192 protein-coding genes, 5 tRNA genes, 1 other RNA gene and 5 pseudogenes (2 of these 203 only partly in view) are annotated in these 230,686 nt (G+C 59.5%); 102 read left to right on the top strand and 101 right to left on the bottom strand.

From position 1 onward, the window contains the following. The 3 genes from AB7M25_RS21235 to AB7M25_RS21225 all read right to left on the bottom strand — a co-directional run. Nucleotides 1-665 carry the 5' portion of an aspartate/glutamate racemase family protein gene (locus AB7M25_RS21235; RefSeq protein WP_007988885.1) on the bottom strand. Its footprint begins 64 nt before the window's first position, so only the first 665 of its 729 coding nucleotides appear in the window; the start codon lies at nt 663-665; its stop codon lies off the left edge, out of view. A 56-nt stretch (nt 666-721) separates the two neighbouring features. Beyond that, the gene (locus AB7M25_RS21230) at nt 722-2,263 is read right to left on the bottom strand and encodes an NCS1 family nucleobase:cation symporter-1 (protein WP_429381385.1); all 1,542 of its coding nucleotides are present in this window, start codon (nt 2,261-2,263) and stop codon (nt 722-724) included. Between the two features lie 567 nt (nt 2,264-2,830). Then, nucleotides 2,831-3,571 carry a phosphoadenylyl-sulfate reductase gene (locus tag AB7M25_RS21225; RefSeq protein WP_102673279.1) on the bottom strand — a complete coding sequence of 247 codons (741 nt, stop codon included), beginning with the start codon at nt 3,569-3,571 and terminating at the stop codon, nt 2,831-2,833. A 173-nt stretch (nt 3,572-3,744) separates the two neighbouring features. Between AB7M25_RS21225 and thrH the strand changes: the two genes are divergently transcribed. After that, nucleotides 3,745-4,362 carry a bifunctional phosphoserine phosphatase/homoserine phosphotransferase ThrH gene (thrH, locus tag AB7M25_RS21220; protein WP_102702772.1) on the top strand — a complete coding sequence of 206 codons (618 nt, stop codon included), beginning with the start codon at nt 3,745-3,747 and terminating at the stop codon, nt 4,360-4,362. 153 nt (nt 4,363-4,515) lie between these two features. On the opposite strand, the gene pabB is transcribed toward thrH, so the two are convergent. The 4 genes from pabB to rloA all read right to left on the bottom strand — a co-directional run bounded on the left by pabB (nt 4,516) and on the right by rloA (nt 9,108). Beyond that, nucleotides 4,516-5,859 (bottom strand): aminodeoxychorismate synthase component I, encoded by a 1,344-nt coding sequence (pabB, locus tag AB7M25_RS21215; protein WP_429560480.1) that lies wholly within the window; start codon nt 5,857-5,859, stop codon nt 4,516-4,518. A gap of 185 nt (nt 5,860-6,044) precedes the next feature. After that, nucleotides 6,045-7,031 carry an alpha-L-glutamate ligase-like protein gene (locus AB7M25_RS21210; RefSeq protein ID WP_429381389.1) on the bottom strand — a complete coding sequence of 329 codons (987 nt, stop codon included), beginning with the start codon at nt 7,029-7,031 and terminating at the stop codon, nt 6,045-6,047. Then, entirely contained in the window at nt 7,031-8,566 is a 1,536-nt protein-coding gene (gene rloB / locus AB7M25_RS21205) for an osmotic stress tolerance membrane protein RloB (protein ID WP_007971541.1), read from the bottom strand. Before rloB ends, AB7M25_RS21210 begins: the two co-directional genes overlap by 1 nt. 5 nt (nt 8,567-8,571) lie before the next feature. After that, nucleotides 8,572-9,108, bottom strand: a complete 537-nt coding sequence (gene rloA, locus AB7M25_RS21200; RefSeq protein WP_085716837.1) for a retropepsin-like aspartic peptidase RloA — start codon at nt 9,106-9,108, stop codon at nt 8,572-8,574. A 297-nt stretch (nt 9,109-9,405) separates the two neighbouring features. On the opposite strand from rloA, the pseudogene AB7M25_RS21195 reads away from it, so the two are divergent. The 5 genes and pseudogenes from AB7M25_RS21195 to prpF all read left to right on the top strand — a co-directional run bounded on the left by AB7M25_RS21195 (nt 9,406) and on the right by prpF (nt 16,364). After that, nucleotides 9,406-10,126 (top strand): annotated as a pseudogene (locus AB7M25_RS21195) (GntR family transcriptional regulator). Next, nucleotides 10,123-11,013: a methylisocitrate lyase gene (gene prpB / locus AB7M25_RS21190; RefSeq protein WP_429381392.1), complete on the top strand. Its 891-nt coding sequence runs from the start codon at nt 10,123-10,125 to the stop codon at nt 11,011-11,013. The pseudogene AB7M25_RS21195 and the gene prpB overlap by 4 nt, the downstream one beginning before the upstream one ends. A 163-nt stretch (nt 11,014-11,176) precedes the next feature. Then, nucleotides 11,177-12,304 carry a bifunctional 2-methylcitrate synthase/citrate synthase gene (prpC, locus tag AB7M25_RS21185; protein ID WP_007971533.1) on the top strand — a complete coding sequence of 376 codons (1,128 nt, stop codon included), beginning with the start codon at nt 11,177-11,179 and terminating at the stop codon, nt 12,302-12,304. Nucleotides 12,305-12,500: 196 nt separating this feature from the next. Next, nucleotides 12,501-15,095 carry a Fe/S-dependent 2-methylisocitrate dehydratase AcnD gene (gene acnD / locus AB7M25_RS21180; RefSeq protein ID WP_102698814.1) on the top strand — a complete coding sequence of 865 codons (2,595 nt, stop codon included), beginning with the start codon at nt 12,501-12,503 and terminating at the stop codon, nt 15,093-15,095. 66 nt (nt 15,096-15,161) lie between these two features. Further along, complete coding sequence (gene prpF, locus AB7M25_RS21175) at nt 15,162-16,364, top strand: 2-methylaconitate cis-trans isomerase PrpF (protein ID WP_429381395.1); 1,203 nt, start codon at nt 15,162-15,164, stop codon at nt 16,362-16,364. A gap of 163 nt (nt 16,365-16,527) precedes the next feature. On the opposite strand, the gene ppsR is transcribed toward prpF, so the two are convergent. Next, complete coding sequence (gene ppsR, locus AB7M25_RS21170) at nt 16,528-17,346, bottom strand: posphoenolpyruvate synthetase regulatory kinase/phosphorylase PpsR (RefSeq protein ID WP_007971527.1); 819 nt, start codon at nt 17,344-17,346, stop codon at nt 16,528-16,530. 174 nt (nt 17,347-17,520) lie between these two features. On the opposite strand from ppsR, the gene ppsA reads away from it, so the two are divergent. The 8 genes from ppsA to AB7M25_RS21130 all read left to right on the top strand — a co-directional run bounded on the left by ppsA (nt 17,521) and on the right by AB7M25_RS21130 (nt 25,706). Beyond that, nucleotides 17,521-19,896 carry a phosphoenolpyruvate synthase gene (ppsA, locus tag AB7M25_RS21165; RefSeq protein WP_429381397.1) on the top strand — a complete coding sequence of 792 codons (2,376 nt, stop codon included), beginning with the start codon at nt 17,521-17,523 and terminating at the stop codon, nt 19,894-19,896. Between the two features lie 195 nt (nt 19,897-20,091). Then, complete coding sequence (locus AB7M25_RS21160; RefSeq protein WP_429381399.1) at nt 20,092-21,081, top strand: alpha/beta fold hydrolase; 990 nt, start codon at nt 20,092-20,094, stop codon at nt 21,079-21,081. A 140-nt stretch (nt 21,082-21,221) separates the two neighbouring features. Then, nucleotides 21,222-21,710 (top strand): ribonuclease E activity regulator RraA, encoded by a 489-nt coding sequence (gene rraA / locus AB7M25_RS21155; RefSeq protein WP_181456758.1) that lies wholly within the window; start codon nt 21,222-21,224, stop codon nt 21,708-21,710. 27 nt (nt 21,711-21,737) lie between these two features. After that, a complete protein-coding gene (locus AB7M25_RS21150; RefSeq protein WP_429381401.1) occupies nt 21,738-22,733 on the top strand; it encodes a zinc transporter ZntB in 996 nt (331 codons plus the stop codon). A 62-nt stretch (nt 22,734-22,795) separates the two neighbouring features. Continuing rightward, nucleotides 22,796-23,044, top strand: a complete 249-nt coding sequence (locus AB7M25_RS21145; RefSeq protein WP_007971509.1) for a hypothetical protein — start codon at nt 22,796-22,798, stop codon at nt 23,042-23,044. A 2-nt stretch (nt 23,045-23,046) separates the two neighbouring features. After that, the gene (locus tag AB7M25_RS21140; RefSeq protein WP_007916401.1) at nt 23,047-23,871 is read left to right on the top strand and encodes a mechanosensitive ion channel family protein; all 825 of its coding nucleotides are present in this window, start codon (nt 23,047-23,049) and stop codon (nt 23,869-23,871) included. A 90-nt stretch (nt 23,872-23,961) separates the two neighbouring features. Then, entirely contained in the window at nt 23,962-24,552 is a 591-nt protein-coding gene (gene sigX, locus AB7M25_RS21135; RefSeq protein WP_075949123.1) for an RNA polymerase sigma factor SigX, read from the top strand. 107 nt (nt 24,553-24,659) lie between these two features. Beyond that, entirely contained in the window at nt 24,660-25,706 is a 1,047-nt protein-coding gene (locus tag AB7M25_RS21130) for an OmpA family protein (protein WP_104449771.1), read from the top strand. Between the two features lie 75 nt (nt 25,707-25,781). On the opposite strand, the gene cobA is transcribed toward AB7M25_RS21130, so the two are convergent. The 8 genes from cobA to AB7M25_RS21090 all read right to left on the bottom strand — a co-directional run bounded on the left by cobA (nt 25,782) and on the right by AB7M25_RS21090 (nt 37,370). Beyond that, nucleotides 25,782-26,567 (bottom strand): uroporphyrinogen-III C-methyltransferase, encoded by a 786-nt coding sequence (gene cobA / locus AB7M25_RS21125; protein ID WP_454237968.1) that lies wholly within the window; start codon nt 26,565-26,567, stop codon nt 25,782-25,784. 10 nt (nt 26,568-26,577) lie between these two features. Then, nucleotides 26,578-29,295, bottom strand: a complete 2,718-nt coding sequence (locus AB7M25_RS21120) for a nitrate reductase (RefSeq protein WP_454237967.1) — start codon at nt 29,293-29,295, stop codon at nt 26,578-26,580. Beyond that, nucleotides 29,295-29,612 carry a nitrite reductase small subunit NirD gene (gene nirD / locus AB7M25_RS21115; RefSeq protein ID WP_429381409.1) on the bottom strand — a complete coding sequence of 106 codons (318 nt, stop codon included), beginning with the start codon at nt 29,610-29,612 and terminating at the stop codon, nt 29,295-29,297. Before nirD ends, AB7M25_RS21120 begins: the two co-directional genes overlap by 1 nt. After that, nucleotides 29,609-32,062, bottom strand: coding sequence for a nitrite reductase large subunit NirB (gene nirB / locus AB7M25_RS21110; RefSeq protein ID WP_429381411.1), 2,454 nt, complete (start codon nt 32,060-32,062; stop codon nt 29,609-29,611). Before nirB ends, nirD begins: the two co-directional genes overlap by 4 nt. Nucleotides 32,063-32,352: 290 nt before the next feature. Beyond that, nucleotides 32,353-34,020 carry a protein kinase domain-containing protein gene (locus AB7M25_RS21105; RefSeq protein ID WP_429516765.1) on the bottom strand — a complete coding sequence of 556 codons (1,668 nt, stop codon included), beginning with the start codon at nt 34,018-34,020 and terminating at the stop codon, nt 32,353-32,355. 7 nt (nt 34,021-34,027) lie between these two features. Further along, on the bottom strand, nt 34,028-35,239 hold the full coding sequence (locus AB7M25_RS21100) for a nitrate/nitrite transporter (protein WP_007971497.1): 1,212 nt from the start codon (nt 35,237-35,239) through the stop codon (nt 34,028-34,030). Nucleotides 35,240-35,567: 328 nt separating this feature from the next. Then, nucleotides 35,568-36,143 (bottom strand): ANTAR domain-containing response regulator, encoded by a 576-nt coding sequence (locus AB7M25_RS21095; RefSeq protein WP_429381416.1) that lies wholly within the window; start codon nt 36,141-36,143, stop codon nt 35,568-35,570. 15 nt (nt 36,144-36,158) lie between these two features. Further along, nucleotides 36,159-37,370, bottom strand: a complete 1,212-nt coding sequence (locus tag AB7M25_RS21090) for a CmpA/NrtA family ABC transporter substrate-binding protein (protein ID WP_429381419.1) — start codon at nt 37,368-37,370, stop codon at nt 36,159-36,161. 228 nt (nt 37,371-37,598) lie between these two features. On the opposite strand from AB7M25_RS21090, the gene AB7M25_RS21085 reads away from it, so the two are divergent. After that, complete coding sequence (locus AB7M25_RS21085; RefSeq protein WP_429381421.1) at nt 37,599-38,618, top strand: quinone-dependent dihydroorotate dehydrogenase; 1,020 nt, start codon at nt 37,599-37,601, stop codon at nt 38,616-38,618. A gap of 214 nt (nt 38,619-38,832) precedes the next feature. On the opposite strand, the gene rmf is transcribed toward AB7M25_RS21085, so the two are convergent. Beyond that, nucleotides 38,833-39,048 carry a ribosome modulation factor gene (gene rmf, locus AB7M25_RS21080; protein WP_003223300.1) on the bottom strand — a complete coding sequence of 72 codons (216 nt, stop codon included), beginning with the start codon at nt 39,046-39,048 and terminating at the stop codon, nt 38,833-38,835. A 530-nt stretch (nt 39,049-39,578) separates the two neighbouring features. Between rmf and rlmKL the strand changes: the two genes are divergently transcribed. Next, nucleotides 39,579-41,849, top strand: a complete 2,271-nt coding sequence (rlmKL, locus tag AB7M25_RS21075) for a bifunctional 23S rRNA (guanine(2069)-N(7))-methyltransferase RlmK/23S rRNA (guanine(2445)-N(2))-methyltransferase RlmL (RefSeq protein ID WP_126046516.1) — start codon at nt 39,579-39,581, stop codon at nt 41,847-41,849. 200 nt (nt 41,850-42,049) lie between these two features. Further along, a complete protein-coding gene (locus AB7M25_RS21070) occupies nt 42,050-44,449 on the top strand; it encodes a sensor domain-containing diguanylate cyclase (protein WP_454237966.1) in 2,400 nt (799 codons plus the stop codon). Nucleotides 44,450-44,586: 137 nt separating this feature from the next. Here AB7M25_RS21070 and dacB read toward each other — a convergent pair whose 3' ends face one another. After that, nucleotides 44,587-46,047: a D-alanyl-D-alanine carboxypeptidase/D-alanyl-D-alanine endopeptidase gene (gene dacB, locus AB7M25_RS21065; protein ID WP_429381427.1), complete on the bottom strand. Its 1,461-nt coding sequence runs from the start codon at nt 46,045-46,047 to the stop codon at nt 44,587-44,589. A 234-nt stretch (nt 46,048-46,281) separates the two neighbouring features. Here dacB and AB7M25_RS21060 point away from each other — a divergent pair, with 234 nt between their 5' ends. Then, a complete protein-coding gene (locus AB7M25_RS21060; protein WP_007971486.1) occupies nt 46,282-46,626 on the top strand; it encodes a YggL family protein in 345 nt (114 codons plus the stop codon). Nucleotides 46,627-46,774: 148 nt separating this feature from the next. Here the strand turns inward: AB7M25_RS21060 and AB7M25_RS21055 are convergent, their stop codons facing one another. Then, nucleotides 46,775-47,968: a benzoate/H(+) symporter BenE family transporter gene (locus AB7M25_RS21055; RefSeq protein WP_429381429.1), complete on the bottom strand. Its 1,194-nt coding sequence runs from the start codon at nt 47,966-47,968 to the stop codon at nt 46,775-46,777. A gap of 348 nt (nt 47,969-48,316) precedes the next feature. Here AB7M25_RS21055 and AB7M25_RS21050 point away from each other — a divergent pair, with 348 nt between their 5' ends. Beyond that, nucleotides 48,317-49,081: a GntR family transcriptional regulator gene (locus tag AB7M25_RS21050; RefSeq protein WP_008050187.1), complete on the top strand. Its 765-nt coding sequence runs from the start codon at nt 48,317-48,319 to the stop codon at nt 49,079-49,081. A 179-nt stretch (nt 49,082-49,260) separates the two neighbouring features. Here AB7M25_RS21050 and guaD read toward each other — a convergent pair whose 3' ends face one another. The 4 genes from guaD to xdhA form a co-directional block, all read right to left on the bottom strand. Then, a complete protein-coding gene (gene guaD / locus AB7M25_RS21045) occupies nt 49,261-50,565 on the bottom strand; it encodes a guanine deaminase (RefSeq protein ID WP_429381432.1) in 1,305 nt (434 codons plus the stop codon). A gap of 7 nt (nt 50,566-50,572) precedes the next feature. After that, nucleotides 50,573-51,430 (bottom strand): xanthine dehydrogenase accessory protein XdhC, encoded by an 858-nt coding sequence (gene xdhC, locus AB7M25_RS21040; RefSeq protein ID WP_429392826.1) that lies wholly within the window; start codon nt 51,428-51,430, stop codon nt 50,573-50,575. Nucleotides 51,431-51,572: 142 nt separating this feature from the next. Next, the gene (gene xdhB / locus AB7M25_RS21035) at nt 51,573-53,972 is read right to left on the bottom strand and encodes a xanthine dehydrogenase molybdopterin binding subunit (RefSeq protein ID WP_429381434.1); all 2,400 of its coding nucleotides are present in this window, start codon (nt 53,970-53,972) and stop codon (nt 51,573-51,575) included. Further along, nucleotides 53,965-55,419 (bottom strand): xanthine dehydrogenase small subunit, encoded by a 1,455-nt coding sequence (gene xdhA, locus AB7M25_RS21030; protein WP_454237965.1) that lies wholly within the window; start codon nt 55,417-55,419, stop codon nt 53,965-53,967. Before xdhA ends, xdhB begins: the two co-directional genes overlap by 8 nt. A 267-nt stretch (nt 55,420-55,686) precedes the next feature. On the opposite strand from xdhA, the gene AB7M25_RS21025 reads away from it, so the two are divergent. From AB7M25_RS21025 to ffs, 6 genes are all read left to right on the top strand, one after another. Beyond that, a complete protein-coding gene (locus tag AB7M25_RS21025) occupies nt 55,687-56,346 on the top strand; it encodes a GntR family transcriptional regulator (RefSeq protein ID WP_104449755.1) in 660 nt (219 codons plus the stop codon). A gap of 2 nt (nt 56,347-56,348) precedes the next feature. Then, a complete protein-coding gene (gene smc, locus AB7M25_RS21020; protein WP_454237964.1) occupies nt 56,349-59,837 on the top strand; it encodes a chromosome segregation protein SMC in 3,489 nt (1,162 codons plus the stop codon). Between the two features lie 258 nt (nt 59,838-60,095). Next, nucleotides 60,096-60,950, top strand: coding sequence for a cell division protein ZipA (gene zipA / locus AB7M25_RS21015; RefSeq protein ID WP_007971469.1), 855 nt, complete (start codon nt 60,096-60,098; stop codon nt 60,948-60,950). A 166-nt stretch (nt 60,951-61,116) separates the two neighbouring features. Next, a complete protein-coding gene (ligA, locus tag AB7M25_RS21010; RefSeq protein WP_454237963.1) occupies nt 61,117-63,474 on the top strand; it encodes an NAD-dependent DNA ligase LigA in 2,358 nt (785 codons plus the stop codon). Nucleotides 63,475-63,628: 154 nt separating this feature from the next. Continuing rightward, the gene (locus AB7M25_RS21005) at nt 63,629-64,795 is read left to right on the top strand and encodes a zinc-binding metallopeptidase family protein (protein ID WP_429516760.1); all 1,167 of its coding nucleotides are present in this window, start codon (nt 63,629-63,631) and stop codon (nt 64,793-64,795) included. Nucleotides 64,796-64,906: 111 nt separating this feature from the next. Next, an RNA gene (ffs, locus tag AB7M25_RS21000) (signal recognition particle sRNA small type) lies at nt 64,907-65,003 on the top strand. A gap of 60 nt (nt 65,004-65,063) precedes the next feature. Here ffs and AB7M25_RS20995 read toward each other — a convergent pair. Next, the gene (locus tag AB7M25_RS20995) at nt 65,064-65,861 is read right to left on the bottom strand and encodes a substrate-binding periplasmic protein (RefSeq protein ID WP_429381446.1); all 798 of its coding nucleotides are present in this window, start codon (nt 65,859-65,861) and stop codon (nt 65,064-65,066) included. 125 nt (nt 65,862-65,986) lie between these two features. On the opposite strand from AB7M25_RS20995, the gene dnaX reads away from it, so the two are divergent. From dnaX to AB7M25_RS20970, 5 genes are all read left to right on the top strand, one after another. Then, nucleotides 65,987-68,068, top strand: a complete 2,082-nt coding sequence (gene dnaX, locus AB7M25_RS20990) for a DNA polymerase III subunit gamma/tau (protein WP_429516758.1) — start codon at nt 65,987-65,989, stop codon at nt 68,066-68,068. A gap of 68 nt (nt 68,069-68,136) precedes the next feature. Then, complete coding sequence (locus tag AB7M25_RS20985; protein ID WP_007995811.1) at nt 68,137-68,475, top strand: YbaB/EbfC family nucleoid-associated protein; 339 nt, start codon at nt 68,137-68,139, stop codon at nt 68,473-68,475. Between the two features lie 240 nt (nt 68,476-68,715). After that, nucleotides 68,716-69,750 carry an NADP-dependent oxidoreductase gene (locus AB7M25_RS20980; RefSeq protein WP_428604824.1) on the top strand — a complete coding sequence of 345 codons (1,035 nt, stop codon included), beginning with the start codon at nt 68,716-68,718 and terminating at the stop codon, nt 69,748-69,750. A 79-nt stretch (nt 69,751-69,829) separates the two neighbouring features. After that, nucleotides 69,830-70,432: a recombination mediator RecR gene (recR, locus tag AB7M25_RS20975; RefSeq protein ID WP_008050204.1), complete on the top strand. Its 603-nt coding sequence runs from the start codon at nt 69,830-69,832 to the stop codon at nt 70,430-70,432. A 168-nt stretch (nt 70,433-70,600) separates the two neighbouring features. Further along, entirely contained in the window at nt 70,601-71,749 is a 1,149-nt protein-coding gene (locus tag AB7M25_RS20970; protein WP_454237962.1) for an acyl-CoA dehydrogenase family protein, read from the top strand. Nucleotides 71,750-71,897: 148 nt separating this feature from the next. Here the strand turns inward: AB7M25_RS20970 and AB7M25_RS20965 are convergent, their stop codons facing one another. From AB7M25_RS20965 to ccoG, 8 genes are all read right to left on the bottom strand, one after another. Beyond that, nucleotides 71,898-72,446: an adenine phosphoribosyltransferase gene (locus AB7M25_RS20965; RefSeq protein ID WP_015095998.1), complete on the bottom strand. Its 549-nt coding sequence runs from the start codon at nt 72,444-72,446 to the stop codon at nt 71,898-71,900. Nucleotides 72,447-72,526: 80 nt separating this feature from the next. Next, nucleotides 72,527-73,261 carry a fumarate/nitrate reduction transcriptional regulator Fnr gene (gene fnr, locus AB7M25_RS20960; protein ID WP_095965197.1) on the bottom strand — a complete coding sequence of 245 codons (735 nt, stop codon included), beginning with the start codon at nt 73,259-73,261 and terminating at the stop codon, nt 72,527-72,529. Between the two features lie 90 nt (nt 73,262-73,351). After that, a complete protein-coding gene (hemN, locus tag AB7M25_RS20955; RefSeq protein ID WP_429381762.1) occupies nt 73,352-74,734 on the bottom strand; it encodes an oxygen-independent coproporphyrinogen III oxidase in 1,383 nt (460 codons plus the stop codon). A 207-nt stretch (nt 74,735-74,941) separates the two neighbouring features. Beyond that, nucleotides 74,942-75,625, bottom strand: coding sequence for a sulfite exporter TauE/SafE family protein (locus AB7M25_RS20950; RefSeq protein WP_429516754.1), 684 nt, complete (start codon nt 75,623-75,625; stop codon nt 74,942-74,944). After that, nucleotides 75,618-75,836, bottom strand: coding sequence for a cbb3-type cytochrome oxidase assembly protein CcoS (ccoS, locus tag AB7M25_RS20945; RefSeq protein WP_007971444.1), 219 nt, complete (start codon nt 75,834-75,836; stop codon nt 75,618-75,620). Before ccoS ends, AB7M25_RS20950 begins: the two co-directional genes overlap by 8 nt. Nucleotides 75,837-75,858: 22 nt before the next feature. Next, entirely contained in the window at nt 75,859-78,309 is a 2,451-nt protein-coding gene (locus AB7M25_RS20940; protein WP_454237961.1) for a heavy metal translocating P-type ATPase, read from the bottom strand. A gap of 107 nt (nt 78,310-78,416) precedes the next feature. Beyond that, complete coding sequence (locus AB7M25_RS20935; protein ID WP_429516753.1) at nt 78,417-78,956, bottom strand: FixH family protein; 540 nt, start codon at nt 78,954-78,956, stop codon at nt 78,417-78,419. Nucleotides 78,957-78,967: 11 nt separating this feature from the next. Continuing rightward, complete coding sequence (gene ccoG, locus AB7M25_RS20930; RefSeq protein ID WP_454237960.1) at nt 78,968-80,383, bottom strand: cytochrome c oxidase accessory protein CcoG; 1,416 nt, start codon at nt 80,381-80,383, stop codon at nt 78,968-78,970. A gap of 445 nt (nt 80,384-80,828) precedes the next feature. Between ccoG and AB7M25_RS20925 the strand changes: the two genes are divergently transcribed. Beyond that, nucleotides 80,829-81,833 carry a metallophosphoesterase gene (locus AB7M25_RS20925; protein ID WP_454237959.1) on the top strand — a complete coding sequence of 335 codons (1,005 nt, stop codon included), beginning with the start codon at nt 80,829-80,831 and terminating at the stop codon, nt 81,831-81,833. Between the two features lie 95 nt (nt 81,834-81,928). Here AB7M25_RS20925 and AB7M25_RS20920 read toward each other — a convergent pair. Next, a pseudogene (locus AB7M25_RS20920) lies at nt 81,929-82,006 on the bottom strand (outer membrane lipoprotein carrier protein LolA); the annotation flags it as partial. Nucleotides 82,007-82,226: 220 nt separating this feature from the next. Beyond that, nucleotides 82,227-82,304 (bottom strand): annotated as a pseudogene (locus tag AB7M25_RS20915) (outer membrane lipoprotein carrier protein LolA); the annotation flags it as partial. Nucleotides 82,305-82,528: 224 nt separating this feature from the next. Here AB7M25_RS20915 and AB7M25_RS20910 point away from each other — a divergent pair. Together AB7M25_RS20910 and AB7M25_RS20905 are read left to right on the top strand one after the other, a co-directional pair. Continuing rightward, entirely contained in the window at nt 82,529-82,837 is a 309-nt protein-coding gene (locus AB7M25_RS20910; RefSeq protein WP_007981026.1) for a transposase, read from the top strand. Next, on the top strand, nt 82,834-83,676 hold the full coding sequence (locus AB7M25_RS20905) for an IS3 family transposase (RefSeq protein WP_429561740.1): 843 nt from the start codon (nt 82,834-82,836) through the stop codon (nt 83,674-83,676). The genes AB7M25_RS20910 and AB7M25_RS20905 overlap by 4 nt, the downstream gene beginning before the upstream one ends. 293 nt (nt 83,677-83,969) lie before the next feature. Here AB7M25_RS20905 and ccoP (AB7M25_RS20900) read toward each other — a convergent pair whose 3' ends face one another. The 8 genes from ccoP (AB7M25_RS20900) to ccoN (AB7M25_RS20865) all read right to left on the bottom strand — a co-directional run bounded on the left by ccoP (AB7M25_RS20900) (nt 83,970) and on the right by ccoN (AB7M25_RS20865) (nt 90,868). Beyond that, on the bottom strand, nt 83,970-84,953 hold the full coding sequence (gene ccoP, locus AB7M25_RS20900; RefSeq protein WP_429381468.1) for a cytochrome-c oxidase, cbb3-type subunit III: 984 nt from the start codon (nt 84,951-84,953) through the stop codon (nt 83,970-83,972). Further along, the gene (locus tag AB7M25_RS20895) at nt 84,950-85,135 is read right to left on the bottom strand and encodes a CcoQ/FixQ family Cbb3-type cytochrome c oxidase assembly chaperone (protein WP_003175465.1); all 186 of its coding nucleotides are present in this window, start codon (nt 85,133-85,135) and stop codon (nt 84,950-84,952) included. The genes ccoP (AB7M25_RS20900) and AB7M25_RS20895 overlap by 4 nt, the downstream gene beginning before the upstream one ends. 5 nt (nt 85,136-85,140) lie before the next feature. Then, nucleotides 85,141-85,749: a cytochrome-c oxidase, cbb3-type subunit II gene (gene ccoO, locus AB7M25_RS20890; protein ID WP_011333287.1), complete on the bottom strand. Its 609-nt coding sequence runs from the start codon at nt 85,747-85,749 to the stop codon at nt 85,141-85,143. Beyond that, nucleotides 85,749-87,191 (bottom strand): cytochrome-c oxidase, cbb3-type subunit I, encoded by a 1,443-nt coding sequence (gene ccoN / locus AB7M25_RS20885; protein ID WP_007987240.1) that lies wholly within the window; start codon nt 87,189-87,191, stop codon nt 85,749-85,751. Before ccoN (AB7M25_RS20885) ends, ccoO (AB7M25_RS20890) begins: the two co-directional genes overlap by 1 nt. 482 nt (nt 87,192-87,673) lie before the next feature. Then, nucleotides 87,674-88,627 carry a cytochrome-c oxidase, cbb3-type subunit III gene (ccoP, locus tag AB7M25_RS20880; RefSeq protein ID WP_454237958.1) on the bottom strand — a complete coding sequence of 318 codons (954 nt, stop codon included), beginning with the start codon at nt 88,625-88,627 and terminating at the stop codon, nt 87,674-87,676. Then, complete coding sequence (locus AB7M25_RS20875; protein ID WP_429381473.1) at nt 88,624-88,821, bottom strand: cbb3-type cytochrome oxidase subunit 3; 198 nt, start codon at nt 88,819-88,821, stop codon at nt 88,624-88,626. Before AB7M25_RS20875 ends, ccoP (AB7M25_RS20880) begins: the two co-directional genes overlap by 4 nt. Nucleotides 88,822-88,824: 3 nt before the next feature. Then, entirely contained in the window at nt 88,825-89,433 is a 609-nt protein-coding gene (gene ccoO / locus AB7M25_RS20870; RefSeq protein WP_429381475.1) for a cytochrome-c oxidase, cbb3-type subunit II, read from the bottom strand. A 10-nt stretch (nt 89,434-89,443) separates the two neighbouring features. Continuing rightward, nucleotides 89,444-90,868, bottom strand: a complete 1,425-nt coding sequence (gene ccoN, locus AB7M25_RS20865; RefSeq protein ID WP_104449736.1) for a cytochrome-c oxidase, cbb3-type subunit I — start codon at nt 90,866-90,868, stop codon at nt 89,444-89,446. Between the two features lie 95 nt (nt 90,869-90,963). On the opposite strand from ccoN (AB7M25_RS20865), the gene AB7M25_RS20860 reads away from it, so the two are divergent. Then, the gene (locus AB7M25_RS20860; protein WP_454237957.1) at nt 90,964-91,641 is read left to right on the top strand and encodes an alpha/beta family hydrolase; all 678 of its coding nucleotides are present in this window, start codon (nt 90,964-90,966) and stop codon (nt 91,639-91,641) included. 206 nt (nt 91,642-91,847) lie between these two features. On the opposite strand, the gene AB7M25_RS20855 is transcribed toward AB7M25_RS20860, so the two are convergent. From AB7M25_RS20855 to acnA, 3 genes are all read right to left on the bottom strand, one after another. Then, nucleotides 91,848-93,413, bottom strand: coding sequence for a methyl-accepting chemotaxis protein (locus AB7M25_RS20855; protein ID WP_429518054.1), 1,566 nt, complete (start codon nt 93,411-93,413; stop codon nt 91,848-91,850). 105 nt (nt 93,414-93,518) lie between these two features. After that, nucleotides 93,519-94,310, bottom strand: coding sequence for a CPBP family intramembrane glutamic endopeptidase (locus tag AB7M25_RS20850; RefSeq protein WP_429518052.1), 792 nt, complete (start codon nt 94,308-94,310; stop codon nt 93,519-93,521). Between the two features lie 241 nt (nt 94,311-94,551). After that, nucleotides 94,552-97,293: an aconitate hydratase AcnA gene (gene acnA / locus AB7M25_RS20845; RefSeq protein WP_429381484.1), complete on the bottom strand. Its 2,742-nt coding sequence runs from the start codon at nt 97,291-97,293 to the stop codon at nt 94,552-94,554. A 222-nt stretch (nt 97,294-97,515) separates the two neighbouring features. On the opposite strand from acnA, the gene rlmM reads away from it, so the two are divergent. Together rlmM and tusA are read left to right on the top strand one after the other, a co-directional pair. Continuing rightward, on the top strand, nt 97,516-98,589 hold the full coding sequence (gene rlmM, locus AB7M25_RS20840) for a 23S rRNA (cytidine(2498)-2'-O)-methyltransferase RlmM (RefSeq protein WP_007974072.1): 1,074 nt from the start codon (nt 97,516-97,518) through the stop codon (nt 98,587-98,589). A gap of 192 nt (nt 98,590-98,781) precedes the next feature. Further along, a complete protein-coding gene (tusA, locus tag AB7M25_RS20835) occupies nt 98,782-99,033 on the top strand; it encodes a sulfurtransferase TusA (RefSeq protein ID WP_454237956.1) in 252 nt (83 codons plus the stop codon). 51 nt (nt 99,034-99,084) lie between these two features. Here the strand turns inward: tusA and AB7M25_RS20830 are convergent, their stop codons facing one another. After that, nucleotides 99,085-100,494 carry an MATE family efflux transporter gene (locus tag AB7M25_RS20830; protein ID WP_454237955.1) on the bottom strand — a complete coding sequence of 470 codons (1,410 nt, stop codon included), beginning with the start codon at nt 100,492-100,494 and terminating at the stop codon, nt 99,085-99,087. A 318-nt stretch (nt 100,495-100,812) separates the two neighbouring features. On the opposite strand from AB7M25_RS20830, the gene pdxB reads away from it, so the two are divergent. After that, complete coding sequence (gene pdxB / locus AB7M25_RS20825) at nt 100,813-101,955, top strand: 4-phosphoerythronate dehydrogenase PdxB (RefSeq protein WP_429381491.1); 1,143 nt, start codon at nt 100,813-100,815, stop codon at nt 101,953-101,955. A 174-nt stretch (nt 101,956-102,129) separates the two neighbouring features. Here the strand turns inward: pdxB and AB7M25_RS20820 are convergent, their stop codons facing one another. Then, the gene (locus AB7M25_RS20820) at nt 102,130-102,309 is read right to left on the bottom strand and encodes a PA1571 family protein (RefSeq protein ID WP_429381493.1); all 180 of its coding nucleotides are present in this window, start codon (nt 102,307-102,309) and stop codon (nt 102,130-102,132) included. A 251-nt stretch (nt 102,310-102,560) separates the two neighbouring features. Here AB7M25_RS20820 and AB7M25_RS20815 point away from each other — a divergent pair, with 251 nt between their 5' ends. Continuing rightward, nucleotides 102,561-104,342: an ABC transporter transmembrane domain-containing protein gene (locus AB7M25_RS20815; RefSeq protein ID WP_429518063.1), complete on the top strand. Its 1,782-nt coding sequence runs from the start codon at nt 102,561-102,563 to the stop codon at nt 104,340-104,342. A gap of 128 nt (nt 104,343-104,470) precedes the next feature. Here the strand turns inward: AB7M25_RS20815 and AB7M25_RS20810 are convergent, their stop codons facing one another. Then, on the bottom strand, nt 104,471-106,399 hold the full coding sequence (locus tag AB7M25_RS20810; RefSeq protein WP_454237954.1) for a transglycosylase SLT domain-containing protein: 1,929 nt from the start codon (nt 106,397-106,399) through the stop codon (nt 104,471-104,473). A 213-nt stretch (nt 106,400-106,612) separates the two neighbouring features. Between AB7M25_RS20810 and AB7M25_RS20805 the strand changes: the two genes are divergently transcribed. Further along, nucleotides 106,613-108,532: an ATP-binding cassette domain-containing protein gene (locus tag AB7M25_RS20805; protein ID WP_429381497.1), complete on the top strand. Its 1,920-nt coding sequence runs from the start codon at nt 106,613-106,615 to the stop codon at nt 108,530-108,532. Nucleotides 108,533-108,712: 180 nt separating this feature from the next. Here the strand turns inward: AB7M25_RS20805 and AB7M25_RS20800 are convergent, their stop codons facing one another. Further along, nucleotides 108,713-109,153 (bottom strand): universal stress protein, encoded by a 441-nt coding sequence (locus tag AB7M25_RS20800; RefSeq protein WP_007974054.1) that lies wholly within the window; start codon nt 109,151-109,153, stop codon nt 108,713-108,715. Nucleotides 109,154-109,257: 104 nt separating this feature from the next. On the opposite strand from AB7M25_RS20800, the gene AB7M25_RS20795 reads away from it, so the two are divergent. From AB7M25_RS20795 to AB7M25_RS20765, 7 genes are all read left to right on the top strand, one after another. Then, a complete protein-coding gene (locus tag AB7M25_RS20795; protein WP_104449726.1) occupies nt 109,258-109,695 on the top strand; it encodes a hypothetical protein in 438 nt (145 codons plus the stop codon). 643 nt (nt 109,696-110,338) lie between these two features. Beyond that, nucleotides 110,339-112,486 (top strand): fatty acid oxidation complex subunit alpha FadB, encoded by a 2,148-nt coding sequence (gene fadB, locus AB7M25_RS20790; protein WP_429381500.1) that lies wholly within the window; start codon nt 110,339-110,341, stop codon nt 112,484-112,486. A 29-nt stretch (nt 112,487-112,515) separates the two neighbouring features. Next, nucleotides 112,516-113,691, top strand: coding sequence for an acetyl-CoA C-acyltransferase FadA (gene fadA / locus AB7M25_RS20785; protein ID WP_007986361.1), 1,176 nt, complete (start codon nt 112,516-112,518; stop codon nt 113,689-113,691). A 99-nt stretch (nt 113,692-113,790) separates the two neighbouring features. Then, complete coding sequence (locus tag AB7M25_RS20780) at nt 113,791-114,027, top strand: DUF1653 domain-containing protein (protein WP_007986363.1); 237 nt, start codon at nt 113,791-113,793, stop codon at nt 114,025-114,027. 114 nt (nt 114,028-114,141) lie between these two features. After that, the gene (topA, locus tag AB7M25_RS20775) at nt 114,142-116,775 is read left to right on the top strand and encodes a type I DNA topoisomerase (protein WP_454237953.1); all 2,634 of its coding nucleotides are present in this window, start codon (nt 114,142-114,144) and stop codon (nt 116,773-116,775) included. 304 nt (nt 116,776-117,079) lie between these two features. Next, complete coding sequence (locus AB7M25_RS20770) at nt 117,080-117,604, top strand: DUF6586 family protein (protein WP_015095954.1); 525 nt, start codon at nt 117,080-117,082, stop codon at nt 117,602-117,604. A gap of 94 nt (nt 117,605-117,698) precedes the next feature. Continuing rightward, the gene (locus AB7M25_RS20765; protein ID WP_007991404.1) at nt 117,699-117,932 is read left to right on the top strand and encodes a hypothetical protein; all 234 of its coding nucleotides are present in this window, start codon (nt 117,699-117,701) and stop codon (nt 117,930-117,932) included. A 93-nt stretch (nt 117,933-118,025) separates the two neighbouring features. On the opposite strand, the gene sulA is transcribed toward AB7M25_RS20765, so the two are convergent. Continuing rightward, nucleotides 118,026-118,502 carry an SOS-induced cell division inhibitor SulA gene (gene sulA / locus AB7M25_RS20760; RefSeq protein WP_429381505.1) on the bottom strand — a complete coding sequence of 159 codons (477 nt, stop codon included), beginning with the start codon at nt 118,500-118,502 and terminating at the stop codon, nt 118,026-118,028. A 10-nt stretch (nt 118,503-118,512) separates the two neighbouring features. Next, a complete protein-coding gene (lexA, locus tag AB7M25_RS20755; protein WP_007974043.1) occupies nt 118,513-119,121 on the bottom strand; it encodes a transcriptional repressor LexA in 609 nt (202 codons plus the stop codon). 229 nt (nt 119,122-119,350) lie between these two features. Here lexA and AB7M25_RS20750 point away from each other — a divergent pair, with 229 nt between their 5' ends. The 3 genes from AB7M25_RS20750 (at nt 119,351) to AB7M25_RS20740 (ending at nt 121,977) form a co-directional block, all read left to right on the top strand. Then, nucleotides 119,351-120,058, top strand: a complete 708-nt coding sequence (locus AB7M25_RS20750; protein ID WP_338585639.1) for a TetR/AcrR family transcriptional regulator — start codon at nt 119,351-119,353, stop codon at nt 120,056-120,058. Nucleotides 120,059-120,216: 158 nt separating this feature from the next. Next, the gene (nagZ, locus tag AB7M25_RS20745) at nt 120,217-121,227 is read left to right on the top strand and encodes a beta-N-acetylhexosaminidase (protein ID WP_429518050.1); all 1,011 of its coding nucleotides are present in this window, start codon (nt 120,217-120,219) and stop codon (nt 121,225-121,227) included. A 12-nt stretch (nt 121,228-121,239) separates the two neighbouring features. After that, nucleotides 121,240-121,977, top strand: coding sequence for an S-methyl-5'-thioinosine phosphorylase (locus tag AB7M25_RS20740; protein ID WP_429381511.1), 738 nt, complete (start codon nt 121,240-121,242; stop codon nt 121,975-121,977). 140 nt (nt 121,978-122,117) lie between these two features. Here AB7M25_RS20740 and AB7M25_RS20735 read toward each other — a convergent pair whose 3' ends face one another. Genes AB7M25_RS20735 through mfd form a run of 3 tightly spaced genes read right to left on the bottom strand, consistent with a single transcriptional unit; the run spans nt 122,118 to nt 128,856 of the window. Further along, a complete protein-coding gene (locus AB7M25_RS20735; RefSeq protein WP_429381513.1) occupies nt 122,118-124,811 on the bottom strand; it encodes an SNF2-related protein in 2,694 nt (897 codons plus the stop codon). Between the two features lie 6 nt (nt 124,812-124,817). Then, entirely contained in the window at nt 124,818-125,396 is a 579-nt protein-coding gene (locus AB7M25_RS20730; protein WP_007974034.1) for a CsiV family protein, read from the bottom strand. Nucleotides 125,397-125,406: 10 nt separating this feature from the next. Next, complete coding sequence (mfd, locus tag AB7M25_RS20725) at nt 125,407-128,856, bottom strand: transcription-repair coupling factor (RefSeq protein ID WP_429518046.1); 3,450 nt, start codon at nt 128,854-128,856, stop codon at nt 125,407-125,409. A 363-nt stretch (nt 128,857-129,219) separates the two neighbouring features. On the opposite strand from mfd, the gene AB7M25_RS20720 reads away from it, so the two are divergent. The 4 genes from AB7M25_RS20720 to AB7M25_RS20705 all read left to right on the top strand — a co-directional run bounded on the left by AB7M25_RS20720 (nt 129,220) and on the right by AB7M25_RS20705 (nt 133,056). Then, nucleotides 129,220-130,683 (top strand): glyceraldehyde-3-phosphate dehydrogenase, encoded by a 1,464-nt coding sequence (locus AB7M25_RS20720; RefSeq protein WP_429381517.1) that lies wholly within the window; start codon nt 129,220-129,222, stop codon nt 130,681-130,683. A gap of 214 nt (nt 130,684-130,897) precedes the next feature. After that, nucleotides 130,898-132,010 carry a polymorphic toxin type 44 domain-containing protein gene (locus tag AB7M25_RS20715; protein ID WP_454237952.1) on the top strand — a complete coding sequence of 371 codons (1,113 nt, stop codon included), beginning with the start codon at nt 130,898-130,900 and terminating at the stop codon, nt 132,008-132,010. Further along, a complete protein-coding gene (locus tag AB7M25_RS20710; RefSeq protein WP_429381521.1) occupies nt 131,991-132,407 on the top strand; it encodes a hypothetical protein in 417 nt (138 codons plus the stop codon). Before AB7M25_RS20715 ends, AB7M25_RS20710 begins: the two co-directional genes overlap by 20 nt. Before the next feature lie 214 nt (nt 132,408-132,621). After that, nucleotides 132,622-133,056, top strand: coding sequence for a polymorphic toxin type 44 domain-containing protein (locus tag AB7M25_RS20705; RefSeq protein WP_429381523.1), 435 nt, complete (start codon nt 132,622-132,624; stop codon nt 133,054-133,056). Nucleotides 133,057-133,126: 70 nt separating this feature from the next. Here the strand turns inward: AB7M25_RS20705 and AB7M25_RS20700 are convergent, their stop codons facing one another. Continuing rightward, the gene (locus tag AB7M25_RS20700; protein WP_454237951.1) at nt 133,127-133,600 is read right to left on the bottom strand and encodes a hypothetical protein; all 474 of its coding nucleotides are present in this window, start codon (nt 133,598-133,600) and stop codon (nt 133,127-133,129) included. Between the two features lie 136 nt (nt 133,601-133,736). Here AB7M25_RS20700 and AB7M25_RS20695 point away from each other — a divergent pair, with 136 nt between their 5' ends. Beyond that, nucleotides 133,737-134,759: an FAD:protein FMN transferase gene (locus tag AB7M25_RS20695; RefSeq protein ID WP_454237950.1), complete on the top strand. Its 1,023-nt coding sequence runs from the start codon at nt 133,737-133,739 to the stop codon at nt 134,757-134,759. Between the two features lie 207 nt (nt 134,760-134,966). Beyond that, nucleotides 134,967-136,361, top strand: a complete 1,395-nt coding sequence (gene sthA / locus AB7M25_RS20690) for a Si-specific NAD(P)(+) transhydrogenase (protein ID WP_007972111.1) — start codon at nt 134,967-134,969, stop codon at nt 136,359-136,361. 42 nt (nt 136,362-136,403) lie between these two features. Here the strand turns inward: sthA and AB7M25_RS20685 are convergent, their stop codons facing one another. Both AB7M25_RS20685 and AB7M25_RS20680 read right to left on the bottom strand, forming a co-directional pair. Continuing rightward, a complete protein-coding gene (locus AB7M25_RS20685; protein WP_015095944.1) occupies nt 136,404-137,126 on the bottom strand; it encodes a glycerophosphodiester phosphodiesterase in 723 nt (240 codons plus the stop codon). A gap of 14 nt (nt 137,127-137,140) precedes the next feature. Next, nucleotides 137,141-137,722, bottom strand: coding sequence for a PilZ domain-containing protein (locus tag AB7M25_RS20680; RefSeq protein ID WP_095965249.1), 582 nt, complete (start codon nt 137,720-137,722; stop codon nt 137,141-137,143). A gap of 94 nt (nt 137,723-137,816) precedes the next feature. Between AB7M25_RS20680 and AB7M25_RS20675 the strand changes: the two genes are divergently transcribed. The 3 genes from AB7M25_RS20675 (at nt 137,817) to AB7M25_RS20665 (ending at nt 141,066) form a co-directional block, all read left to right on the top strand. Next, nucleotides 137,817-139,067, top strand: a complete 1,251-nt coding sequence (locus AB7M25_RS20675) for a lipoprotein-releasing ABC transporter permease subunit (RefSeq protein ID WP_104449716.1) — start codon at nt 137,817-137,819, stop codon at nt 139,065-139,067. 7 nt (nt 139,068-139,074) lie between these two features. Further along, nucleotides 139,075-139,758, top strand: coding sequence for a lipoprotein-releasing ABC transporter ATP-binding protein LolD (gene lolD / locus AB7M25_RS20670; RefSeq protein ID WP_177323586.1), 684 nt, complete (start codon nt 139,075-139,077; stop codon nt 139,756-139,758). 63 nt (nt 139,759-139,821) lie between these two features. Continuing rightward, nucleotides 139,822-141,066: a lipoprotein-releasing ABC transporter permease subunit gene (locus AB7M25_RS20665; protein WP_429560428.1), complete on the top strand. Its 1,245-nt coding sequence runs from the start codon at nt 139,822-139,824 to the stop codon at nt 141,064-141,066. Between the two features lie 117 nt (nt 141,067-141,183). Here the strand turns inward: AB7M25_RS20665 and AB7M25_RS20660 are convergent. Further along, nucleotides 141,184-141,441 (bottom strand): annotated as a pseudogene (locus AB7M25_RS20660) (ATP-binding protein); the annotation flags it as partial. A 3-nt stretch (nt 141,442-141,444) separates the two neighbouring features. On the opposite strand from AB7M25_RS20660, the pseudogene AB7M25_RS20655 reads away from it, so the two are divergent. Next, nucleotides 141,445-141,621: pseudogene (locus AB7M25_RS20655) on the top strand (lipoprotein-releasing system transmembrane subunit LolC); the annotation flags it as partial. A gap of 117 nt (nt 141,622-141,738) precedes the next feature. On the opposite strand, the gene AB7M25_RS20650 reads toward AB7M25_RS20655, so the two are convergent. Together AB7M25_RS20650 and AB7M25_RS20645 are read right to left on the bottom strand one after the other, a co-directional pair. Further along, the gene (locus AB7M25_RS20650) at nt 141,739-143,088 is read right to left on the bottom strand and encodes a heavy metal sensor histidine kinase (protein WP_429560429.1); all 1,350 of its coding nucleotides are present in this window, start codon (nt 143,086-143,088) and stop codon (nt 141,739-141,741) included. After that, on the bottom strand, nt 143,088-143,768 hold the full coding sequence (locus tag AB7M25_RS20645; RefSeq protein ID WP_454237949.1) for a heavy metal response regulator transcription factor: 681 nt from the start codon (nt 143,766-143,768) through the stop codon (nt 143,088-143,090). Before AB7M25_RS20645 ends, AB7M25_RS20650 begins: the two co-directional genes overlap by 1 nt. A 155-nt stretch (nt 143,769-143,923) precedes the next feature. On the opposite strand from AB7M25_RS20645, the gene copI reads away from it, so the two are divergent. Together copI and queF are read left to right on the top strand one after the other, a co-directional pair. After that, nucleotides 143,924-144,460, top strand: a complete 537-nt coding sequence (gene copI / locus AB7M25_RS20640; RefSeq protein ID WP_429381536.1) for a copper-resistant cuproprotein CopI — start codon at nt 143,924-143,926, stop codon at nt 144,458-144,460. Nucleotides 144,461-144,521: 61 nt separating this feature from the next. Further along, on the top strand, nt 144,522-145,352 hold the full coding sequence (gene queF, locus AB7M25_RS20635; protein WP_102698726.1) for an NADPH-dependent 7-cyano-7-deazaguanine reductase QueF: 831 nt from the start codon (nt 144,522-144,524) through the stop codon (nt 145,350-145,352). A 177-nt stretch (nt 145,353-145,529) separates the two neighbouring features. Here queF and AB7M25_RS20630 read toward each other — a convergent pair whose 3' ends face one another. Beyond that, nucleotides 145,530-145,793, bottom strand: a complete 264-nt coding sequence (locus tag AB7M25_RS20630) for a DUF4404 family protein (RefSeq protein WP_429381538.1) — start codon at nt 145,791-145,793, stop codon at nt 145,530-145,532. A gap of 109 nt (nt 145,794-145,902) precedes the next feature. Next, nucleotides 145,903-146,523 (bottom strand): HAD family phosphatase, encoded by a 621-nt coding sequence (locus AB7M25_RS20625; RefSeq protein ID WP_429381540.1) that lies wholly within the window; start codon nt 146,521-146,523, stop codon nt 145,903-145,905. 201 nt (nt 146,524-146,724) lie between these two features. Between AB7M25_RS20625 and AB7M25_RS20620 the strand changes: the two genes are divergently transcribed. The 3 genes from AB7M25_RS20620 to rssC all read left to right on the top strand — a co-directional run bounded on the left by AB7M25_RS20620 (nt 146,725) and on the right by rssC (nt 149,468). Next, on the top strand, nt 146,725-147,414 hold the full coding sequence (locus AB7M25_RS20620; protein WP_429381542.1) for an MlaA family lipoprotein: 690 nt from the start codon (nt 146,725-146,727) through the stop codon (nt 147,412-147,414). A gap of 390 nt (nt 147,415-147,804) precedes the next feature. Beyond that, nucleotides 147,805-148,986 (top strand): two-component system response regulator RssB, encoded by a 1,182-nt coding sequence (rssB, locus tag AB7M25_RS20615; protein ID WP_033048238.1) that lies wholly within the window; start codon nt 147,805-147,807, stop codon nt 148,984-148,986. After that, nucleotides 148,986-149,468: an anti-sigma factor antagonist RssC gene (gene rssC, locus AB7M25_RS20610; protein WP_007978612.1), complete on the top strand. Its 483-nt coding sequence runs from the start codon at nt 148,986-148,988 to the stop codon at nt 149,466-149,468. The genes rssB and rssC overlap by 1 nt, the downstream gene beginning before the upstream one ends. Before the next feature lie 180 nt (nt 149,469-149,648). Here the strand turns inward: rssC and tal are convergent, their stop codons facing one another. Continuing rightward, entirely contained in the window at nt 149,649-150,575 is a 927-nt protein-coding gene (gene tal, locus AB7M25_RS20605) for a transaldolase (protein WP_454237948.1), read from the bottom strand. 476 nt (nt 150,576-151,051) lie between these two features. On the opposite strand from tal, the gene AB7M25_RS20600 reads away from it, so the two are divergent. Together AB7M25_RS20600 and AB7M25_RS20595 are read left to right on the top strand one after the other, a co-directional pair. Beyond that, a complete protein-coding gene (locus AB7M25_RS20600) occupies nt 151,052-151,420 on the top strand; it encodes a hypothetical protein (protein WP_429392212.1) in 369 nt (122 codons plus the stop codon). Between the two features lie 74 nt (nt 151,421-151,494). Continuing rightward, entirely contained in the window at nt 151,495-152,115 is a 621-nt protein-coding gene (locus AB7M25_RS20595) for a hypothetical protein (RefSeq protein ID WP_454237947.1), read from the top strand. Between the two features lie 556 nt (nt 152,116-152,671). Here AB7M25_RS20595 and galU read toward each other — a convergent pair. The 14 genes from galU to AB7M25_RS20525 form a co-directional block, all read right to left on the bottom strand. Further along, complete coding sequence (gene galU / locus AB7M25_RS20590; protein WP_454237946.1) at nt 152,672-153,505, bottom strand: UTP--glucose-1-phosphate uridylyltransferase GalU; 834 nt, start codon at nt 153,503-153,505, stop codon at nt 152,672-152,674. A 112-nt stretch (nt 153,506-153,617) separates the two neighbouring features. Next, a complete protein-coding gene (locus tag AB7M25_RS20585; RefSeq protein WP_454237945.1) occupies nt 153,618-155,702 on the bottom strand; it encodes a YjbH domain-containing protein in 2,085 nt (694 codons plus the stop codon). Continuing rightward, nucleotides 155,699-156,466 carry a capsule biosynthesis GfcC family protein gene (locus AB7M25_RS20580; RefSeq protein ID WP_454237944.1) on the bottom strand — a complete coding sequence of 256 codons (768 nt, stop codon included), beginning with the start codon at nt 156,464-156,466 and terminating at the stop codon, nt 155,699-155,701. Before AB7M25_RS20580 ends, AB7M25_RS20585 begins: the two co-directional genes overlap by 4 nt. Continuing rightward, nucleotides 156,463-157,122 carry a YjbF family lipoprotein gene (locus AB7M25_RS20575; RefSeq protein WP_454237943.1) on the bottom strand — a complete coding sequence of 220 codons (660 nt, stop codon included), beginning with the start codon at nt 157,120-157,122 and terminating at the stop codon, nt 156,463-156,465. Before AB7M25_RS20575 ends, AB7M25_RS20580 begins: the two co-directional genes overlap by 4 nt. Nucleotides 157,123-157,135: 13 nt before the next feature. Further along, a complete protein-coding gene (locus tag AB7M25_RS20570; RefSeq protein ID WP_454238376.1) occupies nt 157,136-158,248 on the bottom strand; it encodes a polysaccharide biosynthesis/export family protein in 1,113 nt (370 codons plus the stop codon). A gap of 88 nt (nt 158,249-158,336) precedes the next feature. Next, nucleotides 158,337-158,624, bottom strand: a complete 288-nt coding sequence (locus AB7M25_RS20565; RefSeq protein WP_454237942.1) for a hypothetical protein — start codon at nt 158,622-158,624, stop codon at nt 158,337-158,339. A 272-nt stretch (nt 158,625-158,896) separates the two neighbouring features. Continuing rightward, nucleotides 158,897-159,586: a WecB/TagA/CpsF family glycosyltransferase gene (locus AB7M25_RS20560; protein WP_429381563.1), complete on the bottom strand. Its 690-nt coding sequence runs from the start codon at nt 159,584-159,586 to the stop codon at nt 158,897-158,899. Between the two features lie 387 nt (nt 159,587-159,973). Further along, nucleotides 159,974-160,495, bottom strand: coding sequence for an acyltransferase (locus AB7M25_RS20555; RefSeq protein ID WP_429381565.1), 522 nt, complete (start codon nt 160,493-160,495; stop codon nt 159,974-159,976). After that, nucleotides 160,458-161,666 carry a lipopolysaccharide biosynthesis protein gene (locus tag AB7M25_RS20550; protein ID WP_429381567.1) on the bottom strand — a complete coding sequence of 403 codons (1,209 nt, stop codon included), beginning with the start codon at nt 161,664-161,666 and terminating at the stop codon, nt 160,458-160,460. The genes AB7M25_RS20555 and AB7M25_RS20550 overlap by 38 nt, the downstream gene beginning before the upstream one ends. Then, nucleotides 161,587-163,020 carry a hypothetical protein gene (locus AB7M25_RS20545; RefSeq protein ID WP_429381569.1) on the bottom strand — a complete coding sequence of 478 codons (1,434 nt, stop codon included), beginning with the start codon at nt 163,018-163,020 and terminating at the stop codon, nt 161,587-161,589. Before AB7M25_RS20545 ends, AB7M25_RS20550 begins: the two co-directional genes overlap by 80 nt. A 162-nt stretch (nt 163,021-163,182) precedes the next feature. Beyond that, complete coding sequence (gene wecC, locus AB7M25_RS20540; protein WP_429381571.1) at nt 163,183-164,451, bottom strand: UDP-N-acetyl-D-mannosamine dehydrogenase; 1,269 nt, start codon at nt 164,449-164,451, stop codon at nt 163,183-163,185. An 88-nt stretch (nt 164,452-164,539) separates the two neighbouring features. Next, on the bottom strand, nt 164,540-165,658 hold the full coding sequence (gene wecB / locus AB7M25_RS20535) for a non-hydrolyzing UDP-N-acetylglucosamine 2-epimerase (protein ID WP_429381573.1): 1,119 nt from the start codon (nt 165,656-165,658) through the stop codon (nt 164,540-164,542). Nucleotides 165,659-165,997: 339 nt separating this feature from the next. Then, a complete protein-coding gene (locus AB7M25_RS20530) occupies nt 165,998-168,223 on the bottom strand; it encodes a polysaccharide biosynthesis tyrosine autokinase (RefSeq protein ID WP_454237941.1) in 2,226 nt (741 codons plus the stop codon). A gap of 37 nt (nt 168,224-168,260) precedes the next feature. Beyond that, entirely contained in the window at nt 168,261-168,701 is a 441-nt protein-coding gene (locus AB7M25_RS20525; RefSeq protein ID WP_454237940.1) for a low molecular weight protein-tyrosine-phosphatase, read from the bottom strand. 639 nt (nt 168,702-169,340) lie between these two features. Between AB7M25_RS20525 and rfaH the strand changes: the two genes are divergently transcribed. Continuing rightward, a complete protein-coding gene (gene rfaH, locus AB7M25_RS20520) occupies nt 169,341-169,871 on the top strand; it encodes a transcription/translation regulatory transformer protein RfaH (RefSeq protein ID WP_429381767.1) in 531 nt (176 codons plus the stop codon). 480 nt (nt 169,872-170,351) lie between these two features. Here rfaH and AB7M25_RS20515 read toward each other — a convergent pair whose 3' ends face one another. From AB7M25_RS20515 to AB7M25_RS20500, 4 genes are all read right to left on the bottom strand, one after another. Further along, nucleotides 170,352-171,746 carry an undecaprenyl-phosphate glucose phosphotransferase gene (locus AB7M25_RS20515; protein ID WP_429381579.1) on the bottom strand — a complete coding sequence of 465 codons (1,395 nt, stop codon included), beginning with the start codon at nt 171,744-171,746 and terminating at the stop codon, nt 170,352-170,354. A gap of 359 nt (nt 171,747-172,105) precedes the next feature. After that, entirely contained in the window at nt 172,106-172,786 is a 681-nt protein-coding gene (locus AB7M25_RS20510) for a winged helix-turn-helix domain-containing protein (protein ID WP_104449687.1), read from the bottom strand. A gap of 34 nt (nt 172,787-172,820) precedes the next feature. Further along, nucleotides 172,821-173,408 (bottom strand): EAL domain-containing protein, encoded by a 588-nt coding sequence (locus AB7M25_RS20505; RefSeq protein WP_454237939.1) that lies wholly within the window; start codon nt 173,406-173,408, stop codon nt 172,821-172,823. Between the two features lie 185 nt (nt 173,409-173,593). Beyond that, nucleotides 173,594-174,334 (bottom strand): winged helix-turn-helix domain-containing protein, encoded by a 741-nt coding sequence (locus AB7M25_RS20500; protein ID WP_429381584.1) that lies wholly within the window; start codon nt 174,332-174,334, stop codon nt 173,594-173,596. 523 nt (nt 174,335-174,857) lie between these two features. Between AB7M25_RS20500 and AB7M25_RS20495 the strand changes: the two genes are divergently transcribed. After that, complete coding sequence (locus tag AB7M25_RS20495; protein ID WP_429381586.1) at nt 174,858-175,691, top strand: undecaprenyl-diphosphate phosphatase; 834 nt, start codon at nt 174,858-174,860, stop codon at nt 175,689-175,691. A 55-nt stretch (nt 175,692-175,746) separates the two neighbouring features. Here AB7M25_RS20495 and dusA read toward each other — a convergent pair whose 3' ends face one another. Then, nucleotides 175,747-176,757, bottom strand: coding sequence for a tRNA dihydrouridine(20/20a) synthase DusA (dusA, locus tag AB7M25_RS20490; protein ID WP_429381588.1), 1,011 nt, complete (start codon nt 176,755-176,757; stop codon nt 175,747-175,749). A gap of 103 nt (nt 176,758-176,860) precedes the next feature. Here dusA and AB7M25_RS20485 point away from each other — a divergent pair, with 103 nt between their 5' ends. After that, nucleotides 176,861-178,012, top strand: coding sequence for a tyrosine-type recombinase/integrase (locus AB7M25_RS20485; RefSeq protein ID WP_429381590.1), 1,152 nt, complete (start codon nt 176,861-176,863; stop codon nt 178,010-178,012). Here the strand turns inward: AB7M25_RS20485 and AB7M25_RS20480 are convergent. Next, complete coding sequence (locus tag AB7M25_RS20480) at nt 177,987-178,259, bottom strand: pyocin activator PrtN family protein (protein ID WP_429381592.1); 273 nt, start codon at nt 178,257-178,259, stop codon at nt 177,987-177,989. The genes AB7M25_RS20485 and AB7M25_RS20480 overlap by 26 nt on opposite strands. A gap of 1,466 nt (nt 178,260-179,725) precedes the next feature. Further along, a complete protein-coding gene (locus AB7M25_RS20475) occupies nt 179,726-180,163 on the bottom strand; it encodes a winged helix-turn-helix domain-containing protein (RefSeq protein WP_429381594.1) in 438 nt (145 codons plus the stop codon). Between the two features lie 797 nt (nt 180,164-180,960). Here AB7M25_RS20475 and AB7M25_RS20470 point away from each other — a divergent pair. Then, on the top strand, nt 180,961-181,182 hold the full coding sequence (locus AB7M25_RS20470) for a hypothetical protein (protein ID WP_429381596.1): 222 nt from the start codon (nt 180,961-180,963) through the stop codon (nt 181,180-181,182). Between the two features lie 67 nt (nt 181,183-181,249). Here AB7M25_RS20470 and AB7M25_RS20465 read toward each other — a convergent pair whose 3' ends face one another. The 6 genes from AB7M25_RS20465 to AB7M25_RS20440 all read right to left on the bottom strand — a co-directional run bounded on the left by AB7M25_RS20465 (nt 181,250) and on the right by AB7M25_RS20440 (nt 186,877). Continuing rightward, nucleotides 181,250-182,011, bottom strand: a complete 762-nt coding sequence (locus AB7M25_RS20465; RefSeq protein WP_429381768.1) for a transporter substrate-binding domain-containing protein — start codon at nt 182,009-182,011, stop codon at nt 181,250-181,252. 116 nt (nt 182,012-182,127) lie between these two features. Beyond that, nucleotides 182,128-183,051: a copper homeostasis membrane protein CopD gene (copD, locus tag AB7M25_RS20460; protein ID WP_429517986.1), complete on the bottom strand. Its 924-nt coding sequence runs from the start codon at nt 183,049-183,051 to the stop codon at nt 182,128-182,130. 3 nt (nt 183,052-183,054) lie between these two features. Continuing rightward, nucleotides 183,055-183,438: a copper homeostasis periplasmic binding protein CopC gene (gene copC, locus AB7M25_RS20455; RefSeq protein WP_429381600.1), complete on the bottom strand. Its 384-nt coding sequence runs from the start codon at nt 183,436-183,438 to the stop codon at nt 183,055-183,057. Nucleotides 183,439-183,490: 52 nt separating this feature from the next. After that, the gene (locus AB7M25_RS20450) at nt 183,491-184,354 is read right to left on the bottom strand and encodes a copper resistance protein B (protein ID WP_429517985.1); all 864 of its coding nucleotides are present in this window, start codon (nt 184,352-184,354) and stop codon (nt 183,491-183,493) included. A gap of 10 nt (nt 184,355-184,364) precedes the next feature. Then, entirely contained in the window at nt 184,365-186,071 is a 1,707-nt protein-coding gene (locus tag AB7M25_RS20445; RefSeq protein ID WP_429381604.1) for a copper resistance system multicopper oxidase, read from the bottom strand. An 80-nt stretch (nt 186,072-186,151) separates the two neighbouring features. Beyond that, nucleotides 186,152-186,877 (bottom strand): murein L,D-transpeptidase catalytic domain family protein, encoded by a 726-nt coding sequence (locus AB7M25_RS20440; protein ID WP_429381606.1) that lies wholly within the window; start codon nt 186,875-186,877, stop codon nt 186,152-186,154. 82 nt (nt 186,878-186,959) lie between these two features. On the opposite strand from AB7M25_RS20440, the gene AB7M25_RS20435 reads away from it, so the two are divergent. Continuing rightward, complete coding sequence (locus tag AB7M25_RS20435) at nt 186,960-188,714, top strand: L,D-transpeptidase family protein (RefSeq protein WP_454237938.1); 1,755 nt, start codon at nt 186,960-186,962, stop codon at nt 188,712-188,714. A 275-nt stretch (nt 188,715-188,989) separates the two neighbouring features. On the opposite strand, the gene AB7M25_RS20430 is transcribed toward AB7M25_RS20435, so the two are convergent. After that, nucleotides 188,990-189,457: a hypothetical protein gene (locus tag AB7M25_RS20430; protein WP_429517981.1), complete on the bottom strand. Its 468-nt coding sequence runs from the start codon at nt 189,455-189,457 to the stop codon at nt 188,990-188,992. Between the two features lie 210 nt (nt 189,458-189,667). Between AB7M25_RS20430 and AB7M25_RS20425 the strand changes: the two genes are divergently transcribed. Both AB7M25_RS20425 and AB7M25_RS20420 read left to right on the top strand, forming a co-directional pair. Further along, nucleotides 189,668-191,239 carry a sensor domain-containing diguanylate cyclase gene (locus AB7M25_RS20425; protein WP_454237937.1) on the top strand — a complete coding sequence of 524 codons (1,572 nt, stop codon included), beginning with the start codon at nt 189,668-189,670 and terminating at the stop codon, nt 191,237-191,239. A gap of 112 nt (nt 191,240-191,351) precedes the next feature. Then, complete coding sequence (locus AB7M25_RS20420) at nt 191,352-192,758, top strand: DUF1254 domain-containing protein (RefSeq protein ID WP_429381614.1); 1,407 nt, start codon at nt 191,352-191,354, stop codon at nt 192,756-192,758. Between the two features lie 34 nt (nt 192,759-192,792). Here AB7M25_RS20420 and AB7M25_RS20415 read toward each other — a convergent pair whose 3' ends face one another. Beyond that, entirely contained in the window at nt 192,793-193,119 is a 327-nt protein-coding gene (locus AB7M25_RS20415) for a hypothetical protein (RefSeq protein WP_429381616.1), read from the bottom strand. A gap of 238 nt (nt 193,120-193,357) precedes the next feature. Here AB7M25_RS20415 and AB7M25_RS20410 point away from each other — a divergent pair, with 238 nt between their 5' ends. After that, nucleotides 193,358-194,152: an exodeoxyribonuclease III gene (locus tag AB7M25_RS20410; RefSeq protein WP_429517978.1), complete on the top strand. Its 795-nt coding sequence runs from the start codon at nt 193,358-193,360 to the stop codon at nt 194,150-194,152. Nucleotides 194,153-194,265: 113 nt separating this feature from the next. Beyond that, nucleotides 194,266-195,096, top strand: a complete 831-nt coding sequence (locus AB7M25_RS20405) for an arylamine N-acetyltransferase family protein (protein ID WP_429517977.1) — start codon at nt 194,266-194,268, stop codon at nt 195,094-195,096. Nucleotides 195,097-195,150: 54 nt separating this feature from the next. Here the strand turns inward: AB7M25_RS20405 and AB7M25_RS20400 are convergent, their stop codons facing one another. Next, nucleotides 195,151-195,456, bottom strand: coding sequence for a BrnA antitoxin family protein (locus AB7M25_RS20400; RefSeq protein WP_007978654.1), 306 nt, complete (start codon nt 195,454-195,456; stop codon nt 195,151-195,153). 3 nt (nt 195,457-195,459) lie between these two features. Further along, nucleotides 195,460-195,741 carry a BrnT family toxin gene (locus tag AB7M25_RS20395; RefSeq protein WP_104449664.1) on the bottom strand — a complete coding sequence of 94 codons (282 nt, stop codon included), beginning with the start codon at nt 195,739-195,741 and terminating at the stop codon, nt 195,460-195,462. A gap of 254 nt (nt 195,742-195,995) precedes the next feature. Between AB7M25_RS20395 and AB7M25_RS20390 the strand changes: the two genes are divergently transcribed. Further along, nucleotides 195,996-197,513 carry a nucleobase:cation symporter-2 family protein gene (locus AB7M25_RS20390; protein ID WP_429381624.1) on the top strand — a complete coding sequence of 506 codons (1,518 nt, stop codon included), beginning with the start codon at nt 195,996-195,998 and terminating at the stop codon, nt 197,511-197,513. A 131-nt stretch (nt 197,514-197,644) separates the two neighbouring features. On the opposite strand, the gene AB7M25_RS20385 is transcribed toward AB7M25_RS20390, so the two are convergent. Next, a tRNA-Asn gene (locus AB7M25_RS20385) sits at nt 197,645-197,720 on the bottom strand. Nucleotides 197,721-197,947: 227 nt separating this feature from the next. On the opposite strand from AB7M25_RS20385, the gene AB7M25_RS20380 reads away from it, so the two are divergent. Further along, nucleotides 197,948-198,178 (top strand): hypothetical protein, encoded by a 231-nt coding sequence (locus tag AB7M25_RS20380; protein WP_429381626.1) that lies wholly within the window; start codon nt 197,948-197,950, stop codon nt 198,176-198,178. Here the strand turns inward: AB7M25_RS20380 and AB7M25_RS20375 are convergent. Next, complete coding sequence (locus AB7M25_RS20375; protein ID WP_104449654.1) at nt 198,175-198,384, bottom strand: hypothetical protein; 210 nt, start codon at nt 198,382-198,384, stop codon at nt 198,175-198,177. The two genes, AB7M25_RS20380 and AB7M25_RS20375, sit on opposite strands and share 4 nt — an antisense overlap. Nucleotides 198,385-198,612: 228 nt before the next feature. Further along, on the bottom strand, nt 198,613-199,809 hold the full coding sequence (locus AB7M25_RS20370) for an amino acid aminotransferase (RefSeq protein ID WP_007978664.1): 1,197 nt from the start codon (nt 199,807-199,809) through the stop codon (nt 198,613-198,615). Between the two features lie 335 nt (nt 199,810-200,144). On the opposite strand from AB7M25_RS20370, the gene uvrB reads away from it, so the two are divergent. Continuing rightward, nucleotides 200,145-202,160: an excinuclease ABC subunit UvrB gene (gene uvrB / locus AB7M25_RS20365; protein ID WP_429381629.1), complete on the top strand. Its 2,016-nt coding sequence runs from the start codon at nt 200,145-200,147 to the stop codon at nt 202,158-202,160. A 186-nt stretch (nt 202,161-202,346) separates the two neighbouring features. Here uvrB and AB7M25_RS20360 read toward each other — a convergent pair whose 3' ends face one another. Then, nucleotides 202,347-203,837 (bottom strand): MDR family MFS transporter, encoded by a 1,491-nt coding sequence (locus tag AB7M25_RS20360; protein WP_429381769.1) that lies wholly within the window; start codon nt 203,835-203,837, stop codon nt 202,347-202,349. A gap of 49 nt (nt 203,838-203,886) precedes the next feature. Then, nucleotides 203,887-204,975 (bottom strand): HlyD family secretion protein, encoded by a 1,089-nt coding sequence (locus AB7M25_RS20355; RefSeq protein ID WP_429381631.1) that lies wholly within the window; start codon nt 204,973-204,975, stop codon nt 203,887-203,889. A gap of 231 nt (nt 204,976-205,206) precedes the next feature. Between AB7M25_RS20355 and gltX the strand changes: the two genes are divergently transcribed. The 11 genes from gltX (at nt 205,207) to AB7M25_RS20300 (ending at nt 211,477) form a co-directional block, all read left to right on the top strand. Continuing rightward, entirely contained in the window at nt 205,207-206,688 is a 1,482-nt protein-coding gene (gene gltX, locus AB7M25_RS20350) for a glutamate--tRNA ligase (protein ID WP_454237936.1), read from the top strand. Nucleotides 206,689-206,935: 247 nt separating this feature from the next. Beyond that, a tRNA-Ala gene (locus tag AB7M25_RS20345) sits at nt 206,936-207,011 on the top strand. Nucleotides 207,012-207,090: 79 nt separating this feature from the next. Next, nucleotides 207,091-207,166 (top strand) — tRNA-Glu (locus AB7M25_RS20340). Between the two features lie 53 nt (nt 207,167-207,219). Next, nucleotides 207,220-207,295 (top strand) — tRNA-Ala (locus AB7M25_RS20335). Between the two features lie 80 nt (nt 207,296-207,375). Next, nucleotides 207,376-207,451, top strand: a tRNA-Glu gene (locus AB7M25_RS20330). 184 nt (nt 207,452-207,635) lie between these two features. After that, complete coding sequence (locus tag AB7M25_RS20325) at nt 207,636-208,175, top strand: TetR/AcrR family transcriptional regulator (RefSeq protein ID WP_102701165.1); 540 nt, start codon at nt 207,636-207,638, stop codon at nt 208,173-208,175. Nucleotides 208,176-208,205: 30 nt separating this feature from the next. Beyond that, nucleotides 208,206-209,039, top strand: coding sequence for an alpha/beta fold hydrolase (locus AB7M25_RS20320; RefSeq protein ID WP_429381635.1), 834 nt, complete (start codon nt 208,206-208,208; stop codon nt 209,037-209,039). Nucleotides 209,040-209,087: 48 nt separating this feature from the next. Continuing rightward, nucleotides 209,088-209,537, top strand: a complete 450-nt coding sequence (locus tag AB7M25_RS20315) for an acyl-CoA thioesterase (protein WP_102675339.1) — start codon at nt 209,088-209,090, stop codon at nt 209,535-209,537. A gap of 170 nt (nt 209,538-209,707) precedes the next feature. Then, entirely contained in the window at nt 209,708-210,667 is a 960-nt protein-coding gene (locus AB7M25_RS20310; RefSeq protein WP_218481416.1) for a tRNA dihydrouridine synthase, read from the top strand. Between the two features lie 131 nt (nt 210,668-210,798). Beyond that, nucleotides 210,799-211,245 carry an Hsp20 family protein gene (locus tag AB7M25_RS20305; RefSeq protein WP_007978681.1) on the top strand — a complete coding sequence of 149 codons (447 nt, stop codon included), beginning with the start codon at nt 210,799-210,801 and terminating at the stop codon, nt 211,243-211,245. 97 nt (nt 211,246-211,342) lie between these two features. Beyond that, nucleotides 211,343-211,477: a hypothetical protein gene (locus AB7M25_RS20300; RefSeq protein WP_454237935.1), complete on the top strand. Its 135-nt coding sequence runs from the start codon at nt 211,343-211,345 to the stop codon at nt 211,475-211,477. On the opposite strand, the gene AB7M25_RS20295 is transcribed toward AB7M25_RS20300, so the two are convergent. Next, nucleotides 211,459-214,737 (bottom strand): PAS domain S-box protein, encoded by a 3,279-nt coding sequence (locus AB7M25_RS20295; RefSeq protein WP_454237934.1) that lies wholly within the window; start codon nt 214,735-214,737, stop codon nt 211,459-211,461. The two genes, AB7M25_RS20300 and AB7M25_RS20295, sit on opposite strands and share 19 nt — an antisense overlap. 67 nt (nt 214,738-214,804) lie before the next feature. Next, entirely contained in the window at nt 214,805-215,695 is an 891-nt protein-coding gene (locus AB7M25_RS20290) for a LysR family transcriptional regulator (protein WP_429381640.1), read from the bottom strand. A 148-nt stretch (nt 215,696-215,843) separates the two neighbouring features. Between AB7M25_RS20290 and leuC the strand changes: the two genes are divergently transcribed. The 13 genes from leuC to AB7M25_RS20225 form a co-directional block, all read left to right on the top strand. Further along, nucleotides 215,844-217,262, top strand: coding sequence for a 3-isopropylmalate dehydratase large subunit (gene leuC / locus AB7M25_RS20285; protein ID WP_102701159.1), 1,419 nt, complete (start codon nt 215,844-215,846; stop codon nt 217,260-217,262). Nucleotides 217,263-217,272: 10 nt separating this feature from the next. Continuing rightward, on the top strand, nt 217,273-217,917 hold the full coding sequence (gene leuD, locus AB7M25_RS20280) for a 3-isopropylmalate dehydratase small subunit (protein WP_429381644.1): 645 nt from the start codon (nt 217,273-217,275) through the stop codon (nt 217,915-217,917). A gap of 146 nt (nt 217,918-218,063) precedes the next feature. Then, on the top strand, nt 218,064-218,831 hold the full coding sequence (locus tag AB7M25_RS20275) for a class I SAM-dependent methyltransferase (RefSeq protein WP_454237933.1): 768 nt from the start codon (nt 218,064-218,066) through the stop codon (nt 218,829-218,831). A gap of 65 nt (nt 218,832-218,896) precedes the next feature. After that, nucleotides 218,897-219,979 (top strand): 3-isopropylmalate dehydrogenase, encoded by a 1,083-nt coding sequence (leuB, locus tag AB7M25_RS20270; protein WP_007975659.1) that lies wholly within the window; start codon nt 218,897-218,899, stop codon nt 219,977-219,979. Nucleotides 219,980-220,045: 66 nt separating this feature from the next. Beyond that, a complete protein-coding gene (gene asd / locus AB7M25_RS20265; protein WP_007975660.1) occupies nt 220,046-221,158 on the top strand; it encodes an aspartate-semialdehyde dehydrogenase in 1,113 nt (370 codons plus the stop codon). Nucleotides 221,159-221,394: 236 nt separating this feature from the next. Then, nucleotides 221,395-222,405, top strand: a complete 1,011-nt coding sequence (locus AB7M25_RS20260; RefSeq protein ID WP_116582038.1) for an aspartate-semialdehyde dehydrogenase — start codon at nt 221,395-221,397, stop codon at nt 222,403-222,405. Nucleotides 222,406-222,610: 205 nt separating this feature from the next. Further along, nucleotides 222,611-225,208, top strand: a complete 2,598-nt coding sequence (locus AB7M25_RS20255) for a FimV/HubP family polar landmark protein (RefSeq protein WP_454237932.1) — start codon at nt 222,611-222,613, stop codon at nt 225,206-225,208. A gap of 281 nt (nt 225,209-225,489) precedes the next feature. Then, nucleotides 225,490-226,314, top strand: a complete 825-nt coding sequence (truA, locus tag AB7M25_RS20250) for a tRNA pseudouridine(38-40) synthase TruA (protein WP_041474918.1) — start codon at nt 225,490-225,492, stop codon at nt 226,312-226,314. Between the two features lie 63 nt (nt 226,315-226,377). Continuing rightward, entirely contained in the window at nt 226,378-227,004 is a 627-nt protein-coding gene (locus AB7M25_RS20245) for a phosphoribosylanthranilate isomerase (RefSeq protein ID WP_454237931.1), read from the top strand. Nucleotides 227,005-227,195: 191 nt separating this feature from the next. Beyond that, the gene (gene accD, locus AB7M25_RS20240) at nt 227,196-228,116 is read left to right on the top strand and encodes an acetyl-CoA carboxylase, carboxyltransferase subunit beta (protein WP_007975665.1); all 921 of its coding nucleotides are present in this window, start codon (nt 227,196-227,198) and stop codon (nt 228,114-228,116) included. Further along, nucleotides 228,113-229,420 (top strand): bifunctional tetrahydrofolate synthase/dihydrofolate synthase, encoded by a 1,308-nt coding sequence (gene folC, locus AB7M25_RS20235; protein WP_429381653.1) that lies wholly within the window; start codon nt 228,113-228,115, stop codon nt 229,418-229,420. The genes accD and folC overlap by 4 nt, the downstream gene beginning before the upstream one ends. Beyond that, the gene (locus tag AB7M25_RS20230) at nt 229,404-230,063 is read left to right on the top strand and encodes an SPOR domain-containing protein (protein WP_429381655.1); all 660 of its coding nucleotides are present in this window, start codon (nt 229,404-229,406) and stop codon (nt 230,061-230,063) included. The genes folC and AB7M25_RS20230 overlap by 17 nt, the downstream gene beginning before the upstream one ends. Before the next feature lie 98 nt (nt 230,064-230,161). Continuing rightward, a protein-coding gene (locus AB7M25_RS20225; protein ID WP_007975669.1) for a CvpA family protein crosses the window boundary here: on the top strand, nt 230,162-230,686 show its 5' portion. It continues 36 nt past the right edge of the window; the window shows 525 of its 561 coding nt (coding positions 1-525); it begins with the start codon at nt 230,162-230,164; the stop codon falls past the right edge of the window.

Here is a 230,686-nt window from a genome sequence, read left to right as displayed (position 1 = left end):
ACTTTCGAGGTCGACAACCCCAGGCGCACCAACGATTCGGCAATGGTCACCGCCGCCGTCACCCCATCCACCACCGGTACGCCGGTACGCCGGCGAATCTGTTCGTCCAGCCCGGCCATGCCACCGCAACCGAGGCAAATCACTTCGGCCTTGTCCTGGGTCACCGCCAGTTCGGCCTGATGCACGATGGCTTCCAGTGCGCGCTGCGGTTCGTGCTCCAGTTCCAGCACCGCCAGGCCACTGGCCCGTACCGAGGCGCAACGGTCCCACAGGCCGGAGAGCTTGAGGCGGTCTTCGATCAGCGGCACGGTGCGGTCGAGGGTGGTGACCACGGAATAGGCGTGACCGAGAAACATCGCCGTGCTGGCGGCGGCATCGGTGATATCCACCACTGGCACGTTGAGCAGTTCCTGCAAGCCTTCACGGCCGTGTTCGCCGTAGCCGGCCTGGATCACTGCGTCGAACGGCTGGTCGTAGGACATCACCCGGTCCATGACCGCGATGGCCGCCAGGTAACTTTCGAAGTTGCCCTCGATGGAGTCGGCGCCGAAGTGCGGGGTGAGGCCGACGATTTCCGTGCCGGGCGATGCGACGGCCTGTGCCGAGCGGGCGATGGCCTGGGTGATGGATTCGGTGGTGTTGACGTTGACCACGAGAATGCGCATGGGGAGTCCTTATTGCGGATGGTTCTGCGGCCCGACTTTGCCGGGCCGCCATGGAGTTAATGGCTGACGTTTTCGACTGCGATGGCTTCGCCGCTGACATCGGCGTAGTGCGGTTGGCGCTTGGCGATGATCAGGTAGAGCATCCCGGCGATGCCGGCACCCACCAGCCAGGAGAATGGCGATACGTTGTGGAAACCGGGCACCAGGGCCAGGACGATGGCGATCAGGGCGGCGGGAATGAACGCCGCCACGGCGCGCAAATTGACGCCGCGGCTGTAGTAATACGCGCCGTTGGGATCTTCGCTATACAACTGCGGCACGTTGACCTGGCCTTTTCGAACCAGCCAGTAGTCGACCATGATCACGCCGTACAACGGACCGAGCAGGGCACCGAGGCCGGACAGGAAGTACACGATCACCAGCGGGCTGTTGTAGAGGTTCCACGGCAGGATCAGCACGGCGATGGTCGCGCTGATCAGTCCGGCGCGACGGAACGTCAGGTACTTCGGCGCCAGGTTACTGAGGACGAACGCCGGGGCGACGAAGTTGGCCATGATGTTCACCGCCACGGTGACGATCAGGAACGCCAGGCAACCGAGTACCAGAAAGAAGGTGTTGGGGATCGAGGCGATGATTTCGGTCGGGCTTTCGATGATCCGGCCGTTGATCTGAAACTGCGCGCCGCACAGCAGGACAGTGATGCTGGCGAACACCAGGATATTCACCGGCAAGCCCCAGAAATTTCCGACCTTGATGGTCTTGCGGCACGGTGAAGAGCGGGCGAAGTCGCAGAAATTGAGGATCAGGGTGCCGTAGATCGCCAGCCACAATGCGCCACCGGCAAAGATATTGCGCCACATCTCACCACCGGTCAGCGGCTCACGGATCGACCAGGCAATGGTCGCGTTGGCCTGGAAGTACATCCACGCGGCGAGGGCGGCAACGGTCAGCAGAATCACCGGGCCGGCAAACGCCTCGTAGCGCCGCACCATCTCCATGCCATAGGCCAGGATCGCCAGTTGCACGAACCAGATCGCGACGAAACACACCCAGCCCAGGGTCGACAGGCCGAGGATCGAGTTGTGGTCGTAGTCGGCGAACCCGGGATGGATCGCTGTCAGCAGCACGCGAAAGACGACGGACGCGAGGTACGTCTGAATGCCGAACCAGGCGATGGCGATCACGGCGCGGATCAACGCAGGAATCTGCGCCCCGTGAATGCCGAAACTGATCCGGCTGATGACCGGAAACGGAACCCCGGTCTTTTGTCCCATGTAGCCGGACAGGTTCATGAAGCAATACACCAGCGCCGCTCCGATCCCCAGGGACAACAGGATCTGCCAGCCGCCCAGGCCCAGGGCATACAGGCCGATGGCAAAGGAGTAGTTGGCAATGTTGTGAACGTCATTGGTCCACAAGGCAAAGATGCTGTAGCGCCCCCAGCGCCGGCCTTCGGCCTTGGTCGGTGCGAGGTCCTTGTTGTGCAGTCGGGGGCTGAGCACCACGGGGGAGTGATGCGCCTGATGGTCGGCGGTGTGGGTGGAATGGGAGGAGGGTAGATCCAGCGCGATATTGTTATTGGAGAGACGAGTACGCATTCCGGCAGGCTCCTGATGCTCGACGCCGCGATGACTGTGCATGAGCCTTGGCTCGACAAATCTTCGTCGCGGGTAGCGAATATCATTGGTTACGGGGCATCTGCAGCCTGTACGGGATAGGGCGCTTCAGGCTTGCGGATCTAAAGTGTGTGTATGTTTTGAGATTATTGTATACAAAACATGTATGCACTTAAGCCAGATCCATGCCAGTCGAGCGATCTATGAACGGTGCTGTTCATTTCGTTTTGTTATGGCTTTTCGCCAAGTTATTGAAAAATTGACAATATAAATTGACCGTTTGAACAGGTATTTATTTTGAATGGGAGATTCAGCAGGGCGTGGCAAGGCACGTCAGGGGGAGGAAAGTAACTTTTTGGGGCGCAGAAACTAAAAGTGCACACACGAATGGCACCTATGGTGACAATCGTGTGTACACGTTTTTTTAAAGCTGCAGATAACACTGTAAGAGCGAGCTTGCTCGCGATGAACCCGAGAACGCAGCGGGGTATCAGGCACCCCGCGTTATCGTTGACGACCATCGCGAGCAGGCTCGCTCCTACAGTGGGTTTACGCTTTGGACTTGCTGATGATATTCCCCGCGTGCAACCCGCATTCCTTCTGCGTCGCTTCTTCCCACCACCAGCGGCCTTCGCGTTCATGCTGGTTCGGCAGTACCGGGCGGGTGCAGGGTTCGCAGCCGATGCTGATGAAACCGCGTTCGTGCAGGCTGTTGTACGGCAGCTCCAGCATGCGGATGTAGCCCCAGATCTCTTCGCTGGTCATTTGCGCGAGCGGGTTGAACTTGTACAGGGTGCGTTCCGCGGTGGAGAACGCGGTGTCGATTTCCATCACCGCGACGGCGCTGCGGGTGCCGGGGCTCTGGTCCCGACGCTGGCCGGTGGCCCAGGCCTTTACGCCGGACAGCTTGCGGCGCAGCGGTTCGATCTTGCGGATGCCGCAGCACTCGCCATGGCCGTCCTTGTAGAAGCTGAACAGGCCTTTTTCCTTCACGAAGGGTTCAAGTTTCGTGTAGTCCGGCGACACCAGCTCGATGTCGATCTTGTAGTGCTCGCGCACCTGATCGATGAAGCGATAGGTCTCGGGGTGCAAGCGGCCGGTGTCGAGGCTGAACACCTTGACGTTCTTGTTCAGCTTCCAGGCCATGTCCACCAGCACCACGTCCTCGGCGCCGCTGAAAGATATCCACAGGTCATCGCCGAACTCGGCAAACGCGAGTTTCAGGATGTCCTGGGCGGATTTGTTGGCATAGGTCGTGGCGAGTTCCACGACGTCGAACGTTGGGCTCATCAGGGCGGCTTCCTACAGGTCGGTGGCGCTGGGCGCTCTATATGGGGCCGATGGTAACAAAAAGCTGCGCGGGCCGGGGCATCCTCTGCGTTGCACCGGCAGGCCCGAGTCGCTAGAGTTCGGCAATCTTTTTGCTCGCTCGACTCAATAATCAATACAAATGGGAGTGTCTTGTGGAAATTGCCTGTCTGGATCTTGAAGGTGTGCTGGTCCCGGAAATCTGGATCGCCTTCGCCGAAAAAACCGGGATCGAATCCCTCAGGGCCACCACCCGGGACATTCCCGACTACGACGTGCTGATGAAGCAACGCCTGCGGATTCTCGACGAGCACGGCCTGAAGCTCTCCGACATTCAGGAAGTGATTGCCACGCTCAAGCCGCTGGATGGCGCCATCGAGTTCGTCGACTGGCTGCGCGAGCGCTTCCAGGTGGTGATCCTGTCGGACACTTTCTATGAATTCTCCCAGCCGTTGATGCGTCAACTGGGCTTCCCGACCTTGCTCTGCCATCGACTGATTACCGACGACAGCGGTCGAGTCACGGGCTATCAACTGCGTCAGAAAGATCCAAAGCGTCAGTCGGTCCTGGCCTTCAAGAGCCTCTACTACCGGGTGATCGCGGCGGGGGATTCCTACAACGACACCACGATGCTGGGCGAGGCCGATGCCGGGATTCTGTTCCATGCGCCGGATAACGTGATTGCCGAGTTCCCGCAGTTCCCGGCGGTGCATACGTTTGAAGAGCTGAAGCAGGAGTTCATCAAGGCTTCGAACCGCACTTTGAGCCTGTAACTCGATCCCCTGTGGCGAGGGGGCTTGCCCCCGTTGGGTCGCGAAGCGACCCCAAAACCTGACACTGCGCATCCCCAGATAGAGCGCGTGTAACGGTTTGCGACTGCTGCGCAGCCGAACGGGGGCAAGCCCCCTCGCCACAAAAGTACTGCGTTACAGGTTTTGCAGGGTATCGAGCAGCACCTTCACCTTGGTGATCGACTCCTGATATTCGGCTTGCCACTCGGAATCCGCGACTATCCCGCCACCGCCCCAGCAACATACCTGCCCGTCCTTGACCAGCAAACTGCGGATGGCGATGGAGCTGTCCATCTCACCGCGCACGTCCAGGTACAGCAACGAACCGCAATACAGGCCACGTCGGGTCGGCTCCAATTCGTCGATGATCTGCATCGCGCGAATCTTTGGTGCGCCGGTGATCGAGCCGCCGGGGAAGCTGCCGGCGATCAGGTCCAGAGCGTCGCGATCATCCGCCAGCTCACCGGTGACGCTGCTCACCAGGTGATGCACGTTCGGGTAACTTTCCAGGCTGAACAACTCCGGCACCCGGACCGAGCCGATGCGGCAGGTCCGGCCGAGATCGTTGCGCAGCAGGTCGACGATCATCAGGTTTTCCGCGCGGTCCTTGGGGCTGGCCAGCAGTTCGGCGGCATTCGCGGCGTCTTGCTCGGGCGTCAGGCCCCGAGGCCGAGTGCCCTTGATCGGGCGGGTTTCGACATGGCGCTGGCTGACTTTGACGAAGCGCTCCGGCGACAGGCTGAGGACGGCATCGCCGTCAGGCAGGCTCTGGAAGCCGGAAAAAGGCGTCGGGCACGCTGCGCGCAAGGCGCAGTAGGCGGCCCACGAATCACCCTGGCAGGACGCGCGAAAACGCTGGGCGAAATTGACCTGGTAACAGTCACCGGCCTGAATGTACTGGTGGATGCGCTCGATGGCTTGTTGATACTCGTCAGCGCTCAAGTCGGCGGTCATCGGGGTGAGCAGTTTGAAGGGCGCGACGGCTTCAGGTGCCGGTTGGCTGAACAGCCCGATCAGGCGCTGACGTTCGCTGTCGGGCAGGGTCGGGTGGAATACCAGCTGGCTGGTCAGCGCGAGGTGATCGCTGATCAATGCCCAACCGTACAGGCCGAAACGCGCGTCGGGCAGATGCAGGTCGTCACTGGCCTGGCTCGGCAGGCGCTCCAGATGTCGGCCGAAGTCGTAACTCAGGTAACCGATCAACCCACCGGCAAACGGCAACTCATAAGGCGCCGGCACAGAGGCTTCGCCCAGGCGTGTCAGGTTATCGCGCAGGCGTTGCAGGAAGGCCTCGCCACTTTCGTCGGGCGCTACCGTCAGTTGTTCCAGCGGCCAGGCGCTGAGCAGGTCATAGCGGCCGCGGTCGGCACTGGGGCGGCCGCTGTCGAGCAGCACGGCGCCGGGGGCATGGCGAATCGCCGCGAAGTAGTGGGCGGGGTTGGCGCGATAGGGCAGCGGGTGTACGGAGCAGGTCAACATGGGTGGGGACATCAGCCATCAAGGCGGGGTGGCGATTGTAGTCCCCTCGGAGAATTGCTCCTAGAGGGGGATGTGGTAGGAGCGAGCTTGCTCGCGATGGACGTGAACGATGACGCTGGGAGCCTGACACCCCGTGGCGCTCTCTGGTCCATCGCGAGCAAGCTCGCTCCTACAGGAGAAGGGCCTCAGCCCTCAACCGGCGGAATATGCCCGAACATCTCCTGAACGAACGCCACGCGTTCTTCGACCGTCTCGGTCACGCCACGCGCCTTCAGGTCTTCCAGTCGTGCTTCCACCGCGTGAGTACGCAACGTCAGCCCGCAGTCATTGGCAATCTGGATATTCAGCCCCGGCCGGGCGTTGAGCTCAAGGATCAGCGGGCCTTTTTCCTGGTCCAGGACCATGTCGACACCGATGTAGCCCAGCCCGCACAACTCATAACAGCCAGCGGCGAGTTTCATGAAACCGTCCCAATAGGGCAGTTGCACGCCATCCACCGCGTTGGTGGTGTCCGGGTGTTTGTTGATGATGTTGTTCAGCCAGGTGCCGCGCAGGGTCAGGCCGGTGGCCAGGTCCACGCCGACGCCAATGGCGCCCTGGTGCAGGTTGGCCTTGCCGTTGGACTGGCGCGTCGGCAGGCGCAGCATGGCCATCACCGGGTAACCCATCAAGACAATGATGCGGATGTCCGGCACGCCTTCGTAGCTGATGCTCTTGAAGATCTGGTCCGGAATCACGCGGTATTCGATCAACGCCCGGTCGCGGTGACCACCCAGGGAGTACAGGCCGGTCAGGATGCTGGAAACCTGGTGCTCGATTTCTTCATGGCTGATGATCCGGCCGGACACCGTGCGATAGCGCCCTTCGAAGCGGTCGGCGATGACCAGGATGCCATCGCCGCCAGCGCCTTGGGCCGGTTTGATCACGAAGTCATTGCGTGCGCCGATGATCTCTTCGAGGTTGTCGATTTCCTTCTCGGTGGAGATCACGCCATAGAGCTCGGGCACATGGATGCCGGCGGCGATGGCGCGCTCCTTGGTGATGATCTTGTCATCGACGATCGGGTACAGGCTGCGCTTGTTGTACTTGAGCACGTAGTCTGCGTTGCGCCGATTGATCCCCATGATGCCCCGGGCTTCCAGGGCCTTCCAGGTCTTCCAGAAGCCGAACATCAGGCGTCAGCCTTTTTCAGGAAGGCCTTGAAACGCACCAGTTCGGTCAGGCGATAGCCGCGATAACGACCCATGGCCAGCATGAAGCCCACCAGGATCAGCAGAATCGCCGGGAAGGTGAACACGAAGTACACCAGTTCCGGCACGGTCATGATCAGGTGCGCCAGGGACGCGGCGAACAGCGTGCCGATAGCGACTTTCATCGCATGGCCACCGCCGCGTTCTTCCCAAGTGATCGACAGGCGTTCGATGGTCATGGTCAGGATCACCATCGGGAACAGCGCGACCGACAAGCCGCGCTCCAGGCCGAGTTTGTGGCTGAACAGGCTGATGGCCGCAATCAACACCACCACGAACGTCAGCACCACCGACAGTCTCGGCAGCATTTGCAGTTTGAGGTGTTCGAGATAGGAGCGCAGCGACAGGCCCAGCGCCGTGATGATGGTAAACAGCATGATACCGAAGCCGAGCTGGGTTTCGCGGAAGGCCAGGGCGATCAGCACCGGAGTGAAGGTGCCCAGGGTCTGGATGCCGATCAGGTTGCGCAGGATCAGGATCACCAGTACGCCGATCGGGATCATGACCATGATCATGAAGGTCTGCTGGGTCTGCAGCGGCAGGCCGTACAACGAGTACTCGAGGAAGTTGGCGTCGGTGTTTTCGTCGGTCAGCTTGGCCAGGCGAATGGCGTTCATTTCGCTGTTGTTCAGGCTGAAGGTCACATTGGCCTTCTTGCCGCCGTCGACGGTGATCAGGTTTTCGTCGCCGGTCCACCACAGCAGGCGGTCGGTCGGCAACCCTTGCTCACCGGTTTCCGGGTTGAAGTACAGCCAGTCGGTGCCATTGAAACTGCGCAGCCACAGTTCCGGTGTTTGCGGCTGGTCGGCCACCAGGCGGATGGTGTGGACCTTCTCGATCGGCACGTGGGCGATGGACAGCAGCAGCTCGACGGTTTTCGCCTTGTGCGCGGTGGATGGATCACCGGCCAGCAACAGTTTCACGTTGTCGTCGTTGAGGTTGTTGACCCGCTTGATGGCTTCGCCGACGAAGGTTTCGACGTCGGCCGAGTGCTGGCGAATCGGTGCGAGCAGGGCTTCGGCGGCGATTTTTTCCGGGCCTTCGATGGTGATGCTGTCGCGAAAGGTCGGGCCTTTGATCTTGGCCTTCTCGCCGGAATAACGCTTGGTCAGCACCAGGCGGTAATACAGCGTCTGATTGCCTTTGGCCCGGCGTGCCGACCAGGTGACCTTGCGGTTGCCGTCGACCCGGTTCACGGCCACGCCGTAATTATTGGAGATGAAGCTCTCGTTGAGGCTGACGAAGTCGCGGCTCAGCGGTGGCACGAACATCTGGATCTTGACCGGATCCTTGGCGCTGGCGACGAACTCGACCTTGGCGTCGATGTTCCACAGGTCGTCAGTGGCGTCTTCGGTCACCGGGATGCCCAGCACGAAGATCTGATAGGCCGTAACTGAAATGCCCAGCACCACCAGGATGGCGATCAGCAATTTCAGATGAAGGGTAAGAGAGCGCATTTGAATTACTCGGCGGTATGAGCGTCGGTGGTGCAGGCAGGTTTGCCGGCAGCATATTTAAGGCTGGGGTCAACCAGTGCATCGAAACGCTTGAGCGCTTCGGAGCCAATCAGGAGCGGGTATTGGAACGCGCTGCGGTCGGTCAGGTTCACTTCGATGCTGCGCAGGGCCGAGCCCATGCAGATGTCCAGTTCGATCACGGGGCGGGCGGTGTACTTCTTGCCTTCCTCGGGGTCGTAGTCGCCGGCCCGGCGCTTGATCTTGCTGACACGGGCCAGCGGGCGTTCGATCGGGTGCGAATGGGCGGCGTCGATGGCCAGGTAAAACCGCACCCAGGATTCGCCGTTGCGTTTGAAACGTTTGATGTCCCGTGCACTCAGGGAAGCGGTTTTCGCCCCGGTGTCGAGTTTGGCCGCCACTTCCAGGTCGATGCCATTGAGCGAGGCGTACTCATTGAGGCCATACACAGTTTTTTCCCCGGCCATTGCGAACCCGGGCAGGCAAAGTAAATAAAGGAAAGCAGGGAAGGGCTTGAGTCTCATAAATCCTGGTGCGCAGCGGTCCGACTTGATTCAAGGCCCTGGCATCGCTGCGCAAGCTCCCTCGTATGCCTGGCAGATCTTTATGACAGGCAGTGCAGATGTGACAAACAAATGCGGCGGCATTCTAGCACGGTGGTTTGACGGCGCCAGCGCTGGCCGGTGGCTATGAACCTGTCGGGTTGCTTCGTTATGGTGCAACCGGTTATCAGAAGATTGTCGACAATATCTATTTATCCTTTGACTGTGCTGCCGGTATTCGTTAGTTTTTGCGGCATTGGCTCACAAGGTGTCGACAATATGCTGGATCAACTCGATCCCCCGGTTTCTACGCAAGACGATACGGAGACACTTTCCGAGAATGTCTTCCGCCGCATTCAGGCGGCTATCGTCAAAGGCGAGATCGCGCCGGGCAGCAAAATCTCCGAACCGGAGCTGGCGCGTACCTACGGCATCAGCCGTGGCCCGTTGCGCGAGGCCATCCATCGCCTGGAAGGTCAGCGCCTGCTGGTACGCGTGCCGCATGTCGGCGCGCGGGTAGTGTCGCTCAATCATGCCGAGCTGCTTGAGCTGTACGAAATCCGCGAGTCCCTGGAAGGCATGGCCTGTCGCTTGGCCGCCGAGCGCATGAGCCTCGAAGAAATCGACGAGCTGCGTCGGGTGCTGGAAACCCATGAGCGTGACGAAGCATTCCAGGCAGGTCGGGGCTACTACCAGCAGGAAGGCGATTTCGACTTCCATTACCGAATCATCCAGGGCAGCGGCAATCGCACGCTGACCCAAAATGCTCTGCGGCGAGCTGTATCAATTGGTGCGCATGTACCGCATCCAGTTTTCCACCACGCCCAATCGCCCGCACCAGGCGTTCGCCGAGCACCACCGCATTCTCGATGCCATCGCCGACCGTGACGGTGAGCTGGCCGAGTTGTTGATGCGCCGTCACATCGGCGCCTCCAAACGCAATATCGCCCGTCATTACCAGGACGGCGTCAACCCGACAGCCAAACGAGGTGAGTCATGAGTTCGAACAAGAGCACACCAGGCCAGCGTTTCCGCGATGCGGTCGCCAGCGAACATCCACTGCAAGTGGTCGGCGCAATCAACGCCAACCATGCGCTGTTGGCCAAGCGCGCCGGTTTCAAGGCGATCTACCTGTCGGGTGGCGGGGTGGCTGCCGGCTCCCTCGGCTTGCCTGACCTGGGCATCACCGGCCTGGATGACGTGCTGACCGACGTGCGCCGTATCACCGACGTCTGCGATCTGCCATTGCTGGTGGACGTGGACACCGGTTTCGGTTCCTCGGCGTTCAACGTCGCTCGTACCGTCAAGTCGATGATCAAGTTTGGCGCGGCGGCGATTCACATCGAAGACCAGGTTGGCGCCAAGCGCTGCGGCCACCGTCCTAATAAAGAGATCGTGACCCAGCAGGAAATGGTCGACCGCATCAAGGCCGCCGTCGATGCCCGTACCGACGACAGCTTCGTGATCATGGCCCGTACCGACGCCCTGGCGGTGGAAGGCCTGGAGTCTGCCCTGGATCGCGCCGCTGCCTGCATCGAAGCCGGCGCCGACATGATTTTCCCGGAAGCCATCACCGAACTCGACATGTATAAGCTGTTCGCCAGCCGCGTGAAAGCGCCGATCCTGGCCAACATCACCGAATTCGGCGCGACCCCGCTGTACACCACCGAGCAACTCGCCGCTGTCGACGTGTCGCTGGTGCTGTACCCGCTGTCGGCCTTCCGCGCCATGAACAAGGCCGCGGAAAACGTATACACCGCACTGCGCCGCGATGGCACGCAGGCGAATGTCATCGACACCATGCAGACTCGCATGGAGCTTTACGATCGCATCGACTACCACACCTTCGAGCAGAAGCTCGATGCGTTGTTTGCCGCGAAGAAATAATGAACACCCTGTACCTGTAGGAGCGAGCCTGCTCGCGATAGACGTCAACGATGACGCGGGAAGCCTGATACCCCGCGGTGTGCCGTCCACCATCGCGAGCAGGCTCGCTCCCACAGAAGAGCAATGAGTTTCCCCTAAAAATTTCAAAAAATTGGAGACAGCAATGGCCGAAGCAAAAGTACTCAGTGGCGCCGGGCTCCGTGGCCAGGTAGCCGGGCAAACCGCACTGTCCACCGTGGGCCAGTCGGGTGCCGGTCTGACCTATCGTGGTTATGACGTACGTGAACTGGCGGCTGACGCACAGTTCGAAGAAGTTGCCTACCTGCTGCTGTACGGCGAGCTGCCGAGCAAGGCGCAACTGAACGCCTACATCGCCAAGCTGAGCAAGCTGCGTGACCTGCCGCAAGCGCTGAAAGAAGTGCTCGAGCGCATCCCCGCCGACGCCCACCCGATGGACGTGATGCGTACGGGCTGCTCGTTCCTGGGCAACCTGGAGCCGGAGAACAATTTCTCCGAACAACACGACAAGACCGACCGCCTGCTGGCTGCATTCCCGGCGATCATGACTTACTGGTATCGCTTCAGCCACGAAGGCAAGCGCATCGATTGCGTCAGCGACGAGCAGTCCATCGGCGGCCACTTCCTGCACCTGCTGCACGGCAAGAAACCAAGCGAGTTGCACGTCAAGGTGATGAACGTTTCGCTGATCCTCTATGCGGAGCACGAGTTCAACGCGTCGACTTTCACCGCACGTGTTTGCGCATCGACCCTGTCCGACCTGTATTCGTGCATCACCGCGGCCATCGGCTCGCTGCGCGGCCCGCTGCATGGCGGCGCCAACGAAGCGGCGATGGAAATGATCGAGCGTTTCTCGTCGCCGGAAGACGCGATCAAGGGCACCCTCGGCATGCTCGAGCGCAAGGACAAGATCATGGGCTTCGGCCACGCGATCTATAAGGACAACGATCCGCGCAACGAGGTGATCAAGGGCTGGTCGAAAAAACTCGCCGACGAAGTGGGCGACAAAGTGTTGTTCCCGGTCTCCGAAGCCATCGACAAGACCATGTGGGAGCAGAAGAAGCTGTTCCCGAACGCCGACTTCTACCATGCCTCGGCGTACCACTTCATGGGCATCCCGACCAAGTTGTTCACACCGATCTTCGTCTGCTCGCGCCTGACCGGCTGGGCTGCACACGTGTACGAACAACGCGCCAACAACCGCATCATCCGTCCAAGCGCCGAATACACCGGCGTTGAACAGCGCAAGTTCGTGCCAATCGAACAGCGCTGAATGGTGGAGGGCGGCAGCGGGATCTGAATTAAACGCAGATCCCTGTAGGAGCGAGCTTGCTCGCGATGGAGTGTCATTCACATTGGTGTCGACTGATACACCATCGCGAGCAAGCTCGCTCCTACAGTGGATTGTGTTGGCTTCGAATCCGGTGCCAGGCCCCACCTTTTGTAACTACCGTGACCGAGTCCTGACGATGAACACACAATTCCGTAAACCGCTGCCTGGCAGCCACCTGGATTACTTCGATGTCCGCGCAGCGGTCGAGGCGATCCAGCCTGGCGCCTACGACACCCTGCCGTACACCTCCCGTGTGCTGGCGGAAAACCTTGTGCGTCGCTGCGACCCGGCCACGCTCACCGAATCCCTGAAGCAATTCATCGAGCGCAAGCGCGACCTCGATTTCCCGTGGTTCCCGGCCCGCGTGGTGTGCCACGACATTCTCGGCCAGACCGCGCTGGTCGACCTCGCCGGCCTGCGTGACGCCATCGCCCTGCAAGGCGGTGACCCGGCGCAAGTCAACCCGGTGGTGCCGACCCAACTGATCGTCGACCACTCCCTGGCCGTCGAGCGTGGTGGCTTCGATCCGGACGCGTTCGAGAAGAACCGCGCCATCGAAGACCGTCGCAACGAAGACCGTTTCCACTTCATCAACTGGACCAAGAAGGCGTTCAAGAACGTCGACGTGATCCCGCCGGGCAACGGCATCATGCACCAGATCAACCTGGAGAAAATGTCTCCGGTGATCCAGGTGCGCGACGGCGTGGCCTTCCCTGATACCTGCGTCGGTACCGACAGCCACACCCCGCACGTCGATGCGTTGGGCGTGATCGCCATCGGTGTCGGTGGTCTCGAAGCCGAAAGCGTGATGCTCGGCCGCGCATCGTGGATGCGTCTGCCGGAAAGCGTTGGCGTCGAACTGACCGGCAAGCTGCAACCGGGCATCACCGCCACCGACATGGTGCTGGCGCTGACCGAGTTCCTGCGCAAGCAAAAAGTCGTTGGCGCATGGCTGGAGTTCTTCGGCGAAGGCGCCTCCGCGCTGACCCTCGGCGACCGCGCAACCATCTCCAACATGGCCCCGGAATACGGCGCCACTGCGGCAATGTTCTACATCGACCAGCAGACCATCGACTACCTCAAGCTCACCGGCCGTGAAGACGAGCAGGTGCAGTTGGTCGAGAACTACGCCAAGCAGGTCGGCCTGTGGGCTGACAGCCTCAAAGGCGCGCAGTACGAGCGCGGCCTGACTTTCGATCTGTCCTCGGTCGTGCGCAACATGGCCGGCCCGAGCAACCCGCACGCCCGTGTGGCGGTTTCGGATCTGGCCGCCAAAGGCATTTCCGGTCAGTGGGACGATGTGCCGGGGCAAATGCCGGACGGCGCGGTGATCATCGCCGCCATCACCAGCTGCACCAACACCAGCAACCCGCGCAACGTGATCGCCGCCGGCCTGCTGGCGCGCAACGCCAACAAGCTCGGCCTGACCCGCAAGCCTTGGGTCAAGTCGTCCCTGGCACCGGGTTCGAAAACCGTGGCGCTGTACCTCGATGAAGCCGGCCTGACCGAAGAGCTGGACAAGCTCGGCTTCGGCGTCGTGGCTTTCGCCTGCACCACGTGCAACGGCATGTCCGGCGCACTGGACCCGGTGATCCAGCAAGAGATCATCGACCGCGACCTGTACGCCACTGCGGTGTTGTCCGGCAACCGTAACTTCGACGGCCGGATTCACCCGTATGCCAAGCAAGCGTTCCTCGCGTCGCCGCCCTTGGTGGTTGCGTATGCGATTGCCGGCACCATCCGTTTCGATATCGAAAAAGACGTGCTGGGCGTGGTGGATGGCAAGGAAATCCGACTGAAAGACATCTGGCCGAGCGACGAAGAAATCGACGCGGTGGTCAAGGCGTCGGTAAAACCGGAGCAGTTCCGCCAGGTGTACATCCCGATGTTCGCCATCCACGAAGACACCGGCCCGAAAGTCGCGCCGCTGTACGAGTGGCGTGAAATGAGCACCTACATCCGTCGTCCGCCGTACTGGGAAGGCGCGCTGGCCGGTGCCCGTCCGCTCAAGGGCATGCGCCCGTTGGCGGTGCTGCCGGACAACATCACCACCGATCACCTGTCGCCATCCAACGCGATCATGATGGACAGCGCCGCCGGCGAATACCTGGCGAAAATGGGCCTGCCGGAAGAGGACTTCAACTCTTACGCGACTCACCGCGGTGACCACCTGACGGCGCAGCGCGCCACCTTCGCCAACCCGAAACTGTTCAACGAAATGGTTCTGGAAAACGGCAAGGTCAAGCAGGGTTCGCTGGCCCGTGTCGAGCCGGAAGGCAAAGTGATGCGCATGTGGGAAGCGATCGAAACCTACATGGATCGCAAGCAGCCGCTGATCATCATCGCCGGTGCCGACTACGGTCAGGGTTCATCCCGCGACTGGGCGGCCAAGGGCGTGCGTCTGGCGGGTGTGGAGGCGATTGCCGCCGAAGGTTTCGAGCGCATTCACCGCACCAACCTGGTGGGCATGGGCGTGTTGCCGCTGGAATTCAAACCAGGCACCAACCGTCACACCCTGGCCATCGACGGCAGTGAAACCTACGACGTGATCGGCGATCGCACGCCGCGCGCCGAGCTGACGCTGGTGATCCATCGCAAGAACGGCGAGCGCGTCGATGTGCCGGTGACCTGCCGCCTCGACACCGCTGAAGAAGTGTCGATCTACGAGGCCGGCGGCGTGCTGCAACGCTTCGCCCAGGACTTCCTCGAAGAGTCGGCGGTTGCCGTTTAACGCACGCAATACAGACACGGGACTTCAAGTCCCGTGTCTGCTTTCAGATCAGGAGTAACGAGCACCATGGCCCACGCAGCTACGTTTCCAAAGCAAATAAGGATACCCGCCACTTACATGCGCGGCGGCACCAGCAAAGGCGTGTTCTTCAGTCTCAAGGACCTGCCCGAAGCGGCACAGGTCCCGGGCCCGGCCCGCGACGCGTTGCTGCTGCGCGTGATCGGCAGCCCCGATCCGTACGACAAACAAATTGACGGCATGGGTGGCGCGACCTCGAGCACCAGCAAAACCGTGATCCTGTCGAAAAGCACCAAGGCCGATCACGACGTCGATTACCTGTTCGGCCAGGTGTCCATCGACAAGCCCTTCGTCGACTGGAGCGGCAACTGCGGCAACCTGTCGGCGGCGGTCGGTTCGTTCGCGGTCAGCAACGGCCTGGTGGACGCCAGCCGTATCCCGCATAACGGCGTAGCCGTGGTTCGCGTGTGGCAGGCCAACATTGGCAAGACCATCATTGCCCACGTGCCGATCACCGATGGTGAAGTGCAGGAGACCGGTGATTTTGAACTCGACGGCGTGACCTTCCCGGCGGCCGAAGTGCAGATCGAGTTCCTCGATCCGGCAGCGGAAGAAGAGGGCGGCGGCGGTTCGATGTTCCCCACCGGCAACCTGGTCGATGACCTGGAAGTGCCCGGCGTCGGCACCTTCAAGGCGACCATGATCAACGCCGGCATCCCGACGATTTTCGTCAATGCCGAAGACATCGGCTACAAGGGCACCGAGTTGCAGGGCGCGATCAACGGCGACCCGAAAGCCTTGCTGATGTTCGAGACCATCCGTGCCTACGGCGCATTGCGCATGGGCCTGATTTCCAACATCGACGAAGCGGCCAAGCGCCAACACACGCCGAAAGTCGCCTTCGTGGCCAAGCCGGCGGACTACGTGGCGTCCAGCGGCAAGGCGATTGCCGCAGGCGATGTCGACCTGCTGGTGCGTGCGTTGTCCATGGGCAAGTTGCACCACGCGATGATGGGCACGGCGGCGGTGGCGATCGGTACGGCTGCAGCGATTTCCGGCACCCTGGTGAACCTCGCGGCAGGCGGCATCGAACGCAACGCGGTGCGCTTCGGACACCCGTCCGGCACCCTGCGCGTCGGCGCCGAGGCCAGCCTGGTCAATGGTGAATGGACCGTGAACAAGGCGATCATGAGCCGCAGTGCGCGGGTATTGATGGAAGGGTTTGTGCGGGTACCGGGGGATTCTTTCTGACGCGCATCTGAAATCACCACAAGACCCTGTGGGAGCGGGCTTGCTCGCGAAAGCGGTGTGTCAGGCAATGTTGATGTCGACTGACACTCCGCCTTCGCGAGCAAGCCCGCTCCCACACTGGAGCGAGCCTGCTCGCGATAGGGCCGCAACAGGCCCGGGAGATTTACTTGAAACGCCGCTCCACACCTTTCTCCACGAGAATCTTCGCGGAAATTTCTTCCACGGAAAAATGCGTGGAGTTGATGTGCGGAATGTTTTCGCGGCGGAACAGGTTCTCGACCTCGCGCACCTCGAACTCGCACTGGGCGTAGCTCGAATAGCGGCTGTTGGGCTTGCGCTCGTTGCGAATCGCGGTGAGGCGGTCCGGGTCGATGGTCAGGCCGAACAGCTTGTGTTGGTGGGCGCGCAGGGCGTTTGGCAGTTGCAGGCGTTCCATGTCGTCTTCGGTCAGCGGGTAGTTGGCCGCGCGGATACCGAACTGCATCGCCATATACAGGCACGTCGGCGTCTTACCACATCGCGACACGCCCACTAGTATCAGGTCGGCCTTGTCGTAATAGTGCGTGCGGGCGCCGTCGTCGTTGTCGAGGGCGAAGTTAACGGCCTCGATACGCTCCATGTAATTGGTGTTGGCGCCGATGGAGTGGGACTTGCCGACGGTGTAGGAAGAATGCTCGGTCAGTTCCTGTTCAAGCGGTGCCAGGAACGTCGAGAAAATGTCGATCATGAAACCATTCGAGGTGGCGAGAATCTCACGAATGTCCTGATTGACGATGGTGTCGAAGATAATTGGACGGAAGCCGTCTGTTTCGGCGGCTTTGTTGATTTGTTGTACCATGGCCCGCGCTTTGTCCACGTTGTCGATGTACGGCCGCGTGACTTTGCTGAAGGTAATGTTTTCGAACTGCGCCAGAAGGCTTTGACCCAGGGTTTCGGCGGTAATGCCGGTACCATCGGAGATAAAGAAAGCAGATCGTTTCATTTGCACCTTGGGCCTTAAGCTAGTGACGAATCTTGGATATGATAGGCGCGATTTGCCGGCCGCCAATGGCCCGCATTCTCACTTATTTTCCAGGTCCAGGCCATATAGCCGGTAAATGCTCACTTAAGCAGCCGGTTTCTGAGCTTTTCCAACACAGTTAGTGGAGAGATCACCTTGGTAGAGTACGTAGTTTCCCTCGATAAGCTCGGCAAACACGATGTTGAGCATGTGGGGGGCAAGAACGCATCCCTGGGCGAGATGATCAGCAACCTTGCGGGTGCCGGTGTATCGGTGCCCGGCGGCTTCGCCACGACCGCTCAGGCTTATCGTGATTTCCTGGAGCTGAGCGGCCTGAATCAGCAGATTCACGACGCACTCGATGCCCTGGACGTCGATGACGTGAATGCCCTGGCCAAGACCGGTGCCCAGATCCGTCAATGGATCATGGAAGCCGAGTTCCCTGAAAAACTGAATGCCGAAATCCGTACCGCGTTCGCCACGCTGTCCGCCGGCAACCCTGACGTGGCCGTGGCCGTGCGCTCTTCCGCTACCGCCGAAGACCTGCCGGATGCTTCCTTCGCCGGTCAGCAGGAAACCTTCCTGAACATCCGTGGTGTCGAAAACGTCATTCGCGCCGCCAAAGAGGTGTTCGCCTCGCTGTTCAACGACCGCGCCATTTCCTACCGCGTGCACCAGGGCTTCGACCACAAGCTGGTCGCCCTGTCGGCCGGCGTGCAGCGCATGGTCCGCTCCGAAACCGGCACCGCCGGCGTGATGTTCACCCTCGATACCGAATCGGGCTTCCGTGACGTGGTGTTCATCACCGGCGCCTACGGCCTGGGTGAAACCGTCGTTCAAGGCGCGGTGAACCCGGATGAGTTCTACGTGCACAAAGGCACGCTGGCCGCCGGTCGTCCGGCCATCCTGCGCCGCAACCTGGGCAGCAAGGCCATCAAGATGATCTACGGCGACGAGGCCAAGGCCGGTCGTTCGGTCAAGACCGTCGACGTGGACAAGGCCGAGCGCGCACGTTTCTGCCTGACCGACGCTGAAGTCAGCGAGCTGGCCAAGCAGGCGATGATCATCGAGAAGCACTACCAGTGCCCGATGGACATCGAGTGGGCCAAGGATGGTGACGACGGCAAGCTGTACATCGTGCAGGCCCGTCCGGAAACCGTGAAGAGCCGCACCCAGGCCAACGTCATGGAACGTTACCTGTTGAAAGAAACCGGTACCGTGCTGGTTGAAGGTCGCGCCATCGGCCAGCGCATCGGCGCCGGCAAGGTCCGCATCATCAAGGACGTGTCCGAGATGGACAAGGTCCAGCCAGGCGACGTACTGGTGTCCGACATGACCGACCCGGACTGGGAACCGGTCATGAAGCGCGCCAGCGCCATCGTCACCAACCGTGGCGGTCGTACTTGCCACGCGGCGATCATTGCCCGTGAGCTGGGCATCCCAGCGGTAGTCGGTTGCGGCAACGCCACCCAGCTGTTGAAAGACGGCCAGGGCGTGACCGTTTCCTGCGCTGAAGGCGACACCGGTTTCATCTTCGAAGGCGAACTGGGCTTCGACATCAAGAAGAACTCCGTGGATGCCATGCCGGAGCTGCCGTTCAAGATCATGATGAACGTCGGCAACCCGGACCGCGCCTTCGACTTCGCGCAGCTGCCGAACGCCGGCGTGGGCCTGGCTCGCCTGGAGTTCATCATCAACCGCATGATCGGCGTGCACCCTAAAGCACTGCTGAACTACGACGGTCTGCCGCTGGACATCAAGGAAAGCGTCGACAAGCGCATCGCCGGTTACAACGATCCGGTCGGCTTCTACGTCGAGAAACTGGTCGAAGGCATCAGCACCCTGGCGGCTGCGTTCTGGCCGAAGAAGGTCATCGTGCGTCTGTCGGACTTCAAGTCCAACGAATACGCCAACCTGATCGGCGGCAAGCTGTACGAGCCGGAAGAAGAGAACCCGATGCTGGGCTTCCGCGGTGCTTCGCGTTACATCAGCGAATCGTTCCGCGACTGCTTCGAACTCGAATGCCGCGCCCTCAAGCGCGTGCGCAACGAGATGGGCCTGACCAACGTCGAAATCATGGTGCCGTTCGTTCGTACCCTGGGTGAAGCGAGCCAGGTGGTCGATCTGCTGGCGGAAAACGGTCTGGCCCGTGGCGAGAACGGCCTGCGCGTGATCATGATGTGCGAACTGCCGTCCAACGCCATCCTCGCCGAAGAATTCCTCGAGTTCTTCGACGGTTTCTCCATCGGCTCCAACGACCTGACCCAGCTGACCCTGGGCCTGGACCGCGATTCCGGTATCATCGCGCACCTGTTCGACGAGCGTAATCCGGCGGTCAAGAAGCTGCTGGCCAACGCCATTGCCGCCTGCAACAAGGCCGGCAAGTACATCGGCATCTGCGGCCAGGGTCCTTCGGACCACCCGGACCTGGCCAAGTGGCTGATGGAGCAGGGCATTGAAAGCGTTTCGTTGAACCCGGACTCCGTTCTGGAAACCTGGTTCTTCCTGGCTGAGGGTCAGGCTTCGGCCTGATCCGGTGCAAACGGGCCGCTCCCCCTGTAGGAGCGAGCTCGCTCGCGATCGACGTCAACGATGACGCGTTTTTGCTGGATAAACGCGTTGTCCTGGAGTCCATCGCGAGCAAGCTCGCTCCTACAGGCGAGCGGTCTTTTAGAGATTCAAGCAGGGCGGGCTCTCCGGATGCCGCCCTTTTTTGTGCAAGAGATTATGCAAAGCAGCAGCAACCTATTTCCTGTCGCCCTGATCAGCGCCGAACGGCGCGGCGATCTGAGCGAAGATGTGTATCGCTTGAAACCCGGTAACAGCCCCGACTTCACCGTCGAACTGGCTGTGACACGCCTTGGCATGGCCGATGAGCCGTCATCCCGTGGTGTGCCGGTGATCCTGCTGCATGGCAGCTTTTCCAATCGCCGGTTCTGGTTTTCTCCCAAGGGCCTGGGGTTGGGCGCCTATCTGGCCCGCTTGGGGTTCGACGTCTGGATTCCGGAAATGCGCGGCCATGGCCTGTCCCAGCGTAACCACGACTACCGCAAGAACCGGGTCGCCGACTACGCACGCTATGACCTGCCGGCCATTGGCGCGTTCGTGCGCGAACAGAGCGGGCAGGTGCCGCACTGGATCGGTCACTCGCTGGGCGGTACCACACTGGCCGCAGCGCTGGGTGGCGAGTACATCGGTGAGCCGGTGGTGGCCTCGGCGGCTTTTTTCGGTACACAAGTCAGCCGCACCTACTGGCCATTGAAGATTCCGCCGGTGGAGTGGAGCAGTCGCTTCATTCTCAAGCGTTTTGCCCAGTTGTCCGGAGCAAGGCTCAAACGCGGCCCGGAGGACGAGCCGATCGGCCTGGCCCTGGAAAGCATGCGTTGGTTCGGTCTGTTCGGGCGCTTTGGCGATGCCGATAAAGACTGGTGGGCCGGTTTGGCCGATGTCAGGTTGCCGGTGCTCGCCGTGAGTGCAGCGGGTGATCATCAGGACCCGGCGTGGGCTTGCCGAAAACTGTTCGAACAGTTCGGTTCCGAGCACAAGCAATTTATCAATCTGGGTCGTGATCAGGGTTTCGGCGACAATTTCGGTCACGTTGAAATGCTCGTCAGCAAACCTGCCCAGGCCGAAGTCTGGCCATTGGTGACCCGCTGGCTGGCGGATCAGCAGACACCCTTGTTGGGTGGGCAAGGGGATTTGGCCGCAGCGGTTTGAGCCTGATGCTCTAACAAGGGCATTTCGCTCTGGTCGGCTTGCGGCTAAGATATGACGCATTGAGCTGTTCCGGTCACTTTGCGTGACTGAGTCATCACTGATGTTCGTGCTGTCTTCCTCTTTACAGGAGTTTCTCGATGATCCATTACCTCACGCCTGACCTGTGCGACGCCTATCCGGAGCTGGTGCAGGTGCTGGAACCGATGTTCAGCAATTTCGGCGGCCGTGATTCCTTCGGCGGCGAAATCGTGACCATCAAGTGCTTCGAAGACAACTCGCTGGTCAAGGAGCAAGTCGAGCTCAAGGGCAATGGCAAGGTTCTGGTGGTCGATGGCGGCGGTTCCCTGCGCCGCGCGCTGCTGGGTGACATGCTCGCCGAGAAAGCCGCCAGCAATGGCTGGGAAGGCCTGGTGATCTATGGTTGCATCCGTGACGTCGACGTCATCGCGCAAACCGATCTGGGGGTTCAGGCGCTGGCCAGCCACCCGATGAAAACCGACAAGCGCGGTATCGGCGATCTCAACGTTGCTGTGACCTTCGCCGGCGTGACCTTCCATCCGGGCCATTACATCTATGCGGACAACAACGGCGTGATCATCTCGCCCAGCCCGCTGAAAATGCCTGAATAAAAACGGCTGCAGACCAGAGGAGTGCGGATGTTCGAGGAAGAAAACGCGCAATGGGGGCTGGTGCATGCCCTGGTGCTGGACGGTAGAGGCGGTGCGCGTTCGATTGCCCGGACTGAACTTGACGACTTGCAGCTGCAGGCCCATGAAAGCCTGTGGTTGCACTGGGATCGCAGTCATCCGCAAACCCAGACCTGGCTACGCAAATCCAGCGGTCTGAGCGAATTCAGCTGTGACCTGTTACTCGAAGAAAACACCCGTCCGCGACTTTTACAGCTTTCCGACAGCGAACTGCTGCTATTTTTGCGCGGGGTCAATCTGAACCCCGGTGCCGAGCCGGAAGACATGGTGTCGGTGCGGATCTTCGGTTCTGCCCAGCGTGTCATTTCCCTGCGTTTGCGTCCGTTGCGTGCCACTGAAGAACTGCTGGTGCAACTGTCCGAGGGCAAGGGGCCGAAAACCGCCTCGGAACTCATCCTGTATATGGCGCAGTACCTCACCAACAAGGTGCAGGATCTGGTCAGCGACCTCTCGGAAGTGGTCGATGAGGAAGAGGAAAAGCTCGATGCCGACGAACGGTATGCACCGGAACACGGCGCCGTATTGCAGATCCGTCGCAGGGCCGCCGCGTTGAAGCGTTTTCTCGCGCCGCAGCGGGATATTTTCGGTCAGTTGACGCGGATCAAATTGCCCTGGTTCGTCGAGGACGACGGTGATTACTGGAACGAATTGAACAACAGCCTGACCCGCTACCTCGAAGAGCTGGAACTGACCCGGGAGCGGGTGGGGCTGGTCCTGGAGGCTGAAGACCGTCGGTTGAGCGTGCGCATGAACCGCACGATGTATCGCTTCGGGATCATCACCGGGATCTTTTTGCCGATGAGCTTTCTGACCGGGCTTTTGGGGATCAACGTCGGTGGCATTCCGTTCTCTGCCAGCCCTTATGGCTTTCTGATCGCCTGCCTGATGATGGTCTCGGTGGCGCTGGGGCAATGGTGGTTATTCCGACGTTTGCGCTGGGTCTGAGGGAAAGCATGTGACCCGACCAAACCTGACCGCGTCTCCCACAGACATCACGAGAGGTGCGTATGCACGATCCGTTTGAACAGTCTTTGCGCGACATGCTCAACGCCTCACCGTCCACCCGGGACGACGATGCGTGTCTGGGGCGTGTGCTGAAAACCGCCAACCGCCAGGTCGGCGCCGGTGATTTGTTCAGTCTGCTGGGGCGCTGGTTGCCCGCACTGATGATTGCCCTGAATAACGGATCGGCCCATGTCTCGCCGGTATCCCGTCTTCGTAAACCTGCTGCCCGCACTGCTGATAAGGCTGATTGAATATGGAACTTGATCTCTGGACACAGAGCCTCGTCACTGCAATGACTGCGTTGTGGACCAAGGTTGCGAACTTCATTCCAAACCTGTTCGGCGCACTGGTTGTGCTGCTGTTGGGTTTTGTCGTGGCCAAACTGCTGGACACCTTGCTTTCCAAATTGCTCGCCAAACTGGGGCTGGACCGCTTGATGGGCGGTACCGGCCTGACCAAGCTGATGTCCCGCGCCGGCCTGCAGGTTCCCATTTCGACCCTGATCGGCAAGATCGTTTATTGGTTCGTTCTGCTTATTTTTCTGGTTTCTGCCGCAGAATCCCTTGGACTTGAGCGAGTATCAGCTACGCTGGATATGCTCGCGCTGTATTTGCCGAAGGTATTCGGCGCGGCGCTTGTGTTGCTGGTAGGTGTTTTGCTGGCGCAACTGGCCAACGGGCTGGTCCGCGGAGCGGCAGAAGGCGTGGGTCTGGACTATGCTTCAGGGCTTGGACGAATTGCCCAGGGCCTGGTGATCATCATCAGTATTTCGGTGGCGATCAGCCAGTTGGAGGTCAAGACCGACCTGCTGAACCACGTGATCGTGATTGTGTTGATAACCGTTGGTCTGGCGGTAGCGCTGGCCATGGGGTTGGGAAGCCGGGAAATTGCCGGCCAGATTCTTGCGGGAATCTACGTGCGTGAGCTGTACCAGGTTGGGCAACAAGTGCGTGTTGGCGAGGTCGAAGGCCAGATCGAAGAGATCGGCACGGTTAAAACCACATTGCTGACCGATGAGGGTGAGCTAGTCTCTCTTTCCAATCGGATCCTCCTCGAGCAGCATGTGAGTAGCCGCTAACCCGGCAAACCCTGCTAATGTATGCCGCCGCAAAATGCCAGCTGACGCTGGCTGCGGAGGATATTGACCTGACTGTCGGCCCGACTTGTTTTGAATAAAGCTCAATCGCTCTCCATGCGCTACGACCCCCGCGAGCTCTCTGATGAGGAGTTGGTCGCGCGCTCGCATACCGAGCTGTTTCACGTAACACGCGCCTACGAAGAACTGATGCGGCGTTACCAGCGAACATTATTTAATGTGTGTGCAAGATATCTCGGGAACGATCGTGATGCGGACGATGTCTGTCAGGAGGTCATGTTGAAGGTGCTGTATGGCCTGAAGAACTTCGAGGGCAAATCGAAGTTCAAGACATGGCTATATAGCATCACGTACAACGAGTGCATCACACAGTATCGGAAGGAACGGCGAAAGCGTCGCTTGATGGACGCATTGAGTCTTGACCCCCTCGAGGAGGCGTCCGAAGAAAAGGCGCCGAAACCTGAGGAAAAGGGTGGACTTGATCGCTGGTTAGTGTATGTGAACCCGATTGACCGGGAAATTCTGGTGCTACGTTTTGTCGCAGAGCTGGAGTTTCAGGAGATCGCAGACATCATGCATATGGGTTTGAGTGCAACAAAAATGCGGTACAAACGCGCTCTGGATAAATTGCGTGAGAAATTTGCAGGCATTGCTGAAACTTAGTTCAGCGCAAATATCTCTTACGTGTAGGCAAGTTCTGTTAGACTTGCCGCCGAGTTGTCCCCCGGTTTGCGGGACTGCTTCACAATCACCAGATGGGGATTTAACGGATGAAACTGAAAAACACCTTGGGCTTGGCCATTGGTACTCTTATTGCCGCTACTTCGTTCGGCGCATTGGCACAAGGCCAAGGCGCAGTTGAAGGCGAGCTCAACTACGGGAAGAAGTACAACGACAGCGTTAACAACGTTGAAGACGGCTACACTCCTGGCGCCTCCATCGGTTACTTCTTGACCGACGACGTATCGTTGAACTTCACCTACAACAACGATGACTACACCCGTTCGAACAACAACACCGGCAACCAGAAGATCGAGGGCGACCAGTTCGGTCTGAACGCTCAGTACCACTTCAACAACGCTGGCGACGCTCTGCGTCCTTACGTTCAAGGTGGTGTCAAGCACGGTAGCCTGACCAACGTTGCTGCTGACGGCCACACCGGTCGTGACCAGTCGACTTTCCTGACTGCTGGCGCTGGCCTGAAGTACTACTTCCTCGAAAACGTCTACGCTCGTGCTGGCGTAGAAGCTGACTACAAGCTGGACAACGGCCGTTGGGACTACATCCCGTCCGTAGGTCTGGGTGTGAACTTCGGTGGCGGCAACAAGCCTGCTGCTGCTCCGGTTCCAGCACCAGAAGTCTGCTCCGACAGCGACAACGACGGCGTTTGCGACAACGTTGACAAGTGCCCGGACACCCCGGCCAACGTAACTGTTGACGCTGATGGCTGCCCAGCTGTTGCTGAAGTCGTTCGTGTAGAGCTGGACGTGAAGTTCGACTTCGACAAGTCGGTAGTCAAGCCAAACAGCTACGGCGACATCAAGAACCTGGCTGACTTCATGAAGCAGTACCCATCCACCACCACTACTGTTGAAGGTCACACTGACTCCGTCGGTCCTGACGCTTACAACCAGAAACTGTCCGAGCGTCGTGCAAACGCCGTTAAGCAAGTTCTGACCAACCAGTACGGTGTTGAATCGTCCCGCGTTCAGTCCGTTGGCTACGGCGAATCCCGCCCAGTTGCTGACAACAAAACTGAAGCTGGTCGCGCTGTTAACCGTCGCGTAGAAGCGCAGGTTGAAGCTCAAGCTAAGTAATTAGCCCGCAGCTCCGAGAAAAGCCCGGCTCAGGCCGGGCTTTTCTTTGTCTGCGATTTGGTGGGGAGGGACGCGTCAGGCGCGCTGACTTCCAACATTCATGTCGATGGACAGGACCTCTTCTCGAGCAGGCTCGCTCCCGCAGGAGGAGATGGCGTTGGCTGCGACTGCACCAATCACCAGGATTGCCGGGCTTTTCAACTCGAAGGCACAGGCATCGTCCTCCATTGCCATCAGGTTGCTTCGACATTCCCGCTGATGCGGCAACGATGCATTTTCAATCATTGCCACCGGCGTATCTGCCGCCATTGCGCCCGCCAGCAGGTGCTCACGGATCTCGCTGAGCTTCGCCACCCCCATGTAGATCACCAGTGTCGTGCCACCTTGGGCCAGCGCTTGCCAGTTCAGGCTGCTGTCATCCTGAGTGTGGGCGGTCACCAGCGTTACCCCTCGTGCCACGCCGCGCAGGGTCAATGGAATATCGCATTGCGTCGCGCCCGCCAGGCCGGCGGTGATGCCATTGACCAGCTCAACCTCGATACCACGATCGCGCAACCACTGCGCTTCTTCACCGCCACGCCCGAAGATGCACGGGTCGCCCCCCTTGAGGCGCACCACGCATTTGCCCTGACGGGCATAACGCAACATCAGGCGATGGATAAAGGCTTGCGGCGTTGAGCGGCAGCCACCGCGCTTGCCCACCGCAATTATCCGCGCGCCGGGGCAGTGCTCCAACACCGCGTCGTTGACCAGATCGTCGATCAGCACGACATACGCTTCTCTCAACGCCCGGACAGCTTTGAGGGTCAGTAATTCAGGATCACCGGGACCTGCACCCACCAGCCAGACTTTTGCGCTCATAGTGTTTTCCTCACGAGATGGCGGCTTGCGGCTGCGCGGTGGCGGCCAACAAACGCTTGATTTCCGGGACGCAGGAGCCGCATTGCGTGCCGCAACCCAATTCTTGTTTCAACCCCGGCAAGTCCAGGCCGCGGCGGATGCCGGCGCAGACCGCGTTTTGGCTGACGTTTTTGCAGTTGCACAGGGTTTTGTTACCGATCGCTTCGGCGTCAACCTGGCCCGGTGGGGCGCTCAACGGCGCGAGCAGCCAGCGCCGTAGTTGTTCATCGGCGCGACCTTCGAGCCAGAGGTTTTGCAGCCAGTGCCGGGCGAGGGTTTCACCCGCCAGGCGGATCGCGGTGATCCGGCCGTTTTCGATTCGAACCCGCTTACCGATGGAGCGTCGTGGATCGTCGTAGGCCAGCACCGGTCCATCGTTGAGCCCCAGGCATTGATCGATATCGCGCAGCAGTTGCGGATCCGGCGCCGTGGCGCTGGCAGCGCGTATCAGCAGCGCAGGGCGCTCACGACCGGTCAGGCTGAGGCTGACGTAGGAAAACGCCTCGCAGAGGGGGCGTAGAGTCTCAAAGTGTTGTTGGACATCGCCCTCTATCAGCGCGAAAAGGTGCCAAGGCAATTGCACCGGTTCCAGGCGCACACCGCTGTGTTTGAGCTCCGGTTGTTTCGACAACGGGTCGAAGGCGGGCAGGGTGAGGCTGTTCACGCCCCCCTTGAGAAAACGGTCACCAAAATGCATCGGCAAGAAGGCTTGGCCCGGACGCACGCTGTCGTCACTGGCGACCGGCACGATCACCGCGCCGCGGCGGCTTTTCAGGCTGATCAAATCACCCGTTTGCAGGCGATGCCTGCGCAGCTCATCCGGGTGCAGGCTCAACACGGCTTCACTGACATGGCCGAACAACTGCGCGGCGGTGCCGGTGCGGCTCATACCGTGCCACTGATCACGCAGACGACCGGTGATCAGCGTCAGCGGGAAGCGCGCATCCCGTTGTTCCTTGGCGGCGCGATACGGATCGGCCACGAACTGCGCGCGTCCGCTGGAGGTCGGGAAAATGCCGTCGAGATAGAGGCGGGCGGTGCCTGCGCTGGACCCCGCAGGAAAGGGCCATTGTTGCGGGCCGATGGTGTCGATCAATCCGTGGCTGATACCGGACAAATCCAGATCCCGGCCACGCGTCAGCTGTTTGTATTCGTCGAAGACCTGCGCCGGGGTGTCAAAGGCAAACAGGCTGGTGGCTTCCGAGCGCAGATGTTTTTCCAGGCGCTGTGCGAAATCCACCGTGATCGTCCAGTCCGGACGCGCTTCACCCGGTGCGACGATCGCGCGGCGGACGTGGGAAATACGCCGTTCGGAGTTGGTCACTGTGCCGTCCTTTTCGCCCCAACTGGCGGCGGGCAACAACAGGTCGGCAAACCTGGCGGTTTCAGTGGTGCGAAAGGCTTCCTGCAAGACCACGAACGGGCAGGCCTCCAGTGCCGCGCGCACGGCAGCCTGATCGGGAAGAGACTGCGCGGGGTTGGTGCAGGCGATCCACAAGGCTTTGATCTTGCCGCTGCCCACCTGCTCAAACAACTCGATGGCAGTCAGCCCCGGGTTTTCAGGCAGTTGATCAACACCCCAGTAAGCGGCCACATCGGCACGGTGCTCAGGGTTGGCGGCGTCCCGATGGCCCGGCAGCAGGTTGGACAGACTACCGGTTTCCCGTCCGCCCATGGCATTCGGCTGGCCGGTCAAGGAGAAAGGACCTGCACCCGGACGACCAATCTGCCCAGTGGCCAGGTGCAGATTGATCAGTGCACTGTTTTTCGCGCTGCCGGCGGTGGACTGATTCAACCCCATGCACCACAGCGACAGGAAAGACGGTGATGTGCCGATCCACTCGGCACATTGCTGCAATTGCCCGACGCTGATGCCGCAGAGCTGCGACACCATCTGCGGCGTGTAGTCGCGCACCAGTTTCTTCAGCTCGGGCAAGCCTTCGGTATGGTCCTTGATGAAGTCACGGTCGATCCAGTCTTCCCACAGCAGCAGATGCAGAATCCCATGGAACAAGGCGACATCGGTGCCGGGCAATATCGCCAGGTGCAGGTCAGCCAGATCGCAGGTGTCTGTCCGACGTGGGTCAATGACGATGACTTTCATCTGCTGTCGACGGGATTTGGCTTCTTCCAGTCGGCGAAACAGTACCGGGTGGGCGTAGGCCATGTTACTGCCGACGATCATCACGCAATCGCTCAATTCCAGGTCTTCATAGCTGCATGGCGGGGCGTCGGCGCCCAGGCTGCGCTTGTAGCCGACCACCGCCGACGACATGCACAGCCGTGAATTGCTGTCGATGTTGTTGGTGCCCACCAGCGCCCGAGCCAGTTTGTTGAAGGCGTAGTAGTCCTCGGTCAGCAACTGCCCGGAAATGTAGAACGCCACGCTGTCCGGGCCATGCTCGGCAATGGTTTGGGCGAAAACGCTGGCGGCGTGATCAAGCGCGGTCTCCCAGTCGGTGCGGCTGCGCGCCAGGCCTTTGCCCAGGCGCAGTTCCGGGTACAGCGCCCTTGCCGTCAAGTCGCCGGTCAAATGCAGGGTTGATCCCTTGCTGCACAACTTGCCGAAATTGGCCGGGTGTGCCGGATCGCCGCTGACGCCGAGGATGCGCTCGCCGTCATGCTCGATCAGCACGCCGCAGCCGACCCCGCAATAGCAGCAGGTGGACGCGGTGATCTGGCGGTCCATCAGCCTGCGTCCCGCAGGGCCAGCATCACTCGGCCATTTTCGACCCGCGCCGGATGGTGGTGGGCGCAACCGACGTCCGGGGCCAAGGCTTCGCCGCTTTCCAGGTCGATTTGCCAGTTGTGCAGTGGGCAGGCCACGCGTTTGCCGTAGATCAAACCTTGGGACAGCGGTCCGCCCTTGTGCGGGCAACGGTCGTCGAGGGCGAACACTTCATCGTCGCTGGTACGAAAAATCGCGATGTCGCCTTTAGGGCCGGCAATGATCCGCGAGCCCAGGGCATTGATTTCATCCAGTGCGCAGATATCCAGCCAGTTCATGCCAACACCTCCAGGTTTTTCACGGGGATGACGTCGAATTCTTTTTTCAGCTGTGGCTGTTCCAGGCGTTCCTTCCACGGGTCCTGTTCGAACGACAGGGAGAACTGCAGGCGATCGTTGAGCGCCTTGCGCCGCTGCGGGTCTTCCAGCACGGCTTTCTTGATGTGGTCCATGCCGACCCGTTGCAGGTAGTGCACGGTGCGTTCGAGGTAAAAGGCTTCTTCGCGATAGAGCTGCAGGAATGCGCCGTTGTATTCGCGGACTTCTTCGGCGGTTTTCAGTTTGACGAAGAATTCCGCGACTTCGGTCTTGATCCCGCCGTTGCCGCCGATGTACATCTCCCAGCCGGAATCGACGCCGATGATGCCTACGTCCTTGATGCCCGCTTCCGAGCAGTTGCGCGGGCAACCGGAGACAGCCAGTTTCACTTTGTGCGGCGACCACATGTTGAACAGGTCGTGCTCCAGTTCGATGCCCAACTGCGTGGAATTCTGGGTGCCAAAGCGGCAGAACTCGCTGCCGACGCAGGTCTTCACGGTGCGGATGGATTTGCCGTAGGCGTGGCCGGACGGCATGTCGAGGTCTTTCCAGACGCCTGGCAAATCCTGCTTCTTGATCCCCAGCAAGTCGATGCGCTGGCCGCCGGTGACCTTGACCATCGGCACGTTGTACTTGTCGGCAACGTCGGCAATGCGCCGCAGTTCCGAAGGATTGGTCACGCCGCCCCACATCCGTGGGACAACCGAGTAGGTGCCGTCTTTCTGGATGTTGGCGTGGGCGCGTTCGTTGATCAGTCGCGATTGCGGATCGTCCCTGGCTTCCCCTGGCCAGGTGGAAATCAGGTAGTAGTTGATTGCCGGCCGGCAGGTGGCGCAGCCGTTGGGTGTACGCCAGTTCAGGTAGCTCAGGGTGCCGGCGATGGTCAGCAGATGCTGCTCGCGGATGGCCTGGCGGATTTGCCCGTGGTTGAGGTCGCTGCAGCCGCAGATGGCCTTTTCGCTTTTCGGTTTGACGTCGGCGGCACCGCCCACTGTGTTGATCAGGATCTGCTCCACCAAACCCGCGCACGAACCGCAGGAGCTGGCAGCCTTGGTGTGTTTTTTCACTTCGTCGACACTGAACAGCCCGTGTTCCTGAATGGCCTTGACGATGGTGCCTTTGCACACGCCGTTGCAGCCGCAGACTTCGGCCGTATCGGCCATGCTCATGGCCTTGTCCTGGCCCTGGTGCCCTACGTCGCCCAAAGCGTTTTCGCCAAACATCAGATGATCGCGGATCTCACTGATGGCGTGGTTTTCACGGATCTGCCGGAAATACCAGCCGCCATCGGCCGTATCGCCGTACAGGCAGGCGCCGACCAGCACGTCGTCCTTGATCACCAGTTTCTTGTAGACCCCGCCAATCGGGTCGGAGAGGGTGATGGTTTCCGTGCCTTCACTGCCCATGAAGTCGCCGGCGGAAAACAGGTCGATACCGGTGACCTTCAATTTGGTCGAGGTCACCGAGCCCTTGTAGGTGGCAAAACCCAGTTGGGCGAGGTGGTTGGCGCAGACTTTGGCCTGTTCGAACAGCGGCGCCACTAAGCCATAGGCGATGCCGCGGTGGCTGGCACACTCGCCGATGGCATAGATCCGTGGGTCGTAGGTTTGCAGGGTGTCGTTGACCAGAATCCCGCGGCTGCACGGAATGCCGGATTTCTCCGCCAGTTCGGTATTGGGGCGAATGCCGGCGGCCATCACCACCAGGTCAGCGGGGATGATGTCGCCGTTCTTGAATTGCACCGAGCCGACCCGGCCATTGCCCGCGTCGTGCAGGGCCTGGGTCTGCTCGCACAGGCGGAAATGCAGGCCGCGAGACTCCAGGGCGGTTTGCAGCAGCTGGCCGCTGGTCTTGTCCAGTTGCCGCTCCAGCAGCCACTCGCCGATATGCACCACGGTGACGTGCATACCCCGCAGCATCAGGCCGTTGGCGGCCTCCAGGCCAAGCAGGCCGCCACCGATCACCACGGCGTGGCGATAGGTTTTCGCGGTATCGATCATGGCCTGGGTATCGGCGATGTCGCGGTAGCCGATCACGCCCTCGAGGGTGTTGCCGGGAATGGGCAGGATGAATGGCGTCGAGCCGGTGGCGATCAGCAGGCGATCGTATTCGGCTTCACTGCCGTCTTCGGCAATGACCCGGCGCTTGACCCGGTCGATCTCCACCACTTTGCGGTTGAGCAGCAGTTTGATGTTGTTGTCCAGGTACCAGTCCAGATCGTTGAGTACGATCTCTTCGAAGGTCTGTTCGCCCGCCAGCACCGGCGACAACAGGATGCGGTTGTAGTTGGTGTGCGGTTCGGCGCCGAAGACCGTGATGTCGTACAGCTCGGTACTCAGCTTGAGCAGTTCTTCCAGGGTCCGGACCCCGGCCATGCCGTTGCCGATCATCACCAGTTTTAGTTTTTTCATCAGGTTCTCCGGGGAGTCCAGGCCTGCCTCATCAGGGTTCAGGCCATGCTCGACAAATTTTGCGCAAACAAAAAAAGGCGTCCCGCTAGTTGCCTAGCGAGGACGCCTTTGTCCTGGTCCCGTTCTCTCGGGAAGTGCAGCCTTCGTCGTTGAAGCCTGCGCTTTATGTCTGTTGAAAGAGGTAATGCAGTGGTTGTGCCAAGTCGCTCAGGTCCCGTGTTTGTTGGCGTTCTTCCCGTCCGCAAGGGCAGGGTCGCGAGGGAATGCACTGATTCAAGGCGCGTTGCCCGCTAATGGAGCGCCACCATCAGCAGCACCAGGTTGAGCAGCAGCGATACCAGCGCCAATGTCCGCCAGACCTTCAGCGGCTCGCGCTCCAGCAAGGGTTTGGGGCGCACGCTCAAACTGCGGCGCTCTCCCTGCTCGATCAGCAGCAACCATTCTTCCGCCGTTTCGAAACGCTGTTCGGGGGCCGCCGCCACGGCGCGTTCCAGGTGATGGGCGATCCAGTCCGGCAGGTCGGGCCGATAGCGGCTTGCGTTGACCGGGAGACCAAACCTCGGGCGCTGGAACGCTTCGATTTCGCCATAGGGATAGTGCCCGGTGAGCAGGAAATACAAGGTCACACCAACGGCATACAGGTCCTGCTGTGGCGTCGGCACGTCGCCACGAAAGGCTTCCGGCGCGATGTAACTGGGTGTACCCGGCAGAGCCCAGGGCAGGTCTTGCGAGAGACCGGGGCAGTAGGCGAGGCCGAAATCCAGCAGGCGCAGTTCACCGTCGTCCCCCAGCAACAGGTTTTCCGGTTTGATATCGCGATGCAGAATCTGTCGTCGATGCAACAGGCCGACCGCTCGCAGTAAGCGTTCGGCGATGTCTTGCCACTGGGGCAGCGGCAATGGTCCGCTTTGCTCATGCCGTTGCGCCAGGGTAGCGCCCGAATATTCGCGCATCACGTAGTACAAATGCTGACGCTGACTGGCGGCATGCACTTCAGGAAAATGCCGACCGGCCACGCGTTTGAGAAACCACTCTTCCGACAGCAACGCTTGCCCGGCCTGGTGATCGTCGTGCAGGCGCGCCGGCAGGGTTTTCAGCAGCCAGGCTTGTTGCTGAGTGTCGCGCACACGATAAAGCAGCGATTGCTGGCTCTGTGCGACGATTCCCTCGACTTGCCAGCCGTCGAACGTCTGACCCGGTTTCAGGGCTGGCGGCAGCGGCCATTGCTGCAAGTGCATCAATGCATCGCCAATGCTCGCTTCACCGAGTGCGTCGACCCGCACCAGCAAGGCGCTGGCGTTGTCCTGGCTGCCTGCCAGGTGTGCGGCATTGACCAGGGTTTGCGCAGCGCTGTGTAAGTCCGGTTGATCACGCAGGATCGCCGCAATGGCGGTATCGCCGAGGACGGCCCAGATGCCGTCGCTGAGCAGGACGAAGCTTTCATCGAGGCGCAATTCACCGTCGAGAAAATCCAGCACCAGGTGTTGATCGAGGCCCAGCGCCCGTTTCAGCACATGCTGCATGCCCGGCTGGTCCCAGACGTGATCCTCGCTGATTCGCTGCAATCGGTCGGCGTGCCAGCGATACACCCGGCAATCGCCGACATGGGCCAGGGTAAAACGCCGGCCACGCAGGACCAGCGCACTCAGGGTGGTCAGCAGCGGTTGTCCGCCGCCGTTGGCCTGCAACCAGCGGTTTTGCGCCAGCAACAGGCGATCAAGTGCTTGCGCCACGCTCCAGGTTTCCGGCGTGGCGTAGTAATCCAGCGCCAGGGCCTGCAGCGTCGAACGGGCCGCCAGGCCGCCATCGGCGCACTGGCTGACACCGTCGGCGATCGCGAACAGGTAACCTTTGCTCGCCGCCAGCGCCGGGGCCGGCGTGACCAGGCGCAGGGCATCCTGATTCTCCTCGCGCGGGCCGATGGCGCTGGCTTCGGCGAAACTCAGTTGCAGGCTCATCGAGGCGTCAGACCCGCGCAGCCGTCACGGCCGCCGAACCCCAGGTGGTTCTCCAGCGCCGTTTCACGCCGTGCAGGCCGAACCAGGCCAGAACGCCGAGGCTGGCGAACAACCACAGCGCCAGTTGATAACTGCCGGTGCTTTGTTTGATCGCACCCATGCCGGCCGCGAGGGCAAAACCACCGATGCCGCCGGCCATGCCGATCAGGCCGGTCATCACACCGATTTCCCGACGAAAACGCTGCGGCACCAACTGGAATACCGCGCCATTCCCGGCACCCAGGCCGAGCATGGTGCAGACGAAAAGTGCGAGTGCGGCGTAGGAATTCGGCAGGTTGAAGCCGACTGCTGTGATGCAGATCGCCGCGACGGTGTACATCGCCAACAGGGTTCGAATGCCGCCGAACCGGTCAGCCAGCGCGCCACCCAAGGGGCGCATCAGGCTGCCGCCGAACACGCAGGCCGCCGTGTAGTAACCCGCCGTCACCGGGCTCAGGCCGTACTGGTCGTTGAAATAGCCGGGCAGGGCGCTGGCCAGGCCGATGAAGCCGCCGAACGTCACGCTGTAGAAAAACATGAACCACCAGCTGTCACGATCGCCCAGGGCCTTGAAGTAGTCGGCCATGGATTTGGCTTTTGGCCGCTCGGGGGCGTTTTTCGCCAGCCAGGCAAAGACGATCAGGGTCAGGATCAGCGGAATCAGGGCGAAGCCGAACACGTTGCTCCAGCCAAACGCCGCCGCCAGTACCGGGGCGATCAAGGCGGCGAATACCGTGCCCGAGTTGCCGGCGCCGGCGATGCCCATGGCCTTGCCTTGATGCTGCGGCGGATACCACTGCGAGGCCAGGGGCAGGGCAACGGCAAAGGACGCGCCGGCCATGCCGAGGAACAGACCCAGCAGCAGCGCTTGCTCGTAGCTGTGGATGCCGAGCTTCCAGGCGCCGAACAGCGCGCAGATCACGATGACCTGACCGATCAGGCCGGCGGTTTTGGGCGACAGGCGATCAGCCAGCATCCCCATGACAAAGCGCAAGACCGCGCCGGCCAGAATCGGCGTGGCGACCACCAGCCCGCGTTGCTGTGTCGTCAGGTGCAGGTCGGCGGCGATCTGTACCGCCAGAGGTCCGAGCAGGTACCAGACCATGAAGCTCAGGTCGAAATAGAGGAAGGCTGCGAACAATGTGGGGGTATGGCCGGATTTCCAGAAGCTTGAATTCATCGCGCACCTCAGCTGTGAAGAGTCTCGAAAGGAGTCATGAGCTTGCAGGTGGGGCGCCGCTACGGCCGCTCCACCGGCCCCGTGCTGTGGGGCCAAAACGAAAAAACGCCGCCACCCGATCCGCCAAGGGCAAATGAGGTGAGCGACGTCTTTGTCGTAGGTGGGGCAACCGCCGTTGGTTACCTGTGGTGATTACTTAGCCAGATTTGTGCCAACAACCGAAACCGGGTCGCCGCCATTCGCGAGCAAGCCCGCTCCCACATTCGACCGCGATCAAATGTGGGAGCGGGCTTGCTCGCGAAGGCGATAGAACATTCACCACAGGGCATCAGCCAAGCAGCTCGCTCATGGCAATGATCTGCTCCGCCACTTGAATCAGCTTCTGCTGGCGGCTCATCGCCTGGCGGCGCATCAGTGTGTAGGCCTCTTCTTCGTTACAGTCCTTCATTTTCATCAGCAGCCCTTTGGCCAGCTCGATGCGCTTGCGCTCGGCCAGTTGCTGGTCGCGGGCCTGCAACTGGGCGCGCAAAGCCTGATCGCTTTCGAAGCGTGCCATGGCCACATCGAGAATCGGCTGCAGGCGTTGTGCGTGAATGCCTTCGACGATGTAGGCACTGACTCCGGACTTGATCGCCTGGCGCATCACCTCGGGGTCATGTTCGTCGGTAAACATCACAATCGGACGCGGCTGGTCGCGAGTGACCAGCACCACTTGTTCCATGACATCGCGCCCTGGTGACTCTGTATCGATCAGAATCACGTCCGGACGCACCGTTTCGACGCGTTCGGGCAAGTCGATGGTCAGGCCGGATTCATCGATCACTTCGAACCCGGCCTCGGTCAAGGCGGCCTTCAGGCGACCGACTTTTTTCGCGGTGTCGTTGATCAGCAGGATACGCAGCATGTTCGTCGTCTCCTGTCAGCGGCTGGCGGATCGGTGCGAGCTGTCGCTCATGGCGTGCAGTTTGAAACTGCGGGCATAACCGGCCGGGTCCGAACCGTCCCAGATCTTGCCGTCGATCAATTGACTGCTGCGCATTTCCTTGCCTGGTGCCGCGACGCCTACAGCGCTGGCCGCTTTACGATACAACTCCAGTTGATGGACTTGACGGGCCACGGCGAGGTAATCCGGGTCATCGCGCAACAAGCCCCAGCGACGGAACTGGGTCATGAACCACATGCCGTCGGACAGGTACGGCAGATTGACCTCGCCTTCACCATGGAAGCGCAGGGCGTGCGGGTCTTGCCAGCGATGGCCCAGGCCATCGACATAGTCGCCCAGCAGGCGCGGCTCGATGCATTCCAGCGGCGCATCGAGGTATTGCGCTGCACTGAGCAATTGCGCGGTGCTGCGGCGATTTTCGCGGCTTTCTTCGATGAAGCGGCTGGCTTCCAGCACCGCCATCACCAACACCCGCGCGGTATTGGGGTATTGCTCGACGAACGCACGGGTGCAACCGAGGACCTTTTCCGGGTGATCGGGCCAGAGGGTCTGGGTCGTGGCCAGGGTGAAACCGAGGTCCTGCTGCACGGCGCTGGCGGACCAGGGTTCACCGACACAGAACCCGTCGATACGCCCGGCCCGCAGGTGGGCGACCATTTGCGGAGGTGGTACTACCACGCTGTCGACATCCAGCAGCGGGTGTATACCCTGGCTGGCCAGCCAGTAATACAACCACATGGCGTGGGTGCCGGTAGGAAACGTCTGAGCGAAGGTGAGTTTTGGGCGAGTTTGGTGCACGTGCCGATCCAATGCCTCAGGACTGGTCACTCCCAGCGCCTGCAAACCGCGGGACAGATTGATGCTCTGGCCGTTCTGATTCAGGCCCATCAACACCGCCATGTCGGTCGCGGCCACGCCACCGATGCCCAGGTGAACGGCGTAAATCAGACCATAGAGGCTGTGGGCGGCATCGAGTTCGCCGCTCACCAGCTTGTCCCGCAGGTTGGCCCAGGACGATTGGCGCTTGAGGTTCAGGGTCAAGCCGTAGGGTTGGGCGAAGCCCTGGGTGGCGGCGACCACCACCGAGGCGCAGTCGCTCAGGGCCATGAAGCCGAGATTGATTTCGGTTTTTTCCGGGGCATCGCTGCCATGGACCCAAGCCAGAGGGCCGGCTGACGGTTCGTTCATCGCGCGTTCACCTTGCAAAAAAAACGTCGTCCCGGGTCCGTGCAGGGGCAGGCCGGGGACGACGCCATTGTCTTTGCACCCATTCCGACGCTGGCGTGGGTGCTGGTGACCGGAAGGGTGCAAGGCATATGCCAGCAACCGCTGATTTGAACACGCGCCTCGCTTGCCACCCCGTTGCCCGGCTATAATCGCCGCCTCAATTCGCCGCCAATCGAGTCAAATCCGCCCATGTACACCCTGGCCCGTCAGCTGTTGTTCAAACTCTCCCCGGAAACCTCCCACGATCTGTCCCTGGACCTGATCGGCGCGGGCGGGCGTCTTGGACTCAACGGCTTGCTGTGCAAGGCCCCGGCGAAGAAGCCGGTGAATGTCATGGGCCTGGACTTCCCGAACCCGGTGGGCCTGGCCGCCGGTCTGGACAAGAACGGCGCGGCCATCGATGGATTCGCCCAACTGGGTTTCGGTTTTGTCGAAATCGGCACCATCACCCCTCGTCCGCAGCCGGGCAACCCCAAGCCTCGCCTGTTCCGCTTGCCGGAAGCCGAGGCGATCATCAATCGCATGGGCTTCAACAACCTCGGCGTCGATCACCTGCTGGCCCGCGTGGCGGCGGCCAAATACAAGGGCGTGCTGGGCATCAACATCGGCAAGAACTTCGATACGCCGGTCGAGCGTGCCGTGGACGACTACCTGATCTGCTTGGACAAAGTGTACGCCCACGCCAGCTATGTGACGGTCAACGTCAGTTCACCGAATACGCCGGGCCTGCGCAGCCTGCAATTCGGCGATTCGCTCAAGCAGTTGCTGGCCGACCTGGCCGAGCGCCGCGCGGAGCTGGCCTTGCGTCATGGCAAGCATGTACCGCTGGCGATCAAGATCGCGCCGGACATGAGCGACGAAGAAACCGCACAGGTTGCACAAGCGCTGATCGAAACCGGAATGGATGCGGTCATCGCCACCAACACCACCCTGAGCCGCGTCGGCGTCGAAGGCATGGAACATGGCGACGAGGCCGGTGGTCTGTCCGGCGCACCGGTTCGCGACAGGAGCACCCACACCGTGAAAGTGCTGGCATCGGAGCTGGGTGGTCGCCTGCCGATCATCGCTGCCGGCGGCATTACCGAAGGCAAGCACGCCGCAGAGAAAATCACCGCGGGCGCGAGCCTGGTGCAGATTTACTCGGGGTTCATCTACAAGGGCCCGGCACTGATTCGCGAGTCCGTAGACGCCATCGCAGCCTTGCGCTAATACCTGTAGGAGCCCGGCTTGCCGGCGATGGCGTCATTGATATCGCCATCGCCGGCAAGCCGGACTCCTACAGGAACAGTTTTTGCCAAGGGGCAGGCATAAAAAAGGGCCCCTTTAAAGGAGCCCCTGGGCCGCAGCCCGCCGTCCGGATGGGACGTGCGTGGTTAATTCAGTACAAAATCAGATTGTCGTGTCGGAGTGTTGTGCCCTGTAATTAGCCGACGGCGTGAAGTTCGTTGAGTCTGTGGATTCCCGCAGTGCCGGTCATACCGTCCCAGTTGTCGCCGCGTCCTTCTCGCCAGCCGTTGATCCAGGCTTGGCGTACCGACGGTAGAGTAAATGGGCAAAGCTCACGGGATTTGCCACCAACGCCATATTGATATCCGCGCAAAAATGCTCTTTCCAACGGATCACGCTTAAGTCTTCTCATAGGGTGTTGCCCTCACTTGTTGACTGTATTTATCGCGTCGACCTCTATTGAGGTCTGGCAGAAAAACTCTGCCGTTGGGGGCTCGTTGCCGGCGTGACGAGCCAAGGTGTTGGCGTCATTGCGGCGCCAACCTGAGTTGAGTTCTAACCAATGCGTCACATCGAGGGAATGATCGTTTTGTCATAAGGACGTAACCATCCATGTGTTAAGGCCATAAGTAACAGAGTGTTTGTAGCGTATTTATTAGCCAAACCCCGGTATGATCGGCCCTGCGCTGGATGATGGGCTTAATCCTTTAGTGAGAATGGCTCCCGTTGCCGGGAGGCACTATTCGACGAAGGGTCGACTTATGACATTTCATTGCATCAACTTTTTTATCTGTCCTTGCATCTAAGCTCATTTAACCCGAGCAGCAGGGGTGGAACGGCACACCTTCGTGCCACGCGGGCGCTCTTCGAGAAAAGCGCCTGATTGAAAACCGGACCGGCAATGCGTTGCCCGGTCACTCAGCTAAAGGTTCTGGAATTCCCATGTCCGATCGTTTCGAACTCTTCCTCACTTGCCCAAAAGGCCTTGAAGGCCTGCTCATCGAGGAAGCCGTCGGGCTTGGCCTTGAGGAAGCACGGGAGCACACCTCTGCCGTGCGCGGCATGGCCACCATGGAAACCGCTTATCGCCTGTGCCTGTGGTCACGCCTGGCGAACCGCGTGCTGCTGGTGCTCAAGCGTTTCCCGATGAAGGACGCCGAAGACCTGTACCACGGCGTGCTGGACATCGAGTGGCAAGACCACATGCTCAACGACGGCACCCTGGCCGTCGAATTCAGCGGCCATGGCTCGGGTATCGACAACACCCACTTCGGCGCACTGAAGGTCAAGGACGCCATCGTCGACAAACTGCGGACCCCGCAAGGCGACCGTCCGTCCATCGACAAGCTCAATCCGGACCTGCGCATTCACCTGCGCCTGGACCGTGGCGAAGCCATTCTGTCCCTCGACCTGTCCGGCCACAGCCTGCACCAGCGCGGCTATCGCCTGCAGCAGGGTGCGGCACCGCTGAAGGAAAACCTCGCGGCCGCCATCTTGATCCGTTCCGGCTGGCCACGTATCGCGGCCGAAGGCGGCGCGCTGGCCGACCCGATGTGCGGTGTCGGTACGTTCCTGGTGGAAGCGGCGATGATTGCTGCGGACATCGCGCCGAACCTGCGCCGCGAGCAGTGGGGCTTCACTGCCTGGCTCGGTCACGTCCCGGCGTTGTGGAAAAAACTCCACGAAGAAGCGTCTGAGCGCGCCGCGGCCGGTCTGGCCAAGACACCGCTGTGGATCCGTGGCTACGAAGCCGATCCGCGCCTGATTCAACCGGGTCGCAACAACGTCGAGCGGGCCGGCCTGAGCGAGTGGATCAAGATCTACCAGGGTGAAGTCGCGACGTTCGAGCCGCGTCCGGACCAGAACCAGAAAGGCCTGGTGATCTGCAACCCTCCGTACGGCGAGCGTCTGGGCGACGAGGCGAGCCTGCTCTACCTCTACCAGAACCTCGGCGAGCGCCTGCGTCAGGCCTGCCTGAACTGGGAAGCGGCGGTGTTCACGGGTGCGCCGGATCTGGGCAAGCGCATGGGTATCCGCAGCCACAAGCAGTATTCGTTCTGGAACGGCGCCTTGCCGTGCAAGCTGCTGCTGATCAAGGTGCTGCCCGATCAGTTCGTCACCGGCGAGCGTCGTACGCCGGAACAGCGCCAGGTCGAGCGTGAGCAAGCCGCCTACGATCAGGCGCCGAACGAACCGCAGGAACGCAAGTTCAACAAAAACGGCAACCCGATCAAACCGACGCCGGCACCGGCTCCGGTGGTCGAGCAGCCGCGCCTGAGCGAAGGCGGGCAGATGTTCGCCAACCGCCTGCAAAAGAACCTCAAGGCCCTGGGCAAGTGGGTCAAGCGTGAAGGTATCGACTGCTACCGCGTGTACGATGCCGACATGCCGGAATATTCCATGGCCATCGACCTGTATCACGACTGGGTCCATGTTCAGGAGTACGCCGCGCCGAAATCCATCGATCCGGAAAAAGCCTCGGCCCGCATGTTCGATGCCCTGGCCGCCATCCCGCAGGCGTTGAACATCGACAAGAACCGTGTGGTGGTCAAGCGCCGCGAGCGTCAGAGCGGCACCAAACAGTACGAGCGCCAGGCGGCGCAGGGCAAGTTTGTCGAGGTCAATGAAGGCGGTGTGAAGTTGCTGGTGAACCTCACCGACTACCTCGACACCGGTCTGTTCCTCGACCATCGGCCGATGCGCATGCGTATCCAGAAAGAGGCGGCCGGCAAACGCTTCCTCAATCTGTTCTGCTACACCGCAACGGCCAGTGTGCATGCGGCCAAGGGCGGCGCGCGCAGCACCACCAGTGTCGACCTGTCGAAAACCTATCTGGACTGGGCGCGTCGCAACCTGTCGCTGAACGGTTTTTCCGACAAGAACCGCCTGGAGCAGGGCGATGTGATGGCGTGGCTCGAAGCCAGTCGTGACGAGTACGACCTGATCTTCATCGACCCGCCGACGTTCTCCAACTCCAAGCGCATGGAAGGCGTGTTCGACGTGCAGCGCGACCAGGTGCAACTGATCGACCTGGCCATGGCGCGTCTGGCACCCGGTGGCGTGTTGTACTTCTCCAACAACTTCCGCAAGTTCGAACTGGAGGCCAATCTTGGCGAGCGCTATGCGGTCGAAGACATCACTGCCCAGACCCTTGATCCGGATTTTGCGCGCAACGCCAAGATCCATCGCGCCTGGAAAATCATGGCACGTTGATGGTTGCTCCCTGTAGGAGCGAGCCTGCTCGCGATGGTCGACAACGATAACGCGGGCTGTCTGAAAGCACGCGGTGTTCTTGAGTCCATCGTGAGCAGGCTCGTTCCTACAACGCTGGTCAAATTAGTGGCTAATAGCTATAACTCAACTCAGGGCCAAAGGGCTTTCCCGCACCTGGCGTTTGTTTTGAGTTGCGTTTTATGTCGTTGCACGCCGTGCGCCCCAAGATCCTGGGTTTAATCAGCGAAGATGCCTCGGCCTGGCTGGTCGCGCTGCTGGTTTTGTTGATCGGCGGGGTGCTCACCGGGTTGCTGGCGTGGTCGACGCTGAATCTGTTTCACCATCAATTGCGGCAACGTTTCCAACTGCTGGCCAGTGAACGTTACAGCCGTATCGAAGAGCGTTTCGAAGATCAGGAACAGCGCCTCGATGGCCTGCGCCGGTTTTTCACCAATTCCGGTTCAGTGTCCCGAGCGGAATTCGACGGCTACACCCAACCATTGCTGCTGCGAACCCAGGCGTATTCCTATGCCCAGCGGGTCACTCGTGACGAGCGGGCAGCGTTCGAGCGACGGGTGCGAGACGAGGGCTTGAACAGCTTCACCCTGAGGGAGCTCAACGCCGACGGCCAATTGCAACTGGCCGGCGAGCGAGATGAGTACGTGGCGGTGCTGTATAGCCAGACGCAAAGCAAACTCGGTTCCCCCCTCGGCTACGACTTGCTGGCCCAGCCGCTGCGGCGTGCCACGCTCGAGCGGGCCGATCAGCGTGGCGGCATGGCGGTATCACAACCGATGCATCTGGTGAGTATCGAACCGGCTTATGCGCGCGGCGTGCTGCTGGTCGCGCCGCTCACGCAGCGCACCGGACAGGACCTCACAGCCACGAAGCCCTACGGGTATGTGATGGCGGTGATCAGCATGCGCCAACTGCTGGCGGACGGACTGCCGGAAGCGAGTCGCGACTATCTCTCGGTACGCATCCTCGATCTGTCGACCGACGACCAGCACGAAGTGCTGTTCGAGTCGCCCAACCCGCCAGCCGTCAGCGAGCTGTCGGCCACGCGCCTGTTGCGCATGGCCGACCATGACTATCAGGTCGATATCCAGCCCAGCGACGCGTTCGTGCAGGCCAACCATTCCTCCGTGACCAGCCTGGTCGTGTTGGGTGGATTGCTCAGCCTGTTGCTCAGCGCCTTGCTGTATGTGCTGGTCAGTCAGCGGCAGCGGGCGTTGAGACTGGTCGAGCAGCGTACCCAGGAGCTGCGCGATCGTGAACAGGAGCTGCGTGGCACCCATGGTCAGTTGCGTGGCGTGCTGAATGCCGCCACCCAGGTTGCGATCATCGCCACCGACCTGCGCGGCGTCATCAGCACTTTCAACGCCGGTGCCGAGCAGATGCTTGGCTATGCCAGTGCCGAAGTGGTCGGCCATATGACCCTGGAGAACCTGCACCTGCCCCGGGAGCTGGCCGGTCGTTCGGCCGAGTTGAGCGCGCGCTATGGCAAGCCGGTGCCGACCTGCCAGGCGATGCTGGTGGAAGGCGACGTGGAGGGCAGTCACGAGGCGCGGGAGTGGACCCTGGTGCGCGGCGATGGCAGCCATCTGATGGTCAACATGCTCGCCACGCCGGTGCTTGATGAGCAAGGCCTGTGGGTCGGGCACCTGGCGGTGTGCATCGACATCACCGAACGCAAGCGGGTCCATGAAGCGCTCGCGGCGCGGGACCTGCTGTTGAAGAAACTCAGCGCCCATGTGCCTGGTGGCATCTATCAGTTCAAGATGGAATTCGACGGGCGCTTCAGCGTGATCTATGCCAGCGACGGCATTCGCGATATCTACGAGCTGGAACCCGACGTGCTGCTGCTCAATGCCGAAGCGATCTTCACCCGGATTCACCCCCAGGACGCTACCCGCGTCCGCGCCTCGATCCGTGCCTCCGCCGAAACCCTCAGCCCCTGGCGCGAGGAGTACCGCGTGCAACTGCCGCAACGCGGGGTGCGTTGGGTGCGCGGCGAAGCCACTCCGGAGGAACTGCCCGGTGGCGGCGTGCTCTGGCACGGCTACATCTCGGACATTTCCGATATGAAGCGGGTGGAAGAAGAATTGCGCGCGTTGTCGGTCACCGATTCCCTGACCGGCATCCACAACCGGCGTTATTTCCAGGAGCGCCTGACCACCGAAATGGCCCGGGTGGAGCGGGGCGGTGGGGATTTGTCGGTGATCATGCTCGACATCGACCATTTCAAGCGCATCAATGACCTGCATGGCCACGCCATGGGTGACCGGGTGTTGCAGGCAGTGTGCGAACGGATCGGCCACCGGCTGCGTCGCACCGATGTGTTCTGCCGCCTGGGCGGCGAGGAGTTCATGGTGCTGTGCCCGGATATCGGCGGCGAGCATGCCTATGTGCTGGCCCAGCAATTGTGGCAGAGCCTGCGCAGTTCACCCATTGAAGGCGTTGGTACGGTCACCGCCAGTTTCGGGATTGCCAGTTGGCGGACCGGGGAGGGCGCCGATGCCTTGCTGTTGCGCGCGGACTCGGGGGTTTATGCGGCGAAACAGGCAGGGCGAGACCGGGTAGAAGAGGAGATGAATTAACCCGGGCCGTACGCAATTAATGTGGGAGCGGGCTTGCTCGCGAAAGCGGTTTGTCAGTCACATCGATGTCGGATGTGACGCCGTCTTCGCGAGCAAGCCCGCTCCCACAGGAGATCTACTGTGTTCTTTAGATCCGGTTACAACACCGAAGCCGTCTGCGGCGCTTTCGGTTGGCGGTACAGGTCGAGCAGCACCTGATCAAGCACCGACGAGGCGCCGAACGGGGCCTTGTCGTTGAGGATCGCCACCACCGCCCAGGTGTTGCCGTTGACGTCGCGACTGAAGCCGGCAATCGCCCGTACGGTGTTCAGCGTGCCGGTCTTGACGTGGGCTTCACCGCGCATCGCCGTGGTCTTCAGGCGCTTGCGCATGGTGCCGTCGGTGCCGGCAATCGGCATCGAACTGATGTACTCGGCGGCATACGGGCTGTGCCACGCCGCTTCGAGCATCGAGGCCATTTCCCGGGCGCTGACGCGCTCGGCGCGGGACAGGCCGGAGCCGTTCTCCATCACCAGGTGCGGCGCGGTGATGCCCTTTTTCGCCAGCCACTGACGCACGACACGCTGAGCGGCCTTGGCGTCGTCACCATCGGCATCGGTACGGAAACGTTGGCCCAGGCTCAGGAACAACTGCTGGGCCATGGTGTTGTTACTGTACTTGTTGATGTCGCGGATGATTTCCGCCAGGTCCGGCGAGAACGCCCGGGCCAGAACCTTGGCGTCTTTAGGGGTTGGCGCCAGCACATCCCTGCCCTGGATGCTGCCACCCAGTTCCTTCCAGATCGCGCGGACGGCGCCGGCGGTGTAGGTCGCGTGGTCGAGCAGCGACAGGTAAGTCTGCGAACTGCAGCCTTCACCCAGTTGACCGCCGACGGTAACGGCCACGGTTCCATCAGCTTGCGCCACTGGGTTGTAACGCACGCCACCGGTGCATTGCTTGGAGTTGAGGGCCTTGACCTGGTTGTCGATGCGAATGCTCGCAATCGGCGGTTCCACCGAGACCAGTACCTTGCCCGAGTCATTGCGCGCAACGAAGCGCAGCGCCTTGAGGTTGACCAGCAGCGAGTCGGGTTTGACCAGGAACGGCTTGTTCTCGTCGTTGCCGTCGTCATTGAACTCCGGCAGTTGCGGTTGCACGAAGAAGGTTTTGTCCAGCACCAGGTCGCCGGTGACCTGGGTGACACCGTTGGCACGCAGGTCGCGCATCAGCAGCCAGAGTTTTTCCATGTTCAGCTTCGGATCGCCGCCACCCTTGAGGTAGAGGTTGCCATTGAGGATGCCGCCGCTGAGGGTGCCGTCGGTATAGAACTCGGTTTTCCACTGGTGGTTCGGGCCGAGCATTTCCAGGGCCGCGTAGGTGGTGACCAGTTTCATGGTCGACGCCGGGTTGACCGAGACGTCGGCGTTGAACACCGTCGGGGTGCCGGGGCCGGTGAGCGGGATCATCACCAGCGACAGGGCGTTGTCCTGCAACTTGCTGGCTTTCAGGGCTTTTTCAACGTTGGGCGACAGCGCAGTATTGACCGGAGCTGCAGAAACGGGGAGGGCCAGGGGGAGAAGAAAACCGGCCAACAGCAATGGACGCAAAGATTTGATCATCTGAAATAAAACCCTACAGCCGAGGGGAAAAAAGATGAGGGCATGAAGATAAATTCCCTCAATGGTCATGAAAGTGTCGGCATTATGCCCCAAGGTGTTGCGGCTTGTGCCGTGCGTCGGCCCTCTAACCGGCTATTTTTTTACCGACGGTAGGCGTGGTGGCCCAGAGAGTCAGGCAATCGGCGGCTTAAACTGCTAAAGTGCCGCCCGTTATTACTTAAGAGGATTGTTCCAATGGCGACTAACCGTTCCCAGCGTCTGCGCAAAAAACTGTGCGTCGATGAATTTCAAGAGCTGGGTTTCGAACTGAACCTGGATTTCAAAGAAGATTTGGCTGATGAAGCCATTGATGCTTTCCTCGATGCGTTCCTCAAAGAAGCCATGGAAGCCAACGGCCTGGGTTATGTTGGCGGCGACGACTACGGTCTGGTTTGCCTGCAGAAGCGTGGCTCGGTCAGCGCTGAACAGCGCGCTGCCGTTGAAGCCTGGCTCAAAGGCCGCACCGAGCTGACCAGCGTTGAAGTCAGCCCGCTGCTGGACGTCTGGTACCCGGAAAAGCCGATCAATCCGGTAGCTTGATGTTCTGAAAAGAACGGCGACCCAAGGGTCGCCGTTTTTTTTTTGCTTTTTTTTGTAGGAGCGAGCTTGCTCGCGATGGTCGTCAACGATATCGCTGGAAACCTGACACCCCGCAGTGCTCTCGGGTTCATCGCGAGCAAGCTTGCTCCTACAGGGCATTGCGCCAGTTCAGAATCAGCAGCGTCACCACCCCCGCGACAATCCCCCAGAACGCCGAACCGATGGAAAACAGCGTCAGCCCCGATGCCGTGACCATGAAGGTGATGAGCGCCGCTTCACGCTCCTTCACTTCGCTCATGGCGATGCTCAAGCCGTTGATGATCGAGCCGAACAGCGCCAGTGCGGCAATCGACAGCACCAGTTCCTTGGGCAGTGCGGCAAACAATGCCGCGAGCGTCGCGCCGAACACGCCGGCGATCCCGTAGAAAATTCCGCACCAGACGGCGGCGGTGTAACGTTTGTTGCGATCTTCATGGGCGTGCGGACCGGTGCAGATCGCCGCGCTGATCGCCGCCAGGTTGATCCCGTGTGAGCCGAACGGTGCCAGCAGCAAACTGGCGATGCCGGTGGTGGTGATCAGCGGCGAGGCTGGCACGGTGTAGCCATCGGCGCGCAATACGGCGATGCCGGGCATGTTCTGTGAGGTCATGGCGACGACAAACAGCGGGATGCCGATGCTGATGGTCGCGGCCAGGGAGAATTGCGGTGTGGTCCAGACCGGCGTGGCGACCTCCAGGTGAAACCCGCTGAAGTCCAGCAGCCCCATGAAACCTGACAATGCCGTGCCGATCAGCAAGGCTGCCAGTACCGCATAGCGCGGCGACAGGCGCTTGACCAGTAGATAAGTGACGAACATCCCCAGTACCAGGGCCGTGCGGTGTTGCGCGGCGACGAAAATCTCGCTGCCGATCTTGAACAGGATCCCTGCCAACAGGGCGGCGGCCAGGGAGGCCGGGATTTTTTTCACCAGCCGTTCGAAGCTGCCGGTCAGCCCGCAAATCGTCACCAGCACCGCGCAGGTCATATAGGCACCAATGGCTTCGCCGTAGCTCACGCCGCCCAGGCTGGTGATCAGCAGCGCGGCACCGGGGGTCGACCAGGCAATGGTGATCGGCGTGCGATAGCGCAGGGACAGGCCGATGGAGCACACCGCCATGCCGATGGAGATCGCCCAGATCCACGAAGAAATCTGCCCGCTGCTCAGGCCCGCCGCTTGCCCGGCCTGGAACATCAGCACCAGGGAGCTGGTGTAGCCGGTCATCATGGCGATGAACCCGGCGACGATGGCCGAGGGCGAGGTGTCGGCCAATGGGCGGAGCTGCGTGTGGGTGGCGTCGTTCATGACGGGGGTGTTCCTTATACATATGAATAGAGGTCCGCGACAACGCAACCCTCTGTAGGTGCTGGCTTGCCAGCGATGACGCCCTTGAGTCTGGCGCAAGCCTCAAGACCGAATCGCCGGCAAGCCGGCTCCTACAGGGATGCAAGCGCTGCGGATTCTGCGTTAAAGCCTAAACTCAAACGTAATGGATCGTTGCGATACAGCGGAAGTGACAAACAGCCGTACAGTCGTGTTGCCACTAAGCATTGTGTACAATTACAGTGTTTTTTACGCGATACTTGCCAGCGACCCACTGTGCCGTATTACAGTCACGGTCAATTCGCCGCAGTTCTTCCGACTCGAGTGCCCATGAACGAACAGTTGCAACCCCTAAAGAAACAACCGCGAGCAGGCAAAGCCGGCCGCAGCGGTACCCAGGACGATATTGTCTACGCGCATATCTTCGAGGCCATCCTCGAGCAGCGTCTGGCGCCCGGCACCAAGTTGAGCGAAGAAGCGCTGGGGGAAATTTTCGGGGTCAGCCGCACCATCATTCGCCGCGCGCTGTCGCGCCTGGCCCATGAGGGCGTGGTGCTGTTGCGTCCGAATCGCGGCGCCGTGGTTGCCAGCCCGAGTGTCGAAGAGGCGCGCCAGGTGTTCATGGCCCGGCGTCTGGTCGAGCGCGCGATCACCGAGCTGGCGGTGCAGCACGCCACCGCCGAGCAGATCGCCGAATTGCGCCAGATGGTCAACGACGAACGCGACAGCTTCTCCCGTGGCGACCGTGGTGCCGGCATCCGCCTGTCGGGCGAATTCCACCTGAAACTGGCTGAAGCGGCGAAAAACGCCCCGTTGATCAGCTTCCAGCGCAGCCTGGTGTCCCAGACGTCGCTGATCATCGCCCAGTACGAAAGCGGCAACCGCTCCCACTGTTCCTACGACGAGCACACCCAGTTGATCGACGCCATCGAGAAGCGCGACGCTGAACTGGCGGTGAACCTGATGATGCATCACATGGATCACATCGACAGCAAGCTTAACCTCGACGAGGAAAGTGCTTCGGATGACCTGCATGCAGTGTTCTCGCATTTGCTGCAGACCAAGAAGCCGGGTCGATCGACCGCCAAGCTATAAGCTGGACCGGGTCGCCCCAATCGCTGGCAAGCCAGCTCCCACAGGGACCGATGTGAATCGCAAATTGTGTAAACACTGAGATCACTGTGGGAGCTGGCTTGCCAGCGATAGCAATCGGACAGGCAATAAAAATCCCCCGTGCTGAAAAGCAACGGGGGATTTTTTATGCCCGGAATACCTTAGCGCTGATGCACCAGATTCCCCGCCGCATACGTCTGCAACACAGTCCGGTCATCCCCCAGCGTCATCAACACAAACAACGTCTCGGCGATGTTATTGGCCTGCTTCAGGCGATAGCCCAGCAGCGGCGTGGCGTTGTAGTCCAGCACCAGGAAGTCGGCGTCGGTGCCCGGTTGCAGGGTGCCGATCTTGTCTTCCAGGCGCAGCGCACGGGCGCCGCCGAGGGTGGCCAGGTACAGCGACTTGAACGGGCTCAGGCGCGCACCTTGCAGCTGCATCACCTTGTAGGCTTCGTTAAGGGTTTGCAGCAGCGAGAAACTGGTGCCGCCGCCGACATCGGTGCCGATGCCGACATTGAGCTTGTGCTTCTCGGCCATCGGCAGGTTGAACAGGCCGCTGCCGAGGAAGAAGTTCGAGGTCGGGCAGAACGAGATGGCCGAACCGGTTTCTGCCAGTCGCGCGCACTCGTCATCGCACAGGTGCACACCGTGGGCGAACACCGAGCGCTCGCCGAGCAACTGGTAGTGATCGTAGACATCCAGGTAGCCCTTGCGCTCGGGGAACAGCGCCTTGACCCACTCGATTTCCTTGAGGTTTTCGCTGATGTGGGTCTGCATGTACAGATCCGGGTATTCGGTCAGCAACTGGCCGGCCAGGGTCAACTGTTCCGGGGTGCTGGTCGGTGCGAAGCGTGGGGTGACGGCGTAGTGCAGGCGACCCTTGCCGTGCCAGCGCTCGATCAGCGCCTTGCTGTCGACGTAGCTGGATTCGGCGGTGTCGGTCAGGTAGTCCGGGGCGTTGCGGTCCATCATCACCTTGCCGGCGATCATCCGCAGGTCGAGCTGCTCGGCCGCTTCGAAGAACGAGTTCACCGATTGCGGGTGCACGCTGCCGAACACCAGCGCGGTGGTGGTGCCGTTGCGCAGCAGTTCCTTGATGAAAATGTCCGCGACCTGATCGGCGTGGTCCTTGTCGGCGAACTGGCTTTCGCACGGGAAGGTGTAGGTGTTGAGCCAGTCCAGCAATTGCTCGCCATAGGCGCCGACCATGCCGGTTTGCGGCAGGTGGATGTGGGTATCGATGAAACCGGGGGTGATCAATGCGTCTTGGTAGTGGGTGATCTCGATATCCGCCGGCAGGGTCGGCAGCAATTCGCTGGCGTGGCCCAGGGCACTGATCTGGCCGTTATCCACAACCAGCAAGCCGTCTTCGAAATACTCGTAGGAGGCTTCGATACCGACTTCGGCTGGGTCGGCGATGCTGTGCAGGATGGCGGCGCGGTAAGCTTTGCGAGTCAAAGGCATGAGATTCTCAGTTCGAGGCTTTCAAGTTTGCGGTTTGGCTGCGGCGTGACGCGGGCAGCAGTTTGGCAATCGGTTCGGCGCTGGACGTCTGCTGGCCGAAGTTCGCGTTATAGGTGGCGATGATTTCGCCGGCGATGGAGATGGCGATTTCCACAGGCAACTTGCCTTTGACTTCGCCGATGCCCATCGGGCAGCGCATGCGTTGCACTACGCTAGTGTCGAAACCGCGGTCGCGCAGGCGATGTTCGAACTTCACCCGTTTGGTCTTCGAACCGATCAGGCCGAAGTAGGCGAAGTCGTTGCGCTTGAGGATCGCAGCCGTCAGTTCGAGGTCGAGCTGGTGGTTGTGGGTCATCACGATGCAATAGCTGCCGGCGGGCAGGTCATCGATTTCATCCACCGGTTCTTCGCTGACAATCTTGCGCACACCGTGGGGGATCTGTTCGGGGAATTCATCTTCCCGCGAGTCGATCCAGCGCACCCGGCAAGGCAGGCTGGCCAGCAGCGGCACCAGGGCGCGGCCAACGTGGCCGGCACCGAACACGGCGATCTGCGCCTGCACCTGGCCCATCGGTTCGAACAGCAGAACGGTGGCGCCGCCGCAGCACTGGCCGAGGCTGGCGCCGAGGCTGAAACGCTCCAGATGAGTGTCCTGCTTGCCGCTGGCGAGCATCTCGCGGGCGATCTTCATGGCCTTGTATTCCAGGTGCCCGCCACCGATGGTGTCGAAGGCCTGGTTCGCGCTGATGACCATTTTCGAACCGGCATTGCGCGGCGTAGAGCCGAGCTCTTCGATGATGGTCACCAGAACGCAGGGTTCACCCCGGTTTTGCAGGTCGGCGAGGGCGTCGATCCAGTTGTACATGTTTCACCTCAACATCTCTGTTGTCAGTTCGGGCCTCATCGCTGGCAAGCCAGCTCCCACAGGATTTGAGTTGAATCCAAACTCTGTGGACACCACAAAACACTGTGGGAGCTGGCTTGCCAGCGATGGCCGCACCTCGGTCTTAGAGCGAAGCCAGCTCGGTCTCCGCCTCGACAGCCTTCGCCGCCTTCAACTGGCGCATCTGCTCACAGCCCCACAACACCCGCTCCGGGGTCGCCGGTGCGTCGATCTTCGGTTGATGTTTGTAATCGCCCAGGCTCGCCACGGCGTCCTTGATCGCACACCACGAAGCGATACCGAGCATGAACGGCGGCTCGCCCACGGCCTTGGAATGGAACACCGTGTCTTCCGGGTTCTTGCGGTTTTCCACCAGCTTCACCCGCAGGTCCAGCGGCATGTCCGCCACGGCCGGGATCTTGTAGCTGGCCGGGCCGTTGGTCATCAGCTTGCCCTTGTTGTTCCACACCAGCTCTTCCATGGTCAGCCAGCCCATGCCCTGGATGAAACCGCCCTCGACCTGGCCGATGTCGATGGCCGGGTTCAGCGAGGCGCCGACATCGTGGAGGATGTCGGTGCGCAGCATCTTGTATTCGCCGGTCAGGGTGTCGACCAGCACTTCGCAGCACGCCGCGCCAAAGGCGAAGTAGTAGAACGGCCGGCCACGGGCCTGGCTGCGGTCGTAGTAGATTTTCGGGGTCTTGTAGAAGCCGGTACTCGACAGCGACACCTGGGCGAAGTACGCCTGCTGGATCAACGCTTCGAACGTCAGGATGTGATCGCGGACTCGCACGTGGCCGTTGTGGAACTCCACGTCTTCTTCGCTGACCTTGTACTGGCGCGCGGCGAATTCCACCAGGCGCTGCTTGATGGTTTCGGCGGCGTTCTGTGCAGCCTTGCCGTTCAGGTCGGCACCGCTGGACGCGGCGGTCGGCGAGGTGTTCGGCACCTTGTCGGTGTTGGTCGCGGTGATCTGTACGCGGTCCATTTCCACCTGGAACACTTCGGCCACGACCTGCGCGACCTTGGTGTTCAAGCCCTGGCCCATTTCGGTGCCACCGTGGTTCAGGTGGATGCTGCCGTCGGTGTAGACGTGCACCAGGGCACCGGCCTGGTTGAGGAAGCTGGCGGTGAAGGAAATACCGAACTTCACCGGGGTCAGTGCCAGGCCTTTTTTCAGGATCGGGCTGTTGGCGTTGTAGCGACGGATCGCTTCGCGGCGCTCGGCATACTGGCTGCTTTCTTCCAGTTCGGCGGTCATCTCCTCGAGCATGTTGTGCTCGACGGTCTGGTAGTAGTGGGTGACATTGCGCTCGGTCTTGCCGTAGTAGTTGGCCTTGCGCACGGCCAAAGGATCGAGGGCCAGATGGCGGGAGATGGCGTCCATCACTTCCTCGATGGCCACCATGCCTTGCGGGCCGCCGAAACCACGGTAGGCGGTGTTCGACGCGGTGTTGGTCTTGCAGCGGTGACCGTTGATGGTCGCATCGCCCAGGTAGTACGAGTTGTCCGAGTGGAACATCGCGCGGTCGACGATCGACGCCGACAGGTCAGGCGAGCAACCGCAGTTGCCGGCCAGTTCCAGGTTGATGCCGTGCAGGCGGCCGGTGCTGTCGAAGCCGACGTCGTACTCGACATAGAAGGGGTGACGCTTGCCGGTCATCAGCATGTCTTCGACCCGTGGCAGGCGCATCTTGGTCGGCTGGCCGGTCAGGTGCGCGATCACCGCGCACAGGCACGCCGGGCTCGCCGCCTGGGTTTCCTTGCCGCCGAAACCGCCGCCCATGCGGCGCATGTCGACGACGATCTTGTTCATCGACACGTCCAGTACTTCGGCCACCAGTTTCTGCACTTCGGTGGGGTTCTGCGTGGAGCAGTAGACGATCATGCCGCCGTCTTCGGTCGGCATCACCGAAGAGATCTGGGTTTCCAGGTAGAAGTGCTCCTGGCCGCCGATGTGCAGGGTGCCCTGGATGCGGTGCTCGGCAGTGGCCAGCGCCGTGGCCGAATCGCCGCGCTTGTGGGTGTGGCTGTCGAGTACGAAGTGGCGCTTGCGCAGGGCTTCGACCACGTCCAGCACAGGTTCCAGATCTTCGTATTCGATGATTGCGGCCATGGCCGCCTTGCGCGCGGTTTCCAGGTCTTTCGCCGCCACGGCGACCACCGGCTGCCCGACGAACTGCACGGTGTCGATGGCCAGCAGCGGATCGCCCGGCAGCAACGGACCGATGTCCTTCAGGCCCGGTACGTCTTCGTGGGTGATGGCGATGCGCACGCCTTCGAAGGCGTAGCAGGGCGAGGTGTCGATGCTGATGATCCGGGCGTGGGCACGGTCCGACATGCGCGCGTAAACGTGCAACTGGTTCGGGAATTCCAGGCGATCGTCGATGTACTGCGCTTCACCGGCTACATGCTTGGCGGCGCTGTCGTGCTTGACGGCGCGGCCGACACCGGTGGTCAGGTCCTTGGCGAACAGTTCAGCCAATTCGGCTTGGGTCTTCTCTACGGCGTGATGATTAGACATAAGCGGTCACCCGGGTCTCGATGTGCGGTGTTTGCAGTTCGATGAAGTATTTGCGCAGCAGGTTCTGCGCGCTGAGCAGGCGATATTCCTTGCTGGCGCGGAAGTCCGAGAGCGGCGTGAAGTCTTCGCCCAGGGCAGCGCAGGCGCGTTCAACGGTGGCGTTGTTGAATGGCGAGCCGAGCAGTGCGGCTTCGCAGGCGGCAGCACGTTTCGGGATGGCCGCCATGCCGCCGAAAGCGACGCGGGCCTCGGTGACCACGCCGTTTTCCAGGCGAATGTTGAAGGCCGCACACACGGCGGAAATGTCGTCGTCCAGGCGCTTGGAGACTTTGTAGGCGCGGAACAGTTTTTCGACGCTGGCGCGGGGCACGATGATTTTTTCGATGAACTCGCTTTCCTGGCGCGCCGTGACGCGGTAATCGATGAAGTAATCTTCCAGGGCCAGGGTGCGGCGGGTTTCGCCTTTGCACAGCACGATTTGCGCGCCGAGGGCGATCAGCAGGGGCGGCGTGTCACCAATCGGCGAGGCGTTGCCGATGTTGCCGCCCAGGGTGCCCTGGTTGCGGATCTGCAGGGACGCGAAGCGGTGCAGCAATTCACCGAAGTCCGGGTACTCGGCGTTGAGGGCTTCGTAGCAATCGGAAAGGGCGGTGGCGGCGCCGATCTCCAGGCGATCGTCAAAGCGCTCGATGCGTTTCATCTCGGCGACGTTGCCGACGTAGATCATCACCGGCAGTGTGCGGTGGAACTGCGTGACTTCCAGCGCCAGGTCGGTGCCGCCGGCCAGCAGGCGGGCCTGTGGATAAGCGTCATAAAGGTCGGCCAGGTCGGCCACGGTCAGTGGCACCAGGCAGCGTTTGTCGCCGCTGTTGAGTTCGCCGATATCGGTCGGGGCAATGGCTTTCAGGCGCGCGATGGTGTCGGCCTCGCGGGCGTCGAACTGGTCCGGCTGCTTGCCACAGCAGGACTGCTCGGCGGCTTCCAGGATCGGCCGGTAACCGGTGCAACGGCAGAGATTGCCGGCCAGTGCTTCGTGGGCCTTGGCATGATCCGGTGCATCGCTGTTCTTTTGCAGGGCAAACAGCGACATCACGAAGCCGGGGGTGCAGAAGCCGCATTGCGAGCCGTGGCACTCGACCATGGCTTTCTGCACGCTGTGCAGTTCACCTTTGTGCTTGAGGTCTTCAACGCTGATCAGTTGTTTGCCGTGCAGGGACGATACGAAGGTCAGGCACGAGTTGAGGCTGCGATAGCGAATGTGTTCGCGGCCGTCGTCATCAGTCTGCAATTCGCCGACCACCACTGTGCAGGCGCCACAGTCACCGCTCGCGCAGCCTTCTTTGGTGCCGGGTTTGCCCACATGGTCGCGCAGATAATTGAGCACGGTCAGGTTCGGGTCCAGGGCGTGCTCGCTACGGAGTTCCTGGTTTAGTAAAAACTGGATCACGGAAGGCCTCGCAGACTCATTATTGTTGTTAACCGATAGGAACCGAATTTAGCAGGTCTGACTTTTCGGTCAATGATTTTCTGACTTAAAGGTCAGGAAATTGCATTTTGTCGATTAACCACCTGTTCCTTAATTATTGTCGTTGGTTCGATAGCCTGCTTTTTTGCTTGAATCGTGCCAAAAACCTCCGGGCGGGCACTCCGCCCTGACGCAGCAATTGCGCTACACTGCGCCGCTTGTACAGATCAAAGAGTTTGAAGGACAACCATGACGTTCAAGGCGCCGGACAGCCTCGCCGAGCAAATCGCTCACCACCTCGCCGAACGCATCATTCGCGGCGAAATGAAGCCCGGGGAGCGCATCCAGGAACAGAAGGTCACGCTGGCCCTCAATGTCAGCCGTGGTTCAGTCCGCGAGGCTTTGCTTATCCTTGAGCGTAGGCACCTGATCGCGATCCTGCCGCGACGTGGCGCCCACGTCACCGAGCTCACGCCGCACAAGGTGCAGAGCCTGTGCACGTTGATGAGCGAGATGTACATCCTGCTGGCCAACTCCGTAGCCAGTGGCTGGAAAGTCCAGGCCGACCTGGCGCCGTTCGTGCAGATCCAGCAGCGCCTGACCGCCAGTTACGAGCGCCAGGACATCCACACCTTCGTCGACGACAGTTTCAACGTGATGCGCGCCACCTACGGGTTTGCCAACAACCCGTACCTGCAGGAAACCGTCGAGAATCTGCAGCCGGCCATGAGTCGTGCCTATTTCCTTGCCCTGGAGCAGCGCAAGGCGTCGATGAGCGAGTTCCTGGAATTGTTCGAACGCTTGCTCGCGGCCGTGATCGCCCGGGACTTTGCGCAGATTCGCGTGGTGCTTACGGCTTACGCCCAGCGCAGTTGCGATCTGGTGATCTCCGCCCTGACGGACGCCTGAGCGTGCGGCTCAAGTGCATCAAGCTGGCGGGGTTCAAATCCTTCGTCGACCCGACCACGGTGAACTTCCCCAGCAACATGGCGGCGGTGGTCGGGCCCAATGGCTGCGGCAAATCGAACATCATCGACGCCGTTCGCTGGGTAATGGGTGAGAGTTCGGCGAAGAACCTCCGTGGCGAGTCGATGACCGACGTCATCTTCAACGGCTCCACCAGCCGCAAGCCGGTGAGCCAGGCGAGCATCGAACTGGTGTTCGATAACTCCGACGGCACCCTGCTCGGCGAATACGCCGCCTACGCGGAAATTTCCATTCGCCGTAAAGTAACGCGCGACAGCCAGACCACCTATTACCTCAACGGCACCAAGTGCCGGCGTCGTGACATCACCGACATCTTCCTCGGCACCGGCCTTGGCCCGCGCAGCTACTCGATCATCGAGCAGGGGATGATCTCCAAGCTGATCGAGTCCAAGCCCGAGGACCTGCGCAACTTCATCGAAGAAGCGGCGGGCATCTCCAAGTACAAGGAACGCCGGCGCGAGACCGAAAACCGCATCCGTCGTACCCACGAGAACCTGGAGCGCCTGACCGACCTGCGCGAAGAGTTGACGCGTCAGCTCGAGCGCTTGCACCGCCAGGCCGAGGCCGCCAAGAAGTACCAGGAATACAAGGGCGAGGAGCGTCAACTCAAGGCGCAACTGTCGGCCCTGCGCTGGCAGGCGTTGAACGATCAGGTCGGCCAGCGTGAAGCGATCATCGGCAACCAGGAGGTTTCTTTCGAAGCCCTGGTGGCTGAACAGCGCAATGCCGACGCGAGCATCGAGCGCCTGCGTGACGGGCACCACGACCTGTCGGAACGCTTCAATCTGGTGCAAGGGCGCTTCTACTCGGTCGGCGGTGACATTGCCCGGGTCGAGCAGAGCATCCAGCACGGCCAGCAACGCTTGCGGCAATTGCAGGACGACCTGAAGGAAGCCGAGCGCGCGCGTATGGAAACCGAATCCCACCTCGGCCATGACCGCACGCTGTTGCTGACCCTCGGCGAAGAGCTGGACATGCTGACCCCGGAACAGGAAGTCACCAGCGCCGCCGCCGAAGAGGCCGCCGCCGCGCTGGAAGAATCCGAAACCACCATGCATGGCTGGCAGGAGCAGTGGGATACGTTCAACCTCACCGCCGCCGAACCGCGCCGTCAGGCCGAAGTGCAGCAATCGCGAATCCAGCAGCTGGAAACCAGCCTGGAGCGCCTGGCCGATCGTCAGAAACGTCTTGGCGAAGAGCGCGCCTTGCTCTCGGCGGACCCGGAAGACGCGGCGATCATGGAGCTCAGCGAGCAGCTCGCCGAGTCCGAGGCGACCCTCGAAGATTTGCAGACCAGTGAAGAGGCTCAGGTCGAAAAGCTCGAGCAACTGCGCCAGCAATTACAGCAAACGCTGACGGCGCAACAGCAGGCCCAAGGCGATTTGCAGCGGCTCAACGGTCGATTGGCTTCGCTCGAAGCCTTGCAGCAAGCCGCGCTCGATCCGGGCACCGGCACCGCTGAATGGCTGCGCGAACAGAACCTGGCGAATCGGCCGCGCCTGGCCGAAGGCCTGAAGGTCGAGGCCGGTTGGGAGCTGGCGGTGGAAACCGTGCTCGGCGCCGACCTGCAGGCGGTGCTGGTGGACGATTTCAACGATTTCGATTTGTCGGGCTTTGCCCAGGGCGACTTGCGCTTGCTCAGCCCGACCAGCGATGGCGTACGGGTGCCGGGCAGCTTGCTGGACAAGGTCGAGGCGCAGATCGATCTGTCGCCATGGCTGGGGCAGGTCAAGCCGGTCGACAGCCTTGAGCAGGCCCTGGCCTTGCGCGGGCAATTGGCTGCCGGGCAGAGCCTGATCAGCCGTGACGGTTACTGGGTCGGTCGGCATTTTCTGCGCGTGCGTCGGGCCAGTGAGGCGGAAAGCGGTGTGCTCGCCCGTGGTCAGGAAATCCAGCAATTGGGCCTTGAGCGCGAAGAGCGCGAAGCCGCCGTCGAAACCCTGGAAACCCAACTGCAAAATCTCAGGGCGCAGCAGCGTCAGCAGGAAAACGGCCGCGAGCATTTGCGCCGTTTGCTGCAAGACGAAGCCCGCCAGCAAGGCGAATTGAAAGCCCAGTTGTCGGCCGGAAAAGCCAAGGCCGAGCAATTGACCCTGCGCCGCACTCGCCTCGACGAAGAACTCACCGAGCTGGATGAACAGCGCGCGCTGGAGCACGAAAACATCGGTGAAGCACGCCTGCAGTTGCAGGAAGCCCTCGACAGCATGGCGCTCGACACCGAGCAGCGCGAGCTGTTGCTGGCCCAGCGCGACAGTTTGCGCGAGCGCCTGGATCGGGTGCGGCAGGAAGCGCGGCAACACAAGGATCATGCCCATCAGTTGGCGGTGCGTCTGGGTTCGCTCAAGGCGCAGTACGATTCGACGCGCCAGGCGCTGGAGCGTCTGGAGATGCAGTCCGAACGCCTGACCGAAAAGCGCGAACAACTGAGCCTCAATCTGGAGGAGGGCGAAGCCCCCCTGGAAGAGCTGCGCCTGAAACTCGAGGAGTTGCTCGACAAGCGCATGACCGTCGACGAAGAACTCAAGACCGCGCAGATCGCCCTCGAAGACGCCGACCGCGAACTGCGCGACGCCGAGAAGCGCCGCAGCCAGGCCGAACAGCAATCCCAATTGATTCGCAGCCAGCTCGAAACCCAGCGCATGGAATGGCAAGCCCTGACCGTACGCCGCAAGACTTTGCAGGACCAGTTGCTGGAAGACGGCTACGATCTCCACGGCGTACTCGCGACATTGACCGCCGAGGCCAGCGAGAAGGAAGCCGAGGAAGAACTCGAGCGCATCGCCGCGCGAATTCAGCGTCTGGGCGCGATCAACCTGGCGGCCATCGATGAGTACCAGCAACAATCGGAGCGTAAGCGTTATCTGGATGCCCAGGACGCCGATCTGGTGGAAGCGCTTGAAACCCTTGAGAACGTGATTCGCAAGATCGACAAGGAAACCCGCAACCGCTTCAAGGATACCTTTGATCAGATCAATGGCGGTTTACAGGCGCTTTTCCCAAAAGTTTTCGGTGGAGGTCGCGCGTATTTGGAACTGACGGGCGAAGATCTACTCGATACAGGGGTGACAATCATGGCGCAGCCGCCTGGAAAGAAGAACAGCACCATCCATTTGCTCTCTGGTGGCGAAAAAGCCCTGACCGCATTGGCCCTGGTTTTTGCGATCTTCAAGTTGAATCCGGCGCCGTTCTGCATGCTCGATGAAGTTGACGCGCCACTGGATGACGCTAACGTTGGACGCTACGCAAATTTGGTTAAAGAGATGTCGCAGTCGGTGCAGTTCATCTATATCACCCACAACAAGATCGCCATGGAAATGGCCGATCAACTGATGGGTGTGACGATGCACGAACCCGGTTGTTCACGTCTGGTGGCAGTGGATGTCGAGGAGGCGATGGCGATGGTGGATGCCTGAGTCGTGGTTGCAGGAAGGCGTGTTTATGGGTTGTACGACTCTTTTCCTCGCTTCGACTTGCTGGCCAATCGACATATTCGCGTTAGCCAAGGTGGTAGACGGTGTAAAGTTGCCTTTGGTCGTGCTAGTTTAATGTCAATTTTTCGTATACGTGGGCAAAACGCCTGTCAGAACATAGAGTTGGCGCCACGTTTTAAAGCGGTTTACAGGTTGTAAACCCCTTATTTTTCAGCATTTTTTATAGAGGCACGGGATTACATGGAAATCGGTCTGCGCGAGTGGCTGATCGTCATCGGCATTATTGTCATTGCCGGTATTCTTTTTGATGGCTGGCGCCGTATGCGCGGCGGCAAGGGAAAACTGAAATTCCGCCTTGACCGAAGTCTGTCCAACCTGCCGGACGAGGACAGCAGCGCCGAGCTGCTGGGCCCGCCGCGCGTGCTGGACACGCATAAAGAGCCGCAACTGGACGAGCAGGATCTGCCGTCGGTGAGCATGCCGGCCCGCGAGCCTCGTGAATCGGGCTCCAAGCGCGGCAAACGTGGCCACAGCGAGCCTTCCCAGGGCGACATGAACCTCAGCCTGGATCTGGATGGCGGCCCGAGCTTCAGCAGTCGGGACGACGATTTCCCGGATGACACCAAGTCCTCGCCAGCGCACAGCGAAAAAGATCAGCCGCAAGCTGAAGAAGTGCTGGTGATCAGCGTGATCTGCCGCGACGCTGCCGGCTTCAAGGGCCCGGCGCTGTTGCAGAACATTCTGGAAAGCGGCCTGCGTTTCGGCGAGATGGATATTTTCCACCGTCACGAAAGCATGGCGGGCAACGGCGAGGTGCTGTTCTCCATGGCCAACGCCGTCAAGCCGGGCGTATTCGACCTGGACGACATCGACCACTTCAGCACCCCGGCGGTGAGCTTCTTCCTGGGTCTGCCAGGCCCTCGCCATCCGAAGCAAGCCTTCGACGTGATGGTGGCCGCGGCGCGCAAATTGTCCCAGGAGCTCAACGGCGAACTGAAGGACGACCAGCGCAGCGTACTGACTGCCCAGACGATCGAGCACTACCGTCAGCGCATCGTCGAATTCGAACGCCGCGCCCTGACCCAGAAGCGCTGATATTGGCAGTGTGTGGGCATGACTGCCACGCACTGTAGGAGCCGGCTTGCTGGCGATGCGGACTTGAAGCCGCCATCGCCGGCAAGCCGGGCTCCTACAATGAATCTGCGCCGCATCAACAGATTGAGCAGCCTCGGCTGCTCTTTTGCTTTATGAGAGAACACCCATGACCGCCGCCAAGAACCGTATTTTAGAGCTGCGCGCTGAGCTGGATCAGCATAACTATCGCTATCACGTGCTCGACGAGCCGAGCATTCCGGACGCCGAATACGACCGCTTGTTCAACGAACTCAAGGCGCTGGAAGCGGCCAATCCCGAGCTGATCACCAGCGACTCGCCCACCCAGCGAGTGGGCAGCGCGGCGCTGTCGGCGTTTACCCAGGTGCGTCACGAAGTGCCGATGCTCAGCCTCGGCAACGCCTTCGAAGAAACCGACATGCGTGAGTTCGACCGCCGGGTGAGCGAAGGCCTGGATTTGCCGGCGGGCGACCTGTTCGGTGGCGGCGCAACAGTCGAATACAGCTGCGAGCCCAAGCTCGACGGTTTGGCCGTCAGCCTGTTGTACCAGGATGGCGTCCTGGTGCGCGGCGCCACCCGCGGCGACGGTACGACCGGCGAAGACATCAGCGTCAACGTGCGCACCGTGCGCAACATTCCGCTCAAACTGCACGGTACTGGCTGGCCGGCGACCCTTGAAGTGCGTGGCGAAGTGTTCATGTCCAAGGCCGGTTTCGAACGGCTCAACGCCACGCAACTGGAAGTCGGCGGCAAGACTTTCGCCAACCCGCGCAACGCAGCGGCGGGCAGTTTGCGCCAGCTGGATTCGAAGATCACCGCCAATCGTCCACTGGAATTCTGCTGCTACGGCATCGGCCAGGTGTCGGCAGACATTGCCGATACGCACATCGGTAATTTGCAGCAACTCAAGGCCTGGGGCATGCCGATCAGCCATGAGCTGAAACTGGCGCAGGGTATCGCCGAATGCCTGGATTACTACCGCGACATCGGTGAGCGGCGCAACGCGCTGCCTTATGAAATCGACGGTGTGGTGTTCAAGGTCAACAGCATCGCCTCCCAGCGCGAGCTGGGTTTTCGCGCCCGTGAGCCGCGATGGGCCATCGCCCACAAATTCCCGGCCATGGAAGAGCTCACCGAGCTGCTCGATGTGGAATTCCAGGTTGGCCGCACCGGTGCGGTGACGCCCGTGGCGCGTCTGAAGCCGGTCAAGGTCGCGGGCGTCACGGTGGCCAACGCCACGCTGCACAACATGGACGAAGTCGCACGCCTGGGCCTGATGATCGGCGATACGGTGATCATTCGCCGTGCCGGTGACGTGATTCCGCAGGTGGTGCAAGTGGTCATGGAGCGTCGTCCGGAAAATGCGCGGCCGGTGCAGATCCCGGAGAAATGCCCGGTGTGTGGCTCCCATGTCGAGCGCACGCAACTGATCAAGCGCAGCAAGGGCCGCGAGACGGTCAGCGAAGGCGCGGTGTACCGCTGCGTCGGTCGCCTGGCCTGTGGCGCGCAACTCAAGCAGGCCATCATTCACTTCGTTTCCCGTCGTGCCATGGACATCGAAGGCCTGGGCGAGAAGAGCGTCGAGCAACTGGTCGACGAAGGCCTGGTGAGTTCGCCGGCCGATCTGTACGCCCTGACGTTCGAGCAGATCGTCGATCTGGAAGGCTTTGCCGAACTGTCGAGCAAGAACCTGCTCGGCGCCATCGAAGACAGCAAGAAACCGGGCCTGGCGCGGTTCATCTACGCCCTCGGGATTCCCGATGTCGGCGAAGAGACGGCCAAGGTGCTGGCCCGTTCCCTGGGTTCGCTGGAACGGGTGCAGCAGGCCTTGCCGCAGGTGCTGACGTACTTGCCGGATGTCGGGCTGGAAGTCGCGCACGAGATCCACAGCTTCTTTGAAGACGCACATAACCAGCAGGTGATCGCTGATTTGCTCAGGCATGGCCTGCAGATTCAGGACCAGGGCGAGTTGGCTGCCGAGTTTGCCGCGAGTACGACATTGGGTGGTTTCCTCGACAAACTGCATATTCCGTCGGTCGGTCCGGGCGGGGCGCAGAAACTGGCGGACAAGTTCGGCTCGCTGCAGGCGGTGATCGACGCGGACTGGCTGGATATGCGTCAGGCACTGCCGGAGAAACAGGCCAATTCGGTGCGCGAGTTTTTTGCGGACGAGGAAAATCGCCAACGATCGATCACTGCTGAGGCGCAGTTGGCCGATTTCGGCATGCACTGGCAGAGTGAGAAGAAGGTCGTTGAAGGCTTGGCGCTGGCCGGCCAGACCTGGGTGCTGACCGGCTCGCTGGAGCTGATGAGCCGCGATGTGGCCAAGGACAAACTCGAAAGCCTGGGGGCCAAGGTCGCCGGCTCCGTGTCGGCCAAGACCCATTGCGTGGTCGCAGGGCCGGGCGCCGGTTCGAAGTTGACCAAGGCCAATGAGCTGGGGTTGAAAGTGCTGGATGAAGCGGCGTTTGTGGCGTTTTTGAGCAAGCAGGGTATTTCCGTGTGACGCCATTCGCTGGCAAGCCAGCTCCTACAGACTTTGCGCGATTCTTGTAGGAGCTGGCTTGCCAGCGATGGCAATTTCAGCCCTCTCGCAAGCAGGGGGAACGATCTTGTCACGGTAATGATCTAGTCTTGGCAAGCCCCAGGGAGAGATCGCCATGTACCGTTTCTTCGAACAGCTCAGCTCGCGCATCGCCGCGCCGTTCACGGGGGAGTGTTCGCGCAATAGCAAGGTCTGGTCCTGTCGTTGCGGACAGTCGCTGTTCTTTCGCAACAGCCAGTGCCTGGCGTGTTCAGCGGCCCTTGGGTATCAACCTGAGCAAAGTCGTTTATCTTCCCTGCAACCGGGCGAGCGCCCCGACACCTGGTGGCTCGACGCCGATCCGCAGGCGGGCGCGTTCCGCCGCTGCGCCAACCTCGACTCACCGGCTGCGTGCAACTGGCTGCTTGCGGCCAATCCCCACGAAACCTTGTGCATGGCCTGCAGCTTGAATCGCACGATTCCCGACCTGTCGATCACGGAAAACCACGAGCGCTGGCGCAAGGTGGAAACCGCCAAGCGGCGGCTGGTCGCGCAACTGGTCAGCCTGGGGTTGCGGGTGATTCCCAAGACAGTCGATGAGGAAACTGGCCTTGCCTTCGATTTCATCGGCGTCGACCTTGAAGGCAAGCCGCCGACCACGGGCCACGCCAACGGCTTGATCACCCTCGATATCAAGGAAGCCGACGACGCGCACCGCGAGCAGGTGCGGGTGCAAATGCACGAGCCCTATCGCACGTTGCTCGGGCATTTTCGTCACGAAGTCGGGCATTACTACTGGGACCGATTGATCGCCCATAGCCATTGGCTTGAGCCGTTTCGCGGCTTGTTTGGCGATGAGCGCGCGAGCTACGCCGATGCCCTCGAACGGCATTATCAGCAGGGCGCGCCGCTCGACTGGCAGCAACACTGCGTCAGCGCCTACGCGACCATGCATCCGTGGGAAGACTGGGCGGAAACCTGGGCGCATTACCTGCACATGATGGACGCGGTAGACACCGCACTGGGTTTTGGCATGAGCGCCCGGGAAATGGACTTCGACTATCAGCCGTTTCCACCCCAAACCCTCTACGATCCGCAGCATCCCGGCGGCGCGGCTTTCCTGTCGTTCGTCAACGCCTGGATCGAACTGGCCGGCATGCTCAACGAGCTGTCACGCAGCATGGGGCAGCCGGATTTCTACCCCTTCGTCCTGCCGCCTACTGTCGTTGCCAAGCTGCACTTCATTCACCTGGTGATTCAGCAGGCGGGCGGCAGGGCGGATGCAGTGCTTGAGGCGCAATAGCAAGTGCTTGAACCCCCTCATGTTTTTAATCCGAAACCAACGGTTGTAACTTCGCCTCAGATAGGTACAATGGCGCGGCTCGCCGACAGGTGAGCGTCGTTATGGTGACCCTATCGGTCCCCCCGCAACGATCAGCCGTGAACCCGGTCAGGCCTGGAAGGGAGCAGCCGCAGCGGTGACATTGTGTGCCGGGGTGTGGCTGGTAGGGTTACCACCTTAACGCCACGCGAGTGCTCTCTCGCGTTATCTTCTTGAATACAGACTATCGCTAGCTGCCAGGATCTTCTCCGGGGCGGTTTTTCGTCGTTTGCGCTTTATCCACAGCCGTCGGCTCGCCACCGATATACAGCCGAACAATTTCATCGATCTCCCCGGACATCTTCATCCGCACCAGGGTGCGCAGAATGCTCTGCACCGGGACCTGTGGGTCGTTGCGAACGTAGCAGCCGAGACGGTTTTCCTGCAGCACTGCCACGCTTTGCAGTTGCTGCTCCGGCAGCAGGCGGTGATTGAACCAGTCCAGGCTCCATTGATTGCTGACGGCATAGCGATTGCGGCCGGCCAGGAGTTTTTCCAGCACTTGTTCCTGATTGCGTGCGTCGTCGCGTTGCAGTTGGCCGCTGTCGAACAGCGGCTGCAGGGTCGGGTAGCTATAGCCCAGCACGGTGCCAATGGGCTGTTGTGGCAAGTCGGCGGGTTTGACTGCGTCGGGCGGCGCATGCCGGCTGATCAACACGTCAGGTTGAGTGAAGAGCGGGATGCTCCAGAGATATTCGTCAGGTTGCTCGGGCAGCCACGATTGCGCGGCATAACAGCGGACATCGACCTCGCCTTGCTCCATGGCGCTTTGTATGCGCCTGCGGGGCAATACGTGGAATTCGGCCGGTACGCCGACCTGGGTCGCAAGGCTGAGCATCATGTCATACAGGATGCCCTGGGTCGGTTTGCCCCGCTCAAGCTGCACCATGGGCATGCTCCAGCTGTCGGTTATCACGAAGCGCAGCGGTGCTGGCGCCGCCGCCACGTCCAGGCTGATCAACAGCAATGCCCCCAAGGCCAGCCGCATAAACACTCCGTTAAATGCCCCCCCGATGTGCAGCTTAGCCACAATACACGAGCGCACCGGATGCAATTTGTGCCTTGCTCCGCTAGCATTAGCCGCTTCTGCTTCCTTCGCTGCGACGGTTTTCGATGAGTTATCAGGTTCTTGCACGTAAATGGCGTCCGCGCTCGTTCCGCGAAATGGTCGGCCAGACCCATGTGCTCAAGGCTCTGATCAATGCCTTGGACAGCCAGCGGCTGCACCACGCCTACCTCTTCACCGGTACCCGTGGGGTCGGCAAGACCACCATCGCGCGGATCATTGCCAAATGCCTTAACTGTGAGACAGGTATCACTTCGTCCCCCTGTGGCGAGTGTTCGGTGTGTCGCGAAATCGACGAAGGCCGCTTTGTCGACTTGATCGAGATCGACGCCGCGAGCCGCACCAAGGTCGAAGATACCCGCGAATTGCTCGACAACGTGCAGTACGCCCCGAGCCGTGGGCGCTTCAAGGTCTACCTGATCGACGAAGTGCACATGCTCTCCAGCCATTCCTTCAACGCGCTGCTCAAAACCCTCGAGGAGCCGCCACCCTACGTCAAGTTCATCCTGGCGACCACTGATCCGCAGAAACTTCCGGCAACGATTCTGTCGCGGTGCCTGCAGTTCTCCCTGAAGAACATGACGCCGGAACGGGTTGTCGAGCACTTGACCCATGTGCTGGGTGTCGAGAACGTGCCGTTCGAGGACGATGCACTGTGGTTGTTGGGCCGTGCTGCCGACGGTTCGATGCGTGATGCCATGAGCCTGACCGACCAGGCGATTGCCTTCGGTGAAGGCAAGGTCCTGGCCGCCGATGTGCGGGCGATGCTCGGGACCCTCGATCACGGGCAGGTCTACGACGTCCTGCATGCGCTGATCGAAGGCGATGCCAAGGCGTTGCTCGAAGCCGTCCGCCACCTGGCCGAACAAGGCCCGGACTGGAATGGCGTGCTCTCGGAAATTCTCAATGTGCTGCACCGTGTTGCCATCGCCCAGGCCTTGCCGGAAGGTGTCGATAACGGTCACGGCGACCGTGATCGCGTGCTGGCACTGGCCCAGGCCTTGCCGGCCGAAGACGTGCAGTTCTACTACCAGATGGGCCTGATCGGTCGCCGCGACTTGCCGCTGGCGCCGGATCCCCGGGGTGGTTTTGAAATGGTGTTGCTGCGGATGCTGGCGTTCCGGCCCGCAGACACCGCGGATGCCCCGAGGCAACCGCTAAAGCCAGTGGGGATCAGCCAGGCCACAGTTGATTCCGCAAACTCAGTGGCTGCCGCGCAGGTCGTTGCGCCGGTAGCCGCTGCGGCCGTTGCACCGATAGCGGCTGCGCCAGTGGCGGCTCCTGCGCCAGCAGCGGAACCGGTGGCGCCGGTCGTTGCGCCAGAACCTGCGCCTGTGCCTGTGGTTGAAGCGTCCGTGGTCGAAGAGGTGGTCGACCTGCCGTGGAATGACCCGGTCGCGCCTGCTCCCGTTCAGCAGCCGGCGGTGGAGCCGGTGCTGGAAACCGCCAGCGAACAACCCGAATTACCGCCGATGCCGTTGCCGACGCCGGACAGCGTGGTGCCGGATGCCCCGGAGTGGGCCGCCGCGCCGATCCCGGAGCCTTCGGTGGCCGACGTCGATGCCGCAACGCCGGGCATGGACCTGGATGACGAGCCGCCGCTGGACGAGGATTACATCGAGCCGGACATGGATTCGGCCTACAGTTACCTCGACGAACTGGCCAGCGAGCATGCCGCCGACCCGGCTCCGGAGCCCGAGCCTGAGCCCGCGGCAATGCCGGCCACCGGTCTGGCGCTGCAATGGCTGGAGCTGTTCCCGAAATTGCCGATTTCCGGCATGACCGGCAGCATCGCCGCCAACTGCACGCTGATCGCGGTGGATGGCGACAATTGGCTGATGCACCTGGACCCGGCCCACAGTGCCTTGTTCAACGCCACTCAGCAGCGTCGCCTCAACGATGCGCTGAACCAGTATCACCAGCGCACGCTGACCCTGAGCATCGAGCTGATCAAGCCCGAGCAGGAAACCCCGGCACAAGCGGCGTCTCGTCGTCGTGCCAACCGTCAGCGCGAGGCGGAGGAATCGATCCACGGCGATCCGTTCATCCAGCAAATGATGCAGCAGTTCGGTGCAGTGGTTCGTAACGATACTATTGAACCTGTCGACGCCCTGGTCACTCAGGGCTAATAACTGAAGGCGCTCGGCTACATTCCGCCGGGCGCTGTTTTGATCCAAGTACTTTTGAGGTGATTACCATGATGAAAGGTGGCATGGCCGGCCTGATGAAGCAGGCACAGCAGATGCAGGAAAAAATGGCCAAGATGCAAGAAGAGCTGGCCAACGCCGAAGTCACCGGTAAGGCCGGTGGCGATATGGTCACCGTGGTGATGACCGGTCGTCATGACGTCAAGAGCGTGACCATCGACCCGAGCCTGGTCGAAGGCATGAGCGAAGACGACAAGGAAATGCTGGAAGCGGTCATCGCATCCGCGGTCAACGATGCCGTGCGCAAGATCGAAGCCAACAGTCAGGAAAAAATGGGCAGCATGACCGCCGGCATGCAACTGCCGCCGGGCATGAAACTGCCATTCTGATTCGCCTTCAGGCGGCAGATGAGCTACAAAAAATGCCAGGCATTGCGCCTGGCATTTTTTTTGGCTGACAGATGTGTGGTGTCGGTGAAATTGCCATCGCTGGCAAGCCAGCTCCCTGTAGGAGCTGGCTTGCCAGCGATGGCTTCACTACGGTCCAACTGAATAAACATCGAACGCCATACCGCCACAAAGGTCTGCTCCCTATATCACCGAACCCCATCGATCACAGGAGACGCCGCCATGTCCGACCCCATGACCCTCAATCAACGCATTGTCCTGGCTTCACGCCCGGTCGGTGCGCCAACGCCGGAAAACTTCCGCATGGAGCGGGTGGCGTTGCCGGAACTGGCCGACGGTCAGGTGCTGCTCAAGACCGTTTTCCTGTCGCTGGATCCCTACATGCGCGGACGCATGAGCGACGCTCCGTCCTACGCGGCACCGGTGGAAATCGGCGAAGTCATGACCGGGGGCGCGGTCAGCCGGGTCGAGCGCTCGCTCAATCCGAAGTTTCAGGAGGGTGACCTGGTGGTCGGTGCCACCGGTTGGCAAAGCCACAGCATCAATGACGGGCGCAGCATCATCCCGGTGCCGTCGGGATTGCCCAGTGCATCGATGGCCCTCGGGGTGCTGGGAATGCCGGGCATGACCGCGTACATGGGCCTGATGGACATCGGCCAGCCCCAGGCCGGCGAAACCCTGGTGGTTGCAGCGGCCTCCGGCGCGGTGGGGTCGGTGGTCGGCCAGGTGGCGAAGATCAAGGGATTGCGCGTGGTCGGCGTGGCTGGCGGGGCGGACAAATGCCGTTATGTGGTCGACGAGTTGGGCTTCGACGCCTGCATCGACCACAAGAGTCCGGACTTTGCCGATGAGCTGGCCAAGGCCTGCGGCAAGGGCATCGACATCTACTATGAGAACGTCGGCGGCAAGGTCTTCGACGCCGTGGTGCCGTTGCTCAATCCCAAGGCACGGATTCCACTGTGCGGCCTGATTGCCTCCTATAACGCCCATGAAGCGCCGAGCGGGCCGGATCGCCTGCCCCTGTTGCAGCGCACCCTGTTGACCAAGCGGGTGCGCATCCAGGGCTTCATCGTGTTCGATGACTATGGTGATCGCCAGCCGGAATTTCTCAGCGCCATGGCGCCCTGGGTGCGCGATGGCAAAGTGAAATTCCGCGAAGACGTGGTCGATGGCCTGGAACAGGCTCCCGATGCGTTCATCGGCATGCTGGAGGGGCGCAACTTCGGCAAACTGGTGGTTCGGGTTTCCCCGGACTGAGTAATTGACGCTGCAATTTGACGCTCAACCGAGGCGCGGGTATAAACCGCGTCTCGTTGTTTTGTCGGACTTTTCCACCATGAGCTTCAGCCCTTTGATTCGCCAACTGATCGACGCCCTGCGAATTTTGCCAGGCGTGGGGCAGAAAACCGCCCAGCGCATGGCGTTGCAGTTGCTCGAGCGTGACCGCAGCGGCGGCTCGCGCCTGGCGCTGGCCCTGAGCCAGGCCATGGAAGGGGTCGGTCACTGCCGCTTGTGCCGTACGCTGACTGAAGATGATCTGTGCCCGCAATGCGCCGATACCCGTCGCGACGACACCTTGCTCTGCGTGGTGGAAGGCCCGATGGACGTCTATGCGGTGGAGCAGACCGGTTTCCGCGGGCGCTACTTCGTGCTCAAGGGGCATCTGTCGCCGCTCGACGGTCTGGGGCCGGAAGCCATCGGCATCCCGCAATTGATGGCGCGGATCGAAGAGGCTGGCACGTTCGCCGAAGTCATCCTGGCGACCAACCCGACCGTGGAAGGTGAAGCCACAGCGCATTACATCGCCCAGTTGCTCAGCAGCAAAGGCCTGATCGCCTCGCGTATCGCCCATGGCGTGCCGCTCGGTGGTGAACTGGAACTGGTGGATGGCGGCACGCTGGCGCATTCGTTTGCCGGGCGTAAGCCGATTTCTCTGTAATGCGGTGTCTTGGCTGACGCCATCGCTGGCAAGCCAGCTCCTACAGTGATGGTTGCACCCCTGTAGGGGCCGGCTTGCCGGCGATGCAGGCGACGCGGTTTCACAATCCTGTTGAAAACCAAGCAAGCGCTCGGTTAACTTCACTGACCCCTTCAGTGGAGCTCGCCGATGCCTGCCTTTCAGGAATACTTCGACCCCAGCCACCAATTGGTCCGTGACAGCGTCAGACGTTTCGTCGAACGCGAGATTCTTCCTGATATCGAGCAGTGGGAAGAAGCCGAAAGCTTTCCGCGCGAGCTCTACCTCAAGGCCGGCGCAGCGGGGATTCTCGGCATTGGGTACCCGCAGGCTTACGGAGGCAGCCATGAAGGGGATCTGTTCGCGAAGGTTGCCGCCAGTGAAGAGTTGATGCGCTGCGGCTCAGGCGGGCTGGTTGCCGGCCTGGGGTCGCTGGATATCGGTTTGCCGCCCATTCTCAAGTGGGCACGACCCGAAGTGCGGGATCGTGTGCTGCCCCAGGTGTTGTCGGGAGAGAAAATCAGCGCCCTGGCCGTCACCGAGCCCGGCGGCGGCTCCGATGTCGCCAACCTGCAAACCCGCGCCGTGCGTGATGGCGACTTTTACCGGGTCAATGGCAGCAAAACCTTTATCACCAGTGGTGTGCGTGCGGATTTTTATACCGTCGCGGTGCGTACCGGTGAGCCGGGCTTCTCCGGCATCAGCCTGTTGCTGATCGAAAAGGGTACGCCCGGTTTCACCGTAGGACGGCAACTGAAGAAAATGGGCTGGTGGGCGTCAGACACGGCCGAACTGTTCTTTGATGATTGTCCGGTGCCTGCGGGAAATCTGATCGGCGCCGAGAACATGGGCTTTGCCTGCATCATGGGCAATTTCCAGAGCGAACGTCTGGCCCTGGCACTCATGGCCAACATGACTGCACAGCTGGCGCTGGAGGAGAGCCTGAAGTGGGCGCGCCAGCGCGAAGCCTTTGGCAAACCGATCGGCAAGTTTCAGGTGATCAAGCATCGCCTCGCCGAGATGGCGACCGCGCTGGAGGTGTCCCGGGAATTCACTTACCGCCAGGCGGCAAAGATGGCGGCGGGGCAGAGCGTGATCAAGGAAATTTCCATGGCCAAGAATTTTGCGACGGATACCGCAGACCGGATAGTGACCGATGCGGTGCAGATACTCGGTGGGCTGGGATACATGCGCGAGAGCCTGGTGGAGCGGCTGTACCGCGACAACCGGATTTTGTCGATTGGCGGCGGGACGCGGGAAGTGATGAACGAGATCATCAGCAAGCAGATGGGGCTCTGAGCCGAGCTTGAATTCAGTGGTGTTGCCGCTGACGCCATCGCGGGCAAGCCCGCTCCCACAGGGGATCATGGGTAGACACACATTGTGTTTACTACAGAGATCACTGTGGGAGCGGGCTTGCCCGCGATGGCGCCGGGACAGGCGCCGCTTACATGTCAGTCAACGCAAACTGCGTCAGGCAGAACGTCGGAATGCCCATGTCTTCCAGGCGCTGCGAGCCACCCAGCTCCGGCAGGTCGATGATCGCCGCCGCTTCATGCACCCGCGCGCCCATGCGGCGGATCAGGTTGGCGGCGGCAATCAGGGTGCCGCCGGTCGCGATCAGGTCATCGAACATCACCACCGAGTCACCTTCGCACAGGCTGTCGGCGTGCACTTCCAGGAAGGCTTCGCCGTATTCGGTCGCATAGCCCTCGGCCAGCACGTCAGCCGGCAGTTTGCCTTGCTTGCGGAACAGCACCAGCGGCTTGTTCAACTGATAGGCCAGTACCGAACCGATCAGGAAGCCACGGGCGTCCATCGCGCCGATGTGGGTGAAGTCAGCCTCGACGTAACGGTGGGCGAAGCTGTCCATCACCAGGCGCAGGGCCTTGGGCGACTGGAACAGCGGGGTGATGTCGCGAAAGATCACGCCCGGTTTCGGAAAGTCGATGACAGGGCGGATGAGGGATTTGATGTCGAAGGAGTCGAAGACCATCGTCTAGGTGTCCTGGCAGGGCTGCAAACGACGCAGTATAACGGCGGCTGAACCGTTTCGCTCAGCCGCAACGTTTTGTTTCAGCCTTCCAGTGAACCACCGGCCAGGGCGCACAGCTGGATCGGGTCGATAATCCGGATTTCCTTGCCTTCTGCCGCAATCAGCTCGTTTTGCTGGAAGCGGGTAAAGACCCGGGACACGGTTTCCACCGCCAGGCCCAGGTAGTTGCCGATTTCGTTGCGCGACATGCTCAGGCGGAACTGATTGGCGGAAAACCCCCGGGCGCGGAAACGTGCCGACAGGTTGACCAGGAAGGTGGCGATGCGTTCGTCCGCGGTCTTTTTCGACAGCAGCAGCATCATCTGCTGGTCGTCACGGATTTCGCGGCTCATCACCCGCATCAACTGACGGCGCAACTGCGGCAGTTGCAGGGCCAGTTCGTCGAGGCGTTCGAAAGGAATTTCACACACCGAGGTGGTTTCCAGGGCTTGTGCCGACACCGGGTGTTTTTCGGTGTCCATGCCTGACAGGCCGACCAGTTCGCTGGGCAGGTGGAAGCCGGTGAGCTGTTCTTCACCGCTGTCGCTCAGGCTGAAGGTCTTGAGGGCGCCGGAACGGACGGCGTAGACAGAATCGAAGGTATCGCCCTGGCGAAACAGAAACTCGCCCTTTTTCAGCGGCCGGCCGCGCTTGACGATTTCGTCCAGCGCATCCATGTCTTCCAGATTCAGCGAAAGTGGCAGGCAAAGAGGGGCCAGGCTGCAATCCTTGCAATGGGCTTGACTATGAGCGCGCTGTTTTACTGGCTCGGACATTTCTTCAATCCTTGTGGGAATTCACACATAAGACGTAAGGGTAACCCACCATAGGAGATCGAGGCCAGTCTGGGGCGCTAGCTTGCAGAATTAGATCACCCGCGAAAATCGCTGGCGGCTGTGTTGTTCCAGGTACGCGTCGAACACCATGCACACCGAACGCACCAACAGTCGCCCGGCGGGCAGGATGGTGATCCTGTCGCGATCGAGTTCGAGCAGCCCGTCTTTGGCCATGCCTTGCAACTGAGGCCAGAGTTCGCCGAAGTAGCCCTGGAAGTCGATGTTGAAGGCCTGTTCGATGTCGGAGAATTCCAGGCTGAAGTTGCAGATCAATTGCTGAATGACCGCGCGCCGCAGCCGGTCATCGGCATTGCACAGCAGGCCGCGGCTGGTGGCCAGTTGCATTGAGGCCAGGGTGTTCTGATAGTGGTTCAGGTCGCTGCTGTTCTGGCAGTAGAGGTCGCCGATCTGGCTGATTGCCGAGACGCCGAGGCCGATCAGATCGCAATGACCGTGGGTGGTGTAGCCCTGGAAATTGCGTTGCAGGGTCGATTCTTCCTGGGCGATCGCCAGCTCGTCGTCGGGCAGGGCGAAGTGGTCCATGCCGATGTAGCGGTAACCGGCGCTGAGCAGTTGCTCGATGGTGCGCTGCAGCATTTCCAGTTTCTGCGCGGGTGTCGGCAGTTCATTGCTGTTGATGCGCCGCTGGGGCAGGAAGCGCTCCGGCAGGTGGGCGTAGTTGAACACTGATAGCCTGTCGGGTTGCAGGCGGATGACTTCATCGACGGTGCGGGCGAAGTTATCCGGCGTCTGTCTCGGCAGGCCGTAGATCAGGTCGATATTGATCGAGCGAAACTGCAAGGTGCGGGCGGCGTCGATCACCGCGCGGGTTTCCTCCAGGCTTTGCAGGCGATTGACCGCTCGCTGCACCGCCGGGTCGAGGTCCTGCAGGCCGATGCTGACCCGATTGAAGCCCAGTTCGCGCAGCAGTCCCATGGTTGACCAATCGGCCTCGCGGGGGTCGATTTCGATGCCGTAGTCGCCGGAATCGTCGTCCAGCAAATTGAAGTGTTTGCGCAAGTGCGCCATCAACTGGCGCAGTTCATCGTGGCTGAGAAAGGTCGGCGTGCCGCCACCGAAGTGCAGTTGCTCGACTTTCTGGGCGGGGTCGAGGTGGCAGGCGATCAACTGGATTTCCTGTTCCAGGCGCTGCAAATACGGCTGCGCCCGGCCGCGATCCTTGGTGATGACCTTGTTGCAGGCGCAGTAGTAGCAAATGTTCGCGCAGAACGGCACGTGCACGTACAGGGACAATGGGCGTTGGGCCTTGCGGCTGTCGCGCAGGGCATGGAACAGGTCGAAGGTGCCGACCTGGCTGTTGAATTGCACGGCGGTCGGGTACGAGGTGTAGCGGGGTCCCGCCAGGTCATAACGGCGGATCAGATCAGTGTCCCAACGAATGGCGTCGAGCATCATGCGGGCATTCCCCGAATAGGCTGGCAGTGTCGGCCACTTTAGGCGAGGTCGGGATTGGGCATCTTGATTTGCATCAAGAGTCAAGAATTGTGGTGTCTATGCTGGCCTCTTCGCGAGCAAGTCGGATCGCCGCACCGCCGCTCCCACAGGGAAACGCATTCCAGATGTGGGAGCGGGCTTGCTCGCGAAGGGCGCGCCGCCGATCTAGTGCCCCATCAACCAATGCTGATGCGGCCCCGGCAGTGTCCAGAGGCCAAACAACATCACCAGCAAGCCACCCGCCATGCGCACACTGCGCTTGCGCAACACCGCGGTGACGCGCTCGGCAGCCAGGCCTGTCGCCAGCAATACCGGCCAGGTGCCCAGCCCGAACGCAAGCATCAACAATGCACTGTCCAGCGCGTTGCCCTGGCTGGCCGCCCATAGCAAAGTGCTGTAAACCAGGCCGCACGGCAGCCAGCCCCAGAGCGCACCCAGCAGCAGTGCGCGCGGAACGCTCGATACCGGCAGCAACCGGTTGGCGACTGGCTGGATGTGCCGCCACAAGCCTCGACCGAGGCTTTCGATACGGGTCAGGCCGCTCCACCAGCCGGCCAGGTACAGGCCCATGGCAATCAGCAGCAAGCCGGCGAGGACACGCAGGAACATCGCTGCCGGGCTGCTGGCCACGGCCCATCCGGCCAGGCCGATCAACAAGCCCGCGCAGGCATAACTGAGAATCCGCCCCAGGTTGTAGGCCAGCAGCAGGCGAAAGCGACGGCTGCGTTGCTCCTTGGGAATCGCCAGGGTCAGCGCGCCCATCAAGCCGCCGCACATGCCCAGGCAATGGCCGCCGCCGAGCAAGCCGAGGATCACCGCCGACACCAGCAGTGGCGCCAGTTCAAGCATGGGGCGGGGCCTTGTCTTGCGGCTTGGCCGGTTGGCCGCTGGCCTCATCGACGGCGGCGGTGTGGTTCGGGTCCTGGTCGTCGAACAGGATGCTGTGGGCCGGGCCGTCGAGGTCGTCGTACTGCCCGCTGTCGACCGCCCAGAAGAAGATATAGACGGCGATGGCCACGATCAGCAGCGCAGCGGGAATCATCACGTAAAGAGCTGGCATCTGGACTCCATGCCCGCGCGGCTCAGGCCGGCAGCGGGCGGGTTTCTGGCGGGGTGTCGAGGGCGCGCTCGCTCGGCATCCGAGTCAGGCGCAGCGCGTTCAGCACCACGGTCAACGAACTGATCGACATGCCTACCGCCGCCCAGACCGGAGTGATCCAACCAAGGGCGGCGAAGGGCAACATGAGGCCATTGTACAACCCGGCCCACAACAGGTTCTCGATAATGACCCGACGGGTGCGCCGCGCCAGGCTGAAGGCTTGCACCAGCGCGTCGAGGCGGTTGGACAGCAGCACCGCATCGGCACTGGTTTTCGCCAGATCAGTGGCCGAACCCATGGCGACGCTGATATCCGCCGCCGCCAGCACCGGCACGTCATTGACCCCGTCACCCAGCATCAACACCTTGCGGCCTTCCTTGTGCAGTTGTTGCAGGACTTGCAGTTTGTCATCCGGGCGCAAGCCGCCGCGGGCTTCATCGATGTCCAGTTCTGCCGCCACGCTGGCGACCATCGGCGAGCTGTCGCCGGACAACAACAGGGTGCGCCAGCCCCGCGCCCTGCACGCGGCCAGCAAGGCCGGCGCATCGGCACGCAAGCGATCATCGAGGACGAGCCAGGCCAAGGGCCCCTGGCTGTCGCCGAGCAGCAGCCATTGGCCGGCTTCTTCGGGCATCGGCGGCGCCTTGGCACCACTGAGTTCACAGACGAAGCGCCGCTGGCCGATGCGCAGGCGTCGCCCTTCAACCAGCCCCTCCAGGCCAAGACCCGGTGTGCTGTGGACTTCTTCGGCCGCCATCGGTGCACGACCGAATGCACGGGCGATGGGGTGTTCGGAGCGGTTTTCCAGGGCGGCGGCGAGGCCCAGGCATTGGTCGCTGTCGAGGGCGCCGAGGGGGCGGATCGAGCGCAACGCCAGTCGGCCTTCGGTGAGGGTGCCGGTCTTGTCGAAAATCACCGTGTCGATCTGGTTCAGGCCTTCCAGCACATGACCGCGGGTCAGCAGCAGGCCAAGTTTGTGCAAAGTGCCGGTGGCCGCAGTGAGGGCGGTCGGCGTCGCCAGCGACAAGGCGCACGGGCAGGTCGCCACGAGCATCGCCAGTACGATCCAGAAGGCTCGCGAGGCGTCCAGTTGCCACCACAGCAGGCCAATGGCCGCAGCGGCAATCAGCGACAACAGCAGGAACCATTGCGCGGCGCGGTCGGCGATTTCCGCCAGGCGCGGCTTTTCGGCCTGGGCACGCTCGAGCAGGCGAACGATGGCCGAGAGGCGCGTGTCCTGGCCCAGGGCCTGGACCTCGACGGTCAGTGCGCCTTCGACGTTCAGGGTACCGGCGGTGACCGCATCGCCGAGGGTGCGAGGGTGCGGCAGGTATTCGCCGGTCAGCAGCGACTCGTCGATACTCGATTGGCCGTCGAGGATCTTGCCGTCGGCCGGGAGAATGGCGCCTGGATGAACCAGTACTTGATCACCGATGCGCAGTTCGCTGAGCAAAATGCGTTCGCTCTGGCCTTCAGGCGTCAAGCGCAAGCACGAGGCGGGCAACAGATTCACCAGCTGCGCGGTGGCGGCGGCCGTGCGCTCGCGGGCGCGCCGTTCCAGATAACGCCCGGCCAGCAGGAACAGGGCAAACATGCCGACGGCATCGAAATACAGTTCGCCGACCCCGCTGATCGAGGTCCAGATCCCGGCAACGTAGGCGCTGCCGATGGCCAGCGACACGGAAACGTCCATGGTCAGGTGGCGGGTGCGCAGATCGCGCATGGCGCCTTTGAAAAATGGCGCGCAGCTGTAGAACACGATCGGGGTGGTGAGGAACAGCGCGACCCAGCGCAGGATGGTGTGCAGTTCTGGACTGAGGTCGATGTTGAATTCAGGCCAGGTGGCCATGGTCGCCATCATCGCCTGGAACCACAGCAATCCGGCGACGCCAAGCTGGCGCAGGGCCAGGCGGTTTTCGCTGGCCAGTTGTTCGCTGGCGCGGTCGGCCTGATAGGGGTGTGCGGCGTACCCGATGTGGCGCAGCTCGCTGAGGACCTGGCTCAGGGGTAATTGCGCGTCGCTCCAGCGCACGTGCAGGCGATGGTTGGACAGGTTCAGGCGCGCTTCGGCCACCGCCGGCAAGGTGCGCAGGTGTTTCTCGATCAACCACCCGCAGGCGGCGCAGCTGATGCCTTCCATCAACAGTGTGGTTTCGGCCATTTCGCCTTCGTGGCGAACAAAGGGCTGCTGCACATCGGCGCGGTCGTAAAGTGCAAGTTCGTCGACCAGTTGTACCGGCAGCGCCTCGGGGTTGGCCGAGGCTTCGCTGCGGTGCTGGTAATAGCTGTCCAGGCCGCCGGCGACGATGGCCTCGGCCACGGCCTGGCAACCCGGGCAGCAGAACTCGCGGGACTCCCCGAGTACGACGGCGGTGAAGCGACTGCCGGCCGGGACGGGCAGGGCGCAGTGGTAGCAGGGGAGTGGGGTGGTCATGGCTGATCTATGGCGTCTGAGTGGGCCTCATCGCCGGCAAGCCGGCTCCTACAAAGCTCGCGTGATTCCGTAGGAGCCGGCTTGCCGGCGATGCGCGAAGCGCTTGTTTATTTCTTCAGGTCTTCGGCGCCTTGCAGAGGCTCATCACCGAGCAGCAGATCCTTGTCATGGTTGACCAGTTCTTCTTCGAACATGCGCCAGATATGGTCGTCCTGGGTGCCGAGCAATTCGACAAAACGCCGGCCTTCGATCTTGTCGCTCAATTGGCCGATGTAGCGACCCTGCTCGGTTTCACTGCGGGTCAAGGTGATCTTGCGATCCTTTTCCGGCTGGGTCGGCGAGATCAGGTTCAGCTCCAGGGTTTTCGGATGGCTGTCGCCGCTCAGGCGCAGGTCAACTTCGCCGGTCACGTCATCGAGATGAACGCTGGCGCGCATTTTCAGGTTCTGGGCCAGCAGCTCACGGTCGAGGGAGCGGTTGATGCCTTTGCCGGCCTCGTAGTAGTTGTCGTTGACCAGGTTGTCCGGGTTTTTCACCGCGATGGTCACCATGGACAAGGTCAGCATCACCGAGCAGGCCAGGATCCCGATGATGATCCACGGCCAGAGGTGCTTGTACCAGGGGCTTGCGGCATTTGCTGCGGGCATGTTCTGTTCTCTCAACGATTTTGTGGGCCGATGAACCGGCTCTTGGCTTCAATGTGGACGCTGTCGTCATCGGCATCCTTGAGGATGAATTTCACCTCGTTGGTGCTCGACGGCAGTTTTTCCGGCGCGACGGACAGCTCGGCAGGCTGGCTGACGATCTCGCCGGCCGCGACCTTGATCTCGCGCCGGCCCTGCAATTTGAGATCCGGAAGGCCGGAGGCTTCGAGCAGGTAGGTATGGTCGCGCTGGTCCTTGTTCATGATTTTCAGGCTGTACACGTTTTCTATCCGGCCTTCGGCGTTCTCGCGGTACAGCACGCGGTCCTTGCTGACATCGAAACCCACCAGCGCACGCATGAAAAACGCGGTCACCAGCAAGCTGATCATCGCCAGCAGTACCACGGCATAGCCGATCAGGCGTGGACGCAGTTTATGGGTTTTCTGCCCGGACAGGTTGTGCTCGGTGGTGTAGCTGATCAGCCCGCGCGGGTATTCCATTTTGTCCATGATGGCGTCGCAGGCATCGATGCAGGCAGCGCAGCCGATGCATTCGATTTGCAGGCCGTCGCGGATGTCGATACCGGTCGGGCAGACCTGGACGCACATGGTGCAGTCGATGCAGTCACCCAGGCCCTGGGCCTTGTAATCGATGCCTTTCTTGCGCGGGCCACGGCCTTCGCCGCGGCGCGGGTCGTAGGACACGATCAGGGTGTCCTTGTCGAACATCACGCTCTGGAAGCGCGCGTACGGGCACATGTAGATGCACACCTGTTCGCGCAACCAGCCGGCGTTGCCGTAAGTGGCGAGGGTGAAGAAACCGACCCAGAAGTAAGACCAGCCATCCGCCTGACCGGTGAAGAAGTCGAACACCAGTTCGCGTATCGGCGAGAAGTAACCGACGAAGGTCATGCCGGTGACGAAACCGATCAACAGCCACAGGCTGTGCTTGCTGAACTTGCGCAGGAACTTGTTGGTGCTCATCGGCGCCTTGTCGAGCTTGATGCGCTGGTTGCGATCACCTTCGGTGACCTTTTCGCACCACATGAAGATCCAGGTCCAGACGCTTTGCGGGCAGGTATAACCGCACCAGACCCGTCCGGCGTACACCGTGATGAAGAACAGGCCGAACGCGGCGATGATCAGCATGCCGGACAGCAGGATGAAGTCCTGGGGCCAGAAGGTGGCGCCGAAAATGAAAAACTTGCGCTCCGGCAGGTTCCACCAGACCGCCTGATGACCGCCCCAGTCCAGCCACACCGTACCGAAATACAGCAGGAACAACAGGGCACCGCCAGTTATCCGCAGGTTGCGGAACAGGCCGGTGAAGGCGCGGGTGTAGATTTTTTCCCTGGAGGCGTAGAGGTCGACGCTGTTGTTCGCGTTCTTGGTGGGTGGCGTGACGTCGTGTACCGGAATCTGGTTGCTCATCATTGCATCCCACGGCAGTGGAAAAGTGCCTCGGTCAGTACGTGCCGACCGCGGTCAAAAAGGGGTGTTGCAGTGGCGCAATGATACGCCTGTCGCTCTAGCCTGCGGGTGCGACCTTTGGTCGCGTTGGGTAAAAATCATGAATGGTGTAGCGAATGTAACAAAACGTGATCTGAGTCAATTGACTTGTGAAGTATGGACGGTTTTCAGCAAGGCCGCGCGCAATCGTTGACGATGCCGTGGCGTGAGTTGTTGCGGTTAGTGTGAATAATCAGTTCGTATCGGCGAGGGTGCGGATATCAGTGGGTTGATGCGCGGGAAATATCTTAACTTAACTGTTCTGCTTTGATTGTTTGATGTTTTGTTTTCTGTCTAATAGTTTAAGGGTTGGGTGCGGATAAGTTTTATTCGTGCGTTATTCAATCTATGGATGGAAGTTATTTCTATGTTTTTTCATGAAAGTATCAAGGCTTTTGCCTGTCTGTTGTTGTTCTCGGCATCTACTGTTGTGCATGCGATTGAAGGGATGCCTCGTCATATGGTGTTTGCGTCTGATCCTCAATATCCATGGACGGAAAAATCCGATAGTGACGAGCCTGAGTCCGCTGCGGATTTTGAAAAACGTTCCAAGTGGCTGGTGGATAGCCAGTTCTCGAGCATTGCCGACTTCCGCATGAAGCATGGCGCGTCGTCGCAGGTGCCCCTGATGATCAATGGCGACATGACGGCATTCGGTCATGGGTGGCAGCGTACCTACATTAACTCGGTATTGAATAAATACTTTGGTGATGACTACCTGTACGGTCTGGGTAATCATGACTATCAAAATAATGTGGATGATTGTTTTAGTAATAGCTGCGCTGCAGGCAGTATCGTGGAGTTCAAAGAGCATCACCAGGGTAAAGTCGATGAGTTTGACCTGGATGTAGTGGGTGGAGCGCTAAGCAGGTTGTATACGGGTAGTCTCGCTTACTCGAAAAATATAGGTGAGGTTCATATGGTTCAACTCAATAATGAGCCGACCTACAGTGTCCGCATCTCTCATCCGTTGAACCCGACGACATTCGAAATTACCAGTTCGCTCGACTGGCTGGAGAAAGATCTCAAGGCAGCCCGGGTTCAGGGCTATGCGATCATCATCAACATGCACAAGCCGGACGGCATGATGGGGGACTGGGAGCAAGTAAAACGTTTCCAGGAAATGGTCGCCAAGTATGAGGTCACGGCCATCTTTGCGGGTCACTACCATCAGGATGGAGGGCAGGTCTCCAGTCTGAATGGTGTGCCGATGTTTCTCAGTGGTGGCGCTTCCCAGGAGACTTATCTGATTGCCAGCTTTTCCGAGGATCGCAAGCAACTGGATGTCAGTCTGGTGAAGAACAACGATTGGCAGGCGCGTCAGTTGATCCGGACGGTGCCCGTGAAATCGATTTTTGCCAGCCGACCATAAAAAGGGTTCTTCACGGAATCCCGGGGGAACACGTGCACCATCAAACAACGAGGCCCGAGCGCATACGGCCATGGATGGCCGATGGCGGCGGGCTCTGTAGGAGCGAGCTTGCTCGCGAAAAACCTGAGAGCACCGCGGGGTGTCAGGCTCCCCGCATCATCGTTGACCGCCATCGCGAGCAAGCTCGCTCCTACAGGTATCGGTGTTCCCCCGGAATCCGGGGGAACACCGATAACGAAATATCTGTAGGAGCGAGCTTACTCGCGAAAAACCTGAGAGCACCGCGGGCTGTCAGGCTCCCCGCATCATCGTTGACCGCCATCGCGAGCAAGCTCGCTCCTACAGTTATCGGTGTTCCCCCGGAATCCGGGGGAACACCGATAACGAAATATCTGTAGGAGCGAGCTTACTCGCGAAAAATCTGAGAGCACCGCGGGCTGTCAGGCTCCCCGCATCATCGTTGACCGCCATCGCGAGCAAGCTCGCTCCTACAGGTATCGGTGTTCCCCGCAATCCGGGGGAACACCGATAACGAAATATCTGTAGGAGCGAGCTTGCTCGCGAAAAACCTGAGAGCACCGCGGGCTGTCAGGCTCCCCGCATCATCGTTGACCGCCATCGCGAGCAAGCTGAACTGGCCTAATGATCCCGGACACCTCTTAAGGGCGATATGATTCGTCCAATCAGGAGGTTCCATGCAAGAACGAAAGACCTACACCCGCGAGTTCAAGCAACGTGCTGCGAGCATGGTTCTTGATGACAACTGCTCAATTACTGATGTCTGTGCGTCGATGGATGTCGGCCCTACGGCTCTGCGCCGCTGGGTTGATCAGGTTCGCAAAGAGCGTCAGAAAGGCCAGCCACTAGCCGGTACCAAGGCCATCAGCGACGAACAGCGAGAGCTCCAACAGCTGCGAGCCAAGGTCAAGCGTCTGGAGACCGAGGCTGAAATCTTAAAAAAGGCTACGGCTCTCTTGATGTCGGATCCCGATCGTTTTTCCTGATCGAGGAGCTGAGGGAGTCAGGCTCGTATCCGACTAGCCTGCTTTGCAGTGCGCTGAACGTATCCCGTAGCGCGTTTTACGACTGGCTTCGCCGCCGTTCAGCGCCGAATACCAAGCGTGACGTGCTCAGAGCCAAAGTCGTGCAATTGCATATTGAAAGCCGGGGAAGCGTAGGCGCGAGAATGCTCTCTGAGCATTTGAAGGCCCAGCAGCTCAAGGTAGGACGGTATCTGGCCGGAAAACTCATGGAGGAGGCAAATCTGGCCAGCCGACAGCGCCGCAGGCATCAGTATCGCTCCAGAGGCGTCGAAGCTTTTGTGGTCAAGAACCTGCTCGAGCGCAACTTCGAGCCGACCTCAATAAACCAGGTCTGGTGCGGCGACGTTACCAGCTTGTTGGTCGCAAAGCGCTGGTACCACCTGGCAGTCGTGATTGATCTGTTCGCCCGCCGGATCGTTGGTTGGGCGTTTTCTCTGATCAATGACGCCAACCTGGTTAGCAGGGCGTTGAGAATGGCGGTGGGGGTTCGAGGCAAGCATACGGGCTTGATGTTTCATTCAGATCAAGGCTGCCAATACACCAGCCAGCGCTTCCAGTCCGAGCTGCTTGAGCACGGGATAACGCAAAGCATGAGCCGCAGAGGGCAATGCTGGGACAACGCTCCAACGGAGCGATTCTTTGGGACACTCAAGTCAGAGTGGGTACCCACCAAGGGCTACAAGGAAATTGAAGAAGCCAGGCGAGATATGACCAGCTTCTTCATGCGATACAACCGAATTAGGCTCCATAGCTACAACAAATACCTGTCGCCGATAGCCATGGAGCAGCAGGCGGCTTGATCACCGTAAATGGTGTCCGGCAAAACTTGACCAGAACAAGCTCGCTCCTACAGGTATCGGTGTTCCCCGCAATCCGGGGGAACACCGATAACGAAATATCTGTAGGAGCGAGCTTGCTCGCGAAAAACCTGAGAGCACCGCGGGGTGTCAGGCTCCCGGCATCATCGTTGATCTCCATCGCGAGCAAGCTCGGTCCTACAGGTATCGGTGTTCCCCGCAATTGCGTGAACAACCATAAAAAAAGCCGCGCCAGATGACTGGCGCGGCCTTTCCTGTTACCGAAAGCGCAGGTCTTACTGAGACTCGGCTTCCGGAGCTTTTTCACCGTGAGACAGGCTGTAGACGTAAGCGGCCAGCAGATGAACCTTGTCGTTACCTTGCAGTTGCTCTTGCGCAGGCATCTGGCCCTGACGGCCGTAACGGATGGTCTGCTGCAGTTGAGCGAAGCTCGAACCGTAGATGAACGCTGCCGGGTGAGTCAGGTTGGGGGCGCCCATCGCTGGCGTGCCTTTGCCTTCCGGACCGTGGCACGCCACGCAGTTGGCGGCGAACAGTTTCTGCCCGGCAGCCGGGTCGGCCTTGGCGCCTTCCGGCAGCTTGCGGCCATCGAGGTTGGTCACGACAAACGCGGCCACGTCGGCCACGCCTTGCTCGCCGATCACTTCAGCCCACGCCGGCATCACCGCATGACGGCCGCCCATGATGGTGGTCTTGATGGTTTCGGGCTCACCGCCCCAGCGCCAGTCGGCGTCGGTCAGGTTAGGGAAGCCATAGGCGCCCTTGGCGTCGGAACCGTGGCAAACCGAGCAGTTGGAGGCGAACAGTCGGCCACCCATCTTCAGGGCTTGCGGGTCCTTGGCCACTTCTTCGATTGGCATGGCCGCGAACTTGGCAAAGATCGGACCGAACTTGGCGTCCGACTTGGCCATTTCCTTTTCCCACTCGTGGACGCCGGTCCAGCCGGTCTGGCCGTTGGCGAAGGGGGTCTGCTTCTCGTTGTCGAGGTAGCCGTAACCCGGCAGCAGGCCTTTCCAGTTACCCAGGCCCGGATACAGCGCCAGGTAGCCCAGTGCGAAGATGATGGTGCCCACGAACAGCATGAACCACCATTTCGGCAGCGGGTTGTCGTACTCCTCGATCCCGTCGAAGGAGTGCCCGACCGTCTCGTCTGTCTGCTCGGTGCGCTGGCCCTTGCGGGTCGACAGCAGCAGCCAGGTCAGGGAAAAGATCGTACCGAGACTGAGGACTGTGACGTACAGACTCCAGAATGTAGTCATTCTTTGTTACTCCTAGAAGCTTGCTCGACGTGCTTGATGGCTTCGGGATCATCCGCGAAAGGCAGCAAGGTCGCGTCTTCAAACTCCGACTTGCGCTTGGGACTGAACACCCACAGTGCCAGTCCGATGAAGGCCACCATCACGACAACGGTGCCCAGGCCACGAATCATCCCGATATCCATCTAATTCACCGTTTGCTTTTGATGATGGTGCCCAGGCCTTGCAGATAGGCCACCAGCGCGTCCATTTCGGTTTTGCCCTTCACGGCATCCCTGGCGCCGGCGATGTCTTCGTCGGTGTAAGGGACGCCGAGCGTGCGCAACACTTCCATTTTCTTGGCGGTGTCTTTGCCGTCGAGCTTGTTTTCCACGAGGAACGGGTAGGCCGGCATTTTCGACTCAGGCACGACGTTGCGCGGGTTGTACAAGTGCGCACGCTGCCAGTCATCGGAGTAACGACCGCCGACACGGGCCAGGTCCGGACCGGTACGCTTGGAACCCCACAGGAACGGATGGTCCCAGACGCTTTCACCGGCGACCGAGTAGTGGCCATAGCGTTCGGTTTCAGCACGGAACGGACGGATCATCTGCGAGTGGCAGCCGACACAACCGTTGGCGATATAAACGTCCCGGCCTTCCAGTTCAAGGGCGGTGCGGGGCTTCATGCCCTCGACCGGCTTGTTGGTGACGTCCTGGAAAAACAGCGGAACGATCTGGGTCAGGCCGCCGACGCTGACGGCGATGACCATGAAGAAGGCCAGCAGGCCAATATTCTTCTCGACTGCTTCATGCTTCATCAGTGAGCTCCAACTACAACGATCTGTTCGGCGGCTTCGGCTTCAGCCGGGTTCGAGGCGCGTACGGTACGGAAGACGTTGTAGGCCATGAACAACATGCCGGTGGCGAAGAACGCACCGCCCAGGGCGCGAACGATGAAGCCCGGGTGGCTGGCTTGCAGCGCTTCGACGAACGAGTAGGTGAGGGTGCCGTCGTCGTTGATTGCACGCCACATCAGGCCCTGGGTGATGCCGTTGACCCACATCGAAGCGATGTAGAGCACGGTACCGATGGTCGCGAGCCAGAAGTGCGTGTTGATCAGGCCGGTGCTGTGCATCTGCGCACGACCGAACAGTTTCGGGATCATGTGGTAGATGGCGCCGATCGAGATCATCGCTACCCAGCCCAGGGCACCGGCGTGTACGTGGCCGATGGTCCAGTCGGTGTAGTGCGACAGCGAGTTGACGGTCTTGATGGCCATCATCGGGCCTTCGAAGGTCGACATGCCGTAGAACGCCAGCGACACCACCAGGAAACGCAGGATCGGGTCGGTGCGCAGCTTATGCCAGGCGCCCGACAGGGTCATCATGCCGTTGATCATGCCGCCCCAGCTCGGTGCCAGCAGGATGATCGACATCGCCATGCCCAGCGACTGAGCCCAGTCCGGCAGAGCGGTGTAGTGCAGGTGGTGGGGACCGGCCCAGATGTACAGGGTGATCAGCGCCCAGAAGTGCACGATCGACAGGCGATAGGAGTAGATCGGACGCTCGGCCTGTTTCGGCACGAAGTAGTACATCATGCCCAGGAAGCCGGTGGTCAGGAAGAAGCCCACGGCGTTGTGGCCGTACCACCACTGGATCATTGCGTCCGTCGCACCCGAGTAGGCCGAGTAGGACTTGAACAGGCTGACCGGCAGCGACATGTGGTTGACGATGTGCAACATCGCGGTCACGACGATGAAGGCGCCGTAGAACCAGTTACCCACATAGATGTGCTTGGTCTTGCGCTTGACGATGGTGCCGAAGAACACCAGACCGTAGGTGACCCAGACAATGGCCAGCAGAATAGCCAGGGGCCATTCCAGTTCCGCGTATTCCTTGGTGGTGGTGAAACCCATCGGCAAGGTAATGATCGCGCCGACGATCACCGCTTGCCATCCCCAGAAGGTGAAGGCAGCGAGGCTGTCGGAAATCAGTCGCGTTTGGCAGGTTCGCTGCACGACGTAATAAGAAGTGGCAAACAGTGCACATCCACCAAAGGCGAAAATCACCAGGTTGGTGTGCAACGGGCGTAAGCGTCCAAAAGTCGTCCACGGCAGACCGAAGTTCAATTCCGGCCATACGAGCTGTGAGGCGATGAAGACACCGAGCCCCATGCCAAGGATCCCCCAGACCACCGTCATGATGGCGAACTGGCGGACTACCTTATAGTTATAAGCAGTCGGACTGATTGCTGTGCTCATTCTAAGGTTCCACGGTTTGGGTGTTTTATTAGGATTAAAAATCGGCCGCAAGTATGGAGAAAGCAGGGGGTCATTGCAACGCGCCATGACCTGGGTCAATGCTTTCAAATGCTGATTCTGCGGCCTTTCCATGCGCCGCGTAGGGACAAAATTGCCCGCGGGCAAAACGTCCCGGCGGACTGATCAGGCGAGGGGGTCAGGTCGGATGTAACGAGGTGTGTTCAAACGCAACGTTTGGCTGACCGAAGGCAACTGGCTCGACAGCCGGTATCTACCAGCCTTTGCGGCCTGTCATCGGGCAGATTCGTCGAACACATCGTTCCGGGTCGACCTGGAACCGGCACCGGCCAGTCCGCTTCGGGGGAAGCTTAGACCTGAATCCGGGGAACCGAAAGGAAGAGTCAAAGAGGGTGCGACAATGCGTCGCAAAGGGGCAGGGAACTGCCGCATCCGGGAGAATGCGGCAGCAGAGCGGTCGGGATTTATTCGCGGATGTCTTCAGCCTGCAGGCGCTCGGTATTCAAACCGTGGGACAGGCTGTACACATACGCGGCCAGCAGTTGCACCTTGTCATTGCCGAGCAGTTCGTTCTGCGCCGGCATATGGCCCTGGCGACCATGCCGAATCGTCTGTTCAAGCTGCGTCAGGCTGGTGCCGTAAATGAAACCGGACGGGTGCGTCAGGTTCGGCGCGCCCATGGCTTCGGTGCCCTGGCCGTTCGCTCCATGACAGGCGACGCAGGTGGTGCTGAAGGCTTGTTGTCCAGCTTGCAGGTCCGCCTTGCTGCCTTCCGGCAAAGGCAGGCCGGCCAGATCATGACGCACAAAGGCGGCGACGTTTTTCACGCCTTCCTCCCCCAGGACTTCGCCCCAGGCCGGCATCATCGCCATCCGGCCACCCATGATGGTGGTCTTGATGGTTTCTGCGCTGGCACCCCAGCGCCAGTCGCTGTCGGTCAGGTTGGGGAAACCGTACGCACCCTTGGCATCCGAGCCATGGCACACCGAGCAGTTGGAGGCAAACAGGCGGCCGCCCATTTTCAGCGCTTGCGGGTCTTTGGCCACTTCTTCCACTGGCATTGCCGCAAATTTGGCGAAGATCGGCCCGAACTTGGCGTCAGCCCTGGCCATTTCCTTTTCCCACTCGTGGGCACCGGTCCAGCCATTTTCATAGCCGGGGAGGATACCTTTCCAGTTGCCCAGGCCCGGATAAAGGATCAGGTAGCCGACGGCGAACACCAGCGTGCCGGCGAACAGCATGAACCACCATTGCGGCAGCGGGTTGTCGTACTCCTCGATGCCATCGAAGCTGTGGCCCATGGTCTGGTCGACGCTGCCCTTGGTCTCGCCCTTACGGGTGCCGATCAGCAGCCAGGTCAGGCCGATCAGGCTGCCGATGGTCAGTACGCAGATCCACGTACTCCAGAAGGTGGTCATGGCCGGGTACTCCTTGTGGCTGAATCTTCGGTGATGTCGGGTTGTGGTTCGTCGGCGAACGGCAGCAGGCGCGCTTCGGCGAATGCCGGGCCGCGCTTGCCGTTGAACACCCACAGCGTCAGGCCGACGAAGGCCACGAACACCACGACCGTGCCCAGGCCGCGGATCATTCCAGTGCTCATTTCAACAACCATGGCTCACCTCTTGCTCTTGATCGCAGTGCCGAGCACTTGCAGGTAGGCGACCAGTGCATCCATCTCGCTCTTGCCCTTGAGCGAAGCGACGGCGCCGGTGATGTCTTCGTCGGAGTACGGCACGCCCAGGGTGCGCATGGCCTTGATCTTGGTTTCGGTGTGGCTGCTGTCGAGTTGATTGGCCACCAGCCACGGGTAGGCGGGCATCTTCGACTCCGGCACGACGTTGCGCGGGTTGTACAAGTGCGCGCGGTGCCAGTCATCCGAGTAGCGCGCACCGACCCGCGCCAGGTCCGGCCCGGTACGTTTCGAACCCCACAGGAACGGGTGATCCCAGACGCTTTCGCCGGCCACCGAGTAGTGCCCGTAGCGTTCGGTCTCGGCGCGGAACGGACGGATCATCTGTGAGTGACAGCCGACGCAGCCTTCGCGGATGTAGATGTCGCGGCCTTCCAGTTGCAGCGCGGTGTAGGGCTTCATGCCTTCCACCGGTTTATTGGTCACGTCCTGGAAGAACAGCGGGACGATCTGGGTCAGGCCACCGATGCTCACGGCCAGGATCATCAGCAGCAGCAACAGGCCGACGTTTTTCTCGATAGTTTCGTGTTTCATGGCGGACTCCTCAGGCCATCTGCGCGGCAGCGGCGACTTCGGCAGGCTGCGAGGCCCGCACGGTGCGCCAGGTGTTGTAGGCCATCAGGAACATGCCGCTGAGGAAGATCGCGCCGCCCACCAGCCGCACGACGAAGCCGGGGTGGCTGGCCACCAGGGTCTCGACGAAGGAGTAGGTCAGCGTGCCGTCCTCGTTCACCGCACGCCACATCAGGCCCTGGGCGATGCCGTTGACCCACATCGAGGCGATGTACAGCACGGTGCCGATGGTGGCGAGCCAGAAGTGCGCGTTGATCAGGCCGATGCTGTGCATCTGCTCGCGTCCGAAGACTTTCGGGATCATGTGGTACAGCGCGCCGATGGAAATCATCGCCACCCAGCCGAGCGCGCCGGCGTGTACGTGGCCGATGGTCCAGTCGGTGTAGTGGGAGAGGGCGTTGACCGTCTTGATCGCCATCATCGGCCCTTCGAAGGTCGACATGCCGTAGAACGCCAGCGACACCACGAGGAAGCGCAGGATCGGGTCGCTGCGCAACTTATGCCAGGCGCCCGACAGGGTCATCATGCCGTTGATCATGCCACCCCAGCTCGGCGCGAGCAGGATCAGCGACATCACCATGCCCAGCGATTGCGCCCAGTCCGGCAGCGCGGTGTAGTGCAAATGGTGCGGGCCGGCCCAGATGTACAGGGTGATCAGCGCCCAGAAGTGCACGATCGACAAGCGATAGGAGTACACCGGGCGCTCGGCCTGTTTCGGCACGAAGTAATACATCATTCCCAGAAAACCGGCGGTGAGGAAAAAGCCCACGGCGTTGTGGCCGTACCACCATTGCACCATCGCGTCGGTGGCGCCGGAGTACAGCGAGTAGGACTTGGTGAAACTGACCGGCAATTCCATGTTGTTGACGATGTGCAGGATCGCCACGGTGATGATGAACGCACCGAAGAACCAGTTACCGACATAGATGTGTTTGGTCTTGCGCTGCATGATTGTGCCGAAGAACACGATGGCGTAGGCGACCCAGACAATGGTGATCAGGATGTCGATCGGCCATTCCAGCTCGGCGTATTCCTTGGAGCTGGTGTAGCCCAGCGGCAGGCTGATGGCCGCCAGCAGGATCACAAGCTGCCAGCCCCAGAAGCAGAACGCGGCGATTTTCGGCGCAAACAATTGCGTCTGGCAGGTGCGTTGCACTGAATAGAACGAGCTGGCGAACAGCGCGCAGCCGCCGAAGGCGAAGATCACTGCGTTGGTGTGCAGCGGGCGCAAGCGGCCGAAGCTGGTCCAGGGCAAATTGAAGTTGAGTTCGGGCCAGACCAACTGGGCAGCGAGAAAAACCCCGAGCCCCATGCCGACGATGCCCCACACCACCGTCATAATGGCGAATTGGCGGACCACCTTGTAGTTGTAGGCGGTACTGATAGAAGTGTTCATGGTTCCCCATCCACGGTTCAGCCGAAGTGAGCGCACTCGCGCAAGGCAGCGCACCCTTCGGCCGGAGTTATAGGCAGACTGAAAGCGAGGCAAGCATGGACAAAGGGCACAAGGCCGGTATTGACGGGGATCAATGGGCGCAGTGCGTGCGGGATCATGGATGGTTGTGGAATGCCGCGGCCGGCAAGGCAGCGGCGACGCTGATCCTCGCCCACGGCGCCGGCACACCGATGGACAGCGACTGGATGGGCGACATGGCTGCACGCCTCGCTGCTCAAGGCGTCAACGTATTGCGCTTCGAGTTTCCGTACATGGCGCAGCGGCGCATCGACGGCGGCAAGCGCCCACCGAATCCGGCACCGAAACTGCTCGAATGCTGGCGTGAGGTGTATGCCCAGGTGCGACGCCATGTCACTGGGCCGCTGGCCATCGGCGGCAAGTCCATGGGCGGGCGCATGGCCAGTTTGCTCGCCGATGAGTTGGGGGTGGATGCGCTGGTGTGCCTTGGGTATCCGTTTTATGCGGTGGGCAAGCCGGAGAAACCTCGGGTCGAGCATTTGGCTTCTTTGAAAACCCGAACCCTGATTGTGCAGGGCGAGCGCGATGCGTTGGGCAATCGTGAAGCGGTCGAGGGGTATGCGCTATCGCCAGGTATCGAAGTGTTCTGGCTGGTGGCGGGGGATCATGACTTGAAGCCGTTGAAGGCTTCCGGGTTTACCCATGAGCAGCATTTGGCGGCTGCGGCTGAGAGGGTGGCTTCATTCCTTCAGTGAAAGGTGTGGTGTTGCAAATGGCCTCTTCGCGGGCAAGCCCGCTCCCACAGTGATCTATGGTGTGGCTTGATCGTGTGATCAATGCAAAACCCTGTGGGAGCGGGCTTGCCCGCGAAGGCGGCCGCACAGGCAACATACTTTTCAAATTGATAATAAAAAACCCGGAAGCTTCCACTGTCCGGGTTTTTTTGTCATTCCAGCCTCAATCAGCGGTTAAACCGCTCCACCAACGAATACTGGGTGTTCGCAGTCTTGGTCAGCTCTTCACTCAACAACGCCGAGTTCTGTGCCTGTTCCGAGGTCTGGTCCGCCAGCGCCGAAATGTTGCTGATGTTGCGGCTGATTTCTTCGGCCACGGCACTTTGCTCTTCGGTCGCGGCGGCGATCTGGGTGGTCATGTCGGTGATGTTGGCCACCGCTTCACTGATCCCCACCAGCGCCTGGTCCGCTTCCAGCACCCGCGCCACGCCTTCTTCCGCCTGACGATGCCCGGCTTCCATGGTTTGCACTGCAGTACTGGCGGTGTGCTGAAGCTTGGCGATCAGCGCATGAATCTGCCCGGTGGACTCGCTGGTGCGTTGCGCCAGTTGACGGACTTCGTCGGCCACCACTGCAAAACCACGACCCATCTCACCGGCGCGGGCCGCTTCGATGGCGGCGTTCAGCGCCAGCAGGTTGGTCTGGTCGGCGATGCCTTTGATCACGTCGACCACGCCACCGATTTCGTTACTGTCCTTGGCCAGTTGGGTCACGGTGACGCCGGTTTCACCCACCACCACCGACAGGCGCTGGATGGCTTCGCGGGTTTCCCCGGCGATGTCACGACCGCGACCGGTCAGCCGATTGGCTTCCTGGGTGGCATCGGCGGTGCGTTGTACGTGGCTGGCGACTTCCTGGGTGGTAGCGGCCATCTGATTGACCGCGGTGGCCACTTGCTCGGTTTCGACGCGCTGACGTTCCAGGCCGGTGGAGCTGTTGTGCGCCAGGGCATCGGATTGCCTGGCTTGATCGGTCAGGTGTTCGGCCGTGTCCTGCAGACGGGTCAGGCAAGTTTTCAGACGCGCTTCCTGGCTGAGGATCGACATCTCCAGGCGCGCCTGGGCACCACGGCTATCGGTGTACATCTGTGCAATCAACGGGTCAGACGTTGTCTGTTCAGCCAGTTTCAACAAACGCTTGAGGCCACGCTGTTGCCACTGAAGGCCCATCAGGCCCAGAGGCACCGAAAGACCGGCCGCCAGGGCAAAACCCCATTGCGAGTTCAGCGATGCACCGATCATGAAGCTCAATTGGCTGACCAGAATGAACGGCATCCAGTCCTGCAGGATCGGTAACCATTTGTCCGAGGAGGGAACGGCCGACTTGCCCTGGTTGATGCGCTGGTAGAGCGCCTCGGCACGGCGGATCTGTTCGGCGGTGGGCTTGACCCTCACCGACTCGTAACCGATCACCTGATTGCCTTCGAAAACCGGTGTCACATAGGCGTTCACCCAATAGTGGTCACCGCTCTTGCAGCGATTCTTCACGATGCCCATCCATGGCAAGCCTTGTTTCAGTGTGCCCCACATGTGTGCGAACACCGCGGCCGGGACGTCGGGATGACGGACCAGGTTGTGCGGTGCACGGATCAGCTCCTCTCGGGAATACCCGCTGATTTCGACAAAGGCGTCGTTGCAGTAGGTGATCATGCCCTTGGCATCGGTGGTGGAGATCAACCGTTGCTGGGCCGGGAAGGTCCGCTCGCGTTGTGTAATTGGCTGGTTGTTACGCATGGCTTTTTTAATCCGCAAGGCTTTCAAGTGCTGTATCGGCAAGACCGGCGGATTGTTGAGATTTTTTTTCGATAATCAGTGAAGCGTCGCAAAATGACCCTTGCGTCAGCCGGCGAGCATCGGATAGGTGAACAGGCCGAAGTGCAGCAGGTTCAAGCCGACGTGGGTCGCGATTGCGGCCGCCAGCCCGCCGAAGCGGTAGGCCAGGCCATAGCCGATCCCGGCCAGGCTGGCCAACAGGACCCATTGCCAGCCTGCACCGGCATGGGCCAGGCCGAAGATCAACGAAGCCAGGAGCAGGGCAAGGTTTTCGCCATGGCGCAGGTTTTTCAGGCAACGGCTCAGGCCACCCTGGATGTAGCCGCGGAACAGCGCCTCCTCGACCAGTGTCACCAGCAGCAGATTGTTCAGTAGCCACCACCAGGCTTGATCAGGCCATTTCGGCGCCCAGGCGATGACACCCAACAATAGCGCGCCGCCCAGCGCCAGCACGGCACTCAAAGTCAGCGCAATGGCGCTGACAGGCAGGAACAGGCGCAGCGATCGCCGACCGACAATCCATGGGCAGACCAACAACAGCCAGAAACCGATCAGGGGCTTGTCAAGGTTCAGGTACATGGAAAACGACACGGCGTCATCGGTGAAACGCTGCGGGGCTATGACTTGACCGCTTTGGAAGCCGGGCCACCAATGCGTCGCAAGGGCCAGCGCGAGAATGATGAACAGGCCATGGCCCAGGTAGCGGACAAAAGGGATCTCGCGCTGGCGAACCGCTGCACCGGCCACCAGCAACAGGAACACCGAGAATGCAGAGAGCCAACCGAGGTGGCCGTAGGTCAGCGCCAGAGCGTAGCCGAGGAAAAGCAGGGCCAGAAACGTCCATGGCAGGGCAATCATGTGAAGTCCTTGAGTTGAAGTCTTGCGAACGCCCCTGATGTCCTGTGGGAGCGGGCTTGCTCGCGAAGAGACCATGACATTCAACACTTGTGTCGACTGATCCAGCGCATTCGCGAGCAAGCCCGCTCCCACATTTGCTCATGTGTCAGGCATGAAAGGGTGAGCATGAGGCGAGCGATTGTACTGGCGGGCTCCCAGACAAAAAACACCGCCCGAAGGCGGTGTTTGTGTCAGCGTATGGCTAGGAAGCAATCAACTGCCGCAACACGTAATGCAGAATCCCTCCGGACTTGAAGTACTCCACCTCATTGAGCGTATCGATGCGGCACAGCACCTCGACCTTCTCGCGGCTGCCGTCTTCGCGAGTGATGACCAGTGTCAGGTTCATCCGTGGCGTCAGCTCGACACCGGTCAAGCCGATGATGTCCAGGGTTTCACTGCCGTTCAGGTTCAGGCTCTTGCGGTTCTGATCCAGCTTGAACTGCAACGGCAGCACGCCCATGCCCACCAGGTTGGAGCGGTGGATGCGTTCGAAGCTTTCGGCGATGACCGCTTTCACCCCCAGCAGATTGGTGCCTTTGGCCGCCCAGTCGCGGCTCGATCCGGTGCCGTATTCCTGGCCGGCAATCACCACCAGCGGGGTGCCCGATGCCTGATAGCGCATGGCGGCGTCGTAGATCGGCATTTTTTCCCCGGTGGGAATGTAGCGGGTGTTGCCGCCTTCCTCGCCGCCGAGCATTTCGTTGCGAATGCGGATGTTGGCGAAGGTGCCGCGCATCATCACTTCATGGTTGCCGCGCCGTGAACCGTAGGAGTTGAAGTCCCGCGGTTCCACACCTTTGTCGCGCAGGTATTGCCCTGCCGGGCTGTCCGCCTTGATGTTGCCGGCGGGGGAGATGTGATCAGTGGTCACCGAGTCGCCGAGCAGGGCGAGAATGTTCGCTGCGCTGACATCCTTGACCACGGGTGGCGGGCCGCCGATGTCGTCGAAGAAGGGTGGGTGCTGGATGTAGGTCGAGTCGTCCTGCCAGACATAGGTCGCCGCTTGTGGAACCTCGATCGCCTGCCATTGTTCGTCTCCGGCAAACACTTCGGCGTATTCCTTGTGGAACATGGCGGTGTTGACCTGATTCACCGCGTCGGCGATTTCTTTGCTGCTGGGCCAGATGTCGCGCAGGTAAACCGGTTTGCCATCCTTGTCTTCGCCCAGCGGTTCGCGGCTGAGGTCGGTGCGTACCGTGCCCGCCAACGCATAGGCGACCACCAGCGGCGGGGAGGCCAGCCAGTTGGTTTTCACCAATGGATGCACCCGGCCTTCGAAGTTGCGATTGCCCGAGAGTACCGATGCCACGGTGAGGTCGGCTTGCTGGATGGCTTTCTCGATGGGTTCCGGCAGCGGTCCGGAGTTGCCGATGCAGGTGGTGCAGCCGTAGCCGACCAGGGCAAAGCCCAGTTCATCGAGGTAGCGGGTCAGGCCGGCTGCCTTGTAATAGTCGGTGACCACCTTCGAGCCGGGGGCCAGCGAGCTCTTCACCCAGGGTTTGCGTTTCAGGCCTTTTTCCACGGCCTTCTTCGCCACCAGCCCGGCCGCCATCATCACGCTCGGGTTGGAGGTGTTGGTGCAGGAGGTGATGGCCGCGATGACCACGGCGCCGTTTTTCAGGCGATAGGTCTGGCCTTCGTAATGGTAATCCGCCTCTCCGGCGAGATCGGCGTTGCCGACGGCGACGCCACCGCCGCCCTCGCTTTCCAGGCGGCCTTCTTCCTTGCTGGTGGGTTTGAATTGCAGGTCGACGAAGTCGCTGAAGGCTTGTGCGACATCCGGCAGCGACACCCGGTCCTGCGGGCGTTTTGGTCCCGCGAGGCTGGCCTCGACGGTGCCCATGTCCAGCGCCAGGGTGTCGGTGAACACGGGCTCCTGGCCGGGCAGGCGCCACAGGCCCTGGGCCTTGCTGTAGGCCTCGACCAATTGCACTGTTTCAAGGGGGCGGCCGGACAGGCGCAGGTACTCCAGCGTGACGTCGTCCACCGGGAAGAAACCGCAGGTGGCGCCGTATTCCGGCGCCATGTTGGCGATGGTCGCGCGGTCGGCCAGCGGCAGGTCGGCAAGGCCGTCGCCGTAAAACTCGACGAATTTGCCCACCACGCCTTTCTTGCGCAGCATCTGGGTGACGGTCAGCACCAGGTCGGTGGCGGTGATGCCTTCCTTGAGCTTGCCGGTGAGTTTGAAACCGATGACTTCCGGAATCAGCATCGACACCGGTTGCCCGAGCATCGCCGCTTCCGCCTCGATACCACCGACGCCCCAGCCGAGCACGCCGAGGCCGTTGATCATGGTGGTGTGGGAGTCGGTGCCCACCAGGGTGTCGGGGAAGGCATAGGTGCGGCCGTCCTCGTCCTTGGTCCAGACTGTGCGACCGAGGTATTCAAGATTCACCTGGTGGCAGATCCCGGTGCCCGGCGGTACCACACTGAAGTTGTCGAAGGCACTCTGGCCCCAGCGCAGGAACGCATAACGCTCGCCATTGCGCTGCATTTCAATGTCGACGTTCTGCTCAAAGGCGCTGCTGCTGGCGAACTTGTCGACCATCACCGAGTGGTCGATCACCAGGTCCACCGGCGACAGCGGGTTGATGCGCTGTGGATCGCCGCCGGCCTTGGCCATCGCCGCGCGCATGGCGGCCAAGTCGACCACGGCGGGAACGCCGGTGAAGTCTTGCATCAGCACCCGCGCCGGGCGGTACTGGATTTCGCGGTCGGAGCGGCGCTCCTTGAGCCACGCGGCCAGCGCCTTGAGGTCGGCGCCGGTGACGGTTTTTTCGTCCTCCCAGCGCAGCAGGTTTTCCAGCAGGACTTTCAACGACATCGGCAACCTGTCCAGCTCGCCCAGGCTCCTGGCGGCGTCGGGCAGGCTGAAATAGTGGTAGGTCTTGTTGCCGACTTGCAGGGTTTTCAACGTCTTCAGGCTATCGAGGGACGGCATTGCGATCACTCCTTGAAGTCCGCACGGCTACGGACTGAGGGGACGGACAGAGCCTTAAACCTAGCCCTGTTTTCGGTAGCTGGCTAATAACTGGACTCTATGGGCAAGTCCTGGGTTCCGAAGTCGGCTATCATGCGCCGGTTTTCGTGACAGGCTTTGCTTCAGGGCAAGCCTGGGCATCGTGCAGTGGCCGAAATTCATCGCCATTGCCCAGGAGTAAGAATGAACACCCTATTCATGCATTGCCGGCCGGGCTTCGAAGGCGAAGTCTGTTCCGAGATTTCCGACCTCGCCGCGCGCTTGAACGTGGCCGGCTACGCCAAGGCCAAAGCCGCCACCGCTTGCGCCGAATTCGTCTGCACCGAAGAAGACGGCGCCGAGCGCCTGATGCGCGGGCAGCGTTTCGCCGAGCTGATCTTCCCGCGCCAGTGGGCCCGGGGGATTTTCATCGATCTGCCGGAAACCGACCGCATCAGCGTGATCCTCGCCCATATGGCGGACTTTCCGCTGTGCGGCAGCCTGTGGCTGGAAATGGTCGACACCAATGATGGCAAGGAGCTGTCGAACTTCTGCAAAAAGTTCGAAGTGCACCTGCGCAAGGCGCTGATGGCCGCCGGCAAACTGGTGGAAGACGCTCACAAACCGCGGTTGTTGCTGACCTTCAAAAGCGGCCGTGAGGTGTTCATGGGGCTGGCCGAGTCGAACAACTCGGCGATGTGGCCAATGGGCATTCCCCGTTTGAAGTTTCCTCGGGAGGCGCCGAGTCGCTCGACCCTGAAGCTGGAAGAGGCCTGGCACCACTTCATCCCGCGCGACCAGTGGGACGAGCGCCTGCACAGCGACATGACCGGCGTCGACCTCGGGGCCGCTCCGGGTGGCTGGACCTGGCAACTGGTCAACCGCGGCATGCTGGTGACGGCCATCGACAACGGCCCGATGGCCGAAAGCCTGATGGACACCGGTCTGGTGCAACACCTGATGGCCGACGGTTTCACCTTCAAGCCCAAGCAGCCGGTGGACTGGATGGTCTGCGACATCGTCGAGAAGCCCGCGCGCAATGCGGCGATGCTGGAAGAGTGGATCGGTGACGGCCATTGCCGCGAGGCGGTGGTCAACCTCAAGCTGCCGATGAAACAGCGCTATGCCGAGGTGAAGCGTCTGCTCGAGCGCATTGCCGAGGGTTTCAAGGCGCGGGGCATCAAGGTCGAGATCGGCTGCAAGCAGCTGTACCATGACCGCGAGGAAGTGACCTGCCATTTGCGCCGGCTGGACGTGAAGAAACCCAAGTCCCGCTGAAGCACCGCAACCCCCCTGTAGGAGCGAGCCTGCTCGCGATGGACCTGAGAGCGCATTGGGGTGTCAGGCATCCAGCGTTATCGTTAACGATCATCGCGAGCAAGCTCGCTCCTACAAGGGTACGGCGTTATGCCACAGATGACGTTACACCCGGCAATGCGCGACAATGCCGGTCAGTTTCAGGAGTGAATCATGAGTGAAATGCTTGATACGCCGGTAGACGGCACCCTCGATGCCACCGGCCTCAACTGCCCCGAGCCGGTGATGATGCTGCACCAGCACATCCGTGACCTGGCGCCCGGCGGCCTGCTCAAGGTCATCGCCACTGACCCGTCGACCCGTCGTGACATTCCCAAGTTCTGTGTGTTTCTCGACCACGAACTGGTGGCGCAGCACGAGGAGGAAGGCACCTACCTCTACTGGATTCGCAAGAAGTCCGGCTGACGGCACTCCCAAAAAAAAGACCTGCAAACGCAGGTCTTTTTGTTTGTGCAATCAGCCGGCCGAGCGGCTGTTACGAATCCGTTTGCGCGCACTGAGCGTCAGGCGGATCGACAACATCAGCGCCGCACAGCTCAAGCCGGCAATCAGCCCTTCCCACAGCCCGCTCGGGCCGCTGGCCGGACCGAACCAATCGGTCAGTCCCAGCACGTAGCCGACCGGCAGGCCGATGCCCCAATAGGCGAACAAGGTCAGGATCATGGTCACCCGAGTGTCCTGGTATCCACGCAACGCGCCCGCGCAAATCACCTGGATGGCATCGGAAAACTGATACAGCGCGGCATAGACAATCAACATCGACGCAATCTGGATCACGGCCTTGTCAGGCGTGTAGATCGAGGCGATCGGTTCGCGCAGGAGCAGGATCAGGCTCGCCGAGAACGCCGCGAACACCAGTGCCGCGCCGAGCCCGACCTTCGCCGCGAAGCGCGCCTGCCAGGGATTGCCGGCCCCCAGTGCCTGACCGACGCGCACGGTCACCGCCATGCCCAGCGAATAAGGAATCATGAACAGCAACGAGCTGATATTGAGGGCGATCTGATGCCCGGCCACCACGGTAGAGCCGAGACTGCCGATCAACAGGGCGATGACCGCGAAGATGCTGGACTCGGCGAAGACGGCGATGCCAATCGGCAGGCCAATGCCGACCAGGCGCTTGATCACGGCCCATTGCGGGCGGTCGAAGCGCACCAGCACCCGGGTGCGGGCATAGAAGGGGGCCCAGAAGGTCCAGCCGGCCATGCTCAACGCCATGAACCACATCACGATGCCGCTGGCCCAGCCGCAACCGACGCCGCCCAGGGCCGGAGCGCCGAAATGGCCGTAGATCAACGCATAGTTCAGCGGGATGTTCAGCAGCAGGCCGCACAAGCCGATGACCATGCTCGGGCGGGTACGCCCCATGCCATCGCTGTAGCAGCGCAAAACGTAATAGAACGCCATGCCGGGAAACCCGAAAGCGATCCCGTGCAGGTAACCTATGCTCGGCTCGATCAATTGCGGATCGACTTTCATCCAGTGCAGGATCGGCTCGGCGCCGAGCAGCAGGCCGCTGCCGATCAAGCCTACACACAATGCCAGCCACAGCGCCTGGCGTACCAGCGGACCGATCTCGTCGAACTGCGCGGCGCCAAAGCGTTGTGCGACCTTGGGTGTGGTTGCCAGCAGAACACCGGACATCAACAGGTAGACCGGAATCCAGATCGAGTTGCCCAGGGCCACCGAGGCCAGGTCCCGTGGGCTGACACGGCCGGCCATCACCGCATCGACGAAGCCCATGGCCGTGGTGGCCAGTTGCGCGATCATGATGGGCAGGGCCAGGCCGAGCAGGCCCTTGAGTTCCAGGCGAACGGGTGTCGTCCGCGCAGGCGCAGTGGCGACGGTACTTTCAATAACAGGATTCAATAGCGAAACGTCCAAGAGGGTTTTGATGCACAGGCGCGCATTCTACGCGTTGACGCGGCAGTCAGGAAAAGGCTCGTGTTAGCGATTTGTAATCAAAACAGGAACCCGATCTCTGTGGCGAGGGGGCTTGCCCCCGTTGGGCTGCGAAGCGGCCCCAAATCATCTTCAGTATTCTTTCAGGTACACCATGCAGACTGAATTCGCGACTGCTTCGCAGCCGAACGGGGGCAAGCCCCCTCGCCACAAGGGGCGCGTAATGCTTGCTGGCTCACAACGGCCATCTACGCCTACACTGCCGATCCGCCAAAGGAGCCTGCCATGCTGATTGTTGCCGACGAAAATATCCCCCTGCTCGATGCCTTCTTTGGAGGCTTCGGTGAAATCCGCCGGGTGCCGGGTCGCGCCATCGACCGTGCCGCGGTCGAGCAGGCCGATGTGCTGTTGGTGCGTTCGGTGACCAACGTCAATCGCGCGCTGCTCGAAGGCAGCAAGGTGCGCTTTGTCGGTACGTGCACCATCGGCACCGATCATCTGGACCTGGATTATTTTCAGCAGGCCGGTATCACCTGGTCCAGTGCACCGGGCTGCAATGCCCGCGGCGTGGTCGACTATGTGCTCGGCAGCTTGCTGACCCTGGCCGAAATCGAAGGGGCCGACCTGACCCGGCGTACCTACGGCGTGGTCGGTGCCGGCGAGGTGGGCGGCCGACTGGTCAAGGTCCTGCAGGGCCTGGGCTGGAAGGTGCTGGTGTGCGATCCACCCCGGCAGGCGACTGAAGGCGGTGACTATGTCAGCCTCGAGCAGATCATCGACGAGTGCGACGTCATCAGTCTGCACACGCCGCTGACCAAGCAGGGGCCTCAATCGACCTGGCATCTGTTCGATGAAAAACGCCTTAACCAGCTCAGATCCGGTACCTGGCTGATCAATGCCAGCCGCGGACCGGTGGTCAACAACGCGGCACTGCGTGATGTGCTGTTGGAGCGTGAAGACCTGCAAGCAGTGCTCGATGTCTGGGAAGGCGAGCCTGAAGTCGACGTGGCGCTGGCCGAGCTGTGCGTGCTGGCCACGCCGCACATTGCCGGTTACAGCCTCGACGGCAAGCAGCGGGGCACCGCGCAGGTTTATCAGGCGTATTGCGATTTCCTCGGGCAACCGGCCCGCGTCAGCCTGAGCGATTTGCTGCCGGCACCCTGGCTGTCGCACGTGACCCTGAATGCGCAAAGCGACCCGGCCTGGGCCTTGGCGATGCTGTGCCGTGGCGTGTATGACCCGCGTCGTGACGATGCGGATTTCCGTCGCAGCCTCGTCGGCAGTGTCAGCGAGCAGCGCGCGGCATTCGATGTGCTGCGCAAGAATTATCCTTCGCGCCGTGAGATCGACGGGTTGCAGGTGCGGATCGAGGGGGATGCGCCTGAGTTGCAGCGGATTGTGGCGGCGTTGGGGGCGATGGCAATCTGATAGGCCGTGGTGGCCCCTTCGCGAGCAAGCCCGCTCCCACACTGGATCTATATGCACCACAAATCCCCTGTATCCCTTTCTACATCGCGAAGGGCGCGCCACAGTTCTGGATTGGATCGGCAGGCATAAAAAACCCGGCCAACAATGGGCCGGGTCAAGAAGACGGTGGCTATATCACTCTTGTTCGGCAGGCTTGACCAATCGCTGTTCCAGTTCGCTGCAAGCTTTCTGGATCATTTCTTCAGTGATCGGTACTTCGCGGCCCTGCTCGTCGATAATCGAGCAGCCCAGAGACTGGTCTGGTTGCGTGCGGATCACTTGAATCTTGTCATCGCTGCTGTGTTGCAAGGACATGGCCTGTCTCCTCATCAGGTTGTGTGCTTACTGTAGAACCGCCAGGTGACCGGGCTATGACAACTCCCTGCGATCTTTCCGGGGGGACAGGACCAGTCCAGCAGAAATGCCTTCCCGTGGCTAGCCGAACTTTAGACCAATAGCGTCTAGCCTCTAGTGTTGGTGGACATAATTAACCTGACTCATTGTGATTTGCAGCGAGCCACCCCATTGAGCGGTGTAGGCTGACCCTAATGATTGTCTTGTCCCGGATGTTTGCGATGCTCTCTGCCCGTCACCGCCGTGCCGTTCGCCTGGCCACTCGTTTCATTGCGCCGTATCGCTGGCAGGCCTTCGGCGCCTTGCTGGCGTTGATCGCCACTGCCGGCATCACCTTGTCCATGGGGCAGGGCATCCGCCTGCTGGTGGACAAGGGGTTCATGACCCAGTCGCCACACCTGCTCAATCAGTCCATTGGCCTGTTCATGTTGCTGGTCGTGGGGCTGGCGATCGGAACCTTTGCCCGGTTTTACCTGGTGTCTTGGATCGGCGAACGCTGCGTCGCCGATATCCGGCGTGACGTGTTCAATCACCTGATTTACCTGCACCCGGGTTTTTACGAAGACAATCGCAGCTCCGAAATCCAGTCCCGCCTGACCGCCGACACCACGCTGCTGCAATCGGTCATCGGGTCTTCGCTGTCGTTGTTCCTGCGCAATCTGTTGATGGTGATCGGCGGGATCGTCCTGTTGTTCATCACCAACCCCAAGCTCACCAGTATCGTGGTGGTGGCCTTGCCCCTGGTGATCGCGCCGATCCTGATCTTCGGTCGCCGGGTGCGTAACCTCTCGCGCCTGAGCCAGGACCGGATTGCCGATATCGGCAGCTATGTTTCCGAAACCCTGGGGCAGATCAAGACCGTGCAGGCCTACAACCATCAGGTCCAGGACGAGCAACGGTTCGCCGTGACCGTGGAGGAGGCGTTCAACACCGCACGCAAGCGCATCTTCCAGCGGGCGTGGCTGATAACCCTGGTGATCGTGCTGGTGCTGGGCGCGGTCGGGGTGATGCTCTGGGTTGGCGGGATGGACGTCATCGCCGGGCGAATTTCCGCCGGCGAGCTGGCGGCGTTCGTGTTCTACAGTCTGATCGTCGGCAGTGCGTTCGGCACCTTGAGCGAGGTGATCGGGGAGTTGCAGCGGGCAGCCGGCGCGGCCGAGCGGATTGCCGAGTTGTTGCGTTCGGAAAACATCATCCTGCCACCGGTCGCCGGCGCGGTGACGCTGCCGGAACGGGTCGACGGCCGCCTGCAGCTGCAAAATGTGCGTTTTTCCTACCCGTCGCGGCCGGAAAGTTATGCCGTCGACGGCTTGAGCCTGACGGTCAATGCCGGTGAGACGCTGGCGCTGGTCGGGCCCTCCGGGGCCGGCAAGTCGACGGTGTATGACTTGCTGCTGCGTTTCTACGACCCGGCCGAGGGGCGCATCCTGCTCGATGGCGTGCCGTTGACGCAGCTCGATCCGCTGGATCTGCGCCGCTGCTTCGCCCTGGTGTCACAGACCCCGGCGCTGTTTTTCGGCAGCATTGAAGACAACATTCGCTACGGCAATCCGCAGGCGACGCTGGCCGAGGTACAGGAAGCGGCCAAGATCGCTTACGCCCATGACTTTATCGAAGCCATGCCCAACGGTTACCAGACTCATCTGGGGGATGGCGGTCTCGGCCTGTCCGGCGGCCAGCGCCAACGCCTGGCCATCGCCCGCGCGTTGCTGGTGGACGCCCCGATCCTGCTCCTCGACGAAGCCACCAGCGCCCTCGACGCCCAGAGTGAGCACCTGATCCAGCAAGCGCTGCCGAGCCTGATGAAGAACCGAACCACTCTGGTGATCGCCCATCGCCTGGCCACGGTTAAAAACGCCGACCGGATCGCGGTGATGGATCAGGGGAAACTGGTGGCGGTAGGGACGCACCAGGAACTGATTGCCAGCAATGCGTTGTATGCGCGTTTGGCGGCGTTGCAGTTCAGTGACGGCAAGGCTACCGCCGAACTGTAGGACCTGCCGCAGGCTGCGATCTTTTGATCTTCAAGGCCCCTGACAAAAAATGCCCGTATCGTTTGATGCGGGCATTTTTTAGAGCAGGATTAAAAGATCGCAGCCTGCGGCAGCTCCTACATTACCGGTCATTGATCGTCGAAAAACCGCTCATGCCAATCCACGATCGGCTGGGGCGAGTTGAGCTTCTGGCCGTAGATCACCGAGTACGACAACACGTTTTGCACGTACTGGCGGGTTTCGTCGAACGGGATGCTTTCCACCCACACATCGAAACTCAGGTGGTCGGCACCGCGCAGCCATTGGCGGACGCGACCCGGGCCGGCGTTGTAGGCGGCGGAGGCAAGGACGCGGTTGCCGTTGAACTGGCTGTGCACCTGGCTCAGGTAAGCGGCGCCGAGCTGGATGTTCTTGTCCGGATCGAACAGTTGCTGTGGCGAGCTATAGGGAATGCTGAACTTGCGTGCGGTTTCCTTGGCGGTGGCGGGCATCAGTTGCATCAGGCCCGAGGCGCCGACACCGGAACGGGCATCGTCCATGAATGCACTTTCCTGGCGGGTGATGGCGAACGCCCAGCTCGGATGCAGGCCGCGGCTCTTCGCTTCACGCACCAGCGTGTTGCGGTGGGCCATCGGGAAACGGATATCCAGATCGTCCCAATACTGCGCCTGGCTGATGGTGCGAATGGCCGGGAAGTACCATTTCAGGTCGTAAGCCAGTTTGGCCTGGGCAACCATCTCGTCACGGCTGAAGTGACGGCTGACGTGGTACCACTCGCGGCGACCGTCGACGATTTGCCCGCGAGCGTGGAACTCCAGAGCGCGACGTATGCCGGGGGTGTTGCGTACTTTGTTGATCAGCGCCTGGCTCATCACCAGCGGCTTGTTGTTCAGCGAGTAGGGCGACTGCGAGCGATCGGCGGCGAGGAAACCATAGAAGTCGCGTTCGCGGGCCAGGTTCTTGTAGAGCGTCTGCGCTTCCGGATTCTGTGGTTGCGCCAGTTCCAGGCTGCGGGCCTGCCAGTAGCGCCAGCGGTTGGTGGTGGCCAGGTCCTGGGGCAGGCGGCGGGTCAACTGATAGGCATCGTCCCAGCGCGCCAGACGCAGGAGCAGGCGCAGGCGCCATTCGGAAACCGTGTTGTCGCGCAGTTCCGGATCGTATTTGGTCATGACGTCCAGGGCTCGGCCGTCGAAACGTTTGGCGAGGGTCAAGCCGATTTCCCGGGCGATCGCCACTTTTTCATCCCGGGAGAAGTGCATGCTGCTGGCGTAGCCATCGAGCAGGTCCATGGCTTTGTCCGGGTCCTGGCGAGCCAGGCGGCGCAGGCCGAGGCTGACCACGTCGGACATGGCTTCATCGGCCGGGGTGAAGCGTGACGGCTGGTTGAGCAGTTCCGGTTTCTGCGCGACGTCCACCAGCAAGCGACCGCGCGGGGCGAGGGTGGTCAAGCCGTTGACCAGGCTGTTGGCCAGCGGGTAGTTGCGCGCCTGGGCGGCGAGTTTGGCGCGCTCCCAGCGTTTTTGCTCGGTCAACTGGCCTTCGGCCGCCCACATGCCGAACAGGGTGTCGCAGGCTTCGGGTTGGGATTTACCGGTCAGCCAGAGTTTTTCCGCGTTGGCGTTACCTTCGGCCTTGAGGTTGTGGCTGAGCTGGTACTGCGCATTCAGGCAGTCCAGCTCGGTGAAGTTCATTTTCGGGTCGTAATACTTGACGAAAGTCGCCCAGTCACCCCGGTCCGCCAGCCAGCGCAACCAGCGCAGTTTCATCCAGTTGGCCTGGGGCAGGTCGCCGTGTTCGGCGAGGAATTTCTCGATTTCGGCGTTGCTCGCGGTTTTCAGGCGCGCGGTCAGTTCGTCGTAGGCCAGGTACGGTTCCAGCGGATAATCGGCGAGGGCCTGGCTGTAACGGAAATACGGGCCGGTATCACCCTTGGCCAGGGCGCGCTTGGCTTCATCGTAATATTGGCGCTGGGTGGACAGGTCCACCGCCTGGGCGGATTGAAACGCTGCGGCTGAAAGTAAAAAGCACGACAAAAGATTGAAAAGGCGACTGCGCATGAGACGTCCAGGCAGAGAAAACATGACAAGTGCGGGGTAGGCCCGCACTGAATTGTCTGTAGCTTAGCCTTTTGCCAGCAGCCGGCGAAAGCTTTGCGGGTCTTCCCGCATCAGTTCGCAACATTTGTCGTTCAGAGTGCTACGAGAGTGAAATTGCCGGCCTTCTGAAGCCTCAAGTCAGGTAGAATGCGCGCCCGGTTTTTGGAGAAGCTCATGACCCTGCTCAAATTCAGCGATGTGTCCCTTGCTTTCGGCGCTATGCCGTTGTTGGACAAGGTGTCCTGGCAGATCGCCCGTGGTGAGCGGGTGTGCATCATCGGCCGCAACGGCACTGGCAAGTCCAGCATGATGAAGCTCGTCAAGGGCGACCAGAAGCCCGATGACGGCTCCGTTTGGCGCGCACCCGGTCTCAAGATCGGCGAATTGCCGCAAGAATTGCCGGTGGCCGACGAGCGGACAGTGTTCGACGTGGTGGCCGAAGGCCTGGACGGCGTCGGTGCGTTGCTCGCCGAGTATCACCACCTGAGCCAGAACATCGTCACCGATGCCGATCTGGACAAGCTGATGCACGTCCAGCACGACCTCGAGGCTCGCGATGGCTGGCGCTTGCAGACGCTGGTCGACAGCACCCTGAGCCGCCTGCAACTGCCGGCAGACAAGACCCTCGCCGAGTTGTCCGGCGGCTGGCGTCGTCGCGTCCTGCTGGCCCAGGCCCTGGTGTCCGAGCCGGACCTGCTGCTGCTCGACGAGCCGACCAACCACCTGGACATCGGTGCCATCGCCTGGCTTGAAGAGGCGCTGAAGGATTTCCAGGGCGCCGTGCTGTTCATCACGCACGACCGTTCTTTCCTGCAGAACCTGGCAACCCGCATCCTCGAACTGGATCGTGGCGGCCTGATCGACTGGAACGGCGACTACGCCAGTTTCCTCGTGCACAAGGAAGCCGCACTGGCGGCCGAAGAAACCGCCAACGCGCTGTTCGACAAGCGCCTGGCCCAGGAAGAAGTGTGGATTCGCCAGGGCATCAAGGCCCGTCGCACCCGTAACGAAGGCCGCGTACGCGCGCTGAAAGCCTTGCGCGTCGAGCGCAGCGAACGTCGCGAGCGGACCGGCAAGGCCAACATCCAGCTGGAAACCGCCGACAAGTCCGGCAAACAGGTCATGGTCCTCGATAACGTGAGCTTTGCTCACCCGGACGGTCCGTTCCTGATCAAGGACTTCTCCATGGTGCTGCAGCGCGGCGACCGTATCGGTCTGCTCGGCGCCAACGGTACCGGCAAGACTACGCTGCTGAAGCTGATGCTCAGCGGCTTGCAGCCAACCAGCGGCAAGGTGGAAGAGGGCACCAGGATCGATGTTGCCTACTTCGACCAGTTGCGCCATCAGCTGGACCTGGAAAAAACCGTGATCGACAACGTCGCCGAAGGTCGCGACTTCATCGATATCGACGGCCAGAGCCGCCACGTGCTGAGCTACCTCGGCGACTTCCTGTTCAGCCCGCAGCGTGCCCGCACGCCGGTCAAGGCGCTGTCCGGCGGTGAGCGTGCCCGTCTGTTGCTGGCCAAGCTGTTCAGCAAGCCGGCCAACCTGCTGGTACTCGACGAACCGACCAACGACCTCGACGTCGAAACCCTCGAATTGCTCGAAGAGGTCCTGCTGACCTTCAACGGCACCGTATTGATGGTCAGTCACGACCGGGCATTCCTCGACAACGTGGTGACCAGCACCCTGGTCTTCGAAGGTGAAGGCAAGGTGCGCGAATACGTTGGCGGTTATCAGGACTGGCTGCGTCAGGGCGGTTCGCCGCGCCTGCTCGGCGTGACCGAGAGCAAGTCCGGCAAGGCCGACCTGAACTCTGCTGTAGTCAAGGCCGAACCCGCGCCAGTGGTGGCAGCTGTCGAAGCGCCAGTGGCGAAGAAGAAGCTCAGCTATAAATTGCAGCGTGAGCTGGAAGCGTTGCCCGGCGAGATCGAAGCCATGGAGCAGCAGATCGCTGCCGTTGAAGCGCAGATGGCCGACGCGGGTTTCTACCTGCGCCCGGCTGCCGAGACGGCTGCAGTGATCGCTCAACTGGCGCAGTTGCAGGCTGAACTCGACGTGATGGTCGAGCGCTGGGCCGAACTGGATGCCTGATTGATCCTGCAATAAAAAAGCCCGGCCTCACACGCGTGAACGCCGGGCTTTTCATATGCAGTGCAATCCCTGTAGGAGCGAGCTCGCTCGCGATGGTCGTCAACGATGACGCGGGAAACCTGATGCCCCGCGGCGTTCTCGGGTTCATCGCGAGCGAGCTCGCTCCTACAGGCTTGACTATCAGCTTTTGGTTTGCAGGCGCACCGCAAGCACATCACAAGGCGCGCCATGCAGCACGTCATTGGCGGTGGAGCCGAGCAGCAGTGCCAGGCCGTGCCGGCCATGGCTGCCCACTACGATCAGGTCGCAGGTTTGCTCCTTGGCCAGATGGTGGATTTCCTGGCGTGGCTGGCCATAGGTCAGGTGGCTGTATTCCCTGGAGAGCTCCGGGTATTTGAGGATCAAGCGGTCAAGGCGCTCCTTGGCCTGATCGAACTGCTGCTGTTGCAGTTGTGACAGGTCCATCGGCACGTCGCCGCCGAAGGCCATCGCCATCGGCTCGACAATGTGTACCAGTGACAATTTCGCGCCGTTGCTCACCGACAGCTCGCGAGCGCGGTGGATCACAGGGTCGCACTCTTCGGTCAGATCTACAGCGACCAGAATATGGTTGTAGGGCATGAGGTGCTCCTCCTGAGGATTGCAATATTGGTAAGTATGGCTGGTTTCAAGCGCATTGGTTCCAAAGTGACACAATGGGCTCATCAAGAATCGGGAGTACAGATATGACGGTGTGGATAGTGGTGTCAATCCTGCTGGTGGTACTCAGCCCACTGGCATGGTTGCGCCCGTCGCGTGCCCAGAGTGGGCGCATCGCCCTGCGCATGGAGGCCCGGCGCATTGGGTTGGCCATGCAGCTGGCGCCCCAGGAGTGGCCACACTGGCTAAGCCAGGAACCGCCGAGCCCGTGCGCCCAGTACCATCGTCCGCGGCGGGGCAGTCAGCCGGCGTGCTGGAGTTACTGGCAAAAATCACCGGGTGTCTGGGTCAATCAATGGCAGGAAACCTGTGAAGATCAGGCGCTGCTCAATCATTTCGAAAAATTGCCGGGTAATGTCTACAAGGTCGAGGCCGACAAGCAAATCATCGCCTTGTATTGGGGCGAGAAGGGCGAAGCCGAGGTGTTGCAGCACATCGATGCCACCCTCAAGGCGCTCGCCTGAAACCCGATCCCCTGTAGGAGCGAGCTCGCTCGCGATGGTCGTGAACGATGATGCTTGAAACCTGACACCCCGTGGCGCTCTCAGGTTCATCGCGAGCAAGCTCGCTCCTACAGAGTAAAGAGTACAGAGGAGCGCATTTGCCGTTTTTTTTTCGGCAATAAAAAGCCCGACAACATCATCGGGCGGGTTGGCCAGGCAGGCCGGTAAATCGGTGTTGGCTGATCTAGCGCTGGGCATTCGCCATAAGCGTTCACAATTTTCCCCTTGGTTCCGCCAGCGTAGCTTGTTAAACACGGGCTGCAGCGAATTAGGGCGCATTTTCTAACAATTGATTCTATGAATGACCCTGCATGCTTAGGCGTGTTTAAGGTCTTAGCAGTACGGATATGACCGGAAAGTCGCGTTTCAACCCGTGTTTCGGGCGATTGACAATTGTCGGAAATTCCGTGAAGGTGACGTACCCAAATCAAACGGGCGTATGAATTGAGCGTTTGTATTTCAGACCGCTCCTACAGAATCCCGACTATCGCGTTGGCGGGTGTGCCGGGGGAATGGGCGTAGCATTGACGATTAGCGTCCCTGCCAAGCCATTCGCCTGCGTCCGACGTGTACTGTTCAGCTTCCATATCGTGGAGATCAGTTGATGATTTACGAAGGTAAAGCCATCACGGTTAAGGCTCTTGAAAGTGGCATCGTCGAACTGAAGTTCGACCTCAAGGGTGAGTCCGTCAACAAGTTCAACCGTCTAACCCTGAACGAACTGCGTCAGGCCGTAGACACCATCAAGGCAGATGCTTCGATCAAGGGCGTGATCGTCAGCAGTGGCAAGGACGTGTTCATCGTCGGCGCCGACATCACCGAATTTGTCGACAACTTCAAGCTGCCGGATGCAGAGCTTGTTGCTGGCAACCTCGAAGCCAACAAGATTTTCAGCGATTTCGAAGACCTCAACGTTCCGACCGTTGCCGCGATCAATGGCATCGCGCTGGGTGGCGGTCTGGAAATGTGCCTGGCGGCGGACTACCGCGTCATGTCCACCAAGGCCAAGATCGGCCTGCCGGAAGTCAAGCTGGGCATCTACCCGGGTTTCGGCGGTACCGTTCGTCTGCCGCGTCTGATCGGTGCCGACAACGCCATCGAGTGGATTGCCGCCGGCAAGGAAAACCGTCCTGAAGACGCGCTGAAAGTTGGCGCTGTCGACGCCGTGGTTGCTCCTGAGAAGCTGCAAGAGGCCGCACTGGAACTGATCAAGCGCGCCATCTCCGGTGAGTTCGACTACAAGGCCAAGCGCCAGCCGAAGCTGGAAAAGCTGAAGCTGAACGCCATCGAGCAAATGATGGCTTTCGAAACCGCCAAAGGTTTCGTGGCCGGTCAGGCTGGCCCGAACTACCCGGCGCCGGTTGAAGCGATCAAGACCATCCAGAAAGCCGCGAACTTCGGTCGCGACAAGGCGCTGGAAATTGAAGCAGCAGGTTTCGCCAAGCTGGCCAAGACCTCTGCCGCGCAGAGCTTGGTCGGTCTGTTCCTGAATGACCAGGAACTGAAGAAAAAGGCCAAGGCCTACGACGAAATCGCCAAGGACGTGAAGCAGGCCGCCGTACTGGGCGCCGGCATCATGGGTGGCGGTATCGCCTATCAGTCGGCTTCCAAAGGCACGCCGATCCTGATGAAGGACATCAACGAGCACGGCATCGAGCAGGGTCTGGCCGAAGCCGCCAAGCTGCTGGTTGGCCGCGTTGATAAAGGTCGCATGACCGCCGCGAAAATGGCTGAAGTGCTCAACGGCATTCGTCCGACCTTGTCCTACGGTGATTTCGGTCACGTGGACCTGGTGGTGGAAGCCGTCGTCGAGAACCCGAAGGTCAAGCAAGCCGTACTGGCTGAAGTTGAAGACCAGGTCAAAGAGGACACCATCCTCGCGTCCAACACCTCGACCATTTCCATCACCTTGCTGGCCAAGGCCCTCAAGCGTCCGGAAAACTTCGTCGGCATGCACTTCTTCAACCCGGTGCACATGATGCCGCTGGTGGAAGTGATCCGTGGCGAGAAGTCCAGCGAGCTGGCCGTTGCCACCACCGTTGCCTACGCCAAGAAAATGGGCAAGAACCCGATCGTCGTCAACGACTGCCCGGGCTTCCTGGTCAACCGCGTACTGTTCCCGTACTTCGGCGGTTTCGCCAAGCTGGTCAGCGCCGGTGTGGACTTCGTCCGTATCGACAAGATCATGGAAAAATTCGGCTGGCCTATGGGCCCGGCCTACCTGATGGACGTGGTCGGCATCGACACCGGTCACCATGGCCGTGACGTGATGGCTGAAGGTTTCCCGGACCGCATGAAGGACGACCGTCGTTCGGCTGTCGACGTGCTCTACGAAGCCAAGCGCCTGGGCCAGAAGAACGGCAAGGGCTTCTACGCCTACGAGACCGACAAGAAGGGCAAACAGAAGAAAGTCGCCGATCCTTCGGTACTGGAAGTGCTCAAGCCGATCGTTTACGAGCAGCGCGAAGTCACTGACGAAGACATCATCAACTGGATGATGATCCCGCTGTGCCTGGAAACCGTGCGTTGCCTGGAAGACGGCATCGTCGAAACCGCTGCCGAAGCCGACATGGGTCTGGTCTACGGTATTGGTTTCCCTCCATTCCGTGGCGGTGCACTGCGCTACATCGATTCGATCGGTGTCGCGGAGTTCGTTGCCCTGGCTGACCAGTACGCTGATTTGGGCGCGCTGTACCACCCGACCGCGAAGCTGCGCGAAATGGCCAAGAACGGCCAGAGCTTCTTCGGTTAAGCGCCCCCAACTAGAGTGAGAGTGAACTTATGAGCTTGAATCCTAGAGACGTCGTGATTGTCGACTTCGGTCGTACTCCGATGGGCCGCTCCAAGGGCGGCATGCACCGCAACACCCGCGCCGAAGACATGTCGGCGCACCTGATCAGCAAACTGCTGGAACGCAACGTCAAGGTCGACCCGAACGAAGTCGAAGACGTGATCTGGGGCTGTGTGAACCAGACCCTGGAGCAGGGCTGGAACATCGCGCGCATGGCGTCGCTGATGACCCAGATCCCGCACACCTCGGCCGGCCAGACCGTCAGCCGTCTGTGTGGCTCGTCCATGAGCGCTTTGCACACTGCTGCGCAAGCGATCATGACCGGCAACGGTGACGTATTCGTCGTGGGTGGCGTCGAGCATATGGGTCACGTGAGCATGATGCACGGTGTCGATCCGAACCCGCACATGTCGCTGTACGCGGCAAAAGCTTCGGGCATGATGGGCCTGACTGCGGAAATGCTGGGCAAAATGCACGGCATTACCCGCGAGCAACAGGACGCTTTCGGCGTGCGCTCCCACCAACTCGCCCATAAGGCGACCGTGGAAGGCAAGTTCAAAGACGAAATCATCCCGATGCAGGGCTACGACGAGAACGGTTTCCTGAAAACCTTCGACTACGACGAAACCATTCGTCCGGAAACCACCCTGGAAAGCCTGGCGGCTCTCAAGCCGGCGTTCAATCCGAAGGGCGGCACCGTGACAGCGGGTACTTCGTCGCAGATCACCGATGGTGCTTCGTGCATGATCGTGATGTCGGCGCAGCGCGCACAGGACCTGGGCATCCAGCCTATGGCGGTGATTCGCTCGATGGCAGTGGCAGGTGTGGATCCGGCAATCATGGGCTATGGTCCAGTACCGGCCACACAAAAAGCACTGAAGCGCGCGGGTCTGGGTATCTCCGACATCGACTTCTTCGAGCTCAACGAAGCTTTCGCCGCACAGGCCCTGCCAGTGCTGAAAGATCTGAAAGTGCTCGACAAGATGAACGAGAAGGTTAACCTGCACGGCGGCGCGATCGCCCTGGGCCACCCGTTCGGTTGCTCCGGTGCTCGTATCTCCGGCACTTTGCTCAATGTGATGAAGCAGAATGGCGGTACCTTCGGGGTAGCCACCATGTGCATTGGTCTCGGCCAAGGCATCTCCACCGTCTTCGAACGCGTTTAAGCGTTTCGTTGATGGAAGCCGGGGCCAAGTGCCCCGGTTTTTGTTTTTCGGGATTTATTTTTGTTTTTATTTTGAAAAAATTTGAGTGAGGGCCAAAGCATGCCGATACAACCTGGGCTCTACCAACATTACAAAGGTCCGCAGTACCGCGTATTCAGTGTTGCGCGGCATTCGGAAACCGAAGAAGAAGTGGTCTTCTATCAAGCCCTGTATGGCGATTACGGCTTTTGGGTGCGTCCCTTGAGCATGTTCCTGGAGTCCGTCGAAGTTGACGGAGAACAGGTGCCACGCTTTGCTTTGGTGCAGGCCGAAGAAAGCCTTTTTACCAAGCCATAAGCTGAGCTCGCGCAATACCCTGCGCTTGACCTCACCTTGTAGCCACTATATATAGCGGTGCCGCGTCAGGCGCCAATCGCCTTTCACTTCTCGAATTCAGGAATTTTCTGATCCATGGGCAAATCGCTGGTCATTGTGGAATCCCCGGCTAAGGCCAAGACCATCAACAAGTATTTGGGCAACGAATACGTGGTGAAGTCGAGTATCGGCCATATCCGAGACCTGCCCACCAGCGGTTCGGCTAGCGCCAGCAAAGAGCCAGCCGCCAAGCGCGGCAAGGCTGCTGCAGGTGAAGCGCCGGCACTGTCGCCTAAAGAAAAGGCGCGCAAGCAGCTGGTCGCGCGCATGGGGGTCGATCCGGATCATGGCTGGAAAGCCAAGTACGAGATCCTCCCGGGCAAGGAAAAAGTCATCGAAGAGCTGCGCCGGCTCGCCAAGGATGCTGACACCATCTATCTCGCAACCGACTTGGACCGCGAGGGGGAAGCCATTGCCTGGCACCTGCGCGAAGCCATCGGTGGTGACGACAGCCGCTACAAGCGCGTGGTGTTCAACGAAATCACCAAGAAGGCGATCCAGGAAGCCTTCTCCCAGCCGGGCGAGCTGGATATCGACCGCGTCAACGCCCAGCAGGCCCGTCGCTTCCTCGACCGCGTCGTGGGCTACATGGTTTCGCCGCTGCTGTGGGCCAAGATCGCTCGCGGTTTGTCCGCCGGTCGTGTGCAGTCGGTTGCCGTGAAGCTGGTGGTTGAGCGCGAACGTGAAATCCGCGCGTTCAACCCGGAAGAATACTGGGAAGTGCACGCCGACCTCGGCACCGCAAAAGGCGCGACCGTGCGTTTCGACGTGGCCCGCGAGAAAGGCGAAGCCTTCAAGCCGCTCAACGAAGCCCAGGCCATGGCCGCGCTGGAGAAGCTCAAGGCTTCCAGCTACAGCATCGTCAAGCGCGAAGACAAACCGACCAGCAGCAAGCCGTCGGCGCCGTTCATCACCTCCACCCTGCAGCAGGCCGCGAGCAACCGCCTGGGCTTCGGGGTGAAGAAAACCATGATGATGGCCCAGCGTCTGTACGAAGCCGGCTACATCACCTACATGCGTACCGACTCGACCAACCTCTCGGTTGATGCCGTGGCGATGGCGCGTACTTATATTGAAGGCGAATTCGGCAAGAAGTACCTGCCGGAAACCCCGAATGTCTACAGCAGCAAGGAAGGCGCACAAGAGGCTCACGAAGCGATTCGTCCCTCCGACGCCAATACCGAGCCAAGCAAGCTGTCGGGCATGGAGCGTGACGCTGAGCGCCTCTACGAGCTGATCTGGCGCCAGTTCCTGGCTTGCCAGATGCTGCCGGCGCAATACCTGTCGACGACCGTCACTGTGGGCGCTGGCGACTTCGAGCTGCGCGCCAAGGGCCGCATCCTGAAGTTCGACGGTTACACCCGTGTCATGCCGCAAATCGCCAAGCCAGGCGATGACGATGTGCTGCCGGACATGGCCCAGGGCGACGTGATGAAGCTGATCAAGCTTGATCCGACCCAGCATTTCACCAAGCCGCCGGCGCGTTACTCGGAAGCCAGCCTGGTCAAGGAAATGGAAAAACGCGGCATCGGTCGTCCTTCGACCTACGCAGCGATCATTTCGACCATCCAGGACCGTGGTTACGTGGCGTTGCACAACCGTCGTTTCTACTCGGAAAAGATGGGCGACATCGTCACCGAGCGCCTGGCCGAGAGCTTCTCGAACCTGATGGACTACGGGTTCACCGCCGGCATGGAAGAGCATCTCGATGACGTGGCCCAGGGCGAACGCGACTGGAAAAACGTGCTCGACGAGTTCTACGGCGACTTCAAGAAGAAGCTCGAAGTAGCCGAAAGCCCGGAAAACGGCATGCGTGCCAACCAGCCGGTGATGACAGACATTCCGTGCACGACCTGCGGTCGTCCGATGCAGATTCGCACCGCGTCGACCGGTGTGTTCCTCGGTTGCTCGGGCTACAGCCTGCCGCCGAAAGAGCGCTGCAAGGCCACCGTCAACCTGGTACCGGGCGACGAAATCGCCGCGGACGACGAAGGTGAGTCGGAGTCGCTGGTATTGCGTGGCAAGCATCGCTGCCCGATCTGCAGCACGGCGATGGACGCCTACCTGCTGGACGAGAAGCGCAAGCTGCACATCTGCGGTAACAACCCGGATTGCGACGGCTACGAAATCGAAGAGGGCACCTATCGCATCAAGGGCTATGAAGGTCCGAGCCTTGAATGCGACAAGTGCGGCAGCGAAATGCAACTCAAGACCGGCCGTTTCGGCAAGTTCTTCGGCTGCACCAACGCGACTTGCAAGAACACCCGCAAACTGCTGAAGAGCGGTGATGCGGCGCCGCCGAAGATGGACCCGGTGAAGATGCCTGAGCTGAAATGCGAAAAGGTCAACGACACCTATATCCTGCGCGACGGTGCATCCGGCCTGTTCCTGGCGGCCAGCCAGTTCCCGAAAAACCGTGAGACGCGTGCTCCGCTGGTTATCGAGATCGTGCCGCACAAGGATGAGATCGATCCGAAGTATCACTTCCTCTGCGAAGCGCCGAAGAAAGATCCCGATGGCCTCCCGGCGGTGATTCGTTACAGCCGCAAGACCAAGGAGCAGTACGTGCAGACCGAAGTTGACGGTAAGCCGACTGGCTGGAAAGCGTTCTACGACGGCGGCAAGTGGACGGTTGAAGACAAGCGCCCGGCGAAGACCGCCAAGGCTTGAAACTGTAGGAGCGAGCTTGCTCGCGATGGTCGTCAACGATGACGCGGGCCTTCAGGATGCCCGCGTTGTTCTCAGGTCCATCGTCGGAACGCCGCCCGGAGCAAGCTCGCTCCTACAAAAGGCGCATGGGAACTGCGAAGGCGTAGAATCGCAAGACCCCTGTAGGAGCGAGCCTGCTCGCGATGGTCGTCAACGATAACGCGGGCTTTCAGGATGCCCGCGTTGCTCTCAAGTCCATCGCGAGCAGGCTCGCTCCTACACAGGACCTGCGTGAAGCAATTATTTCGTTGTGGAGGCTGCCGTCATGGCCCACGAACTTTATACCCGCACCAATCAGAAGATTTATTTCGCCGGCTTGTCGCTGGAAGCACTGGCGCGCACTGAAGAGGGTCGTGCGATGAATTCGCTGGCGCTGATCCAGGCCGGACGCGAATCTGCGCTGTTTCACCTGTACGGCGCGCTGTTGGGCCTGTGTCATGAAATCGCCGGCTTCTATCGCCTGCCTCAGGCCAATGCCCCCCGTGCGGAGCTGCTGCTGACTCGCGAAGTGCTGGAAACCATCGCCATTCCGGAAATGGCCGAACTGGTGGAACTGGCCAATAACCCGGAGACCTGGCTGGCCAAGTTGCTGGCTGCCCATGCTGCGTTGTTTCAGCCGCCGCGCGCGCCCCACAAGCCAAAAGGGGACGTGACCCAGCCTTTGATTCAGGCTGTCAATCTGGATGAAGTGGATGAGCCTGAGGAGCTGAGTCGGGAAGAGCTGGAGAGCTGGCGCCAGAATCTGAAAGGATTGGCGATCCGCTTTCGCGAAGGCTTGAACGAGTGCTGATAGAAACAGTTTTGGGATGGCATCTGGTCAAGATCCCGAGCGAAGCCTGGCCGATGCCTATATAATCCCCGCCTTTCGTGGAGAACAGTCCTTTATGCCAACGTCCTTTCTAGAAATTGTCGAGTTACCAGACGGCCGTATCGAGCTGCGCAGGGCCGAGGACGAGGGTTCTCTGGTTACTTTGGATTTCTCTGAGGACGCCAAAGCGTTCCTGCAAGGGCAACACGTGGAAGTCGCCAAGGCGATGTTGAGCGTGGGAGTCCAGATGGCAGGTCGCCTGGTTGAAGGCGAATTCGACAAGGACGAGGGGCCACGGGTTCTTCATTGATCCCCGTCCGTCAGTTTTCCTGATGTCGCTACCCATCGGCTTCTCTCTCCCTGGAGAAGCCTCGCGCGGTTAAGCTCGCGCCCCGGCTGTCAGTTATCCCAAACGAATATTCAGGCTCTGAGCGTCCCCGGTCCGGGCGGCGCTGATCAGCTGTTGCCGGGATTGGCTGCTCAGCGGGTTGAGCCAGCTGACAACCGTATGGCTGCGTCCAAGACGCAGGGCTTCGCAGGTCAGTTGCTGAGCGCTTTGGGCGCCTCGGGGGTGCAGCAGCAGAATACGCTCGCGGTTGAGGCCGGCATCTCGCAGCCAGGCTTGAGTCAGGCTGGCGGGCGGCGCGATCAGTGTCAGCCAGCGTGCGTCCTGCTCCTGGCTCAATTCCCTGAGGATCGGTGCCAGAAGGCTCAGGCAGTTCCCGGCTGCACCACGCAGTGACAGCTCGCTGAAAACGTCTGGTTCGGCGCTCCAGGGGGACTCGACTACGTCTTTCAGGATCGGCGCCAATGGCTGTGCCATGAACGCTTCGAACAACGGCAGTTGGGTTTGCTGTGGTGATGGCTGTGGGAACTGCATGGAGCCTCCTTTAGCGGCGAATCACGCCGACACTCAAGCCTTCGATCACCAGTTCCTGATCTTGAAGGTTCACTTCGATAGGGGCGAACTCGGGGTTCTCGGCGATCAGCCAGACTTTGCTGCCGTCACGTTTGAAGCGCTTGACGGTCACTTCGTCGCCGATTCGTGCAACCACGATCTGGCCGTTACGGGCTTCGCGGGTGGTGTGGACGGCCAGCAGGTCGCCGTCGAAAATGCCGACATCCTTCATGCTCATCCCGTGGACGCGCAGCAGGTAGTCGGCGCGCGGATGGAAGAAGGCAGGATTGATGTTGCAGGACTCTTCGATGTGTTGCTGCGCAAGAATCGGGGCGCCGGCTGCGACCCGGCCAATGATCGGCAGGGTGGAATCGTCGGCCTTGGCTTCGAAGCCGGGGATGCGAATGCCACGAGAGGCGCCAGGCGTCATCTCGATAGCGCCCTTGCGGGCCAGCGCCTTGAGGTGCTCTTCCGCCGCATTGGGTGACTTGAAACCCAGTTCCTGAGCGATTTCCGCACGGGTGGGGGGGTATCCGTTGTCTTCCAGGCAGCGTTTGATGAAGGCCAGAATCTCGGCTTGTCGTGGCGTCAGCTTTAGCATATTGATCGCTCTGTTTTTTTATACAGTGACTGGGATTATATACAGTAAGGCGGTCTTGGCAATGCTCCATTTTTCAGTCGCCGCCAGACGGTCAATCAGTCAGTGGATTGAAGCTTTGCCGTTGTGTGGTTAAATGTCTGACCGACCATTCCCGAAACGAACTGCCAGACTTGACAATGCACAGCCTGAAACGTATGTTTCAAACAAGTGTTTGTCAGGCGGAGTAGCCATGGCCCAGTCGGAAACCGTTGAACGCATTCTTGATGCAGCCGAACAGTTGTTTGCGGAAAAAGGTTTCGCTGAAACCTCGTTGCGCCTGATCACCAGCAAGGCCGGTGTCAACCTGGCGGCGGTGAACTATCACTTCGGTTCGAAGAAGGCGTTGATCCAGGCGGTTTTCTCGCGGTTCCTCGGGCCGTTCTGCATCAGCCTCGACAAAGAGCTGGAGCGGCGTCAGGCCAAGCCTGAAATCAAGCCGAGCCTCGAAGAGTTGCTGGAAATCCTCGTCGAGCAGGCCCTGGTGGTGCAACCGCGCAGCGGCAACGACCTGTCCATCTTCATGCGTTTGCTGGGGCTGGCGTTCAGTCAGAGCCAGGGGCACTTGCGTCGTTATCTGGAGGACATGTACGGCAAGGTGTTCCGCCGCTACATGATGCTGGTCAACGAAGCGGCGCCGCGTATTCCGCCCATCGAACTGTTCTGGCGCGTGCACTTCATGCTGGGTGCGGCGGCGTTCAGCATGTCCGGTATCAAGGCCTTGCGCGCGATTGCCGAAACCGACTTCGGCGTGAACACCTCGATCGAGCAGGTCATGCGCCTGATGGTGCCATTCCTGGCCGCCGGCATGCGTGCCGAATCCGGTGTGACCGATACCGCCATGGCCACAGCCCAGTTGCGCCCACGCAGCAAATCGACACCGGTTGCCGCCAAGGTTTAACCGCGCACGGGTGGGCGCGGCAGCTGACATCCGCTAAGCTAGCCGCCCATGCCGACTCTCGTTCTGAACCCGTTTCCCATCGAACTCGCCAGTCTGCCAGGCCTTGCCCCTGGCGGCGAATGCGTGTGGGCCGGGTTTTCTGTTATCAAGGAATTTTTATGACTGCTGGCTTGCAAGGCTCGTTGATGGTGGACGTCGCCGGTACCTGGCTGACGGCTGAAGATCGCCAATTGTTGCGCCAGCCCGAAGTGGGCGGCTTGATCATCTTTGCCCGTAACATCGAGCATCCACGCCAGGTGCGTGAGCTGAGTGCGGCGATTCGCGCCATTCGCCCCGATCTGCTGTTGGCGGTGGATCAAGAGGGCGGCCGCGTGCAGCGCCTGCGCCAGGGTTTCGTGCGCCTGCCCGCCATGCGCGCCATTGCCGACAACGCGAACGCCGAATACCTGGCCGAGCAGTGCGGCTGGATCATGGCGACCGAAGTGCTGGCCGTTGGCCTGGACCTGAGCTTCGCCCCGGTGCTCGACCTGGATTACCAGCGCAGCGCCGTTGTCGGCACCCGTTCGTTCGAAGGTGATCCCGAGCGCGCTGCCTTGCTCGCGGGTGCATTCATCCGTGGCATGAACAGCGCCGGGATGGCCGCTACCGGCAAGCATTTCCCTGGCCATGGCTGGGCCGAGGCTGATTCCCACGTCGCGATCCCCAACGACGAACGCAGCCTCGACGAGATCCGCGCCAACGACCTGGTGCCGTTTGCCAAATTGAGCAAGCAACTGGCCGCCGTCATGCCGGCCCACGTTATTTATCCACAGGTCGATTCCCAGCCTGCCGGTTTCTCCCGCCGCTGGTTGCAGGACATCCTGCGCGGCGAGTTGCAGTTCGATGGCGTGATCTTCAGTGACGACCTGTCCATGGCAGGTGCTCACGTGGTCGGCGATGCCGCCAGCCGTATCGAAGCGGCGCTGACGGCCGGTTGCGACATGGGCCTGGTGTGCAACGACCGTGCGGCCGCCGAGCTCGCTTTGAGTGCTGCCCAGCGTCTGAAGGTCAAGCCTTCCGAGCGCATTGCGCGGATGCGCGGCCAGTCGTTTGCCAGCACCGAATACCGTCAAGACCCGCGCTGGCTGGCCGCTGTCGGCGCGCTCAAAGAAGCTCAATTGATTGATTAAGGACTGTTCGTTATGACGGTTTACGCGATTATCGGTGGCACTGGCCTGACTCAGCTCGAAGGCCTGAGCATTCGCCAGTCACTGGCAGTGGACACGCCTTATGGCGCACCTTCGGCCGACGTTCAGATCGGCGAGTATGCCGGCAAGGAAGTGCTGTTCCTCGCGCGTCACGGCCATCCCCATCGTTTTCCGCCGCATCAGGTCAACTATCGCGCCAATCTCTGGGCGTTGAAGCAGGCCGGTGCCGAAGCCATTCTGGCGGTCAACGCCGTGGGCGGCATCCATGCCGCCATGGGCACCGGGCACTTCTGCGTGCCCCATCAGTTGATCGACTACACCAGCGGTCGCGAGCACACCTACTTTGCCGATGACCTGGAACACGTCACTCATATCGACTTCAGCTACCCCTATAGCGAGCCGTTGCGCCAGCAATTGATCGCGGCGCTGGCGGCGGAAGCTGTGGGCTACAGCAGTCATGGCGTGTATGCCTGCACTCAAGGGCCGCGCCTGGAGACGGTGGCTGAAATCGCCCGGCTGGAGCGCGACGGCTGCGACATCGTCGGCATGACCGGTATGCCGGAAGCCGCCCTGGCCCGCGAGCTGGAACTCGATTACGCCTGTCTGGCGCTGGTGGTGAACCCGGCGGCGGGCAAGTCGACGGCGGTGATCACCATGGCCGAGATCGAGCAGGCGTTGCATGACGGCATGGGCAAGGTGAAATCGACGCTGGCGCGGGTGCTCAAGGGCTGAGTCAGCCTTGGCACCGAGTTGCTCCTTTCGCGGGCAAGCCCGCTCCCACAGTGACTGCGTCGAACACAAACTCTACGAACGCCATTAAACCTGTGGGAGCTGGCTTGCCAGCGAAGGGGTCGGTTCAAGCACCGCTAATCTCAACGTTTTCCGAGATTTTCCGGCAATGGCGCAAACAACGCCTCGATATCGTCGCTCTGCAGCTTCCAGTCCCCGGCCTTGCGCCCATCCAGCACGCCGGCCGCGAGGTCGGATTTTTCCTTCTGCAGGTGCTGGATCTTCTCTTCCACCGTGCCGCGCGCAATCAGTTTGTAAACGAACACGGGCTTCTCCTGACCAATGCGATACGCCCGATCGGTCGCCTGGTTTTCCGTCGCCGGGTTCCACCACGGGTCGTAGTGAATCACCGTGTCCGCTTCGGTCAGGTTCAGGCCAACGCCGCCGGCCTTCAGGCTGATCAGAAATATCTGACGCTTGCCGCTCTGGAATTCCTTCACCGGTGTGCGGCGGTCGCGGGTCTGGCCGGTCAGCAGGGCGTAGGCGATTCCACGCTTGTTCAGCTCATCCTCAATCAGCGACAACATTGAAGTGAACTGCGAGAACAGCAGGATCCGCCGACCTTCCTCGAACAATTCCTCGAGCATTTCCATCAGGCTGTCGAGTTTGCCCGAGGTGCCGCCACGGCTTGGCAGGGTCGCCTCGTTGACCAGGCGCAAATCGCAGCACACCTGACGCAGTTTCAGCAGCGCTTCGAGAATGATGATCTGGCTGCGGGCCACGCCTTTGCGGGTGATCTCGTCGCGGACTTTCTTGTCCATGGCCAGGCGCATGGTTTCGTAAACGTCACGCTGGGCCTCGTTGAGTTCGACCCAGTGGATGATCTCGGTTTTCGGCGGCAACTCGGTGGCCACCTGTTCCTTGGTGCGACGCAGCAGGAAGGGTTTGATCCGGCCGTTGAGGTGCTGAAGCCTGACCTCGCTGGTGCGTTTTTCAATCGGTACGCGGTAATCGCGGTTGAAGCTTTTGACGTCACCGAGCCAGCCGGGCAGGAGGAAGTGAAACAGCGACCACAGTTCACCGAGGTGGTTTTCCAGCGGTGTGCCGCTCAGGCACAGGCGCTGCCGGGCATTGAGCTCGCGGGCAGCCTGGGCGGCCTTGCTGGTCGGATTCTTGATGTACTGCGCCTCATCCAGCACCAGTATGTGCAAGGGCTGCGCCGCCAGGCGCTCGACGTCCTTGGGCAGCAGCGCATAGGTGGTCAGGATCAGGTCGTAGTCAGCCAGCTTGTCGAAGTGTTTTTTGCGGCTGGCGCCGTACAGCGCCAGTACCTTGAGCTGCGGCGTAAAGTGCGCCGCTTCGTCGAGCCAATTGGGAATCAGGCTGGTCGGCATCACCACCATGCACGGCCGATCGAGACGGCCGGCGTTTTTCTCGCTCAGCACGTGCGCCAGTGTCTGCAGGGTTTTGCCCAGGCCCATGTCGTCCGCGAGAATGCCACCCACTTCCAGCTGCCGCAGTGATTGCATCCAGCTCAAGCCTTCAAGCTGATACGGGCGCAGCGTCGCATTCAAACCTTCCGGGGCGACGGCCGTGTGGTCCTTGATGTCACGCAGGCGCTGGGCAAAGGTGCGGATCTGCTCGCCACCCTCCCAGAGCAGTGGCATGTCTTCCAGCGGGTTCAGGCGCGTGGCATCGGCCTTGCTCAGGCGCAGCGTGGTGTCGCCGGGTTCCTGCAGGTAGAACTCGCCGAGGGTGGCCAGTACCGGTTTCAGGCGGCCGAAGGGCAGGGCGACTTGCAGCGGGCCGTGCTCGGAGTTCGGGCGATGGGGGATGTTGACCAGAATCAACTCGTCGTCGCGGCGTCGGGCAAGGCGCTCCGGGTTGAGGATTTCGGTGTGGGAACGCATCAGGTTGAGCAGGATCGGCAACAGGCTCAGGCGTTCGCCATTGACGATGATCCCAAGCTCCAGGTCGAACCAGTCTCGCTCCGGAGCCTGTTCGACCGTGGCGTACCAGTCGTCTACCGCCGTCAGGTCGAAACCGAAGTCCTCGTCAATCTGCAATTCCCAGCCCTGGGTGCGCAACTTCGGCAGTTCATTGAGGGTAAAGGTCAGCCAGGCGCTGTCATTGACCATTTCGAACAGCTCGCCAGCGCTTTCCGGCAAGGCCTTGCTTTGCCGGGTGGCGACTTTGAAGCCGAGGATTCGCAGCTGTTCCCGGTAGGACTGTTCCACGTCCGGGTGGCGTTTTATCCGCAGCGTCTGGGTTTCCTGGCGAATCAGGATGTCGGTGTTTTTCTGTCCGGAGACGTACTCGTCCAGGTAACTGAAGGACAGTGCCGCACGATGCTGGATGTAACGCTGCATTCGACCGTTGCGCGGTTCGAAGGCGCTGAACTCGATGCTGGCCAGCCACAGGCGCGGTACCGGTTGCACATTGTCCACCAGCACTTGCGGCGGGGCTTTCGGGCTGCGGTTTTCCAGGACTGCCTGGAGTTTTTCCAGGAGTTCGGCGTCTTTGGCGGCAGCGGGGTAGTCGAGGGTTTCCTGCACTTGCAGGAGTACCGCTGCGCAATGTTTGCAGTTGCTGTGGACCGGGCAGGAGCAGGTGGCGTCGACCATCAGCAGCGTGCCTTTGGCTGACTCGCGCAGGCGAATGGTCTGACGGTAAACGTTACCGCCCGAGCCTTCGCACGCGGCGACGATGGTTGCGTCGCCGGCCTCGACGATCCTGACACGATTCTCCAGCGCGTAGCGGCGACCACGTTCCAGGCTCTGTTCCTTGAATCGGCTGACCCAGGATGGTGCCAGGGGTTTGCTCAGGGTCGCGGACATGGGGAATCAGTCCGGAATTTCTTCGGGAGCTGCTCGGGGGGCGGGGGCGGTCAGCGAAGTGATCTTGATCAGCAGGCCGAGGTGGCCGTTGTCGAGGAAGTTCAACTGGCCGTTCTTGGTATGGCTTTCCTGTTTCAAGCGCTCGCTGGCTGTCACCATGCCATTGGCATCGATCTGATTGACCCAGAAGTCGGCGTCTACGTCGGTAAAGCGTCCCAGTTTCATGCTCAGCGTGCCCTCGATCGGGAACTGACCATATTGTTCCTTGCCGTCGCTGATCGCCACTTTGCTGGCGTTTTCGCCGAGCGTCTGTTGCCAGGCCTTGTGCAGCAACACCGTGTAGTCGGCGCTGCTGGTGAGTTTTTCCACCTCGCCATTCAGGCTTGGCGTACGCAGGCTGTCGGGGCTGACGGGTTGGGCGCCAGCGGCCCAGTCTTCCGGTGCGGCGCGGCTGACAATCGCCGGCACGGCGTTTTGCCGGACCAGAATCATTTCGACCTGATACAGGTCATCGGCAAATGCCGTGGGGGCGACCAGCGCTGGCATCAAAAGGGTCAGCAGGGTCAGTGAGCGGAACAGGCGCATGCGGCGTCCTTCAAGCAGTTTTCGGAACGAGGCGCTCGAACAGCGCCTCTACAGTATTAAAGCGCTCTTCCGGGCGCTCCATCGGAACCATGAACTTGAACATCGTGGCCCCTTCGAATTTGTAGCGTTTTGGCTGGCTCTGGATCAGCTTGATCAGGGTCAACGGATCGACCGGCGTCTGCGCAGCGAACTCGACGCGACCGCCTTGCGGGCCGCCATCGACTTTCTTGATGCCCAGTTGCTCGGCCTGCAGCTTCAATGCAGTGATACGGATCAGGTTCTTGGTCGGTTCCGGCAACAGGCCGAAACGATCGATCATCTCCACCTGCAAATCCTTGAGGCCGTCCTCATCGGTGGCCGAGGCAATGCGCTTGTAGAGAATCAGGCGAGCGTGGACATCCGGCAGGTAGTCCTCGGGGATCAACGCCGGTACCCGCAAGTTGACTTCAGGACCCCCGCCGAGCGGTTGATCGAGGTTAGGCTGCTCGCCCTTGCGGATCGACTTCACCGCGCGTTCGAGCATTTCCATGTACAGCGTAAAGCCGACCGCCTGGATCTGCCCGCTCTGACCGTCACCGAGCAGTTCGCCGGCACCACGGATTTCCAGGTCGTTGGTGGCGAGCACGAAGCCCGCGCCGAGGTCCTGCGTGTTGGCGATCGCTTCCAGGCGCTTTTCCGCGTCCGGTGTGATTTGCTGGCGCGGTGGCGTCAGCAGGTAGGCGTAGGCCTGGTGGTGACTGCGTCCGACCCGGCCGCGCAGCTGGTGCAACTGGGCCAGGCCGAACTTGTCGGCACGCTCGATGATGATGGTGTTGGCGCTCGGTACGTCGATGCCGGTCTCGATGATGGTCGAGGCGATCAGCACGTTGAAGCGCTTGTGGTAGAAGTCGCTCATCACCTGCTCGAGTTCGCGTTCGCGCATCTGCCCGTGACCGATGCCGATCCGTGCTTCCGGTACCAGCTCGGCGAGGTCGGCGGCGCATTTCTCGATGGTCTTCACATCGTTGTGCAGGTAATAGACCTGGCCGCCACGCAGCAACTCACGCAGCAAGGCCTCTTTGACCGTGCTCTTGTTCTGCTCCATGACGAAGGTGCGTACCGACAGGCGGCGGGCCGGCGGGGTGGCGATGATCGACAGGTCACGCATGCCCGACACCGCCATGTTCAGCGTGCGCGGAATCGGCGTGGCGGTCAGGGTCAGGATGTCGACTTCGCTGCGCAGGGCCTTGAGTTGTTCTTTCTGGCGCACGCCGAAACGGTGTTCCTCGTCGATGATCACCAGGCCCAGGTTTTTGATCTTCACGTCGTCCTGCAGCAGCTTGTGCGTGCCGATGACGATGTCGATCTTGCCTTCGGCCAGATCGGCGACGGCGGCATTCACTTCCTTGGCCGACTTGAAGCGGCTCATCACTTCCACGGTCACCGGCCAGTCGGCGAAGCGGTCGCGGAAGCTGTTGTAATGCTGCTGGGCGAGCAGGGTGGTCGGCACCAGGATCGCCACTTGCTTGCCGCCATGCACGGCAATGAACGCGGCGCGCATCGCCACTTCAGTCTTGCCGAAGCCGACGTCGCCGCACACCAGGCGATCCATTGGCTTGGGCGCGAGCATGTCTTCGCGCACCGCCTCGATGGTGGTTTGCTGGTCCGGGGTTTCTTCGAACGGGAAACCGGCGCTGAAGGTGGCGTAGTCGGCCTTCGGATCGGCGAAGGCGTAGCCTTCACGTGCCGCGCGACGTGCATAGATGTCGAGCAACTCGGCGGCCACGTCGCGCACCTGTTCGGCGGCTTTGCGCTTGGCTTTCTGCCAGGTCTCGGAGCCGAGGCGGTGCAGCGGGGCCAGGGCGTCATCGCTGCCGGTGTAGCGGGCGATCAGGTGCAGGTTGGCCACCGGCACGTAAAGCTTGGCGCCTTCGGCATATTCCAGGGCAAGGAATTCGGCGGTCTGGCTGTCGATTTCCAGGGTTGCCAGGCCCAGGTAACGGCCGACACCGTGGTCGATGTGCACCACCGGCGCACCTTCGCGCAGCTCGGTGAGGTTCTTGATGACCGCATCGTTGTTGGCATCGGCGCGCTTTTCGCGGCGCCGGCGCTGCATCACGCGCTGGCCAAACAACGGGCTTTCGGCAACCAGGGCCAAGGCTGGATCGTCCAGCACCAGGCCTTCATCCAGCGGCGCGATGGTGATCGCCAGGCGGTCTTTGCCGGCGACGAAATCCGGCCAGCTGTCGACGGTTTTCGGTCGCAGCTTCAGGCGTTCCAGCAGCTCCAGCAGCACTTCGCGACGGCCTGCGGATTCGGCGGTAAACAGCACGCGACCAGGGAACTCGTCGAGGAAACCGGCCAACGCCGCCAGCGGTTGGGTGGCCTTGGCTTCGATGGCCAGGTTCGGCAACTCGCGAGCCGGGAAGCGCTCGCGACCGCCACCGCTTTCCACATCCTGTTGACTGGCCACCACGCGCGGCCAGTTCTTCAGGCGTGCGAAGCAGTCTTCCACCGGCAGGAACAGTTCGGCGGGCGGTAGTAAAGGACGGGACGGGTCGACGCGGCGTTCCTCATAGCGATTGCGCACGTCGTTCCAGAAGTTTTCCGCGGCTTGCTCGATGCCGGGCAGGGAAAACACTTGCGTGTCCTGGGGCAGGTAATCGAACAGCGTCGAGGTTTCTTCGAAGAACAGCGGCAGGTAGTACTCGATGCCGGCCGGCGTAATCCCGCTGCTCAAATCCTGGAAGATCGGGCAGCGGCGGAAGTCGACGTCAAAACGCTCACGGAAGCGCGCCTTGAAGCGGGTGACCGCTTCTTTCTGGAGTGGGAACTCCTTGGCCGGCAACAGCTTGACCGAGTCGACTTTGTCGATGGAGCGCTGGTTCTCCGGGTCGAAGGTGCGCAGGGTTTCGATTTCGTCGTCGAACAGGTCGATGCGATACGGCAACTTGCTGCCCATCGGGAACAGATCGATCAACGAGCCGCGAACGGTGAACTCGCCGTGTTCATACACCGTATCGACGTAGCGATAACCCGTGGCTTCAAGCCGGGTACGCATTTGCTCGACGTCGAGTTTCTGGCCGATATCCAGCACCAGGCTGCTGCCGAGCAGGAATCTGGTCGGTGCCAGGCGATGCAGGGCGGTCGTGATCGGCACCACCAGTACGCCATGGCTCAGCTCCGGCAACCGGTACAGGCTGGCGATGCGCTGGGAAATGATGTCCTGGTGCGGCGAGAACAGGTCGTAGGGCAGGGTTTCCCAGTCGGGAAAGTGCAGTACGGGCAAATCCGGGGCGAAGAAACCCAGCTCCTGTTCCAGCCGTTCGGCACTTTGGCTGTCGGCGGTCAGCAGCAGGGTAAAGCGCTTGGCAGCGCTGGCGGCCTCGGCGATGGCCAGGCTCAGGGCGGCACCGGGCAGGTTGCCCCAGTGCTGTTTACCTGCCGCGGCAGGGAGAAGCGGTAGACGCAGAACGGGCACGGAAGGTTGAGCTCCAAGCGTTGCGACAAAGTCGGTAATTGTAGCGGTCTACGATGCCGCCTGTCAGTTGCTGACTGTGTCTAAAGCACGGGTTTGGCGAAATGTAGTGGTAAAGACAAAATCCGCGGGTTTTTTACCCGGAATTATTGAATATGTAGTGCCAAATACAGCGAGTGTTACGGAGGGTTACGGATAAGGTGGCGCGACCTCCAAAAAATTGACTGCGCTGAAAGCCCCGGTTTTATTGGGTTTGCGCGAGGCGCAATTTTTTTGAACGACGAATTGTTACGTAAAGCACGACGGGCGCGCATTGCTACCGCTGTCACTCGGCGGCATAATGTAGCCCCTTTTTTCTGCCCCTACATGTGGAAGGTTCCCGTGACTCAGAAGCCCGACCAGTGTCTTGGTGAATGGATCGACCGTGAAGCACTCGCTGAAGCGATGATTCCGCTTATCGGTCAGCTCTACCGCAATAACAACGTGGTGAGCTCGATCTATGGCCGCAGCCTGATCAATCGTTCAGTCATTGCGATTCTCAAAGCGCACCGCTTTGCTCGTCACCGTCAGTCCGACGATAGCGAGCTGTCCGTCCACGAAACATTCCCGCTGATCAAGGCGATGAGCGAGCTCAAGCTCGGCGCTGCTTCGGTAGACCTGGGCAAGCTGGCGGCCAAGTTCAAGGCCGAAGGCAATGGCCGTACTGCCGAGCAGTTCGTCCGTGAAGAACTGGCCGACGTGGTTGGCCAGCAAAACGCATCGGCCCGCAAAGGCACCGACGTTGTCCTCTATGGCTTCGGTCGTATCGGCCGTCTGCTGGCGCGCATCCTGATCGAGAAAACCGGTGGTGGCGACGGCCTGCGCCTGCGCGCCATCGTTGTCCGCAAGGGCGCCGAGAACGACCTGGTCAAACGCGCCAGCTTGCTGCGTCGTGACTCGGTGCATGGTCCGTTCGATGGCACCATCACCATCGATGAAGCCAACAACACCATCACCGCCAACGGCAACCTGATCCAGGTTATCTACGCCAAGAGCCCGGCCGAAGTCGACTACACCCAGTACGGCATCGAAAACGCTCTGATCGTCGACAACACCGGTGTATGGCGTGACGCCGACGGCCTTGGCCAGCACCTGGCCTGCCCGGGCGCTGCCCGCGTGATCCTCACCGCACCTGGCAAGGGCGCGCTGAAGAACATCGTGCACGGCATCAACCACGGCGACATCACCCCTGACGACAAGATCATCTCGGCGGCTTCCTGCACCACCAACGCCATCGTGCCGGTGCTCAAGGCAGTCAACGACAAGTACGGCATCGTCAACGGCCACGTCGAAACCGTTCACTCGTTCACCAACGACCAGAACCTGATCGACAACTTCCACAAGGGCAGCCGTCGTGGCCGCGCCGCGCCGTTGAACATGGTCATCACCGAGACCGGTGCCGCCACTGCAGCCGCCAAGGCGCTGCCAGTGCTCAAGGGCAAGCTGACCGGCAACGCGATTCGCGTTCCTACGCCGAACGTGTCGATGGCCATCCTGAACCTGAACCTGGAAAAGGCCACCACTCGCGAAGAGATCAACGAGTACCTGCGCCAGATGGCCATGCACTCGGATCTGCACAAGCAGATCGACTACGTGAGCTCCCAGGAAGTGGTTTCCACCGACTTCGTTGGCTCGCGCCACGCAGGCGTAGTGGACGCAGAAGCGACCATCACCCAGGATAACCGCGTTGTTCTGTACGTCTGGTACGACAACGAGTTCGGTTACAGCTGCCAGGTGGTTCGCGTGATGGAAGACATGGCCGGTGTAAACCCGCCAGCATTCCCGCGCTAAGCCTTAGCCGCACATGAAAACGCCCCGACTTTGGTCGGGGCGTTTTTGTTTGTGCGCTCTGCAATAAGTACGCTTTAGAAACAATCCTGTAGGAAAAGGATCGTTTCTTTTGGCGAAACTTCTGAATCATTCTTTTGATCCTGCCGTGAGGGTCGAGGCGCTGTTAGCGTCCGCCGCATTATTTCGGACGGCCGGATGAAAAGGAGAAACAACAGTGAACAAGGGTTATTACATTGGTCTGAATGACAAAACCACCTGTGGTGGCAAAGTCCTGGATGGTGATACCCGAGTCATGATGTATGGCATCGCCCATGCCCGCGAAGGTGATCGAGTCACCTGTGGCAAGGACGGCAAGACTTACAAAATTGTCGGTGGCATTTCGCACATGATCAGTCATGGCAAAGCCATGGCGGGCACGCTGGATAGCCATAGTGGCTGCCCATGTAAAGCGCAACTGATTCCCTCGGTGTTCACAGCCAGCTACCGAAACAAGGCCGGTCCTGTACGGCAAGCCACCAGCGTCGCGGGGGCGCCAACGACTCAAACGGATAGCGGGTTTACGACGAAATCCGGGCTGGCTGATCCAAAGCTTGCAGAAAAAGTCGCTGCCCCACTCGGCCGCCTTGATGGAGGTGGAGCCTGTAACCATCCAGACCAAATGGAAGAGCTTGCCGCCTACATTGCCGGCGAGATGAATCGAAACATCAAGCATCCGTCTGTATTGAAGATGAAAGAGCTGATCAGCTACGACAGTGACGCGGCTGCCAAGAAGTTTCGGGAGCTACCGTGGTACGCCAGACTGGCGGGGCCACCGAACTTCAATACCATCGCATGGACGAAGAAGCTTGAGGCGATGGCGATATGGACGAAGCAGGTGGGTCAAAACATGGAGTGGGACCATAAACCGAAGCTGGAGGCGAAGTACAACGGTGTCGTTCGGCACAAGCAGGGGAAGTACGAGTATTACTACGATATCTGGTCGAACATTCACTATGGGTACGTTGGTATCGCAGGCGGGCTCTCAGAAAGTGTACTGCTGGATGGGGCTGGAGCTGAGCAGATTGTCTCGGACTCCGCGAGGAAGGTTGCCGAACTGACAAAGCCCAAAGAGGATAGAGTTCACCCCGGCCCCCGCCCTACGGCCAGCCCTTGGACAGAGTTGCGGTCCTGGGACGATGTTGCGGATAGAGTTTCAATCAGCATCGGCATTAAACTCCATATGCAGTATCCAAACGGTGGAATCACCGCGAAGATGATCATGAATGAAGTGCTTGCCATTCCACCAGAGGACTGGGGGGAAGGAATCCGTGTCCACGTCTGCAAGTAAACCGCGAAGATCGCACAAGCGATGGCTATGGATCCCGGTTGTTTTTCTGGTCATCACCCATTGGGATATTGGGTTACCTGCTGTGACTATCCATTATCCCAAAGATGCTAAAGAAGAACTTAAATACATCTGGAATGTACAGCACCGGATATTCAAAGGGCGGATGCAGCCTGGGGGCGGTACACGTGATTATGGTTTCTTGTTTCCAGATGAGAAATTTTTCATGGAGATTTCTTGGTGGAACGATGGCACTCTCCGACGCTGCGTTAACGTAACCCCTAAGTGGCCCAATACACACATTTACCTCGACGCCAACGGTGACATTGATCACAGCGAAGGCAGCGGTACGGATTCGGATCGTTTGAAGCAATGCATCACCGATACCGCGACTCCATGAGAAGACCAACATTTGCAGCCAATACTGTTCAGTCAGGAGCTTTGTAGGAGCGAGCAAGCTCGCGATGGAGTCAAGAGCGCTGCGTTTAACCAGCAAGCACGCGTTATCGTTGACGACCATCGCGAGCTTGCTCGCTCCTACAAAAAAACAAACTGAGCAGCATTGAGCATTTTCAGTTGTCTTTGCCGGTAAGCCGATTCGGGGGTGGTGCATAATGTTCAGCCAGGTGGGTCAAAACATGGAGTGGGACCATAAACCGCACAAGCAGGGGAAGTACGAGTATTACTACGATATCTGGTCGAACATTCACTATGGGTACGTTGGTATTGCAGGCGGGCTCTCAGAAAGTGTACTGCTGGATGGCGCAGGGGCTGAACAAATCGCTTCGGACACCCTACGCAAGATTGAGGAGTCGTTAACAAAACCAATAGAGGAAAGAAAGCGCCTCGGCCCCCGACCTACAGCGAGTCCCTGGACGGAGCTACGATCATGGGATGATGTGGCTGATAGAGTTTCGATAAGTATCGGTACGAAGCTAGCCATCCAGTACCCCAATGGCGGGATAACCGCGCAGATAATTATGAATGAAGTGTTGGCAATTGCTCCGGAAAACTGGGGAGATGGAGTTCGTGTCCATTCCTGCAAATAAACCTCGGTCGCGTTACTTTCGCTGGCTATGGATTCCATTGATACCGCTGTTACTGCCCCTGCTGGTGCTTTTACTGATTGTCCTCTGGCGAATTGTTGTGCTGCCTACCGCAGTCGTCCATTACTCCAAGAGCGGCGTTGACGAACTGCGGTTCATCTGGAATGTGCAACACCGGATTTACAAAGGAGGCCTCCCTCCAGGCAGCAGCACACGGGATCATGGTTTTTTGTTTCCAGATGAGAAGTTTTTCATGGAGATCTCTTGGTGGAACGATAAAGATCTCCGACACTGCGTAAACATCATCCCAACATGGCCCAGTACGCACATTTATCTCGACGCCAACGGCGACATTGATCACAGCGAAGGCAGCGGTACGGATTCGGATCGTTTGAAGCAATGCATCACCGATACCGCGACTCCATGAGAAGACCAACATTTGCAGCCAATACTGTTCAGTCAGGAGCTTTGTAGGAGCGAGCAAGCTCGCGATGGAGTCAAGAGCGCTGCGTTTAACCAGCAAGCACGCGTTATCGTTGACGATCATCGCGAGCTTGCTCGCTCCTACAAAAAAACAAACTGAGCAGCATTGAGCATTTTCAGTTGTCTTTGCCGGTAAGCCGATTCGGGGGGGTGGTGCATAATGTTCAGCCTTGGGGCTATGTCTGGGCAGGCTGTAAAAGATGGATGTATTGAGCTGGCCTCTAGTCGGTCTTATCGTTTTGATTGGTCTGTTGTCTGGCTGCGGCCATGGCGATTCGATGGAGTCTTTCGATGGCCCGACCATGGGCAGCACTTATTCGATCAAGTACGTACGCCATGCCGGCCTTCCGGCGCCGGACGAAGTCCGTGTCCAGGTCGAGCAAATCCTCGCTGAGGTGGACCTGCAAATGTCGACCTACCGCAGCGACTCGGACATCGAACGTTTCAATGCATTGCCGGCCAACGGCTGTCAGGCAATGCCGGCGTCGATCCTCGAGTTGGTCCGCGTGGGCGAGCAACTGTCCGTGCAAAGCGATGGTTCCTACGATCTGACGGTGGAGCCGTTGCTGAACCTCTGGGGATTTGGTCCGCAGGCCCGGGAGGAGAAGGTCCCTGCCGCCGACGCGCTCGCTGAAGCCCGCCAGCGCGTCGGCCACCAACACTTGCACATCGATGGCGACACGTTGTGCAAGGACGCCGCTGTCGAGGTCGATTTCAATAGCATCGCCGCCGGTTATGCGGTGGACACGATTGCCGCAAGGCTCGAGGCGCTGGGCATCCACGACTACCTCGCGGAGGCGACAGGCGAGCTCAAGGCGGCCGGCAGGAAACCCGACGGTTCGCCATGGCGCATTGCACTGGAAGAGCCGCGGGATGATCGGCAGGTGGCCGAGCGCGTCATTGCTGTCGACGGTTATGGTCTTTCAACTTCCGGCGACTACCGGAACTATTTCGAGCAGGGCGGACAGCGTTTTTCCCACACCTTCGATGCCCGCGCCGGTGCGCCCGTCTCACACGCCCTGGCGTCCGTCACGGTGATTCATCCTTCAGCGTTGATGGCCGATGGCTTATCGACGCTGTTGCTGATTCTCGGCCCGGAGCGCGGTTGGGACTTCGCGGAAAAACACGATATCGGCGCTTTTTTTGTGATTCGTGCCGATACCGGTTTCGTCACACGCAGCAGTCACGCTTTTGAGCGCCTCAGTGGCAAGAAAACCGAGTGATTGTGGCGATTTGAGCATTGAAAACTGGCGTTGTAGCGCAGGCAAAAGTAGCCTACGACGCGACCAAGGGTTAATGTGCCCGGCGTTGACGCTTCTATAGACTGTGTCCGGGTGCTGCACTGGCCCCAAATTGTTCCTTCATGCCACAGATTGGCGTGATTTAGCCGCAGGTGCCGAGGGTGCCGCGGCCTGTTCTGAGGAGTACGCATGGCTGTCTACAACTACGACGTGGTGGTGTTGGGTTCCGGCCCGGCGGGGGAAGGCGCGGCAATGAACGCCGCCAAGGCAGGGCGCAAGGTGGCGATGGTCGATAGCCGTCGCCAGGTCGGCGGCAACTGCACTCACCTGGGCACCATCCCCTCCAAGGCACTGCGTCACTCGGTCCGGCAGATCATGCAGTTCAACACCAACCCGATGTTCCGGGCCATTGGTGAGCCGCGCTGGTTCTCGTTCCCGGACGTGCTGAAAAGCGCCGAGAAAGTCATCTCCAAGCAAGTCGCTTCGCGTACCGGCTACTACGCCCGCAACCGCGTCGACGTGTTCTTCGGCACCGGCAGCTTCGCCGACGAGCAAACCATCGAAGTGGTCTGCGCCAACGGCGTGGTCGAGAAACTGGTGGCCAAGCACATCATCATTGCCACCGGCTCGCGTCCTTATCGCCCGGCGGACATCGATTTTCACCACCCGCGTATCTACGATAGCGACACCATCCTCAGCCTCGGCCACACCCCGCGCAAACTCATCGTTTACGGCGCCGGCGTGATCGGTTGCGAATACGCCTCGATCTTCAGTGGCCTGGGTGTGCTGGTCGAACTGGTGGACAACCGTGGCCAGTTGCTGAGCTTCCTGGACTCGGAAATCTCCCAGGCCCTGAGCTATCACTTCAGCAACAACAACATCACCGTTCGCCACAACGAAGAGTATGACCGCGTTGAAGGCGTGGACAACGGCGTGATCCTGCACCTCAAGTCTGGTAAGAAGATCAAGGCCGACGCCTTGCTCTGGTGCAACGGCCGTACCGGCAACACCGATCAGTTGGGCTTGGAAAACATCGGCGTGAAGGTCAACAGCCGTGGCCAGATCGAAGTCGACGAGGCGTATCGCACCTGCGTGCCGAACATCTATGGCGCCGGTGACGTGATTGGCTGGCCGAGCCTGGCCAGTGCCGCCCACGACCAGGGCCGTTCGGCCGCTGGCAGCATTGTCGACAACGGCAGCTGGCGTTTCGTCAATGACGTGCCCACCGGCATCTACACCATCCCGGAGATCAGCTCGATCGGCAAGAACGAGCAGGAGCTGACCCAGGCCAAGGTGCCGTACGAAGTCGGCAAGGCGTTCTTCAAGAGCATGGCGCGGGCGCAGATTGCCGGCGAGCCGCAAGGCATGCTGAAGATCCTGTTCCACCGTGAAACCCTGGAAGTGCTGGGCGTTCATTGCTTCGGTTATCAGGCGTCGGAGATCGTGCACATCGGTCAGGCGATCATGAACCAGCCGGGCGAACAGAACACCCTGAAGTATTTCGTCAACACTACGTTCAACTACCCGACCATGGCCGAAGCCTATCGGGTCGCGGCGTACGACGGCCTCAACCGGCTTTTTTGAGCGGCTCCGGCCGGTGGCCTGAGCCGGCCGGGGAGACCGATTTCAGCAATTCTCGAGCGTGGCGCTGGCCAAACCGGGAAAGTCTGTAATCAGGCTGTCAACGCCGAAGTCGGCGAGTCTGCGCATCAGCGCAGGCTCGTTGACGGTCCACACCGACACATGCAACCCCTGACGCTGCGCCTTTTGCAGGCGTTCCGGCGTACACAGGGTCCAGTTCAGCGCCAGAATCTCACAGCCATAACTGGCCGCGACCTTCAAGGGGTCGAGCCAGGCGTACTCGGCCACCAGTCCGCGGGACACGTCCGGCACCAGTTCCAGCGCAGCCTTGAGCACTTCACGGGAGCTCGAGGTGATGGTCACCTTGTCCATCAGGCCATGACGCTGGACCATTTCGCGAATCGCCAGCACGGTGGTCGCGGCACGCATCCGTGATGCGCTCTTGACTTCCAGCTGCCAGTGATCGAAGTCGCACTTCTCGAACAGTTCTTCCAGCGTCGGAATCGGGCACGGCTTGATCCAGCCCGGGCCACCCTTGCGCGCGTCATAGGTCACCAGCTCTGCCGCCGTGTGTTCGACGACCTTGCCGCGACGGTCCGTGGTGCGCTTGAGGGTCGGGTCGTGGATGACCATCAACTCGCCGTCCCTGGACAGGTGCAGGTCCAGTTCGCAGCGACGCACGCCGTGCTTGAGACATTCCTGAAAGCTGGTCAGGGTGTTTTCCGGTGCTTCGCCCTTGGCGCCGCGATGGCCGTAGATGAGGGTCACGGTTCTTCCTTAAATTAATTGCCTGATTCGAGTTGTTCGCGGGCCAGGCGTCGTTCCTGGGCCTGCTTCTGCAAGATGTGGCGGGCCAACAGTTGGCGCTGGGCGTCGGTCAGGTGTTCGAACTCGGTGCCGACGTCATAGCCATCGCCCTTGCGGTCGCAATGGGTGACACGGGCGCGCAGCAGCAGGCCGAGGGCTTGCGGCATCAACACCAGCTTGACCGACAGGTGCGCGCCGGCGGCGATGGGCGATGGATGCTGAAAGTCGATGCCGCCTTCGGAGATGATCACCGGCTGCGGTTCGCCGATCTGCCCGAGCACGGTGATGGCGATCACCTGGCTCAGCAGATCGATGCGTTTGTTCTGTGATTTCAAGAATGCCGCAATGTTGCGGTCGCGCTCATTGATCTGGCGCAACAGGTGCTGCGACTCGAATTCACTGAGGTGCAGTTCGCTGAGCAAGTTGAAGAGTGGGGAAGCATCCTGCAACACTTCCTGGCCTGCGGCTTCAGAAGCGGACAGGGGCCGAATTTCCAGTGCGATCGTATCCTCGATACGGTAGTATTCGCGGCGATCTTCTTCATCTAATGTCGACATGGCGAACCCATGGTAGCGGCGGTGGTCTGAGTGTAAAGCTGGTTATCGACCCCCGCCACAAGGACGTTCCTTTTCCCTCCGAACAAGCCCCGACATGTTCAGACCTCTCTTCGTATTTATCGGCACGCGTTACACCCGTGCAAAGCGTCGCAATCATTTTGTGTCATTCATTTCCCTGACTTCGATGATCGGGCTCGCCCTTGGCGTGGTCGTGATGATCGTGGTGCTGTCGGTGATGAACGGCTTTGATCATGAGATGCGCACCCGCGTGCTGGGCATGGTGCCCCACGCGACCATCGAGTCCGGCGAGCCGATCAGCGATTGGCAAAGCCTGGCGGCCAAGGTCAGGCAGAACCCGCAAGTGACGGCCGTGGCGCCGTTTACGCAAATGCAGGGGTTGCTGACCAACAACGGCAAGGTCTCGAAGGTCCTGCTCAATGCCATCGACCCGGCGCAAGAGCGCCAGGTGTCGATCATCGATCACTTCATGACCCAGGGCAAACTCGACGACCTGGTGCCGGGCGAGTTCGGCATCGTCATCGGCGACAAGGCCGCGGCCAAGCTCGGTGCGGCGATCGGCGACAAGCTGACCTTCGTCGCGCCGGAGGTCACCGTGACCCCGGCCGGGATGTTCCCGCGCATGAAGCGCTTTACCGTGGTCGGCATTTTCCATGTCGGCGCCGGTGAGCTCGATGGCTACCTGGGTGTCACCAACCTGCAGGACCTGGCCCGGCTGCATCGCTGGAAACCGGATCAGGTCCAGGGCCTGCGCCTGAAGTTCGACGACCTGTTCCAGGCGCCGCGCACCGCGTGGAGCATCGCCCGCGACCTAGGCGAAGACCGCTTCTACGCCCGCGACTGGACCCGCACCCATGGCAACCTGTATCAGGCGATCCGCATGGAAAAAGCCATGATCGGCCTGTTGCTGCTGCTGATCGTTGCCGTCGCGGCATTCAACATCATTTCCACACTGGTGATGGTGGTGAACGACAAGAAGGGTGACATCGCGATCCTGCGCACACTGGGCGCCACGCCGGGCACGATCATGCGCACCTTCATGGTGCAGGGTACGGTCATTGGTGTGGTCGGCACGGCCATTGGCGCCGTGGTCGGGATCTTCGCCGCATTGAACGTCAGTGCCGCGATCTCGGCCCTCGAAGGCCTGATCGGCCACAAATTCCTCAACGCCGACGTGTACTTCATCGATTACCTGCCGTCGCAAGTGCAGAGCCAGGACGTTGTCATGGTCTGCGCCGCCGCGTTGATCCTGAGTTTCCTCGCCACCCTGTATCCAGCCTGGCGTGCCGCGCGCACCCAGCCTGCGGAGGCGCTACGTTATGAGTGAGTCGGGCATGAGTGATAAAGCAATCTTGAGCTGCCGCAACCTGGGCAAATCCTACGAGGAAGGTCCGGAGTCGGTAGAGGTCCTGGCCGGGCTGCAACTTGAAATGCATCCGGGCGAGCGTGTGGCGATTGTCGGCAAGTCGGGCTCGGGCAAAAGTACCTTGCTCAACCTGTTGGGCGGCCTCGACACGCCGACCAAGGGCAGCGTCTGGCTCGATGGCGAAGAACTGTCGGCGCTGAGCGAGAAGAAGCGCGGCCTGCTGCGTAACCGTGCCCTGGGCTTCGTGTACCAGTTCCACCACTTGCTGCCGGAATTCACCGCGCTGGAAAACGTCTGCATGCCGCTGCTGATCGGCAAGACCGCGATCCCGGAAGCGCGCCAGCGTGCCACGGCGCTGCTGGAGCGGGTAGGGCTGGGCCACCGGCTGGAACACAAACCGGCCGAATTGTCCGGTGGTGAGCGCCAGCGCGTGGCCATCGCCCGCGCCCTGGTCAACACTCCGGGCCTGGTGATGCTCGACGAGCCGACCGGCAACCTCGACGCCCACACCGCCCAGGGCATTCAGGACTTGATGCTGGAACTCAGCACCTCGATGCGCACGGCGTTCCTGGTGGTGACCCACGACATGAACCTGGCCCGCCAGATGGACCGAGTCCTGCACCTGCAGGAAGGTTGCCTCACGCCCATCTGATTGACTGAAACCCGATGCCTGGAAAGGCGTCGGGTATTTTATTTTTATACGGTGCCCCAGCGAATGTTCAGACCGTTATCGATCTTTATCGGCACGCGCTATACCCGCGCCAAGCGTCGTAATCGCTTTGTTTCCTTCATCTCGATGACCTCGATGATCGGCCTCGCCCTGGGCGTGCTCGCCATGATCGTGGTGTTGTCGGTGATGAACGGCTTCCAGCGCGAAATGAGCTCGCGCATCCTCGGCATGGTGCCGCATGCCACCATCGTCGGCGTCAACCCGATCGACGACTGGCGGCCCGTGGCAGCGGCTGCAATGAAAAACCCGGAAGTGACGGCGGCGGTGCCGTTCACCGAGATGGAAGGCATGCTGTCCTACAAGGGCACGATGCAGCCCATCCAGGTCAGCGGTGTCGACCCGGCGCTGGAAGGCCAGGTGTCGATCGTTGCCAAGCACATCGTCCAGGGCAGTCTAGAGGCCCTGAAAGCTGGCGAATTCGGCGTGGTGATCGGCGAGATCACGGCGCGTCGCTTCCGCTTGAACGTCGGCGACAAGATCACCCTGATCGTGCCGGAAGTCAGCAATGCGCCGGGCGGCATTACCCCGCGCATGCAACGGCTGAATGTGGTCGGCGTGTTCAAGGTCGGTGCCGAGCTGGATGGCACCATGGCCCTGATCCACATGGCCGATGCCGCGCAGATGCAGCACTGGGAGCCGAATCAGGTGCAGAGCGTGCGCCTGGCGGTGAAGGACCTGTACGCCGCACCGCAAGTGTCGAGCGACATCGCCACGGGGCTGGGCGCCGCCTACAAGGCTGACGACTGGACCCACACCCAGGGCAGCCTGTTCAGTGCGATGAAGATGGAAAAAACCATGATCGGCCTGCTGTTGCTGATGATCGTCGCAGTGGCGGCGTTCAACATCATCGCGACCCTGATCATGGTGGTGAACGACAAGGGCGCGGACATCGCGATCCTGCGCACCATCGGTGCCACGCCGCGGCAGATCATGGCGATCTTCATGGTGCAGGGCACGGTGATCGGTATTGTCGGCACCCTGATTGGCGGTGTGTTGGGCGTGATTGCCGCGCTGAACGTCAGCCAGATCGTGGGCTGGATCGAGCGGGTCAGCGGGCAGCACATCTTCAGTTCCGACGTGTACTTCGTCAGCAACCTGCCGTCCGAGCTGCAAGGCGGGGATGTGGCGTTGATCTGCTCTGCCGGGTTTGTATTGAGTTTCCTCGCCACCGTTTACCCGGCGTGGCGTGCGGCGAAGATCGAGCCGGCTCACGCGTTGCGCTATTCCTGATACCGCCATCGCTGGCAAGCCAGCTCCCACAGGGATCTGCGTCGTACACTGATTATGTGGACGCCACAAAACACTGTGGGAGCGGGCTTGCCCGCGAAGAGGCCGGAGCTGCCGGCCTCAATCTCCCCTTGGCAACTCAATCACAAACCGCGTCCATCCATTCTCCGATTCGCAACGAATCTGCCCGCCATGGGCGCGGATGATCGACTGCGTAGTCGCCAGCCCCAATCCCGCATGTTCACTGCTGCCTTCGCGACGTGCCGGGTCGGCCCGGTAAAACCGGTCAAACAGGCGCGGCAATAGATCTTCGGAAATCTGCTGGCCCGTATTTTCAACGGTCAGGCGCAATTCTTTTGGCTGATCGACAATCCGCACTGCGGGCAGCACATCTTCAGTTCCGACGTGTACTTCGTCAGTAACCTGCCGTCCGAGCTGCAAGGCGGGGATGTGGCGTTGATCTGCTCTGCCGGGTTTGTATTGAGTTTCCTCGCCACCGTTTACCCGGCGTGGCGTGCGGCGAAGATCGAGCCGGCTCACGCGTTGCGCTATTCCTGATACCGCCATCGCTGGCAAGCCAGCTCCCACAGGGATCTGCGTCGTACACTGATTATGTGGACGCCACAAAACACTGTGGGAGCGGGCTTGCCAGCGAAGAGGCCGGAACTGCCGGCCTCAATCCCCCCTTGGCAACTCGATCACAAACCGCGTCCACCCATTCTCCGATTCGCAACGAATCTGCCCGCCATGGGCGCGGATGATCGACTGGGTTATAGCCAGGCCCAACCCGGCATGCTCGCTGCTGCCTTCCTGCCGCGCCGGATCGGCCCGGTAGAAGCGATCAAACAAACGCGGCAGCAACGCCCCGTCAATGCCTTCGCCGCTGTTCTCGACCGTCAGGCTCAACCCCTTGGGCTGCTCGACAATCCGCACCCGAACCTCGCCATCAACCGGTGTAAACCGCAACCCGTTGTCCAGCAAATTGGAGAGTGCCCGACGCAACATGCTGCGATCACCTTCCATGCGCGCGTTACCGTCACGGCTCAATTTCACCCGAGCGTCCTCTGCCAGCGGCGCAAAAAATTCCAGCAGCAGATCCGCTTCCTGTCCCAGCTCCAAGGGCTCGCGCTTGGGCATCAACAGCCCATGGTCAGCCTTGGCCAGATACAGCATGTCGTTGACCAGTTGCGCCATCCATTGCAACTCCTCGAGGTTGCTGTGCAGGGCTTCGCGGTAGTCCTCGATGGGGCGGGGGCGGGTGAGGGTGACCTGGGTGTGGGTCAGCAGGTTCGACAACGGGGTACGCAATTCATGGGCAATGTCGGCAGAGAACGCGGACAGGCGCTGAAAAGAGTCGTCGAGGCGTCCGAGCATGGCGTTGAAGTTGTGGGCCATGTCCGCCAGTTCGGGTGGCATGTTTTCTTCGGGCAATCGCATGTTCAGCGATTGTGCGGAAACACCACTGGCGACCGCACTGATGCGCCGCAACGGGCGCAAGCCGCTGCGCGCTGCCCAGGCCCCCAGCAGTGCGGTGGCCAGGGCTGACAGGCCGACGGTCAGCCAGATCAGATGCTGCATGCGTTGCAGAAAGTGCTGGTGGTGGGTGATGTCCAGCAGCAGGGTCAGTTGCGGTGAATCGGGTTTGTCCGCAAAAAGCGGCGCATTCAGCACGCGGTAATCCATGCCTTCATGGCTCACTGTCGACAATCCGGACTGGTGCGGCAACAGCTGCGGAATGTTTGTCGAGCTGTCATACCAGCGCTGACCGTCGCTGCCGGTGATGCGCAGTGACAGATCAGCCTGCCGGCTCAGTTCCTCCGTCAGCTTCACTTCGCTGTCACTCGATTGAAAGTCGTGCAGGGCCCGACGCAAGCCCGTCAGCTTGGCGTCCAGCAATTGCTGGTCGAGCTCGACAAAGTGCGCCTCACTGGCGCGGCTGAACAGCACCCCGGCGAACAACGACACCACGGCGGTGCAGGCGGCAAACAACAGCGCCAGGCGGCTGCTCAAGGAGAGACGGCGCATCAGGCAGGGCGCTCTTCAAGCACGTAGCCCATGCCGCGCACGGTGTGGATCAGCTTGTTGGGGAATTCATCGTCGATCTTCAGGCGCAGTCGGCGGATCGCCACCTCGATGACATTGGTGTCGCTGTCGAAATTCATGTCCCAGACCTGGGACGCAATCAGCGACTTGGGCAGGACTTCGCCCTGACGGCGCAGGAGCATTTCCAGCAGGGCGAATTCCTTGGCGGTCAGGTCGATCCGCTGGCCGCTGCGTTCGACCCGGCGCCGGATCAGGTCCAGGCGCAAATCGGCCAGTTGCAGGCTGGTCTCCTGAGGCGTGGCGCTACCGCGACGCAACAGGCTGCGAACCCGGGCCAGCAGTTCGGAGAAAGCAAACGGCTTGACCAGATAGTCGTCGGCGCCCAGTTCCAGGCCGTGAACCCTGTCCTCCACGGCGTCACGCGCCGTCAGAAAAAGTACCGGCGTGTCCAGGCCGGCGCCGCGCACGGCTTGCAGAATCTGCCAGCCATCGCGGCCGGGCAGCATCACATCGAGAATCAGCAGGGCATACTCGCCGCTGAGGGCCAGTTGCTGGCCGGTGCTGCCGTCGGCCACCAGTTCCGTGGTGAATCCGGCCTCAGCCAGACCCTGGCGCAGGTAGTGGCCGGTCTTCGGTTGGTCTTCGACAATCAGCAGTTTCATGGACGACTCATGGCAAATGGAACGAACGCTTTATACCGTGGGCAGCGTTCATACAGGTCAACCTGACAAAGTTGTAATCTGACTGTCAGGTTACGGGCAGTGGCAGCAGTTTAGAGTCTTCCTCATGCTGAGCCTTATTTTGTTGGAGTACGACGATGTTTTTACGCAAATCCCTGGCGCCAATCCTGTGTTTGCTGGCGCTGAGCTCACCGGTGTGGGCGGACGGCGGGCATGCCTACGATTTCGGCCAACCGGCCCCGGCGGCCAAGGCGACCCGCAGTGTCGAAGTGCTCATGGGGGACATGTCCTTCACGCCGAAGGCCATCGACATCAAGGCCGGGGAAACCGTGCGCTTCGTGCTGGTCAATAAAGGCCAGTTGCTGCATGAGTTCAACCTGGGGGACGCGGCGATGCACGCCAGGCACCAACAGGAAATGTTGCAGATGCAACAGAGCGGCATGCTGACGCCAACCGGCATGAAGGCCAGGGACCACGGCAACATGGCCGGCATGGATCACGGCAAAATGGATCACGGCATGAAACATGACGACCCCAACAGCGTGCTGGTGGAGCCGGGCAAGACCGCCGAGCTGACCTGGACCTTCAGCAAGGCCACCAACCTCGAGTTTGCCTGCAACATCCCCGGTCATTATCAGGCTGGCATGGTCGGCAAACTGACTGTCAGTCAGTAAGCACTCAAAGGCGGGAGCAAAGGCTGATAGAATCCGCTGATTCTTCAGTCAGGTTTCCGCCATGCATCCCGCAGCCGAACACTCGCCGCTGGGCAAGTCCAGCGAATACATCGCCACCTACACGCCGTCCTTGCTGTTCCCGATCCCGCGCACCGCGAAGTGGGCGGAGCTGGGCCTGACGGCTGAAACCCTGCCGTACAAAGGCGTGGACTTCTGGAACTGCTTCGAACTGTCCTGGCTGCTGCCTTCGGGCAAGCCGGTGGTGGCGATCGGCGAATTCAGCATTCCGGCGGATTCGCCGAACATCATCGAGTCGAAATCTTTCAAGCTCTACCTCAACTCCCTGAACCAGACGCCGTTTGCCGACACCGCGAGCCTTGAGGCGACGCTGGCCAAGGACTTGTCGGCGGCTGCCGGCAAGCCGGTGGGCGTGCGCATTCGCAGTCTCAAGGATGTCGAGCGCGAAGGCGTCGTGGCCTTGCCGGGCGTGTGCATCGATGAACTGGATATCAGCGTCAGCAACTACGAGCATCCACGGCCGGAACTGCTGCGTTGCGATGATTCGCGCATTGTCGAGGAAAGCGTGCACAGCCATTTGCTCAAGTCCAACTGCCCGGTCACCAGCCAGCCGGACTGGGGCAGCGTGGCGGTGGAGTACCGTGGTGCGGCGCTGGATCACGCGAGTCTGCTCGAGTACATCGTCAGCTTCCGTCAGCATTCGGACTTCCATGAGCAGTGTGTAGAGCGGATCTTCCTCGACCTGCAGCGGTTGCTGAAGCCGGAGAAACTGACGGTGTACGCGCGTTATGTGCGTCGTGGCGGGCTGGATATCAACCCGTATCGCAGCACTGAAGCGGTGCAACTGCCGAACCATCGCCTGGTCCGTCAATAACGCTTTAATGTGGGAGCGGGCTTGCTCGCGAAGGCGTACTGTCAGCCAATGAAGTGGTCGACTGACACTCTGCCTTCGCAAGCAAGCCCGCTCCCACAAGGGATTTGCGTTGGTTGTCCATCGTGGAAATTAAAAAACCCCGCCATCGCCAGCGGGGTTTTTTTGCATCAGGAGGGTTCAGATTCCCATGTTGGCCAAGGCCTGCCCGATGTTGCGCAGGGTGCCGGCAAGGGTCGGGTGTTCGAGTTCGAAGCGTTCGACGGCGAGGTTGACGTTATCGGCGATATTGGAATCTTTGGTCTTGGTTTCGAGCTCAAGCTCAAGTTCGATCTGTTGCATCAGTGCGTGCAGATCTTCGCGTTCAGCTTCGGACAGTGGAGGATTCTGTTCCAATTGCTCGCGCAGGGCATTGAGCTGGTCTTGCAGTTCGCGGGCAGGCATGGCGTTCTTCCTTCTCTCGATTGGCACTGGCATAGACCACAAGGGTCCGCCAAAGGTCTATGGCTGACCTTTAGATTAATCCACTCCTGCCTAACCTGCATGATCTCGATCAGGGCTTTTCGCCTTTGAACCGGCGCAACTGGATGTCTGCCAGGCAGGTGTCGAGTTCACCGAGATGATCGATCACCGAATGCACGCCCAGGCCGAAGAGTTGCATCGTGGCCTTGCCGCGTTTGATGTCGCGCTCCTGCTGGGTCAACGCTTGCCATTGCCGGGGCGCCAACCCGCACAGAGAACCGCAGGACGCCAGGCCGATGGTCCACAGCCCGGCATTAAGCCCCGCTTGCAACAGGCGGGGTTCACCGCTCACCAGTACACAGCCGTCGAGTCGGTCAACGTTCAGGGTCATCAGGGCTTGCCAGCAGGCATCCGGGGCGGGCCATGGACTAATTGTTGCCGGATGTTGCGATGGTTTGATCCATTCCGGCAGCGCGGCGGCCAGGGACTGGCTGAGGGTGGGAGGCAGTTCATCGAGCCAGGCACAGGGGATTTGCTGGCGCTGCAAACTGAGCAGGCTGTCCAGTGCGCCGGGGGTGGACTCTGCGTGCTCGGCCAAGTGGTTGCCGTGGCGATGGGTGCGTGCGCCGAAATCCACCAGGCAGCCACTGAGGCCGAACAGGACGGCGGTCAGACGGGGTGCGGTTTGGGGCAAGGCTTCGGCGAGCGGCATATGGACGTCCCTGAAATAGCCTGAAGGCTAGCGGGCGACAGTGACAGTTGAGTGACATGGATGTGAATCGCACACATTTGGAACGATTCCTACGGCGCGGGATAAGTGCAAAGTGCCTTAAACGGCGTTTACGTCTTATACTTGCCCACTTATTGCCCGGGCCAGGCGCCCGAGCCGGTACAAACCAAGGAGTTTTTTTCTATGCGCTGGAGCAATCATCTAGCCAGGATTTGTGTATGCGCCAGTGTGATGCTGGTTCCGTTCGTTGCCCAGGCAGCCTCGGAAGATGATCCTTGGGAAAGCGTCAACCGCCCGATCTACAAGTTCAACGACGTGATCGACACCTACGCGCTGAAGCCCTTGGCCCAGGGCTACCAGTACATAACTCCGCAGTTTGTCGAAGACGGCGTTCACAACTTTTTCCGCAACATCGGCGACGTGCGCAACCTCGCCAACGATATCCTGCAGGCCAAGCCTCGTGCCGCCGGCGTTGATACCGCACGCATCATTTTCAACACCACCTTCGGCTTGCTGGGCGTGATTGATGTCGGCACCAAAATGGGCCTGCAGCGCAATGACGAAGATTTCGGCCAGACGCTGGGTTACTGGGGGGTCGGCAGCGGCCCTTACGTGATGCTGCCACTGCTGGGCCCAAGCACCTTGCGCGATGCACCGTCCAGGTACGTCGACAGCTACACGGGCGCCTATCGCTATGTAAACGACGTTCCCGTGCGTAACTCGTTCTTCGCCCTGGACATCATCGATACGCGTGCCAACCTGCTGTCGAGCGAGAAGCTGATCACTGGCGACAAGTACACCTTCATCCGTAATGCGTACTTGCAGAACCGGGAATTCAAGGTGAAAGACGGCCAGGTCGAAGACGATTTCTGATCTCGACCGGTAAACCGAAAAAAGGCGGCCATCAAGGTCGCCTTTTTTGTTTGCGAAGATCTGCATGCGAATGAAATCGCGCTTTTCACTGGTGTCTCGACCGGTTTGACTCGTGGGTTCGAACCTTCCATTGGGTTACGGATTTGACTGTTCTTATAACTCTCGGTGATTTGACAAGCAAAGACGTCAAGCGACCATCGGCGTGAGCTTGAAACGCCCCGCGGATGGGAGTACCGTCTGCGCCTTAGAAGGGCACCTCTGGTGTACACGTGTGTAGGGCAAATGCCCGAAAGCGGTGCGACAGAGAGGCTAGAAAGCGAATCCAGTAGTGAGTGCCGGGTCAAATTCCCCGCCTGCTACGCCAACCTAATTCTGGCGCCGTTTGCCCACATGCCAAAAACCAGTGCCACGCTGCTGATAATCGATGATGACGAAGTAGTGCGCGCGAGCCTCGCCGCCTATTTGGAAGACAGTGGTTTCAGCGTCTTGCAGGCCAGCAATGGCCAGCAGGGTCTTCAGGTATTCGAGCAAGACAAGCCCGACTTGGTCATCTGCGATCTGCGCATGCCGCAGATGGGCGGACTCGAACTCATCCGCCAGGTCACCGAGCTGTCGCCGCAAACACCGGTGATCGTGGTGTCGGGTGCCGGCGTGATGAACGACGCGGTCGAGGCCCTGCGCCTGGGCGCGGCGGACTACCTGATCAAGCCTCTCGAAGATCTGGCCGTGCTCGAGCACTCTGTGCGCCGGGCCCTGGATCGCGCGCGCCTGCTGCTGGAGAACCAGCGCTACCGCGAGAAGCTGGAGAAGGCCAACCGCGAGCTCGAAGCCAGCCTGAACCTGCTCCAGGAAGACCAGAACGCCGGTCGCCAGGTGCAGATGAACATGCTGCCGGTCAGCCCGTGGACTATCAACGAGTTCAAATTTGCTCACCAGATCATCCCGTCGCTGTACCTGTCGGGTGATTTCGTCGACTACTTTCGCGTCGACGAGCGTCGGGTAGCGTTTTACCTGGCGGATGTTTCCGGTCATGGCGCCTCTTCAGCCTTCGTCACCGTGCTGTTGAAGTTCATGACCACGCGCTTGCTGTTCGAATCCAAGCGCAGCGGCACCTTGCCGGAATTCAAGCCTTCAGAGGTGCTTGGTCATATCAACCGGGGCCTGATCAGTTGTAAGCTGGGTAAACACGTCACAATGGTCGGTGGAGTCATCGACGAGGAGACCGGTTTGTTGACCTATAGCATCGGCGGTCATTTGCCGTTGCCAGTGTTGTACACGCCAGACAGTGTTCGTTATCTGGAAGGGCGTGGCCTGCCGGTGGGCCTCTTCAACGAAGCCACCTATGAAGACCACGTGCTGGAATTGCCACCGACGTTCAGCCTGACGCTGATGTCTGATGGCATTCTGGACCTTTTGCCAGAACCCACACTCAAAGAAAAAGAAGCGGCGTTGCCCCAAAGGGTCAAGGCGGCGGGCGGCACCCTGGATGGGCTGCGGCAGGTTTTTGGATTGGCCACGCTAGGGGAGATGCCGGATGATATCGCCCTGTTGGTGTTGAGCAGGAATCTTTGATGAGTACCGGTAGAATCCAGTTCGCCGAGCAGGACGGCACCTTCGTCCTGAAGTTCGTCGGTGAAGTTCGCCTGACCCTGTGTTCGGCGTTGGATGCGACTATTGAGCGGATCTTCAGCGCGTTGAATTTCAACGCGATCGTGATCGATCTGACCGAAACCCGCAGCATCGACAGCACCACGCTTGGCCTGCTGGCCAAGCTGTCGATCCTGTCGCGGCAGAAAGTCGGCCTGCTGCCGACCGTCGTCACCACCCACGAAGACATCACGCGGCTGTTGCAGTCCATGGGCTTCGAGCAGGTCTTCAACATCGTCGACAAGCCGGTGCCATGCCCGGAATGCCTGGACGACCTGCCAGACCAGGATCAGTCCGAAGAAGTGGTGCGGATCAAGGTGCTCGAAGCGCACAAAATCCTCATGGGCCTGAACGACACCAATCGTGAAGCCTTCCATGATCTGGTGAATGCACTCGAACGCCACTGATCTCATGACTCAACGGGCGCCTGTCCGGGCGTCTTCGCCGGCAAGCCGGCTCCTACAGTGGTACGTTGATTACACAAATCCCTGTAGGAGCTGGCTTGCCAGCGATGGCGTCCCACCAAACGCACACAAAAAAGGGCGAACCCACCAAGGTTCGCCCTTTTTGCATGACTCCCGCTCAGATCACAGCTTGGCCTGCAACAACGCCTCAAGCTTCTCCTGATCCCGCGCGAACTGACGAATACCTTCAGCCAGCTTCTCGGTCGCCATCGCATCTTCGTTGGACAACCAGCGGAACTGCGGCTCGTTGAGGCTCAGGCGCGCTTCACCGGCGTGGCCAGGCGCCAGTTTACGCTCCAGTTTGCCGGTATCCGCTGCCAGCTTGTCGATCAGGTCCGGGCTGATGGTCAGGCGGTCGCAGCCGGCCAGTTGTTCGATCTGGCCCAGATTGCGGAAGCTCGCCCCCATGACCACGGTCTTGTAGTCGTTGGCCTTGTAGTAGTTGTAGATACGCGTCACCGACTGCACGCCCGGATCATCCGCACCGGTGTAATCGTTGCCGTTGGCTTTCTTGTACCAGTCGTAGATACGGCCCACGAACGGCGAAATCAGGAACACCCCGGCATCGGCACAGGCGGCTGCCTGGGCGAAGGAGAACAGCAGGGTCAGGTTGGTCTGGATGCCTTCCTTTTCCAGGATCTCGGCGGCGCGGATGCCTTCCCAGGTGGAGGCGATCTTGATCAGTACGCGGTCGCGGCCAATGCCGGCCTTGTCGTACAGCTCGATCAGGCGATGGGCGCGCTTCAACATGGCATCGCTATCGAACGACAGGCGCGCATCCACTTCGGTGGAAATGCGGCCCGGGATCACTTTCAGGATTTCCTGACCCACGGCCACGCCAAAACGGTCGCTGGCCAGGCCCACATCGCCCTTGCAGTCGTTGACGCTGGCGTTCAGCAGCTCGGCATACGCAGGAATGGCCGCGGCCTTGAGCAGCAGGGAAGGGTTGGTGGTGGCGTCCACCGGTTTAACGCGAGCGATCGCTTCGAAGTCGCCGGTATCGGCAACCACGGTTGTCATTTGTTTGAGTTGTTCCAGCTTGGAAGTCATGGGCGTGCTCTGTCCTATGGGTCTGATGACATTACCCGAGCGCTGACAGCCACTCAAGGGCGTGTACGTGTATAGACGGCCCCTGCGGCAACAACGTGAAAACGGCTGTTTGAAAGACGGGGGCGTGGTATCGGTAAATAGGATGCCAGGCAGGCTCACAGGTTCAACTGATCTGACGGTTAACGCCTTGCAATCAGAGCATCTGACGCCTGAGTCTTCTCATAACTCTCGCGGCACCTCGCGTGTAACTACCGATATCGTTGAAGTCTATATAGTTCGATTGCGGGCTCAATAATTGTTATAAAAAGTCACTTAATGCTGGGTCGGATTAGTCTTTGTGCTAACAAGTGTAATGTTATTTGGCAAAGGCTTTATCGTTAGAATACGTCCAGTACATATATGGAATAAGGTGTAATGTAATAATTGCAAATGTGTGCTTGTAGAAATAACTTCACGACGTGAAGAGGGATATGTTTTTGGATGCGTTTGATGATTTGATGCTTGGCTACGCACTAAAAAAATTGACCAGCGTGTTTGAAGAAGTCATGGAACTTTCGAAAAATACCGCTTTGGACAAGGCGACGTGCGTGCTGGGTATCAGACAGTCCAAAAGCGCAAAAAAAATCCCCGTCTGGTTGGGGCGCCTGAAAGTCAACACCCCTTATCAAGTGACGCATGTGCTGATCAATCAGATGCACGCCTCTCGAAAACTCAACAACGACCGGCGCTTCGCGGCACAAGTGGCCTTGCTGGAAGCGCTGGTAGAGGACGGACTGGCAATGCACATCGCGAGTTATTCGGTAGTTGTCGTAGAGAATCGTCTGAAGTGCTTTGTTGATCGATGAGCGTTGTATCTACTGAACACGCGGCCAGTATCCATTACACTGGAAAATTGCATCAGGGGTGAGGAAGTAGATTGGTGTCAAAACTGTACATCACTCAATACGCCGGCATCACCGTCATGCTTCCAGCGGCCATGGTCGTCGCTGGTTGGTTATGGTGCACGACATCCAGAAAACTCGCCCTCTTATGGCTAGGCGTACTGTTCGTAGCCTATTTCGTCGTAGGTATCAGTAAAGTGCTGTTCAAGGGCTGGGGAATCGGCCTGGAAAGTCTGGATGTCGCGGTCATCAGCGGCCACGCGATGAACGCCTGCCTGGTGTCGACCGTTGTACTGAGTCTGCTGTTCCGTCAACTGGATCATCGGCTTCGATGGCTGGCACAGGGTGCGGGGCTACTGTTGACCTGGTGGTTCAGCGTCCAGTATGTCGGGCAGACGATTCATCCTCTGCCGGAAGCGATTGCCGGGGCGGTTGTGGGGTCAGTCGCGGCGTGCGTATTTCTTTTAAGGCTGGAGAGAAAGGAAATACGCAAAATTCCCCGGCAGGCGCTGGTGCTGGGGCTGGCGGTAATTCTACTGAGTACGAGCATTCCCAAGTACACCGCTGAGGGGGTTTTGAACTCGCTGGCAGTGACTCTGTCGGGGGCAGAAAAGGCGTTTATGCAGCCTCATTGGCGCTCTTCTGGTGCGTCCTTTTGATGGCGGGTTTTGGTCAGAAAGCGACGCTAGGACTCACTACTGCTTTTCTCGTCAATCCGAGCCAACAGTTCTGCAGTTTTCAATTGCATCAGGGCTACATCGCCGCGACTCTCAACGGTTAGCAGGATTTCAGACTCGCTCTCCGAAAGGTGGACTTTGAAACGCCACTCAGTGAACGTCAGGCTTAGGCCATTGCTCTCGTCCATGTCCAGTGCCTTACCGGCGTACAGGGAACAGAGATGTTCTAGTACGTCAGTCGGATTGCGGACTGCACATCGAATTTCCCCGGAGGAGGGGAAGAGCCCAATGCGTTCCACCAGTAATCTGGGTTGAGTGGAGTTTGCGGAGGGTGCTCTTTCGTACGTCCGCAACCAGGCCATCAATCCACTGTTGCCCTCGGTGAACTTCTGCCCCAAAACCATATTGCCCGGTGCAAAAGGGTCCAGCGATTTATAGACAGAGTCGATCGGTGATCTGGAAGCGTTCATAGTGGTCTGTCTCGCAAAAGGTTTATGGCCGCTCAGAAACGCGGCACCCAAGAGCTAAAAATTACCGGTTACAGGCCTTTTTTATAAAAGTTTTCATAACAGAAGTTGGTCGCGTCGATATAGCCTTCCGCTCCGCCGCAGTCAAAGCGGTGACCTTGGAACTTGTAAGCCAACACACAGCCACTTTGTGCCTGCTTCATCAATGCATCAGTGATCTGGATTTCTCCACCCTTGCCGGGCTCGGTTTCGGCAATCAAGTCAAATATGTCGGCCGTCAGAATGTAACGACCAATAATGGCCAGATTGGACGGAGCATCTTCTGGTTTAGGTTTTTCAACCATACTGTTGACCCGGTAAATACCTTCGCGAATCTGCTCGCCAGCGATCACTCCGTACTTGTGCGTCTGATCGTTGGGTACCTCCTGGATGGCAACGATCGAGCACCGGAACTGCTTATAGAGCGCGATCATCTGCGACAGCACACCATCGCCTTCCAGGTTCAAACACAGGTCGTCAGCCAGCACCACCGCAAACGGTTCGTCACCAATCAACGGCCGACCAGAAAGAATGGCGTGCCCAAGCCCCTTCATCTCCACCTGACGGGTGTAGGAGAAGGTGCAAGTCTCCATCAGCTCACGAGTGCCCGACAGGAACTTCTCTTTTTCGCTGCCGCGAATCTGATGTTCCAGCTCGTAGCTGATATCGAAGTGATCTTCCAAAGCCCGCTTGCCACGACCGGTAACAATCGCCATGTGCTGAAGGCCGGCATCCCGAGCTTCCTCAACGCCGTACTGGATCAGAGGCTTATTCACAACGGGCAGCATTTCCTTGGGCATGGCTTTTGTGGCAGGCAGAAAGCGAGTGCCATAGCCAGCTGCGGGGAATAGGCATTTACGGATCATGTAGGCGTCCTGTTATATATACGATAGAAATGTTAATAACAAAAAAGGCGAACTTGAAACTATTGTTAGAGTTGTCTTGCTGGTAGTCGTATTCCACTAAATAACAACGGAATCATTCAGTGATTTTCTCAAAGTTCTTATAGAACGCATCTTTGTCGCGGCCATTGGTCATTGTGTACAGCGAATATTGGCGGTTAAGACGCGCGCCACCATCGCGAGTCAGCGGAGCCCAGACCAGGTTGGCACGACGCATCGTGGATACGCTCATCAACTCGTCGAAAGGGACCGAGATATAGATGCCTTTGTCGAAGCTACCCTCGCCGAACTCTTCTTCAGAGGCTGTGGTGCGGGTGACCCAGCCACCGAACTTCACGCCGTTAGTGAACTCATGCGACAGATCGATCGTGGCGCCCCAATCGCGCGCCAGGTACCGTCCAACACTGACCGCCGCCTGCAAATCGAACGGCAGTTCGGTATAGGTGGTGATGTGACCGGTCACGGTGTTGTAATCGCGCAGACCAAAACCCTGGTCAAAGTCACGCTGGCGCACAAAGTTCAAATCAGCACCCACGGCCCAGCGCTCGCCCATGGGGCGGTACAGCAATTCACCTCCGACCCCGGCGAACATTGACTCCAGATAACCGCCATACACCATGCCGAACAAGTCTTGATCCAGTTGCTTGGCATGGTTTAGCTGAAATGTCGGCATTGTTACATCAGAGGTGATGACGTACTTGCGCAAGTCGGTGCGCACTCGGGGCAGATTGCTCGGCGCGTCGTACGTGAACTTATCAAAGTTGTTCAGGAGATTGGTGCTTATGACCCCGCTCGTCCACGTGTTGCGGGTAAAGCGGTATTCTGCGTCCACATCAGCGGTCAACTGGTACAACAAACCGTCAGGACCACCAACGTTTTGCTTGTAACCCAAGCCGAAACCATAGGTAAAAGGCTCGAGGGCCTGGGTGTACAGCGTGTTTTCAATGTGTGGCGTGGCCCGGTTCAATTCGGTGGTGCGGTGCAGGTCTGCAAGGTCTTGTTGGTTGTTCACCACGGCCCGGAAGGTTTCGCGCGGCACGCTGACTTCGTCCACGGGCATGTCGTAACGCTTGTTCACCATCGTGAACCAGTCGATGTCGTCATTCGCGCTGTTGTCCAGAATCCGGCTGGCCCGGCCCACGCCTTTGGCGGAGTAGAAATAGCGCGACTGCTCGCCATACACAATCAGCTCGGAATCGCGCTGAGCAATACGCTCGACCTTATAACCTGCGTTGTTTTCCAGTCGTTTGGAAACCCCCGCCCAGTCGACCTGATCGAGCGGCGTGGTTGGCGCGTGTGCCGGCAGCGCTTCGACAGCGGGGTCGTAGCGCTTGGCCGGCGCCTTGCGGCTGGCGAAATTGGTATGAAATGTGATGCCGAACAACGCGGTGTTGCCGCGCTCCCAGCCTGCGGTCAAATCGACAGAGTCAGTTAGTTTGAAGACCGCCCCGATGTTGATGGGTGAGTCCTGCTTCAGGCTATTGTCCAGAGGCTCGTGCTTGTAGTCATTACCGTCGAACTCGAGTTTCAAGCTCAAGGGCGACCAGGGCGTCTGATAGGCTACGCCGCCAAACAGCGCGGGCGAGCCTCGAAAATACGAGTTGGTATTGACGTCGCCCGCGTCCGCGCCTGTATTTACCGGGCGTGTATCAAAGCGCTCATCAAGGTACCCCAGCGGATTTTCGAAATCCCCCCGGTTACCGATATAGCCCCAGGCAATGCCCAAGCTGAAATCCAGATTGTAGTAACGTTTGTTCGCCACAAAGTATTCGCTGGAAAACAGGCCGGTGCCCCCAACATCGCGAAAACCGAGCGCGACCTCGGGCAGCCAGTGGCTTTCTTGCCAGAGGCGGGCTTTGACATCGACCGCCTTGTCTTTATAGCTCTGGTCCCCGCTGAATGCCTCGGCCCCGTATTTACGGTCGCTGATAGCGGTATAACGAAAACTGCCTTCCAGCCAATCAAGGGGCTGTATTGAAATGCTATAGCGAGAATATGGGTCTGTCCGGTTGGCGTTCAGGCTGAATTCGCCGGCGGGTGCCATCCGTGCGGTGGGGGTTTGCAACAAACCCACGCCACCGAAATCATTCTGGGTAAAACGTGGCTCGCCATGAGCCAGACTGTAGGGCAGCAACACTACGGCGGCAAAACGTAACTTCAAGGGGCCACCTCGGGCAACGGTTGGGTGGCGAGAAACTGGGCCAGCTGCTCGTTCAAATCGGGTGTAGGCAGATCCGGATCATCGTTTCGCACGGGCACCAGAATGGTGCTGCCTGCGGCGGCAAACACCCCGTCTTCGCGGTTCCAGGCGGCGTTGCCGACTCGCCTGACCTGGCCATCGGGCTGAATCAACCACAGGTAATCGGCATCTGCGTCGGGCACCGGCAGACAGCTTTTGAGATATTCCTGGGCTGGCTGCAGGGCGCGATAGGGCAGCGTGCAGGGCTGTTCAACTGCGCCCAGGACAGTGACCGTCGTCGGGCGTAGAGGGTAAATCAGCCGGTCGCCGTCACTGAGCGAGTAATTGCGGGCGAACCCAACCTCCAGCGCCACGGGGTCGAGTACCGCGATTTTTCGGCCGGTAACGGGCAGTCGGCTGACCTCTTCAAACAGGCGCGCAGCCAGGGCCGCCAGGCTGCTTTTTTCTTCAAGCAAGGCGCCACGTTGAAGCATTTTCAGATCGAACAGCACACCGGCTTTAAGGCGGGTTTGCTGCATCATCAGTGGTTGGTGCAACCAGGCGGCGGCCAGCCAGTAACTTTCGGCGTTTGGGTGTCCCTGGCTGACGGCATCGAGCAAGCGCGTGCCTGGCACGAGCGTGAAGGATCCGGCGTTCAGTACATCACCCGTGACTGTGACAGCGGCCTGAGTCATCGCAGAACTTGCCAGCAACAGGCAAGCCGACAGCGTTTTCGAATATCTCACCGAGCCGTCTCCCAGTCGGGGCGCAATTGCACGATCTTCAAGAAAAGCTCCGGCGTGAGATGTTGTTCGCTCTGCAGAATCAAGCCGTCGTCAGGCCTGACCCAAAAACGGTTAGTGGCCTTGAAACCCAGCTCGGGGATGTCGACGCGTTCGTCTATGCGCAGCAGCGCATAGTCCTTGTCCAGAATGGTGACGGTTTCGATGGCCTGTCGACTGAAGCGACTGTTGACCGCCAGTCCGACCCGCGGCCCCTGATAGACATCAATCCAGCGGGTACTGCTGTAACCGTCGGGCAATCGCTGCAAGCCACGCTTGAACGGCGACTCACCGTCGAAGCGCGTACCATCGAGATTGATGCTCAGGCCTACGGTGCGAACGACCAGGCCATTGCGCATCAACAACACTTGCTTGCCGGAGGCGACCCAGAACTCCAGGTCGCCCTGCTGGCGAAGCTTCGCCAGCACACCTTCGCTGGCGTGCGTGGTGACCTTGATTTGCGCATAGGGCACGGCCTCCACTTGCGCCGCAGTCACTTCCAGCGGTTGGACGCCCAGGGTGGAGGCTTTAAAGGTATCCAGGGACGCCTGCATCAACGGATTGCAGCCACACAGCAGTAAACCCACCGCCAGGCATGAGCTGTTACGCAAAGTTTTCAAAGCGGCTCAAACCTTATCGACTGCTGGCTTCACTGAGATTGTTTTGAGCCGCTGCTCCGGTACCCAGGACAAGAGCCGAGGGCAGCAACTGACTGATCAAGCGGTTCCAGCGGGTCACGCCTGCAGGGCCGACGTAGACAATGTCCTGGGGGTGCAGATCGAAGCGGCTGGCGAGAGCAAAGGCGGTAGGCGATTCGGCGTCCAGCTGAAAGACTTTTGCCGGCTCGGTTTCAAGGTTTTCGGCACCTCGAATGACATACAGCGCATTGCCATTGGAGGTGGCCTGGTTCAGTCCACCGACCGTTCCGACCGCATCCGCCAGATTCATCCGGTTGATTTTGAACGTGAGCGCCCGAGGCTGGTTGACCTCACCCATGACGTAGATCTTTTTCCGGTCGTTGTAGGGAAGGTACAACTGATCGCCGTCTTTCAAATAGACGTTATGCAACTGCGAGCCTTTGCTGTTGAGCGAGTCCAGGTCCAGCGGATACTCACGTCCGTCCCGGGTCAGCGTCAGGCCGGCAAGGTCGGCATTCAATGGATCGACGGTAGCAGTGCCCATGGCTTCGACGACACTGAGCGGCGAAGTGGTAATGGGTAGTTGACCGGCTTTTAAAATAGCACCGGAAATAACGACTTTTTGACTGGCAAACCGCAAAACACTCAAGTCAACCTGGGGGCTGTCGACGAATTGGGTCAGGCGCTCGGCAATAAAACCGCGTAGCTCCTCGATGGTTTTGCCGGCGGCATGAATATTACCGATGTAGGGGTAGAACATGGTGCCGTCCGGGCGTACCAGGCGACCGTTCGCATCAATTTGCTGTTGCGCACCCGATGGCGCAGTCAACTCAGGATGGTCCCACACAGTGATGTACAACACATCATTGGCGCCAATCCGGTAAGCCCCCGGCCTGAACGCCAACAACTCGGCAGGCACCGAGGTTTGCACTTTTGTCGCCGCGTTCTGGGCAATCAGTTTGGGCGTTATCGGAATCAACTCGATCCGACTGCTTTCCGGTGAGCCATCACGGCCGACCTGACTGGTATCCAGGTGTTGACCGGGTGAGAACATACAGCCTTGCAGGGCAATACCCGCAAGCACAGCGAGCGACAAACTACGAATCATGATTGAGGACACTTGTGGAGGAAACACATCAGAACGGAACCACCCGGATTGCTCCGGGTGGTAGAAGGCTATCGACCTCGCGGTGCGCTTAGCGTGTACCGGTGGTGCCGGTCGTGCCAGTAGTGCCGGTCGTGCCCCCGCCATTGTTGCTTCCGCCACTGGATGACAGCGCCGCGACTCCGGCTACAACCGTGGCGCCGAGGCCGATAACACTCTCTGTGCTCAGGTTGCCGATGAGAGGGGTGGGCTGTTTCAAAGGAGTGTTTGCTGCGGGTTTTGCAGGCGTGCCTGGAGCAGAAGACGCTGCGGGAGGCTCAGCGGCCAAAACGGAGGCACTTAAAGAAAGCATTAGAGCTGAAGCAAGTAGTTTGGTCATGGTAGATTCCTTTTTGATGCATCGTCGGTATTGGCGGTGAAACTAAGAAGCGAGCGTGCAAGGCCAAAAACTCAGAGCGTCCATTAACGTTAAGGATAGTATTGATTCGAACTCGATGAGCTTGGACCTCTGGGTCATTCCTCAGTGAGATTTATCTCGCGATAATTGCCTTAAGAATACCTGTGTAGGACGCCTGATAGGTCTGACGTTTTATAACGCGCGCTCGCTGTTTCTAACATTGTTGGGCCGCGCCACGAGTACGGTGATGATATTCAAGCCCGCTTAAGCTTTTCTTTGATGAGCAACCATGCGAACTTGCTGTTGGTGGTCAAGTAGCGCTTCCACATCCTGCCAGGTTCCTGGATGACACGGTACAGCCATTCCAGCCCGTAATTCTGCATCCATTGCGGCGCGCGTTTTACCTTTCCCGCGACCACATCGAACGTTCCGCCCACCCCCATGACAAAGGTGACCCCCAACTGATCGCGCCAGCGGTTGATAAAGTTTTCTTTCATCGGCGAGGTGATGGCGACGAAAAGCAGCTGCGCACCTGAAGCCCGAACCTTCTCGACCAGTGCGGCTTCGTCGTCCCAGAAATACCCATGGTGATACCCGGCGACTTTCAGCCCAGGGTAAAGCGCCTTCACCTTGCTCGCGGCGGTGGAAACGACGTCGTCCTTGGCGCCTAACAAGAACACCGAAAATTGGTTGGCCGCGCTCATCTCCAGCAATTCATGAAACAGGTCGACACCCGCGACGCGCTCAGGCACTGAGTGGCCGAGAAAGCGGGCACCCAACACCACACCCATACCGTCGATATTAATGATGTCACAAGAACGAACGGATTCGCTCAACTGAGGGTCGTCACGCATGTTTACAAGCTTGGCGACATTCACTACCACGTGCTGGGTGAAGTGGCCGGCAGTAATCGCGCTACGAATTGTCTCGACGGTGTTGTCCATGGAAGCGACATCCATGGGACAGTCCAAAACTTCAATTCTTTGCATAGTTAATCTCTGCGGAGTATGGGGTGTAAAGGCGAGCGAGTAATACGCCTAGGCCAGCGGGGGAAGTACGAAGCGGTCCTATCAATTGGATAGATTTTTTACCAGCAAATGTGCAATAACTGTTGTCGGTCGCTAGCTGGGTCAATAACTACGCAGTTAAATTGCGAGTCTGCTGCAAATGCCCGCTCGTACCGGTATAGGAGGAGTTTCGCAGCAAACTAAGGATGAGTAAGTCGACATGTATCTAGCCAGAAAAGCAAAAAATTTACAGGTTAATCGCTTGTTGGTGAAATGAATTCAATGTCATTGATGTCCCTGCAATAGTGTCGGTGATTTATATGTTTAATCCATTTGTGTCCGAGTTCCAGTGATAGTGCCGGGGTTGCCGGTTACGATGGCAAGGGTGGGAATGCTGCCTCGAACAACCGCGCCCGCACCAATAATTGCACCTTTCGAAATATGAGAGCCAGGCAATATAATTGCGCCAGAAGCAATCCATACATCGTCTTCGATAGTGACCTTTTTATAGGAGTAGCCCTGTTCAGCAATGTTTTTGCTTAAAGAGCGAAATTTGTGGTTTTGCGAGTAAATGACGACTTTAGGGCCAATTAAAACATTGTCTCCTATATCGATTTCGCCGCCTGCATGAATTGTACAGCCCCTATTGATCGAAACATTACTGCCAATTTTCAGTTTTTCTGGGTGATTTATATGGGTTCCGTCCCAGATGGTAGAAAATTTTCCAGTTTTATACCCCCATGTTAAGTTTCGAATGTGGCACCCAAGCTTGCCGGGTACGTATTTAGTAAATAAAATAAACCATTGCTTAGCTTCGAAGCTGAATTGTGCTAGTAGTTTTTTCATGTTCTTGCCTGGCTAAGAATATAAAGTAAAGGACTGACCTGATTAGTAAGAGTCCGAGGACGGTTGTGGCAATTGTATATGTGCTTACTGGAAGCTGCGACAGTAGTATTAAAAATGGTGTTGAGAGAATAATGAAGTAAAGGTTTGCAATAAATATGGTCTTGCTCAACCCTGTAGCCCCCATTGCAGATGAAATCACTGCATAAGCAATTCGGGTCATTGAAATCCCTAAGAATATAGCTATTAAAACATAGTCTTGGGTTTCTGCTGAACTGATAAGCGAGATAACGTATGCTGATAATCCAGAGTAAGCTAATAGTGATACTGGTGTCAGAATTAGTACTCGTCTGATCTGCCTTTTTAGATCGCTGATGTTAAATTTGGCTTTAAATGAAATTAGCTGTGTGAGTCCTATGAAGGATGAAATAATTAAAAATGGATAGGTGTAAATTGTGGCTATGTAAAAATAATTCCCAAGTTCCTCTTTGCCAATCAGCTTGCCTACTGCAAATTTATCAAAACTATTGATTGCCACTATTATAGCGGTAGAACCCAAAAAACTGGCGGTAAAAGGTATGGTGTTTATTTGCAGTGCAGAAGAGTCAATTCTACCTCGTATTGAAAAGGCTGCTGATGAAAGTCCTAATAGGCACGCTAGTAGAAGTGTAGTTTCAATCGATTCGTAACTCACATTTCCTTTGAAATAAAGGATTGCCACGATGATTGCCAGGGATATTGTTTTCCAACTGTGCAATATAACTTGACTGTTTGTGAAGTTTGAGCAAAGGCGATGAAGTGATGAGGCGAATAAAGCTACGGAAAGAGAGAAGCAAATGATGAATATTTTCCAAGGAGAGCTTTTGTAATCAAAGAAGTGAGTGTAAAAAAAAGAAGATGCCGCAGATGTGGATGCTGCTATTAGCAGAGCAGTCACCACTGCGTTGGAGGGTAAGAGTAAGGTATTTTGCGCGGAGATGCTTGCAAGTCTGAGCGTAGATTGTTCATAAGAAAGCAATCCTATTGCTGATGTAATCATTGTGAGCGTTATAAGTCCTGAATAACGTCCGTAATCTTCAGGTGAAAGATAATGTTTAAGTAATAGTATGGATAGGAAGACTGATCCTGCGCCCAGTGCCATTATGGCTAAGGGTATTATTTTTTTGATCTGCATGGGTATTGGTTCTGTTGATTTCAAAAATGATTGCGATGAAAATCAGTATTCGCGGGAAGCTATATGCTAGGTTATATGTATTTTCTTGAAGGAAAGACAAAATAAGCTGAGCTGCCAGCATACCTATTAGGATGCTGTGCTTCCGATTGTTTTTCTTTAGTAGGGATATAAGTACTGAGGCGTTTAATGCTATGAATAGTGCAAGTCCTGCTGCGCCAGTATGGTAATAGATAACACCAATTGTGCTTTCTGCTCCGGTTTTTAGTTTTTCTGTGAATTCAGAATCAGCATAGTTCCCTCCGCTACCTAAATCATTCCCTGCAATAGATGGGTAGAATACGAATACTTGGGAAAGCCCCATGAAGTGAATGAATGAACTATCGCCGGTTCCTCTTGAAGCAGAAATTATCGTGCCGAGCGAAATTACCGAAATTAGTAGTATGTTAGTGATAAGTCTAAGCTTTACTGACTTCTTCCAAAGAAATTTGTTTGCTTCAGTTATGAATATAGTAATGATCGGTATGGCCCAGGCGCCTTTTGAAAATGTGATAAATAGTAAGAAGCACGATGCGCCAAGAAGTATAGCTTTGTTTCTTCGTACAAAATAAATAATATAAACAATTATGAAGGCAAGGGTATAGCCTGCGAGGATGGAGTCGATAATTAACCCAGGATTTCTAATTACAGGGATTCCTGCTATTTTTGTTGCGGCTCCAGCCGTGAAATATTTAAACTCACCATCGATTTCTTGCATGATGCTATCGGTGTCCTGCCTATTATCTGCTAGAGAGGACGTTAACGAAATTAGGGTGTCGTAGCCTGATACTACATGCGCCAATGCACCAATGAGCGAACCAAACAAGATTAAAGCAATATAGGTTTCTATTTTGCTAGAGATTTTTTCTCTGTTTTTGATGAAGGTCATGTTGCCCATACTAATAATCGTGATGATCATTGGGATGTACATGTTGATTAAATATTTTATGGCTACCATCTTGTTTGTGGCAAAAAATGTACCTTTTATTAGTAATAGAAGAATTACTGCAATGCATAGTATTTGAAATTTTGCAGGCTTAGATAAATATTTGGTAAGAATAATAGCTAGAAAGATTGATCCTGCTATTGTCTTGACATGTGCTGGCTCAAGATTGCTTACGCCTGTATTTGCGCTAATCGCACTCCAGGTCCATTGAAAAGTCAGATAAAAGCAAATTACGAGTAAGCACTCAAATGGCTTTCTTTTGAATTTTAAATATAGGGCTGAAGCAATAATAGATAGAAGGGCCATCTCATTAATAAAAAATAGCAGAGATGTGCTGATGATGCTCAAAGATGTTCCTTTGCTAACCTTCATTAAGAGCATTCCTGGTTTGCAAAGTAGAGTTTTTGTAAGGTGGAAAGCTCAGGTAGTGCATTGTGGTGTGCTTAGCTCTATTTTGTATTTTATGGATTGGAAGGATACTGCCTTTGTTGTGTGCAAAGGCAGCGTCAATAAGAAATTAATTCATGCTGCGAATTAGCTGTTCCAGATGCCTCGGGTGTCAATAAGTTTGCGATTTTCTAGTTGCTCTAGACTGACTTCTTTAAAGAATTTATGGTCTACGAGCAGAACGATAATGTCTGCTTCAGGTAGCGCATGATCAATGCTGCTCAACGTTAGTTGGTTAGTTAATTTCGCAGGGAGTTCTTCAATGTGCGGCTCGACTGCCAACACTCGCCCAGGGTGGCTAGCAGCGATTTTCTGTGTGATTGAAACTGCCGGACTCTCGCGCAAGTCGTCAATGTCTGGTTTGAAGGCTAAGCCAAAACATGCAATTGTAATTTCGTAGGCTGTTTTTAATGGGTTTTTCTGAAGTAACTCTGCGACAGCAATCTTAACTTTATCTAGTACCCACTCTGGTTTACTGTCATTCACTTCCCGAGCAGTCCGAATTAAGCGAGCTTCATCTGGGGTTTTGCTAACGATAAACCACGGATCAACTGCAATGCAGTGTCCGCCAACCCCGGGGCCAGGTTGCAGGATATTGACCCTTGGGTGGCGATTGGCCAGGCGGATCAGTTCCCAGACGTTGATATCCAGCTTGTCGCAAATCATCGAGAGTTCGTTGGCGAAGGCGATGTTCACGTCACGAAAACTGTTTTCGGTGAGTTTGCACATTTCCGCAGTGCGGGCGTTGGTGACGATGCATTCGCCCTGGACGAAGATCTTGTAAAGGCTGATGGCCAATGCGGAGCATTTCGGTGTCATGCCACCAATAACACGGTCGTTCTGCACCAGTTCGTGCAGCACATGGCCGGGCAGTACGCGTTCCGGGCAGTGGGCAATACGAATGTCGGAGCTTTCACCGTGGGTTTGCGGAAAACTCAGGTCTGGACGAGCTTCGGCGAGCCAGGCGGCCATCTGTTCGGTAGCGCCGACCGGGGAGGTCGACTCCAGAATGACCAGGTCGCCTTTTTTCAACACCGGAGCAATGCTTTTACTGGCCGATTCGATGTAGCTCAAGTCCGGTTCATGGTCGCCCTTGAACGGAGTGGGCACCGCAATCAGAAAAGCATCGGCGGGTTCCGGCCGGGTGGAGGCGCGCAGGTAGCCTTCAGTTACGGCGGCATGCACAACCATGTCCAAGTCTGGTTCAACGATATGAATCTGACCGCGGTTAATAATATCGACCGCATTTTGATTGACATCGACGCCGATCACTTGTTTTTTGCGCGAAGCGAAGACTGCCGCAGTGGGCAAGCCGATATACCCGAGTCCAACGACGGAGATGGTTTTGAAAGGCATGGGACGTCCTTGAATAGTGATGTGTAGATACGTTTTTCAAGCGAGCTAACTGCCGCGCAACGCAACGGCTGTTAAGCAAGGGAGGGGGTTAACGAGCGAGCAGCGCCTCGATGATGCGCTGGCAGGCGTTACCGTCGCCGTAGGGGTTATGGGCGTAACTCATGGTGCGGTAGGCGACCGTATCGGTCAGCAAACGGTTCAATTCGCGGGCGATATCCGCGGTTTCGGTGCCGACCAGTTTCACCGTGCCTGCGGCAACAGCCTCTGGCCGTTCTGTGGTATCGCGCATCACCAGCACGGGTTTGCCCAGTGACGGCGCTTCCTCCTGGATGCCTCCGGAGTCGGTCAAAATGATATGCGCGCGGCTCATCATGTGAACGAAAGGCAGGTAGTCCAGAGGGTCGATCAAGTAGATGTTGTCAATGCCGGTCAGGAGTCGATTGACCGGCTCGCGCACATTGGGATTGAGGTGCACGGGATAGACGATATCAACGTCTGGATGTTGCTGGGCAACCTCCATCAACGCCTGACAGATGCGCTCGAAGCCGTCACCGAAACTTTCCCGGCGATGGCCTGTAACAAGGATCAATTTTCGAGCGGGGTTCAGAAAGGCTGCCGGCGCAGAGGCTTGGGCAAGCAGTGCTTGGTCCTGGTCGAGGCGTTTGACGACATCCAGCAGGGCATCGATCACTGTGTTGCCAGTGACGACGATAGTGTCCGGATTAACGCCCTCACGTAGCAGATTAGCTTGTGAAGTTTCAGTCGGAGCGAAGTGCAGGTTGGCCAATGCACCGGTAAGTTTACGATTGCCTTCTTCCGGCCATGGAGAGTAGAGGTTACCCGTGCGCAAACCGGCTTCCACGTGCGCAACCGGAATCTGCTGGTAGTAGGCCGCGAGGCTGGCAGCAAAGGTGGTGGCGGTATCTCCGTGAACCAACACGATATCGGGTTTGAATTCTGCCAGGACTTTCTTCAGCCCTTGCAAGATCGCACTGGTGACATCGGTCAGGTCCTGGCCGGGTTTCATGATGTTCAGGTCGAAGTCCGGCTCAATGGCAAACAACCCCAGCACTTGATCGAGCATTTCACGGTGCTGGCCGGTGACGCAGACTTTCGCCTCAAAGCGTTCATCTGCCGCCAGTGCCAAGGCAAGTGGAGCCATTTTAATGGCCTCAGGACGGGTACCAAAAATGCATAGGGTCTTCATAGGGCGATCCATTGCTATGTTCGTAGCTGAAGGGGGAGGGATGTTTGGACTGACATGACAAATGTCGTTTCAGAGCGATGCTGTATAAAACAACGGTGAGCCAACCTTTGTTGATCCAGAGAAATACACCGAATTAACGGATAACCATCGACGTTGGGTGCTACTAGTTTGATTTTTGCCACGCTACCGCCCCAGGATTAATTGCCAGTCCCTGAGAGCGTCATTATTTTTTAATGTGTCTGCATCTTTCTTTAGCTGCAGGTAGCAAGGTGGAGTTGATATGGCTACCGCGATGCACTTCTGCTCGACGGTAGCGGGGTACAGATAACGGTTAGTTAACTAACCGTTATCTGATTTATATTCATAGTTGTAATAACCATAATCGGCATAGCCATATTTGGCCGAGGCGCGTTTTTCAACACCATTGAAAATGGCGCCTTTCAAATCGATGCCATTTTGAGCAAAGCGACGCATGGTCAATTCAATTTCACGAGCTGGGTTAAGTGCAAAACGCGTCACGATCAGGCTGGTTCCGGACTGGCGACCGACAATCGCCGCATCCGTCACCGCCAGCAACGGTGGAGTATCCAGAATTACCAGGTCGTACTGGGCGCTGACTTCGTCCAGAAAGGCACTGAAGTTCGCGTGCATTAGCAGTTCTGAAGGGTTGGGCGGTATTTGTCCGCGGCCGATAACGTCAAGGTGCTCGAATTCAGTTTTATTGATCGCGGTTGCCAGGTCGCAGCGCTTGACCAGTAAATCAGAAAGCCCGTTTTCAGCCGGGATTCCGAAAACTTTATGCAGATACCCTTTGCGCATATCCACGTCGATCAGCAATACACGCTGGCCGGTCTGAGCGATGACTGCGGCGAGGTTGGCGGAAACGAAGGTTTTACCTACCTTAGGGCTTGGGCCGGAGATCATCAGGCGATTATTACCAGCTTCGAGCATGGCAAAGTGCAGACTGGTGCGCAGGCTGCGCAAGGCTTCCATGGCCAGGTCTGTGGGGTGACTGCTGGCCAGTATGGGTGCGACGTTGTTGGCGCGGCCCCGGTTACCACGGGAGAGTTTGCTTTCTTCACTTTTCTGCAGCGCGCTGAACGGAATGGAGGCATAAACCGGCAACCCCAGCTGTTCAATTTGATCCGGATTTTCCACGCCGCGGTTAAGGGCTTTGCGAAACAGCACCACTGCAATCGCCAGGAAAGCCCCTAGCAGGGTGGCGATGAGTACGATCAGGGCCTTCTTGGGTTTTACAGGCTTGTGCAGATCCACATCAGCGGTATCGACCAAGCGCACGTTGCCCACGGTGCCAGCACGCATTACATCCAGCTCCTGGGATTTATTCAGGAGCTGGGTATAAATTTCGGTGCTGACTTTTACATCGCGGGTGAGGCTAAGCAGTTCTTGCTGCGTTGAAGGCAGGCCCTCGACTTTTTTGGCCAAACCATTCTGCTTGGCTGTCAGCTCGCCTAATTGGCTGAGCAAGGCCCGATAGGCGGGATGCTGACGGGTAAACTTGCGATCCATTTCCGCTTGCTGCAATTTCAATTCGGAGATGCTGGTATCCAGCGCCACGATCTGGTCGAGAATGGCTTTGGCTTCCAGGCTGATATCGATGGACTTACTGCGAATTTGATACTTGTTCAGGGCGTTTTCGGCTTTTTCCAGGTCTTTGCGGACCTGAGGCAGTTGATCTTGTAGGAACTCCAGGCTTTGAGCGGCTTCGGCCGACGTTCGCTCAACATTTTGCCGTACGTAGAGCTTGGCGATTTCATTGAGGATTTGAATGGCTTCAGCCGGTTCCTCGCTTTCAAGAGCCAGTCCGATCATGCCGGATTCTTTACCGCGCTCCGATACATCTAGTACCTTTTGGTACTTCAAAATACTGGTCAGGCGTGGGTCGCGCACAATGCTGAACGTTGTACCCGGATTCGCCTGCAACACTTCGACCTGCAGTTTAATGCCGTCCTGGTCATAGGCTTGGCCCACTTGTCCCTCGACGAGGACATTGTCATCTTCATCCAGCAAAGTGAAGTGGCCACCTTCACCGCTGACGAACGTTAGTTCCTCACCCAGAAGTTCTTGTGGGAGCTCGAGCTGAAATATTTTCAGGGTTTCGCCACCCCAGGCAAAGCTGCTCATGCCAAACCATGGCGTCGCGACCGTATTCACAGCGTCTGGTTTGAAATGACGAGCAATAAAGTCGCCGATCACCGGAAAACGGTTCGGCTCGACAGTGATATCAAGCGATAGATTGTCGACAACCTTGCCGATAATGGCGCGCGACTTGATTAATTCAATTTCTGTGGTTGAAGGTGACTCTTTACCCAACATGCTGTTGATATCGGAGAAACCGAGCAAGTCATTTTTTTTAGCCTCCACCTGTACCAAGGCAGTTGCCTGGTAAACAGGATTGGCCAACACCGCATAGGCCGTTCCAACGACCATGGAGGCAGCAGTGATCCCGGCAATCAACCATTTATGATCGACCAGTGTCCCGAGTAGGCCCATCAAGTCGATTTCATCATCGTCCTGTGAGGTTAATGCTGGAGTTTGCTGCATAAGTGGGTTCTTTTTTAACAGGTATTCGAGGAGTGGTTTAGCGTGCGAGACGCCGTGCCCAGGCGGTTACTGCTTCTTCAATCAACGCGTATGCATGCACAAAAGCAGGTTTGCCTTGACGGTAGGGGTCGCTGATTTCGCGGTTGTTCTGCCACTTGCCCAGCAAGAAGACCTTTCCTCGCGCTTCAGGCGCGAGCTTGAGAACACGGTCAATGTGGGACTGCTCCATCACCAGGATCAGATCCGATTCGCTGATGGTGGCGGGGGTCAGTTGATTGGCTTTGTGCTCATTTGGCAGGTGGCCATGCTCTTCCAGTACGACCCGGGCGGTGGACTCGATAGGGTGGTCTTGTAGCGCGCCAAGGCCCGCTGAGCTGACTTCGATGTCGGACCGGCCCAGTGCATCTCGCAACAAATGTTCTGCAGTAGGGCTTCGGCAAATGTTGCCAATGCAAACGATTAGAATCTTGTTAAACAAGGCAACCTCCCTGGAAATTCCACACTTGTGGTGATGGTGCAATTGGAAAGACTGAAATTCTGTTTTTCTTCAATGGCACTTTTGTGACGGCTTGCAGCTATTGGGTGTGTGCCTCTTTCCGTGAGGAGTTACCGTACTGGATGAAACTATTCGCTGCTAAGACTCTGGTCTGCTGGAATCTGGACTTGGAGCGTGCTTTACGGTTGCTACGCTAAAAATCATAACTGGCAACCCACGGCAACATCAACCATTAAATGCCACGCACTAATGAATGCCATGCAGTAAAAAAAATATCCAGATATAAAGCCCGATATTAAATAACGCGTTAAATAACATTTCTTGGTGTTATCGGACGAATTATAACTTTTTCGACTTTTTTGTATTGTTCAGTGTTGGGCTGTGTTAAATACCGTGGGGTGTAGTTTGATGATAAGCGTAGGCGATCGCCTTGGGTAAAGCGTTCCCTGGCATTCGTTTATTGCCAATAAGTTTCGCGTTGTTTTAAAGGCCAGGTTTTCATGATCGTCCAACTCCGTTTTTCAGGTGCGCTTCCAGCCTTGGGAGAAATCCGTCGCAAGGTCGGAGGTAAATCCATGGAGCTACTTGACCGCATTGGCGCAGAAGGGGCTGATTGTGTCCATCCATAGTGCTTCGGCTGTTCAAGCGACCCTGCCTGAGAGTCTCACCGCTCGTGCATGGTATTTGGTTCAGTGCAAGGCCAGCCAGGACGAGCGTGCAGAGATCAATCTGATTAACCAGGGATATACCTGTTTTCGCCCTACGCACCAGCGCGAGCGTGATTTACAGGGGCGCATGAGGACTGTGCGCGAATCGCTGTTTCCAGGTTATCTGTTTATCCAGCTCGGCTCAGGTGAGAGCTGGGCGCCTTTGCGTTCTACCCGCGGTGTATTGCGAATTGTCAGTTTTGGCGGCAAGCCGCTGCCCGTAGGTGATGACTTGATCGCCCGACTTTATGAGCACGATAGCGGAGCCCTTGTGGAGGCTCGGTTTGCCTGTGGCGAGCGGGTACGTATCAATGAAGGGCCTTTTGTCGATGTGGAAGCGATCTTCCTGGCGATGGAGGGAGAGCAGCGTGTGTTGCTCCTGATGACGTTGCTGCAGCGTGAGCAAAGAATCAGCATCCCCCTGGTCAATATCAGTAAGCATTGACACGGCGCGTTGGTCCCGGCCCGCCAATCAACGAGCAGATACCATTCTGGCAACAAAATTAGTTGCTCTCGTCTTCGCTCCCCCCTCAGTAGGCATTAAGCTTTTTTCGCAGCGCCGGGAAGGTAGCGGTCTCAGTCAGGACCGCATCTTTATGGCGTAGCTGACGTTCCGGCTCGCGAACAGATTTATGCCGTCACGTGATTGCCCGATATCCACTTTTTTGCGGTCAACTACCGCCGTTGCGCTTGCCTGATGATAAGTCCGGGCATGCCGATATTGCCCTGAATCTGCTCAGCAGGCTGTACGGTATCGAGCGGAGATTTAAAAGAAGTTGGCGATGAACATCGCCAGGAAAGTCGACAGCAGAACAACCTGTCGCTGCAGTTGCAGGCGTGGCTGGTGAAAGATCCAGCCACGAGTGACGAGGCTAACGCAGTGCGCAAATGGCTTGCTTCTCCTGGTTAGCCTGCAGGTGCACCATCAATAAATGTCTTTCGACAGCAAGGTGAACGGCGTCTTCATCAGGATTTTCACATCCAGCCACAACGACCAGTTATTGATGTACTTAAGGTCGATCTCGACGCGCTTTTGCATCTTGTCGATGGTGTCGGTCTCGCCGCGGCAACCGTTGATTTGAGCCAGCCCGGTGATCCCCGGTTTGATTCGGTGGCGCGCCATGTAGGCGAGAATCTTGCCGGAGTAGTAGTTATTGTGCGCAACGGCATGGGGGCGTGGCCCGACGAGCGCCATATGACCCTGCAAGACATTGAACAACTGCGGCAACTCATCGATGGAAGTGCGACGGATAAAACGCCCGACCGGGGTAATCCGCGAGTCGTTACGACTGGCTTGCTTGACCTCATGATCGTCGTGCACGCGCATCGAGCGAAACTTCCAGACCTTGATAACCTTCCCGTTCCAGCCGTGGCGGTCCTGTTTGAAAAATACCGGACCCTGGGATGTGAATTTGACGGCCAGGCCAATGATCAGCAGTAACGGGCTTAGAGCGATAATGGCCATCAGAGCCACGCTTTTATCGAACAGGCTTTTACTCAGCGCGGCAGTGGGTTGGCTGCTCAGCGGGCATTCAATCAAATGGATTGCCGGCATGCCATCCACATCACTGACCGAGTGATTGAGCAGCGTCAGGCTATTCAAGTCCGGGACCCAGACAACATCGACGTTGGCATCCAGCAAGTCGACATACATTTCTTCGATTTGTGCCGCTTCGCTCAGCGGTAGCGTGATGTACAGGCGTCGGATGTCATGAGTCTTGATCAGTTCGAGCAGTTCCTCTTGCGGGCCTACGACCGGTGGCGCACCTGTCTCCAGCAAAGGAGTAGTGTCGGAACTTACCAGGCCTACCAATGGGAAGTGATGGAGGGTACGAAGCTTACTAGCCAGCCCCAACGCCAGCTCGCCAGTACCCACAATCAGCGTTCTGCGTTCAATTTGAAGTGCCCGTTGGTAGTACTTCGAAAAACCATGCAGCGGGACGTACAACAGCGCCTGCCCGATGTAGCTGCAGATAGCCCATACCAGAATGATTTGACGAGAAAACAGTTCGTTGGCCTTGCAGAGGAAGGCGACAATAGCCAGCGCTGCCAGTGTCATTGACCAACCCATCAGAAGTCTTACCAGACCCTCCAGGTAATTGTCCTTCTTGGCATAGACGCCGCACCAGGAATAGGCAGGAACCGATGCTAGTACAGTAAGAGTTGCACAGACTCGATAATAGAACTCAATCGTCCCCGTCTTGTAATAAACCAATACCAATAATAGGGCAACAACAAAGCCTAGGCCAAGCGCCCACTGTCCCCAGAAGGTCAATCCTTTGAGGGTGGTATTTCGATTGATACGAAGATTGTTAACCATACGATATCCCCAAAATACGTCCATTCGCGTTTCGACAGACAAGAGCCAAAATCAATGCAGTAAGAGTTATTGTTCATATTAGATGGCGTTGCATTGACGAACGAAGCGCCAAAAGGGCAGCGCCGTCATCAATGGATAGATTAATTTATTCGCGCGAGCACTGTCTGACGACTTTTAACGGGTGGGTTGTATATCTTGTTGATATGTCTGGGCGAGAAGCGCGTTAGAAATAGTCTGGATTCAACTTTGTTAACACGGCTTTGTAGAGGGGCGGGGGGTGAAGGAGATACGGGTAGATAAAATGGCGTGCTTTTTATTGTTGTATTGCACTGCCGCGGTGAACATCTGAATGGCTTGGACTAGATTTTTACGCGTACGATTTTTTGTATCACGCAGTACCCACGATTCCTTACTGCACGAAAGAGGCGTTCGCCGTTACTAGCGTTTTTAAACTTTTCCTGTAATCGGCTTAGACACATTTCGAGGCCCCGATAATGTTCAGGTTCTCTGCCAATGCTACGGATAAGGTCCTCCTTGCTGACCACGCGATCCTCATGGTGCAGCATTTTTTTCAGCAGCGTGGCCTCCAGGCCAGTCAAGACAATCTCCACGCCATCCTTGGTCAACGCGCCGCTGCCATCGCTCAGTCGCCAGGTTTCAGTCAGTGGGGTGTGCGGTTTGGCCGTCTGGGAGACGTATTCCCTGGTGTCATCTCTGGCGTTGTCCGCAGTTGATGTGAAGTGAGTAAATTTCGTTACGGATTGGGCAACTTGCCATTCGGACTTGAATGTCGAAAGGATGCGCTGAGTATCATGCTTGATAACCGGAGGAACCATTTTGGCCACCTGCGGGGAAATAAATTCCATCAACCTTGGGGCAGAAGTGGGTGGGGCAACGCCTTCAAAAAACATCTTTGCTTGTGATGTGCCGCAACTGTTATATCGCTTGCTGGACAGTAATGCCTCAAGCTCCAGTTCTAGTGCAGGGTTGTGAGTAACCACGACAAAGTATTTTCTAGGGAGGTTTGTGCTGCTATCCATGGCTCTCTCCTGAGTTGCACGTCTGGGTGTTGATTCAAAGGTTGTCGGCAGGGGAGTAATAACTCCCTTGGAAGTAATCAAAGGGCAGCGCACGTGCCAGTATATGACTGGCAGCGTGCTCGACTCTGTCTGCTATAAAAGCGACTTTTGTGTTATGAGTGAGCATGGTCATACGTTCGTGGAGACGATTGAATAACTCTGGATTGCCACTGAGCTTGAGGCTCAAGTCTAGAGAGGAAATAGAAATTTTTATATAGTCGAATAAATCCAGGGTTGTAAGGATTTCGATACTTTGATTGTCGATGTTGTAGTCGTCAAACGCGATTTCTACGCCATGGTCTTTCAATAGATATACGTTGCGAAGGATTTTCTTTTTTTCTACGAAGCTGACTGCGGAGAGGGGGAGTTCATTGAGCGCGATAACCAGTGTCTGGCCATATCCGCGCAGAGCATCGCCGGACTGTATCAGCTCTTCTGTGAGCGCAGAGTTGGCAAGATCTGACTGTCTTACGCAAACAAATCTACGGCTTAAGTATTTACTTCCGTTAGTGGTGTTGTGATCTTTCAGCGAAAATGCAATCAGCCTGGTTTGCATCAGTACTTCACTGTAGATCCCACTCATCTGATGCGCCTCTGGCGCGCAGGGCGCGGAAGCGGAGTCGTCAAAATGTATTCTGATCTCGCTGCCAAACGGGCAGTCATCCCGAGTGAGGATCAATTGTCGAGACAGGTAATGCTCTGCGTGACCGTAGAGTCGCACGCTCCCTGTTGCGTTCATAATACAGAAACTCCCTTCTACACTAAGAATCAGGTTGTCGAGATCAGACCCCTGATTAAACGATATCCATGCCCACGAATACTTTGAATGGCGTTGATGCCATATATGCCTTTTATTTTTCCGCGAAGGCGACTGATCGACTTTTCCAAGGCTCTTGGATCATAAAAATTTATATTCAGCCCCATGATCCTGGCGATTTCATCATGGCTCAAGATTTGGTTTTTTGTTTGAGAAAAAGCCTCGAGAATTTTCATTTCTGCAAACGATACATCCAGTTTTTTATAGTCGCCAATAAGGCACATGCGAGTGGGGTCCAAAAACAAATTATGCTTTTTTTGCCATTCGGGACTGTCAAAAAACTCGGACAGTAGGTCAGTGTTTTTGTCTGCAAAAGTGTCGCAATTAATACAGTAGTCGGCCCCGGCAAAATAATATTTCATCTTGTTGTAAGTGCCTCTACCGGTGATGGCTACAAAAATTATTGACGCCAGATTTTCGGCGCGAACATTTTCTACCACGGTGAGGCTTTCAACAAACGCTTGAGGGCTGTCGATAACGATAAAAATTGCACGGTATGAACCAGGATCGTTGTTTCTTTTGAATGAGTTGCTATAGCACAGTGCATCGACGGCAATATCCTTGCCTACGTGGCTTGCGACTAATTCCCTAAAGCCCTCAGCTAGCGTATGAGTTCGCCCAATGGTGAGAATACCTGTCTCCTCCTTCGCGTCGGTGTGGCCTGTAGTCGTTAGTTTCCCTGTAAGCATCATGCTTTGACTCGGATGGGTGCTGGCATTTGAATGTTAAAGCACTCATTCTTGTTTGTGACTGACAATTGGTAACATTTCACCGTTTTTTCAAGCGGTCGTTACGTTTTTTTAACATTGCCGGTCATTCTGGCGTGATCGTTTGCTCGCTTGTGGTTCGAGATGTCTGGTGGTCTATGGCAATCTCGTGGGCTGGCAGGTCATAGCATTATGCCATCTATTGCCTCAGGGTCCCGCGTTTTCGCATCAATACGACCGTGCATGCCGATAAAGTTCCCGCTACTTGATTTTTTTGATTGGGTGTCATGAGGCTGCAGGGCTTTGTGGTTTTAAATGCGAGTTATTGCTTTTGTTTGGCTCAGCACTATCCAATATTAACTGTTGTATAACGTTCATGTTGGTGGTATCGGTCATGGACATTTCATAACATTGGGTTTTATTAATCGGCCTAATGCGCTTTACTTTCGTGTTGGCGTTGAATTAGAGCGGGGTCGACGCATTGGTATTTGTTGGTGAGGGGGGGTTGATGGATCTTTGGACAACCATATCAGTGTTGATTTTAGGGATGGTCGAAGGTCTGACGGAATTTTTGCCTATATCAAGTACGGGGCACCAGATAGTTGTCGCGGACTTGCTCAGCTTCGGCGGCGAGCGAGCCATGGCCTTTAACATCATCATTCAATTGGGCGCGATCCTGGCGGTTGTCTGGGAGTTCCGTCGCAAGATTCTCGATATCGTTACCGGCTTACCGACCCAACGCAATGCACAACGTTTCACCTTGAATCTATTAATCGGTTTTCTTCCGGCAGTGGTCTTGGGGGTATTGTTCGCCGATAAGATCCATGAGTATCTGTTTAATCCGATCACTGTGGCAGTGGCATTAGTGGTGGGGGGCGTTGTCATGTTGTGGGCAGAGCAGAGGGACCACGTGGTGCACGTCGACCATGTCGACGACATGCGCTGGCCGGATGCGCTGAAGGTAGGCTTCGCGCAATGCCTGGCGATGATACCGGGCACTTCCCGTTCCGGATCGACCATTATCGGCGGGTTGCTGTTTGGCCTGTCGCGCAAGGCCGCCACCGAGTACTCGTTCTTCCTGGCGATGCCCACCATGGTCGGTGCGGCGGTGTATTCAGGCTACAAGTACCGGGAGCTGTTCCAGGCCGGGGACCTGCCGGTTTTCGCCCTTGGGTTCGTCACGGCGTTCTTTTTCGCCATGATCGCCGTGCGCGGCTTGCTCAAGTTCATTGCGAACCACAGTTATGCCGCGTTCGCGTGGTACCGGATTGTTTTCGGATTGTTGATCCTGGCGACCTGGGCATTCGGTTGGGTGAACTGGACGGCGGCGGCCGCCAGCTGACCGGCGAGCCAGGCGGATCGAACCGCCTGGTTTAAATGGCGAGAACAACCGGGCATCAACGCCCTTCAAGCAACCCGGCCGCTTGATCGAGCAAGGCCAGGGGCTCCTTGGCCTTGTGGATATCCACCGACAACAACTGCCGAAACTTGCGCGCCCCCGGGAACCCGGTACCCAGCCCCAACACATGCCGCGTGATGTGGTGCATCGAACCGCCGGCATCGATGTGTGCAGCGATATACGGCCGCAACTGCGCCAGTGCTTCGGCACGGGTGATCACCGGCGCCGTACTGCCGAACAACTGCTGGTCCACCTGGGCCATCACATAAGGGTTGTGATACGCCTCGCGGCCCAGCATCACGCCGTCGAACGTCTGCAAATGCTCGTGGCAGGCCTCCAGCGTCTTGATGCCGCCGTTGAGGATAATCTCCAGTTCAGGAAAATCCGCCTTCAACCGCGCTGCTACGTCATAACGCAGAGGCGGGATGTCACGGTTCTCCTTCGGCGACAACCCCTCCAGAATCGCAATCCGCGCGTGCACGGTAAAACTGGTGCACCCGGCATCCCGCACCGTGCCGACGAAATCACACAGCTCCTCGTAACTGTCCCGGCCATTGATCCCGATACGGTGCTTGACCGTCACTGGAATCGACACCGCATCACGCATCGCCTTCACACAATCGGCCACCAACTGCGGATGTCCCATCAGGCACGCACCGATCATATTGTTCTGCACCCGATCGCTCGGGCAGCCGACATTCAGGTTCACCTCGTCGTAACCATGCTCCTGTGCCATGCGCGCACACGCCGCCAGGTCCAGCGGCACACTGCCGCCAAGCTGCAACGCCAGCGGATGCTCGGCCTCGTTGTGGCGCAGGAAACGCTCGTGATCGCCGTTGAGCAGGGCACCGGTGGTGACCATTTCGGTGTAGAGCAGGGCGTTTTTCGACAGCAGGCGCAGGAAGAAGCGGCAGTGGCGGTCGGTCCAATCCATCATGGGTGCAACGCTGAAGCGCCGAGACAGTGCGGGGCTTGATTCTGCTGGGCTAAAGCTCTGTTTTTGAATCATTTTACTCAACGTGTTTTCAGCGTGTTTTGGGGCGTTTTCAGGCGTTTTTTAAGTCTCGGTGGTACGATGTACTACTCAAAAACTGACGCGTACCACTTTCGATATGGCGACTATCAGGGCAAGAAAACTGGCAGATGGGACTGTGAGCTACACGGCTCAGATCCGCATCAAGCGCGACGGAGTGCAAGTCTACCAAGAGAGCCAGACCTTCGCCCGAAAACAGGCCGCCCAGATTTGGGCGCGTAAGCGCGAGTCGGAGCTGGATGAGCCTGGTGCGATCGAGCGGGCGAGCCGCAAGGGTACCACTCTCAAAGAGATGACCGATCGCTACCTGGTCGAAGTCGAGAAAGCCCGGCCGCTGGGCAAGACCAAGCGAGCGACACTCAACGCCATCGGTGAGACGTACCTAGGCGAGTTGACCGATACGGATATCAATACTCAGTGCCTGGTCGATTTTGCACTTTGGCGGATGAGTCCGGAGGGTGGTGGGGTTCAGCCACAAACCGCCGGCAATGACCTCGCCCACCTCGGGGCTGTACTAGCGATTGCCAAAGACGCATGGGGTTACCAGGTTGATCCGCTCGCCATGGGCGGCGCCAGGCGGGTGCTACGCAAGCTGGGCTACAACCTGAAAAGCCGGGAGCGTGACCGCCGACCGACTTTGGACGAATTGGAAAAGGTGCTGAAGTACTACCAGGACATGCAGGCGAGGCGTCCGACCGTCATCAATATGCTGAAAGTCGTGGGTTTTGCCCTGTTTTCCATGCGCCGGCTGGATGAAATAACGCGTATTCGCTGGGCGGATGTCGACGAGCCTGGTCAGCGGGTGCTGGTGCGCGACATGAAGAACCCCGGGCAGAAGATCGGCAACGATGTTTGGTGTTACCTACCGGACGAAGCATGGCAGATCCTCCAGGCAATGCCGAAGGTCGGCGACGATATCTTCCCCTACAGTCCTGAATCTATCTCTACGTCATGGGCGAAAGCTTGCAAGTTCCTGGAAATCGCAGATTTGCACTTCCACGATCTTCGCCATGAAGGAGTCAGTCGCCTGTTTGAAATGGATTGGGATATCCCGCGTGTGGCAAGCGTTTCCGGACACAGGGATTGGAATTCGATGAGGCGTTACACCCACCTGAGGGGCAAGGGTGATCGATATTTGGGGTGGGAGTGGTACGAGAAGATATTGAGGGCACCCGTCCAACTGGGCGCCGCATCAATGAAGTGGCTCAATAGGCGTGTTTTAACCTGTTGAGCTGGCTGTGTTCTTTAACAGCGGCCGCGCGTTGTAAGTCCAGATACGCGGCCAAGTCGGAGAGGTGGATGCCCTTGGCCGACTTCTGGCTCGGTTCCAGGCGGGTGATAGGCAGCTTGATCTGACCGCTCATCACCTTGCGCTGGAACATGTCCGGCGTCAGATGGGTGAAGTAATCCCGGCAAGCCAGCTCCAGCGGGATGATTGCTTGGCCATCGTACTGAGCCATCAGGATAAAGTAGCCCATTCCGCCATGCGCTCATATTCATATAATGGCATTCCACATATTACACATCCAAATCCGCAGCGCTGCCTAACTTCGCGTTGAATTGGGAGAGGGATGTTTCTGTTTGTGCACTTTTCTTCTGTTTCCATACATTGCTCCTAGCAATTCGGTTTCTCCAGCCCAGAAAAAAGTCCCCGCACTTGGCTTAGGTGAGGGCTCTTGGATAAAAGCGACGTTACCTTATCCGACGGCAAAAAAACCTGCCTTGTCCTTGGGCTTGCCCAGCACATAGGCTACATGCACCACTTCTGCCAATTCACTCATTCGCATAGGTCTTGCTCCTTGTGATTGCGCCCTGATGGCCAGGGCCAGCGTAGCGCATGGGACGTACCGGCGGGAGTTCCTTTCTGTTCATTGTGGCAGCGCGGTGGTCACTTTAGATCACGAGACTCTTTCCTCTTCGCAGCCTGGCAACCCTGTCCGGGAAACAACGCATGTCCAACACTCTCGAATGCCTCCCTTGCCGCCGAAATCAGAATGGCATCCAGACTTACTTGGGCTGTGCGCTGAGGTCCTGCGGGGGAGATCTATCGCGCCTCGGACGGAGGAAGGGTGTTGCCCTTTTTTGGTGCAAGGTCGGCTGGGTAGGCTAGTCTTAACCTGGCGCGCGCCGTCGTCCCCCCGCCACGCCTGCGGGCTAAATGTGTCGTTTTTTCTGCATACCCGCACCCAGCTAAAACCCGCCCAAGCTGGGGGCTGCGCACGCGAATGTGTGGTGGAAAAAGCCTGCGGAACCCTGCACCGAGGGGAGAGTTCCAGTGAGGGCGTGGTTGCCCAGCAGTTACAGGGGAGGGGAGAGGTCTGAGAAAGAGTAATTTCGGTAACTGTATTGAGACTTTCAGTCCGGAGGCCACGTATTCCGTGAGCTTGAGGATTACAAAAAGGAGTAACAGTGGAGTAACTGAAAAAGTAATTAATCTGTAAAGCATTGATTTGTAAGGATTTCAGTGTGATGAAGGATTGCATTAAAATAGAGTAATCAGATTACTTCAATATTACTTAAAGATTACCTTTTTGCAGGATGAAAAAACCTTTATTTTCAATGGTTGAGCGAACGGAGCAGTCAAGATTACTGATGTTACTCTTTTTTTGGCCAAAAAATTTTGGGATCTATAATCGCCTACATGCAGGCGCGCACGTACGAACGGCAGTTGTGGGCCAGTGCGATTTCAGTTGCGGGTGAAGCGTGTGGATAGTGTCGGGATTGGAGCGACAGGCAATCGCTACATGGATGAGCATGGGGCGCTGCAGGCCCTGGCGGGATGCTGGATCGTGGTAGTAAGCCCAAGCTGAGTAACTAAGGAGGGACTGGCGCGAGCTCAAAGAATTGGTGCTATCACCGGCAACGGCGATCACGGTCTGATCGCCTTGATCGCGTGCCATTGCTTCGTGAAAGCGGTCTCAGTCATGAGTCAGAGACTTAAAACTCATTCAGGATTTATTGTTTGGATCAGGCAGTAACCACGACTTCTTACTGAACGGAGGAGGCGGTCGCCTTTGGTGAACCTCTTGAATTTCGCTTGCAATCTACTGAGGCACATGGGCAACCCTTTGTAATTATAAGGGTCCTTATTTAACTTCATAAGGATTTCCTCATTGCTAACAACGCGCTCCTTGCAGCTTGCTAATAAGTCAAGCACTACGCACTCCGTGCGAGTTAAATTGATAATCGTTAGATTGTTAGAAAGCAGACGTTGGGGTTTGTTGAGCGCCCAAGTTTGTAACTTCGGCATATTGATGCTGTTAGATACACGCGTAGAGCCACGTGGGTCGAACCAGACAGAAACCTCATCGATAGTACGTCCGAGGGCTATAAAGTCTCCCTCGGAAGGGTTGAGCGGAGCGGGTGTTAGATCTTCTGGCATAGCGCTTCCTCCATGCATAAGAAAAGCGTAGCCCAAGAGGTGTGCCCACTGTAAACAGACGACGAAAAAAACTTAACGTCGTGTCTGGGATTAGTTGACCACTACATCTAATGGATAGAGATGGTGGTACGAAAGAGGTACGCGGTAAAAACAGATCATCTGTAAGCCTTTATTTACAAGGCTTTCAGGATTAGATGTTCCAATCCATCATGGGCGCGACGGAGAAACGGCGAGACGGCGGGGCGGGTGTAGCGTTGGCTGCGGACATTGGCAATCTGGAATCGGTGAGGCTGGGAGGTGGGGAGTTTATCAGGATTGGGATGACGGGGCTCAGGAGTCCGAATACCGGCAATCAGGTCTGTTTAATTCAGTACGAAAATGTCAGATATTTCCTGCAGCTCGCGTCTCCATCGCCCGCGTTGCACTCCCTCAGCCACCGGGATAGCTTTTTTGCGTCGCTGCAAATTCAGTGTCAAGGGTGTGGAAGTCCTTCACAAGATCTGGGCGCACAGGCGCCACCTGAATTTAGGCAGGCGCTTCTTTCAAGGCTGCTGTTAAATTATGGCGGCTGTGCGCGGGGCGCTGTCGATGCGGCAACTGGCTATGGGTGGGCGACTTGTTGGTGAATCGAAGTTTGGACAATGTCGATCCCCAAGGCAGTGAGCGATCGCCAGGTGCACACGGTTCCTGAACCAACGCTATCACCCCACAAAGTTTCATGATGCCCGGCACAGCCGAGGCATAGGATGACCGCCAAAGGTCATGTCCCCCGCGCCTCAACCCACAGGAAGGAAAAAATGTTCGCAAACCTGATCAAGGTCTCGCTAATCGCAGGTGCCGTGCTGTTGAGCGCCTGTTCGGGTGTGAGTGCCCCTCGCGATTATTCGGCTGACTCGGTGCAGCCGGCCGGCTTTGGCCCGGGTCCCACCCACAGCAACGTCAACCAGATGAATTTCCATGGCAGTGCGTTGGGCAATAGTTTTGGCGAGTACAGCTCGAGTTTGCTGCACGGCGATTGATACGCGCTGCACAATCAACAAGGGCGCTCCCTCGGGAGTGCCCTTGTTGTGCGAAAAAAACAATCCATTACTTCGCGTTTGGCACCGCCAACCACTGCCGCAGAATCTTCTGATAATTGCCCGTTGCCTTGGCCAGGTGCAGCCACTGATCGACGTACAGCTTCCAGGTGATGTCGTCACGGGGTAGCAGGTAGGCTTTTTCGCCGTATTGCATGTGGTGCGTCGGGTTGACGGCGCACAGGCCCGGTTTGAGCTTCTGCTGATACAGCGCCTCCGATGCATCGGTGATCATCACGTCAGCCTTTTTATCCAGCAGTTCCTGGAAGATGCTCAGGTTATCGCGCAGCTGCAATTGCGCCTGGGGCAGGTAGGCGTGGACGAACGCTTCGTTGGTGCCGCCGGCGGGTTCGACCAGGCGAACCGAGGGCTGGTTGATCTGTTCGACCGTCTGGTACAGCGCCTGGTCTTCGCAACGCACCAGCGGGATTTTGCCGTCGACGTCCAGGATGTTGCTGAAGAAGGCTTTTCTCTGCCGTTCCAGGGTGACCGAGATGCCGCCCATGGCGATGTCGCACTTGCCGGCGAGCATGTCGGGCATCAGGGTTTTCCAGGTGGTGGGCACCCACTCGACCTTGACGCCCAGGCTGTCGGCCAGGGCGCGGGCCATGGCGATGTCGATGCCGGAATACGCGCCGTCCTCGGCCTTGAGGGTGTAGGGCTTGTAGTCGCCGGTGGTGCAAACGCGCAGTTGTCCCTGTTGCATGACGCTGTCCAGATGCGAAGGTTCTGCCTGGGCGCCAAGGGAGAGTGCGAGCAAGCCGCCGAGCATCATTGCTCTTTTGATTTTCGTCATTGTTATCGGGCTTTTGTGCTGGAGTGGTTTTGAAGGGGGGAGTGTAGTGAAACTTTCACCGGTGTGAAAAATCAATGCCCCCTGAAGATGCCTCATTCCACTTCCGGGCTCAACGTCCCCAACCACGCCACCAGCCCCACGATCAACACCGCTGCAGCCATTTCCGCTACCACGCTGCGCCGAAGTGCATGGGCTGCCACGCGATACTGGCCCTCGCGCAATGACCGCTCCAGCAAGGGGCCAAGATGAAAGCGGTTCAGCGCCGCCAACACCAGCATCCCGGCAAACAGCAGCACTTTGATCGTCAGCAGAATTCCGTAATGGCTGAGTAAAACCTCATCGAGTCTCGGCCCGAGGATGAACAGGTAGTTCACCACGCCCGTCACGGTGATGATCACGACGATCAGCGCACCGACAAGCTCGAATCGCCTGATGGCGTGAGCCAGCAAACGAATGTGTGCTTCGGTTTGCAGGCCCCGGGGTTGCGCCATCAACGCGAACGCCAGCAACGCGCCGAGCCAGGCGCCCGCCACCAGCAAGTGCAGGATGTCTGTCGTGAAGTGCCAGTAACGACGGCTGCCTTCGTCCATGGCGCCATGCCCGCTCCAGGCCAGGCTGGCGAGGGCGATGCCGCCGGCAGTGCTGGCGATCACCAGGCTGATGCCGGGGGCGCGTGGGTTGAGCATCACCGCCAGACCTGCGACCGCCAACGCAGTCATCCGCACGGCCCAGGCCATCCCGACGTCTGTCTCGAACAGCATCATCTCGAGGTGAGGGCGTAGCTCGGCAACGTCTGATTCGCCGCTCATGGCGCGGACCATCAGCACCATGCCGGCGATGGACAGCAGCGCGCCGAGTCCGGCAGTTCCCGTCAGCCATCGGCGAAAGGGCAGCACCGTCCCGGATAGCCGTTCCTGTCCTTTAAAGCTGTACAGCCCGAACAGCGCCACGCCAAACAACAGCATCAAATCCACATACAACACAAACCGCAGAACGACGTTGGCCGAGTCGCTCATTGATCATTTCACTTTGAACGTGACGTTGCCGGTGATCGGGTGGGTGTCCGACGACACCGCGCGCCATTCGACCTTGTAGGTGCCGGCAGTCAAGGCTGTTGTCGGGGTAATGAGCATGGTTTTCGGATCACTGCCGCCGCTGACCTTGGCCTTGACCGGCATCGGGGCGTGGGCCATGCCGGGCATTTCGGTCATCAGCAGTTTGGCGCCGGAAAACTGGGTGACAAGGTTTTCGGAAAAATGCAGTTCGATCTTGTCGGGCGGCGCACCTTCTGCGCCTTCCACTGGAGTGGAGGCGAGCAGTTTGGGGTGCGCTTGAGCGAGGGTGCTCATGAGCAGGCCGCTGAGTAACGCGATAACGACGGCGGTGGGTTTGATGATGCGCATGCAAGGTCCTTTACCGCTCGAAGCGGTTGTTGTTGGTTTTGGCTGAGTCTGTTCAGAACCACATCCGAAGTCCGAGCACGAGGCGGGTTTCGCTGCGGTCCTCGCCTTCGTCGTTGGCGTAGTCGGCGGTGTTGCCGTAGGTGCGGTTCCAGGTCACGCCGAGGTACGGCGCGAATTCCCGGCGGATTTCGTAGCGCAGGCGCAAGCCGGTCTCGGTGTTGGACAGCCCCGCGCCGATGCCCCGTTGCGGATCGTTTTTGCCGTAGGCGTTGAGCTCGAGGGTCGGCTGCAGGATCAGCCGGTTGGTCAGCAGGATGTCGTAGTCGCCTTCCAGCCGCACGGCGCTCTGGCCGCCTTCGCCGATGAAGGCCGTGGCTTGGGCCTCGAAGTTGTACAGCGCCATGCCTTGCACGCCGAATGCGGCCCAGGTTTGCGGGGCGCCGGGTTTGAAGTCCTGGCGCACGCCGCTGACGACGTCCCACCACGGGGAAATGGCGTGGCCCCACAGGGCCTGGATTTCCGCGTCCTCGGTCACGCCATTGGTGCGCTCGCCTTCGGACCGCAGCCACAGGCGATCGATGTCGCCGCCGACCCAGCCGGACAAGTCCCATGCCAGGGTGCTGCCGTCATTGGCGTCCTGCCATTCCAGTTTGTCGGTGAGGAAAAACGAATTGAGTGTGGTGTCGTGCACATGGTGGCCGGCGGGATCGGTATACACCGCAGCGCGATCGGCATCGGTCAGCACCGGGATCGGCGTACGGCTTTCGCTGGGGGCGGCGGGCTGCATCTGGCCCTCGTCCATGCTCTGCATCTGGCCGTGGTCCATCTGGCTGTGATCCATGCCTTGCATGCCGTCGCTGGCGGCCAGCGCCGTCGAGGTCACGAGTGCGAAAAAAACCGGGGTGAATCGAATCATGGGGTGCGCCTCATTCTTCCACGCGAACTTCACGGAACATGCCCATTTCCATGTGGTACAGGAGATGGCAGTGATAGGCCCAGCGGCCGAGCGCATCGGCCGTGACCCGATAGCTGCGCCGGGAGCCCGGTGGCATGTCGATGGTGTGTTTGCGCACCATGAACTGGCCGTTCTCGTCTTCGAGGTCGCTCCACATGCCATGCAGGTGGATGGGGTGCATCATCATCGTGTCGTTGACCAGCACGATCCGCAGCCGCTCGCCGTACGTGAGGCGCAGCGGTTCTGCGTCAGAGAACTTCACACCGTTGAACGACCAGGCGAATTTTTCCATGTGCCCGGTCAGGTGCAGTTCGAGGGTACGGCCGGGTTCGCGGCCGTCCGGGTCTTCGAAGGTGCTGCGCAGGTTGGAGTAGGTGAGCACGCGGCGCCCGTTGTTGCGCAGGCCCATGCCGGGGTCGTCGAGTTTCGCTGATGTGGACATGGCTTGCATGTCCACCAGCGGGTTGTCGGTTTCCGAGGCCGGGTGGGACTGCATGCCGGGCATGTCGCCCATGGCCATGTTGCTGTGATCCATGTTCGCCATGCTGCCGTGGTCCATGCCGTCCATGCCCATGTCATCCATGGTCACCAGGGGGCGTGGGTCCAGTGCTGGCAGCGGTGCTACGAGTCCCGCCTTCACCGCCAGGGTGCCGCGTGCGTAGCCGGTACGATCCATCGCCTGGGCGAACAGGGTGTAGGCCGCTTCGGTCGGTTCGACGATAACGTCGAAGGTTTCCGCCACGGCAATGCGAAACTCGTCGACGCTCACCGGTTTGACATGGAGGCCATCGGCGGCGACCACGGTCATTTTCAGGCCGGGGATGCGCACGTCGAAGTAACTCATGGCCGAGCCGTTGATGAAGCGCAGCCGCAGCTTTTCCCCCGGGCGGAACACCCCGGTCCAGTTCATGTCCGGCGCCTGGCCGTTCAACAGGTAGGTGTAAGTGGCGCCGCCGACGTCCGCGAGGTCGGTGGGGTTCATCTTCATCTCGGCCCACATCGTGCGATCGGCGACGGTCGGCCCCCAGCCTTGTTCGCTGACGTCGTGGATGAAGTCGCCTACGGTGCGCTTGTTGAAGTTGTAGTAATCGGACTGTTTTTTCAGCGTCTTCATCAGGTCGACCGGGTCTTCGTCGGTCCAGTCGCTGAGCATCACCACGTAGTCGCGGTCGTACTGGAACGGCTCCGGGTCCTTGGCGTCGATTACCAGCGGGCCGTAGACGCCGGATTGTTCCTGGAACCCCGAATGGCTGTGATACCAGTAGGTGCCGTTCTGCCGCAGGGTGAACTGGTAGACGTACAGGCCGCCCGGCTCGATGCCCTTGAAACTCAGGCCCGGCACACCGTCCATGTTGGCCGGCAGCAAGATGCCGTGCCAGTGAATGGAGGTGCTGTCCTTGAGTCTGTTGCGTACCCGCAGCGTCACCGTATCGCCTTCACGCCAGCGCAGCAGCGGGCCGGGAATGCCACCGTTGATGGTCAGTGCAGTGCGCGGGGTGCCGGTGAAGTTGACCGGGGATTCGCCGATGAACAGGTCGAAATCATTACCGGCCAACACCTGCGGTTCGCCGGGACTGCTGATCGCCCAGACCGGCGTGCGCCATAACCCGAGGCCGCCGAAGAGCCCGCCGATGGCCAGGCCTTTGACGAAGGTGCGTCTTGAAGTGTGGGAGTGCATGCCGTGTGTTCCGCCCGTCAGCCTGTTGAACTTGTCGACGAGGCTAGCGGGCGGTGCCTTTCAGCTGGCTGAGGCGGGGATTACAGTTTTGACAGGTTGGACGTCGCTTTCTGGCTTGAAGCGGACTTTTCCCTTGAGGCCACGGTGTCGCCGCAGTTGATGTAGGAGGACGACTTCAACCAGCGCTGATCCGGGTAGTAGGAAAACAACAACTGCCCGTCCTTCATCGAATCAATCAGCCGATGGGCAATCGCCGGTCTGACGGCCGGGCAACCCAGGCTGCGGCCGATCCGGCCATTGGCGCGGGCCAGCACCGGGCTGACGTAGGGTGCGCCGTGAATGACGATGGCCCGGTCAAAGGCGTTGTCGTTGAAGCCGGGCTCCAGGCCTTCCATGCGCAGCGAGTATCCGTTCTGGCCGAGATAGCTTTGCTGGGTGCGGAACAGACCGAGGCTGGTGGCGTGGCTTTCATTCTGGTTGGAGAACAGCGTCGCCATGTTTTCGCCGCTGTTGCGGCCATGGGCGACCAGTTCGTGAAACAGCAACTTGCGCCGTTTAAGGTCGAAGACCCACAGGCGTTGTTCGGTCGAAGGCAGGGAGTAATCGATCACCGCCAGTCTTTGGGCTGGGGCGACGCCTTGGGCACGGCTGCATTGGGTGGCGCGAACGGCCAGGGCAATCACTTTGGCGTCGGCGCCTGGTGCTGCTTTGACCAGCGCGTTTTCAAGCGAATCGGCGTAGGCTGACGTTACTGAAAGACACGTCAGTAATATGGCAAATAAAAGGCCAAAGCGGTTTAGCGCCATAGTCGGGTCCCATCATGATAATTTCGAGTCTAGCAGCGCGCGCAAAGCTGGCGCCGTTGAATCGGGGGATTAAGGATTATCCATGGTGCAATTAACAAGGTCATTCGTCATAAGCCGCATGTTTTTTATGGGCTTTCTGATCAGCGGTGCCGCATTTGCGCAAACTTCGCCGATTGAGCCGGTATCTGCAGCGAGCAGCATAAGCGATGCCGCGGCGCCTGACGATGCAGTCGGCCAGGCGATTCAGGCCACGCTGGAACCGCTGCGCTCGGCCTTTCCGCCGTTGCTCACGTCGAGGCGCAATCAGCGTGTGGACGTCAGCCGGGTGGTGCTGGATTTCTATATGCATCGCAACTATCGCGCCGCGTGGACGGATGATCGTGATGTGCTGCAGTTACTCAAGAGCCTCGAAGACACCAAGGTCGACGGCCTGACCCCGGCGGACTTCCGTATCACCGAACTGGCCCAGGCCCATGAATCGCTGATGGCCGCCATGCCTTCCACGGCACAGCGGGCGATGTTCGACATGGCGGCCACCCGTACCTTCATCACTGCGCTGCTGCAACTGCGCCGGGGCAAGGTCGATCCGTCGCGGCTGGACATTCACTGGAATTTCGATCCTGCCGGCAGCAATGCCCGCGAGGACATGAACAACCTGTTCGCCGCCCTCGATGCCCATGACGTGGCACGTGCATTCGCCGATGCGCCTCCCCAGGAACAGATTTACCGCAATTTGCGCGGGGGCCTGGCCCGGTTACGCCAGGTGCGGGATGCGGGTGGCTGGCCGAAAGTCACCGAAGGACAATCGCTCAAGCCCGGCATGGACGGGGTGGCGGTCGGACAATTGCGTGCGCGCCTGGTGGCGGGCGGGTACCTGGACCCGCACCTGGCGAAAAAAGCCGGTTACGACGACAAGGTCATTGCCGCGGTGAAGAAGTATCAGACCGAGCAATACCTGGGGGCCGACGGCGTGGCGGGGGCGGCGACGCTGGCGGCGCTGAACGTGCCGGTCGAGGCGCGGATCGATCAGGTGCGGGTCAACATGGAGCGCGCCCGCTGGCTGTTGTACAAACTTCAGGGCACGTTCGTGATCGTCGATATCGCCGGCTACAAGGTGGCGATGTACCGTGACGGTCTGCCGATCTGGCGTTCGCGGGTGCAGGTCGGCAAGCCGGTGCGCAGTACGCCGGTGTTCCAGGCCGAAATCACCTACATCACGTTCAACCCGACCTGGACCGTGCCGCCGACCATCCTCAAGCAGGACGTGATTCCGAAAATCCAGAACGATCCGGGCTATCTGGCGGCCAACCGGATTCGCGTGCTTGATCGCGAAGGCAATGTGCTCGATCCGTCGGACGTTGACTGGAGCAACCCGCGAGGCATCCACCTGCGTCAGGATGCCGGGCCCGACAGTTCGTTGGGGCAGGTAGTGATCCGCTTCCCCAACGACTATGCGATTTACCTGCATGACACGCCGCACCGCGAACTGTTTGCCAAGACGGTCCGGGCCACCAGCTCGGGCTGCATCCGCGTGGAAAACCCGCTGCAACTGGTCGAGTTGTTGTTCAACGACCCGGTGCGCTGGAACAGCGCCGGGATTCAAAAGCAGTTGGCCAATGGCAGGACCGAGAATATCCAGCTGCCGGTGAAGGTGCCGGTGCTGCTGGCCTATTGGACCGTGGACCTGAGCAATGACGGGCGGGTGACGTTCAAGCCGGACATTTATGATTACGATGCCCGGGTGTTGCAGGGCTTGAGTCAGCCGACGAAATTGCCTCCCCTGGATTTGCGTCAGGCAGAGATCCCGCTGGTGGTGACGGGGCAGAACCAACAGTAACCCAAGACTGAAAAGGCGCCTCGGGGAGCGCCATTTTTTTTGGGGGGGGGGCCACTGGTTTGGAGCGCGGGCACGGCCCCCTGTAGGAGCTGGCTTGCCAGCGATGGTCGTTAACGATAACGCGTGTGAACCGGATGAACGCGGTCCCCTGTAGGAGCTGGCTTGCCAGCGATGGTCGTGAACGATAACGCGTGTGATCTGGATAAACGCGGCGCACTGGAGTCCATCGCCAGCAAGCTGGCTCCTACAGTTTTCCGAGCCCTTTGGCAACCTTCCTAAAGCGCCAACCCTTGTTGCACCACTACAAGCAGATCGCTTTCTGTCAGCGCCACCGCATCCAGCTGTGCCGTGGCTTGCTCGATCGTTTGTAGCCACCAGTGTGTTTGGCCGTGTTCGTCCACGGTGCGCAGCAGGGCGAACTCGTTACCCGGAGAGTGAATCTCGACGCGCCCCTCGCCATCGGCGGTGAAGCGTGCAACCGGGTCAAAGGTCATGCTGTACCCGTTGCCGGAGATGACCAACTGGTCGATGGCGTAATCGTAGGCGTCACCATCGACATGACTTTCGATCACGTGGGTGGCGTTGCGCCGCAGGACCAGGCCCGCTTCGGTCAAGGGCAGCAGCCAGTGCTCGATCCGTTGATACAGTTCGTAGACCTGGCCCGGCCAGCCATCGATCGCCTGATCCGCGCCGGTAAGCCGTGTCTGTTTCAATTTTGCAGCGAGCTCGTCTGCCTTGCTCATGTCGATTCCCTGTATGGAGGTCAGTCTAATCGTAGCTCGTTGACGCGCAGGCCGTGCTGCCCTGGGTCATGTTTGCAGCACGGCCTGGCGGGTGTGATACCGCTGGGCAAGTGGTTGCCCATTTGACGCGGATAACCCCGTAAACTACGGCCCACAAAAACTGAGGGCTTTGGGCCGTTGCCCATGCCATGCCCCCGACAGGATGAACGTTTGCCCACGCGCTTTAACAACCCGGACCACGCCCCTGGCGTTGCATTGAAACGCATACCGCTGCGCAAGGCCGCGGTGTTGTTCATTGCCACAGTGTGTCTGTGCCTGTGTGGTTTGCTCTACCTGCAACTGGAACAGTCCCGTCGCCATGATCTGAGCCTGGCGCAAGTGGCGTCTTCGAACCTGACGCGGGCCATGGCGCAGCAAGCCGAAGACACCTTCATGAAGGCTGACCTGGTGCTGACCAGCCTGGTGGACTGGATTCAGGCCGACGGTTTCGGCCAGGACATGCGACCCCGCTTGCAGCAGACCTTTGCCCGGCGGGTGCTGGCACTGGATCAATTGCACGGCATCCTGTTGTTCGACCAGAAGGGCCAGTGGGTGGTGACCTCGTTTGAAAACCTGCCCCGGGGTGCCGGGGTCGCGGATCGCGAGTACTTCAAGTATCACCAGCAGAACGTATCGTCGGTGGCGCATATCGGCCCGGCCATCCGCAGCCGGGAAAACGGCGAGTGGATCATCCCGATTTCCAAACGGGTCAACGACAGGAACGGCCATTTCCAGGGCGTGTTGCTGGCCGGCATCAAGATGTCGTACTTCGACCAGTTCTTCAAAAGCTTCAGCCTCGACGACAACGGCTCGATGTTCCTCGGCTTGACCGATGGCACGCTATTGGCGCGTCGACCTTTTGTGGAGGCGCAGATCGGCACATCCCTGGCCCAGAGCGAGATTTTCCAGAAGTCCCTGCCACTGGCCACCTCCGGTAATGCGATATTCACCTCCGTCATCGACGGTGTGACGCGCCTGTACGCTTACCGACAGCTGGAGGCGTATCCACTGGTGGTCACTGCGGCGTCGTCCACGGAATCCATTCTCGCGGGCTGGTACGACACGGCGTTCCGCTCCAGCCTCATCGTTGCCCTGGTGTTGCTGGGCGTGGGGTTGTTCGGTTGGGTGTTCATTCATCAGGTGCGCGTGGGTGAGCGGGTCGAGTCGGATTTGCGCAGGGCCCAGGAAGCGCTGGAGCTGATCGCCACGCATGACAGCCTGACCGGCCTGGCCAACCGCCGGTTGTTCGAACGGGCGCTGGATATCGAGTTCGGGCGCGGTGCCCGGCAGGCAAGCCCCTTGAGCCTGATCATGCTCGATATCGATTACTTCAAGCGCTACAACGACACCTACGGCCACGTGGTGGGGGATCACTGCCTGGCCGAAGTGGCACGCGCGCTGAAGAGTTGCTGCCACCGCAAGGCCGATCTGGCGGTGCGTTACGGCGGTGAAGAGTTTGCGGTGCTGCTGCCCGACACCGACATCCGTGGCGCCATGTCGATTGCCGAGCAGATCCGTCGCAGTGTCATCGACAAGAACATCACTCACACCGGCTCGCCCAATGGTTACGTGACGGTCAGTCTCGGTTGCTATTCGTTCGTGCCCTCGGGGCGTGACAGCATGGACGTGTTTGTCGAGCGGGCCGATGCGGCGTTGTATCAGGCCAAGCATTCGGGGCGGAACCGCGTGGCTACGTTGTCGATGGCCGGTGCTTGCGAGGCATTGATGCGCTCTGATCGTTGAAGTGCTTTTGTTGCCGGTGGACCGTCTTGCTGGCCAGTCAGAATTGATCGTCTAGAGTTCCGTTAGCGCTGTCGAACCCGGCAGGCTCCCCCACGTAAGGACGATCGCCAACATGTTGCTACCTCAAACGTTGACAGCCGTTGCTCTGACCGTCGCAGCCGCTGCCATTTTTCCGCTGGTCAGCCAAGCGCAACCGAAAATCACCGCCGAAGAAGCGCATACCATCGGCGTGGATGCTTACATCTATTTTTACCCGCTGCTGAGCATGGACATCACCCGCAAGCAATTCACCAACATCGAGCCGGGCAAGGAATTCGGCAAGGGCCCGATGAACATGTTTGTCAGTGTGCCGCAGTACCCGCCAGCCGATTTCAAAGGGGTGGTGCGCTCCAACTTCGACACCTTGTATTCGATTGCCTGGCTGGATTTGACCAAGGAGCCGCTGGTGGTCGCCGCGCCGGATACCGACGGGCGTTTCTACCTGCTGCCAATGCTCGATATGTGGACCGACGTGTTCGCGTCGCCGGGCTGGCGCACCACGGGCACCGAGGCCGGCCAATTTCTGGTGACGCCGCCAGGGTGGACCGGCACGGTGCCCGCCGGGATGAGTCATCTGCCGGCGCCAACCCCGTTTGTGTGGGTCATCGGCCGTACCAAAACTGACGGCGCGGCGGATTACGCGGCGGTGCATAAGATCCAGGCCGGCTACACGGTGACGCCGTTGTCCCGGTTGGGTAAGGAGCCAGAAGCCGTCACCGTGAAAATCGACCCGGCAGTGGACATGAAAACGCCACCGAAGATTCAGGTCGACTCCATGTCGGCGGCCGATTACTTCACTTACGCTGCCGAGTTGCTGAAGGTGAACCCGCCGCACAGCACCGACCAGCCAATGCTGGCGCAGATCAAGCGTCTTGGAATCGAAGTCGGTAAGTCGTTCAACATGGAGGCGCTGGACCCGCAAATCCAGGCCGCGCTGCAAAGGGTGCCCCAGGATGCGCAGGCCTTGATGAGCTGGAAAGTGCCGACCCTGGCGCGGGAGGTCAATGGCTGGTCGATGAACACCGACACCATGGGCGTGTACGGCAACTACTACCTCAAGCGTGCCATCGTTACGCAGGTGGGGCTCGGCGCCAACCTGCCCGAGGACGCGATTTATCCGTTGAACATCGGCGACAGCAACGGCAAGCCACTCGATGGCGCGAACAAATACGTGTTGCATTTCAGCAAGGGCGAGACACCGCCGGTGAACGCCTTCTGGTCGGTCACCCTGTATGACCCGCAAGGTTTCCAGGTCGGCAATTCACTCAACCGTTTTGCGGTCAGTAGCTGGATGCCGTTCAAGAGCAACGCCGATGGCTCGCTGGACCTCTATTTCCAGAACGAAAGCCCCGGTAAGGATCTGGAGGCCAACTGGCTGCCGGCGCCCAAAGGCTCATTCAATCTGACCATGCGTTTGTACGGCCCGAAAGCCGAGGCGCTGAATGGCAAGTGGAACCCGCCGGCGATCAAGCAGCTGTAAGCCCTGGACGAAAAAAGCAGCCAACGACGTCATGTCATTGGCTGCTTTTGTTTGTCCAACTGCCCGTCCCGCCGCCAGCGCCGCCTGTTCCACCTCCGGGGGCACCGGTGCCACCGCCCGCGCCACTGCCCGGACCATTGACGCCGGTGCTGCCCATTGACGAGCCGGAGCCATGACTGCGGCCTGAGTCGCTGGAGGGGGAGCCGGGCCTGTTGCTGTCTGGCTGCATGGTTGAACTGCGGGTTGCGGCGGGTGCCGTACCGGTCGCGCCAGGACCCTCGCCGGACGCCGCAAAGGTGGCCACGGACGTAGCCGCCAACCATGCGGCCATGAGCAGCGAAGTCATTTTTATGTTCATCATGGTCGTCTCCAGGATGAGTCATTACCTGATGTTAGTGTGACAGGGCACACGGTGGGTGCCGATCCGGTTGACGAGTGGCGCGGGCCTTGGTGGGCCACCAATCCATGGCCCAACGAGAGCCCTGTGGGAGCAACTGTCTGCAGCATGCCTTTCGTCACCGCCCCCGGGACCGCTGACGCAACCTGCGAAACGTGCTGGTGTCACACGTCAGGCACCTCGTCCTCAGGAGTGTCCGTTCATGAAGAAGCTGCGGATCGCCACGTTCAACGTCAATGGCCTGCGCGCCCGGCTGCCCAACCTGCTGGCCTGGCTTGAGCGGGAAAAACCGGACATCGCCTGCTTGCAGGAATTGAAGGCAGTGGACAGCGCATTCCCGGCTGCCGATCTTGAAGCGCTCGGCTACGGCGCTATCTGGCAGGGTCAGGCGTCATGGAACGGCGTGGCGATCCTGGCGCGGGATGCGCAGCCGCTGGAGAGCCGACGCGGGTTGCCCGGCGATGACAGCGACAACCATAGTCGTTATCTGGAAGCCGCGGTCCACGGGGTTCTGGTGGGTTGCCTGTATCTACCCAACGGCAACCCGCAGCCGGGGCCGAAATTCGAGTACAAGCTGGCATGGTTCGAGCGACTGATCCGTTACGCGCAGGCGCTTCAAGGCAGTGAACATCCGGTGGTGCTGGCGGGTGACTACAACGTGGTGCCCACCGACCTGGACATCTATAACCCGCGCTCGTGGCTCAAGGACGCCTTGCTGCAACCGGAGAGCCGCGAGTGCTACCAGCGGTTGCTGGACCAGGGCTGGACCGATTCATTGCGGCACTTGCATCCGCAGGATCGGCTCTACACGTTCTGGGATTACTTCCGCCAGCACTGGCAGAAAAACTCCGGTCTGCGCATTGATCATCTGCTGCTCAACCCGGCCATGAGTCCGTACCTGCAAGACGCCGGGGTAGATGCCTGGGTGCGCAATGAGCCCCACGCCAGCGACCATGCGCCGACCTGGATTCAATTGGGTTCGCGCAGGCGGCGTTGAGTTTTTCATGACGAGTGATTGGCTAAATCAATTGTCGGTGGCCGTGCCGGATCCCGTATACATAGCGACCATTGGCGGAGCAATCCGCCGCTTGCGTGCAAAAGGATTGAACGATGAGCGAGCCACGCCTGACTGACCGTGCTTTGTATCTGCGACGCCTGGGCTTCGATGCACCCCCGGCACCGACCCTGGAAACCTTGCGCCAGTTGCAACTGCGCCATACCGGGGTTTTCCCGTTTGAAAACCTCACCACGTTATCCGGCGAACCGGTGCTGATCGACCTGCCGTCCATCGAGCAGAAGGTCTTGCATGCGGGTCGTGGCGGTTACTGCTACGAGCTCAACAAGCTGTTTCTGGCCTTGCTTCAGGAATTGGGTTTCGACGCCCGTGCCATCAGCGGTCGGGTGGTGATGGGACAGCCGGAGGGCGCCTGGACGGCCCGGACTCATCGCCTGAGCCTGGTCATCATTGACGACGTACGCTACATCGCCGACGTCGGCTTCGGCGGCATGGTGCCGACCGCGCCACTGCAGCTCGACTCCCGAGCTGAGCAGCTCACCCCTCACGAGCCGTATCGCATCGACCTGCACGTCGACGGTTTTACCCTGCGCGCCAATGTGGCCGGTGAATGGCGAGCGATGTACATCTTCGACCTGCAACGCCAGGAAGCTATCGATTTTGCTGTGGGCAACTGGTACGTCTCGACCCACCCCGAGTCGACTTTCGCCAGGCAGTTGATGGTGGCGCGCACCGGGGAGGGCTGGCGCCGTACGCTCAACAACGGCAGCTTCGCCATTCACCGGATCGGCCATGACAGCGAGCGGCGGGAGATGACGGATGTGCAGGAGTTGATTGGCCTGCTGGGCAGTGAGTTCGGCATCCGCGTACCGGAGCAGGCGCAATTGGTGCAGACGCTGGAGCGATTGATCGCAGCGCCGCAATAGCGGGCTGATCGCAGACATCACAAAGGCGGGTCAGATTGATCCGCCCTTTGTGCTTCAGGGCCGAACACCCGGCGCCATCACCCGTTGAATTTCGCGCAAGGCCTCTGCCAGTTTCTGCTCCAGGCCCTTGAGTTCGGCAGGCGTGAGGGTTTGTTTCAGTTTTGCCGTCTTGCCTTCGTTGAGCAGGGCCCGGCGCAACGTATTGTTGATCGCCGTCTGGTAGCCATACCCCTCGTGTTCTGCCAGTGCGCGGGCCGCTTCGATGACAGCGTCATCGAGCATGATGGTTATGCGGGTCTTGCCTTTGGCGGGCGCCACGGCCCCGCGCCTGGCGTCACTGAAGTCGTATTCGTCTTTCATCGGTCATGTCTCCAGATACTGACGGCGCTCGCTTTTGGTGGCGATGCGCGCGGAAATGATTCGAACGAAATTCGGATCGCGGTAGGTGTACGCGACGACCAGCAAACGGCCTTTGGCATCCAGCCCCAGGGTGATCCAGCGTTGTTCATCGTGGTGGTGGTCCTCGATGGTCAGCGCTCGTTCGTCATGGAACACCGGTTCAGTCTCTGCGAGGCTGATGCCTTGGTGCTTGAGTTTGTTGGCTGCGTTCTTTGCCTTGTGGAACTGAATGTCGAATGACTTCATTATGCATACTTTATATGTATATAGAAGGGGCGGGTCTTACCGATGGTCGCCAGGAATTGGAAAGACTAGTCAGCACCGAGGGGGAGGCTGCGAGGGATGTATTTCAAGGTTTTTGGCTGGGTCAGGAGGGTGGGTATCAGGCGGGAATGGACAAGTATCCATTTTGTGACTGATAAGTTGTATACAACTCTATAGACATTTGTCCTATGTCTTGCATACAGTGTGCGCATAACAAAAACCAGGGAACCCCCTCCATGAAAACGCCCCATGTTTCACACCAACGGCCCGAGGACGAAAACCTAGGGATCGGCGCGAATATGGCTTATGGCCTGCAACATGTTCTGACCATGTATGGCGGTATCGTCGCGGTGCCATTGATCATCGGCCAGGCGGCCGGGCTCTCGCCAGCGGACATCGGTTTGTTGATTGCTGCTTCATTGTTTGCGGGGGGGCTGGCAACGCTGCTGCAAACCCTGGGTCTACCGTTTTTTGGTTGTCAGTTGCCGCTGGTGCAGGGCGTATCTTTCTCCGGCGTCGCGACCATGGTGGCGATTGTCAGCAGTGGCGGGGAGGGCGGGTTCCAGTCGGTGTTGGGGGCGGTGATAGCGGCGTCCCTGATCGGACTGCTGATAACCCCGGTGTTCTCGCGTATCACCAAGTTCTTCCCGCCGCTGGTGACTGGCATCGTGATTACCACCATCGGCCTGACGCTGATGCCGGTAGCCGCGCGCTGGGCCATGGGCGGCAACAGCCACGCGCCGGACTTCGGCAGCATGGCGAATATCGGTCTGGCGGCGGTGACGCTGGTGCTGGTGCTGTTGCTGAGCAAAATCGGCAGCGCGACCATCTCCCGCCTGTCGATCCTGCTGGCCATGGTCGTCGGTACGGTGATCGCGGTGTTCCTCGGCATGGCGGATTTCTCGTCCGTGACCCAGGGCCCGATGTTCGGATTCCCGACACCCTTCCACTTCGGCATGCCGACCTTCCACTTCGCTGCGATCCTGTCGATGTGCATCGTGGTGATGGTGACGCTGGTGGAGACCTCGGCCGACATTCTGGCCGTCGGTGAGATCATCGGCACCAAGGTTGACTCCAAGCGCCTGGGCAACGGCCTGCGCGCCGACATGCTGTCGAGCATGTTCGCGCCGATCTTCGGCTCCTTCACCCAGAGCGCCTTTGCCCAGAACGTCGGGCTGGTGGCGGTCACCGGCATCAAGAGCCGCTACGTGGTGGCCACTGGCGGTCTGTTCCTGGTGATCCTCGGCCTGCTGCCCTTCATGGGCCGGGTCATCGCCGCCGTGCCGACCTCGGTACTGGGGGGCGCCGGCATCGTGCTGTTCGGCACCGTCGCGGCCAGCGGCATTCGGACCTTGTCCAAGGTCGACTACCGTAACAACGTCAACCTGATCATCGTCGCCACCTCCATCGGCTTCGGCATGATCCCGATCGCGGCACCGAACTTCTACGACCACTTCCCGAGCTGGTTCGCGACCATTTTCCATTCGGGCATCAGCTCGTCGGCGATCATGGCCATCGTGCTGAATCTGACCTTCAACCACCTCACTGCCGGTAACTCCGACCAGCAATCGGTATTTGCGGCGGGTACCGAGCGGGTGCTGCGTTATCAGGATCTGGCGGCGTTGCGCGAAGGGGACTACTTCAGCGACGGTAAGCTGCACGATTGCGACGGCAAGGAGATTCCGGTGGTGGAATCGGAACACAGCGGGGCAGAACCACGGGCGCTGCACGTCAAAAGCAGTGAGCATGTCTGACGTTCACGGCGACTGAAAATAAGAGCCGATCTGTTGAGTGGACAGATCGGCTTTTTTCTTTATGGATCAAAAGATCGGCCACAAAAAAGCCCCTGTATCTTTCGATTCAGGGGCTTTTCGATGTTGCTGTCTGGCTCCACGACCTGGACTCGAACCAGGGACCCAGTGATTAACAGTCACTTGCTCTACCAACTGAGCTATCGCGGAATGGCGCGTATCTTACTGATTCAAAAAGAGAAGTCAAGCATCGAATAACAATTGGAGCGAATTATCGGGACGGGCGGTGGTTTAGCGGCGATTGACGGTTACCAGGATCGCCCCGGAGGTCTACCATGGCCGCCCGGAAGTGGTGACACGCGCTGCCGGCCATTCGCCGAAAAGGTACGCGCCATGAATCATTTGATCCTCCCACCTCGACACCACGGGGTGCGCCGATGAGCATCTCTCAGATCAGCCTGCCCAAGGGTGTCGGCCCCCATGCCGAAAAGTTGTTCGACACCATCACTCAGGCCGGCACCGCTGAAGCATTGAACCGTGCGGGTGGCAAGGCCGAAGGTTTCGTCCTGGGGCTGGAAAGCACCAAGGCGATCAAGAGCCAGGTCGCCGAATCGCTGTATGTCGCCTATGACGACGCTGCCAGCCAGCGTGCGACCGAACTGGCTTAACCGCCGAAGGTAATGGTGCCAAGCATCAGTTTGGCATACAGCATCGTGGCGCCCAGTTGCACCAGCCACAGGGCCAGGCCGCCGAGGAATACACCCGCAGCGACTTGCATTACCAGGTTGTTGCCGCGTTTGGCCGGGGCGCGGGGGATGAAGTGATCCAGGTCATCCAGGTCATCGCGGTCGGCGCGCAGGTCATCATTTTTCATAAAGGGTTCTCGCAGAATACTCAGGCATACACAAAACCTGTAGGAGCCGGCTTGCCGGCGAAGAGCCGAGGGCATTCATGTTGACCGATAGACTGCCATCGCCGGCAAGCCGGCTCCTACAGGGTAGATGTGTGCAGTCTAGAGGGCTGGGTCGTTGCTTTGAAAATTATCTGAAGCGAATAAAAAACGGGAAGCCACAGGCTTCCCGTTTTTCATTTCAAGGCTGAATCAGATGACCTGGACAATCGCGTCCGTCACCACCTCGATGTTGCTCTGGTTCAGCGCGGCCACGCAGATGCGGCCGGTGTCCAGGGCGTAGATGCCGAACTCGTTGCGCAGGCGATGAACCTGCTCAACGCTCAAGCCGGAGTAGGAGAACATGCCGCACTGACGGCCGACGAAGCTGAAATCGCGCTGAGGCGCTTTTTTTGCCAGCAGGTCGACCATCTGGGTGCGCATGCCACGAATACGCAGGCGCATTTCGGCCAGTTCGGCTTCCCACTGGGCGCGCAGTTCCGGGCTGTTCAGCACGGCAGCGACAACGCTGGCACCGTGGGTCGGCGGGTTGGAGTAGTTGGTGCGGATCACGCGTTTGACTTGCGACAGTACGCGCGCGCTTTCTTCTTTCGATTCGCTGACGATCGACAGGGCACCGACGCGCTCGCCGTACAGCGAGAACGATTTGGAGAACGAGCTGGAGGCAAAGAAAGTCAGGCCCGACTCGGCGAACAGGCGCACGGCAGCGGCGTCTTCGTCGATGCCATCGCCGAAACCTTGATACGCCATGTCGAGGAACGGCACGTGGCCTTTGGCTTTGACGACTTCCAGGACGTTTTTCCAGTCGGCCGGGCTCAGGTCCACGCCGGTCGGGTTGTGGCAGCAGGCGTGCAGCACAATGATCGAACCGTTTGGCAGCGCGTTCAGGTCTTCCAGCATGCCGGTACGGTTCACGTCGTGGGTCGCGGCGTCGTAGTAGCGGTAGTTCTGCACCGGGAAACCGGCGGTTTCGAACAGGGCACGGTGGTTTTCCCAGCTCGGGTCGCTGATTGCCACGACGGCGTTCGGCAGCAGTTGCTTGAGGAAGTCGGCACCGATTTTCAGAGCGCCAGTACCGCCAACGGCCTGGGTGGTGATGACGCGGCCAGCGGCGAGCAGTGGCGAATCATTGCCGAACAGCAGCTTTTGCACGGCCTGGTCGTAGGCGGCGATGCCGTCGATTGGCAGGTAGCCACGGGAAACGTGTTGAGCGGCGCGAATCGTTTCGGCTTCGACAACGGCGCGCAGGAGTGGAATTCGCCCCTCCTCGTTGCAGTAAACACCGACCCCCAGGTTGACCTTGTTGGTACGGGTATCGGCGTTGAATGCTTCGTTGAGGCCCAGGATTGGATCGCGTGGTGCCATTTCGACAGCGGAGAACAGGCTCATTATTGCGGCGGCTCTGAATGGAGAGTGGAGGGACGTGTCGCGCTCCAGCCGAATGCACTAGAGCGGTGCACAAACGGGGAGCTAGTATAGAGGCCATCGGCGATGGCTGGCGACAGGCGATTCACCTTTTAAGGCAAGTTTTTCCGATTATTTATCGACCGTCAGTCGATTGGTCTCGGCAAAGGTTTTGCGTGATGCAGGACGTTTGCCTTGAAAGCGCTGGCAATCGGCTCCACATTGAGCACAATCCAGTTTTTTCCTCGGGCGACATCGGTCGTTTGCGGTCTTTCTCGTTCATGCCGGTTTGTCCGGCAAGAGTGATCCAGAGGTATTTCATGTCTGAATTCCAGCTAGTCACCCGTTTCGAGCCCGCCGGCGATCAGCCGGAAGCCATCCGCCTGATGGTCGAGGGCATCGAGGCCGGGCTGGCGCACCAGACGCTGCTCGGTGTGACCGGCTCGGGCAAGACCTTCAGCATCGCCAACGTGATCGCCCAGGTGCAGCGCCCGACGCTGGTGCTGGCGCCGAACAAGACCCTGGCGGCGCAGTTGTACGGGGAGTTCAAGGCGTTTTTCCCGAACAACGCGGTGGAGTATTTCGTTTCCTACTACGACTACTACCAACCCGAAGCCTACGTGCCGTCCTCGGACACCTTCATCGAGAAAGATGCCTCGATCAACGACCACATCGAGCAGATGCGGCTGTCGGCGACCAAGGCATTGCTCGAGCGCAAGGATGCGATCATCGTCACCACGGTGTCCTGCATCTACGGTCTGGGCAGTCCGGAAACCTATCTGAAGATGGTGTTGCACGTGGATCGCGGCGACAAGCTCGACCAGCGTGAGTTGCTGCGGCGCCTGGCCGACCTGCAATACACCCGCAACGACATGGAATTCGCCCGTGCGACCTTCCGCGTGCGCGGCGATGTGATCGATATCCACCCGGCGGAATCGGATTTCGAAGCGATCCGCATCGAGCTGTTCGACGATGAGGTGGAAAGCCTGTCGGCATTCGATCCGCTGACCGGCGAAGTCATTCGCAAGTTGCCGCGCTTCACCTTCTACCCGAAGAGCCACTACGTCACGCCCCGGGAAACCCTGATGGGCGCGGTCGAAGGCATCAAGGTCGAGTTGCAGGAACGCCTGGAATACCTGCGCTCCAACAACAAGCTGGTGGAAGCCCAGCGCCTGGAGCAGCGCACCCGTTTCGATCTGGAGATGATCCTCGAGCTGGGTTACTGCAACGGCATCGAAAACTACTCGCGTTATCTGTCCGGTCGCGAAGCCGGCGCGCCGCCGCCGACGCTTTATGACTACCTGCCGCCGGACGCCTTGCTGGTGATCGACGAATCCCACGTCAGCGTTCCGCAGGTGGGCGCCATGTACAAGGGCGACCGCTCGCGCAAGGAAACCCTGGTCGAATACGGTTTCCGCCTGCCCTCGGCCCTGGACAACCGGCCGATGCGTTTCGATGAATGGGAAAGCATCAGCCCGCAGACGATTTTCGTCTCGGCGACGCCGGGCAACTATGAAGCCGAGCACGCCGGGCGCGTGATTGACATGGTGGTGCGCCCGACCGGGCTGGTGGACCCGCAAATCGAGATCCGCCCGGCACTGACCCAGGTCGACGACTTGCTGTCGGAAATCACCAAGCGTGTCGCTCTGGAAGAGCGGGTGCTGGTCACGACGCTGACCAAGCGCATGGCCGAGGACCTGACTGACTATCTGGCCGACCACGGCGTGCGCGTGCGCTACCTGCACTCGGACATCGACACCGTGGAGCGGGTCGAAATCATCCGCGACTTGCGTCTTGGCACCTTCGATGTGCTGGTGGGCATCAACCTGTTGCGCGAAGGCCTGGACATGCCGGAAGTGTCGCTGGTGGCCATCCTCGATGCCGACAAGGAAGGTTTCCTGCGTTCCGAGCGCTCGCTGATCCAGACCATCGGGCGGGCGGCGCGTAACCTCAATGGCCGGGCGATTCTGTATGCCGACCGGATCACAGGCTCCATGGAGCGGGCGATCGGCGAAACCGAGCGTCGTCGCGACAAGCAGATTGCTTTTAACCTGGCCAATGGCATCACGCCCAAAGGCGTGTTCAAGGACGTCGCCGACATCATGGAAGGCGCCACAGTGCCCGGCTCGCGCAGCAAGAAGCGCAAAGGCATGGCCAAGGCCGCCGAGGAAAACGCCAAGTACGAAGCCGAATTGCGCTCGCCGGGCGAGATCGCCAAGCGTATCAAAGGGCTGGAAGAGAAGATGTATCAGTTGGCACGTGACCTGGAATTCGAAGCAGCGGCGCAGATGCGCGACGAAATTGCCAAGTTGCGTGAAAGACTACTGACCGTTTGATTTAACCCTTGTAGGAGCCGGCTTGCTGGCGAAGCGTCAGAATCTGACACACCGTGTCGTCTGGATCGCTGGCAAGCCAGCTCCTACAAGGTCTGTGGATGGACACAAGTTTTGTGAACACCATCAATCCTGTGGGAGCGGGCTTGCCCGCGAAAACGTCCGCAAGTACGCCACAATTTTTCAGGACTAGTGCGCCTCGCCGGCCTTCAACCCCGCCGGCAATTTCCGGGTCAGCAACACCGCCAGCATGCTGATCCCCAGCGCAATCCCGACAAAATGAAACGCATCGTTATAGGCCATGATCGACGCCTGCTGATGCGCGATCTCGCTGAGTTTGCCCAATGCCGCCGTTTCACTGCCCAATCGGTCGGTCAGCGAGGCAATGCGCTCGGCCACCTGCGGATTGCTCGGTACGATGGACTCACGCAGGTAATCAAAATAAACCTTGGTCCGCGCATCCAGCAGTGTGGCGAGCAGGGCGATGCCGATGGCCCCGCCGAGATTGCGCAGTATGTTGAACAGGCTCGATGCCGACCCTGCATCCTGGGGCAGGATGTAGGCGGTCGCGATCAGCGAGATGGTGACCATGATCAGCGGCTGGCCCAGGGCGCGGATGATCTGGATCTGATTGAACTGCGGCCCGGCAAAGTCCGGGTTCAGCACGCCCGAAGAGAAGCTCGCCAACCCGAAGAGCCCGAAGCCCAATGTGCACAGCCATTTCGGCGAGACGAACTTCATCAGTTTGGGCACCAGCGGGATCAGAAACAGCTGCGGCACGCCCATCCACATGATCACTTCGCCAATCTGCAGGGCGTTGTAGTTCTGGATTTGCGCCAGGTACAGCGGCAGCAGGTAGATCGAGCCGTACAACCCGACCCCCATGCCGACGCTGGAAATGCTGGACAAGCCGAAGTTGCGGTTGCCGAGGATGCCGAGGTTGATCAACGGATTGGGTTTGGAAAACTGCACGATGACAAAGGTGATCAGGCTGACCAGCGCGATGCTGCCCAGGGTCACGATCAGGCTGGATTCCAGCCAGTCCTTGCGATGGCCTTCCTCCAGGAATACCTGCAGACAACCGAGCCCGACACCGAGGGTGAGAATGCCGGCGTAGTCGGTGCTTTTCAGCAATTCCCAGTGCGCTTCTTTCTTCTCCAGGCCGTACATCAGGCCGGCGATCATGATCAGGCCGGGCGGGATGTTGATGTAGAAGATGTATTCCCAGCCCCAGTTCTCCGTCAGCCAGCCGCCGAGGGTCGGGCCGATGGAGGGCGCGAACGTGGCGGTCATGGCGAACATGGCCATGCCTTTGGCGCGGTGGTGTTCCGGGAGCTTGATCAGGGTCAGGGTGAACGCCAGCGGAATCAGCGCACCGCCGGTAAACCCCTGCAGGGCGCGGAACACGATCATGCTCTCCAGGCTCCAGGCCATGGAGCAGAGCAGGGAAGCCGCGAGAAACCCGAGGGACACCCACACCGCCAGGCGTCGCGCCGACAGCAACTGCACGAGCCAGGCAGTGAGCGGGATCATGATGATCTCCGCCACCAGGTAGGAGGTGGAAATCCACGAGCCTTCCTCCAGGGTCGCCGACAAAGCGCCCTGGATATCCTTGAGCGAGGAATTGGTGATCTGGATGTCCAGCACCGCCATGAAGGCGCCGAGCATCACGCTCATCACCGCGATCCAGTCCCGCCGGGTCGGTTCGCCGACCGGGCGGATCAGTTGATCACCGGCCATCGTCAGCGGCGTCTTTGCTGCTCACTTTGGTGGTGACGTCCGCAGGGGCATCCTTGATGTTCACCTTGGCGGTCACCGACATGCCCGGACGAATCTTGCCGCGCAACGGATTGTCGGCGGCGAAGGTCAGTTTTACCGGAATCCGTTGCACGACTTTGGTGAAGTTGCCCGTGGCATTGTCCGGCGGCAACAGGCTGAACTGCGCGCCCGAGGCGGCGAACAGGCTGTCGACGCGGGCTTCGATCGGGGTGTCGCTGTAGGCGTCGAAGGTCAGTTCGGCTTTCTGGCCGGGCTGCATGTGGCCGATCTGGGTTTCCTTGAAGTTGGCCTGAATCCAGATGTCTTCGTCCGGCACGATCGACAGCAGGTAAGCGCCGGCCTGCACGTATTGGCCTTCGCGGGCGGCACGCTGGCCGATCAGGCCGCTGATGGGGGCGTGGATTTCGCTGCGTGTGAGGTTCAGTTCGGCCTGGGCCAGGTCGGTTTTTGCGTTGGCGATCTGCGCGTCGAGGCGTTTGATCTCGGCGGTCAGCGCGTTGACCTGCTGGCGCTGACTTTGTGCGTCGGCCTGGGCCTTGGCCACTTGCGAGCGGGCAATGTGGGATTCGGCGGAGAGGGTGGTCACCCGTTCTTCCGAGACATAACCGGGTTTGCGCAAGGTCTCGGCGCGGGTCAGGTCGATCTGCGAGCGGCCCAGGCTGGCCTGGCTGGACGCGACTTGCGCTTCGCTGGCGGCAATCAGGCTGGCCTGCTGGGTCAGTTTGCTCTGGGCTTGCAGGCGTTCGGCCTGGCGGGTGGCCAGGGCGGCATTGGCGCGGTCGACAGCGAGACGGAAATCGTCGCCTTCGAGTTTGATCAGCAACTGGCCTTTCTCGACATGCTGGTTGTCCTGCACCAGCACTTGATCGATGCGTGCGCCCAACTGGCTCGACACACGGGTGATCTCGCCCTGGACATAAGCGTTGTCGGTGCTTTCATAAAAGCGCCCCTTGAAGAACCAATGGGCAAACAGGCCCCCGGCAATCAACAGGACCATCAGCAGGAATGTAAAGAGGCGACGCTTGAGTTGGGCAGGCATGAGGCAAACTGTAGTCGAGAAATTGTAAGGGAAGTTATCAGCAGGCAAATCTGGCATACAGCCGATAAGTGGTAAATGCAATCGGCGGATATTCGGCCATTCACCGCGTCATAGAGGCGTTACAGACGCAACCTTGGCTTAAATGCCCTGTTCGCTGGAGCCGGGCGGGTGTCGCCTGTTACCATTCGCGCCTAGTTTGAACTTCGCTTTTTTTTCTTTTCGAGACATGCCATGACCACCGTCCGCACTCGCATCGCGCCATCGCCTACCGGGGATCCCCACGTAGGTACCGCCTACATCGCCTTGTTCAACTACTGCTTTGCCAAGCAGCACGGCGGTGAGTTCATCCTGCGGATCGAAGACACCGACCAATTGCGTTCGACCCGTGAGTCCGAGCAGCAGATTTTCGACGCCTTGCGCTGGCTGGGGATCGACTGGAGCGAAGGCCCGGACGTCGGCGGCCCGCACGGTCCGTATCGGCAAAGCGAGCGCGGCGATATCTATCAGAAGTATTGCCAGCAACTGGTCGATATGGGGCATGCCTTCCCGTGCTTCTGCACTGCCGAAGAGCTGGACCAGATGCGCGCCGAGCAAATGGCTCGCGGTGAAACCCCGCGTTACGACGGGCGCGCGCTGCTGCTGTCCAAGGAAGAAGTCGCCCGTCGCCTGGCCGCTGGCGAACCCCATGTGATCCGCATGAAGGTGCCGAGCGAAGGCGTCTGCGTGGTGCCGGACATGCTGCGTGGCGACGTCGAGATCCCGTGGGACCGCATGGACATGCAAGTCCTGATGAAGACCGACGGCCTGCCGACGTACTTCCTGGCCAACGTGGTCGACGATCACCTGATGGGCATCACCCATGTGTTGCGCGGCGAAGAGTGGCTGCCATCGGCACCGAAGCTGATCCTGCTTTACGAGTACTTCGGCTGGGAACAGCCGGAGCTGTGCTACATGCCGCTGCTGCGTAACCCGGACAAGAGCAAGCTGTCCAAGCGCAAGAACCCGACCTCGGTGACGTTCTACGAGCGCATGGGCTTCATGCCGGAAGCGATGCTCAACTACCTGGGCCGCATGGGCTGGTCGATGCCGGACGAGCGCGAGAAGTTCTCGTTGCAGGAAATGGTCGACAACTTCGATCTGAAGCGCGTGTCCCTCGGCGGGCCGATCTTCGACATCGAGAAGCTGTCCTGGCTCAACGGCCAATGGCTGCGTGACCTGCCGGTGGAAGAGTTCGCCGCGCGCGTGCAGAAGTGGGCATTCAATTCCGAATACATGATGAAGATCGCGCCGCACGTGCAGGGCCGGGTCGAAACCTTCAGCCAGGTGGCACCACTGGCCGGGTTCTTCTTTGCCGGTGGCGTGAATCCGGATGCCAAGCTGTTCGAATCCAAGAAACTGTCGGCTGATCAGGTCCGTCAGTTGATGCAGTTGATCCTGTGGAAACTCGAAAGCCTGCGTCAGTGGGAGAAGGACAGCATCACCGCGACCATTCAGGCCGTCGTCGAATCCCTGGAGTTGAAGCTGCGTGATGCCATGCCGCTGATGTTTGCCGCGATCACCGGCCAGGCCAGTTCGGTGTCGGTGCTCGATGCGATGGAAATCCTCGGTCCGGACCTGACCCGATTCCGCCTGCGCCAGGCCATTGACCTGCTGGGCGGTGTGTCGAAGAAAGAAAACAAAGAGTGGGAAAAGCTGTTGGGCGCTATCGCCTGATCCCGCGTGCCTGACCTTGTAGGAGCCGGCTTGCTGGCGAAGCGACCTTGCAGCTTGCATCGATCTTGCGGCCGCCTTCGCTGGCAGGGCCGCTCCTACAGCTGGAAAAACCCCGAATTTCCGGGGGGAGGGCGGTAAGTGGTTGTTATGCCGACAAAAAATTTTGAAAAATTTCAAAAATAAGTTTGACAGGCTTTCGATACGCCCTTAAGATTCGCCCCGTCCTCAGCGATGACATCAACGATGAGGGGCTATAGCTCAGCTGGGAGAGCGCTTGCATGGCATGCAAGAGGTCGACGGTTCGATCCCGTCTAGCTCCACCAATTTACACTTCAAGGCCTGGCCACACCGGTCTTGAAGCGATCAACACTCAGCGTTGATCAGTTGTATGGAAGGGTTTGCGTCCCCTTCGTCTAGTGGCCTAGGACACCGCCCTTTCACGGCGGTAACAGGGGTTCGAGTCCCCTAGGGGACGCCAGTTTTACAGAAGCGATGTTGCAAGATGTCGCTCCGCCGCGAGGCGAAAAATCCGGGGCTATAGCTCAGCTGGGAGAGCGCCTGCATGGCATGCAGGAGGTCAGCGGTTCGATCCCGCTTAGCTCCACCAATTTTACAGTTCAAGGTCTGGCCACACCGGCCTTGAATCGATCAGCTCTCAGCACTGATCAGTTGTATAGAAGGGTTTGTGTCCCCTTCGTCTAGTGGCCTAGGACACCGCCCTTTCACGGCGGTAACAGGGGTTCGAGTCCCCTAGGGGACGCCACGATTACCCGCTCTGCGGGATTTATAAGGGTCATTCAATTATTGAATGGCCCTTTTGTTTGTCTGGCGTTTGGCCAAATTCCTCCATTTCCAAAAAAACTGTTCTTCAGACCAGCGGTCACGCCCATGACTTGCTAAAATTTATTATGAGAATAATATTTCAATCGTAATATTCGGAGGTAACGATGAACGATAAAAAAGCTCAAACCCGCGAACGCATCCTCAAGGCTGCCAGCGCAGCGCTGATTCAGCGCGGCCCGGCCGAGCCCAGTGTGGGCGAAGTGATGGGTGCAGCGGGCCTGACGGTCGGTGGCTTCTACGCCCACTTCGAAAGCAAGGACGCGATGATGCTCGAGGCGTTCAAGCAATTGCTCGGTCACCGCCGCGACCTGATTGCCGACATGGACGCGGAGTTGACCGGTGAAGAGCGCCGCGCGCTGGTGGCTGCGTTCTATCTGTCGCGCAAGCACCGTGACTCCTCCGAATCGGCCTGTCCGATCCCGGCATCGGTCGGCGAACTGGGGCGGCTGCCGGAAGCGTTTCGTGTCGCCCTGAATGAGCATGTGGAATTGATGGTCGCGCAGTTGGCGGCCAGTCCTGAAGAAACCGAAAAAGCCCTGGCCGATATGGCCTTGATGGTGGGTGGGCTGGCTCTGGCGCGGGCGCTGGGGCCGGGAGAGTTGTCCGATCGATTACTGCGCGCCGCCAAATCGGCAGTGCGTTGACCCTGAAGGCTGCGGCCTGAGGAGAATGCGATGAGCGCGTTAAAGTGGGTTCGTGGCGTTAATGGCACCTTGGGCTGGTTTGCCCCGAAACTGGTCGCTAGTAAAATGCGATTGGCCTTCATGACACCGCGGGACCTGCCGCCCCGTGACTGGGAACTGCCGCTGTTGGCGCGATCCGAGCGCATTACCCTGCGGTTTGGCCTTTCGGCGCTGCGTTGGGGGCAGGGGCCGGCCGTGCTGCTGATGCACGGCTGGGAAGGTCGGCCGACGCAGTTTGCCAGCCTCATCACCGCGCTGGTCGATGCCGGTTACTCGGTCGTCGCCCTGGATGGTCCGGCCCATGGCCGCTCACCGGGCAGAGAAGCGAATGTGGTGCTGTTTGCTCGCGCCATGCTTGAAGCCGCTTCCGAATTGCCCCCGCTGCAAGCGGTCATCGGCCACTCCATGGGCGGCGCCAGCGCCATGCTCGCGGTCCAGTTGGGGTTGCGCACCGAAACCCTGGTGAGCATTGCCGCCCCGGCGCGGATTCTCGGCGTACTGCGTGGTTTCGCCCGTTATGTGGGGCTGCCGCCGAAGGCTCGCTCGGCGTTCATTCGTCAGGTGGAGAATGATGTCGGCATGCGCGCCGCGATGCTGGATGTCGCGCACTATCAACTCGATATGCCCGGCCTGATCGTTCACGCCGAAGATGATGACTTCGTCCCGGTCAACGAGTCGCAATTGATCCACGAAGCGTGGTTCGACAGTCGCCTGCTGCGCTTGAAGGAGGGTGGTCATCAGCGCGTATTGGCCGACCCCCGAGTGATTGATGGCGTGTTATCACTGCTGGCCGGTCGCAGTCTGCAATCACGCCAATCCGCTTGAGCTTCCGTTACACTGCCCCGGTCGAAATCATCTGACCGGGAGTGGGGCATGGGCTGGGATCGGGAAACGCCATTTATCATTGATCTGCAAGTGGACGCCGAGGACATCGACGGGTTAGGGCACGCGAACAACGCGGTCTACGTGACCTGGCTCGAGCGCTGCGCCTGGCGCCACTCCCAACGCCTTGGCCTGGATCTGGTCGAATACCGGCGGTTGGACCGGGCGATGGCGGTGGTGCGCCACGAGATCGATTATCTGGCAGCGGCCTATGAAGGCGATGAGCTGCAATTGGCGACCTGGATCGTCGATTGGGATCAGCGCCTGAAAATGACCCGGCACTTCCAGCTGATCCGCCCCAGCGACAATGCAACGTTGCTGCGCGCGCAAACCACGTTCGTCTGCATCGAGCTGTCCACCGGCAAACCCAAGCGCATGCCGACGGAGTTCATCGAAGGCTATGGCCCGGCGATTCAAGCGCAGGAGTTGGTACAACCCTGATTCCCTGTGGGAGCGGGCTTGCTCGCGAATGCAGTGTGTCAGCAAATTAAATGTTGGCTGACACGACGCTTTCGCGAGCAAGCCCGCTCCCACATTGGATTTGCGATGTTCTGCAGATTTTCTCTGAAACCCAGTAAACTGCCGCACGTTTTTCCTCGAGTGTGTTTTTCATGCAAATTGCTTTGGCGCCCATGGAGGGGTTGGTCGACGACATCCTGCGCGATGTGCTGACCCGCGTGGGTGGTATTGACTGGTGCGTGACCGAGTTCATTCGGGTCAACGACCAGTTGCTGACGCCTGCCTATTTCCACAAGTTCGGCCCGGAGCTGCTCAACGGCGCCCGGACGGCGTCCGGCGTGCCGCTGCGTGTGCAACTGCTCGGTTCCGATCCGGTGTGCCTGGCGGAAAATGCCGCGCTGGCTTGCGAGCTGGGTTCGCAAGTGATTGACCTGAACTTCGGCTGCCCGGCCAAGACCGTCAACAAATCCCGTGGTGGCGCGGTCCTGCTCAAGGAACCCGAGCTGCTCAACCAGATCGTCGAGCATGTCCGTCGTGCCGTCCCCGCGCACATTCCGGTCACCGCCAAGATGCGCCTGGGCTTCGACAGCCCGGACGGTTCGCTGGTGTGTGCCACGGCCCTGGCCGAAGGCGGTGCGGAACACATCGTGGTGCACGCGCGAACCAAGGTCGATGGCTACAAGCCGCCGGCGCATTGGGAGTGGATTCCACGGGTGCAGGACGTGGTCAAGGTGCCGGTGTTCGCCAATGGTGATATCTGGAGCGTCGAAGACTGGCGTCGTTGCCGCGAGATCAGTGGCGTGGAAGACATCATGCTCGGTCGCGGCCTGGTTTCGCGCCCCGATCTGGCGAAGCAGATTGCCGCTGCCCGGGCCGGTGAAGAGGTCGTGGAGATGACCTGGAGCGAACTGCTGCCCCTGATCCAGGACTTCTGGCTGCAAGCCAAGGCGCAGATGACGCCACGCCAATCGCCGGGTCGCCTGAAGCAATGGCTGGCGATGCTGACCCGCAATTATCCCGAGGCGGTAGAGCTGTTCACCGTCCTGCGTCGTGAGACCGAACTGGATAACGTCTCGCGTTTGTTGGGGCTGCCGGTGGCTGAAGCCGCCTGAGGCTCTTTTAAAAAAAGTAGAAAATAAGCTCTTGAAATGCAATCGGCGGTCCCTATCTAAGGGTTACGCGATGCCGAATTCGGGTCGCGGAGACAAAAAACCTTGCTGATTGTTTTCAGGAGATTTGAATCATGGCTACTACATTTTCCATGGCCCCACTGTTCCGTTCCTCGGTAGGTTTCGACCGTTTCAACGACCTGTTCGAAACCGCCCTGCGCAATGAGCCAGGCAGCAGCTATCCACCCTATAACGTGGAAAAACATGGCGACGACCAATACCGTATTGTCATCGCAGCGGCTGGTTTCCAGGAAGAAGACCTGGAGCTTGAAGTCGAGAAGGGTGTGCTGACCATCAGTGGCGGTAAACGCGACGCAAACGAAGACGTTACTTATCTGTATCAGGGCATTGCGCAACGTGCCTTCAAACTGTCCTTCCGTCTGGCGGACCACATCGAGATCAAGGCTGCCGGCCTGAGCAACGGTCTGTTGAGCATCGACCTGCTGCGGGTGATTCCGGAAGAGGCGAAAGCCAAGCGCATCCCGATCAACGGGGCGCAAAAACCGGCTCTGCAACACTGAGTCCGGGCAGGAAGAAGGGCGCCATTGGCGCCCTTTTTTGTGGCTTCCACTGGTTTGAGCGTGGGCACGACCCCTTGTAGGAGCCAGCTTGCTGGCGATGGTCGTTAACGATAACGCGTATAAACTGGATAAATGCGGCGCACTTGAGTCCATCGCCAGCAAGCTGGCTCCTACAGTTTTCCGGGAATGCGTGAAGAGCCTTTTTTGTGCGCGTCACTTCAGGAGTTTTTGAAATTCTTCCACCGGCAACGGCGGACTGTGCAAATACCCTTGGTAGAAGTGACACTCCAGCCCCTGCAGGAACTCAAGCTGCTCCGCTGTTTCCACCCCTTCGGCAATCACTTTCAAATCCAGGCTGCGGGCCATGGCGACGATGGCGCGGATGATCTCGGCGTCGTTCGGGTCGCTGGTGGCGTCGCGGATGAACGACTGGTCGATTTTCAGGGTGTCGACCGGCAGGCGCTTGAGGTAGGTCAGTGAGGAATAGCCGGTGCCGAAGTCGTCCATGGCGAAGCTCACGCCGAGTTTTTTCAGGCGGCGCATTTTGCTGATGGTGTCTTCCAGGTTCTGGATCACGATGCCTTCGGTGATTTCCAGCTTCAGCAAGGTGCAGGGCAGCCCATAAGTGGCGAGGCTGTTTTCAACGCGTTCAACGAAATCGTTCTGGCGGAACTGGCGCGGGCTGATGTTCACGCACAGGCTGAATTTGTACGGGTTCACCAGGCCTCGGTCGATCAGTTGCTTGAAGGCCTGGCAGGCTTCGTCGAGGATCCAGGTGCCGACCTCCAGGATCAGTCCGCTGTCTTCCAGCACCTTGATGAACTCCGTGGGTGATTGCGCGCCGAGTTCCGGGTGATTCCAGCGTACCAGGGCCTCGGCGCCGACGATGCGGTCGCCCCGGGCGTCGACCTGGGGTTGGTAATGCACGCGAAATTCGCCTCGGGACAGGGCCAGGCGCAGGTCGGTTTCCATGCGCAGGCGTTCGCTCGCGGCCTTCTGCATGGTGTTGTGGTACATCTGCGCGGTATTGCGCCCCGAGTCCTTGGCGCGATAGAGCGCGATGTCGGCGCGCTTGAGCAGGTCGGTCGGGGTCGAGCCGTGATCGGGGATTAGCGCAATGCCGATGCTTGGTGTCACTTGCAGGCGCTGGCCGTCGAGGAACATCGGTTCGGACAGCAGTTCGCGGATAGTGTCGGCCAGTTCGCGGACCTGATCGCTGACCTCGCTGCGCGACCCTTCGAGACCGCTGAGCAGCACCACGAATTCGTCGCCTCCCAGGCGCGCAACGGTGTCCTCCATGCGCACGCTGGCCTCCAGGCGCGCGGTGATGATTTTCAGCACGGTATCGCCCACTGGATGCCCGAGGGAGTCGTTGATGTGCTTGAAGTGGTCGAGGTCGAGGAACATCAGCGCGCCGCGCAGGTTATGCCGTTTGAGCAGGGCGATCTGCTGGCTCAGGCGGTCCATCAGCAAGGCACGGTTGGGCAGGTTGGTCAGGGGGTCGTGGTAGGCCAGGTGGCGAATCTGTGCTTCGGCGTTTTTCAGCAGGCTCACGTCTCGCGCGGTCAACAGCAGGCAGGCGGTTTCGTTGAGGGTGATCGGCTCCACCGAGACTTCGACGGTGAGCAGTTCGCCGCGCTTGTTGCGCCCAAGCATTTCCTGGTGATGAACCCGGCCCTTGATCTGCAATTCGGCCAGCAGCGCCGAGCGTTGTTTCTCTTCCGCCCAGATCCCGACCTGGTACACCGTGCGGCCCACCACTTCCTCGGCGCGGTAGCCGGTCAGGCGGCAGAAACCGTCGTTGACCTCCAGATAGCGGCCGGTGTCGCGCTCGGTGATGGTGATGGCGTCGGGGCTGGAGTGGAAGGCCTTGGCGAATTTCTCTTCACTGGCCTTGAGCGCCGCTTCCGAGCGTTGTTGCTGGGTGATGTCGCGCAGCGTGGTGACGATGCAGGCCTGGTCGCCGACGCTGATCTGGCGGCTGGAAATTACGCAGGTCAGGGCCTGTCCGTCCTTGTGCTGGACCAGAATGGCGACGTTGTTCAGGCCTTGTTCGCGGATCACTTGTTCGATCCGTCGCAGGCTTTTCGCCGAGGCGTCCCACAGGCCGATTTCGTCGGCGCTGCGGCCGATCACATCGGCGGTGCTCCAGCCGAAGGTCTGGGTGAAGCTGGAGTTGATTTCGATGAACTGGCCGCTGTCCTGGTGGGTGACGCAGATCGGATCGGGGCTGACCTGGAACAGCGTGGCGAATTTTTCTTCGGAGGCTACCAGCCGTTGTTCGCGCTCCACCTGGTCGGTGATGTCGAGCAAGGTGCCGGCCATGCGCACCGGCACGCCGTTGTCATCGCGGTAGAGGCGGGCGCGGCTTTCCAGGTAGCGTGAGCTGCCGTCGGGCAATTGCACGCGGTAGGTCAATTGATAGTTGCCGGCCGGGCCTTCGCGCAGGCTGCGGTAGGCGTCGCGCATGGTGTCACGTTCTTCGCCGGGCACGCCTTCGAAGAACTCGTCGAAGGATTCGTGAAAGGGTTTGGCTTCCAGGCCGTGCAGTTGGGCGGCCCGTGCCGATCCGTAGAGCATGCCGCTGGGAATGTGCCAGTCCCAGGTACCGAGTTGCGCCGAATCCAGGGCCAGGTCGAGGCGTTCCTGGCTGTCCTTGAGGGCGTGTTCGGCGGCTTTGCGTTCGGTGGTGTCGAGGAAGGTGCTCAGCAGATAGGGCTGGCCTTCGAGCTCGACTTTTTGCGCACTGAGGATGCCGTCATGGATCTGGCCGTTGCTGGCGCGGAACTGCACTTCCATGCTGACCACATCGCCTTTGGCTTTAGTGGCCTTGACCAGATCGGCCCGTTGCTCGGGATGTACCCACAGCCCCAGTTCCAGGGTGGTGCGGCCGATCGCGTTTTGCACCGGCCAACCGAACAGGCTTTCGAAATACTGGTTGGCTTCGGTAATCAGGCCGTCTTCCTGACGGGTCAGCAGAACCATGTTCGGGCACAGGTGAAACAGGGTGGCGAAGCGTTTTTCCGAACTGCTCAACGCCTGTTCACGCTGGCGCTGGTGAGTAATCTCGCGGATCACGCCAATCATCCGCGGCCGGCCATGCTTGTCCGGCAACAGGCTGCCGCTGATTTCCAGCCAGTGCAGGCTGCCGTCGGGCCAGCGGATGCGGTGGTGCATGGCCTGCTCCAGTGGCGCACCGCCAATGACCGCGTGAAAGGCACGAACGGTTTTGGCGCGATCCTCTGGCGGCAGCAGGTCGAGGTATTCCAGGTCATGGGGCAGCGGTTGCCGTGGATCGAAGCCGAACAGCGCCTGCGTACCCCGGGACCAGCTGATCTGCCCGCGCTCGATGTCCCAATACCAGGCGCCCAGGCGCGCTCCGTTGAGCGCGGCGAGCAATTGCGAGGCGCTTTCCCAGCTCTGTTCGGAGCTTTTCGGATCAATTGCCTGGATACGCGGCATCGGCGGAATACGGTCTACAGATTTCGGCATTGGCAAGCCTTGGGCTGGTGTTGGGCGTTTGTTGCAGGTATTCGAGGCTCTATAGGAGTAGCACAAGTTAGCCTTGAGTCCCTGGCAGTTCGAGTTGAGCGTCCAGCAAGGCCATGAAGGCCCGCGCAGCATTCGACAGCGTCCTTTCCGTGTGCAGGATATAGCCTAGCTGGCGAGTGAGCTGTATGCCCGGCAAAGGTATGCGCGCCACCTGTTCATCGAGCATGGTGCGCGGCAAGACACTCCAGGCCAGGCCGATCGAGACCATCATCTTGATGGTTTCCAGGTAGTTGGTACTCATGGCAATGTTGGGCGTCAGGCCCTGGGCTTCAAACAGCCGTTGCACGATGTGGTGGGTGAAGGTGTTGCCGCCGGGGAATACCGCCGGGTGTCGGGCGATGTCCGCCAGGCTGACCTTGCCGTTGTTGAGCAGTGAATGCTCCGGGGCGACCACGAAATCCAGCGGGTCGTCCCACACCGGCGTGGCCTTGACCAGTGTGTGGGGCTCCGGTGCGAGGGTGATGACCGCCAGTTCGGCGCGGCCATGGAGAATTTCCTCGTAGGCCACTTCCGAATCGAGGAACTGAATATCCAGCGCCACTTGCGGGTAGCGTCGGGTGAACTCCCTTAATAAGGGTGGCAGACGGTGCAGGCCGATGTGGTGACTGGTGGCCAGGGTCAGACGGCCGGTCACTTCGCCGGTGAGGTTGGTCAAGGCGCGGCGCGTATCATCCAGCACATTGAGAATCTGATAGGCCCGCGGCAGCAGGGCGCGCCCGGCCTCGGTCAGGCCCACTTCACGACCCAGGCGATCGAACAGCCGCACCTTCAATTGCTGCTCCAGTCCGGCGATGCGCTTGCTGATGGCCGGCTGGGTCAGGTGCAGCCGTTCACCTGCACCGGAGAAACTTCCTGTCTCGGCAATGGCAATAAAAGCATTGAGGTTGGCCAGGTCCATGTTTGTATTCCAGTTGGTTATCCAAAGCATAAAAAATATGAATTTGAGTTATTTAATGTAACCCCATAGGATCGACCTCACAAGCCAAGGGGTTATTGAATCGCTCAAGACCCAGGGCATAGAAACAAGCTGATGAGGAAACCGTCTGATGGCCGGCAAAACGCTCTACGACAAGCTCTGGGATTCGCATTTGGTCAAGCAGCGCGACGATGGCTCTGCGCTGATCTACATCGACCGTCACATCATCCACGAAGTGACTTCGCCGCAAGCCTTCGAAGGCCTGCGTCTGGCCGGGCGCAAGCCATGGCGCATCGATGCCAACATCGCGACCCCGGACCACAACGTACCGACCACCCCGGAGCGCAAGGGCGGCATCGACGCCATCGTTGACCAGGTCTCGCGTCTGCAAGTCCAGACCCTCGATGACAACTGCGATGAATACGGCATCGTCGAGTTCAAGATGAACGACGTTCGCCAGGGCATCGTCCACGTCATCGGCCCGGAGCAGGGCGCTACCTTGCCGGGCATGACCGTGGTCTGCGGCGACTCCCACACCTCGACTCACGGCGCATTCGGTGCCTTGGCTCACGGTATCGGCACTTCCGAGGTCGAGCATGTGCTCGCCACCCAGTGCCTGGTCGCCAAGAAAATGAAAAACATGCTGGTGCGTGTCGAAGGCCAATTGCCGTTCGGCGTGACCGCCAAGGACATCGTGCTCGCCGTGATCGGCAAGATCGGCACCGCCGGCGGTAACGGCCATGCCATCGAATTCGCCGGCAGCGCAATTCGCGACCTGTCCGTGGAAGGCCGCATGACCATCTGCAACATGGCCATCGAAGCCGGCGCTCGCGTAGGCCTGGTGGCTGCAGACGAAAAGACTGTGGAATACGTCAAGGGGCGTCCGTTCGCGCCGAAGGGCGCGGAGTGGGACCTGGCCGTCGAAGCCTGGAAAGACCTGGTATCCGACGCCGACGCGAAGTTCGACACCATCGTTGAGCTCGACGCGACCCAGATCAAGCCGCAAGTCAGCTGGGGCACCTCGCCGGAAATGGTGTTGGCGGTCGACCAGAACGTGCCGGATCCTGCGAAGGAAATGGACCTGGTCAAGCGTGATTCCATCGTCCGTGCTTTGAAATACATGGGTTTGACCGCCAATCAGGCGATCACCGACATCCAGCTCGACCGCGTGTTCATCGGTTCCTGCACCAACTCGCGGATCGAAGACCTGCGCGCCGCAGCGGTGATCGCCAAGGGCCGCAAAGTGGCCTCGACCATCAAGCAGGCCATCGTCGTTCCAGGCTCGGGCCTGGTGAAGGCTCAGGCCGAATCGGAAGGCCTGGACAAGATTTTCCTCGAAGCCGGTTTCGAATGGCGTGAGCCGGGTTGCTCGATGTGCCTGGCGATGAACCCGGACCGTTTGGAAAGTGGCGAGCATTGCGCCTCGACTTCCAACCGTAACTTCGAAGGCCGTCAGGGCGCCGGTGGCCGTACCCACCTCGTCAGCCCGGCCATGGCCGCGGCCGCCGCTGTGAACGGTCGTTTCGTCGACGTCCGTGAATTGATCTAAGGAGCGCAGCATGAAAGCTTTTACCCAGCACACTGGACTTGTCGCGCCTTTGGATCGTGCCAACGTCGACACCGACCAGATCATTCCGAAGCAGTTCTTGAAGTCGATCAAGCGCACCGGTTTTGGCCCGAACCTGTTCGACGAATGGCGTTACCTGGATGTGGGGCAGCCATACCAGGACAACTCCAAGCGTCCGCTGAACAAGGACTTCGTCCTCAATGCCGAGCGTTACCAGGGCGCCAGCGTGTTGCTGGCCCGTGAGAACTTCGGTTGTGGCTCCAGCCGTGAACACGCGCCGTGGGCGCTGGAAGAGTACGGTTTCCGCAGCATCATCGCGCCGAGCTATGCCGACATCTTCTTCAACAACAGCTTCAAGAACGGCTTGTTGCCCATCATCTTGAGCGATGCCGAAGTCGACGAACTGTTCCAGCAGGTCGAGGCCAATCCGGGGTATCAGTTGCAGGTCGATCTGCAAGCCCAGACCGTGACCCGTCCGGATGGCAAGGTCTTGAACTTTGAAATCGATGCGTTCCGCAAGCATTGCCTGTTGAACGGCCTGGACGATATCGGCCTGACCTTGCAGGACGGCGATGCGATTGCAGCGTTTGAAGCCAAGCACCGTGCGAGCCAGCCGTGGTTGTTTCGCGACGCGTGATTTTGCATAAGGCGTGATGACGCTATCGCTGGCAAGCCAGCTCCCACAGGTTTTGTGAACGGCGCATATCACTGTGGGAGCTGGCTTGCCAGCGATGAGGCCCGACCAGGCAACACAAGACTAAACCCCAAAAAAGGAAGTCCCCCATGACCAGCACCGCCCAGCACAGCCAGGTAGTCCAAAAGCAATTCGGCGAACAGGTAGCCGCCTACCTGAGCAGCGCCGTCCACGCTCAAGGCACCGAATTCGCGCTGCTACAGGCTGAACTGGCGGGGCAGGGCGATGCCCGGGTCCTGGACCTGGGTTGCGGCGCCGGCCACGTGAGTTTCCACGTAGCGCCGCTGGTCAAGGAAGTCGTGGCCTACGACCTGTCGCAGCAGATGCTCGATGTGGTGACGGCTGCCGCTGCTGACCGGGGTTTGAGCAATGTGTCCACGGTCAACGGTGCCGCCGAGCGCCTGCCGTTCGCCGAGGGTGAGTTTGATTTCGTCTTCAGCCGCTATTCGGCGCACCATTGGAGCGATCTGGGTGTGGCCCTGCGGGAAGTGCGCCGGGTGTTGAAGCCGGGTGGCGTGGCGGCATTTGTCGACGTGTTGTCACCGGGCAGTCCGTTGTTCGACACTTACCTGCAAAGCGTCGAAGTGCTGCGCGACACCAGCCATGTGCGCGATTATTCCGCCGGTGAGTGGCTGCGCCAGGTCAGCGAAGCGGGGTTGCACACCCGCAGTACCACCCGTCAGCGCTTGCGCCTGGAGTACAACAGCTGGGTCGAGCGCATGCGCACCCCTGAAGTGATGCGCGCGGCGATCCGCCAGTTGCAGCAGTCGATGGGGCATGAAGTACGCGAATATTTTGAGATTGAGGCCGATGGTTCGTTCAGTACCGATGTGTTGGTACTGTTTGTAGAAAGATAGGCACCGATCGATAGAATTTTTCCGGGAGCGCCCGTGGGCGCACCGACTGATGACATGAGGAAAGCATGAGCAAGCAGATTCTGATTCTCCCAGGTGACGGTATTGGCCCGGAAATCATGGCCGAAGCGGTCAAGGTGCTGGAACTGGCCAGTGACAAGTTCTCTCTGGGCTTCGAGCTGAGCCACGACGTGATCGGTGGCGCGGCCATCGACAAGCACGGCGTGCCTTTGGCCGATGAAACCCTGGAGCGCGCCCGCGCGGCCGATGCCGTGTTGCTGGGGGCGGTCGGCGGCCCGAAATGGGACACCATCGAGCGTGACATCCGCCCTGAGCGCGGTCTGTTGAAAATCCGCGCGCAACTGGGCCTGTTCGGCAACCTGCGTCCGGCGATCCTGTACCCGCAACTGGCCGAGGCTTCCAGCCTGAAGCCGGAAATCGTTTCCGGGCTGGACATCCTGATCGTTCGCGAACTGACCGGCGGCATCTACTTCGGCGCGCCTCGTGGCACCCGCACCCTGGAAAACGGCGAGCGTCAGTCCTACGACACCCTGCCGTACAGCGAAAGCGAAATCCGCCGCATCGCCCGTGTCGGCTTCGACATGGCCATGGTCCGCGGCAAGAAGCTGTGCTCGGTGGACAAGGCCAACGTACTGGCGTCCAGCCAGTTGTGGCGTGAAGTGGTCGAGCAAGTGGCCAAGGATTATCCTGAAGTCGAACTGAGCCACATGTACGTCGACAACGCCGCCATGCAGCTGGTGCGTGCACCGAAGCAGTTCGACGTGATCGTCACCGACAACATGTTCGGCGACATCCTGTCCGACCAGGCTTCGATGCTCACCGGTTCCATCGGCATGCTGCCGTCGGCGTCCCTGGACACCAACAACAAGGGCATGTACGAGCCGTGCCACGGTTCGGCGCCGGACATCGCGGGCAAGGGCATTGCCAACCCGCTGGCGACCATTTTGTCGGTGTCGATGATGCTGCGTTACAGCTTCAATCAGCAGGCTGCCGCCGACGCCATCGAGAAAGCCGTGAGCCTGGTGCTCGATCAGGGCTTGCGCACGGGTGACATCTGGTCGGCCGGTTGCACTAAAGTCGGTACGCAGGAAATGGGTGACGCAGTAGTCGCCGCGCTGCGGAATCTGTAATCTCTCGGGCCCGCTGCCAAATTCAAGACAAGGCAGCGGCCCACATTTCAAGAAGGTGTAGTTGCGATGAAACGTGTAGGTCTGATCGGTTGGCGCGGTATGGTCGGTTCCGTGCTCATGCAGCGGATGCTGGAAGAGCAGGATTTCGATCTTATCGAGCCGGTGTTTTTCACCACTTCCAATGTCGGTGGCCAAGGCCCGTCCGTGGGCAAGGACATTGCTCCGCTCAAGGACGCTTACAGCATTGAAGAGCTGAAAACCCTCGACGTGATTCTGACCTGCCAGGGTGGCGACTACACCAGCGAAGTCTTCCCCAAGCTGCGCGAAGCCGGCTGGCAGGGTTACTGGATCGACGCCGCTTCCAGCCTGCGCATGCAGGATGACGCGGTGATCGTGCTGGACCCGGTGAACCGCAAGGTCATCGACCAGCAGCTCGATGCGGGCACCAAGAACTACATCGGCGGCAACTGCACCGTCAGCCTGATGCTGATGGGCCTCGGTGGCCTGTTCGAAGCGGGCCTGGTGGAGTGGATGAGCGCCATGACCTATCAGGCGGCCTCCGGTGCCGGCGCACAGAACATGCGTGAACTGATCAAGCAGATGGGTGCGACCCACGCCGCTGTCGCCGATCAACTGGCCGATCCGGCCAGTGCGATCCTCGACATCGACCGTCGTGTGGCCGAAGCCATGCGCAGCGACGCGTACCCGACCGAAAACTTCGGCGTACCGCTGGCCGGCAGCCTGATCCCGTGGATCGACAAGGAACTGCCGAACGGTCAGAGCCGTGAAGAGTGGAAGGCCCAGGCCGAGACCAACAAGATCCTCGGTCGCTTCAAGAGCCCGATCCCGGTCGATGGCATCTGCGTGCGCATCGGCGCCATGCGCTGCCACAGCCAGGCGCTGACCATCAAGCTGAACAAAGACGTGCCGATCGCCGATATCGAAGGGTTGATCAGCCAGCACAACCCTTGGGTCAAGCTGGTGCCGAACAGCCGTGAGACCAGCATTCAGGAGCTGAGCCCGAACAAGGTCACCGGCACCCTGAACATCCCGGTTGGCCGTCTGCGCAAGCTGAACATGGGCTCGCAGTTCGTCGGCGCGTTCACTGTCGGCGACCAGTTGCTGTGGGGCGCGGCCGAACCGCTGCGTCGCATGCTGCGGATCCTGCTCGAGCGTTGATCGATTGACGCAATGAAAGAACCCGCGCCTTGAACGAGGTGCGGGTTTTTTTATGGGATTTTTGTCGCCAATGATGCCCTCATCGCTGGCAAGCCAACTCCTACAAGTCACGCGTACCTGTAGGAGCTGGCTTGCCAGCGATGGGGCCGGAACATGCACCGAAGAACCCGCAGAATTGCCTGCATGCCAGTCACCCGGTAAAGTGCCGCTCCCCCCGTTTCGCCAGAGGCCAAGCCATGAACCAGTCCATTGATATTGCCGTGATCGGCGCCACCGGTACTGTCGGCGAAACGCTCGTGCAGATTCTCGAAGAGCGCGATTTCCCGATCGGCACCCTGCACCTGTTGGCCAGCAGCGAGTCGGCTGGCAGTTCCGTACCCTTTCGTGGCAAGAATGTGCGGGTGCGGGAAGTCGATGAGTTCGACTTCAGCAAGGTGCAGTTGGCATTTTTTGCCGCCGGCCCGGCTGTTTCCTTGAGTTTTGCTTCCCGTGCGACCGATGCCGGTTGCTCGGTGATCGATCTGTCCGGTGCCTTGCCGGCCGACAAGGCGCCGCAGGTCGTGCCTGAGGCCAACGCTCAGGTGTTGGCGGGCTTGAAAAAGCCCTTTCTGGTCAGCGCTCCAAGTCCTTCGGCTACCACGCTGGCGGTGGTGCTCGCGCCGCTGATGGATGTGCTCGATTTGCAGCGTGTCAGCCTGACCGCCAGCCTGGCGGTATCGGCCCAGGGCCGTGAAGCCGTGAGCGAGCTCGCCCGACAAACCGCTGAACTGCTGAATGTGCGGCCGCTGGAACCGAAATTCTTTGACCGGCAGATGGCCTTCAACCTGTTGGCCCAGGTCGGCAAGCCGGATGAACAAGGTCATACGCTGCTGGAAAAACGCCTGGTGCGGGAGCTGCGTCAGGTCATGGCGCTGCCTGCATTGAAGATTTCCGTTACTTGCATTCAAGCCCCGGTGTTTTTTGGCGATAGCTATAGCGTGACCCTGCAGTGCGCCAGCGACATTGATTTGGCCAAAGTCAATGCTGCGTTGGAAGACGCGCCCGGTATCGAGCTGGTCGAGGCGGGCGATTACCCGACACCGGTAGGTGACGCGGTAGGGCAGGATGTGGTCTACGTGGGGCGGGTTCGCCACGGTATCGACGACCTGTCGGAACTTAATCTGTGGCTGACGTCAGATAACGTACGCAAGGGCGCCGCGCTCAACGCTGTGCAGCTGGCTGAGTTGTTGATTAAAGACCTGCTGTAAAAGATACTTTGCAACAATTTGTCGAATGATTCCGTGCGAGCCTATGCTTGCCGGAGCGCTGAAGGCGAGCCACTCTGCGGGGCTTTGCGGGGCATCAATCAAATGATCGCGCGCGACGACCTTCGTCGTTGCACGCAATGCCTTACGGCGGCGGCTATCAATATCTTCTCGCTGGCCGAGGAATGTTCAAACTAAGGATGAGCTAATGGTTCAAGTTCGCAAACTGGTGTTAGCAATAGCGGCCGCCTCGGCGCTGTCCTCCGGTATGGCGCATGCCCTCGGGCTCGGGGAACTGACCCTGAAATCGACGCTCAACCAGCCGCTGGTGGCGGAAATCGAGCTGCTCGATGTCAAGGACCTCACCGCTGCCGAATTGGTGCCGAGCCTGGCTTCGCCGGAAGATTTCGCCAAGGCCGGTGTCGACCGCCAGGCGTTTCTGAATGACTTGACCTTCACCCCGGTGCTTAACGCCAACGGCAAAAGCATCCTGCGCGTGACCTCCAGCAAGCCGCTCTCCGAGCCGATGGTGAAATTCCTGGTTCAGGTGATGTGGCCGAACGGCCGTTTGCTGCGCGACTACAGTGTGCTGCTCGATCCATCGAAATTCTCCTCGCAAACCGCCGAGGCGGCTGCGCAGCCCGCACCGACTTCAACCGTCGCTGCGCCGGTTACCGGTGCGACCAAGCCCTCGCAATACACCACCACACCGCGCGATACCCTGTGGGAAATCGCCGCGAAGGCGCGTAATGGCGGTTCGATCCAGCAAACCATGTTGGCCATTCAGGCGCTGAACCCGGACGCTTTCATTGACGGCAACATCAACCGCCTGAAAACCGGCCAGGTGCTGCGTATGCCGGATCAGGTGCAGAGCACCAACCTGCCGCAACCCAAGGCTATCGCAGAAGTGGCCGCGCAGAACAAGGCCTGGCGTCAGGGGCGCCGGTATGTCGCCAAGCCCGGGGCAGGGCAGCAGCAACTGGACGCCACCAATCGCGCTCGCACCGATGTTGCTCCGACTCAAGCGCCCAGCGACAAACTGAGCCTGGTGTCTGCCGAGTCCGGCAAGAATCGTGGCAAAGGGCCTGCCGGCGATGCCGTGGCCCTCAGCAACAAGCTGGCGGTGACTCAGGAAAGCCTCGACACCAGTCGTCGTGATAACGCCGAACTGAAGAGCCGCGTGGCCGACCTGCAAAGTCAGATGGACAAACTGCAGCGCCTGCTTGAGTTGAAGAACAATCAACTGGCCAAGTTGCAGGCCGAGGGCGCGACTGGCGCACCAGGCACCGCAACGGCTCCGGCTATGTCGGCCGAGCTGGCGCCCAATCCGGCTGCACCTGTTCCGGCAGAAGCCGCGGCGCCCGAGGCAGCTGCGGCGCCGGTCGGGCAGCCTGTCGAGGCGACGCCGGCCACATCCGACAATCAGAAGTTCAATGAGCTGCTGAGCAATCCGGTGCTGCTGGGTCTGGTGGGTGGCGGTGCTGTCGTTCTGCTGCTCTTGCTGCTGTTGCTGGCGCGCCGCCGCAAAGCCCAGCAAGCAGCCGAGAAGCATCAGCGCATGGCGCGTGCCCTGGCCGAAGAACAGCCGTTCTCCGCCGATCTCGACCTGCCGGAAAGCAGCTTCGAAGGCCTGGAAGTTCCGTCGCCAAGCGTGAAGCTGGCGACTGCACCGGCGCCAGCTCCCGCACCGGTCATTGCCCCGGTCGTGATGACCACGCCGATCGCCGCGCCATTGGTGTCGCCGGCTGCCGAGCGTTCCGATGACGTGCTGGGCCAGGCTCAGTCGCACATTGATGCCGGTCGCCTTAACCAGGCCGCCGCGTTGCTGGAGGACGGCGTCAAGCGAGAGCCTCAGCGCAGCGATTTGCGCTTGAAGCTGATGGAAGTCTACGGCCAGCAAGGCGACCGCGATGCGTTCGTCGGCCAGGAGCGCAAGCTGGTGGCCAATGGCGACAACTTCGCCCAGGTGGAAAAGCTCAAAAGCCGCTTCCCGGCCATGGCGCTGGTGGCTGCCGGTGGTATCGCCGCAGCCGCCGTTGCTGCCGAACTGGACGCGCAGTACGTCAAGGACCTGTTGCTCGATGAGCCGCAAGCACCCGCGCCGGAACCGACGCCGTTCGAGGATGACCTCGACAGCGCCTTCGACCTGAGCCTGGATGATCTGGACACGATTCAGCCTGTGGCACCAACACCAGCACCTGTACCGGAGCCTGAAGTGGAGGCTTTGGCGGATCTGGACGAATTCCCCCTGGATGACGATCTGAGTTTTGAGTCGGTGTTGCAGCAACAGACCGAAATCAAGGAAAACCTCGACGACCTGTCGGACTTCGACCTTGACCTGGATCTCGGTGCGCAGCCGTCGCCGGCGATGCTGGCTGAAGATGATTTCCTGCTGGATCTGGATGAAGGCGTGAAGGATTTTCCAGTCGCCGAAACCCCGGCTGTTCCTGAAGTTGCGCTGGATGATCTGGATTTGCCTGCCGATTTCGACCTCTCGCTGGCCGACGAAATGAGCACGCCGGGTGCGTTCGCCGCCGAGCTGGATGATGTCAACGCCGAGCTTGAAAGCTTGTCCAGCAGCATCGGTGAACCGACCTTTACCGAAGCCGATGCCGCACTGGATGGCGATGACGAGTTCGACTTCCTCTCGGGTACCGATGAAGCCGCTACCAAGCTCGATCTGGCCCAGGCCTATATCGACATGGGAGACAGCGACGGTGCCCGCGACATCCTCAATGAGGTCGTGAGCGAAGGCAGTGACGAGCAGAAGAGCGAAGCCAGGGAGATGCTTTCGCGTCTGGCTTGAGTGATCGGTAGGTTGTAAACAAAGCGGCAGCCCATTGAGGCTGCCGTTTTTGTTTGGCTGATGAATTGATGTCGTCTGCTGTGGCCTCTTCGCGGGCAAGCCCGCTCCCACAAGGTTCTGTGGCGCTCACAAAACCTGTGGGAGCGGGCTTGCCCGCGAAGAGGCAGGAACAGTCAAAGGAGATCTCTCTGGTATCCCCGCCCGGCGGCCTTATAATGCCCGCCTTTGGTACATCATCAGGCTGTCCCTCCTTGGCAAATATAGATAACCCGGCCGCCGAAATGGCAGCCGACGGCTTTTTCCGGATCGCGCTGGGCGTTGAATACAAAGGCTCGCGCTACCGTGGCTGGCAGCGCCAGGCGTCCGGGGTGCTCACTGTGCAGGAAACCCTCGAAAACGCCTTGTCCAAAGTCGCCGATTCACCCGTTTCGCTGATGTGCGCCGGGCGTACCGACGCCGGGGTGCATGCCTGCGGACAGGTGGTGCATTTCGATACCCAGGTCGAGCGTTCGATGAAGGCCTGGACCATGGGCGCCAACATCAACTTGCCCCACGACGTCAGTGTCAGTTGGGCCAAGGTCATGCCGGCGCATTTCCATGCGCGGTTCAAGGCCATCGCCCGGCGTTATCGCTACGTGATCTACAACGATCAGATCCGCCCCGCGCACCTGAACGAAGAAGTGACCTGGAACCACCGCCCGCTGGACGTCGAGCGCATGGCCGAGGCGGCTCAATACCTGCTCGGCACCCATGATTTCAGTGCTTTTCGCGCTGGCCAGTGTCAGGCCAAGTCGCCGATCAAGGAACTGCATCACCTGCGTGTCACCCGTCACGGCAAGATGATCGTGCTGGATATTCGCGCCAGCGCCTTCCTGCACCACATGGTGCGCAACATCGCCGGCGTGTTGATGACCATTGGCGCCGGTGAGCGTCCGGTGGAGTGGATGAAAGAGGTGCTGGAGAGCCGGATTCGGCGGTCCGGTGGCGTGACGGCGCATCCATTCGGGTTGTATCTGGTGCAGGTCGAGTACCGTGACGAGTTCCAATTGCCAGAACGTTACATCGGTCCACACTTCCTGACCGGCTTCTCCGAACTTGGCGGCTGACGCCCTCGAACGCTTTTGTTACCATCCGGGACTTTCCCGGATTTGTCTTGGAGTTGTGTTGACATGTCAGCCGTTCGCAGCAAGATCTGTGGGATTACCCGCATAGAGGATGCGTTGGCAGCCGTCGAGGCCGGGGCGGATGCCATCGGCTTCGTGTTTTATGCCAAAAGCCCCCGTGCGGTGACGTTCCAGCAGGCGCGCTCGATCATCCAGGCGCTGCCGCCGTTCGTGACCACCGTCGGCCTGTTCGTCAACGCGAGCCGTTGTGAACTGGGCGAACTCCTCGATGCGGTGCCCCTGGACCTGCTGCAATTTCACGGCGATGAAAGCGCGGCGGATTGCGAAGGCTGGCACCGCCCTTATATCAAGGCGCTGCGGGTCAAGGCGGGGGATGACATCGCCGCGGCCTGTGATGCGTATGCCAGTGCCAGCGGAATCCTGCTTGATACCTATGTCGAAGGCGTTCCCGGAGGAACCGGTGAGGCGTTTGACTGGTCACTGATACCGCAAGGCTTGAGCAAGCCGATCATTCTGGCCGGCGGCCTGACGCCGGATAACGTCGCCGAAGCGATTGTCCGTGTCCGGCCTTATGCCGTGGATGTCAGTGGCGGGGTAGAGGCGAGCAAGGGCATCAAGGATCACGCAAAGATTCAGGCATTTATCAAGGCGGTACGCGGTAGCACCTGTTGATGTGACGGCTGGCAGTCTGCCGCCGTCCACTGCACTGTACAAAACGGCTGAGGGTCATGGGGTGGTACGCAGGTCACGTTTCGCTGATCCGGCCATTCACTGATCATCGCCGCACACATGAATTTAGCGCTAGGGCATACACGGGGCTGCGAACCAGAGCGTTCGGGCCGCCGGTACTGGAGAAAGAAAGCATGAGCAACTGGTTAGTAGACAAACTGATCCCTTCGATCATGCGTTCCGAGGTCAAGAAGAGCTCGGTGCCTGAAGGTCTTTGGCACAAATGCCCGTCTTGCGAGGCTGTGCTGTATCGTCCGGAGTTGGAAAAGACCCTGGACGTTTGCCCCAAGTGCAACCATCACATGCGTATCGGCGCCCGCGCCCGTATCGACATCTTCCTCGACGTTGAAGGCCGTACCGAGCTGGGTGCAGACCTGGAGCCGGTTGACCGTCTGAAATTCCGCGACGGCAAGAAGTACAAGGACCGCCTGACCGCTGCACAAAAGCAGACCGGCGAAAAAGACGCGCTGGTTTCAATGAGCGGCACCTTGCTGGGCATGCCGATCGTGGTTTCTGCGTTCGAGTTTTCCTTCATGGGCGGTTCGATGGGTGCCATCGTCGGTGAGCGTTTCGTTCGCGCCGCCAACTACGCCCTGGAAAAACGTTGCCCGATGGTCTGTTTCTCGGCTTCCGGCGGTGCGCGCATGCAGGAAGCGCTGATTTCCCTGATGCAGATGGCCAAGACCTCTGCGGTGCTGGCGCGTCTGCGTGAAGAAGGCATCCCGTTCATCTCCGTGCTGACTGATCCGGTCTACGGCGGCGTTTCCGCCAGTCTGGCGATGCTGGGCGACGTGATTGTCGGCGAGCCGAAGGCGCTGATCGGTTTTGCCGGTCCGCGAGTGATCGAGCAGACCGTGCGTGAAAAACTGCCGGAAGGTTTCCAGCGCAGCGAGTTCCTGCTGGAGCACGGTGCCATCGACATGATCATCGACCGTCAGGAGCTGCGTCCGCGCCTGGGCAACCTGCTGGCGCAAATGATGGGCCTGCCGACGCCGAAGTTCGTGGCTGCACCCATCGAGCCAATCGTGGTTCCACCGGTACCTGCCAGCCTATGACCCAACGTACCCTTGGCGAATGGCTCGCCTACCTTGAACAGTTGCACCCATCGGCCATCGACATGGGGCTGGAGCGGTCGCAGCAGGTAGCGTCCCGCATGGGACTGGGCAAGCCGGCGCCACGGGTGATTACGGTCACCGGGACCAACGGCAAGGGTTCCACCTGTGCGTTCGTGGCGTCCTTGCTGCGGGCCCAGGGCTTGAAAGTGGGGGTTTACAACTCCCCGCACCTGCTGCGCTACAACGAGCGGGTAACGGTCAACGGCGTCGAAGCCACTGACGCCGAGCTGTGCGAGGCCTTTGCTGCGGTAGAGGCCGGGCGTGGCGACACTTCGCTCACCTACTTCGAAATGGGCACCCTGGCGGCGTTCTGGCTGTTCCAGCACTCCGGGCTCGATGCGGTGGTGCTGGAAGTCGGTCTGGGCGGTCGTCTGGACACGGTCAACGTGGTGGATGCCGACATGGCGCTGGTCACCAGTATTGGCGTCGATCATGCCGATTACCTGGGTGATACCCGAGAGTCCGTGGCCTTCGAGAAGGCCGGTATTTTCCGCCAGGGCGCGCCTGCGCTCTGCGGCGATCTGAATCCTCCACAACCCTTGCTGGACAAGGCGCGCGAGCTCAATTGCCCGTTTTTCCTGCGTGGGCGCGATTTTGATCTCGGCGTGACCGATCACCACTGGCAATGGCGCGGTATCGATGCGCAAGGGCGTGCGGTTGAGCTGCGCGACCTGCCGCTGCTCGACCTGCCGATGGAAAACGCCGCGCTGGCGTTGCAGGCTTACTTGCTGCTTGGCTTGCCTTGGGTGGATGCGCAGATTATCGAAGCGCTGCGGGCTACGAAGGTGGTCGGTCGTCTGGATCGCCGCGCGTTCGAGTGGCAGGGCAAGCGTTTGAATTTATTGCTGGATGTGGGGCATAACCCGCATGCGGCGGAGTATCTGGCCCGTCGTCTGGCCAGTCGTCCACCGGTTGGCAAGCGTCTGGCGGTGTTCGGGCTGCTGGCGGACAAGGATCTGGGTGGTGTTGTCGGCGAATTGAATGCTAGTGTCCAGCACTGGGCTGTTGCACCGCTGGATTCTCCTCGGGCGCGTCCGGTTGCGGATTTGCACGATGCATTGCAAGGTCTGGGTGCCTCGGTCACGTCATACGGCAGTGTAGCGGCCGCCCTGGAAGGGCAGTGCGCGCAGGCCACGAGCGACGACGAAATCCTGTTGTTCGGATCATTTTATTGTGTTGCCGAGGCCCTTGAATGGCTGGCCCGGCGCTCCACGGAGGAAGCGGCAAATGGCGTTGCTGGATAAGGCTTACAAACAGCGCATGGTTGGCGCCCTGGTGTTGGTCGCGCTGGCGGTGATTTTTCTGCCGATGCTGTTTTCCCGCCAGGACGAACAGCGCCAGGTGACGGTCGAAGCGCCGGCGGCCCCGCAGGCGCCTGCGCTGCCCCAGGTGCAGGTCGAGCCTGTGGTGGTGCCTGAGCCGCAAGCCTTGCCCCAGGAGCCCGTGCCGAGCGATGACGAAATCGCCCAGCAGGAATCGGCGGTGCCGGTTGTGCCGGTGGCTCCGGCACCTGCTGCCAAACCGGTTACGCCGCCGCCTGCGCCGGTCCCGGCTCTGGCCGCCAAGCCTGCGACCGCGCCTGCCCAGCCCATCACGGCGGCACCGGGCAAGCCGGATACCACGCAAAGCCGTGTCGATGCCAATGGTCTGTCGGTCAGTTGGTCGGTGCAACTAGCCAGTCTGGCGAACCGTGAAAGCGCAGAAAAGCTTCAGAAAACCCTGCGCAGCCAGGGTTACAATGCCTACATCCGGACCGCCGACGGCAAAAACCGGGTATTTGTCGGGCCGCTGATCGAGCGTGCAGAAGCCGACCGGCTGCGGGATTTGCTGAACCGCCAGCAGAACCTGAAGGGGTTTGTCGTGCGCTTTCAGCCGGAACGTGGCTAAAACTATCGCCCCGATATGCAATGCACTGACAATCGCAGCTTACCGATAAGCATGGGCTCTGCTAAAATGCGCCGCCTTATCCGTCTGTAGGCTGCACTGTGCCATTTACCTGGGTTGACTGGGCGATCGTAGCAATCGTCGCCATCTCCGCATTGATCAGTCTGAGCCGCGGCTTCGTCAAAGAAGCACTGTCGCTGCTGACCTGGATCATCGCAGGAGTCGTTGCCTGGATGTTCGGTGGCTCACTGTCCGAGTACCTCGGCGGGTACATTCAAACGCCATCGGCCCGTATAATCACGGGCTGTGCCATCATGTTTGTCGCCACTTTAATCGTAGGCGCAATGATCAATTATCTTATCGGCGAACTGGTTCGCGTCACCGGGCTCTCCGGGACCGACCGATTCCTCGGCATGGCCTTCGGCGCCGCGCGTGGCGGGTTGCTGGTGGTCATCGCCGTCGGGCTGTTGAGCCTGGGGCCGGTACAGCAGGACGGGTGGTGGAAAGAGTCACAGCTCGTGCCAAAATTTCTATTGGTCGCCGACTGGTCCAAAAACCTGATCCTCGGGTGGAGCAGTCAGTGGCTTGCCAGCGGAATCAGCGTACCCGCTGATATTCCGTTCAAG

The sequence above is a fragment of the Pseudomonas sp. AP3_22 TE3818 genome (assembly GCF_053628995.1).
The sequence above is the reverse complement of the archived record's forward strand: the minus strand, read 5'-3'. Positions and strand labels throughout refer to the sequence as shown.

Excerpts from the sequence above, each read along its gene's own strand:
- AB7M25_RS21230 (WP_429381385.1), bottom strand. The coding sequence starts at position 2,263 with ATGCGTACTCGTCTCTCCAATAACAATATCGCGCTGGATCTACCCTCC.
- AB7M25_RS21225 (WP_102673279.1), bottom strand. The coding sequence starts at position 3,571 with ATGAGCCCAACGTTCGACGTCGTGGAACTCGCCACGACCTATGCCAAC.
- pabB (WP_429560480.1), bottom strand. The coding sequence starts at position 5,859 with ATGTTGACCTGCTCCGTACACCCGCTGCCCTATCGCGCCAACCCCGCC.
- AB7M25_RS21210 (WP_429381389.1), bottom strand. The coding sequence starts at position 7,031 with ATGTTCGGCTTCTGGAAGACCTGGAAGGCCCTGGAAGCCCGGGGCATC.
- rloB (WP_007971541.1), bottom strand. The coding sequence starts at position 8,566 with ATGCGCTCTCTTACCCTTCATCTGAAATTGCTGATCGCCATCCTGGTG.
- rloA (WP_085716837.1), bottom strand. The coding sequence starts at position 9,108 with ATGAGACTCAAGCCCTTCCCTGCTTTCCTTTATTTACTTTGCCTGCCC.
- prpB (WP_429381392.1), top strand. The coding sequence starts at position 10,123 with ATGAGTTCGAACAAGAGCACACCAGGCCAGCGTTTCCGCGATGCGGTC.
- prpC (WP_007971533.1), top strand. The coding sequence starts at position 11,177 with ATGGCCGAAGCAAAAGTACTCAGTGGCGCCGGGCTCCGTGGCCAGGTA.
- acnD (WP_102698814.1), top strand. The coding sequence starts at position 12,501 with ATGAACACACAATTCCGTAAACCGCTGCCTGGCAGCCACCTGGATTAC.
- prpF (WP_429381395.1), top strand. The coding sequence starts at position 15,162 with ATGGCCCACGCAGCTACGTTTCCAAAGCAAATAAGGATACCCGCCACT.
- ppsR (WP_007971527.1), bottom strand. The coding sequence starts at position 17,346 with ATGAAACGATCTGCTTTCTTTATCTCCGATGGTACCGGCATTACCGCC.
- AB7M25_RS21160 (WP_429381399.1), top strand. The coding sequence starts at position 20,092 with ATGCAAAGCAGCAGCAACCTATTTCCTGTCGCCCTGATCAGCGCCGAA.
- AB7M25_RS21150 (WP_429381401.1), top strand. The coding sequence starts at position 21,738 with ATGTTCGAGGAAGAAAACGCGCAATGGGGGCTGGTGCATGCCCTGGTG.
- AB7M25_RS21145 (WP_007971509.1), top strand. The coding sequence starts at position 22,796 with ATGCACGATCCGTTTGAACAGTCTTTGCGCGACATGCTCAACGCCTCA.
- AB7M25_RS21140 (WP_007916401.1), top strand. The coding sequence starts at position 23,047 with ATGGAACTTGATCTCTGGACACAGAGCCTCGTCACTGCAATGACTGCG.
- AB7M25_RS21130 (WP_104449771.1), top strand. The coding sequence starts at position 24,660 with ATGAAACTGAAAAACACCTTGGGCTTGGCCATTGGTACTCTTATTGCC.
- cobA (WP_454237968.1), bottom strand. The coding sequence starts at position 26,567 with ATGAGCGCAAAAGTCTGGCTGGTGGGTGCAGGTCCCGGTGATCCTGAA.
- AB7M25_RS21120 (WP_454237967.1), bottom strand. The coding sequence starts at position 29,295 with ATGGACCGCCAGATCACCGCGTCCACCTGCTGCTATTGCGGGGTCGGC.
- nirD (WP_429381409.1), bottom strand. The coding sequence starts at position 29,612 with ATGAACTGGCTGGATATCTGCGCACTGGATGAAATCAATGCCCTGGGC.
- nirB (WP_429381411.1), bottom strand. The coding sequence starts at position 32,062 with ATGAAAAAACTAAAACTGGTGATGATCGGCAACGGCATGGCCGGGGTC.
- AB7M25_RS21105 (WP_429516765.1), bottom strand. The coding sequence starts at position 34,020 with ATGAGCCTGCAACTGAGTTTCGCCGAAGCCAGCGCCATCGGCCCGCGC.
- AB7M25_RS21100 (WP_007971497.1), bottom strand. The coding sequence starts at position 35,239 with ATGAATTCAAGCTTCTGGAAATCCGGCCATACCCCCACATTGTTCGCA.
- AB7M25_RS21095 (WP_429381416.1), bottom strand. The coding sequence starts at position 36,143 with ATGCTGCGTATCCTGCTGATCAACGACACCGCGAAAAAAGTCGGTCGC.
- AB7M25_RS21090 (WP_429381419.1), bottom strand. The coding sequence starts at position 37,370 with ATGAACGAACCGTCAGCCGGCCCTCTGGCTTGGGTCCATGGCAGCGAT.
- AB7M25_RS21085 (WP_429381421.1), top strand. The coding sequence starts at position 37,599 with ATGTACACCCTGGCCCGTCAGCTGTTGTTCAAACTCTCCCCGGAAACC.
- rmf (WP_003223300.1), bottom strand. The coding sequence starts at position 39,048 with ATGAGAAGACTTAAGCGTGATCCGTTGGAAAGAGCATTTTTGCGCGGA.
- rlmKL (WP_126046516.1), top strand. The coding sequence starts at position 39,579 with ATGTCCGATCGTTTCGAACTCTTCCTCACTTGCCCAAAAGGCCTTGAA.
- AB7M25_RS21070 (WP_454237966.1), top strand. The coding sequence starts at position 42,050 with ATGTCGTTGCACGCCGTGCGCCCCAAGATCCTGGGTTTAATCAGCGAA.
- dacB (WP_429381427.1), bottom strand. The coding sequence starts at position 46,047 with ATGATCAAATCTTTGCGTCCATTGCTGTTGGCCGGTTTTCTTCTCCCC.
- AB7M25_RS21060 (WP_007971486.1), top strand. The coding sequence starts at position 46,282 with ATGGCGACTAACCGTTCCCAGCGTCTGCGCAAAAAACTGTGCGTCGAT.
- AB7M25_RS21055 (WP_429381429.1), bottom strand. The coding sequence starts at position 47,968 with ATGAACGACGCCACCCACACGCAGCTCCGCCCATTGGCCGACACCTCG.
- AB7M25_RS21050 (WP_008050187.1), top strand. The coding sequence starts at position 48,317 with ATGAACGAACAGTTGCAACCCCTAAAGAAACAACCGCGAGCAGGCAAA.
- guaD (WP_429381432.1), bottom strand. The coding sequence starts at position 50,565 with ATGCCTTTGACTCGCAAAGCTTACCGCGCCGCCATCCTGCACAGCATC.
- xdhC (WP_429392826.1), bottom strand. The coding sequence starts at position 51,430 with ATGTACAACTGGATCGACGCCCTCGCCGACCTGCAAAACCGGGGTGAA.
- xdhB (WP_429381434.1), bottom strand. The coding sequence starts at position 53,972 with ATGTCTAATCATCACGCCGTAGAGAAGACCCAAGCCGAATTGGCTGAA.
- AB7M25_RS21025 (WP_104449755.1), top strand. The coding sequence starts at position 55,687 with ATGACGTTCAAGGCGCCGGACAGCCTCGCCGAGCAAATCGCTCACCAC.
- zipA (WP_007971469.1), top strand. The coding sequence starts at position 60,096 with ATGGAAATCGGTCTGCGCGAGTGGCTGATCGTCATCGGCATTATTGTC.
- ligA (WP_454237963.1), top strand. The coding sequence starts at position 61,117 with ATGACCGCCGCCAAGAACCGTATTTTAGAGCTGCGCGCTGAGCTGGAT.
- AB7M25_RS21005 (WP_429516760.1), top strand. The coding sequence starts at position 63,629 with ATGTACCGTTTCTTCGAACAGCTCAGCTCGCGCATCGCCGCGCCGTTC.
- AB7M25_RS20995 (WP_429381446.1), bottom strand. The coding sequence starts at position 65,861 with ATGCGGCTGGCCTTGGGGGCATTGCTGTTGATCAGCCTGGACGTGGCG.
- dnaX (WP_429516758.1), top strand. The coding sequence starts at position 65,987 with ATGAGTTATCAGGTTCTTGCACGTAAATGGCGTCCGCGCTCGTTCCGC.
- AB7M25_RS20985 (WP_007995811.1), top strand. The coding sequence starts at position 68,137 with ATGATGAAAGGTGGCATGGCCGGCCTGATGAAGCAGGCACAGCAGATG.
- AB7M25_RS20980 (WP_428604824.1), top strand. The coding sequence starts at position 68,716 with ATGTCCGACCCCATGACCCTCAATCAACGCATTGTCCTGGCTTCACGC.
- recR (WP_008050204.1), top strand. The coding sequence starts at position 69,830 with ATGAGCTTCAGCCCTTTGATTCGCCAACTGATCGACGCCCTGCGAATT.
- AB7M25_RS20970 (WP_454237962.1), top strand. The coding sequence starts at position 70,601 with ATGCCTGCCTTTCAGGAATACTTCGACCCCAGCCACCAATTGGTCCGT.
- AB7M25_RS20965 (WP_015095998.1), bottom strand. The coding sequence starts at position 72,446 with ATGGTCTTCGACTCCTTCGACATCAAATCCCTCATCCGCCCTGTCATC.
- fnr (WP_095965197.1), bottom strand. The coding sequence starts at position 73,261 with ATGTCCGAGCCAGTAAAACAGCGCGCTCATAGTCAAGCCCATTGCAAG.
- hemN (WP_429381762.1), bottom strand. The coding sequence starts at position 74,734 with ATGCTCGACGCCATTCGTTGGGACACTGATCTGATCCGCCGTTATGAC.
- AB7M25_RS20950 (WP_429516754.1), bottom strand. The coding sequence starts at position 75,625 with ATGCTTGAACTGGCGCCACTGCTGGTGTCGGCGGTGATCCTCGGCTTG.
- ccoS (WP_007971444.1), bottom strand. The coding sequence starts at position 75,836 with ATGCCAGCTCTTTACGTGATGATTCCCGCTGCGCTGCTGATCGTGGCC.
- AB7M25_RS20940 (WP_454237961.1), bottom strand. The coding sequence starts at position 78,309 with ATGACCACCCCACTCCCCTGCTACCACTGCGCCCTGCCCGTCCCGGCC.
- AB7M25_RS20935 (WP_429516753.1), bottom strand. The coding sequence starts at position 78,956 with ATGCCCGCAGCAAATGCCGCAAGCCCCTGGTACAAGCACCTCTGGCCG.
- ccoG (WP_454237960.1), bottom strand. The coding sequence starts at position 80,383 with ATGAGCAACCAGATTCCGGTACACGACGTCACGCCACCCACCAAGAAC.
- AB7M25_RS20925 (WP_454237959.1), top strand. The coding sequence starts at position 80,829 with ATGTTTTTTCATGAAAGTATCAAGGCTTTTGCCTGTCTGTTGTTGTTC.
- AB7M25_RS20910 (WP_007981026.1), top strand. The coding sequence starts at position 82,529 with ATGCAAGAACGAAAGACCTACACCCGCGAGTTCAAGCAACGTGCTGCG.
- ccoP (WP_429381468.1), bottom strand. The coding sequence starts at position 84,953 with ATGACTACATTCTGGAGTCTGTACGTCACAGTCCTCAGTCTCGGTACG.
- AB7M25_RS20895 (WP_003175465.1), bottom strand. The coding sequence starts at position 85,135 with ATGGATATCGGGATGATTCGTGGCCTGGGCACCGTTGTCGTGATGGTG.
- ccoO (WP_011333287.1), bottom strand. The coding sequence starts at position 85,749 with ATGAAGCATGAAGCAGTCGAGAAGAATATTGGCCTGCTGGCCTTCTTC.
- ccoN (WP_007987240.1), bottom strand. The coding sequence starts at position 87,191 with ATGAGCACAGCAATCAGTCCGACTGCTTATAACTATAAGGTAGTCCGC.
- ccoP (WP_454237958.1), bottom strand. The coding sequence starts at position 88,627 with ATGACCACCTTCTGGAGTACGTGGATCTGCGTACTGACCATCGGCAGC.
- AB7M25_RS20875 (WP_429381473.1), bottom strand. The coding sequence starts at position 88,821 with ATGGTTGTTGAAATGAGCACTGGAATGATCCGCGGCCTGGGCACGGTC.
- ccoO (WP_429381475.1), bottom strand. The coding sequence starts at position 89,433 with ATGAAACACGAAACTATCGAGAAAAACGTCGGCCTGTTGCTGCTGCTG.
- ccoN (WP_104449736.1), bottom strand. The coding sequence starts at position 90,868 with ATGAACACTTCTATCAGTACCGCCTACAACTACAAGGTGGTCCGCCAA.
- AB7M25_RS20860 (WP_454237957.1), top strand. The coding sequence starts at position 90,964 with ATGGACAAAGGGCACAAGGCCGGTATTGACGGGGATCAATGGGCGCAG.
- AB7M25_RS20855 (WP_429518054.1), bottom strand. The coding sequence starts at position 93,413 with ATGCGTAACAACCAGCCAATTACACAACGCGAGCGGACCTTCCCGGCC.
- AB7M25_RS20850 (WP_429518052.1), bottom strand. The coding sequence starts at position 94,310 with ATGATTGCCCTGCCATGGACGTTTCTGGCCCTGCTTTTCCTCGGCTAC.
- acnA (WP_429381484.1), bottom strand. The coding sequence starts at position 97,293 with ATGCCGTCCCTCGATAGCCTGAAGACGTTGAAAACCCTGCAAGTCGGC.
- rlmM (WP_007974072.1), top strand. The coding sequence starts at position 97,516 with ATGAACACCCTATTCATGCATTGCCGGCCGGGCTTCGAAGGCGAAGTC.
- tusA (WP_454237956.1), top strand. The coding sequence starts at position 98,782 with ATGAGTGAAATGCTTGATACGCCGGTAGACGGCACCCTCGATGCCACC.
- pdxB (WP_429381491.1), top strand. The coding sequence starts at position 100,813 with ATGCTGATTGTTGCCGACGAAAATATCCCCCTGCTCGATGCCTTCTTT.
- AB7M25_RS20820 (WP_429381493.1), bottom strand. The coding sequence starts at position 102,309 with ATGTCCTTGCAACACAGCAGCGATGACAAGATTCAAGTGATCCGCACG.
- AB7M25_RS20815 (WP_429518063.1), top strand. The coding sequence starts at position 102,561 with ATGTTTGCGATGCTCTCTGCCCGTCACCGCCGTGCCGTTCGCCTGGCC.
- AB7M25_RS20810 (WP_454237954.1), bottom strand. The coding sequence starts at position 106,399 with ATGCGCAGTCGCCTTTTCAATCTTTTGTCGTGCTTTTTACTTTCAGCC.
- AB7M25_RS20805 (WP_429381497.1), top strand. The coding sequence starts at position 106,613 with ATGACCCTGCTCAAATTCAGCGATGTGTCCCTTGCTTTCGGCGCTATG.
- AB7M25_RS20800 (WP_007974054.1), bottom strand. The coding sequence starts at position 109,153 with ATGCCCTACAACCATATTCTGGTCGCTGTAGATCTGACCGAAGAGTGC.
- AB7M25_RS20795 (WP_104449726.1), top strand. The coding sequence starts at position 109,258 with ATGACGGTGTGGATAGTGGTGTCAATCCTGCTGGTGGTACTCAGCCCA.
- fadB (WP_429381500.1), top strand. The coding sequence starts at position 110,339 with ATGATTTACGAAGGTAAAGCCATCACGGTTAAGGCTCTTGAAAGTGGC.
- fadA (WP_007986361.1), top strand. The coding sequence starts at position 112,516 with ATGAGCTTGAATCCTAGAGACGTCGTGATTGTCGACTTCGGTCGTACT.
- AB7M25_RS20780 (WP_007986363.1), top strand. The coding sequence starts at position 113,791 with ATGCCGATACAACCTGGGCTCTACCAACATTACAAAGGTCCGCAGTAC.
- topA (WP_454237953.1), top strand. The coding sequence starts at position 114,142 with ATGGGCAAATCGCTGGTCATTGTGGAATCCCCGGCTAAGGCCAAGACC.
- AB7M25_RS20770 (WP_015095954.1), top strand. The coding sequence starts at position 117,080 with ATGGCCCACGAACTTTATACCCGCACCAATCAGAAGATTTATTTCGCC.
- AB7M25_RS20765 (WP_007991404.1), top strand. The coding sequence starts at position 117,699 with ATGCCAACGTCCTTTCTAGAAATTGTCGAGTTACCAGACGGCCGTATC.
- sulA (WP_429381505.1), bottom strand. The coding sequence starts at position 118,502 with ATGCAGTTCCCACAGCCATCACCACAGCAAACCCAACTGCCGTTGTTC.
- lexA (WP_007974043.1), bottom strand. The coding sequence starts at position 119,121 with ATGCTAAAGCTGACGCCACGACAAGCCGAGATTCTGGCCTTCATCAAA.
- AB7M25_RS20750 (WP_338585639.1), top strand. The coding sequence starts at position 119,351 with ATGGCCCAGTCGGAAACCGTTGAACGCATTCTTGATGCAGCCGAACAG.
- nagZ (WP_429518050.1), top strand. The coding sequence starts at position 120,217 with ATGACTGCTGGCTTGCAAGGCTCGTTGATGGTGGACGTCGCCGGTACC.
- AB7M25_RS20740 (WP_429381511.1), top strand. The coding sequence starts at position 121,240 with ATGACGGTTTACGCGATTATCGGTGGCACTGGCCTGACTCAGCTCGAA.
- AB7M25_RS20735 (WP_429381513.1), bottom strand. The coding sequence starts at position 124,811 with ATGTCCGCGACCCTGAGCAAACCCCTGGCACCATCCTGGGTCAGCCGA.
- AB7M25_RS20730 (WP_007974034.1), bottom strand. The coding sequence starts at position 125,396 with ATGCGCCTGTTCCGCTCACTGACCCTGCTGACCCTTTTGATGCCAGCG.
- AB7M25_RS20720 (WP_429381517.1), top strand. The coding sequence starts at position 129,220 with ATGTGGAAGGTTCCCGTGACTCAGAAGCCCGACCAGTGTCTTGGTGAA.
- AB7M25_RS20705 (WP_429381523.1), top strand. The coding sequence starts at position 132,622 with ATGTTCAGCCAGGTGGGTCAAAACATGGAGTGGGACCATAAACCGCAC.
- AB7M25_RS20700 (WP_454237951.1), bottom strand. The coding sequence starts at position 133,600 with ATGATCGTCAACGATAACGCGTGCTTGCTGGTTAAACGCAGCGCTCTT.
- AB7M25_RS20695 (WP_454237950.1), top strand. The coding sequence starts at position 133,737 with ATGGATGTATTGAGCTGGCCTCTAGTCGGTCTTATCGTTTTGATTGGT.
- sthA (WP_007972111.1), top strand. The coding sequence starts at position 134,967 with ATGGCTGTCTACAACTACGACGTGGTGGTGTTGGGTTCCGGCCCGGCG.
- AB7M25_RS20680 (WP_095965249.1), bottom strand. The coding sequence starts at position 137,722 with ATGTCGACATTAGATGAAGAAGATCGCCGCGAATACTACCGTATCGAG.
- AB7M25_RS20675 (WP_104449716.1), top strand. The coding sequence starts at position 137,817 with ATGTTCAGACCTCTCTTCGTATTTATCGGCACGCGTTACACCCGTGCA.
- lolD (WP_177323586.1), top strand. The coding sequence starts at position 139,075 with ATGAGTGATAAAGCAATCTTGAGCTGCCGCAACCTGGGCAAATCCTAC.
- AB7M25_RS20665 (WP_429560428.1), top strand. The coding sequence starts at position 139,822 with ATGTTCAGACCGTTATCGATCTTTATCGGCACGCGCTATACCCGCGCC.
- AB7M25_RS20650 (WP_429560429.1), bottom strand. The coding sequence starts at position 143,088 with ATGCGCCGTCTCTCCTTGAGCAGCCGCCTGGCGCTGTTGTTTGCCGCC.
- AB7M25_RS20645 (WP_454237949.1), bottom strand. The coding sequence starts at position 143,768 with ATGAAACTGCTGATTGTCGAAGACCAACCGAAGACCGGCCACTACCTG.
- copI (WP_429381536.1), top strand. The coding sequence starts at position 143,924 with ATGTTTTTACGCAAATCCCTGGCGCCAATCCTGTGTTTGCTGGCGCTG.
- queF (WP_102698726.1), top strand. The coding sequence starts at position 144,522 with ATGCATCCCGCAGCCGAACACTCGCCGCTGGGCAAGTCCAGCGAATAC.
- AB7M25_RS20630 (WP_429381538.1), bottom strand. The coding sequence starts at position 145,793 with ATGCCTGCCCGCGAACTGCAAGACCAGCTCAATGCCCTGCGCGAGCAA.
- AB7M25_RS20625 (WP_429381540.1), bottom strand. The coding sequence starts at position 146,523 with ATGCCGCTCGCCGAAGCCTTGCCCCAAACCGCACCCCGTCTGACCGCC.
- AB7M25_RS20620 (WP_429381542.1), top strand. The coding sequence starts at position 146,725 with ATGCGCTGGAGCAATCATCTAGCCAGGATTTGTGTATGCGCCAGTGTG.
- rssB (WP_033048238.1), top strand. The coding sequence starts at position 147,805 with ATGCCAAAAACCAGTGCCACGCTGCTGATAATCGATGATGACGAAGTA.
- rssC (WP_007978612.1), top strand. The coding sequence starts at position 148,986 with ATGAGTACCGGTAGAATCCAGTTCGCCGAGCAGGACGGCACCTTCGTC.
- tal (WP_454237948.1), bottom strand. The coding sequence starts at position 150,575 with ATGACTTCCAAGCTGGAACAACTCAAACAAATGACAACCGTGGTTGCC.
- galU (WP_454237946.1), bottom strand. The coding sequence starts at position 153,505 with ATGATCCGTAAATGCCTATTCCCCGCAGCTGGCTATGGCACTCGCTTT.
- AB7M25_RS20570 (WP_454238376.1), bottom strand. The coding sequence starts at position 158,248 with ATGATTCGTAGTTTGTCGCTCGCTGTGCTTGCGGGTATTGCCCTGCAA.
- AB7M25_RS20565 (WP_454237942.1), bottom strand. The coding sequence starts at position 158,624 with ATGACCAAACTACTTGCTTCAGCTCTAATGCTTTCTTTAAGTGCCTCC.
- AB7M25_RS20560 (WP_429381563.1), bottom strand. The coding sequence starts at position 159,586 with ATGGACAACACCGTCGAGACAATTCGTAGCGCGATTACTGCCGGCCAC.
- AB7M25_RS20555 (WP_429381565.1), bottom strand. The coding sequence starts at position 160,495 with ATGAAAAAACTACTAGCACAATTCAGCTTCGAAGCTAAGCAATGGTTT.
- AB7M25_RS20550 (WP_429381567.1), bottom strand. The coding sequence starts at position 161,666 with ATGCAGATCAAAAAAATAATACCCTTAGCCATAATGGCACTGGGCGCA.
- AB7M25_RS20545 (WP_429381569.1), bottom strand. The coding sequence starts at position 163,020 with ATGAAGGTTAGCAAAGGAACATCTTTGAGCATCATCAGCACATCTCTG.
- wecC (WP_429381571.1), bottom strand. The coding sequence starts at position 164,451 with ATGCCTTTCAAAACCATCTCCGTCGTTGGACTCGGGTATATCGGCTTG.
- wecB (WP_429381573.1), bottom strand. The coding sequence starts at position 165,658 with ATGAAGACCCTATGCATTTTTGGTACCCGTCCTGAGGCCATTAAAATG.
- AB7M25_RS20530 (WP_454237941.1), bottom strand. The coding sequence starts at position 168,223 with ATGCAGCAAACTCCAGCATTAACCTCACAGGACGATGATGAAATCGAC.
- AB7M25_RS20515 (WP_429381579.1), bottom strand. The coding sequence starts at position 171,746 with ATGGTTAACAATCTTCGTATCAATCGAAATACCACCCTCAAAGGATTG.
- AB7M25_RS20510 (WP_104449687.1), bottom strand. The coding sequence starts at position 172,786 with ATGGATAGCAGCACAAACCTCCCTAGAAAATACTTTGTCGTGGTTACT.
- AB7M25_RS20505 (WP_454237939.1), bottom strand. The coding sequence starts at position 173,408 with ATGAGTGGGATCTACAGTGAAGTACTGATGCAAACCAGGCTGATTGCA.
- AB7M25_RS20500 (WP_429381584.1), bottom strand. The coding sequence starts at position 174,334 with ATGATGCTTACAGGGAAACTAACGACTACAGGCCACACCGACGCGAAG.
- AB7M25_RS20495 (WP_429381586.1), top strand. The coding sequence starts at position 174,858 with ATGGATCTTTGGACAACCATATCAGTGTTGATTTTAGGGATGGTCGAA.
- dusA (WP_429381588.1), bottom strand. The coding sequence starts at position 176,757 with ATGATTCAAAAACAGAGCTTTAGCCCAGCAGAATCAAGCCCCGCACTG.
- AB7M25_RS20485 (WP_429381590.1), top strand. The coding sequence starts at position 176,861 with ATGGCGACTATCAGGGCAAGAAAACTGGCAGATGGGACTGTGAGCTAC.
- AB7M25_RS20480 (WP_429381592.1), bottom strand. The coding sequence starts at position 178,259 with ATGGGCTACTTTATCCTGATGGCTCAGTACGATGGCCAAGCAATCATC.
- AB7M25_RS20475 (WP_429381594.1), bottom strand. The coding sequence starts at position 180,163 with ATGCCAGAAGATCTAACACCCGCTCCGCTCAACCCTTCCGAGGGAGAC.
- AB7M25_RS20470 (WP_429381596.1), top strand. The coding sequence starts at position 180,961 with ATGTTCGCAAACCTGATCAAGGTCTCGCTAATCGCAGGTGCCGTGCTG.
- AB7M25_RS20465 (WP_429381768.1), bottom strand. The coding sequence starts at position 182,011 with ATGCTCGGCGGCTTGCTCGCACTCTCCCTTGGCGCCCAGGCAGAACCT.
- copD (WP_429517986.1), bottom strand. The coding sequence starts at position 183,051 with ATGAGCGACTCGGCCAACGTCGTTCTGCGGTTTGTGTTGTATGTGGAT.
- copC (WP_429381600.1), bottom strand. The coding sequence starts at position 183,438 with ATGCGCATCATCAAACCCACCGCCGTCGTTATCGCGTTACTCAGCGGC.
- AB7M25_RS20450 (WP_429517985.1), bottom strand. The coding sequence starts at position 184,354 with ATGATTCGATTCACCCCGGTTTTTTTCGCACTCGTGACCTCGACGGCG.
- AB7M25_RS20445 (WP_429381604.1), bottom strand. The coding sequence starts at position 186,071 with ATGCACTCCCACACTTCAAGACGCACCTTCGTCAAAGGCCTGGCCATC.
- AB7M25_RS20440 (WP_429381606.1), bottom strand. The coding sequence starts at position 186,877 with ATGGCGCTAAACCGCTTTGGCCTTTTATTTGCCATATTACTGACGTGT.
- AB7M25_RS20435 (WP_454237938.1), top strand. The coding sequence starts at position 186,960 with ATGGTGCAATTAACAAGGTCATTCGTCATAAGCCGCATGTTTTTTATG.
- AB7M25_RS20430 (WP_429517981.1), bottom strand. The coding sequence starts at position 189,457 with ATGAGCAAGGCAGACGAGCTCGCTGCAAAATTGAAACAGACACGGCTT.
- AB7M25_RS20420 (WP_429381614.1), top strand. The coding sequence starts at position 191,352 with ATGTTGCTACCTCAAACGTTGACAGCCGTTGCTCTGACCGTCGCAGCC.
- AB7M25_RS20415 (WP_429381616.1), bottom strand. The coding sequence starts at position 193,119 with ATGATGAACATAAAAATGACTTCGCTGCTCATGGCCGCATGGTTGGCG.
- AB7M25_RS20410 (WP_429517978.1), top strand. The coding sequence starts at position 193,358 with ATGAAGAAGCTGCGGATCGCCACGTTCAACGTCAATGGCCTGCGCGCC.
- AB7M25_RS20405 (WP_429517977.1), top strand. The coding sequence starts at position 194,266 with ATGAGCGAGCCACGCCTGACTGACCGTGCTTTGTATCTGCGACGCCTG.
- AB7M25_RS20400 (WP_007978654.1), bottom strand. The coding sequence starts at position 195,456 with ATGAAAGACGAATACGACTTCAGTGACGCCAGGCGCGGGGCCGTGGCG.
- AB7M25_RS20395 (WP_104449664.1), bottom strand. The coding sequence starts at position 195,741 with ATGAAGTCATTCGACATTCAGTTCCACAAGGCAAAGAACGCAGCCAAC.
- AB7M25_RS20390 (WP_429381624.1), top strand. The coding sequence starts at position 195,996 with ATGAAAACGCCCCATGTTTCACACCAACGGCCCGAGGACGAAAACCTA.
- AB7M25_RS20380 (WP_429381626.1), top strand. The coding sequence starts at position 197,948 with ATGAGCATCTCTCAGATCAGCCTGCCCAAGGGTGTCGGCCCCCATGCC.
- AB7M25_RS20375 (WP_104449654.1), bottom strand. The coding sequence starts at position 198,384 with ATGAAAAATGATGACCTGCGCGCCGACCGCGATGACCTGGATGACCTG.
- AB7M25_RS20370 (WP_007978664.1), bottom strand. The coding sequence starts at position 199,809 with ATGAGCCTGTTCTCCGCTGTCGAAATGGCACCACGCGATCCAATCCTG.
- uvrB (WP_429381629.1), top strand. The coding sequence starts at position 200,145 with ATGTCTGAATTCCAGCTAGTCACCCGTTTCGAGCCCGCCGGCGATCAG.
- AB7M25_RS20355 (WP_429381631.1), bottom strand. The coding sequence starts at position 204,975 with ATGCCTGCCCAACTCAAGCGTCGCCTCTTTACATTCCTGCTGATGGTC.
- gltX (WP_454237936.1), top strand. The coding sequence starts at position 205,207 with ATGACCACCGTCCGCACTCGCATCGCGCCATCGCCTACCGGGGATCCC.
- AB7M25_RS20325 (WP_102701165.1), top strand. The coding sequence starts at position 207,636 with ATGAACGATAAAAAAGCTCAAACCCGCGAACGCATCCTCAAGGCTGCC.
- AB7M25_RS20320 (WP_429381635.1), top strand. The coding sequence starts at position 208,206 with ATGAGCGCGTTAAAGTGGGTTCGTGGCGTTAATGGCACCTTGGGCTGG.
- AB7M25_RS20315 (WP_102675339.1), top strand. The coding sequence starts at position 209,088 with ATGGGCTGGGATCGGGAAACGCCATTTATCATTGATCTGCAAGTGGAC.
- AB7M25_RS20310 (WP_218481416.1), top strand. The coding sequence starts at position 209,708 with ATGCAAATTGCTTTGGCGCCCATGGAGGGGTTGGTCGACGACATCCTG.
- AB7M25_RS20305 (WP_007978681.1), top strand. The coding sequence starts at position 210,799 with ATGGCTACTACATTTTCCATGGCCCCACTGTTCCGTTCCTCGGTAGGT.
- AB7M25_RS20300 (WP_454237935.1), top strand. The coding sequence starts at position 211,343 with ATGGTCGTTAACGATAACGCGTATAAACTGGATAAATGCGGCGCACTT.
- AB7M25_RS20295 (WP_454237934.1), bottom strand. The coding sequence starts at position 214,737 with ATGCCGAAATCTGTAGACCGTATTCCGCCGATGCCGCGTATCCAGGCA.
- AB7M25_RS20290 (WP_429381640.1), bottom strand. The coding sequence starts at position 215,695 with ATGGACCTGGCCAACCTCAATGCTTTTATTGCCATTGCCGAGACAGGA.
- leuC (WP_102701159.1), top strand. The coding sequence starts at position 215,844 with ATGGCCGGCAAAACGCTCTACGACAAGCTCTGGGATTCGCATTTGGTC.
- leuD (WP_429381644.1), top strand. The coding sequence starts at position 217,273 with ATGAAAGCTTTTACCCAGCACACTGGACTTGTCGCGCCTTTGGATCGT.
- AB7M25_RS20275 (WP_454237933.1), top strand. The coding sequence starts at position 218,064 with ATGACCAGCACCGCCCAGCACAGCCAGGTAGTCCAAAAGCAATTCGGC.
- leuB (WP_007975659.1), top strand. The coding sequence starts at position 218,897 with ATGAGCAAGCAGATTCTGATTCTCCCAGGTGACGGTATTGGCCCGGAA.
- asd (WP_007975660.1), top strand. The coding sequence starts at position 220,046 with ATGAAACGTGTAGGTCTGATCGGTTGGCGCGGTATGGTCGGTTCCGTG.
- AB7M25_RS20260 (WP_116582038.1), top strand. The coding sequence starts at position 221,395 with ATGAACCAGTCCATTGATATTGCCGTGATCGGCGCCACCGGTACTGTC.
- AB7M25_RS20255 (WP_454237932.1), top strand. The coding sequence starts at position 222,611 with ATGGTTCAAGTTCGCAAACTGGTGTTAGCAATAGCGGCCGCCTCGGCG.
- truA (WP_041474918.1), top strand. The coding sequence starts at position 225,490 with ATGGCAGCCGACGGCTTTTTCCGGATCGCGCTGGGCGTTGAATACAAA.
- AB7M25_RS20245 (WP_454237931.1), top strand. The coding sequence starts at position 226,378 with ATGTCAGCCGTTCGCAGCAAGATCTGTGGGATTACCCGCATAGAGGAT.
- accD (WP_007975665.1), top strand. The coding sequence starts at position 227,196 with ATGAGCAACTGGTTAGTAGACAAACTGATCCCTTCGATCATGCGTTCC.
- folC (WP_429381653.1), top strand. The coding sequence starts at position 228,113 with ATGACCCAACGTACCCTTGGCGAATGGCTCGCCTACCTTGAACAGTTG.
- AB7M25_RS20230 (WP_429381655.1), top strand. The coding sequence starts at position 229,404 with ATGGCGTTGCTGGATAAGGCTTACAAACAGCGCATGGTTGGCGCCCTG.